A 184,920-nucleotide genomic window follows, 5' to 3' on the forward strand; every position below is an offset into this window, starting at 1 on the left:
GACCACTCCTGCTGCCCCACGTGCTCGTGATCACCCGGCCGACACCAGCCGACGCGGCGGATCGGCCTCGATCGGCTCGTCTACCGCTGTCTAGCGCGAATCCGAGACGGCCCGATGGTCCGTGAGACGAATCGAGAGCCGCCGCGATCCCGTGACGCAGGTAACACCTCGCGACGACGGCCGATACCCGGGATAGACCGTCCAGAGCAATGGAGCACGTCCCATGAGCACGTCCGCCGCCGCCCCGCCCCGCTCGATCCCCGCTCCGCGCCGCTCGCCGGAGTCCGACCCGGCGATCACGCCCCGCGACCGGGCGGTCCTGCTCGCGGTCGCGGCCGGGCGCTGCACCGTCAGCCCGGACCCGGGCGCCGGCCTGCTCATCGACGGCCGGCCCTGCGCCGACCAGTTCGCCGGGCAGCGCCTCCTCCGCGCGGGGCTGGTCGACGTCGTCGCCGAGCCGCCCGGGCGCCCGAGCACGACGGTCCTCACCGCCGCCGCGGTCGGGCTCCTCGGACTGCCGATCGCGCTCTGACCTCGGGACCCCGCGTCAGACCCCGGCGGTCTCCCGCCGGGCCGGCCCCGGCAGGACCGGCATCGCCTCGTACCCCCGCAGGATGCGGGTGGGACGCCGGCGGGCCTCGCCGGCCGGGGCCATCTCGGGGAAGCGCTCGAAGAGCGCCCGCAGGGCGACCTCGCCCTCCATGCGGGCGAGCGCGGCGCCGAGGCAGTAGTGGATGCCGCTGGAGAAGGCGACGTGCTCGCGGGCGTTCTCCCGCCCGACGTCGAACCTCGCGGGGTCCGCGAAGACGTCGGGGTCCCGGTTCGCGCCCGCCAGCACCGTCACCACCAGCGAGCCCGCCGGGATCTCCTCCCCCGCGACCACGGTGTCGCGGCGCGCCATCCGCGCCGTCCGCGACACCGGCGACTCCACCCGGAGCACCTCGTCGACCGCGGTCGGCCACAGCGACGGGTCCGCGGCGAGCCGCGCGCGCTGGTCCGGGTGGTCGAAGAGCAGCCGTGAGCCGTTCGCGACGAGGTTCACCGTGGTCTCGAACCCCGCGGCGAGCACCAGCAGGGCCGTCGAGACCAGCTCGTGCTCGGTCAGCCGGCTGCCGTCGTCGTCGGCCACCGTGACGAGCTGGGAGAGCAGGTCCTCGCCGGGGTCGGCGCGCAACCGCCGCAGGTGCCCGGTCATCCACCGGTGCAGGGCGGCCACGTTGGACTGGACGAGCTGCCAGCGCTCCCGGGGCAGCCCGAGGTCGAGCGCGGCGGCGGCCCCGTCGCCCCAGGCGAGGAACTGCCCGCGCATCGTGGTGGGGACGCCGAGCATCTCGGAGATCACGGTGACCGGGAGCAGGCTCGCGTAGCGCTCCACCAGGTCGACCGGCCCGTCGCCGGCGCCCGCGAGCTCGTCGAGGAGCTCGGCGGCGATCTCCTCGGTCCGCCCGCGCAGCGGCGCCACCCGGCGCGCGGTGAACGCGCGGGTCACCAGCCGCCGGTAGCGCGTGTGGTCCGGCGCGTCGACGGCGAGCATGGACGGCGGGTCGATCGGGCCCGGGTACGGCGGCGGCCCGGCGAGGCGCAGCGCGAGCCGCACCGCGGCTGGCATCGACCCGTCCCGGTCGGCGACCCCGAAGTCCTCGCTGCGCAGCACCTCCGTGCAGACGTCGTGGTGGACGCTGACCCGGGAGAACGCGCCGCGGGCGAAGGGCCGGTGCTCGCGCAGCCGCTCGTAGTGGGTGAACGGGTCGCCCTGCAGGTCGGGGTCGAGCAGCAGCGCGGCGTCGGGGTTGCCCCGGCGCGCCTGGCGCCGGATCGCCGCGCGCATCAGCCCGTGCGTGGCCGCCCACCGCACCGTGCTGTGCACCCGTCCGGGCCCGTCCGATGGCATGCCCGTCCCCCGATCACGACGCCGACTGGTACGGCACTGTACCGATCGGTGGCGGGACGCGTCGAGCCGAGTCCCGCGGGTACTCCCGGGCCCGTGCGCACCTCCGTCTCCGCCCGCGGGCCCGTCCACCCCGACGAGGCCTGGGAGCGCTACGCCGACCTGGACCGCTGGCCGCGCTGGGCACCGCAGATCAGCGGGGTCACCGCCGCGCGCCGCCGGCTCGAGCCCGGCCTGACCGGGACCGTCCGGGCCGCGGGGCTAGTGCACGTGCCGTTCGAGGTGCTCGCCGTCGACGAGGTGGCGCGCACCTGGTCGTGGCGGGTCCGGGTCGGTCCGGTGCGGCTGGTCCTGCAGCACGGGGTGGAGCCCGACGGCGACGGCACCCGGTCCTGGCTCGTCACCGAGGGCCCGGCGCTCGTCGTCGCCCCCTACACACCGGTCGCGTTCGTCGCGCTGCACGCCCACGTGGGTCCGCACGCGCGGGCGCTGCGGGGCTGAGGAGGGCCACGGCGATGGGCGACGAGGTCATCCGGCTGGTGCTCGTGGCGGACACCCACCTGCCGTCGCGGGCGAAGGAGATCCCCGACGAGGTCTGGGCGGCGGTCGAGGCCGCGGACGTCGTCGTGCACGCGGGCGACTGGACCTCCCCGCCCGCCCTCGACGCCTTCGAGGCCCGGTCCGCCCGTCTCGTCGCGTGCTGGGGCAACAACGACGGCGACGAGCTGCGCGCCCGCCTGCCCGAGGTGGCCCGGGTCGAGCTCGGGGGTCTGCGGTTCGCGGTCATCCACGAGACCGGCGACGCGCGCGGCCGGGAGCGGCGGTGCGACGAGTGGTTCGGGCCGGCGTCCGACGAGCCCGCCGACGTCGTGGTGTTCGGCCACAGCCACATCCCCTGGGACTCGACGACGCCGGGCGGGGTCCGCCTGCTCAACCCCGGCTCCCCGACCGACCGGCGCCGCCAGCCCGTCGCCACGTTCCTGACCGCCGACGTCGCCGGCGGGGTCCTCACGGTCGGGCGACACGAGCTCCCGCCGCGCGTCCGGTAGCGTCGCCGCTGATCACGAACGGTGAGGGCCGGACCGGCGCCCCGGCGGGCGTGAGGTCCGCGTGACGACCGGCCCGTACCGATTTCGACGATCACGAGCAACGTCGGGGTGGTCCCGACCGTCCCCCTGCATGAGCACGGTCAGTGATGCCCGTACCGTTCACCCGTCACGTCGACGTGCACCACGACGACGCAGTACCGACCGGCTCCACCAGTGACACCGACGGGAGGACGGCAGTCGTCTCCGTTCCCGGGAGACCCCGGGCACGATGCACGACGCCACGACGACGAGGGACGCACGGACCCGCTGTGCGCCCCCTGCCATCGAGACGAAACGGCCCGATGACGCTTCTTGCCGAGAGACCTGCCGACGAGGTCGACGAGAGTGAACTCGTCGTCGGACGTCGCATCCAGGAGTTCTCGCAGCTCGCGGGACCGATCCGCGAGCTGGACGGCGACGGCCACGACTACCGGGTGTCCTACCGGGGTGTCGAGGCCGTGCACGGCCGAGGGCGCGTGTGGCGCTCGCTCGCCGTCGCCGCCCTGAACTTCGCCTTCGAGGCGCTCTTCTTCCTCTGGCTGCTGCACCCCTCGCACCGCCCGCCGGTCACGGGGCCGGCGATCGCGCAGTACGCGAACTGGGTCGTCATCGGCTCCATCGGCCTCATGGAGCTCCTGCGGCTGATCAACGTCTTCTCGCTGTCGCTCGCCTCGGTGATCTCCCGCGACCCGGTGCCGGTCCCGCCGCAGCCGAACCAGCGGATCGCCTTCCTCACCACGATCGTCCCGAGCAAGGAGCCGATCGACGTCGTCCGCGGCACGCTGCAGGCCGCGCTGCGCATCCGCTACCAGGGGATCCTCGACGTCTGGATCCTCGACGAGGGTGACGACCCGGCGGTCCGCGCGATGTGCCGCGAGCTGGGCGTCAACCACTTCACCCGCAAGGGCATCGATAAGTACAACCGCAAGAAGGGCGCCTTCAAGGCGAAGACTAAGCACGGGAACTACAACTCGTGGGTCGCCGAGCACGGCGACTCGTACGAGATCTTCCTGTCGGTCGACCCCGACCACGTCCCGCTGCCGAACTACGCCGAGCGCATCCTCGGGTACTTCCGGGACCCGGACGTCGCCTTCGTCGTCGGCCCGCAGTGCTACGCCAACGACGAGACGTTCGTGACGCGGGCCGCCGAGTCCCAGCAGTTCCCGTTCCACTCGCTCATCCAGCGCGCGGCCAACCGCTACAACGCGGCGATGCTGGTCGGGACGAACAACGCGATCCGCATCAGCTCCCTCAAGGGCATCGGCGGCCTGTCGGACTCGGTCACCGAGGACATGGCCACCGGCCTGAAGTTCCACGCGCGGCGCAACCCGGAGTCCGGGGCCCGCTGGAAGTCGGTGTACACGCCCGACGTCCTCGCCGTCGGTGAGGGCCCGTCGTCGTGGGGCGACTTCTTCTCCCAGCAGATGCGCTGGTCGCGGGGCACGTTCGAGGTGCTCCTGACGGAGTTCTGGCGGCGGCTGCCGAAGCTCTCCCCGGGCCGCGCGCTGCACTACTGCCTGATCACGACCTTCTACCCGTCGATGGCGATCGGCTGGATCCTCGGCGCGGTCAACGCGGTGCTCTTCCTCTCGCTGGGCGTCCAGGGCGTCGTCGTGCCGGTGCAGCTGTGGCTCGCGCTCTACATCGACGCCACCGCGTTCCAGCTCTGGGTCTACCTGCGCAACCGGCGCTACAACGTCAGCCCCTACGAGGCGGAGGGCTCCTCCGGCGTCAAGGGCATGCTGATGTCGATCTACGCGTCGCCGATCTTCGCGGCGTCGCTGATCGCGACGCTGCTGCGGCTGCCGGCGCGCTTCGTTGTCACGCCGAAGGGCCTCTCGTCCACGGCCGACCACGTGCTGACCTTCCGCCGGCACCTGCAGTGGGCGCTGGTCCTCGTCGCGGCGATCGTGACCTCGATCGTCATGGGCTACGCCGCGCCGGCGGTGCTGCTGTGGCCCGTGGTCGCGCTGTGCGCCTGTCTGGCGCCGCCCGCGCTGTGGATCATCGAGCGGGTCGTGGGCCGCCAGCCGGTCCTGACCGCCGAGGGCCCGAGCACGTCCCAGGGCCGCACGGGCATCACCACCGAGTCGCTGCAGCGCGCCGCGCTCGACGCGCTCATCGCCCAGGGACCGGACTCCGAGCCCTTCCGCTCGCCGCTGGCCGAGCGGCTGCCCGACGGCTGGGTGCGCAACGGCGTGCCCGCCACCGTCGGGGCGGGCGTCGGGTCCGGCCTGGACGCCCCGACGACGGCCGTGCGGCCCGGCGAGCCCGGGCGGCCCGTCGCGGGCCGGCCGCCGCGCGAGGTCACCTCGGGGGACCGCTACCACCCGCTGCCCGCCGGCTGGGTGCGTGACGGCGAGGCCCCCGAGACCGAGGTGCAGCGCGCCGGCGCCCCGTCGCCCGGCCCGCGGGCCAACGGGCTCCGGCCGCGCGCCGTCCCCCCGCACGGCGAGCCCCGGCCCCGCCCCGCCGGTGGGCCCCCCACCGGCTCGCCCGTGCCCCCGCCGACCGGCTCGGCCCCGCCCGGGCCCGGCCGACCCGGGTCCGCGCGACCCGGTCCCGGCCAGAGCGGCGCCCCGGCGCCGGGTCCGGCCGCGGGCGGCGCCGCCTCGTCCGGTCCCGGTGCGCCCCGGCCCCCCGCCGGGCCGCGACCGAGCCCGACGCCCCGTCCCGGTCCGGCCCCGGCCGACCCGACCCGGGCACCGGGTCCGGCGCAGCCCGCGGACCGTCCGGCCGCCGAGGCGGCGCGCGGCGGTGAGCAGCCGGCCGAGGGCGAACGACCGACACCGTCCCCGCGCCCGGGCCGGGTGGCCCGTCCCGGCCAGCCCGCACCCTCCGCGGACGGCGTGCAGCCGGCGGACGCGCCGCGGCCCCCCGAGGGACGGGGCGAGAACGGTCGCCCGGCCCCCGGGCCGCGCCCCTCCGCCCGACCCCGGCCCCGGCCCACCGGGGCGGACGCGCCGGCCGCGTCGGCCCGCCCGGGCACGCCGGCTCCCGGCCCGTCGGAGCCCCGCCCCGAGCAGGCGGGACGGACGGCGGCGGTCCACCGCAACGAGATCGCGCCGCTCGAGCGGCGCTCCCGGTCCGCGGCCGGTCGTCCGACGCCGGACGGCGGCGTCGTGGAGGACGGTGCCGCTGCGAACGGCGTCGCGCCCGCCAACGGCACCGTGCCCGCCAACGGCACCGTGCCCGCCAACGGCACCGGCCCCGCGAACGGCACCGGCCCCGCCAACGGCACCGCCGTCCAGGGGACGGGCACCGGGCCCTCGTCGCCCGCGGGCGGCACGGCCGCTCCCGGTCGGCCGTCGCCGTCGGCGCGGCCGCGTCCGGCCCCGGCGGAGGCGTCGGGCGAGCCCGCGGAGCACGACGGGATGACGACCGCGGAGCGGTCGCTGCACGCGTCGACGGTCGCGGTCCGGGTGGTCGCGCTCGCGGCCGTGGCGCCCGCCGTCGCCGCGGCCCGCAGCGACGAGGCCCACCGCCGGGAGCCGGAGCAGACCGAGGCCAGCTGAGACGCGGCGGCGGACCGATCCGCCGCGGCTCGGCGTGCGAAGAACCCCGGGCACGGACCGGTGGTCCGTCCGGCTCCACACCGGGCGTGTGAGCAGGGTGAAGACCGGGGTGCCAATGGGTCACATCGACGTGGATGGGACTCTTGCCCGCGACGAGACCGGGCCCGGAGTCGGGCCCGGGCGCGAGGAACACCGGGGGTGGCTCGGAAGGATGTCGGCACGACGGAGGCGCATCGCGTCGGCGGCGGTGGCCGCGGTCGCGGCGCTGACACTGGCGGCGTGCTCGGGCGGGTCGTCCCAGCAGCAGTCACAGGCACCCCAGACGATCGTGCCGCCGGCGGCGTCGGAGTTCTGGGTGGACCCGGCGTCGGAGGCCGCGAAGCAGGTCGAGCAGTGGCGCAAGGACGGTCGCATCGCCGACGCCGCGCAGCTGGAGAAGATCGCGCGGCAGCCGGTGGCCCGCTGGATCGGCAGCGAGGGCAACACCACGAACGAGGTGAAGGGCGTCGTCGGCGAGGCCAAGCAGGCCGGCCGGACCCCCGTCCTCGTCGCCTACAACATCCCGAACCGCGACTGCGGCCAGTACTCCTCGGGCGGCGCGGAGAACGACGACGCCTACCGCGACTTCGTCCAGCAGATGGCCGACGGCCTCGGCGGCACCAAGGCCGTCGTCGTGCTCGAGCCGGACGCGCTGGCCCAGACCCTCACCAAGTGCGAGGGCCAGGGCGAGCAGGGCGACCGGGAGGGCCTGCTGGCCGACGCGGTGAAGACGCTGAAGGGCGCGGGCGGCGAGGTCTACATCGACGCGGGCAACCCGGGCTTCGTGACCGACACCGGGCAGCTCGCGGACGGGCTGCGGAAGTCGGGGGTCGACGACGCCGCCGGGTTCGCCCTCAACGTCTCGAACTTCCAGACCAACGACGCCGTGGAGGCCTACGGCAAGAAGGTCTCCGACCAGCTCGGCGGCAAGAAGTTCGTCATCGACACCAGCCGCAACGGCAACGGCTCGTACAACGGCCCGGAGCAGCCGACCTGGTGCAACCCGCCGGGCCGGGCGCTCGGCACGCCGCCCACCCGCAACACCGGGGACTCCCGGGTCGCCGCGTATCTGTGGGTGAAGGAACCCGGCGACTCGGACGGCAACTGCCGCGGCGCCCCCGACGCCGGCGACTTCATGCCGGACTACGCGCTCGGCCTCGCGAAGGCGACCAAGAGCTCCTGACGCGTGAGGGGGACCCGCGCCCGCGGGTCCCCCTCACGCCGGTCAGGTGCACGCCGGAATCAGGTCCACGCCACGATCAGGTTCCGTACGCGTGGACCACCGCGGCCATGTCCTCCTCGCCGTGCCCGGCCTCGCTGGCCGCGCGCAGCCGGTCGGCGATGGCGTCGGCGAGCGTGGTCGCGGTGCCGGCCTCGGTCATCGCGTCCCGGATCAGGCTCGTGTCCTTGATGACGCCGTCGAGCTCGAAGGACGGCGTGTAGTCGCCGGTGAGCATGGCCTTGCCCTTGAGCTGCACGTAGGGCGAGTCGACGGCCTGGCCGTCGACCGCGTCGAGGAACTGCTGCGCGTCCAGCCCGAGGCCGCGGGCGAGCGCGATCGACTGGGCGACACCGTTGACCATCGCGCCGATCCACGCGTTGACCGCGAGCTTGAGCTTGCTGGCGTCGCCGAGGGTCTCGGAGACCCACTGGGTGCGGGCCCCCATCGCCTCGAACGGCGCCGCCACCCGGTCGCGCAGGGCCGAGGGGCCGGAGACCAGGAACACCAGCTTCCCGTTCTCGGCGGGGGCCTTGGTGCCGAGCACCGGCGCGTCGAGCACGTCGATCCCGCGCTCGGCCGCGAAGGACTCCACGCGGCGCGTGCCCTCGACGCCGACGGTGCTGCACTGGGCCCAGACGGCCCCCGTCGGCCACGCCTCGGCCACGTCGGCCATCACCGACAGGACCGGCTCGATGTCGAAGAGCATGGTCACGACGACCTCGGCACCGGCGACGGCGTCGGCCGCGCTGTCCGCGACGGTCGCGCCGTCCTCGGCGAGCGGCTTCGCCTTCTCGGGGCTGCGGTTCCAGACGGTGACGTCGTGGCCCTCGCGGAGCAGGCTGCGGGTCATCCCGGCGCCCATGATCCCGGTGCCGAGCACGGCTACTGAAGTCATGGGCGCCGGATACCCTCAGCGGCCCATCGTGAAGAACTCCGCATTGGGGCGCAGAGCGGTCAGGTGGGCCAGGCGGTTCGACATCGCGAACAGGGCGGTGATGGCCCCGACGTCCCAGATCTCGTCCTCGGACAGCCCGGCCTCCCGGGCCGCGTCGACGTCGTCGTCGGTGAACGACGCCGAGTCGACGGCGAGGGTCAGGGCCAGGTCGACGATCGCGCGCTGCCGCCCGGTGAGCTCCGCGCCATAGGGGTTGGCGCCGACGTGGTCGGCGATCTCCGGGTCCTTGGTGCGGATCCGCAGGATCGCCCCGTGCGCGACGATGCAGTAGGTGCAGTGGTTCGCCCCGGAGGTCGCGACGACGACGAGCTCGCGCTCGGCCTTGGAGAGGCCGTCGTCGCTGTCCATGAGGGCGTCGTGGTAGTCCAGGAAGGCCCGCAGCTCGCGGGGCCGCCGGCCCAGCGCCCGGAAGATGTTCGGGACGAACCCGGACTTCTCGGCGATCGCGCCGACGCGCGCACGCAGGTCCTCGGGGAGGTCGTCGAGCTCGACGACGCCGAAGCGGCTCACATCGGTCATGGGCCCGACCGTAGCGGCGCGGTCAGGGCGTCGGGCGGAACGCGACGTGGCAGCGCTGCGCGGTCACGGTCTTGATGTGCTCGACCGCCGGCCCGGCCTGCGCCTGGAGCGTCGCCAGCTCGGCCCGGTCGATCTTCTTCGGGTCCCCGCCGGTCTGCGCGAGCGAGTCGAGGCCCTGCTCGGTGAGGCGCTGGACGGTCCGCCAGTCGGCCGCGAGCTCCGGCGGGGCGGCCGCCACGAGGCCGGCGAGCTGGCGGCGCGTCGCCGCGCTGGCCGCCGTGACGCCGCCCTGGCCGGCCTGCGGGGAGGACTGCTCGGCCTGCACCCGCGCGACGGTGTCGCAGTAGGTCCGGTCGGCCGCGGCCACCGTCGTCGTCGGGGCGGCGGGGACCGCCGGGGCCGGGGAACCCGTCGTCGTCGTGTCGCCGCCGCCGCACGCACCGAGGAGCACCCCGGTGAGCACGAGCCCGGCGGCCAGGGCCGCCCGGCGCCCGCCGACCCGGGGAGCCGCCCCCGGAGCGCTCGTCCCCATCGCGCCGTCCCTCCCCGCGCCCGCCGACCGCCTGCGCACCCGATCGTGGCAGCCGCCGGTCCGGCGTCCCGGCGCGGGTCCCTCGGCGCGCGTTCGCGACCGTCCGGGGTGACGCCGACCCGACGGGGCTCCCTCCTGAGCCGCCGTCGTGTCAGAGTGACCGCCATGCACGTGAGCGACGAACACCGGGCGATCGTCCGACGCTGGTGCGCCCAGCGCGTGCCCGAGTCGCAGCGTGACTCGATGCAGATCTCCTACACCGAGCGCGCGGGCCGCATCACGCTCTCGTGCCGGCGCGCCCCCGTCTTCCCCGAGCTCGCCACCGAGTGGTCCACCGCCCCGATCGCCCAGCTCCGCTTCGACGCCGCCGACGGCCGGTGGGTGCTGCTCTGGCCGGACTCCGGCGGCCGGTGGCACCGCTACCCGGACGAGACGAAGGCCGTGTCCCCGGCGCCGCTGCTCGACATCGTCGACGCCGACCCGACGGGGATCTTCTGGGGGTGAGCAGCGACGACGGAGCGCAGCCCGACCCGGCCACGATCGCGGCGCGCGTCGCGGCGTTCGACGCCGCCCACCGCCGGGAGGTCGACCCCGCCGCGCTCGAGCCGGTCCGCGGTCGTGACGGCGACCTGCGCCCGCCCCGCCGGGCCGCCGTCGCCGTCGTCGTCCTGGACGACCCGGACCGCGGGCCGGGCGTCCTGCTCACCCGGCGGACGTCCGGGCTGCGCGACCATCCCGGACAGTTCGCGCTGCCGGGCGGGTCGGTGGACCCCGGCGAGGACGTCGTCACGGCGTCCCGGCGGGAGCTGGACGAGGAGCTCGGGCTGGCGGTCGGCCCGGACGCCGTGGTCGGCCTGCTCGACGACTACGCGACGCGCTCCGGCTTCGTCATCACCCCGGTCGTCATGACCGTCGCGGCGCCGCTCGACGCGCTCGCGCCGTCGCCGGACGAGGTGGCGCGGGTCTACCACGTGACCCTCGCCGAGCTCGACGTCGAGCCGATCTACCTCGAGATCCCGGAGTCGGACCGGCCGGTGGTGCAGTTGCCGATCGTCGGCCACCGCGTGCACGCCCCGACGGCGGCGGTGATGCTCCAGTTCCGCGAGGTGGCGCTGCGTGACCGTCCGACGCGGGTCGACGGGCTCGAGCAGCCGGTGTTCGCCTGGCGCTGACGATCTCTCGTGGTGACGGTGAAGAAGCCAGAGTACCCACATCGTCGAGAGTTGAGCCCTAGACCGTTAACGACGCGTGACGAGCGCCCCGATCCGGTGCGCCGAGCGGATCCTTCGTGGTTGTGTGGTCAGGCACCCTGACGAAGGAAGTGTGACGCTCGTGTGCGGAATCGTCGCTGCGTACGGTGACATCGATCCCGAGAAGTGCGAGCGCATGCTCGCCCGCATCAACCACCGCGGTCCCGACGACTCGGGCCGCATCCAGCTGGAGACGGCCTGGCTGGGCCACCAGCGTCTGTCGATCATGGACGTGACCGGCGGGAAGCAGCCGATCGCGGACGAGACCGACTCCGCCTACGTCGTCGGGAACGGCGAGATCTACAACCACGAGGCGATCCGGGACCAGCTCTCGGAGGTCCGCTTCGCGACCGACTCGGACACCGAGTCGGCGTTCCGGCTGGTGCTGCGCGACGGCTCGGCGGCCCTGCACGACCTGCGCGGTATGTACGCGCTCGCCATGGCCCACACCGACGGCCACGGCGTCGTCGCCCGCGACCCGATCGGCATCAAGCCGCTGTACTGGGCCCGCCTGGAGAACGTGACGCTGTTCGCGAGCGAGCTGCGGGCCTTCGACGAGGAGGACCAGCCGCACGTCGAGGCCTTCCCGCCCGGCTACGTCTGGACCCCGGGGTTGCCGGGCACCAACGTCGCCGACGGCTCGATGGTCCGGTTCGCCGACGCCGTCCCGGTGCAGGTCCGGCCGGCGCGCTATGCCCCGGACAAGAACTGGGACGAGGCCACCCTCTCGCACGTCCGGATGGTGCTGTCGGACTCGGTCCGCCGGCACATGATGTCCGACGTCCCGGTCGGCGTCTTCCTCTCCGGCGGGCTGGACTCCGCGATCGTCGCCGCGGTGGCCGCGAAGGTCGCGCAGGAGAAGGGCGAGCGGCTGCCGACGTTCGCCGTCGGGACCGAGAACAGCGCCGACCTGCTGGCCGCCCGCGCGGTGGCCGAGTACCTCGGCACGGACCACCACGAGATCATCCCGACCGCGGAGGACCTCGAGGAGGCCCTCGACGAGGCCGTCACGGTGATCGAGCACTTCGACCCGGCGCTGGTGCGCTCCGCGGTGCCGAACCTGCTCCTGGCGCGGGAGGCCGTGAAGCACGTCAAGGTGGTGCTCACCGGTGAGGGCGCCGACGAGCTCTTCGCCGGCTACAGCTACGTCCACGAGGACCCGGCCTTCGCTACGCCGGACGCCCTGCAGGCCGAGCTGGTCCGCTCGATCGAGACGCTGCACGAGCTGAACCTGCAGCGCTGCGACCGCACGACGATGAACTACGGCCTGGAGGCACGCGTCCCCTTCCTCGACGCGACGGTGATGGAGGAGATGCTCGCCATCCCGGCCGAGTGGAAGCTCATGGGCGAGGGGCGCACCGAGAAGCAGCTCCTGCGCGAGGCGTTCCAGGACATGGTGCTCGACGACATCCTCTGGCGCGGCAAGGAGCAGTTCGGCGACGGCTCCGGCGCCGGGGACGTGCTGGCCAAGCTGGTCGAGAAGGAGAAGGCCAAGGAGGGCGCGCAGGGCGCCGAGCCGCCCGCCGTCGAGAACGGCTGGGACCTGCGCAGCGACGAGGAGGTCGCCTACTACCGGACGTGGTTCCGGACGTTCTCGGGCGTGCGGCCGAACCGGACGCTCGGCGCGTTCGCGACGGCATAGGACGGGAGGGCCCCGGGTCGGCCAGGCCACAGATTGCGGCCGCGACGGCCCGGGGTATCCGCGTGACATGAGCAACGTTCCCGCCATCGCGCTCAACAGCGGAGCCTCCATCCCGCAGCTCGGGTTCGGGGTCTTCCAGATCGACCCGAAGGACACGGCGGCGACCGTGCAGACCGCCTTCGAGATCGGCTACCGCCACATCGACACGGCGCAGATGTACGGCAACGAGGCCGAGGTCGGCGAGGCCATCGCGAGGTCGGGTCTCCCGCGGGACGAGCTCTTCATCACCACGAAGTGCAACAACTCGAACCACGGCTACGACGAGTCGCAGCGCGCGCTCGACGAGAGCCTGTCCAAGCTCGGCCTCGAGTTCGTGGATCTCTACCTCATCCACTGGCCGCTGCCGGGCAAGGACCTCTACGTCCAGACGTGGCAGGGCCTCGAGCAGGCCGCGAAGGACGGCAAGGCCCGCTCGATCGGCGTGTCGAACTTCAAGTCCCACCACCTCGACCGGCTCGCGCAGGAGACGGGCACGACGCCGGCGGTGAACCAGATCGAGCTGCACCCGCACCTGCAGCAGCCCGAGATGCGCGCCTACGACCAGCAGCACGGCATCGCCACCGAGGCCTGGAGCCCGATCGGGCAGGGCAAGGGTGTCATCGACGACGACCGCATCGGCTCGATCGCGCAGGCGCACGGCAAGACGCCGGCCCAGGTCACGCTGCGCTGGCACATCCAGCTCGGCAACATCATCTTCCCGAAGTCGGTCACCGAGTCCCGCATCCGCGAGAACTTCGACATCTTCGACTTCGAGCTCACCGACCAGGAGATGTCGACGATCGGCGAACTGGACCAGGGGAAGCGCCTGGGTCCCGACCCCGACGAGTTCGACCGCTGAGACCCCTCCGGTCGCCCTCCCTCGGCGACCGGACGCCGGGACGGCCCGGGTGCCGACGCCCCACCCACGTCGGCACTCGGGCCGTCCGCGTGCTCTCGCCTCCCTGATGCCAGCGAAGCGTCCCTATCGGCGTGCTCAACCGGACGCTGGCAGATCCAGTGGCAGGAAACCCACATCGTCGGGAGGCTCTCCGCATGGGTTTCTGCGACGAGCTCCGAGCCGCGTGGGCGTCGACGTGGGACGCGGCCGTCGGGCACCGGTTCGTCGACGAGCTCTGGGCCGGCACCGTCGACGACGCCGTCCTCGCCCGCTACCTCGTCCAGGATCTCCAGTTCCTCGACGCGTTCGTGGCCCTGCTCGGCGCGGCGGTGGCCTCCGCCGACCGCCCGGGGCCCCGTCTCGTGCTCGCGCGCCAGCTCGGGCTCGTCGCCGGCGACGAGGACGACTACTTCTCCCGCGCCCTCGACCGGCTCGGGGTCCCTGCCGCGCGGCGCCGCGACCCGGAACTGCTCCCGCCCACCCGCGGCTTCCTCGCGCTGATGGACGAGGCCCGGCGGTCGGCCGATCACGCGGAGATCCTGACGGTGCTGCTGGTCGCCGAGTGGCTCTACGCCGACTGGGCCGCCCGTGACGCCGCGCTGCCCGCGGACCCGCTGCACGCCGAGTGGATCGAGCTGCACCGCGGCGAGGCGTTCACCGCGTGGGTGGCGTTCCTGCGCGACGAGGTGGACCGGGTGGCCGCGGGCGGCGCCGACCAGCAGCGGATGGCCGAGGTGTTCGGCCGGGCGGTGACGCTGGAGCTCGCGTTCTTCGACGCCGCCTACGGCTGACCGGGCATCAGGCCGCCGCGCGTCGGAGGTTCGCCAGCCGGCGGCGCTGCGCGTCCAGGTGCGGGCGGGCCCGGCGCTGACCACCCCGCTCCTCGATGGCCGCCGCGAGGTCGTCGAGCACCCGGGCCAACCGCTCGGCGTCCGGGCTCCAGCCCCGCCGCTCGCACTCCTGCAGCCAGTCCACGGCCCCGCGGTGACCCCGCTCGCCGTTGCACCGCCGGCACGCCGCGACCTCGTTCTCCAACCACGACGGCCCGCCCCTGACCTTGGGGACCACGTGGTCGGTGGTGGCGACGACGCGGCCGTCGAGCGGGCGGGCGCACCACAGGCACGTCGCCCCGTCGCGGGCGTGGGCCGCGGCGAGGCGTTCGGCACGCCCGGGCTGTCGCATCCCCTCCAGGATGCCCCGCACCGGCGCCCGCCGGGGATGATCGGTCGCGTGACGACCGAGACGCCGTGGTGGCGCGACGCCGTGATCTACCAGGTCTACATCCGCAGCTTCGCGGACTCCGACGGCGACGGGATCGGCGACCTCGCGGGCCTCACCGACCGGCTCGGCTACCTGGCCGACCTCGGTGTGGACGCGGTGTGGATCAACCCCTGGTACGCATCGCCGCAGGTCGACAACGGCTACGACGTCGCCGACTACCGCGCGGTCGAGCCCGCCTACGGCACCCTCGCCGACGCCGAGAAGCTGATCGCGCGCGCCCACGAGCACGGGCTGCGGGTCATCCCCGACCTCGTGCCCAACCACCTCTCCGCGGAGCACGCCTGGTTCCGCGAGGCGCTCGCCGCCGGGCCCGGTTCCCCGGAGCGCGCCCGCTTCGTCTTCCGCCCGGGCCGGGGTCCCGACGGGGCGGAGCCCCCGACCAACTGGCGCGCCCACTTCGGGGGGCCGGCGTGGACGCGCGTCGCCGGCCCGGACGGTGGACCGGGCGAGTGGTACCTGCACCTGTTCGACCCGGGCCAGCCCGACCTGGACTGGCGCAACGCCGAGGTCCGCGCCGAGTTCGAGTCGGTGCTGCGCTTCTGGTTCGACCGCGGGGTGGACGGGTTCCGGGTGGACGTCGCCCACGGCCTGGTCAAGGACCCGGGGCTCCCGGACCTCGCGGACGTCGACGACCTCACCGGCGCCTCGCTCGGGCCCGGCGCGCACCCGTTCGCCGACCGCGACGAGGTGCAGGAGATCTACGAGTCGTGGCGCCGGATCGCCGAGGAGTACCCCGGCGCCCGGATGTTCGTCGCCGAGGCGTGGGTCCCGAGCCCGGAGCGGCTGGCCCGCTACGTGTCGCCGGGCCGGCTGCACACGGCGTTCAACTTCGACTTCCTCCTCGCGCCGTGGGAGCCCGCGGCGCTGCGGGAGGCGATCGACACGACGACCGGCTACCTGCACGGGGTCGGCGCCCCGGCGACCTGGGTGCTGGAGAACCACGACGTGGTCCGGGCCCCGAGCCGCTACGGCCGCCGTCGGGACGGCGCGGTGGACGTCGCGCTGGGGGAACGGCGGGCCCGTGCCGCGTTCGTGCTGATGGCCGCGCTGCCGGGCGGGGTGTACGTCTACCAGGGCCAGGAGCTGGGGCTGCCCCAGGTCGACGACATCCCCGACGAGGCCCTGCGCGACCCCACCTGGGAACGCTCCGGGCACACCGAGCGCGGCCGCGACGGCTCGCGGGTGCCGCTGCCGTGGACCGCCGGCGGCTCCTCGTTCGGCTTCGGTCCCGACGGCGGGGACGCGCCGTGGCTGCCGCAGCCGGACTGGTTCGGCCGGTACGCGGTCGACGTCGAGTCCGACGACGCCGGGTCCACGCTCGCGCTCGTGCGGGCGGCCCTCGCCCGCCGGGCCGCGCTCGACGCCCTCGGCGAGGGCCCGCTGACGTGGGAGTCCGAGCCCGGCGACCCGGTGCTGTCCTTCCGGCGTGGGCCGGGGTTCGCGTGCGTGGTGAACCTCGCCGCGGCGCCCGTCCCGCTGCCGGAGCACGCCGAGGTCCTGCTCACCAGCGCCCCCCTCGACGACGGTCTGCTCCCGGCGGACTGCGCCGTGTGGCTCAGCGTGGGGTGAGCGACCCCGTCGAGCGCACGGTGTTCCGTCGCTCGGCGGCTGGCGGGACCGGGCGCCGGGCTGCTGGGCTCGACCACACGTCCGTCTCCAGGGAGGCCCCGATGCCACCACCCACCGATGCCCAGTACTTCGAGCTGGGCGACGTCACCCTCGCCCACGGCGCGACGCTCCGGGGGGCCCGCCTGGCCTACCAGACCTACGGCACGCTCAACGCCGACCGCAGCAACGCGATCCTCTACCCGACCTGGTACTCGGGCTGGCACACCGACAACGAGTGGCTGATCGGCCCCGACAAGACGCTGGACCCGGCCGAGTGGTTCATCATCGTGCCGAACATGCTCGGCAACGGGCTGTCGACCTCGCCGTCGAACGCCGCGCCGCCCTACGACCACGCGCGGTTCCCGCTGGTGACCTTCGCCGACCAGGTGGAGTGCCAGTACCGGCTGGTCACCGAGCACTTCGGGATCTCGACGCTGCCGCTGGTCACCGGGTGGTCGATGGGCGCGGGTCAGACCTACCAGTGGGCGGTCGCCCACCCGGAGATGGTGCAGCGGGCGGTCCCGTTCTGCGGGTCGGCCATCACCGCCCCGCACAACAAGGTCTTCCTCGAGTCGCTCGCGACGGCCCTGGTGGTCGACCCGGTGTACGCCGGCGGCGAGTACGACCGGCCGCCGGTGGAGGGCCTGCGCGCCTTCGCCCGCATCTACTCCGGGTGGGGCTTCTCGCAGGCGTTCTACTGGCGCGAGGAGTGGCGCACGCTCGGCTTCACCTCGCTCGACGACTTCCTCTACGGCTTCTGGGAGGCGTTCTTCCGCGACGGGCGGGACCCGAACAACCTGCTCGCGATGCTCCGGACCTGGCACGCCGGGGACGTGGGCAACACCCCGGGCTTCGGGGGCGACACCGAGGCCGCCCTGCGCTCGATCCGGTGCCCGCTGCTCTCCCTGCCCGCGGAGAAGGACCTGTACTTCCCGCCCGAGGACGAGCAGTGGTCCTCGCAGTTCATCCCGCACGGCGACGTGCGCGTGATCCCGGGGGTGTGGGGCCACTTCGCCGGGGGCGGGCAGAACGCGGAGGACACGGCGTTCATCGACGCGGCCCTGCGGGAGGTGCTCAAACAGCCCGGCTACACCGGCTGAGACGCCTACGACGCGAGCAGCGACAGGACCGCGGCGGCCACGGCCGCCAGGCCGACGACCATCCCGGTCACCGCCACCGGGCGTCCCGCCCGGTGGCGTCCGGTGCCCACGGCCGCGCACGCGGTCGCGAGCAGCCCGGCGGCCACGAGGGCGCCGAGGGCGAGCGGGGAGGTCCCGAGCGGCCCGAGGACCGGCAGGTGGGCGGCCGGGGCCGCGGCGGCGACCACCGCGCCGAGCAGGGCGAGCACGCCCAGGACGAGCCCGACGAGCCCGGGCGCGCGCCCGGTGCCGGGCCCCTCGGGGCGCCCGGGACGGCCCCGGCGGTCCGGTCCGGCCACCAGTTCGGTGACGGCGTCGTCGTCGGGCGGGGTGGCCCGGACCGGCGCGGGCTGCGGCCGGCGGGGCGGCGCGGCCGGGACCGCCGGCCGGGCGGCAGTGGCGCGCGCCTGCTCGACGCGCGCCAGGGCGTCGGGGGTGCTGCGCCGGGCGGCGGCCGGGACGGCGTGGCGGGAGAGCTCGGCGGGGCGCGGCGACGCGGCACGCGGGGCGCCGGCACCGGCGGGGGCAGGTGCGGCCGGGGTCGGCGCGCCGCCGGGGTCCGGGGTGCGGTGGCGCCCGGGGACCATCGCCGGGACCGGTGAGGCCGCGACGCCCGCCGGCCGCACCCGCTGCCCGCGGGCCACCGGCACGGCGACGCGCTGGGGATCGGGGCGGGGCGACGGGGTCGGACGGGGCATGCGGGGGCTCCGGACGGTCGAGGGTGCGGCTGCCGGTGGGATCGCCCCCGAACGGGGCCGTGTTACCCGGCCGTGACGCGGACGGGTGCCGGCTGCCTGTCGACGGCGGGCGTCACCGCTCCTGCTCCCGGGTGAGCTCGGCGTACGGCGTCCGGAGGCCGTCGCGCAGCAGGGAGCCGAGCGATCTCCACCGGCGGGCGAAGAGCGCGACCGCGAGCACCACGTAGATCCCGGAGATGATGAGGAGCTCGGCGTCCTGCAGCGGACCGCTGAGCACGGCGGCGAGCACGAACTGGAGGGCGAACAGCCCGACGAGGGCGAGCGCGCCGGTCACCGTGATGGACAGCGTCACCAGCAGCGCCACCGCGAACAACGACTGCGCGGCGGTGAGCAGGAGCTCCTCGCGCTGCTCACCGTCGATCGGCAGGCCGTGCAGCGAGCCGGAGGCCAGCGCGAAGACCAGCGGCAGCGTCCCCACGAGCAGGGACCACTGGTTGACCTTCGAGGAGACCAGGGCGGCGAGCGCGTCGGTCGTCTTCAGCCGCCACGCGTAGAGGCCCGCGACGAGGAGCTCCGGGGCCTCGGAGGCGAAGGGGGCCAACCACTGCACGAGGAAGAACTGGCTGATGCCGAGCTCGGTGCCGGTCTCGACGAGCGAGTCCGCGAAGTGCTCGGCGCAGAGCAGGATGATCGCGGCGGCCACGACGAACAGGCCGATGTACCAGGCGCGCCGCGGCGTCGCGGCCTGCCGCCCGACCCACGCGGAGGGCCCGATGAGCTCCGGGTCCTCGGCGGGCGCCCGGGCGACCCGGATGCTGTACCCGACGAAGATCCCGACGAGCACCACCAGGTCGACGAGCGTGATGCTGACACGGAACGGCAGGGTCAGGGAGTACAGCGTCGCGACCAGCAGGAACACCAGCGGCACCGAGTCGGTGCGCAGCAGCGTGACCCGGGTGGAGTGGCCCTCCCGGCGGAGGGTGCCGCCGTCGCCGTGCGGGTCGCGGCCCCGGGACGCGTCGCGCCGCACCCGGATCGCGGCGAGCAGCACCACCAGCGCCCAGCCGATGCCGACGAGGATCCGGTTGGCGCCGGTCATGTTGGCCAGGGCGAGCCCGCACGGGGACTGCGCCGTCGAGCCCGGCGGCAGGCACGTCGGCCCGTACTGCTGGTAGGCGTTCCCGCCCTGGATGGTGAACACGAAGTCGACCGCGTACTCGGGCAGGACGGCGACGAGCGCGAGCAGCGCGATGGCGAGGCCGGCGGAGATGTCGACCTGCGCGGCCTCGGCCGCCCAGGACAGCAGGAACGCCGCCCCGACGATCGCCAGCCCGTAGAGCAGCGCGTCGACCGGCGGGGAGATCGACAGCCCCGCGACGCTCATCACCACGCCCGGCAGCGCGAGGGCGACGGTCCCGGCCACCAGGAGGGGGGAGCGGTCGCGGCCGCGCGGCGGGGAGGTCCCCGCGGAGTCGGGCATATCGGAGTCCCTACCCGGCACGGGCCCGCGGCACCCGCCCGCCACGCCGTCCCGACCCCCCTGTCGTGTCACCCGACGGTGTCGGGCACCGTGTCGGGCCGGACCGCAGAAGGATCCACGACCGACGACCGACCGCACCCGATCGTCCTCGAGGTGAACCCCGCGCCGTGCTCCCCCTCGCTGCCCTGCTCCCCGCCCTCGCGCCGCCCTTCGGCGGCACCGCGCCCGACTGCGCGGCCGACGCCGGCTCCTGGTGCGCCCGGGTCTGGTCCTGGACCGGCACCGCCTGGCTCGCCCGCGGCGCCGACGGGACCGTGTCCGTGCTCGTCTCGGTGATCGGGATCGTCCTGGCCGCCGTCGCGCTGCGCACGGTCGTCGACCGCGTCATCTCCCACGTGGCCGCGGGCGTCGGCATGCCCGGTGTGACCGGTCTGCTGCGCCGCCGGCACCGGGTCAGCGACGCCCAGCGCATCGAGGCCTTCGGGTCCGCCCGGCGCGCCCAGCGCGCGCGGACCGTCGGCTCGGTGCTGCGCTCCGCCGCGTCCATCGTGATCTTCGGGACCGCGTTCATGATGGTGCTCTCGCGCTTCGGCGTGAACCTCGCGCCGGTGCTCGCGTCCGCCGGGGTCCTGGGCCTCGCCGTCGGGTTCGGCGCGCAGAACCTCGTCCGTGACTTCCTCTCCGGCATCTTCATGCTGCTCGAGGACCAGTACGGGGTCGGCGACCACGTCGACCTCGGGGACGCGGTCGGCACGATCGAGCGCGTCGGGCTCCGGACGACGTCGGTGCGCGATGTCACCGGCGTCGTCTGGTACGTGCGCAACGGCACGATCGAGCGCGTCGGCAACGCCTCGCAGGACCACGCCGTCGCCGTCGTCGACGTCCCCATCGAGCTCGACGCCGACGTCGAGGCGGTCGGCCGGGTCGCCGAGCGGGCGGCCCGCGAGGCGGTCGACGACGGCCTCGCCCGCGACGTCCTCGACCAGCCCCGGGTCCTGGGGGTGCAGACGGTCAGCGAGTCCGGCATGACGCTGCGCGTCACCACCACGACGCGGCCCAACCGCCAGTGGGCGGTCCGGCGGGCGGTCACCGAGCGGGTGGTGTCGGAGCTGCGGACGTCGCCGGAGTCCCCGGCCGCGTGACGGTCGGCGCCGTTAGGGTCGGCGCCCGTGGAGAGCCTGCGCCGCGTGGAGGACTGGCCGGTCGAGCACGCGGCGGCCGCGGTGGTGAGCTCCTCGGGCACCGCCACCCACGGTGAGGCGGACCGGCGCTTCCCGCTCGCGTCGGTGACGAAGCTGCTCGTCGCGGTGGCCGCGCTGCTCGCCGTCGAGGAGGAGGCGATCACCCTCGACGAGCCCGCCGGGCCGGAGGGCTCGACGGTGCGCCACCTGTTGGCCCACACGTCCGGGCTGGCGTTCTCCGAGCACCGCGTCATGGCGCCGCCCGGGACGCGGCGGCTGTACTCCTCGGCGGGCTTCGAGGTCCTGGCCGACCACCTCGCAGGGCGCACCGGCATCGCCTTCGCCGACTACCTCCACGAGGCGGTGTGCGAGCCCCTCGGCATGTCCTCGACGACGCTGGACGGCTCGCCCGGGCACGGCGCCACGTCGACCCTTGCCGACCTCGCGGTGTTCGCGGGCGAGCTGCGGGCACCGTCGCTGCTGGCGCCCGAGACGCTGGCCGCGGCGCGCACCGTGCAGTTCCCGGGACTGAACGGGGTGCTGCCCGGGCTCGGGCACCAGAAGCCGAACGACTGGGGGCTGGGCTTCGAGCTCCGCGACCACAAGTCCCCCCACTGGACGGGCGCGTCGAGCTCGCCGGAGACGTTCGGGCACTTCGGGCAGTCGGGGACGTTCCTGTGGGTCGATCCCGCCGTCGACGCGGCCTGCGTGGTGCTGACCGACCGCGACTTCGGGGACTGGGCCAAGGAGGCGTGGCCGCCCTTCACGGACGGGGTGCTGGCGGAGCTGGCCGGCTGATCATGCGCGGCGCCGAGTGGACCCCGGTGGCTGGCCCGGCAGCCCTGACGGTCCACTCGGCCGGGATCGGTCGCGTCGGCGGGGCTTTTCTGTCACTCGATGCAAGCAACGACGCTTCGCTGGCATCCGGCGTCAGCGCGGCACCACGAGCAGCAGCGACGTCGCGTCCGCCCGCTCCACCGGTAGACCCGCGTCGGCGAGGACGGCCTGCACCCCGTCGGTGTCCTTGGGACGACGCCGGGTCGCCGCCAGCAGCCGGGCCGCGTGCCCCTTGTGGGACTTGTTGGCGTGGCTGACCGTCGTCCGGGACCCGCCGGCGGCCTCGGAGACGACGTCGAGCGTCGTCGCCCCCGGCGCCGGGGCCAGCGCCGCGTAGCCGCCGGAGCGCAGGTCGACCACGTGCTCGTCGAGGTCCGCGAGGACCGGGCCGAGCACCGGGCGCCACACCGTGCGCAGCCCGCCGCGTCCGGGCAGCGCGGAGCCCGCGGAGAGCCGGTAGGCCGGGATCGGGTCGGTGCCCATGACCAGCCCGAACAGCGCCGAGCAGACCGCGATCCGCCGCCGGGCCGCCGTCGTGAGGGAGCCGGCGTCGAGGGCGTCGTAGAGCACGCCGGTGTAGCGGCGCAGCGCCGGCGCGGTGCGGGAGGTCCACAGCGCCGCGTTCCGCTCGATCTCGTCGTCCTGCCGCTCGCTGACCCCCAGCGCCTCGCGGGAGGCGGGGACGTCGTCGGCGAGCGCCACCAGGTCGTCCACCAGCTCGCGGCGCACCACGTTCAGCGCCGGGAACGAGAGCGCGTCGAGGTCGAGCGGCGCGCCGCGACCGCCCGCGGCCTTGGTCTCGGACGGCGGCAGGACGACGAGCACGGTGCATGATCTCCCGGGAGGGGGTGGGCCGGGTGGCGGGGGACTCCGAGGAGCGGTTCGCCGAGGTGCTCGCGTGGGCCGACGCCCACGTCCGCCGCACCGGGCCCCCGGAGGCCCGCGAGCGGCCGTGGTCGACGGTGCTGCGCCTGCCCACCGCCGACGGTCCGGTCTGGCTCAAGGCGACGACGGCGGCCGCGCGGGCCGAGGTCGGCCTCTACCGGGTGCTCGCGGCGCGGACCCCGGGGGCGGTCCTCGTCCCGATCGCCCGCGACGACCGGCGCGGGTGGCTGCTGCTGCCCGACGGCGGCCCGACGCTGCGCGACGGTCCGCCGGAGCGGGTCGCGGACGGCGTCGCCGCGGCCCTGCGGGTGTACGCCGCGCTGCAGCGGGCTGTGGCCCCGGCCTGGGCGGAGATCCTGGCGGCCGGCGTCCCCGACGCGTCCCCGGCCGCGCTGCCCGCACGCTTCACCGAGGCGGTGGCCGCCACCGGCCTGGACGACGACGTGCCGCGCCGCCGGGCCCTCGTCGCACACTGGGCCGCCGTCCTCGCCGACTCCCCGGGCGCGGACCTCGTCACCGTCGACCACCAGGACCTGCACCCCGGCAACGTGCTCACCGCCGGTCCCCGCTTCTACGACTGGGGCGACGCGGTGCTCGCCCACCCGTTCGCCAGCCTGCTCGTGGCGCTCGGGGGGCTCGCCCGCACCCTCGGCGTCGGGCCCGACGACCCGGCGGTGCTCGCCGCCCGCGACGCCTACCTCGACGTCTTCGCCGACCTGGCCGGCCACCGCGAGCTCGTCCGCATCGCCGAGATCGCCTGCCGGGCCGCGGTCGTCGCCCGCGCGCTCACGTGGCACCGCGCGGTCGGCGCCGCGGGGCCGGACCACCGGTTCGCGGACGCGCCGCGCACGACGCTCGCCACCCTCGGGTCGGCGTCGCCGTTCCACGCGGCGTGACCCCGCTGCCCCGGTCGGGCGTGAGCCGGGACCGTCGGGGGAGGTCCGTACCCTCCGACGGGTGGCTCAGACCGAGCGGAACAGACGCTGGCGGCCGTCCCGCGCCGGGATCCTGAACGTGTACCAGTACCAGGACGAGGTGCTGGACTTCGCCGACGGACGCCTGCTGCTGCGCGGGGTCAACGGCTCGGGCAAGTCGACGGCGATGAACATGCTGCTGCCGTTCCTGCTCGAGGCCGACGTCCGCAAGATCGACGCCGCGGGCGAGCAGCGGGGCGTGCTGCGCAGCTGGATGCTCTCCGACAACGACGACACGCAGCGCACCGGCTACCTGTGGATCGAGTTCGTCCGCGACGCCGCCGACGGAGGTGTCGAGCACCGCACCGTCGGCTGCGGCATCCGCGCCAACCGGAGCACCGACCGCGTCACCACCTGGTGGTTCTCCACCGACCGGCGCGCGAAGATCGACTTCCGGCTCACCGAGGCGGACGTCCCGTTCTCGGCCGAGGTGCTGCGCGGCGAGCTGGGCGGGCGCGGGGCGGTGTTCACCTCCACCGCGGAGTACCGCGCCGAGATCGCCCGCCGGTTCTTCGGCGGCACCGACCCGCAGGCCTACTTCCGGCTGCTCCACCAGGTCCGCAACCCCCGGGTGGGCGACCGCATCGACACCGACCTCCCGCGCACGCTCCGCGAGGCGCTGCCGCCGGTGCCCGAGGACGCCGTCTCCGACGCCGCGCAGCCGCTCGAGGACCTCGAGGACCACCGCCGCAACGTCACCGACCTCGCGAGGACGGCGCAGGCCCTCGACGGCGTCGTCGAGGTCTACGCGGACTACGCCCGCCGGGTGCTCATGACGGCCGTCGAGGGTGCCGCCTCGGCGGTCGACGCGGCCCGGACGGCGTCGACGCGCCTGGAGCGCGACCGGGCGGCGGCCGGTCGCGCGGTGGCGGCCCGCGAGGCGGCGACGCGCGGCGTCGGCGAGCTGACCGACGAGCACGCCCGGGCGACGGCGGAGCGCCAGGGCCTGGTGAGCCTCCCGGAGTACTCCGCCCACGCCGACCTGGTCCGCCGCCGCGACGAGCTGACCCGCGCCGACGAGACCACGGCCACGCTGGACGCGGTGCGGGAGCGCGCCCGCAGACGGACCACGACGGCGGCCGACGCGGTCGCCGCGGCGCGGGGCCAGCTGGAGTCCGACCTCGCGGGCATCACCGAGCACCTGGCGGGGGTGGCGACGGCGGCCCGGACGGCGTCGGCGGGCCCGGCGCTCGCGCGCCTGCCCGACCCGCCCGCCCTGGTCACCGAGCCGCGTCACGACGAGGCCGGGGGCACCACTGTCGAGGTCCCCGAGGACGCGTCCGATCCGGCGGAGGACCTGGCCACCGCCCTCGTCGGGATCGGCGACGGCCTGCGGGCACACCGGACGACGCTGCGCGACCTGCGGGAGCGTGCCGTCGCCGCCGACCGCGAGACCGCGGCGGCCGACCGCGCCGACACCGAGGCCGCGGAGGCCCGGGAGCGCGCCGAGGAGGCCGCCGAGCAGGCCGACGTCGCCCGGCGGGCCGCCCGGGCGGCGGCCGACGAGCACGCCGGGGCCGTCGGCGCGTGGCGGGGACGCCTCGCCGCGCACCTGGCCGCCGTGCCCGCGGCCGAGCCCGGCGGACCGGTCGGGTGGCTGACGCCCGACGACCCCGCCGAGGTCCCCGACGACGCCGACCCCGGCGACGACCTGCGGGCCCGCGCCGACGCGCTGGTGGCGGCCGCGCGGCGGCGCGCCGACGACGCGTCCGGGGCGCTGGCCGCCGCGCACGGGCGGGCCACGTCCGCCGTGGAGCAGGTGGGCGGTGAGGTCGAGGAGCTCCGGGCCGAGCGGGCCCGGGTCGAGGCCGCGGGCGAGCTGCCGCTGCCGCGGGAGCCGTGGCGGACCGACGCCGACACCGCGGACGGTGCGCTGTTCGCGTCCGTCGTGGACTTCGCCGAGGACCTCGACGACGCCGGCCGGGCCGGTCTCGAGGCGGCGCTGGAGGCCTCCGGCCTCCTCGCGGCACGGGTGGGCGCCGACGGCGCGCTGCGCGGCGCGGGCGGGGAACTGCTGGTGGCCGCCGACCCGGCAGCGCCCGGCGCGGGCGCGGGCGGGCTCGCGCGGTGGCTGACCCCGGTCGACACCGGGGCCGTGCCGGTGGAGGTCGTGGCCGGCGTGCTGGCGGCGGTGGGCGACCACCCCGAGGCCGGCGCGCTGTGGGTGCGCGACGACGGGTCGTTCGGCGCCGGACCCCTGCGCGGGCGCCACACCAAGCCCGCGGCCGAGCACGTCGGCACCGGCGCGCGGGCGCAGGCCCGGGCGCGGCGGCTGGCGGAGCTGGCCGCGCGGGTGGCGGCGGCGCAGGACCGGCTGGTGGCGGCGCGGGAGGTGTCGGCGGCCCTCGACGCGCACGCCGAGGCGCTGCGCGTCCTCGTGCGCGAGCTGCCCCCGACGCGGGCCGTCGACGACGCGGTGTCCACCGCGACGGGAGCGGTGCGCTACGCCGAGCAGGCGCAGGGGCGGTCGGCCGAGCGGTCGGCCGCCGCGACGGAGGCCCGCCGTCGGGCGGACGAGGCGGTGGCGCGCCTGCAGCAGGAGGCCTCGGACGCGGGCCTGCCGACCGACCCGGCGCGGCTGGAGGAGCTGCTCGAGGCGACCGCCGACGCGGAGCGGGCGCTGGCGGCGGTCCAGTCGGCCGCCGAGCGGGCGCGGCGCAGCGCCCGGGCGTGGCGCGAGGCGATCGCGGGCTGGGAGCGGGAGGTGGCCGAGCTCGGGCCGGCGGTGGCCGACCATCGCGCGGCCGCGGGCCACGCGGCCGCGGTGCGCACCGAGCTGGAGACGGCGGAGGCGGCGCTGGGCGAGGAGCCCGCGAAGGTCGCCGCGCGGGTCGGCGAGCTGGACGAGCACCTGCGGGAGGTCGCGGGCCGGCTGGACGCCGCGCGCGAGGAGCAGACCGGCGCGACCGTGGCCGTGCGCGAGGCCGAGCTCCGGGTGGAGGCGGCGCGGGAGACGCTGGCCGAGCGCGAGGCGGCGGCGACGGCGGGCCGCGCGCGGCTCGTCGAGGCGGTGGAGGTTCCCGGGCTGCTCGCCGCGGCCGAACGGCCCACCACCGTGTCGACCGCAGCCGGGACGAACGACTCGTTCGTGCAGGTAGACGCCACGAACGAGTCGTTCGTCCCGGAAGGCGGGGAGGACGACGCCGGCTCACCGGAGCCGATCCCGGCGACCCCGGCGACCGTCGACGGCGCGCGGGAACTGGTCGAGGCCCTGCGCGCCCGGATCGCCGCCCCGCGGGTGCAGGTCAGCGAGGACGCGCTGGAGAAGGCGCTGCGCGCCACGCGCGACCAGCTGGCCTCGGGCTGGGACATCGAGTCGCGCCGCGGGGCCGACGGCGCCCCGCTGGCCGTGCACGTCACCGGGCCGAGCCGTGCGGTGCTGGCCCAGATGGTGCACCGGATCGCCGTTCAGCGGCGACGCGCGACCAGCCTGCTCTCGGCCCACCAGGACCAGGCGCTGCGCAACCTGCTCCACGGGCGCATCGCCCGCGAGGTCGCCGACGCGCTGTTCGCCGCCCGCGAGCTGGTGACGCGCATCAACGGCATCCTGCGCGGGGTCACCTCGAGCCAGGGGATCGGCGTGCGGCTCGACTGGCGGCCGCGCTCCGACCTCGACCCGGAGACCGCGACCGCGCTGGAGCTGCTCGGCAAGCACCCCGACCTGCGCACCCCCGACGAGGACGACCGCGTCCGCGAGGCGGTGAAGGGCCTCGTCGAGCAGGCCCGCGGCCAGGACCCGGAGGCGTCCTACCGCACCGTCATCGGCGACGTCCTCGACTACCGCACGTGGCACGAGATGCGGATCTACCTGCGGCGGCCGGGCCGCAACGACGAGCTGCTGACGCGGCGCACCACGCTCTCCGAGGGCGAGAAGAAGCTGGTCACGGTGCTGCCGATGGCCTCGGCGGCGGCGGCCAGCGCCGCGGCCCACGACCCGCACGCCGTCGGCGCGCCCCGGCTCGTGCTGCTCGACGACGCCTTCGCCAAGGTCTCCGAGGACAACCACGCGAAGCTCTTCGGCCTCCTCGTGGACCTCGACGTGGACTTCGTCGTCACCTCCGAGCGGCTGTGGGGCACGCACGCCAACGTGCCGGCGCTCGCGATCACCGAGGTGCTGCGCGACCCGGAGCTGCGCGCGATCGCGCTCGTGCACTACCGCTGGAACGGCCACGAGCTCGCGGTGGCCGCGTGAGCACGCCCGGGATCCGGACGACGGTCTTCTCCTACGTCACCGAGTCACCCGACTACCGCGCCGTCCTCGCCGTCTTCGCCGGCACGTTCTTCGCCGAGCTGACGCCGGCCGAGGTGACCGCGCGGCTCGCCGAGTCCGGGACGGCGCTCGAGGAGGCCACGGTCACCCAGCGGCTCGAGCAGCTGCGGGAGTGGGGCAACCTCGAGGTGTCGGCGTCGGTCGGGCAGGTCGGCACCGTCGAGGACTACTACCGGCGGCGGAACCGGTACCTGATCACCCGGGTCGGCCAGGAGGTCCACGACCTCGTCGAGGGGGTGCTCGCCCAGGTCGACGACGTCCGCGACGTCTCGCTGGGACGCCTCGAGCAGCTCCGCGCGGGCCTCGAGGCGCTCACCGGGCTCGACGCGGCCACCGCCCCGCCCGACCGGCTCGCCGAGGCCGTCCGGGCGGTGTTCGACCCGCACGTCGCGTTCTCGGCGGAGATCACCCAGTTCTTCGCCGCGATCAACCAGTGGCAGTCGCGCTTCGACCTCGACGAGGACGAGTTCGCCTTCTTCTCCGAGGTGCTCGTCGGGTACGTCGGCGAGCGGCTGGAGACGCTGCGCCGCGCCGCGCGGCCGATCGCCGGGCTGCTCACCGAGGTGGCGCCCGCCGTCGGGACGATCGTGGAGCGCGCCGCCGACGGCCTCGCCGCCCGGGTCGCCGCGGCGGGCCTGTCGAGCGTGCGGGTGCGCCGCGAGCCGGGGGCCGCCGTCGCCGACTGGGAGAACCTGGCGTCCTGGTTCGTGTCCGCCCCCGGGCGGCCGAGCCGGGTCCAGACGCTGGAACGGGACGCGGTCGACGCCGTCCGGACCCTCACGCAGAACCTCACGCGGCTGTCGCGGACCGGGACCGCCGGGTCCTCCCGGCGCGTCGACTTCCTCCGGCTGGCCCTGTTCTTCGCGCGCTCCGACGCCGCGCGGGCCCACGAGCTGGCGTCGGCGGCGTTCGGGATGTTCGGCGCCCGCCATCTCGGCGGCGCGGGCGGTGACGACACCGACCCGGTGTCGTCGGCGACGTCGTGGTGGGACGCGCCGGTCGCGACGGTGCCGGTGTCGCTGCGCGAGCGCGGCGACACCACGAGCCGGGGCCGGACCTCGCGGGTGCAGGACCGGACCCAGGAGCGTCGTCACCTGCTCGCCCGGCGGGAGGAGGCCGAGAAGCGCGCCGCCGCGGCCCGCGCCGAGCTGCTCGAGGCGGGCGCGGCCGGGTTCACCGACCGGCTCTCCGAGCCCGCGCTCCGCGAGCTGCAGCGGGTCCTGACGCGGGCCGTGGCCGACCTGGGCGCGGGGACGAGCCCGTCGGGCAGCGTCGCGCTCGACGGGGTGCGCTGCGAGGTCCGCCGCGAGCCCGGCACGACGACGAGCGTGCCCACCCACGCGGGCGCGCTACGGATCGAGGGGATGGCGCTGACGGTGGAGCCGGCCCCGTGACCACCCCGCGCTCCGACCCCCAGCGCGACGGCGAGCTCGTCGCGGCCACCCGGGCGCTGCTCGCCCGGCCGTGGCGCACCGCCGAGTCCGACCCCGAGCTGGTGGCGTCGGTCCGGCGGCACGCCGACGCGCTCGACGCCTGGTTCACCCAGGAGCTGAACTACCGGCTCGTCGTCACCGCCGACACCGCCCGGCTGGTCAAGACCGGGCACGTCCCGCCCGACCGTCCGCTGCGGACCGTCTCGGCCACGCCGCGGGCGTTCACCTCGGCCGAGTACACCGCGCTCGCGCTGGTGCTCGCCGCGACCACCTCCGGCCCCGACCGCACGAGCCTGCGCGACCTCGTCAACGCCGTGCACTCCGCCGCCGCGGAGGCCGGCGTCGTCATGGACACCGACGCGGCGTCGCGCCGGGCGCTGGTGACCGCGCTGCGCTGGCTGATCGCCCAGGGGATGCTCCGCGAGCTCGACCGCGGGGTCGCCTCCTACGAGCACGACGCCGACGCGGACGCCCTCCTCGAGGTCCGCCAGGACCGGATGGCGCTGCTGCCCACGGGCGCCGTCGTGGGGGCGGAGACCCCCGACGAGCTGGTGGCGCGGGCGCGGGAGCGGGGGTCGGCGGCGACGGCGGCCCGGCGCCGGCTGATCGAGGACCCGGTGCTGCTGGCCGGCGACCTCGACGCCGCCCGGTTCGCCGAGCTGCGGCGCCGCGCCGGCGACGAGGCCCGGCGGATCGAGGCCCGCACCGGGCTCGTGCTCGAGGCGCGCGCGGAGGGGTTCGCCGCGCTCGACGTCGACGGCGGGTGCTCCGACGTCGCGTTCCCGGCGGGCGGCACCCTCGCCCACGCGGCGTTGCTGCTGGTCAGCGAGCTGGTGTTCCAGTTCCGGCCGGCGGAGGACCCCGACCCGATCCCGTGGCCGTCGGTCCGCGAGGTGCTCGACGAGCTGGTCGCCGAGCACGGGCGGTACTGGTCGAAGGCCGCGCTGGCCGACCGCGACCGCTTCGCCGCCGACGTCCTCGCCCTGCTGGTCTCGGTCCGGCTCGTCGCGGTGGCCGAGGACGGCGCGGTGCGGGTGCTCCCGCCCGCCGCGCGCTACGTGCCCGAGGTGACGGTGGCCGACGGCGAGGCCGAGGACGAGCAGCCGACGCTGCTGTAGGTCAGGCCGAGGTCGGCTCGCCGCACAGCTCGCGGGCCAGCAGCGTCGCGGCGGCCGCCCCGACCGGCACGGCGACGATGCCGACGAGCGGGACCAGGCACAACAGGTAGGTGGGGACACCGACGGCCCAGCCGAGCAGGCGTCGTGAGCGCACCAGCCGGCGCCGCGCGGCGAACCCGTACCCGCGCCGGTCCAGCGCGGGCGCGGCCAGCTCCAGCACCAGCAGCCGTCCACCCACGAGCGCCGCGAGCACCGGCACCAGGGTCTGCCCCAGCACCGGCACGAACCCCGCCACGAACAGCGGTACCGCCGTGAGCACCGAGAAGACCACGAGCACCAGGCCGTCGCGGGCGCCCCGCACCAGCGCGGCGGCGGTGCCGCGCCGGGGGCCCTCGGGCACCGCGCCGACCCCGTCGTCGACGATCTCCGAGAGCCGCTCGTAGAACGGGCCGCCGATCGCCAGGGTCACCGCGACGAAGCTCAGCACCGCCACCAGCGCGACCGCCGCCACGAGCGCGACCCCGACGACGACGTCGGCGGCCTCCCGCGCCGACGGCGACCACCCGGCGGCGAACGGCGTCAGCAGGTCCACCAGGTCGGGGAGGAACCGCGCGAGCAGCACGAACACCCCGGCATAGAGCAGCACCGCGACGAGCGCGGGCAGTGCCCCGAGGCGCAGCAGCCGCGCCGAGCCCAGCACGGTGGCCGCCCCGCGGGCGTAGAGCCGCAGCCCGAGCACGAGGTCCGACACGTCCGGATCGTCCCGCAGGCGGCGCCGGCCCGTGCGCGCGGACCGCCGCGGGGGCCGGCCGCCCGCGCCGAGTGGGCGCGCATGGCTGCTCGGCCAACCCTGGAGGTCCACTCGACGGGTGCGGCGCCGAGTGGGCTCCCACGGCTCCCGCGGCAGCCCTGACGGTCCACTCGGCGGGGCTACCAGTGCCGAGTGGGCTCCCACGGCTCCCGCGGCAGCCCTGACGGTCCACTCGGCGGGGCTACCAGTGCCGAGTGGGCTCCCACGGCTCCCGCGGCAGCCCTGACGGTCCACTCGGCGGGCTCCCGCAGCACCGCGGACCTAGGCTCGGACCCCATGCGGATCGCCTCGCTCCTGCCGGCGGCGACCGAGATCGTGGGGGCGCTCGGCCGGTCCGACGACCTCGTCGCGGTGACCTTCGAGTGCGACCATCCGGCCGGGGTCCGCGACCGCGTCCCGGTCGTGGTCCGGTCCGCGCTGGCCGACGGCATGACCCCGGCCGAGATCGACGCGTGCGTCCGCGACCGCGCGGCCGCGGGGCTGCCGATGTACGACCTGGACCGCGAGGTCCTGCGGGCGGCCGCGCCCGACGTCGTCGTCACCCAGGATCTCTGCCGGGTCTGCGCCCTCCCCGGCGCGACCGTCGCCGAGGCCCTCGACGAGCTGGGGCTCGACGACGTCGCGGTGCACTCCTACGACCCGCACACCCTCGACGGCGTCCTCGACGGCATCGCCGCGCTCGGGACGGCCCTCGGGACCGACCCGGCGCCGCTGCTCGCCGACCTGCGCGCCCGGCTCGACGCGGTGGCGGACGCGGTGGCGGACGCGCTGGCGGGCCGGCCCCGCCCGCGGGTCCTCGTCCTGGAGTGGACCGACCCGCCGTTCCTGCCCGGCCACTGGGTGCCCGAGCTGGTCCGCCGGGCGGGCGGCGACCCGGTCTCGGGCACCGACGGCGGGCGCAGCGTCCCCGCCGCGTGGGAGGAGCTCACCGCCGGGCCGCGGCCCGACGCGGTCGTGGTCACCCCGTGCGGGTTCGGGCTCGCGGACGCGTGCGCCCAGGCGGAGTCGGTGGCGGCCCGGTTGCCCGGCGTCCCGCTGGTGGCGATCGACTCGGCGTCGTACGTGGTGCGCGCCGCGCCGCGGCTGGTCGACGGGATCGAGGCGCTCGCCCACGCGCTGCACCCCGACGCGGTCCCGGCGCCGCCGGCGGGGCGGGTGGCGCGGGTCGCGTGACGGCGGCTCACGCCAGCCGGCGCGGCCCCGGGCCCTCCTCGCCGAGCCGGTCGCCCGCGTTGAACATCGTGCACCGGTCCAGCGAGAGGCAGCCGCAGCCGATGCAGCCGGAGAAGTCGTCGCGCAGCTGCTGCAGCCGGCGGATGCGGTCGTCGAGCTCGGCCCGCCAGGCCTGTGAGAGGGCCTCCCAGTCGGCGCGGGTCGGTGTCCGCGAGTCGGGGAGCTCGTCGAGCGCCTCGCGGACCTGGGCGAGCGGGACCCCGACCCGCTGGGCGATGCGGATGAACGCGATGCGGCGCAGGACCTCGCGCCGGAAGCGACGTTGGTTGCCGGACGTCCGGCGGCTCTGGATGAGCCCTTCACGCTCGTAGAAGTGCAGGGCCGACACGGCGACCCCGCTGCGTCGGGAGACCTCCCCGACGGTCAGCTCGGCAGTGGCCGCGGTCATGCCCTCGACCGTGGACCTCGACCATGGTCCAGGTCAAGACGGATCGGGAGGGCCGGACCCGGTACGGCCCGGCCCTCCCGTCCGTGCGTGGGTCCGGTGCTCCCCCCGGTGCCCCGAACCGCACGCGCCGCCGTCGCCGGCGGTCGCCCCCCGTGGGCGCCCGGGGCGCTCGCCCGTCCCCGTACCCACACCTCGCCAACGGCCCGACACCCGTCAGGAGAACGGTCGACCGCCGGGCACCACCCGACCGGGCGATCGACGATCGCCGAGCGTGTCCGGCAAAGGCGTCGCGGATCGCCTCGGGCTCAGCCGGGCGTCGCCGCGAGGAGGTGCACGGTGGCCAGCGTCGCGTCCTCCGTGCTCACCCGGGCGTCCTCCGCCCACGACGAGACGGGTCGGGGCGAGCCGAGGGCGGCGAGCAGGCCGGCCGGGACGCCGGGCGGGTCGGCCGCCGGCCGCGCCAGGTCGGCGACGACCTCGTCGCACGCCGTGAGGATCTCGGACCGACGGCGGGCGAGGTGCTCGGCGAGCAGGTGGCGCAGCTCGGTGAGGGCCTCCTCGTGGCCGGCCGCGAGGTCGGTGCCGGCGCGGCGCAGCAGCCGCCGCAGCGTCTCGGCGGGCAGCCCGCGCCCGACGTCGGTCCGCGCCGCCGGCGGACCGTCGGCCGGGACGCCGCGCCGCTGGTCACGACGACGCTGCTTGGCCGCGCGACGCTCGCGGTTCGAGGTGCCCACGCCACGATCGTGACAGGGCCCGGCGCCGGCTCACTCCAGCGCCTCCCGGCCGAGGTGCAGGCTCGCCGCGTCCGCGGCCTCCCGGCCGGCTCGCCAGCCCGCGGCGTTGCCGACCGAGAACCGCTTGGTGGTGATCGTGGGGAAGAGCTCCGCGGTGGTGCGCTCCACCGCCTCCCCCCGCGCCGCGAGCACCGGGAGCAGGGCGCCGTCGGACTCGCGCACCGCCTCCTCCTGGGCCGTCGCGCCCGCCTCCCGCAGCCGCTCCCCGATCCGGGTGGCGTAGGAGAGCAGGAACGCGTGCCGGAAGGAGCGGGTCCGCGAGCCGCCGGTGCGCGAGCCGCGGGAGCCCTCCGCGGCCATCGCCCGCCCGGCCTGCACCAGCAGGGACGTCACGAGCAGCTCGACGGTGTCGAGATCGGTCGGCCAGCCGATCACCGTCACGAGGTCCAGCGCCGCGAGGCTCACCGCCCGGCAGCGGTTCGCGCCGGCGACCTGGTGGACGAGGCTGGACTTCGCCGAGGTGTACGGCGCGTCGAGCCACAGCCGGCGCACCGAGGCGCTCGCCGCCCCGCCGCGCGGGGCGGGGTCGACCACCGCCCGCTCGAGCGCGTGCCGGGCCATCAGCTCCTGGGCCTTCGCCGAGAGCGCCTCGGCCTCCTCCGGGAACGACGTCGACTCCGCCTTCGCGAGCAGCCCTCGCACCCGGGCGAGGATGCGGGGGTCCGCGCCCCCGGCCCCGTCGTCACCCGCGGGCCCGACGGCGGGCAGCGCCGGGAGCCGCCGCGCTGCGCCGACCACCCGCACGACCCACCCCAGCGCCTCGCCGTGCGGGAGCCCCCGGCCGGTGCGCCACTGCGTGACCAGCGGGGACCCGACGTCCCACCACACCGTCGCGTCGACGCCCGCCAGCGACCAGGTGGCCGGACGGCGCCGCGCGTCGGCCGCGAGCACGTCCCCGAGCGGCGCCACCACACCGGTGCCGAGGCGGCGGCGCAGCACCTCCACGGCGTCGCGCGGGGTCCACCCCCGGACCCACAGCGCGTCGACGGTCTCGAGCAGCGCCCGGTCGGCGGCGGCGTCGAGCACCGCGTCGGCCCACCGCCCGACGAGCACCGCGCGGACCCGCCCGACGTCCTCCTCGCCGCCCGAGCACCCGACCGCGAGCTCGGTGAGCAGGGCGGCGGCGTGTGCGACCGGCTCCGCGTCCGTGGTCCGGGTCATGGCCCTCCGATCATCGTCGTCGTGGGCTTCGACACGACAGGGGCCCCGTCGGTTCCCTCGGGACGGGCCCGCCGGGTGAACATGGGCCGAATCGCGGGCGGCGCTGGTCCGTTGAGACCCGGGGAGGTGGACCACGGTGACGGCCATGGCGGAGCTGACGGGCGAGGACCCGCCCGAGCCCCCGGGCGACGTGTCCCCCGACCCCTCGGGCTCCGCGGCGGCGGCCACCACCCACGCGCCCCGCCCGCCCGCGCCGCACCGCACCGTCCTCACCCGCCTCGGCGAGGGGCCCGGCGGCGTCGTCGTCACCGGGCAGGACGACGAGGCCCGCACCGCCCTGGTGCGCGGCCTGCGCCGCCCGGGGCGCCGGGTGCTGGTGGCGGCGACGAGCGCGGCGGACGCCGCGGCGTGGCGGGCGCGGCTCGGCGAGCCGGAGGCGGAGACCCACCGCGTCGCGCCCGGGTTCGCGGGCACCGAGGACGAGGTCGCCGAGCAGCTCGCGGCCACCGCCGAGACCGACGGGTGGCTGACGGTGCTGCTCGGCCCGCCCGGCGCGGACTCCGCCGACGACGAGCCGGTCTCACCGCCGCTGGACGCCCGCGAGCTCGCCGACCTGCGCCGCCTGCTCGTCGCCGAGCACGGCCCGGAGCCCCGGCTCGACCCGGCCCGCCGCGCCCAGGTGCTGCCGCCGCCCGCCGAGCTGCCGCCCGAGCCGCACGTGGAGCAGCTCGCCGACGAGCTGCTCGACGTCGTCGGGCCCGCGTCGTCCCCGGCCCGCGAGGCCGTCCGCCCCCTCGTCGCCGCCCTCGCGTGCCTCCCTCCGGACGCCGGGAGCGCGCTGGAGCCGGTGCTGCGCCGCATCGACGACGCGATGGGGGCGCTCGGGCGCACGGGCGAGGACGCGCGGTGGGCGAAGGGCGTCGTCGAGGGTGTCCTCGAGGGCCGGGCGGCCCAGGCCTGGTCCCGGGTCGCCCGGGCGGCGCGCGACGTCGAGCGGGTCGGCGACCACGACCTCGGCGCGGGCACCGCGCAGGTCCGCGTCACCGGGGACGTCGACCCGGGCGCGGCCGCCGAGGTGTTCGAGCGGTTCGCGGCGTTCCTCGACGAGGGGGGCGCGGTGCGGCGGATGTTCAAGTCCGAGGAGCAGCGCGACGCCGAGGCCCTGCTGCCGGCGCTGGCGATCAACCGGGTCGACCCCACCACGGCCGAGGGCGCGGCCGCCGTCGCGCACCACCTGCGGCTGCGCCAGATCGAGGCCGCGATGACGACCGCGCTCGCCGGGCTGGGCCGGGCCCTGCGCCCCGCCGAGCAGCGGGCCCTCCTGGTGCACCGGCTGCTCTCGCTGCGGGAGGTCTGCCTGCGGATCGGGAACGTGCTGGAGGCGGTCGGGCGGCTGCGCGTGCTGCTCGGTGGCCTGCCCGCGGCCGTGCGGCCGCCGACCGACGGGCTGGTGGCCGTCGGGCGGATCGTCGCCACCGGCCGGCGGCTGGCCGCCCGGCCCAGCGCCGACCTCGCGCGCCGCGAGCTCGGCGACGTCGTCGCGCGCCTGGGCGACGTCGCCCCGCCCGCCGCGCAGGCCCCGGAGCTGCGCGCCGCGCTCGCCGCCCTGCTCCGCCTCGACGTCGAGCGCTACGCCTGGGCGGCCGACACCGTCGACGCCGCCCGCGAGGAGCAGCGCGACCTGCGCCGCAGCGACTCCCTCGCCGCGCGCCTGGCGGCCTGGCCCGCGCTGCTCGAGGCGCTGGACGCGGACACCTCCGACGCGACCTGGGGGCCCCGCGAGGCGCGCTGGTCGGCGTCCTGGGCGCACCGCACGGCGGTGGGCTGGCTCGCGCGCCGCGCGCCCGGGCCCGTCACGACGACGACGGTGCTGGCCGGGCGGGAGCACGCCGCCACCGCCGGCGTCGACCTGGTCGTCGTCGGCCCGCTGCGCGACGGCGAGGGGCCGCCGGCCGCGCTGGGACCGCGCCCGGAGCGCGTCGTCGACCTGCCCGGCGGCCCCGACGACGGCCGCTGCCTGGTCGTCCTGCCCGTCGGCTGAGCCCGCCGGGTCACGACGCGGCGGCGGGCCGCTCCCCGACGACCGCGCCGTACTTCTCGCACAGGAACCGCTCGGTGTAGAGGTGCTCGGCGGTCTCGAGGACCCGCGCGACCTGCCGGGTCGAGAGCACGACGCCGAGGCCGACCCCGAGCACGGGGAGCCCGCGGGCGATCCCGCAGTGCCCGGAGACCGCGACGCGGGGCTCGCCCACCACCGCGCGGGCCGGGTCGGGGGACAGCCCGGCGGCCAGCACGGCGAGGGCGAACTCGCGCTCGGTCGGCTCGGCCGGGTCGTAGCCGTAGTGCATCGCCGTCCGCGCCACGGCCCGCGTGCACGTCGCGGCGGTGAGTACGGTGTCCAGCGCGGCGGCGGCCAGGGCGGCCACGACGCCGGTGGCGGCGCTCGAGGCCCCGGCCGCGGCACCCGCCGCGGCGCCGGTGAGCCCGCCCCGCAGGCCGGCGGCGCCGACGTGGACCCGGGCGAGCGACACCCGGACCGCCCGCAGGTCCTCGACGTCGAGGCGGCGCAGGTCCGCGCCGGTCGCCACGGGGTGCCCGGCGGCGGCGAGCGCGGCGACCACCGTCTCGCTGCGTCCCGCGACCAGCCAGCCCAGCCACACCCCGGCGTCGCGCAGCGGCCCGGCGACCGCGCCGACCACGACGTCGTCGACCAGGTCCGCACCGGGCAGCAACCGCAGACCGGACAGCGCGAGCGAGGAGACACGGCCCCAGAACCCGGACCCGGGCGGCTCGGCGGACCGCCACCGCCGCACCGCCTCCCAGGCCCGCGCGTCCCCGGCGGACATCACGACCGGGTCCGGCGCCACCGCCGCGCACATGTCCCGGACGCTACGGAGCGCGCGCGGCGACGCCGTGGAGGTGACGTGGACGGCGGGTGAACCGGCGATGTCACGGTGGCCGCGCGGTCACCCGCTCAGCCCAGCTCGGCCAGGATCTCCTCGGGGGGCTCCTCGGAGAAGGGGATCTCGTACTTCTCGTGCAGGAAGCGCTCGCGGTACAGGTGCTCGGCGGCGTCGACCACGCGGGCGAGCAGCCGGGCGGAGAGCACCGCCCCGATCCCGACGCCGACCACCGGCACGAGCTGGGCGAGCTCGCGCTGCCCGATCTGGGAGAGCAGGCGCTGGTGCACCGCGCGGGCGAGGCGCCGCATCTGGCGCTGCTGGCGCTTCTTCTTCTCCTTGTCCTTCTCCCGCGACGCGATCAGCGACGCGACCTCCTCGTACGCCTCGGGCGCGTCGGCGTCGGAGGAGAGCCCGACGGCGAGGATCGCGAGCGCCAGGACCTGCTCGGAGCGCTTGGTGACGTCGTAGCCGTAGTACGCCCCGACGTGCGCGACCGCGCGGGTGCAGGCGGCGACGGTGAGCAGCGCGTCGCCGGTCAGCGAACCGACGATGACCGCGATCCCCGGCAGCCCGCCGAGCCCGACCAGGCCCGCGCCGCCCGTGGCGGCCGAGGCACCCGTCGTCAGGAGCAGGCTCGTCGTGCCGCCCTGCAGCCCGGCGACCGCCGGGTACGCGAGGTCGAGGCGGGGCATCGCCTCCTGCACGTGCCCGACGTCGAGCTTCCGGATGTCCTTGAAGTCGGCGACGTCGTGCCCGAGCGCCCGGTAGCGGGCGAACACCGACTCGCGCCGCAGCGTCGCCGCCCCGGCCCCGGCGCCGGCGGCCGCGAGCTGGTGCAGGACGTCGTGGACGACGTCGTCGAGCTGGGCCACGCCGGGGACGCGCCGCAGCCCGCCCTGCACGAACGAGCGCACCTCGCCGACGGTGTCGCGCAGCGGGGCGAGCGCCCCGCCCCCGTCCTCGGTGATGCGCTCCTTCCACTCGGTCACCTCGCGCCACTGCTCGGCGTCGCCGGTGCGCAGGGTCGCCGCGTCAGCCGCGCTGCTCGTCGCCGTCACGCCGGGAAGGTACCCACACCCCGCCGTGCGCCGCGCGCGCCGACCAGGTCCCGGACGCGGTGATCGTCTCGATCCGCCGATGCCAGGGCGGCCCGTCCGACGTCGGGGGTGCTTCGGTGCCCCCTTGGGGGCAGCCCGGGTTTGTCGGCGCGGTGAGCCGGTGCACAGGAGGGGCACGCCGACGACCCCCAGAGGAGACGCCGATGTCCGTGCAGACCAGCCCCGCCTCCGGACGCGAGTACTCCGCCATCGACATCTCGGGACAGGAGTTCTGGGACGCGACGGCCGAGGAGCGCGAGGAGACCTTCGCCCGGCTCCGTCGCGAGGATCCGGTGTCCTGGCAGCGCCCCGTCGAGAACGCCGTGGCTCCGGACCCGGAGGACCCGGGCTACTGGGCGGTCGTGCGGCACGAGGACATCGCGACGGTCAGCACCGGCAACGACGTCTTCGTCTCCGGGCAGGGCGTGCTGTTCGACCAGCTGCCGCCGGAGTTCCTCGAGATGACGCAGTCGTTCCTGGCGATGGACAACCCGCGCCACAACGGCCTGCGCAAGCTCGTCCAGAAGGCGTTCACCCCGAAGCGGATCCAGCGGATCTCCGAGCAGGTGGAGCAGGCCGCGCAGGAGGTCGTCGACTCCTTCGCCGGCGAGCCCTCGGGCGAGATCGAGTTCGTCGAGCGGTGCGCGGGCCGGCTGCCGCTGCGGATGTTCTCCGCGATGTTCGGGGTGCCCGAGCACCTCCAGGAGGAGACGGCGGCCGCGGCCCAGGAGATCGTGTCGTGGGCCGACCCGGAGCACCTCGCGGGCCGGGACCCGTCGCAGGTCCAGCTCGAGGCGGCGCAGAAGCTGCACCGGATCGCCGCCGAGATCGTGGCCGAGCGCCGGCAGGACCCGGGCGAGGACCTGTTCACCGGCCTCATCGAGGCGGAGGTCGACGGCCAGCACCTGACCGACTCCGAGATCGGCGCCTTCTTCGTGCTGCTCGCGGTGGCGGGCAACGACACGACGAAGCACACCTCGACGCTGACGATCAAGCACTTCACCGAGAACCCCGACCAGCGGGACTGGCTCGCGGCCGACCTCGACGAGCGGATCGGCACGGCCGTCGAGGAGTTCGTCCGCTACGCCAGCCCGGTCATGACGTTCCGGCGGACCGCGGTGACCGACACCGAGCTGGGCGGGCGCGCGATCCGCGAGGGCGACAAGGTCGTGATGTTCTACTCCTCGGGCAACCGCGACGCCGACGTCTTCGACGACCCGGGCGCGTTCGACCTCGCCCGCAGCCCGAACCCCCACGTCGGGTTCGGCGGCGGCGGCACCCACTACTGCCTGGGCAACCAGCTGGCCAAGACGATGCTGCGGGCGCTCTTCCGCCAGATCCTCACCCGCGTGCCCGACATCCACGTCACCGCCGAGCCCGAGCTCCTCGGCACCAACTTCATCCGCGGGGTGAAGCGGCAGCAGGTGGCGTTCACGCCGGAATAGGTGCGCTTCGCGCTCGTGAGCAGAAACTGTCGCTATGACGACACTTTCTGCTCACAGGGCCGAAGGCCACCTCAAGCGGGTCCGGGCGGTGCTCGGGGGACGGGTCGTCGTCGACACCCTCGCGCCCGTGCTCGTGTGGGAGTGGCCGTACTACCCGACCTACCACCTGCCCGTCGCCGACGTGGACCTCGACGCGCTCCCGACGACGGCCGTGCGGCGGCTCGTGCTGGACGTGGACGGACGGCCCACCGACCTCGTGCGCGTCGAGTGGTCCGCGATGGACCAGTGGTTCGAGGAGGACGAGCCGGTCGAGGTCCACCCGCGGGACCCGTACGTCCGCATCGACGCGCTCGCGAGCTCGCGGCACGTCGAGGTGGCCGTCGACGGCGTGGTGCTCGCCGACTCCACCCGCCCGACGGTGCTCTTCGAGACCCGCCTGCCGCCCCGGTTCTACCTCCCCCTGCCCGACCTGCGGCTCGACCTGCTCCGCCCGTCCGACACCGTGACCCGCTGCCCGTACAAGGGCACCGCCACCTACTGGTCGGTCGAGCTCCCCGACGGCACCTGGCACCCGGACCTGTTCTGGACGTACCGCGCCCCCGTGGCGGAGAGCCAGAAGGTCGCCGGGCTGGCCGCGGTGTGGACCGAGAAGGTCGACCTGCGCCTCGACGGCGTGCCCCAGGACCGGGCCCGCACCCACTTCGAGGTGCCGGGGACCTGACGGCCACGGGTTTGTCCAAACGGCCACGGCCGACGCGGGCCCGGTGTCACGATCGCGACGCCTGCGCCGTCCGGCGCCGGCGGACCCGCCCGGAGGTGGCCCGTGACCGCTCTCGCCGAGCGCGCCGTCGACCCCCGCCGCGGTGCCGACCGGGGGGTCGCGCCCGCCCCGGCGGCGCTGCGGGACCGCGCCGTGCGCACCGCGTGCCGGACGGTCCTCGCCGCGGCGATCGCCGTCATCGTCCTGTCCTGGGCCACCGGCGGCGGGCTCGCCGACCTGGGCGGCTGGGCGACCGGGCTGATGTCGCTGGGCCGGCTGACCGGGGTGCTCGCCTCGCTGCTCATGCTGGTGCAGGTCCTGCTCATGGCCCGGGTGCCGCCGTTCGAGCGGGCCTTCGGGCAGGACCGGCTCGCGGTCCTGCACGGGCTGGTGGGGTTCACGTCGTTCACCGGGATGATCGCCCACGTCGGGCTCATCACCTGGGGCTACGCGGCGGGCGATCTCGCGGCCGCCCCGGGCGAGCTGTGGGACCTCACGGTGACCTACCCGGGCATGCTGCTCGCCGCGGCCGGCACGGCCTGCCTGGTCCTGGTCACGGTGACCAGCCTCCGCGCGGCCCGGGTGCGGTTGCGCTACGAGTCGTGGCACCTGGTGCACCTGTACGCGTACCTGGGGGTCGGGCTGGCGCTGCCCCACCAGCTCTGGACCGGGCAGGAGTTCCTGGCCTCGACCGCGCGCACGGTGTTCTGGTGGACCGCGTGGGCGCTGGCCGCGGGCGCGGTGCTGGTGTGGCGGGTGGGCGCGCCGCTCTACCGCACGCTGCACCACCGCCTCGTCGTCACCTCGGTGGTGGGAGAGGGCGACGGCTGCGTGTCGGTCTACCTGACCGGCGAGTACCTGGGGGAGCTCGACGTCCGCGCCGGGCAGTTCCTGACCTGGCGGTTCCTCACCGGCACGGGGTGGATGCGCGCCCACCCGTACTCGCTGTCCGCGGCCCCGGACGGTCGCAGCCTGCGGATCACGGTCAAGGACCTCGGCGACGGCACGGCGGAGGTCCCCGGCCTGCGGCCCGGCACCAAGGTGCTCATCGAGGGCCCCTTCGGCCGGCTCACGGCGCGCGCCCGCACCCGGCCGGGGGTCGCGCTGATCGGGGCCGGGGTCGGCATCACCCCGATCCGCGCGCTGGCCGAGGAGCTCGCGGCCGACGCGGCCGACGTCGTCGTGCTGCACCGCTTCACCGGGCCGCCGCTGTTCGCCCGGGAGTTCGCGGTGCTCGCGCGGAGCCGACGGGTCACGCTCGTCCCGCTGCCCGGCCGCCGCCGGGCGCCGGACTCCTGGTTCGGGCCCGGGGCGGGCCCGGACGACGACGTGGCCGTGCTGCGGGGGCGGGTGCCCGACATCGCCGAGCGCGACGTCTACCTCTGCGGACCCACCCCGTGGACCGACCTCGTGCAGCGCACGCTCCTCGCGGCGGGCACCCCGGCCGACCGCGTCCACGTCGAGGCGTTCGGGTGGTGAGCCCGGTGACGGCCCGCTCGCGCCTCGACCGCGGCACCCGCCGGATCGCGCTGTGCGGGCTGACCACCCTCGGCGCGGTCGTCCTGCTCTTCTCCTACCGCACCTCCACGTCCGCGGAGCTCCCGGACGCCGCGGGCAACGCCGCGGCGGACGCCGGCTCCTCGGGGACCGGGGCGACCGCGGCCGCGGCCGTGCCGGCCGCCGTCCCCGCCGCCGGGTCCGGCGCCGGATCCGGCGAGGCGCCGTCCGGTCGCCCGGGGTGGTCGGGAACGGTCACCGGGCCGGTGGTGCAGGTCAAGTGGGGTCAGGTCCAGGTCCGGGCGACGCTGCGGCAGGGACGGATCACGGCCGTCGACGTGCTCCGCCACCCCGACGAGAACGCCCGCGACCGCCAGATCAACGCCGCGGCCGTCCCGCAGCTGGTCTCCGAGACCCTGCAGGTCCAGAGCGCCCGGATCGACATGGTCAGCGGGGCGACCTTCACCTCGACGGGCTACGTGCAGTCGCTGCAGGCCGCGCTGGACCGGGCTGGCACGACGTGACCGTTCCCGCCGCCGAGCGCGTGGCGCGGCGGGTGGAGCACGTGATGGGGATGCCGGTCAGCCTGGCGCTGCGCGGCCTCCACACCGACGACGACGAGGCCGACGCCGCGTGGGCGGCGGTGCTGGCGAGCCTGCGCGAGACCGACCGGGTGTTCAGCACCTACCGGGACGACTCGGTCGTCGCCGCGATCCGCCGCGGCGAGCTCGCCGTCGCCGACGCCCCGCGCGACGTGGCGGAGGTCCTCGCGCTCGGCGCCCGCGCCGCCCGGGCCAGCGACGGCGCGTTCTCGGTGTGGCGCCCCGGACCCGACGCCCACCCGGTGCTCGACCCGAGCGGGGTGGTCAAGGGGTGGGCGCTCGAGCGGGCCGCCGCCGCGCTGCACGCCATGCCCGGCACCGACTCGTGTGTCTCCGCGGGCGGGGACATGGTGTGCCGGTCACGCTCGGGGCAGCCGTGGCGGGTCGGGATCGAGGACCCCCACGACCCCGCCCGGGTGCTGGCCACCGTGGAGATCACCGACGGCGCGGTGGCGACCTCCGGGGCCGCGCACCGCGGGCCGCACGTGGTGGACGCCCGCACCGGGGCCGTCCCGGGCAGCGTCGCGCAGGTGACGGTGGTGGCGGCGTCGCTGACCGACGCCGACATCGACGCCACCGCCGCCTACGCCCTGGGCGCCCGCGCCGCGCAGTGGCTCGGGCAGCGGGTCGGGCGCAGCGGCCTGGTCGTGTGGGCCGACGGCACCACCACCACGGTCACCACGACCTAGAAGACCGTGACCCCGTCGCCGATGCGCAGCGTGTCGAAGAACGTCGTCGCGTCCGCGGCCGAGAGGTGGATGCAGCCGTTCGACGAGGTGGTGAGGCTGCCCTCGTGGAAGGCGATGCCGCCGGGCGCGAAGTACACCGCGTGGTTCATCGGCTCGTGGAACTCCGTGGAGTACCCGTCCTTGTCCTTGCGCAGGACGTGGAACGAGCCGGTCGGGGTGGCGGACGAGTCGGGACCGGGCGGGCGCTTGAACGTGTCCGCGCCCGGGAGCATCTCCACCGGCCCCGTCAGGACCTCGCCGTCGCGCTGCAGCCACGCGGTGTGGGCGGCGAGGTCCACGCACGCCACCGACTCGGCGGGGCAGCGGGCGAGCTCCGCCTGGGTCAGCGCCGCGGGCCGGGCCGGGCCCGCCGCGGGGTGCACGACGGCGGCCGCGGGTGCCGCCGCCGGGTTCGGCGCGGCCGCGGCCGGGGGCGCGCCGGCCCTGCCGCCCGAGAACGCCACCAGCACGGTGCCCATGGCGAGGAGCACGCCGAGCGCGAGCACCAGCACGAGCCCGGTCCGCCGGCGCGGCTCGCGGCTCGCGGCGGGCCGGCGCGGCGGCTCCCGGCGGGCGAGCGCGGCCGACGGCGACCGGGTGCCCGCGACCGGGCGGGGCGCGGACCGACCGTCGGACGGGCCGCCGGCGCGTCCCTCGGCCGGGGACGGGCGCCGGGGCGCCGGCGGGCGGCGCACACCGGCGGGGCGGGGCTCCAGGGCCAGCTGCCGGGCGGGGGAGCGGTGGGTCCGCTCCCGCGCCGAGCGGGCGGAGTGGCGTGGCGCGATGGCGACGTCTCCTTCCTCCCGCGACCCCGGACCGTGCCTCTGTCGACCCTCACGGTAGCCAGGACCGTGATCGGATGGCCGGTCAGGGGTGGCAGCGCGCGCCGAGCGGGCCCCTCGGTCAGGCGGGACGACGTTCCAGCAGCACGACCGGGATCGTCCGGGACGTCTTGCGCTCGTAGTCGGCGAACCCGGGGTACCGCTCCTTCTGCGTCTCCCACACCGGATCGCGCTCGGTCGCGGGGAGGTCACGGGCGCGTACCGGGACGGTCTCGATGCGCTCGCCGTCGCCGAGCTCGATCGACACCTCGGGGTTCGCGAGCAGGTTGTGGTACCAGTCCGGATTGTCCGGGGCACCCGCCTTGGACGCGAAGACCGCCCAACCGTCGTCCACGGCCTGGTACATGACCGGGGCGAGGCGCTCGGTGCCGCTGCGGCGGCCGACGTGGTGCAGGAGGAGCAGCGGTGCGCCCTCGAACTGCCCGCCGACGTGCCCGCCGTGGGAACGGAACTCCTCGATGATCTGCTGGTTCCAGTCGCTCACGGGCCCAGTCAACTCCTCCGGGCCGCGGGAGGCACCGTGACCGCGCCGCGCGAGGGTGAGGTCGTCGCCGGGACCGTCGACCCCACGGTCCGCGCCGAGCTCGGGGAGATCGAGCTGTGGACCGCGACGGCGACGGTCGCGCCGGGCGCCGACGCCGCCGGGCGCGAGCGGCTCGGGCGCCTGTCCGGGACCTTCCGCGCGGCCGACCGGATCCGCGAGCGGGCCGGCCGCCTCCTCGACCCGGCCTACCTCGCCTTCGAGCGCCAGGTCGGCCTCGACCCGACGCAGCCCCCGACGGCCCTCGAGCGGGACGCGCGCGAGGTCGTCGTCACCGGCGCCCTGCTGCCCGAGCACCCCTGCCACGACGTCCGGCTCGCCGTCCTGGCCGAGGTCGGGGTGCCGCTCGGGGTGCTCGACGGCCGCCGCACCCGCGGCCCGTGGAGCCTGCGCCCCGCCGTCGCGGGGGAGCGGTGGGCGCACGAGGGGCGCGGCGAGGCGCTGCCCGCCGGGGCGCTCGTCGTCGCGGATCCCGACGGGCCGGTGGCACCCGCCGCCGGGGACCCCCCGGCGGCGCTGGCCGCGGGCCGGCGCACCCGCGAGGCGGTCCTCTACGCGGTGAGGGTGCCGGGCGTGGCCAGCTGGGAGGTCAGCGAGGCGGTGTGGCGCGCCGCGCGCTACCTCTCCGGGACCTGAGCCCCGGGCCGGCCGGCACTGGCGCGACCGGGCCCGACCCCGCAGACTCGGCGGCCGCTGGGTGAGATCCGGGCGGAGCGGGATCCGGGCCGACGTGACGGGGGAGCGATGACCGCCATCGAGGAGCGTGCCCACCGGGCCGCCGAACTGCTGCTCCCGGCCCTCGACACGCCCGAGACGCTCGCCGCCCGGCGCGGCCTGCGCGAGCAGGTGACGGCGCTGCACGAGGAGCTCCGTCAGGCGCTGCAGGCGTCGTGGGCGCCGGAGACGCTCGCGGCCGCGGGCGGCGCGGCCGGCACCGGCGACGTGGCGCGGCTGCTCGACCTCGGGGAGCTCGAGACCGTGCGGGACGGCCTCCTCGCGAGCCTGGGGCGCGTCCGCGAGGCCGCGGCCCGCCGGGCGGAGGCGCAGGAGCGGGCCCGCGCCCTGCTCGACGCGATGTACGCCGACCCGGCCGCCCACCGCGGCGTCCGCCTCACCACCGACGACCTGGGCCTGCCCGGCTGCTGCCGGTGGCAGGTCAGGCCGGTGCTCGGGGTGGTCGGGCGGCTCGCCGGCTGGTGGCGGGTCAGGGTGTCGTCCGGCTGCCCTTGACGCGGCTACCCCCGCTCGACCGTCCAGCCCGACCGCAGCGGCGGGCCGCCGTCGCACGGCACCACCTCCCACGCCTCCGCTGACCACCGGAAGAGCGCGTCCTGGCCGTGGCGGCGCGCCAGCGCGAGCGCGGCGGCGTCGTCCCACCCGACGACGGCGGCCGACTCCTCGGCGTGCGTGCCGTCCGGCGCGGACGCCACCGCCCGGACGACGGTGAGGCCCGCCGCGGCGAGGTCGGCCTCCAGCGCCCGCTGCCGCCGGCGGTTCTCGGCGTCGCCGGGACGCTCGGGGCCCGGGTTGTGCGCGGTGAGCACGTGCACCGGGGACGCCCCGCAGGGGTACGGCCCCGGCCGGGCGGCGGGCCGCACGGTGAGGCGGCCGCCGTCGGGCCGGGTGAACACCACCTGCGCGCGCCGGTAGCCCGCGAGGCGCTCGTCGCGCGGCGGGGGACCGGACGGGTCGGGCACGGCGCGCCTCCACGGTGCGGCGGCGGGGGGCGGCCCACGCTGTCGGAGGGCGCGTCTAGCGTGCCGGGCAGAGGGGACGGAAGAGCGAGCGGGGGGTGGCGGCGTGACGCTCCACGTGCACCGCGCCGAGCGGGCCGACCGGCTCGCCGAGGCGCTGGCCGAGGTGCTCGCGGTCCCGCCGGCGGACCCGTTCGCCGCGGACGTCGTCGCCGTGCCGACCCGCGGGGTGGAGCGCTGGCTCGCCCAGCGCCTGGCGCACCGCCTCGGCGCCGGCCCGGGCGAGGACGGGGTGTGCGCCCGGGTCGAGTTCCCGCCGCCGGCCGAGCTCGTGGCCCGGGCCCGGGGCCGCGCGGAGGACGACCCGTGGCGGCCCGAGCGGCTGGTGTGGCCGCTGCTCGCGGTGGTCGACGAGTGCGCCGGCGAGGACTGGTGCGCGCCGCTGGGCACCTACCTCGGGCTGGTCGGCGACGCCTCCGGGACCCGCGCCGGCCGGCGCTTCGCCGCCGCCCGCCACCTGGCGCGGCTCTTCGACGCCTACGGCGAGCACCGCCCCGCGATGCTGCGGGCCTGGGCCGCGAAGGAGGACGAGGACGGCGCGGGGGGCGAGGTGCCGCCCGACCTGCGGTGGCAGCCCGAGCTGTGGCGCCGGCTGCGCGACCGGGTGGCGGTCCCCGGTCCCGGCGAGACGCTGCCGGAGCACTGCGAGGTCGTCGCCCGCGGCGGCGGCGACCTCCCCGGGCGCGTGTCGCTGTTCGGGCCCACGCGGCTCGCCACCGCCCACCTCGAGGTCCTCGAGGCGCTCGCCCGCACCCGCGAGGTCCACCTCTGGTTGCCGCACCCCTCGCCCGCGCTGTGGGACGCGGTGGCCGGGGCCGGCCCGGTCGGCAGCCCCCGCCGCGCCGCCGACCCGACGGCGGACGCGGCGGCGCACCCCCTGCTGCGCTCGCTCGCGCGCGACGCCCGCGAGCTGCAGCTGCGTCTGCCCGCCGGCGCCACCGACGTCCACCACCCCGCGCCCGGACACCCCCCGACGACGCTGCTGGAGCGCCTCCAGGACGACCTCCGGCGCGACCACGCGCCGGTGCCCACCGAGATCCCGCCGGACGAGAGCGTCGTCGTGCACTCCTGCCACGGGCCCGACCGGCAGGTGGAGGTGCTGCGCGAGGCGGTGCTGGGCCTGCTGGCGGACGACCCCACGCTCGAGCCGCGCGACGTGGTCGTCATGTGCCCCGACGTCGAGACGTTCGCCCCGCTGATCACCGCGGCGTTCGGGGCCGGCGGGTCCGACGGCTCCGACGGGACCGCCGGCCACCCCGGCCACCGGCTGGCGGTCCGGCTGGCCGACCGCGCGCTCACCCAGGTCAACCCGCTGCTGGGCGTGCTCGGGACGGTGCTCGACCTCGCCGACGCGCGGTTGTCCGCGAGCGAGCTGCTCGACCTCGCGGAGTCCGAGCCGGTCCGGCGCCGCTTCCGGTTCGACGACGACGACCTCGAGCGCCTGCGCACGCTCGTGGCGCGGGCGGGGGTCCGCTGGGGGCTCGACCGCGAGCACCGGGCCTCCTACCGGCTGGGGGGCGTCGCGGAGAACACGTGGGAGCGCGGCCTCGACCGGCTGCTCGTCGGCGTCGCGATGTCGGGCGACGAGCAGGTGTGGCTCGACACCGCGCTGCCCCTCGACGAGGTCGACTCCCGCGACGCCGACCTCGTGGGCCGGCTCGCCGAGCTCGTCGACCGGGTCGGCGAGGTGCTCCACCCGATGCGCGGCGAGCAGCCCCTCGGCACCTGGCTCGACGCGCTGACGCTCGCGGTCGACGCCCTCACCGCCACCCCGCCGTCGGAGGTCTGGCAGCTCACCCAGACCCGCGCCGTGCTCGCCGAGGTGCGCGGCGCCGGCGCCGGCGCCCCCGACCCGCTGCTCACCCTCCACGACGTCCGCGCCGTGCTCGCCGACCACCTCGCGGGGCGGCCCACCCGCGCGAACTTCCGCACCGGCACGCTCACCGTCGCCACGCTGCTGCCGATGCGCAGCGTCCCCCACCGGGTGGTGTGCCTGCTCGGCCTCGACGACCAGGTGTTCCCCCGTGAGACCGCCACCGACGGCGACGACGTGCTCGCGCGCGACCCGTGCGTCGGCGAGCGCGACGCCGCCGCCGAGGACCGCCAGCTGCTCCTCGACGCGGTCCTCGCCGCCACCGAGCGCCTCGTCGTCGTGCACTCCGGCGCCGACGAGCGCACCAACGCGCCCCGCCCGCCCGCCGTCCCGATCGGCGAGCTGCTCGACACCCTCGACGCCACGGCCACCGTCGGCGGCCGGCCGGCCCGCGAGCACGTCGTCCGCCACCACCCGCTGCAGCCGTTCGCGCCGCGGAACTTCTCGACCCGGGCCGGCCGCCCGTTCAGCTTCGACGCCGCCCAGCTCGCCGGGGCCCGGGCGCTGGTCGCGGGGCGGGCGACCCCGCCGCGGTTCCTCGACGGCCCGCTGCCGGCGCACCCCCGGGACGGCGCAGCACCGACCGACGTCGACCTGGCCGACCTGGTGCGCTTCGTCGAGCACCCGGTGCGGGCATTCCTGCGGCAGCGGCTGTCGCTCGTCGCCCGCGGCGAGGAGGAGGAGCCCGACGAGGCGCTGCCGGTCGACCCGGACGGCCTCGAGGTGTACAAGATCGGCAAGCGGCTGCTCGCCGACCGGCTCGCGGGGCACGACGTGTCGGCGTGCATGGAGGCGGAGCGCCGGCGCGGCAGCCTCCCGCCGGGCGCGCTCGGGGTCGCGCTGCTGCGCCGGGTCGGCCAGCAGGCCGAGAAGATCCGGCTGGCGGCGGCGCCGCTGTGGGAGACCCCCGCCCACGACCTCACGGTCGCCGCGGCCCTCGACGACGGCACGACGGTCGTGGGGACGGTGCCGGGGGTGCGGGGCACCACGCTCGCGTCGGTGTCGTTCGCCCGCCTCGCGGCGAAGCACCGGGCGGCCGCGTGGGTCCAGGTGCTCGCGCTCGCGGTGGCCTACCCGGACCAGCCGTGGTCGGCGACCACGATCGGGAAGGGCGGCCGCGAGGAGCCCACGGCGGCCGCGGTGATCCCGCGGATCGACCCCGAGCGGGCCCGGGCGGCGCTGACCGACCTGGTCGCGCTGCGCGCCGAGGGCCTGCGCGAACCCCTCCCGCTCTTCGCGAAGGCCTCCGAGCGCTACGTCGCCGACCGCCCGCGCAGAACGACCCGGCAGGCCTTCGACGCGGCACGGCGCTCCTGGTCGGCCGACTGGGGCGACGGGCGCGACCCGGCGCACGTCCTGGTGTGGGGCCGGGACCGCCCGCTCGACGACGTCGCCGGCGCCCCCACCGGCGCCGGGCCCGACGCCGGGGGCGAGTCGACACGGTTCGGGGAGCTCGCGGTGCGGCTGTGGCGCCCGCTGCGCGAGGCGGAGTCCGGGCGCGAGGAGCACTACCGGTGAGCGCCCCGACCGCCGAGGCCGTGACCCCGTTCGACGTCCTCGGCCGCTTGCCGCAGGGCACCACCGTGCTGGAGGCCAGTGCGGGGACGGGGAAGACCTACACGATCGCCGCGCTCGCGGCCCGCTACGTGGCGGAGGCGGGGGTGCCGCTCTCCGCGCTCATGCTCGTCACCTTCGGCCGCGAGGCCACCCGCGAGCTGCGGGAACGGGTCCGGGAGCGCCTCGTCGCGGTCGAGCGGGCGCTCGCCGCCGACGAGCCGGGGACCGAGCCGGGCACCGACCCGGTCACCGCGCTCGTCGTCGGGGCCGGGGTGGTCGACGACGCCGAGCGCACCCGCCGTCGTCGTCGCCTCGCGCACGCCCTGGCGCACTTCGACGAGGCGACCATCGCCACCACCCACCAGTTCTGCCAGGACATGCTCGCGGGACTGGGCGTGGCCGGGGACACCGACGCCGACGCGCGGTTCGTCGAGCAGATCGACGACGTGGTCGCCGAGGTCGTCGACGACTTCTACGTCCGCGCCTACGCGCCCGACCACGCGCCCGCGCCGCCGTTCGACCGGACCACCGCGCTCGCGCTCGGGCGGGCCGCCGTCGCCGACCCCACCGCGGTCATCGCCCCGGCGCCCGGCGCCACCACCGGCGAGGCGGACGCGCGGGCCCGGTTCGCGGCGGCCGTGCGCGACGAGGTCGACCGGCGCAAGCGGACCCGGCGGCTCTACACCTTCGACGACATGCTCACCCGGCTGCACGCGGCGCTCGTCGACCCCCGGCTCGGCGGGGCCGCCTGCGCCCGGCTCCGGCAGCGCTACCGGGTGGTGCTGGTCGACGAGTTCCAGGACACCGACCCCACGCAGTGGGACATCCTGCGCGTGGCCTTCCACGGGCACTCCACCCTCACCGTGATCGGCGACCCCAAGCAGGCGATCTACGCCTTCCGGGGCGCCGACGTCGTCTCCTACCTCGCGGCCGCGTCGAGCGCCGGGACGCGGGCGACGCTCGCGACGAACCACCGCAGCGACGCCGGCCTGCTCGCCGCCCTCGACACCGTGTTCGGCGGCGCCGCGCTCGGCGACGAGCGGATCGTGGTCCACCCGGTCGCCGCCGCGCACGAGGGCCCCCGGCTCGCCGGGGCGCCGGACGCCACGCCGTTCCGGCTGCGGGTCGTGCCGCGGGCCGGGCTGCGGGCGAACTGGCGCACCGGCCTGCCCGAGATCGGGCCGGCCCGGGCGCGGGTCGCGGCCGACCTCACCGCCGACGTCACCGCGCTGCTCGCCTCCCACGCGACGTGGGAGGGCGCGCCGCTCTCGCCGGGGCACCTCGCGGTGCTCGTACGCACCAACGCCCAGGCCGACCTGGTCCGCGACGCGCTCGCCGGGTCCGGCGTCCCCGCCGTGCTGGGTGGCGCCGCCAGCGTGTTCGCCACCGAGGCCGCCCGGGAGTGGCTGGCGCTGCTGGAGGCCCTCGAGCAGCCGGGCCGCGTCGTCCGGGTCCGGGCGGCGGCGCTGACCTGCTTCGTCGGGAAGCGGGCGGCCGAGCTCGACGCCGACCCGGACGGTGTGCTGGCCGAGGTCGGCGAGGACCTGCGCCGGTGGGCCGCGGTCCTGCGCGACCGCGGGGTCGCCGCCATGCTCGAGGCCGTCTCGGCGCGCCACGACCTGGTCCGCCGGGTGCTCGGCACCCTCGGGGGCGAGCGGCTGCTCACCGACGTGCGCCACGTCGGGCAGGTGCTGCACGCCGAGGCCGCCGAGCACCGGCTGGGGGTCGTCGCGATCACCGAGTGGCTGCGGCTGCGGATCGTGGAGAGCGAGGCCCGGCGGGGCGAGGCGCGCCCGGAGCGGACCCGGCGCCTGGAGTCCGACGACGACGCCGTCCAGATCCTCACCGTGCACAAGTGCAAGGGCCTGGAGTTCCCGGTGGTGTACGTGCCCTTCGGGTGGGACCGCTGGGTCCCCGGCGAGCCCCGCGAGGTGCTCCACCACGACGCCGCGGGCCGCCGGGTCCGGGCGGTCGGCGGGCCCGGCGACCCGGCGTGGGGCGAGCACACCCGGCTGCAGCGCATCGAGGACGACGGCGAGGACCTCCGGCTGCTCTACGTGGCGCTCACCCGCGCGCAGGGCCAGGTCGTGGCGTGGTGGGCCCCGTCGTCGCAGACCGCGCCCTCGGCGCTCAACCGCGTGCTGCGCGGGCGGGCGGGGCCCGGCGTCGAACCGCACCCCAGCGTGATCCTCACCGACGACACCACCGTGTCCGCGGAGCTCGCGGCGCTGGCCGGGCCCCACCTCGCCGTCGAGCCGGTCGAGACGCGCACGCCGCTGCCGTACGTGCCGCCCGCCGTCGAGCACGGGGGTCTCGGCGTGGCCTGCTTCGACCGGGAGCTCGACCTCGCGTGGCGGCGGTCGTCGTACTCCTCGCTGACCGCCGACGCCCATGCCCACGGCGTGCCGTCCGGGCTGCCGGGCCTGCCCGACCCGGCCACGTCGGAGCCCGAGGAGGCGACGGTCACCGACGAGGCCGACCTCGAGGTCGACCCGGCCGACACCACCGCCCTGCCCTCCCCGATGGCCGACCTCCCGCTCGGGCCGGCCTTCGGGGTGCTGGTGCACTCCGTGCTTGAGACCGTCGACACCGCGTCGGCCGACCTCGGCGCGGCCCTCACCGAGGCCGCCGCCGAGCACCTGGCCCGCCGCCCGCTCGCGGGGGTGACCGCGGTCGAGCTCGCGGCCGCGCTGGAGCCGGTGGTGCGGACCCCGGTCGAGCGGGACGGCTGGGCCTACGCCGACATCGCCCCGGGCGACCGGCTCGCCGAGCTCGACTTCGAGCTCCCCCTGGCGGGCGGCGACCGGCCGGGGTCGCGGGAGACGGTGACGCTCGGGCGGGCGGCGGCGCTGCTGCGCGACCACCTGCCGCCCGACGACCCGCTGGCCGGCTACCCCGAGGTGCTGGAGACCCTGGCCGGGCAGGTCCTGCGCGGCTACCTCACCGGCAGCATCGACGCCGTCCTGCGCACCCCGGACGGCCGGTTCGTCATCGTCGACCACAAGACCAACTGGCTCGGGCCGGCCCCCGTGGAGGGTGCCGGCGGGGCGGGCGACGCCCTGACCAGCGCGCACTACGGCCCGGCACAGATGACCACCGCGATGATCCGGGCGCACTACCCGCTGCAGGCGCTGCTCTACGGGGTCGCGCTGCACCGGTTCCTGCGCTGGCGGCTCCCGTCGTACCGCCCGGACCGCCACCTCGGCGGCGTCGCCTACCTGTTCCTGCGCGGGATGTGCGGGCCGGACACGCCCGTCCTCGACGGCACCACCTGCGGGGTCTTCCGGTGGTCCCCGCCGCCCGCGCTCACCGTCGCCCTGTCCGATCTCCTCGCCGGGGGGCCCGCGTGACGATCCTCGACCCGACCACCCGCGCGGCCCTGGCCGCCGAGGACGGCCTCCGGCTGGCCGTGCGCGCCACCGGCCTGCTCGCGACCTTCGGCGCCCGCGGGGTGCTCGCCCCGTCCGACGTCGCGGTCGCCCGCCGGCTCGGGCGCCTCGGCGGCGAGACCGACGAGGAGGTCCTGCTCGCGGCGGCGCTCACGGTGCGGGCGCTGCGCTCCGGGTCGGTGTGCCTGGAGCTCGCCGACGTCGACCGCCGCGTCCTCGGCGAGGACGACGCGCTCGTCCCGACCGACGACCTCCCCTGGCCCGAGCCGGCCGGGTGGGCGGCGGCCCTGGCGGCGAGCCCGTTGACCGCGCCGGGCGGCCCGCTGCGCCTCGACGACGGCCTGCTCTGGCTCGACCGGTACCGGCGTCAGGAGGACCAGGTCCGCGACGACCTCACGGCCCGGTCGGTGGCGGCGCCGCCGTCGGTCGACCCCGCACGGCTGCGGGCCGCCCTGGACCGGCTGTTCGGCGACGTCGGGGCGGACGACCACCAGCGCCTGGCCTGCGCGGTCGCGACGCTGCGGTGGACCGCGGTCGTCGCCGGCGGCCCCGGCACCGGGAAGACGACGACGGTGGCCCGCCTGCTCGCCGTGCTGCGCGACCAGGACCCCGGGCTGCGGATCGCCCTCGCGGCCCCCACCGGCAAGGCCGCCGCCCGGCTCGGCGAGGCCATCGGCGAGGAACGGCTGCCCGACGCCGACCGGGCGCGGGTGGGTACGCCCGAGGCCTCCACGATCCACCGCCTGCTCGGCCCGCGCGCGGACACGTCGTCCCGGTTCCGGCACGACCGGCACCGCCGGCTCCCGCACGACGTCGTCGTGGTGGACGAGACCTCGATGGTGTCGCTGACCCTGATGGCGCGGCTGCTCGAGGCGGTGCGCGACGACGCCCGCGTGGTGTTCGTGGGCGACCCGGACCAGCTGGCCTCGGTGGAGGCCGGTGCCGTGCTGGGCGACCTGGTGTCGGCACCCGACCTGGCCGGCGCCGCGGCGCGCGACGACGTCCTCGGCGCGGCCCTCGACGCCGCGGGCTGCACGTCCCGGCCCGCGGCCAACGGCGTCGTGCGGCTCGACCGCAACTACCGCAACAACGCCGACATCGCCGCCCTCGCCGCGGCCATCCGGGCCGGGGACGCCGACGCCGCCCTCGAGCGGCTGCGTGGTGCGGCCTCGCTGGAGTTCGTGGAGTACGACGACGCCGCGGCGCTCACCGAGCGGGAGCCGGCCGGTCTGGAGGGGCTGCGCGAGGAGGTCGTCAGCGGCGCGCGGGAGGTCGCGGCGGCCGCCCGGACCGGCGACGCGGACACCGCGCTCGAGCAGGCCGAGGAGCACCGACTGCTGTGCGCGCACCGGCGCGGCCCCTACGGCGTGTCGCGGTGGGCCGCGCAGGTGGAGCGGTGGCTGGACCGGGCGGACGAGGACGGCGACGTGCTGGTCGACCCCGACCGCGCGGCCGGCGCCGAGTGGTGGCCGGGTCGTCCGCTGCTCGTCACCGCCAACGACTACGACCTGGGGCTCTACAACGGCGACACCGGCGTCGTCGTCGAGCTCCCCACGCCCGGAGGCGGCACCCGGCCCGTCGCGGTGTTCAGCCGGGGCGGGACGCCGCTGCAGCGCTCGCCCGCCCTGCTGTCCGGGGTCCAGACGGTGCACGCGATGACGGTCCACCGCGCGCAGGGAAGCCAGTACGCCCGGGTTAGCGTGCTGCTCCCGCCGCCGGAGTCGCCGCTGCTGACCCGGGAGCTGCTCTACACCGCGGTGACCCGGGCCCGGACTGGGGTGCGCGTGGTGGGGTCCGCCGAGGCGGTCCGGGCGGCGGTGGAGCGTCCGGTCAGCCGTGCCTCGGGGTTCGCGCGCCGGGTGCCGTGACGCCGGGGGAGGTGACGTTCGGCGGGGGGCGGTGACTGTCGGGGGGCGCGTCGGGTATCTATCCAGCCATGGACCCCTCCCAGGCCCGCAACCCGTCGGCGCTGCCGGACAGCTCGCCCGAGAAGCAGAGCGAGCTGAAGCTCAACGCCGGGATCGGCATCATCGGCACGATCCTGTCGCTGTTCGTCACGGTCGTCTTCATCGCGGTGATCGACGAGCTCGTGCTCGGCATCGTCTTCGCGGTGGTGACCATCGTGTCGGCGGCGATCACGCTGTACGTGCTCGGGCGCAAGCGCCGGGGTGCGGCCGCGGCGGCGCGGTCCGACTCCGCGACGTCGTCCGGGACCGCCGCGGCCCACTAGGTGGCCTGCGGCCTCGTGAGCACAAAATGTCGGTATAGCGACACTTAGTGCTCACGGGGCGTCAGCCACCTGGCCCGACGACCAGCCCCAGCGCCCGGCACACGTCGGCGGCCTGCGACTCGCTGACGACGGCGCCCCGCAGCGTGCGCGGGGCGTCCTCGGTGAGCTCGCCGAGGTCGGCGCCGCGCAGGTCCGCGCCGGTCAGGCGGGTGTGGGCGAGGTCGACGTCGCGCAGCGTGCACCCCACGAGCGTGGCGTCGCGCAGGTCGGCGCCCCGCAGGTCGGCCTCCGAGAGGTCCAGCCCCCGCAGCACCACGCCGCGCCAGACCACGTCCTGCAGGTTCGCGAGCCCGAGGTTCGACCCGTCGAGGCGGTAGGTGACGGCGAGCCCGCGCACCCCCGACAGGTCGGCGCCGATCATGCGGCAGTCGGTGAACCGGGTCTCGGTGAGCAGCGAGCCGGTGAGGCGGAGCCGCGAGAGGTCGGTGGCCTCGAAGACGGCGTCGGTCAGATCGGCGTCGACCACGATCGCGCCGGCCAGCGAGCCACCGCGCACGCGGGCCCGGTCGAGGGTCGTGCCGCGCAGGTCGGCGCCGGGGAAGTGGCACCCCTCGAGGGTGAGGCCGGTGAGGTCGGCGCCGTGCAGGTCCGGCTCGTCAGCGGTGCAGCGCCGCAGGACGGGGTCGCGTCGCCCGTCGAGCAGGACACGCAGGTCGAGGCCGGACAGGTCCGCGTCCTCGACCGGCTCGCCCGCCGCCAGCAGGGCCGCGACCTCCTCGGCGCCCGGCTGCGTCGCTGTCACGGCGTCCACCCTGGCACCGGCGGGCCCGGGCCGTTCCGGCGAGGGGAACCCGCGGTCGCTCTAGCCGACCGAGGGGTCCCCTCACTCGACACGGGGCCGGCCCGGTGTTCCGGCGAGGGGAACCCGCGGTCGCTCTAGCCGACCGAAGGGTCCCCTCGCGCGGAACGCGGCGCCCTCAGCGGTAGCCGCGGAACCCCTGCCAGGCCAGCCGCCGATCCCGGCGCGGGTCGCTCTCGATGCGGTCGTCCACGTCGAAGATCCGCGTCAGCCGGTCCTCCGCGGTGTAGCGCGGCCAGAACCCGGCGGGCTCGCCGTCGTGGGCGAACGTCGTCCACGCGCGCTGCATCCGCCGCGAGGCGTCGCGCAGGGCCCGGCGCCCGCCGAGCGCCGTCAGCACCCGGCCGACGCGGGAGTCGGCCAGCCCGAACACGGTGTAGAGCTCCGTCCCGTGCGTGGCGCGCAGGCCGAGCAGCCGCAGCAGGCGCGGCGCCAGGTCGAAGCGGTAGGCGTGCACCGGGTGCCCCGCCGCCGCGTGCGACTCCATGACCCGCACCGACGGGTACCAGAACAGGTAGTCCCCGCCGAGGTCCTTACGGTGGCGGGTGCCCCGGTAGGCGGCGAGGACCTGCTCGCTGAGCTCGGGCTGCGTCGCGGCGAAGAGGGCGTCGGCGCGCTCGTCGGAGACCAGCAGGTCGAGCCGGAGCCCGGGGAGCTCGAACAGCCGGCCCTCGGTGTCGTTGGTGCCGATGATCAACGGGACGGGGTGGCTGCGGCCGGCCTCGAAGGCGTCGAGGGGGGCCTCCGGGAGCAGGTCGCCGTCCACGGTGGGCCCGGTGACGAGCACGCCCGGCGTGTCGTCCGCGGCGTGGCGCATCCGCCGGGACGCGGCGACGAGGTCCTCGGTCGAGGCGGCGTCGAGCAGCCGCGCCGCGGTCGTGGCGGGCAACGGCTCCCGACCCGTGCCGGGCACCGGGATGCCGTGGAGCCCCGCCAGCTCCCGCAGGTACTGCCGGGCCCAGCCGCCCGCGCGCTCGGCGGACCACGCGACCCCGGGCGCGGAGCTCTCGGCGATCGCGCGGTGGAAGAGCCCGCGGGCGGCGGGCACGGTCATCAGCGCGGTCACCGAGATCGCGCCGGCGGACTCACCGAAGATCGTGACGTTGTCCGGGTCACCGCCGAACGCCGCGATGTTGTCGCGCACCCAGCGCAGTGCCGCGAGCTGGTCGCGCAGCCCCAGGTTGCCGTCCATCGGCCGCTCGGGCGTCGAGAACGACGAGAAGTCCAGGTAGCCCAGCGCGCCGAGCCGGTAGTTGACGCTGACGTAGACGACGTCGCCGGAGCGGACCAGGCCGTAGCCGCGGTAGGTGGGCGCCGACGCGGCCCCGAGGACGAACGCGCCGCCGTAGAACCACACCATCACCGGGCGCGGACGGTCCGACGGCTCGGCGGGCGCGACGACGTTGAGGGTGAGGCAGTCCTCGTCCATCGGGGTGTGCTTGCCGGCGCCGATGAACTCGCCGATCCGCTCCTGCGGGGGCACCGGCCCGAACTCCACGGCGTCCCGGACGCCCTCCCACGGCTCCGGCGGCTCCGGCGCCCGGAGGCGGCGGGGCCCCACCGGCGGGGCGGCGTACCGGATCCCCCGCCAGGTGTTCACCCCGCGCTGTGTGCGACCGCGTACGACGCCGGCCGTGGTCTTGACCTCCGTGCCCGCGAGGGCGTCCGTTCGGCTCCCGTTCACCTCTCCACTCTGCGCCGGGCAGGCGGCACCCGTCCGGCCCGTGTGGTGCTCCTGACGACCATCGGGTGACTGGACACCGGATCGGCCGCGACGCGGTTCCCTGCCTGGCCGTACGCGAGAACACGAAGAGTGACACCATCGAGTAGAAAGCGCCCGATCAGTGAGGCGTGTCGCCTTGTCGGCCCAGAGAATCGCGGAATGGACGCGGAGGTGGCGGCGGCGTTGTGGCAGTTGGAGGCCGCCTTCGTCGCGCACCAGGCTCGCGAGGTCCTGGAGAACCTCACCCCCCGGCAGAAGCCCGTCGTGCTCGCCGAGGCCGATCCGCTGGCGCTCGCCCTCGGGCTCGGCGAGACGATCGGCGCCCCCGACGACGTCCGGGCGCTGACCCCGTGGCTGTTGCGCGCGGTGGTCTCCGACGACCGCGTCGACCTGCACTCGGTGCTCTCCCGCATCGCCGTCTTCTGGGACGGCTGGACCACCGCCGAGCGGACCGCGGTGCGCGACTTCGTCGACACCCTGTGGGTCGCCCTCCTCGACCGGCACCCCGGCCCCGTCTCCACCCTCCCGGTGGCCACGGCGGTCTCGTTCCTCGACGACGCCTCCGGGCTGGGCGACGGGCCCGCGCGGCTGCTCGGGATCTGGGAGTACAAGGACACCGCGAGCGCCGACCACCACCTCGCCGAGCTCGTGATCGACGCCCACTACGGCGCCCGGGTCGCCCCGGAGGTCCTGACGTGGGCCCGCGCGGTCCCGCAGCGCGAGCGGCTCGCGCGGGCGGCTGACCGTGACCGCCTCGAACCGTGGGCGAGCGACCTCGGGGCCGCGCTCGACGTCCTCGCCGCCACCCCGCCGGAGTGAGCCGGACCGAGCCGGACCGAGCCGGACCCGGTCGGCCGCGGGCGGCCCGGGCCGCGGGTCCGTGACAGGCTGGCGGGGTGTCCGAGGGTGGCGCGGTGGAGTCCTCGTGGTCCGGTGACCGGCTGGTCGGCGAGCTGGTGCGCCGGGGCATCGGCGGGGCCGGCCCGTGGCATTCCGCGCGGCGGGTCGCCGAGGACCACCTCGCCGACGCCGGGGGCGACGTCGAGACCGCGGTGCGCCGGCTGATCTCCACCCACGTGCGCCTCGCCGCCAGCTCCGGGCTCGTCACCAGCCTCGGCGGGGCGGCGACGATGGTCGTCACCGCGCCGGCCGGCGTCACCGGCCTCTACCTGGTGTGCACGCGCCTCGCGGCCGCCGTCGCGATCGCCCGCGGCCACGACCCGGCGGACCCCGTCGTGCGCACCGCCATCCTGCTCTGCGTCCTGGGCGCCGACGGCTCGGAGCTCGCCACCCGCACCGGGATCGACCTGCAGGAGATCTCGCTGCTCCCCGGGCTGCGGCGGCTGCCGTCCGAGGTCCGGGCCCAGCTCGACCGCCGCATCGGGTACCGCCTCGTGAGCCGCGCCGGTCGCCGCGGGGTGCTCAACCTGACCAAGCTCATCCCCGTGGTCGCCGGCCCGATCGGCGCCGGCGCGGACGGCATCACCGCCCGGTCGGTCGCGACCTACGCCGACGTCACCTTCTGGACGCGGGCCCTGCCCCCTCCTTCGAGTGATCCACGGTGAGTCGTGGTGCGAATGTGACGCATGTGGGTGTCAGAGTCCTCGCGCGAGCACCAGTGAGCGGAGGACACGATGGCGGCGCGGTCGGCATCCGGGACGACGGGCGGCGGACGCCGCGGCCCCGGCGGGCGTGACCGCCGCGGTCGTCCCGACGACGGCGGGCGGCGCCGCCCCCGGCGGACGCGGCTGCTGCTCGGGCTGGGCGCCGTCGTCCTCGTGGCCGCGCTCGCCCCGGCCGCCGTCGCCGACCCGGAGCCCGCGGCGACCCCCGACCCCGCCCGCGCCGTGAGCGCCCTGCCGGCGGCGACGCTCCCCCCGGCGGACGCCACCGGCGCCTCGATCACCGCGCTCCCGCTCACCTCGGTGGCGCGCGACGGCGAGGGGACGCAGGTCGCGCGGTCCGCGGCCCCGCTGCAGCTCGTCGCGGTGACGTGGACCGGTCCGACCCCCGACACGATCGCGCTGCGCTCCACCGACGCCGCGGGCCGGTGGGGCACCTGGCTCCCGCTCGACTCCAACGCCGACGAGCGCGACGGCACCCCAGCCCGGACGACCGGCGGGGGGACCGACCCCGTCTGGGTCGGCGACCGCACGCAGGTCGAGGTGCGGGCCACCCGCGGCGGCGCGCCGGTGACGGACGGCCTGACGGTGCGGCGCATCGACCCCGGCAGCTCGGCGAACGACGCCGCGATCGGCGCCCGGGCCCGGGAGCGCGACTCCTCGGCCCGTGCGGGCGCCCCGCCCGCGCCCGCCTACGTCACCCGCGCCCAGTGGGGAGCCGATCCGAAGCTCATGACGTGGGCGCCGCAGTACACGGCGACGACGCGGGCGGTGACGATCCACCACACCGCCGAGTCGAACGACTACACCCCCGAGCAGTCGGCGGCGATCGTGCGCGGCATCTACGCCTACCACTCGGTGCAGAACGGCTGGGGCGACATCGGCTACAACGCCCTCGTCGACAAGTACGGGACGATCTTCGAGGGCCGCGCGGGCGGCATGGACCGGCCCGTCGTCGCCGCCCACGCCGGCGGGTTCAACCAGGAGACCTTCGGCATCGCGATGATGGGCACGCTCACCGCCACCCCGCCCACCCCGGCGGAGCTGGCGTCGGTGGAGCGCCTCGCCGCGTGGAAGCTCGGCGGGATGTACCGCGACCCGTCGCAGAAGATCACGCTGACCTCCGCCGGGGGCGGGACCTCGAAGTACGCGAAGGGGCAGACGGCGACCGTCGACGCCCTCTTCGCCCACCGCGACGTCGGGAACACCGAGTGCCCGGGCAACGCGGGCTACGCGGCCATGGACACCATCCGCGCCGAGACCGCGAAGCTCATCGCCGCCGCGGGCACCGACGTCCGCTCCGCGTGGACGGCGCACCCCGACCTCGGCCAGCCCACCCGCGACGAGCAACCGACCGCGGACGGGCGCGCCCGGTTCACCGACTTCGAGCACGGGTCGGTCTACTGGTCGCGGGCCACCGGCGCGCACGAGGTGTCCGGGCCCATCCTGGCGACGTGGCGGGCCCGGGGCGCGGAGCGCTCCCCGTTGGGCCTGCCGACCGGCGACGAGCACGCCGTCGATGGGGGCCGGGCCCAGTCCTTCGAGCACGGGACGCTGCGCCTCGACACCGTCACGCAGGCCGTCTCGGGGTGATCCCGCGCGCGGTGACCTCCGGCGCGGGACCATGACCGCGTGAACGGAGAGGCCGGGTCGCCACCGCCCGGGGTGGCGGACGCCCTGGCGCGCCTCCGGGAGCTGCTCGCCGACGGTGATCCACCCCTCGACGAAGCGGCGCTGCAGATCGCCCGGCTCGCGGACCCCGACGCCGACGTCGACGCCGCGCTCGCCGAGCTGGACCGGCTGGCCGAGGGCGTCACCGACCTCGACGGCCTCGTCGTGCGCCTCTACACCGAGGAGGGCTTCGCCGGGAACCGCGAGGAGTACTACGACCCCCGCAACTCCTCGCTCGTCGAGGTCCTCGCCCGGCGCCGCGGCATCCCGATCACCCTCGCCGTCGTCGTCCTCGAGGTGGGGCGCCGCGCCGGGCTCGCCCTGGAGCCCGTCGGCATGCCGGGACACTTCCTGGTCCACCCCCGCGACTCGGGGTGGTACCTGGACCCGTTCACCGGCGACCTGCTCGGGCTCGACGAGTGCGAGGCGCTCTTCCGGGCCTCGACCGGCGTCGGCCGCGACGTGCCGTTCCACCCGGCGCTGCTCGTGCCGGTCTCGGTGCAGTCGGTCCTCGTGCGGATGCTGACCAACCTCCGCGTGATCCACCGCGCCGCGGGGCGCGTGCCGGAGCTGCGCTGGGTGCTCGAGGCACGGCTGCTGCTCGCGGGTGTCGGGGCGGACGAGGTCGTCGAGCTCGCGACGACGGTGGGCCGCCGGGGGGACTACCTCGCCGCGGCCCGCCTGCTCGACCACTGGACCGAGCGGCTCCCCCGCGACACCGCCCGGCTCGCCCGCCACGCGCGCGCCTGGCGGGCCTACCTCAACTAGGTGCGCTCCGCGCTCGTGAGCACTAACTGTCGCTATACCGACACTTTCTGCTCACGAGCGCGGAGCGCACCTACTCGAGGCCCTGCTCGATCGCGTAGCGGGCGAGCTCGACGCGGTTGGTGAGCTGGAGCTTGCGGAGCACGTTCTGCACGTGGTTCTCGACGGTGCGGTGGGACAGGCCGAGGCGCTCGGCGATGCGACGGGCGGTGAGGCCCTTCGCCACGAGTCGCAGCACCTCGGTCTCGCGCGGGGTGAGGGCGGCCCCGGCGGCGTCGGCCGGGGCCTCCCGAGCCCGGCGGCGGAACTCCCCGAGCACGAGGCCGGCGAGCTCCGGCCCGAACACCGCCTGCCCGGCGGCCGTCCGCTCCACCGCGTCGACGAGCTCCGCCACCTGCGCCGACTTCACCAGGTAGCCGGACGCGCCGGCCCGCACCGCGGCGAGCACGTCGCCCTGCTCGGCGCTCGCCGAGAGCACCAGGACGCGCGTGCCCGGGAGCGCCTCGAGGAGCGCGGCGGTGGCGCCGGCGCCGTCGAGCCGCGGCATCTGCAGGTCCATGAGCACGACGTCGGGCCGCGCGGCCGGGGCGATCCGGACGGCGGCGGCCCCGTCGCCCGCCGTCGCCACCACCTCGAGCCCCCGCTCGCCGAGGTCCCGCGCCACGCCCTCGCGCCACATCGGGTGGTCGTCGACCACCATGACCCGCACCGTCACCGGTCCGCCTCCCCCTCCGCGGCGGCGTCCCGCGGCACCCGGATCTCCCACTCGACACCCTCCCCGGGCCCGGTCACCAGGGCCGCGCGTCCGCCGAGCTCGGCGACCCGGCCCCGGATCGACGACGCGACCCCGAGGTGGCCCTGCGCCGCCGCGGCCTCGAGGCGCCCGTCGGGGATGCCGGGGCCGTCGTCGCGCACGCTCACCGTCACCGCGTCCGGGTCGTCCTCGAGCAGCACCCAGAGCCCGGTGCCGGGCCCGGCGTGGGCGTCGGCGTTGGCCGCGGCCTCCCGGACCACCGCGAGCAGCGGGCGCGCGCGGCCGCCCGCGAGCCACACCGGGTCCGGGGGCACGGCCAGCACCGCCCGCGCCGGCAGCGCCGCGCCGAGCGCGGCGCCGAGGTCGACCGGCTCGTCGTCGGGTCCGTCGAGACCGACCGGGCCGCGCGTGATCAACCGCCGCAGCGACGCCTCCTGCTCCGCGGCCGCCCGCGCCAGCTCGGGGTCGCCCAGGGCCGGCCCGCGCCGCGTGACCAGCGCGAGGACCTGCAGGACGCCGTCGTGGATGTCGCGGGCGAGCCGCTCCCGTTCCGCTGCGGCCGCCTCGGTGGCGATCGCCTCCTGCAGCCGCTGCGCCGAGCGCCGCATCGCGACCGCGGCGAAGCCGACGGCGACGCCGGCGACCAGCAGCAGCTGCGCGTCGGAGAGCAGCGCCGCGTCGAGGGCCCGCCGCGTGACCCACAGCGCCGCCACCGACACCGCGACCGCGTTGATCGCGGGGCGGATCCCGTACGCGACGGCGACCGCGAGGACGGCGCCCGCCGACCACACCGTCGTGATCACCGGGCCGCCCGCGGCGAGGCGGGCCGGGTCGGCCACGAGGAGGGTGCTGGTGGTGGTCAGCACGGTCACCGCGAGGTCGACGACGGCGAGGCGGCGCGCCCCGCGCAGGTAGGCCACGCTCGTGACCAGCGTCCAGACGGCCATGAACACCACGACCCCGACGCCGAGCGCGGGCCGGGCGTAGCCACCGGCGTCGCGCGCCACGTTCACCACGGCGTAGACCAGCGCCACCACCCGGAACACGGCCAGCCCCCGCCACAGCGGCACGAGCGCCGCGTCGACGTCGACGGTGGCGCCGCGGCGCACGGCGCGCGCCGGCGCCGAGGGGCGCGTCCCGGCGTCGGATGCGCTCATCGGGCCTCCGCCGCCGGACCGCGTCATCGATCGGGGTGCCCGACCGTCCCTGGGGTGGGTGGGACCGACCCCGCCCGGGAACCGGCCGGCGTCAGCATGCCCTACCGGTGTGACACCGACCATGGAACTCGACCACCCGGGTGGTGGTGCGGTGGTCACCGGTGGTGGACGGGCGTGACGGTCCCATTACCGTGGATCCGCCGCGGGCCCCGCACCGGGGTGGCGGAGGGCCCACACGGCGCAGGGTACGAGCGGCAGGGCGAGGCGAGGAGGACCGGGTGACGAGCTGGGTGATGGCGGTCGAGGTGACGCCGTCGGAGCTGGTCGCTGTCGACGTCGACCGCGCCGACCGCGCCGGCAGCGGGTCCCTGACCCCGCGTCGGGTGCCGTGGGACGGCGGGGACGGCGGGGACGGCGCCGCCGGGCAGGACCCGGTCGACGTGCTCGCGGACGCGTTCGCCCGCGCCGTCGCGGGCGCCGCGCACCCGGACGCCGCGGCGCGCCCGGCACGGGTGGTGGTCGCGACCCCGCCCGACACCGAGCGCCGCCGCTTCGAGGAGATCGCCGAGGCGACCGCGCTCGTCGGGCTCCCCGCGCCCTCGTGGCTGCCCGGGCCGGTCGCCCTCGTCGGCGACCGCATCGCCGCGGAGGTCGAGGTCGGCGGGCAGAGCGTGGTGCTCGACGCGCGCGGCGGCGGGCTGACCGCGTGGCCGGTGCGCCGGACCGGCGTCGGCGCGGAGATCGGCACGCGCGGTCCCATCGCGACTGGCACCCGCCTCGACCAGCTCCTGCTCGGCGTGGTCCGCGCCCAGCTGCGCTCGCTCGACCCCGACGCGTCCGCCGCTTCCGGCGACGAACCCCGGCCGGGGTCCCGGTCGCCGGGGGCCGCCCGCGACCTGCGCGGGGAGGCCGCGCGACTGCGGCGGAGCATCCGCCGGGCGCGGGCACGGCTCGCCGCCGAGGCGGTCGACGAGGCCGCCGTGACGGCCGAGGGCGTCGAGGTGGTGGTCGACCGCGGCGTGTTCGACCAGCTCGTCGAGCACGCGGTGCGGGAGAGCCTGGCCGAGGTCGCCGACGGTCCCGAGGGGCCGCCCGACCCGGTGGTCCACGTGCTCACCGACCGGCCGAGCCCGCTGGCCCTCCGGCTCGCGGAGCTCACCGCGGACGGCGAGCGGGCCGAGAACGCGCTCGTGGTACCGGGCGACGCCCAGGACGGCGTGCTGGGCCTGGCGGCGCTGCTGATGCCGGCGCGGTCCCGGCCCGCCCGTGCGGCCTCGGGGGCCCAGGCCATCCGGGCGGCCCGGGCGGTCGGGAGTGCGCCCACCCCGGTCGGCGTCGGAGCGGGCCCGGGACCGTCGGGGCCCGACCTCGCTCCGGACGTCCCTCGGGAGCGCGACGGCGGGCCCGGCGACGGCCTCACCGACCGCTCCGACGACCGCCCCGACGACCACACCCCGCCGACGGGCCTGACCCGGTCGGACGGCGACGCCGAGGACGTGCTCGTCCCCGAGGCGCGGCTGCCGTCCTCACCCGTGCAGGCCCAGCACCGCCGCACGTCCGCGGAGCCCGACGACCCGGAGCCGGCCGACACCCCGCGCGGCGCGGTCGCCGCCCCGCCGGAGGCGCCCGAGCACGACGAGGGTCCCGACGACGGCCCCGACCGGCTGCCCGAGCACGCGGCCGCGGGCCGTCCCGACCAGGGCCACCTGGCCCTCGCGGCCGCGGCGCCGCACGAGGTCCGGCCGGCGAGCGACGCCCCGCCCGGCGGCCGCTCCCCGGAGAGCGGCCCGCGCCCGGTCGGCGACCTCGGGGACACGGCTCAGGGCGGTCCCGAGGAAGGGCGCCTGCCGCGCGCCACCGTCCGCGGCCGCCGCGGGCCCGACACCGCGCCCCAGCCCGTCCCCGAGCCCGACGACCGCGCCGGCCGGGCGCCGCGCGGCGTGGTCCCGGTGCTGGTGGTCCTGGTGGTGCTGGCCGTCCTCGCCGCCGTGGGGGTGCTGCTCGTCGGGCCCGATCAGGTCGACGCGGCGTTCGCGGGGCTCGGCGCGGGCACCGTCGGCCTGGCGAGCCTCATTCGGTGACGGCCTCCACGTAGGCGTCGGGGTCCTTGTCGGAGAAGTCCAGGCCCCGCGCGCCCGCGTGCTCGGACTTGAACTGCTCGAACTTGGCCCCGAGCTCCTGGCGGAAGGCGAGGCTGGTCACCCGGCGGAACGGCGCGAGGTCGTCGCTCTCCTCCTCGGACATGTGGTGGTTGTTGGCGTGGTCGCACTCGTCGATCGCCGACCACCAGTCCTCGCTGCCGACCTCCTGGTCGAACGCCTTGCGCGCCGCGGCCCGGATGTCGTCGTGGTCCCCGACGGCGTCCTCGGTCGCCGAGGCCTCCTCGTCGTCCGCGCGGCGGGCCATCGACGGGTAGAAGTGCTCCTCCTCGGCGGAGGCGTGCACCTCGAGGTGGCGGGCGAGCTCGTCCCAGACCTTGCCGGCCTCGTCGAGCCGGTCGGCGTCGTCACGGAGTTCGGCGAGCAGCAGGAAGCGGCGGCGGAACCAGTCGTGGTCGTCGAGGATCATCTCGGTGATGTCCGCGGACATGCGGTGCCCTCCCGGTCGGGCGTGTGGTGGTGCCCGGGAGCTACCCGGCGGCGTGCCCGGGCAACCCGCGCCGTCGCTCAGGAGAGCTGGACGTCCCCGGAGGGCTCGACGAACCACACCTCCGCGCGCGCGTCCCGCAGCACGTCCGCGCCGTCGTCGGCGAGGGCCCGGTAGCGCCGGGTGTCGGGGAGGGCGATGACGACCCGGCTGCGCGGGTGGGCCCGGCGTCGCTGCGAGGCCGCCCGGGTCGCGGCGCGGAACCAGTCCCCGGCCAGCGTGGTCGGGTGGCTGCGCGCACCGTCCGGGGGCCAGCCGGTGACCTCGACGTGGACGTCGTCGCCGTCGAGGGTGGCGACGAGGTCGTGCGCCGGACCCGCGACCGACGCCGCCCGGATCGTGCCGCCGCGCCGGGCGAGCCACGTGGCCACGGCCGCGGCGACGTTCTGGGTCCGCGACCAGCCCTGCAGCACGTCGCGGGTCGGGAGGACGACCTCGTCGGTCGGCTCGGGGACCCGCCGCAGAGCCGCGCGCTCGGCCATCCGCTCGCGCAGCGCGGTGCGCGCGCCGGCGGCCGGGGCGAACGGCAGGAACCGCAGCAGCGGCTCGTCGGGGTCGTCCGGGGCCCAGTCGTCGCGCTCGGAGCGGCGCATGCGGGCCACGTCGTCGGAGGGCGCCTTCGTCCGCCGGCGGGGTCGGCGCGAGGGTGCGCCGACGAGGGCCGGCTCGGGCTCCTCGAGGGGCACGTCAGGCTCGCCGGGGGCCGGTGCGGGCTGCGCGGTGTGCCCCTGGGTGGGGGTGGACTCGGGGGCCGGGGGGCTCGGCTCGGCGAGGGGCACGTCAGGCTCGTCGGCGGCCGGTGCGGGCTGCGTGGTGTGCCCCTGGGTGGGGGTGGACTCGGGGGCCGGGGGGCTCGGCTCGGCGAGGGGAACGTCAGGCTCGCCGGGGGCCGGTGCGGCCTGCGTGGTGTGCCCCTCGGTGGGGGTGGGCTCGGCAGCCGGGGCGCTCGGCTGGGCGAGGGGCACGTCAGGCTCGTCGGCGGCCGGTGCTGGCTGCGCGGTGTGCCCCTCGAGGCCCGCCGCGGTCAGGCGCGTCCGGATCGGGACGTCGCGAGACCGGGCGGTGCGCTCGACGAGGCCGGCCTTCGCGAGCTTGCGGCACTGGTAGTTGAACGCCTTGGGGTCGACGTCGGGGTGCTGCCCGGCGAGCGCCGCGGCCAGCCCGGTGTCGGTGAGCCCGTCGGGGTGCTCGCGCAGGACCCGGACGATGCTCGCCTGCACCGGGGACAGCGCCGGCCGCGGCGGTTCCTCCTCGAGGGGCACGTCGGGCGGCGTGGTGTGTTCCTCGACGACCGGCACGTCGTCGAGCAGCCGCGTCCGCACGGGCCGGGTGCCCACCCGCTCGACCGTCCCGGCCGCGACCAGCCGGCGGCACTGGTGATTGACGGCCTTCGCGGTGAGATCCGGGTACCGCTCCCCGAGGACCGCGGCGATCTCCGCGTCGGAGAGACCCTCCGGAGTCCCGGCCAGCAACCGGATGATGTCCTCCCGTGGCCCGGCGGCCGACTCGGGGACCGGGAGCGCCATGGCCGCTCTCCTCCGTGAACGGTGCGCCCGTCCGGGCGACTGCCCGTGTGACGGGATGCGGGATGACGTGCGTGACCTTCCTGTGATCCGTATGGTAACGGGGCATGCTGGCACTGACGGAGACGGCTGCCGAGGCCATCTCCAACATCCTCGAGACCAACGAGATGCCCGAGGGCTCCGGCCTGCGCATCGCCGCGACGCCGAACATGGCCGAGGAAGGCCTCGAGCTGTCGGTCGCGCCGAACCCCGCCGCGGACGACACCGTCCTCGAGGGCGGCGGCGCCGTCATCTTCCTCGAGCCGATGGCCGCGTCGGCGCTCGACGACAAGGTGCTCGACGTCGAGAAGATTCCGGAGAACGAGACCGACGGCTCCGGCGACGAGTACCGCTTCGCCATCACGCCGCAGTCCGAGCTCCAGGCCTGAGCTCCGGCCTCACCGCAGCACCGCCGGCCTCCGGGGGCCGGCGGCCCCCCGGCGGCGACCCACGGCCGCCGTCGGGAACCCGTCCCTCAGGCCTGCACGGCCTCCACGGGTGAACCGACCCGGGTGACCAGCTCGCCGTCGTCCGACGGCACCAGCTCCACGTCACGGACACGCCCGGCCGCCTGCACGTCGCCCAGCACGACGCGCAGGGCGTCCAGCCGGTCGGGTGCGCCGGACACCGACGCGCTCTCCACCTCGGTGCGGATCGAGAGCTTCTGGTCGGACTTGCCCTTGCGGATCCCGGAGATCACCTCCGAGGCGACGTCGAGGACGTCCTCGTCGACCCCGCCGGTGCGCGGCAGCTCGGCCGTCGTCGGCCAGGCGGCACGGTGCACCGAGCCGCCCTGCCACCACGACCAGACCTCCTCGGCGACGAACGGCAGCACCGGCGCGAAGAGCCGCTGCAGGACCCGGAGCGCCAGGGCCAGCGCGGTCCGTGCCGAGTCGCGCCCGACGTCGTCGAACTCGCCGTACGCCCGGGACTTGACCAGCTCCAGGTAGTCGTCGCAGAAGAACCAGAAGAACTGCTCGGTGATCTCGAGCGCGACGGCGTAGTCGAACCGCTCGAGCGCGGCCGTGGCGCGCTCGACCACGCCCGCCAGCCGCGCCAGCAGCGCCCGGTCGATGGGGGCGGTGACCGCCGCCGCATCGGGCTCGCCGGTCGACACCCCGACCCCGAGGATGAACTTCGAGGCGTTCAGCAGCTTCATGGCCAGGCGGCGCCCGACCTTCATCTGACCGCGGTCGAACGCGGTGTCGACGCCGGGCCGGCCGTTGGCCGCCCAGTAGCGGACCGCGTCCGAGCCGAACTCCTCGAGCAGGCCCATCGGCGTGACGACGTTGCCCTTGGACTTCGACATCTTCTTGCGGTCCGGGTCGAGGATCCAGCCCGAGAGCGCGGCGTGCGCCCACGGCAGCTCGCCGAACTCCAGCGAGCTGCGCACGACCGTCGAGAACAGCCAGGTCCGGATGATGTCGTGCGCCTGCGGGCGCAGGTCCATCGGGAAGACCCGGGCGAACAGGTCGTCGTCGAGGGTCCACTTCCCGGCGATCTGCGGGGTCAGCGACGACGTGGCCCACGTGTCGAGGACGTCGGGGTCGCCGGTGAAGCCGCCCGGCCGGTCGCGCTGCTCGGCCGTGTAGCCGGGCGGGACGTCCGTCGTCGGGTCGACCGGCAGCGCGTCGTCGGGCGGGGTGAGGACCTGCTCGGCGAGGACCTCGCCGTCGGCGTCGAGCGCGTACCAGACCGGGATCGGCACGCCGAAGAACCGCTGCCGGCTGACGAGCCAGTCGCCGTTGAGGCCGCGGACCCAGTCGGCGTACCGGTGGCGCATGTAGTCCGGGTGCCAGACGAGCTCGTCGCCGCGGCGCAGCATCGCCTCGCGCATCTCGGCGTCACGCCCGCCGTTGCGGATGTACCACTGCCGGCTGGAGACGATCTCGAGCGGCTTGTCGCCCTTCTCGAAGAACTTCACCGGCCGGGTGACGGGCCGGACGTCGCCGATGAGCTCGCCGGTCCCGGCGAGCATCGCGACGATCTTCTCCTTGGCGGTGTGGACCGTCGTGCCCGCGATCTCCTCGTAGCGCTCGCGCCCCGGGCCCGAGGTGATCCAGTCCGGGGTCTCGCGCAGCAGCCGGCCGTCGCGGGTGATGACGGTGCGGTTGGGCAGGTCGAGCTCGCGCCACCACTGCACGTCGGTGAGGTCACCGAACGTGCAGCACATCGCGATGCCCGCGCCGCGGTCCATCTCGGCCGCCGGGTGCGCGAGGACCGGGACCTCGACGTCGAACAGCGGCGACCGCACCGTCGTGCCGAAGAGCGCCTGGTAGCGCTCGTCGTCGGGGTGGGCGATCAGGGCGACGCAGGCCGGGATCAGCTCGGGACGCGTGGTCTCGATCGCGACGTCGCCGGCGGCCCCGTGGTAGGCGATCCGGTGCCAGGCGCCGGTGTGCTCGCGGTCCTCCAGCTCGGCCTGCGCGACCGCGGTGCGGAACGTGACGTCCCACAGCGTCGGCGCCATCGACACGTAGGCCTCGCCGCGGCCGAGGTTGCGCAGGAAGGCGCGCTGGCTGATCGCCCGGGCGTCGCCGTCGATCGTCTGGTACGTGTGCGACCAGTCGACCGAGAGCCCGCCGCGCCGCCACAGCGCCTCGAAGGCCTTCTCGTCCTCGGCGGTCAGCGTCTCGCACAGCTCGACGAAGTTCCGCCGCGAGATGGCGATCTGTTGCTTGCCCGGCTTCTCCGGCGGGGTGAACTCCGGGTCGTACGGCAGGCTCGGCTCGCACCGCACGCCGTAGTAGTTCTGGACGCGCCGCTCGGTGGGCAGGCCGTTGTCGTCCCACCCCATGGGGTAGAAGACCTGCTTGCCGCGCATCCGCTGGAAGCGGGCGACCACATCGGTGTGCGTGTAGCTGAAGACGTGCCCGACGTGCAGGGACCCCGAGACCGTCGGCGGCGGCGTGTCGATCGAGAAGACCTCGTCGCGCTGCGCCGACCGGTCGAACCGGTAGGTGCCCTCCTCCTCCCATACCGCCGTCCAGCGCTCCTCGAGGCCGTCGAGCGTCGGCTTCTCGGGCAGCTGCGGCGACGACGGTGCCGGCCGCGCCGATGCAGCCTGGGAGGAGGGGGACTGCGTCATGTGACCAGTTTACCGAGGGGGTCCGACACGGTTCCGGCCTGGACACCGACCGGATCGGGCACACCTGCTGGGCCGTGCGGGTGGATCTCGTAACGCCGGGCGCCGGAACGGGGACACAGTGGTCACCACCGCGCAGTCGGCGGTGCTCATACGTCTGTTCGGGGGAGCGCGCATGACCACGTCCACGTCGTCCCCGGCGCCGGGGTCCGGGAGCCGGGAGCCGCGCCACCGGGCCGAGGGTCGCGGGGACACCGCCGGCACGGCGGCCGGCCCGGTCGGGGTGCCCGCCCCACGCCGGACGGGCGGACGGCACCGGGCGCCCGACGCGCCGCCCTCGAGCGGGTTCACGATCGTGCCCGGCCCGCGCGACGGCGGACCCGGGGAGGGGACGCGCCCGGAGGCCGGCCCGGCGTCCGGGTTCCGCCCGCTCCCGCCGCCCCCGCCCGGGGCTCCCGCGTCGCGCCCCACCTCGTCCGTCGGCGTCCCGCTCGGCGCCGTGCCCACCCAGCGCGGGGCGGACGCGCGGGACGCGGCGGTGCCCCGCCGTCGCCCCGCGCCCGCGCCGCCGGAGGTGCTCGACGACGAGGCGGTGACGGTCCCGGTCCGCCGGGAGGCCCTCGACCGCGCGGCCGGCCGCTCCGTCGCGGAGGACCCCGGCCCTCGTGACCACGCCCCCGACGACGGGCCGGTCCACGCTCCCGCCCTCCGGCCGCTCACCGCCCACCGGCCCGCCTCACCGTCGCCGAGGGCCCGCCCCCGACGCGGCGCGACCCGCCCCGACCAGACCCGCTCGGACGGGGCGCACGCCGACCGGGCCCGCTCGGGGCGCCCACCCCACGGTGCGCCGTCCCGCCCGGCGGTCGCCCGACCGGTAGGACCGAGCGGCCGGGTCGCGCCCTGGGAGACGCCGCCCGACCGCGCGTCCACCCGCGCCGGCCTCGTCGCGGTCGCCGTCGGGGCCCTCGGCGCCCTGCTGGGGCTCGCGCCCTGGTCGGGGCTGCTGCCGCGGGTGCTCCCGGCGTCGGCGCTCGGCGCGACGCCGGTGTTCAACCTCGCGGGGGCGCTCCTCGGGGTCGTCGCCCTCGGGCTCGGCGCCGTCGCGATGTTCCGGGCGACCGGGACGACCCGGGGGCTCCTGGTCGGGGTGATCGGTGCCTGCGTGGGCGCGGCGGCGATCGTCGTGGGCCTCGTCGTCTGACCCGCCCGGCCGGTGATCGACGCCGGTTTCCGGACGTCCAGTGTCCGGAACGCCACGTTCCTGACACCCGACCCCGACCCAGACCCCCCCGGCCCTACGCCATCGCCGACACCCGGAACCAGTCCTCGGCGAGCGCAGGGTCGCCGAACACCTCGACGCCCTCCAGCCCCGCCCGGCCGGTGACCACGGCCAGGAGGTCCGCGGCGCGCCCGCGCACCGCGACGTCGGCCTTCGCGTGCTCGCGCGTGATGGCGACCCCGTCGGGTCCCCGCCGGATCAGCCACTCGCCGTCGTCGGCGTCCGTGCAGTGCAGGTGCACCGTCCCGCCCTCACCGCGCAGACGCCGCGAGCCGGCCCGGAACCAGGTGATGAGGTCGTACCACTCGGCGACGCCGTCGGCCGCGAGCCCGGGGGCGACGTCCGGGAGGGGCGGGAGCCCGACGGCGAGCTCGGCGTCCAACCGGTGCACCAGCGTCTCGTGGAGCTGACGCCGCCGCCAGAACGCGACGGTGACCGGCCCGACGAAGCCGCCGACCTCGCGGGCCGGGTCGGCGCCCTCCAGCGTCGCCACGAGCCGCGAGGCGCCCTGGAGCAGCCACGTGGCGACCTCGTCGCGGCCCTGTGGCGGCTCCCCGTCGGGCACCTCGGCATCCCGGTCGACCATGCGCTCCGCCCCGGTCTCGATCGTCGCGGCGACCCGCCGGTGCACCCGGCCGAGGTGGCGCGCGAGGTCGTGCACGGTCCATCCGGGGCACGTGGCGACCGGCGCGGACAGGTCGTCCCCGGCGGCCGGCGCGCTCACGGCGTCGGCGAAGGCGGTGGCCTGCAGCAGGAGGTCGTCGGAGACGGAGCGCAGGGGAGCTCGACCATCAGCATCGGACACGACGAGGAGCCTGCCGCAGGCCTCAGCCCGACGGCGAGCGGAGGCTGACGACGAGCTCCCCGTCCTCCTCCGTCGCGGTGTAGGCATCGACGTCGGCGACCCCGCCGCCGGAGACGCACTCCCCGGAGGCCAGCCGGAACTGGTGGTTGTGCAGCGGGCACATCACCACCTCGGCGTCGACCAGCCCGTCGGCGAGCGGCCCGCCCCGGTGCGGGCAGATCGCCCGCAGCGCGTACAGGCCGCCGGAGCGCGGCCGGAACACGGCCACCGGCTCGTCGCCGACCAGGAAGGCGCGGCCCTCCCCGACCGGGATCTGCTCGACCGGCCCCAGGCGGGCCGACACCACCCCGTCCGACACCACCCCGTCCGACGCGGTCACGCCGGGCTGCCCGACGACGACCGCACCGGCACCTGCGGCAGCGGGATGATCGGGAGCGCGTCGTGGAACTGGCCCGGCGTGCGCTCCCGCTGGTCGGTGGCCCACGGGTCGGCGTACGCGTCGACCGCCTCCTGCATCCGGGCGTCGAGCCCGTCGGCGAGGCCCTCGGCGTCGTCCACCACCACGGCCTTCAGGTACTCGAGGCCCATACGGGGCACGAAGTCGTAGGTGCGCTCGAGCCAGTTGGCGTGCTCCCGGTAGTACTGCAGGAAGCGCCCGACGAGGCGCAGGGCCTCGTCGTGGGAGTCGACGGTGGCGAGGACCTCGCCCTGGCGCACCGTCGCGCCCGCCGCACCGCCGACGTAGATCTGCCATCGGGGACCCTCGATCGCCACGAGGCCCACGTCCTTGACCATCGACTCCGCGCAGTTGCGCGGGCAGCCGGAGACGCCGAGCTTCATCTTCGCCGGCCCCTCGATGCCCTTGTAGCGCTCCTCGAGGTCGATCCCGAGCTGCGTGGAGTCGCCCAGCCCGAAGCGGCAGAAGTCGGTGCCGACGCACGTCTTCACCGTCCGGAAGCTCTTGCCGTAGGCCCACCCCGACGGCATGTCGAGGTCGGCCCACACCTCCTGCAGCTTCTCCTTCGGCACCCCGAGCAGGTCGATCCGCTGCCCGCCGGTCAGCTTGACCATCGGGATGTCGTGCTTCTCGGCGACGTCGGCGATGCGGCGCAGCTGGGCCGGCGTCGTCACCCCGCCCGACATCCGCGGGACCACCGAGAAGGTGCCGTCGCGCTGGATGTTGCCGTGCACGCGGTCGTTGATGAACCGGCCGTCGCGCTCGTCGACGACGTCGTCCGGCCACATCATCCGCAGCAGGGCGGTGAGGCCCATCTTCGAGCCGACGTGGTCCTTCCCGTCGGGTGCCAGCGCCTCGAACACCGCCGACACGCTGGTCAGCCCGCGCGAGCGGATCTCCGCCATCAGCGTCGGCTTGTCCATCGGGATGGCCGGCACGTAGTAGGAGTCGGCCGGGTCGGCCGCGCCCTCGCCGCCCAGCGCCGCCTCGACGACCTCCGTGACGAGCCCCTTGCACGACCCGCAGCCCTTCCCGGCCCGCGTCGCCGCCATGCACGCCGACACCGACTCGGCGCCGCCCTCGACGCACGCGACGAGGTCGCCCTTCGACACGCCGTTGCAGTTGCAGATCTGGGTGTCGTCGGGCAGGTCGGCCGCGGAGGTGCCGTCGTCGGCGGACCCCAGGTCGAACAGCAGCCTGATGCGCTCCTCGGGCAGCGCCGAGCGGCTGTCGAAGGCCTGGGTGAGCGCCGCGGCCTTGGAGATGTCGCCGACGAGCGTCGCCCCGATGAGCGTGCCGTCCCGGATGACGACGGTCTGGTACACCCCGCGGCCGGTCTCGGAGAACTGCACGAACTCGTCGCTCTCGCGCTCCGGGGACTTCACGCCCATCTGCGCGACGTCGACGCCCGCGACCTTGAGCTTCGTCGCCAGCCGCGACCCGTGGTACTCGGCGCCGGGGTCCGCGCCGGTGACGACGTCGGCGAGCACGGCCGCCTGCTCCCACAGCGGCCCGACGACGCCGTAGACCTCGCCGCGGTGCTGGGCGCACTCGCCGACGACGAAGATGTCGTCGTCGTCGACCGATCGCATGCGGTCGTCGACGACGATGGCCCGCTGGGTCTCCAGCCCGGAGACCACCGCGAGCCCGATGTTGGGGCGGATGCCCGCGGTCACCACGACGGTGTCGCACCCCAGCGTCGAGCCGTCGGTGAACCGGACGCCGGACACGGCGCCGTCGTCGCCGAGGAGGATCTCGGACGTCTTCACCCCGAGGTGCATGTGCATGCCCATGTCCTCGAGCTTCGAGCGCAGCACCGCCGACGCCTGCGCCTCGAGCTGCTGGTTCATCAGCACCTCGGTCGGGTGCACGACGTGCACCGCCAGCCCGTGGGCCTGCAGCCCGGCCGCCGCCTCGAGCCCGAGCAGGCCGCCGCCGATGACGACGGCCGACCGCTTGCCGTCCTCCCGGGTCGAGCTCCGCATCGCTGCGTCTCCCGCGACGTGGCGGAGCATCCCGGTCGCGTCGTCGAGGCTGCGGAACCCGAACACCCCGGGGGTGAGCTCGGTGTCGCTGGCCCACATCCCGTCCATGGGCGGGAAGAACGAGCGGCTGCCGGTGGCCAGGACGAGCGTGTCGTAGGGCGTCACCGACCCGTCGTCGCCGTAGACGACCTTGGCGTGCCGGTCGATGCGCACCACCCGGACGCCGGCGTGCAGCGTGATCCCGTTGTCGTCGTACCAGGCGCGGGGGTTGAGGAAGAGCTCGTCCTCGTCGTCACCGTCGACGTCGTCGTTGTCCACCACCTGGCCGGCGGCGTTCGCGAGGACCTCGGAGAGCAGGATCCGGTTGTAGTTGCCGTAGGGCTCGTCGCCGAAGACGGTGATCGCGAACATCTCGTCGCCACCGCGGGCGAGGATCTCCTCCAGGGCCCGCGCCCCGGACATCCCGTTCCCGACGACGACGAGCTCCGCGCGCGTGTCCCGGTCGGTGGCGGTCCGGTGGGTGGGCTCCTCCAGCGCCGTCACTCAGACCTCCACCAGGCCGCAGTCGACGACGAGGGTGCCGGCGGTCCCGGTGGGCGCCGCGAAGTGCACCTCGACGGTGCTGCCGGCCAGGAGGTCCTCGACCACCCGCAGCGACACGTGCATGTCGGCCTTCGCGCCGACCGGGAGCCACCGGGCGGGCGCCCCGTCGAAGACGAGCACGACCACGGCCAGCTCGTCCGACGAGTTCCCGGCCCGCACGTAGAGCACCTGGCCGGTGACGCCCTCGGGGACGGTGTAGGTCAGCGACGGGTGCAGCGGTGCGGGCTTCTCCAGCCCCTGCCCCTCGAAGGCGAAGGCGCCCTGCAGGAACCGTGGCGTGGTCATCATGCGGTGGTGTCCTCTCCTGCGGGCGCGGCGGTGATGTCCACCGCGCAGACCTTGAACTCGGGCATCCGCGACGCCGGGTCGAGCGCCGGGTTGGTCAGGGCGTTGATCGTCTGCTCGCCGGCCCAGTGGAACGGCGCGAACACGGTGTCGGCGCGGATGGTCGAGGCGAGCCGGGCGCGCATCCGGGCGCGGCCGCGGCGGCTGCGCAGCAGCACGTCGGCGCCGTCGGCGACCCCGAGCCGGGCGGCGAGGTCGGGATGGATCTCGACGACGGGTTCGGGCTCGGCGTCGAGCAGCGCCTTGGTGCGCCGGGTCTGGGTGCCCGACTGGTAGTGCGCCCGGGACCGGCCGGTGGTGAGCCGGTAGGGGTACTCGCCGTCGGGGGTCTCGGCGGGCTCCCGGTGGTGCACGACGTGGAAGCGGGCCCGGCCGTCGGGCGTGGCGAAGTATCCCCGGGTCGAGCTCCGCTCCGCTCCCTCTCCCGCGCCGCGGAACATGCGCGGGGTGCCGGGATGGTCCTCGTCGGGGCACGGCCAGAACACGCCGCGCTCGGCCTCGATCCGGGCCCAGGAGATGCCGGCGTAGTCGGCCTTCCCGCCCGCGGAGGCCCGGCGCAGCTCGTCGAAGACCGTCTGCGGGTCGGCGGAGAAGTACTGCCCGCGGCCGAGCCGCCCGGCGAGGTCGGCGAGCACGTCGAGATCCGAGCGCACCCCGTCGGGCGCCTCGACCGCGCGGCGCCGCCGCAGCACCCGCCCCTCGACGTTGGTCATCGTCCCCTCCTCCTCCGCCCACTGGGTGCAGGGCAGGACGACGTCGGCCAGCGCGGCCGTCTCGGAGAGGAAGAGGTCGGAGACGACGAGGAGGTCCAGGGCGCCGAGGCGCTCGCGGACGTGGTCGGCCCGCGGGGCGGACACGACGACGTTGGACGCCATGACCATCAGCGCCCGCACCCCGCCGTCGGTGCCGAGACGGTCGAGCATCTCGTAGGCGGACACGCCGGGGCGCGGCAGTTCGTCGGGATCGACGCCCCAGACGGCGGCGACGTGCGCGCGGGCCGCCGGGTCGGCCAGCATGCGGTAGCCGGGCAGCTGGTCGGCCTTCTGGCCGTGCTCGCGCCCGCCCTGCCCGTTGCCCTGGCCGGTCATCGTCGCCCAGCCCGAGTACGGCCGGCCGGGCAGCCCGAGGGCGAGCGCGAGGTTGATCCACGCCAGCGCGGTGTCCGAGCCGTGCGCGTGCTGCTCGGCGCCGCGACCGGAGAGGATCATGGTGGCGCGGGACTCGGCCAGCAGCCGGACCGCGCGCTCCATGACGCGGACCGGCACGCCGGTGATCCGCTCCACCCGGTCCGGCCAGTACTGGCGCATCGCCCGTCGCACGGCGTCCCACCCGGTGGTCCGCTCGGCGACGTACGCGGTGTCGACGAGGCGGTGCTTGATCGCGAGGTGCAGCAGGCCGTTGGCCAGCGCCAGGTCGGTGCCCGGGACCGGCTGGAGGTGGACGTCGGCCGCCGCGGCGCTGGCGGTGTAGCGGGGGTCGACGACGAGGTGGGTCGCCCCCCGCTCCCGGCCCGCGGCGAACCAGCGCATCGCCGGGGGCATGGTGTCGCCCGGGTTCGACCCCACGAGCAGCACCGTGTCGGCCCGGGCGATGTCGGCGAGCGGGAACGGCATCCCGCGGTCCACGCCGAAGGCCTTCGTCGCCGCGGCGGCGGCCGAGGACATGCAGAAGCGGCCGTTGTAGTCGATCGAGGCGCTGCGCAGCGCGACGCGGACGAACTTCCCGGCCTGGTAGGCCTTCTCGTTGGTCATCCCGCCGCCGCCGAAGAGGCCGGCCGCGTCGGCTCCGTACCGCTGCTGGGTGTCCCGCAGCGCCGTCGCGACCCGGTCCAGGGCCTCGTCCCACGTGGCCTCGCGGAACGGCTCGCGCCGGGAGTCGCGGACCAGCGGCGTCGTCAGCCGGTCGGGGTGGGCGAGCAGCTCGGCGGAGCTGCGGCCCTTCTCGCAGAGCCCGCCGCGGTTGGTCGGGAAGTTGGCGCCCTCGACCTCCCAGCCCCCGCCGTCGTCCTCGGCGCGTGCCGCCACCGTCATCCCGCACTGCAGCGAGCAGTACGGACAGTGCGTGAGCACGGGGAGGGACACTCCGACCACGGTGCGGCGGACCCGTGACGCGGCGGTTACACGGGCGCTACGCCTGGGCGAGCCCGTGTGGGGTCCTCGCGCCCGCCCCGGGCAGGTGTGACGTGACCCACGTCGGGGAAACCAAGGGCGCCGTCGTGCGGCGCGCGTCACCTCGATCGTTCAGCCTGGACAGAAGAGGCGTGGGTCACACTCCGGGGAGGCGGCGCGGTCTAGCCTCCGCCGGACGGCCGCCGGAGGGACCCGGCGATCGCAGGAGACCTCGGCCGGAACGGCCGGACGCGCCCCAGGCGCGCCCGGCCGGTGCGGGCGGGGCCGGACGAGGAGGGCGCGACGGTGCGCATCGGTGTCCCCCGGGAGACCCGGGACCGCGAGACGCGGGTGGCCGCCACCCCGACCACGGTGGCGGGGCTGGAGAAGCTCGGCTGGACGGTGGTCGTCGAGCCGGGGGCGGGGGAGCGCTCCTCGTTCCCCGACGACGCCTACGCCGAGGCGGGGGCCGAGCTCGGCGACCCGTGGGGCGCGGAGGTGGTGTTCGCGATCAACACCCCCCGGCCCGAGGACCTGGCCAAGCTGCAGGAGGGCGCGACGCTGATCTGTCGCGTCGCCCCCGCGCAGAACGAGGAGCTCGTCGCCGACCTGGCCTCGCGCGGCATCACGGTGCTCGCCACCGACGCGGTGCCGCGCATCTCGCGGGCCCAGTCGCTGGACGTGCTCAGCTCGATGGCCAACATCGCCGGCTACCGCGCGGTCGTCGAGGCGGCGAATTACTTCGGCCGGTTCTTCACCGGGCAGGTCACGGCGGCGGGCAAGGTGCCGCCGGCGAAGGTGCTGGTGGCGGGCGCCGGTGTGGCGGGCCTCGCCGCGATCGGGGCCGCCTCGTCGCTCGGGGCCGTCGTCCGGGCCACCGACCCGCGGCCCGAGGTCGCCGACCAGGTGGGGTCCCTCGGCGGGGAGTACCTCGAGGTCGTCGTCGAGGGCGAGGAGGCCGAGAAGTCCTCCGACGGGTACGCGAAGGCCACCTCCGAGGCCTACGACCGGCGGGCCGCCGAGATCTACTCGGAGCAGGCCGCGGACGTCGACATCATCATCACCACGGCCCTGATCCCCGGGAAACAGGCGCCGCGCCTGATCACCGCCGACGACGTCGCGGCGATGAAGCCGGGCAGCGTCATCGTGGACATGGCCGCGGGCAGCGGCGGCAACGTCGAGGGCTCGGAGCCCGACGAGGTCGTCGTCACCGACAACCAGGTCACGATCCTCGGCGACACCGACCTCGCGACGAAGCTGCCCACCCAGGCGAGCCAGCTCTACGGCCAGAACCTGGTCAACCTCATGAAGCTGCTGACCCCGGAGAAGGACGGTCAGCTCGTCCTCGACCTCGAGGACACCGTGCAGCGCGGCATGACGGTGGCCCACGACGGCGAGGTCATGTGGCCGCCGCCCCCGGTCCAGGTGTCGGCGGCGCCGGCCGCCACCGAGGCGAAGGAGCCGGAACCCGAGCCGGAGCCGGAGGAGCCCTGGTCGCCGGCGTGGCGCTACGGGGCCATCGCGGTCGGCCTCGCGCTGCTGTTCGTGGCGACGGCGTTCGCACCCGCCGAGCTCGCCGTGAACCTGACGGTGTTCGTGCTCGCCGTGGTGATCGGCTACTACGTGATCGGCAAGGTGCACCACGCGCTGCACACCCCGCTGATGTCGGTCACCAACGCCATCTCCGGCGTGGTGATCGTCGGCGCGCTGGTGCAGTTCGGGAAGCACAGCCTCGTCGTCTCGATCCTCGCGGGGATCGCGATCGTGCTGGCCAGCATCAACATCGTCGGCGGCTTCGCGGTGACCCGCCGCATGCTCTCGATGTTCACCACGGACCCGAAGGCGGCCGCGCGATGAACCCCCAGACCGCGGCGACCGCCGCCTACATCGTCGCCGCGCTGCTCGTCGTCATGAGCCTCGCGGGCCTGTCCAAGCACGAGACGGCCCGGGCCGGCGTCGTCTACGGCATCGCCGGGATCGCCATCGCGCTGGTGGCCACCGTCGTGCTGGTCGCGCAGTCGATCACCGCCGGGGCGATCGGCCTGCTGGTCGGCGGCTTCGTCATCGGCGGGGCGATCGGGCTGTGGCGGGCCCGCGTCGTCGAGATGACGGGCATGCCGGAGCTGATCGCGCTGCTGCACAGCTTCGTCGGTCTCGCGGCGGTGCTCGTCGGCTGGAACGGCTACCTCGAGGTCGAGGCGGTGGGGCCGGCGCAGACCGAGGTGCCCCCGGAGATGCTCGGCATCCACTCGGTGGAGGTCGGTGTCGGGGTGTTCATCGGCGCGGTGACCTTCACCGGCTCGATCGTCGCCTTCGGCAAGCTGTCCGGGCGGATGAAGTCGCGGCCGCTGTCGCTGCCGGGCAAGAACGTCCTGAACCTCGGCGCCCTCGTCGCCTTCGCCGGGCTGACGGTGGCGTTCACGATCTCGCCGTCGATCGGCGTGATCATCGCGCTCACCGCGGTGGCGCTGGCCCTCGGGTGGCACCTGGTCGCCTCGATCGGCGGCGGCGACATGCCGGTCGTGGTGTCGATGCTCAACAGCTACTCGGGCTGGGCGGCGGCCGCGTCGGGCTTCCTGCTCGACAACACGCTGCTGATCGTCACCGGCGCCCTCGTCGGCTCCTCCGGTGCGTACCTGTCCTACATCATGTGCCAGGCGATGAACCGCTCGTTCATCGCCGTGATCGCCGGCGGGTTCGGCGTCGAGTCGGGGACCACGTCCGACGTCGAGGGCGAGCACCACGAGGTGCAGGCCGACGAGGTCGCCGAGCTCCTCCGGCAGGCGTCGTCGGTGATCATCACGCCCGGCTACGGGATGGCCGTGGCGCAGGCGCAGTACCCGGTCGCCGACCTGACCAGCAAGCTGCGGGACAAGGGCGTCGAGGTCCGCTTCGGCATCCACCCCGTCGCCGGCCGCCTGCCCGGGCACATGAACGTGCTGCTCGCCGAGGCCAAGGTGCCCTACGACATCGTCCTGGAGATGGACGAGATCAACGACGACTTCCCCGAGACCTCGGTGGTCCTCGTCATCGGCGCCAACGACACCGTCAACCCGGCCGCCGAGGAGGACCCGTCGAGCCCCATCGCCGGCATGCCGGTGCTGCGGGTGTGGGAGGCCGAGAACGTCGTGGTGTTCAAGCGCTCCATGGCCGTGGGCTACGCCGGTGTGCAGAACCCGCTGTTCTTCAAGGACGCGACCTCGATGATCTTCGGGGACGCGAAGCAGCGGGTGGAGGACATCATCGCGGCGCTGTAGGTGCGCTGCGCGCACGTGAGCACTTTCGGTCGCTATGACGACGGAAAGTGCTCACGAGCCGTAGGCACCTACGGCCTCGGCGACCAGGCGCACCGACTGCCGGCGCTCCTCGGCGTCGTGGACCGCCGTGGTGACCATGAGCTCGTCGGCGTCGGCCTCCTTGGCCTTGCGCAGGAGGTCCTCGGCGACCTGCTCGGGGGTGCCGACCGACACCTTGTCGGCCATGCTCCGGGCCACGTGCTCCTCGGCGGCGCTCCAGTCGTGGGCCAGCGCCTCCTCGGGGGTGGGCAGCGGACCGGGCGTGCCGGTGCGCAGGCGTGCCATCGAGAGGGCGTTCGCCCGGCCGAGGGCGTACGCCCGCTCGGGGTCGGGGTGGGCGATCGCGGCGGCGCCGAGGATGACGTGCGGCGGCTGCGCCCCGGCGCCCTCGCTCGGGCGGTAGTTGTGCCGGTAGATGCGGGTCGCCTCGCCGGCGTCGGCGCCGCCGAAGTGCCCCGCGTAGGCGAACCCGGTGCCGAAGGCCGCGGCGGCCTGCGCGCCGTAGTAGCTGGACCCGAGGATCCACACCGGCGGCAGCGGCACGTCGTCCGGGTTCGCGACGATGCCGCGGAACGGGTGGTCGGCGTCGAACCCGTCGACGTAGCCCCGCAGCTCGGTGAACTGGTCGGGGAAGTCGTCGGCGGTCAGCGCCTGGTGCGAGCGGCGCAGGGCGATCGCGGTGCGCGGGTCGGTGCCGGGGGCGCGACCGATGCCGAGGTCCACGCGGCCCGGGAAGAGCCCCGCCAGCGCGCGGAACGTCTCGGCCACCTTGAGCGGGCTGTGGTTGGGCAGCATGATCCCGCCCGAGCCGACCCGGATCGTGCTCGTCGCGGACGCGACCGCGGAGATCATCACCTCGGGGCTCGAGCTGGCCACGCTCGCGATGTTGTGGTGCTCGGCCAGCCAGAACCGGCGGTACCCGGCGGCCTCCGCGGTGCGGGCGAGCTCGACGGTGTCGTGCAGGGCCTGCGAGGCGGACGCGCCGGACGGGATCGGCGAGAGGTCGAGGACCGAGATGGGGAAGCCCATACGAGGTGCAACGCCGTCCCGGGGGACGCTGATTCCACGTCTCCCGGGACGACGCCGCTCAGGCCTCCGGCATGCCCGGGATCCGCACCGCGCAGGCGTTCGTCGCCTCGGCGGTGACGCCGTCGAGGTCCGTCCGCACGGCGGCGTGGAACCGGCTGATCATCTGGTCCAGCCCCACGGTGAAGGAGATCTCCATGATCTGCTGCGTGGAGAAGTGCTCCGCCAGGTTCTTGTACATCTCATCGGTGATCGGCTGCATCCAGGTGGACGCGCGCGCGAACACGATGATCGCCTCCTCGGCGGGCGCGAACATGCCCTCCGGGAGCGGGTCGTCGAGGAGGTGCGACATCTCCTCGTCGGTCAACCCCGATGCTCGACCGAGCACCACGTGGGTCGGCGTTCAATAGAAGCAGTTGTTCGCGACCGCACTGGTCAGGTACGGCAGCTCCCGCATGCGCGGCGTGGGCAGCGAGTTCTGGAAGTACACGGTCTCCAGGAACGCGAAGAGCTGCTCCATCGCCTTCGGGTGGTTCGCGAGGGCGCGGTGGACGTTGAGGACGCCCACCTCGGGCTGGGCGTCGGCGACCGACTCCAGCAGCGCCTTGGCGTGGGGGTCGACCTCGGGGTCGTCGGGGTTCCAGAGCGGGACGCGCGCCACGGGGCACCTTCCGTCGGGGATGGGCTGACCCCCGCGATGCTCCGGACGGCGTGTTACGACGAGGTTGTGCGCAATTCACATCGGCGGTGACAGGACGGTGAGCAGGTCCTCGCGCCCGAACATCCGGGCGGTGTCGACGGCGGTCGGGTGCCCGGCGAGCGGGTCGGCGCCGCCGTCGACGAGCACGCGCACCACGTCGTCCTCGCCCTTGAACACCGCCCCGGCCACGGGCGACTGGCCGCGGTCGTTGAGCCGGTTCACGTCGGCGCCGCGGGCGACGAGCGCGCGGACCGCGTCGGCGTGCCCGTGGTAGGCCGCGAGCATGACCAGCGTGTCGCCGGCGTCGTTCGTCAGGTTCACCGGGACGCCGGCGTCGACGTAGGCGGCCAGGCCCGCGGCGTCGCCGTCACGGGCCAGGTCGAACACGCGGCCGGCGAGCTCCGCGACCTCGGTGGGGACGTCGCTCATGCCGCCAGGGTAGGGGTCCGCTCAGCGGGAGAGCGGGGCCGCGACGTCGGGGTCGGGGGTGGGCTCCGGCGCGTCCTCGTCGTCGTCGCCGTGGCCCCACCCGCAGTACGGGCACCACGGCTCGATGCGCCGGTGCACGACCGTGAGCGCCATCGTCCCCAGCGGCAGCACCAGGACGAGATCGCCCCAGCCGGGCCGGATGAGCAGCCCCGCGGCCACCCCGACGGCCGCGACGACGACGAGCACGGCCACACCCGCCGTCGTCGTCGCCGAGTGGAACAGCCGCAGCCAGCGGCGCCGGGTCTCCACCGCGCGCGCCGGGTCGGCGGGGCTCTCGGCGATGCAGCGCAGGCAGAGCCGGTCGTCGTGGGCGAGGGTGAAGAGCTGCACGACGATGAACACGACGACGGCGCCCAGCGAGACGACGCTGCTCTCCTTCGCGTCGGCGAACCCCGCGGCGATCGCCACCGCGATCAGCGGCCCGCCCAGCAGCAGGGGGTGATGGGCGATGGCCGAGCGGAGGCGGACGAGGCGGGAGGGGCCCTCGTCGTCGGGCGCGGGCGCCCGGTGGTCGTGCCGGCTCAATGCACACCCCCTCCTCGCGGCGCGCCGCGAGACGTCGTGAAGGAAGCGTATGGCGCGTTCCGGTCGGATGCGACCGGCCGGGCCGGATCCGCTCCGTCGGCGCAGCGAGCGGTCAGCCCCGCACCACCAGCAGCGGCACGAGCTGCTCGGCGGGCGTGAGCGACCCGTGGTGCCCGACGAGGGCGGTCTCCCGCGGCTCGATGCGGGAGCGGACCAGCGTCCACTGGCCCCGCGCGGCGGCCACGACCTCCCCGATCCGCCCGCGGGCCACCTCGGACACCGCCGGCCCGAACCAGCCGGCGTCGATCGCCTCGTCCCGGGCCATGACCCACGCCCGGTCGCCGAGCTCGCCGCGCCAGGTGTCCAGGACGTCGTCGAGGGCCCCCGGCGCCGCGTGGACGTGCCGCACCCGGGTCTCCCCGGCGAGCCGGCGCACCCCGGACAGCAGCGCGGGGCTGGTGTCGAGGTCGATGTGCCAGCCGCGGTCGGTCGCGACCATCCCGTGGTCGGCGACCACGAGCAGCACCGCGCCGGGCCGCAGGCACTCCGCGATCGCCGCGACGAGCCGGTCGACGATCTGCAGCTGCATCCGCCAGGGCAGGCTGCCCGGTCCGTGCTGGTGGCCGATCATGTCGAGGTCGCCGTGGTAGGCGTAGCAGAGCGCGCGTTCCTCGGGCTCGACGGCGAGCCCGTGCAGGAGCTCGGCCGCGAGGTCGCCGAGCGCGGAGACCCCGAGGAAGCGGCCGCCGCGCAGGGCCGCGCGGGTCAGCCCGGAGCGGCGCTGGACCTCCGGGGCCACCCGGGTCACCGCGACCCCGGCGTGCAGGGCGCGCTGCAGCACGGTCGGCTGCGGCTGCACCTGCTCGGGCGGGAGGTCGGCGAGCAGGTCGACCGGGTCGGCGGCGCCGTGCGCGCACCAGCGCAGGGTGTTGAGCACGACGTCGGCCTCGGCCGTCGGGTCGTCCGGCGGCGGCACCGCCATCGAGTAGCCCTCGATGCCGTGCCCACCGGGGGTGAGGCCGGTGCCCAGCGAGGTGATGCTCACCGCGGTCGTCGCCGGGAAGCACGAGGTCAGCCGCCGGGAGTCCGGGGAGGTGGCGAGCTCGGTGAGCGCGGGGGCGTCGTGCGGGTGCGCCGCGAGCAGCTCGGCGCCCAGCCCGTCGACGAGCAGCACCCCCGCGGCCGTGACGTCCCCGCGGTGGCGGGCGACACCGAGCGTGTCGACGAACCCGTCGACGTCGAGCGCGGCCGCGGTGGACGGCATCACCTCGGCGAGGGTGCCGTGCCCGTAGGCCGGGAGGAACGGTTCACTCCCGAGCGCGGTCATGGCGGGTGATCGTAGGGCGCGCGGTGATCGGGCGGTCCGCGTGCTCCGTGTGTCCCCGACGGCGAGGGGCACGTCAGGCAGGTTCGGAGGCCCGGTGCCCTGCCTGGCGTGCCCCTGATCAGCGGCCTGGGGTCAGACCGAGGACACGGCCTCCGGCGCCGTCGACTCCGGGACCGTCGTGGCGTGGTAGTCGTCGCCGCGGGTGTGGTCGACGCCCTCCGGGGTGCGCCCGGCCCGCAGCAGCAGCGTCACGACCGCCGCGACGACGAGGTTCCCGATGAGGGCCACCACGCCGACGTAGATCTGGACCGTCGAGCCGCCGAAGGGGTGCCAGCCGAACAGCGACAGCTTGCCCAGGGCGAGGGCCGAGCCGCCGAAGTGCGACTTGCCGGCGACGGCGGGGTTCGGGATGCCGTAGAGGATGATCATCCCCCAGATCAGGCCCACGGCCCAGCCGGCGAGCAGGGCCCAGCGGTGGAACCACCGGGTGTAGAGCGCGATCGCCACCGCGGGCAGCGTCTGCAGCACGATCACGCCGCCGATGAGCTGCAGGTCCACCGAGAACTGCGGGTCGATGCCCACGATGAACAGCACCGCGCCGATCTTCACGACCAGCGACGCGAGCTTGGCCTGGCGGGCCTCGTCGCGCGGTGTGGCGTCGCGGCGGATGAACTCCTTGTAGATGTTGCGGGTCCACAGGTTCGCCGCCGCGATCGACATGATCGCGGCCGGGACGAGCGCGCCGATCCCGATCGCGGCGAACGCGACGCCGGCGAACCACGAGGGGAACTGGCCCGCGAACAGGGCCGGGACGATCGTGTTCGAGTCGGCCTTCCCGGTGGAGCCGTTGACGATCGGCTTGGTGTTCGCCGCGATCGCGACGTAGCCCAGCAGCGCGAGCAGGGCCAGCAGGAACGAGTACGCCGGCAGCGCCGTCATGTTCCGCCGGATCGTGGCGCGGCTCGAGCTGGAGAGCACGCCGGTGACCGAGTGCGGGTAGAGGAACAGCGCCAGCGCCGACCCCAGCGCGAGGGTGGCGTACTGCAGCTGGTTGTTGGCCGAGAGCAGCGTCGAGCCGGTGGGCTGGCCGGTGGTCGGGGACGGCTTGGCGAGCTTCGCCGCGCCCGCGTCGAAGATCGGGCCCCAGCCGCCGAGCTTGAGCGGCAGGTAGATGATCGCGACGAGGATGACGACGTAGATCAGGACGTCCTTGACCACCGCGATGAGCGCGGGGGCCCGCAGCCCGGACTGGTAGGTGTAGGCGGCGAGCACGATGAACGCCACGAACAGCGGCGCGTGCCCCCAGAACCCGGAGCCGTTGAGCCCGATCGTGCGCAGCACCGCCTCGAGGCCCGCGAGCTGCAGGGCGATGTAGGGCATCGTCGCGACGATGCCGGTCAGCGCGATCGCGAGGGCGAGCAGTGGGGAGTCGTAGCGGCCGCGGACGAAGTCGGCGGGGGTCACGTAGCCGTGCACCCGCGAGACCGACCAGAGCCGCAGCAGGGGCAGCAGCACCAGCGGGAACGCGATGATCGTGTAGGGCACCGCGTAGAAGCCCAGCGCGCCCGAGGAGAACAGCAGCGCGGGGATCGCGACGAACGTGTAGGCGGTGTAGAGGTCCCCGCCCAGCAGGAACCACGTGACCCAGGAGCCGAAGCTCCGCCCGCCGAGGCCCCACTCGTCGAGGTGGTCGGGGTCCCCGGCGCGGCGCCAGCGGCTGGCCGTGAAGCCCAGGACGGCGACCGCCACGAACAGCACCAGGAAGACCACCAGCTGCACGACCTGCGCGCCGGTCATCGGGTGCCCTCCTCGTCGGCGCGGCGGGTGATCAGGTGGACCGCGAGGGTGCACAGGATCCCGAGGGGGATGACCGCCATCTGGAACCAGTAGAAGAACGGGATGCCGGCGAGGCGGGGCTCGGTCATGTTGAACAGCGGCGTGATCAGGCTGATCAGCGGGACGAGCAGCAGCAGGTTCCAGGCCCGGAACCGGAACGCCGGCGCGGCGGCCTCGGGCTCGGTGGCCGCGACGCTCGTCGCGGTCGGGTCGGGTGGGGGAGCAGGACTCGGGGACGACATCGGCGCGGTCCTTGTCTGGTCGGGGGACGCGCGGATGTTAAGTCTCCGGACTGGTGTGCACCAGATCCCTTTTACCGGCCGGTAGCGTCCTCGCTCGGCGCGGGCTCCGGCTGGGGGTCGGTGGTGCGCCGATCGCGCCGGCGGCGCCGTACTTCCCGGACGGCGACGACGGCGGCGACCAGGACGACGACGGGGATCGGTCCCCACGCGAGGTACTGCGCGACCCGGTGCAGGCTGGCCGCGAAGACGTACCCGAGCGTCACGCAGGCCCCGCCCCAGAGGATGCCGCCGATGGCGTTCCAGGGCAGGAAGGTGCGCAGGTAGGGCATGCGGGCCATCCCCGCGAGCCCGGGGACGAGCGCGCGGAGCAGGGCGGTGCCCCGGCCGAGCAGCACCGCCTTGCCGCCGTGGCGGTGCAGGAACTCCTCGCCGGCCTGCCAGCGGTGCGGGCCGACGAAGCGCCCGAGCCGGGACTGCTGCAGTCGCGGCCCGATGGCCCGCCCGACCTCGTAGCCCACGGAGTCGCCGGCGATCGCGCACACGATCGCGATGATCACCATCGGGACGAACGAGATGACGCCCTCGTGCGCGGCGAACCCGGCGACGAGCAGCGCCGTCTCGCCGGGCAGCACGACGCCGACCATGACCGCCGCCTCGGCGAACGCCAACCCACCGGCGATGACGTACAGCCAGGCGCCGACGCTCTCGCCGATCCCGCGCAGGAAGTCGAGCACGGGTCCATCGTGCCCGACCGACCATGTGAGAGGGCCGGACACCGGACGATTCGCCCGCCGTCGAGCGAAGGGCACCGTCGCTCGGACCCACCGGCCGGGGGCGCCCCTCGCCGGGACGGGGCCGGTCACCCCGGAACGAGCGAAGGGCACCTCCGGTCGAGTAGATCGACCGACGGTGCCCTTCGCTCCGTATCGGGTCTAGCCGGCGTCCAGGCGCTGCTTGAGCGCCTCGAGCTCGTCGCGCATCGACGTCGGCAGGCCGTCGCCGATCTTGGCGAACCACTCGTCGATGAGCGGGAGCTCCTCGAGCCACTCCTCACGGTCGAAGCGCAGCGACGCCTCGATGTCCTCCAGCGGCTCGGACAGGCCCTCGAGGTCGATCTGGTCGGCGCCCGGGACGTGGCCGATCGGCGTCTCCGTCGCGGCGGCCCGGCCCTCGAGCCGCTCGATGATCCACTTGAGGACGCGGCTGTTCTCGCCGAACCCGGGCCAGAGGAAGCGGTTGTCCTCGCCGCGGCGGAACCAGTTGACGTAGAAGATCTTCGGCAGCTTGGTGGCGTCGGCGCCCTTGCCGAGGTTCACCCAGTGCTGGAAGTAGTCGCCGACGTTGTAGCCGAGGAACGGCAGCATCGCCATCGGGTCGCGGCGGACCTGGCCCTTGCCACCCTTGGCCGCGGCCGTCATCTCGCTCGACATCGTGGCGCCCATGAAGGTGCCGTGCTGCCAGTCGAACGACTCGGTGACCAGCGGGACCGTCGTCTTGCGGCGCCCGCCGAAGAGGATCGCCGAGATCGGCACGCCCTGCGGGTCGTCCCACTCCTCGGCGACGACGGGGCACTGCGAGATCGGCACGGTGTAGCGCGAGTTCGGGTGGGCCGCCGGCTTGGCCGAACCCGGCGTCCAGTCGTCCCCGGTCCACGAGGTCAGGTGCTCGGGGTCGCCCTCCAGGCCCTCCCACCAGACGTCGCCGTCGTCGGTCAGCGCCACGTTGGTGAACAGGGCGTTGCCGTGCTCGATCGTGCGCATCGCGTTCGGGTTGGTCTTCCAGTTCGTCCCGGGGGCCACCCCGAAGAAGCCGAACTCGGGGTTGACCGCGTAGAGCCGACCGTCGTCGCCGAAGCGCATCCAGGCGATGTCGTCACCGACCGTCTCAGCGCGCCAGCCCGGGACGGTGGGCTGCAGCATCGCGAGGTTGGTCTTGCCGCAGGCCGACGGGAACGCCGCCGCGACGTAGTACGCCTTCTCCTCCGGGCTGATCAGCTTGAGGATCAGCATGTGCTCGGCCAGCCAGCCCTCGTCGCGGGCCATGACGGTGGCGATCCGCAGCGCGTAGCACTTCTTGCCCAGCAGGGCGTTGCCGCCGTAGCCGGAGCCGAAGCTCCAGATCTCCCGGGTCTCGGGGAAGTGGCTGATGTACTTCGTCTCGTTGCACGGCCACGCGACGTCGGCCTGCCCGGGCTCGAGCGGGGCACCGATGGAGTGCAGCGCCGGGACCCACTCGGAGTCACCGGCCTCGAGGCGCTCGTACACCTCGGGGCCCATGCGGGTCATGATGTGCATCGAGGTGACGACGTAGGCGCTGTCGGAGATCTCGACGCCGAGCTTGGGGTGCTCCGCGTTCGTCGGCCCCATGCAGAACGGGATGACGAACATCGTGCGACCACGCATGCAGCCCCGGTAGAGCTCGGTCATGGTGGCCTTCATCTCGGCCGGGTCCATCCAGTTGTTGGTGGGACCCGCGTCCTTCTCCCGGACCGAACAGATGAAGGTGCGCTCCTCGACGCGGGCGACGTCGTCCGGGTCGGAGGCGGCGTAGAAGGAGTTCGGCTTCTTCGCCGGGTCGAGACGGGTGAACGTCCCGGCGTCGACGAGCTCGTCGGTGAGGCGCGTCCACTCCTCCGGCGACCCGTCGCACCACACCACCCGGTCAGGGGTGGTGAGCTCGGCGACCTGTGCCACCCAGTCGAGAACCTCCTGGCGCTGCAGCGGCGGATTGTCGAGCCCGGGGATGGTGGGTGCGGCCGTCATGCGTCGTGTCACTCCTCGATCGTCTCGCCGGTCTCCGAGCGACGACCGTGAGGTCGCCTGGTGACGGGGGCCACGCCGCGTCCGCGGACCGGACACGGGTGACGAGTTTCTGCACCACGCCGTGAGGCCCCGTCGGGAGTACTCCGACGTTAACGACAGATGTTGCCGACGGAACCGCTCGACGGTGTCGAGAGCACCACTTCCACGATCAAGCTGAACGATTCAGGCTCTCAGGGCCCTGACCAGGGTCGGAAGGGCCTCACCCAGGGGCAACGTCAGCCGAAGGACCGCGAGGTCGTCGCCCCTGCTCGGCCCGGCGGTGATGATCGCCACCGGGGTGTCGGCACGGTGGGCGGCGCGAGCGAACCGCAGCCCGGACATCACCGCCAGCGACGACCCGAGGACGAGTAGCGCATGGGCGGCCGCGACGCGTTCGAAGCACGTCGCGACCCGCGGGCGGGGCACCGACTCGCCGAAGAAGACGACGTCGGGCTTCAGCGGGCCCTGTCCGCAGGCCGGACAGTCGATCATGGTGAACCGCTCGACGAGCGCGGGCGGGAGCTCCGCGTCGCCGTCGGGGTTGACCTGCGTGGAGCGCAGGGCGGCCACGTCCGCGTCGAACGAGCGGTTGACCGCCGCCAGCCGCTCCTGGACCGCCGCGCGGTCGTGCGTCGCCGCGCAGCCCAGGCACACCACCCGCGCGAGGGCGCCGTGCAGTTCGACGACGTCGCGGGCGCCTCCGGCCTGGTGCAGCCCGTCGACGTTCTGCGTGATCACGTCGGTGACGAGACCGGTGCGCTGCAGCGCGGCCACGGCCTCGTGGGCCTCGTTGGGGCGGGCGCGCTCGATCTGCGGCCAGCCGACGTGGCTGCGGGCCCAGTAGCGGTGCCGCGCCACGGGGTCGGAGACGAACGCGTCGTAGGTCATGGGTGCGTGACGGCGGGCCGCGCTCGACGGTCCCCGGTAGTCCGGGATGCCCGAGTCGGTGGAGATGCCGGCGCCGGAGAGCACGCACACCCCGCCGGAGCCGACGAGCGCGGCGAGGTCGGCGAGGTCGCCCCGACTGGGGACCTCGGCCTCCCAGGGGGCCTGGGTGACGGTCCCGGGCGCGCCGGGGTAGCGCATCACCACTCGTCCCATGCCTCCATGGTGCCTCCTGCGGCGGAGCGGCCGTTTCCTCTGCTCGACCCGGTGGCACACCGTGCCATGGCCACCAGCACCCCGGACCTGCCGGCCCGCCACCGCTCCGCCTGGCTGGACCGCGACGAGCCCGCCGTCCACCCGGAGCTGATCGGCGAGACCCGGGTCGACGTGGCCGTGGTCGGCGCCGGGATCACGGGCCTGACGACGGCCGTGGCGCTGCACCGCGCCGGGCTCTCGGTCGCGGTCCTCGAGGCGCGCCGCCTCGGCGCGGTCGCCACCGGCAACACCACCGCCAAGATCTCCCTGCTGCAGGGGACGCGAACCGCGACCCTGGCGCGCCGTCACCCGGCGGAGACCGTCGAGGCCTACGTCGCGGGACACCGCGCGGGCTTCGACTGGATCGCCGAGCGCGCTGCCGGGGTGGACTGCGGCTACGATCGCGCCCCCGCCTCGACGTTCTCGACGGCGGGTCGCTCCGGCCCGGGGGCGGCGATGGTGCGCGAGGAGGCCGAGGCGCTGCGCGCGGCCGGCGTGCCGGCCACGCTCGACGCCGACCTCGACCTGCCGTTCGCCGTCTCCGAGGCGGTCACCCTCGCCGACCAGGCGCAGTTCGACCCGGTGCCCTACCTGCACGACCTCGCCCGCGAGCTCGTCGACGGCGGGCAGTCGGTGCACGAGCGCACCCGGGTGCTGGGGGTCTCGCTGTCGGCCTCGCTCGGCGCCCCGCCGCAGCTGCGCACCTCGCGGGGCACCGTCCACGCCGACCGGGTGGTCCTCGCGACGGGCCTGCCCCTGCTCGACCGCGGCCTCTACTTCGCGCGGGTCGAGCCCGCCCGCTCCTACGCCCAGGCCGTCCGCGTGCGCGACGAGGACACCCTGCCGCGGGGCATGTACCTCTCGGCGGACTCCCCGACGGTCTCGATCCGCACCGCGGTGCTCGACGGCGAGCGGCGCCTGCTCACCGGCGGCTTCGGGCACCGGGTCGGCACCAGTGCCCCGATGTCGCACCACGAGCGGGAGCTCGCCGCGTGGTCCGCGGGCCGCTGGCCGGTCGCGGAGATCACCCACCGCTGGTCGGCGCAGGACTACGAGCCCGAGGACGGGCTGCCCTTCGTCGGGCCGATGCCGCTGCAGCCCCGGGTGCTCGTGGCCACCGGCTTCGCCAAGTGGGGCATGACCGGCGGCACCGCCGCGGGTCTCGCCCTCGCCGACCACGTGCTCGGCCGCGACAACCCGTGGGCGGCGACGTGGGCGGCCGACCGGGTGCCGCGGCTGAACTCGGTGCCGTCGCTCGCGAGCTTCAACGGCCAGGTCGCCCGCTACCTGGCGACCGGCTGGGCGAGCCCGGACCTGCCGTCGAGCCGTCCGCTCGCCGAGGGCGAGGGCCGGGTGGAGACGACGGCGCGCGGCAAGATCGGGCGCTGCCGCGTCGGCGGGGTCGAGCACGAGGTCGGGGCCGTCTGCCCGCACCTGGGCGGGATCCTCGAGTGGAACGACGCGGCCGCGAGCTGGGACTGCCCGCTGCACGGGTCCCGGTTCGCCCCCGACGGCGAGGTGCTCGAGGGACCGGTCAGCGCGGGACTCGGGAGCCCGCCCGGCCTGACCCGCGTCGTCTCGCCGCGCGGCTGAGCGCCACCCGCCGCGTCGGGGACGCTCCACCGGCCACGCCCGCATCACGTGTCGGTGGAGAACGCCGTGACCGCTCAGCTCGCCTGCGACACCGAGGACATGTTGAAGTCTGGGATCCGCAGCGGCGGCATGGCGGCGAGGGTGAACCAGTCCTTCCACTCCCGCGGCAGGGTCCGCTCCGTCCGCCCCGCCTCGGTCGCGCGGCGCACGAGGTCCAGCGGGGACTCGTTGAAGCGGAAGTTGTTCACCTCGGCGGTCACCTCGCCGTCCTCGACGAGGTAGACGCCGTCACGGGTCAGCCCGGTGAGCAGCATCGTCTCCGGGTCGACCTCGCGCATGTACCAGAGGCAGGTGAGCAGCAGCCCGCGGCGCGTCGAGGCGACCATGTCCCCGAGCGTGGCGTCCGACCCGCCGGTGAGCAGCAGGTTCTCCGACGGCGGGGCGAAGCGGGCACCGTCGTCGGCGAACTCCGCGGCGGCGGCCCGCGGGTAGGCCAGCTCGCCGACCCGGCCCTCGCGCAGCCACTCCACACGCCGGGTGGCGGCGCCGTTGTCGAAGACGGACACCTCGTCCCCGGAGCTCGTCGTCGCGAGCACCGGCTCGTGGACCAGCCCGGGGAAGCCGGGAGCGTCCGGGTCGCCCGCGAGCGTGAGCGGCAGCGTCGTCAGCTGCTCGCCGACCCGGGTGCCGCCCGCCCGGGACAGGGCGCTGCGCCCCTCCTGCGCGGGCCGGCCGCCCATGGACCAGGCGAGGTAGATCATGAAGTCGCTGACCGCCGAGGGCGGCAGGATCGTCTCGTAGCGGCCCGGGACGAGCGCGACCCGCCGCCGGCCCCAGGCGAGGCGCCCGCGCAGGTCGCCCAGCAGCCCGGGCAGGTCCAGGTCGGTGAAGTCGCGGGTGCTCTGCCCGCCCCACACCGACGAACCGGTCGACGGGTCCTTGAGGTTGATCTCCACCGCGCCGCCGGGGCTGACCCAGCGCCGCCGCACGCCCGCCGTCGTCCCCAGCCAGGTGGTGGTGACGTGGTGGTCGGCGAACCCGGCGGAGCGGTCGGTGGCGAAGGAGTCGCCCAGCGCGGCGGCGAGCCCCGTGAAGACGCCCGCCGAGGTCTCGCCGGCCCCCGCGTCGAAGTCCGCGTCGGCGGGACGGGTGGGCGGCGGGAGCTCGGCCGCGTCGCGGGCCGGCCCGGAGCGCTCCGCGGCGACGACGGCCTCGCGCACCGCCTGCTCCAGCGCGGCGTCGGCGGCGGCGTGGTCGTCGGACGGGCCCAGCAGCCGGTCGGGCGCGGAGAGGCGCACGACGCCGGCCCCCGTGCCGCCGGTGGGCAGCGGGACGAGCAGGACGATCCCGACGGTGCGGTCGGTGGTCGCCCCGTTGGTGGTCATCGTGGAGTTGGCCCAGCGCAGCACCGCCTCGGACGTCTCGCGCACGAGCACGGCGGCGCCGGCGTCGGGGCGGACGCGGCCGGCGATGGCGAGGGTCCGCTCCACCAGGGCGGCCGGGCCGGTCGTCGTCACCGGCCCCCCTCGCTCGCGGTGTTCAGCACGCCGATGCCCCGGAAGAGCGCGCTCGGGCAGCCGTGGCTCACCGGCGCCACCTGCCCGGGCTGCGCCTTCCCGCAGGTGAACGCCCCGCCGAGCCGCCACGTCGAGGGGCCGCCGACCGCCTCGAGCGCGCCCCAGAAGTCAGTGGTCGTGGCCTGGTAGGCGACGTCGCGGACCTGTCCGGCGAGCTCACCGCCCGCGATCCGGTAGAACCGCTGGCCGGTGAACTGGAAGTTGTAGCGCTGCATGTCGATCGACCAGGAGCGGTCGCCCACCACGTAGATGCCGTCCTCCACCCGCGAGATCAGCTCGGCGGTGGAGGTGTCGGCCGCCGGGTCGGGGGACAGGGACACGTTGGCCATCCGCTGCAGCGGCACGTGGCCCGCGGAGTCGGCGTAGGCGCAGCCGTTGGAACGGGGCAGCCCCAGCCGCGGCGCGAAGGACCGGTCCACCTGGTAGCCGACGAGCACGCCGTCGCGGATGAGGTCGAAGGGGCCGGTCTCGGCGGTGGCCACGCCGTCGTCGTCGTACCCGATGCTGGCCAGCCCATGGGGCTCGGTGCGGTCGCCCGTGACGTGCAGGACGTCGCTGCCGTAGCGCAGGGTGCCGAGCAGGTCGGGGGTCGCGAAACTGGTGCCGGCGTAGTTGGCCTCGTAGCCGATCGCGCGGTCGTACTCCGTGGCGTGACCGATCGACTCGTGGATGACCAGCCACAGGTTCGTCGGGTCGATCACCAGGTCGGTGGGGCCGGCCGTGACGGTGGGCGCCGCGAGCTTCTCCGCGAGCAGCGCCGGCAGCTCCGCGAGCTCGGCGTCCCAGTCCCAGCCCGTGCCGGTGAGGTACTCCCAGCCGCGCCCGGCCGGCGGGGCGACCGAGCGGAGCGACTCGAAGCCGCCGCCCTCCCGGTCGACCGCCGTGATGCCGATCCCCGGGTCGACGCGGACCCGCTGCTGGGTGGTGACGGTGCCGGCGAGGTCGGCGTAGAAGGTCTGCTCCTTGACCTGCAGGCAGCCCGCCTCCACGTGGTCGACCCCCGGGGCGGCCAGCAGCGCGGCCGACCGGTCGGTGAGCAGCCCGATCCGCTCGCCCGGGTCGACCTCGAAGGGATCGAGCGCGTAGGGCGAGACCCAGGTGGCGTCGGCGTGGACCGGCTCCGGGGCGAGGGTGACGGTCTCGCGGGCGACGGGCGCGAGGGTGGCGGCGACGTCGAGGGCCCGGCGCGCGGTGGCGGCGGCGGTGGCCGGGGTGAGGTCGACGTGCGCGGCGAACCCCCAGACGCCGTGGCGGAGGACCCGCACGGCGAGCCCGGCCTCGTCGGTCTCCGAGGAGGTCACGACGCGGGCGTCGCGCAGCTCGAGCGCGGCGCTGCGGATGCGGTGCACCCGGACGTCGGCGTGCTCGGCACCGCCGGCCCGCGCGGCCTCGAGCGCCGCGGCCGCGACCTCGCGCAGCGGCAGGGCGAGGAAGTCCGCGTCCACCTCACGGGTGCCTGGCCGCCCGGGTGGCGCGCTCTCCATCGACACGGCCGGACCGTACCCGAGCGCCCCGACACCGCCCGGCAGGCGAACCGGCGTCAGCCGCGGATCCACTCCCCGGTGCGCGGGTCGACCCACGCCGGCGGCAGCGGCAGCGCGTCCCACGGGTGCTCCCGGGGCTCCGCGTCCCCGGTATGGGCGGTGACGACGGCGTCCGGCCCGATGCGGGTGACCGCGTCGGCCTGCCCGTCGTGGTCGAGGTCGGTGGCGAGGACGAGCTCGTCGGAGACCTCGGCGACCGTGGTGTCGGTGACGCCGTCGGCGTCGGAGTCGACGGTCGGCCCGCCGAGGACCGGGGCGCCGGGCACCAGCTCGCCGGTCAGCATCGCGGCGGTCCAGGGGTGGCCGGCCGGCGGGCCCGGGTCGGGCACGGTGACGTCCGGGTGGTCGGGTACGGGCAGGTCCGGGACGGCGAACTCGGGCACGTCCGGGACGCTAGGCGCCCCGTCGTCGTCGTGGGGGCGGTTCCGGACAACCCGGGACCGTCGCCTCGCCGAGGGGCACGTGAGGCAGGTCGCGGTGCCCTCGGACCTGCCTGGTGTGCCCGTCGCCCGCGGGCCCACGTGCCGTGCCTCGCCGAGGGGCACGTGGGGCAGGCCCCGGGGCCTCCGGACCTGCGTGGTGTGCCCGTCGCCCGCGGGCCCACGTGCCGTGCCTCGCCGAGGGGCACGTGGGGCAGGTCCCGGGGCCTCCGCACCTGCCCCCAGTACCCCTCACGTCCGGTCCCGGGCCGCCGCCAGCCGGGCCAGGACGGCGTCGGCCCGCACGACGGCCCGCCGCGCCCGTTCGGCCCGGGCCGCCTCCCGCGCCCGGGCGTCGGCGTCCCGGCGGACCTGTTCGCCGAGCGCGCGCAGCGCCGCGTCCACCTCCTGGGACCGCTGGTCGAGGGCCCGGTCGAGCGCCAGGGTGATCTCCCGGTCGGCCGCGATGAGCGCCTCGGAGAGCACCCGCTCGAGGTCCGCCCGGGCCTGCGCGAGGGCCTCGGCCAGCCAGGCGCGGGCGTGCGCGCGGTCGGCCGCGCGGCGCCGCGAGCGGGCCAGCCACCCGGCCGCCCCGAGCCCGATGCCGACCGACACCGGCACCAGCGCCGCGCCGACCACCGGGGCGACGGGCACCGCCAGCAGCGGCAGCAGGGCCAGGCGGGAGAGGCCGAGCCCGCCCGAGGCCCCCGCGACGACGAGCAGCCGGTCGGGCCGGCGCGGGGTCGGCACGGGCAGGTCCGGGCGCGCCTCCGGGGGCGGGATGCGCAGCGCGGCGAGCTCCTCGGGCGGCAGCAGCGTCGCGAGGGTGCCGACGACGAGGGCCCGGAGCCGCTCCCCGAGGTCGGCGACCACCGCCCGGGCCTCCTCGGCGACCTCGACGGCGACGGCGTCGGCCAGCGCGGCGAGGTCGGCTGTGGTCGCGGTGTCGAGAGCGTCCCGGTGACGGGTGCCGAGGGCGCGCAGCCGGCGGGCGAGGTCGTCGAGGACGGCGAGGCGGGCGGCGGCGAGCTCGGCGCGCCACCGCACGTGGTGCTCGCGCCGCCACGAGAGGCGGGCGGTCTCCAGGGCGGCGCGGCGGGCGCGGAGCGCGTCGGTCGACACCACCACCGGCGCCGGCAGCGCGGCGAGGGCGCTCGCGCCGGCCCGCAGCGCGTTGGCCTCGTCGAGCATCCGGCGCCGGCGCACGAGGAGGGCCTGCAGGTGACGCTGCAGCGGTGCGGTCCCGGCGTGGCGGCGCAGCGGCTCGCCGTCGGCGCCGGTGCCCCGGGCGCGGGCGGCGAGCACCGGGGAGACCGGGAACCACGGCGCCCCCGCCCACCGCGGGACGCGCTCGGCGACGAGCTCGCGGTCGGCCTCGAGCACGGTGCGCCACCCGCGGTGGGCCTCGGTGCCGACCAGCGCGAACACCGCGGTCTCGACCGTCGCGGCCGCTGTCGTGAGGGCATCCAGCTCGGCCGCGTCCAGCGGCGCCCCGGCGCCGACCACCACGAGCAGCGCCGACGCCTCGGGACCCACGCCCCACCCGCCGTCGGGAGCCCGGGCGGGCAGGTCCAGCACGAGCTCGTCGAGCAGCGGCACGGCCACGGCCAGCACCCCGGGACCGGCCGCGGCGGCGAGCCGCGCCACCGACGGCCCGACGGCGTCCGGCGGCAGGTCGACCAGCGCCGCGGCGAGGGCCCGCCTGCCGCGGCCGGGGGCGCCGACGAGGGCGGCGGACGGCGGGCCCGCGCCGGGGCCGGCGGGCGGCACCGGGGCGCCGGCCTCCGCGAGCGCCCGTTCGACCTCCCGGCGCGCCGCCGTCACCTCGGTGGGCAGTGCCGCGACCCCGGCGGCGCTCACGCGGTGAGCTCCCCCCACACCCGGGCCCAGCCCCGGTGCACGGCCTCGGCGACGTCGGCGCGCCCGGGCGGGCTGCCCCACGTCGCGTAGGAGCGCCAGAGCGCGGCGCGGCGGGCGGCGTGCCCGGCGAGCTCGCCCGCGGCGTCGTCGAGACCGGCGCGCGTCGCGAGCGTGGCGAGCCGGGACCGGTCCGGGGCCGCGAGCCCGGCCCCGGCGAGGAGGTCGAGGTCCCCGGTGAGGTCGGCGGGCAGCTCGACCGCGCCGCTGCGTGCCCGGGCCGCGGCCTCGGCGACCGCGAGCTCGAGGTGCACCGGCCGCGCCCGCAGGTCCTCGAGCAGGTCGGTCAGCCGGGCGAGGTCGCGGGCTCCGGCGGGCGAGGCGCGGCCGGCCCGGCGGTCGTCGCGCACCGCGGCCTGCTCGGCGGCCAGCAGCTCGGCCACGCGGCGCTCGCCGGCGCGGGCCGCCAGCAGGTCCGCCCGGTCGCGGACCCCGGCGCGGAGCCGCCCGACGACGACGCCGAGGCCGGACGCGGCGAGCAGGGCCGCGCAGACGTCGCCGACGCCCGCGTCGGGGCGTTCGCGCAGCAGCCCGACCGCGAGCGCGATCCCCCGCCGGTCGAGCAGGTCCAGGAGGCGGGCGCGGGCCGGCGCGGCCACGGGGAGGTCGGCGTGGGTGAAGAGGTCGGGGTCGGCCAGCGCGGCGTCGACGGCCGCCGGGTCGGCGCCGGCCAGCGCGGCCAGGGCGTGCCGGTCCTCCGCGCGCAGCGCGCCCGTCGTCGCCGTCTCGGCCAGCAGCCCGACGACCGGGGTCACCTCACCCAGCCGGTCACCGAGGCGGCGGCCCAGCGTCGCGGCGACGGTCTCGGCGTCCTCCGGGGCCCCGACGGTGTCCGCCCGGCCCAGCACCGCGAGGACGCCCGCCGGGCCGTGGCGCGCCGGGGCGGCGAGCCGCTCCACCTCGTCGGGGCGCGCCGAGGAGGGGAGCACCGCCAGGGCGGCGACGGCGTCGTCGGCCGGGCCGCGCCCGCCCGCGCCGGGCCGTCGGCGGGCGGATCCGGTGCCGGGGGTGTCCACGACGGTGAGCCCGTCGAGGGCGTCGCTGGTCAGCGTGACGAGCAGGTGGTCGACGTCGGCGGGGTCGACCCCGAGACGGTCCCCGACGGCCGCCGGGACGCGCCCGCCGTCGGCGAGGGGCAACGGGCGCCGGCTGCCGTCGGCGAGCACGACGTCGAGGCGGTCGACCGGACCCCGCACGTAGCGCGCCACCAGGCGGGTGCACTCGCCGGCGCCGGTGGGCGCGACGCGGCGCCCGACGAGGGCGTTGACCAGCGTCGACTTCCCGGACGACACCGGGCCGGTGACGACGAGCGCCGGGGTGGCCTCGGCGCGGGCCGCGGCCGCGTCGAGCGCGTCGGCGGTCGGCAGCGCGACGCCCGGCGCGGCGGCGCGGCACGCCCATGCGGTGTCCTGCGCCCACCGGCCCACCCGCTCACCTCCGCCGTCCCGCGCCGCAGCGTAGGGAGCACGGCGGCGGCGCGGGGCCCGTTCCGGTGAACCCGTACCGGCCCCATCCGTCGCAGTGGTCACCGGCGTCACGACGGTCACGGGGTTTCGCCCGATCACCGATCCGGGGATGCTGGACATCGCCGGGACGCCTCCCGGACTCAGACGGCAGGAGGGGCCGAGAGGTGACGACGCCGGATACGGGCACGTACCTGCTCATCGTGGTGATCGGACTGATCGTCACGGTGATCGTCGGCCAGATCCTGATGCGCACGGGTCTCGGCTTCCTGCGCGACGTCTTCGGGGACCACGAGGTCGCGCAGTCGATCACCCGGTTGCTCGGGGTGGGGTTCCACCTGGTGGCGCTGGGGTTCATGGCGCTGATCTCGACGTGGCAGCCGATCGCGGTCGACGGGACGGCCCAGCTCATCGTGACCCGGGTGGGCGGGATCCTGCTGTTCCTGGGGATCCTGCACGTGATCGTGCTGATCGCCCTGGCGCGCATCCGGAACAACGCCCGCGCGCGGCAGGTGGCCGCCTCGCTGCGCAGCGGCGGTCGGCGCCCGCCGCCGCAGGACGGGCGCGACCAGACGAAGGTCATCGAGTCGGGTCCCGCCTGACCTCCGGTCACCACCCCGTCGGCCCGGCCGTGTGAGGATCGCCGGGTGGGCCAGGAGCACGCCGTGACCGACGGCGCCGTCGACGTCGAGGAGCGCGCGACGGCCGCGCGCCGGGGCATCGTCAGCTTCGCCGACCGCGGCGGGCGGATGACGCCGGGCCAGCAGCGCGCCTGGGACCGGTCCTGGGAGCGCCTCGGGGCCGACCTCGCGGACCTCGCACCGGGCGGGCGCCGCGCCGACCTGCTCGACGACGGGGGCCGGCTCGCCCCGGGAGCGTGGTTCGGGCGCGACGCGGACCTGCGCCTGGAGATCGGGTCGGGCATGGGGGAGACGACGGCGGCCCTGGCGGCCGCCGAGCCGGAGGCCGACCACGTCGCCGTCGAGGTCTACCCGCCCGGGCTCGGGCAGCTCCTGATGCGCATCGAGGCGGCGGAGCTCACGAACCTGCGGCTGCTGCGCGGCGACGCCGTCGTCGTCCTGCGCGACCGCGTCGCCCCGGACTCGCTCGCCGGCCTGCGCGTCTTCTACCCCGACCCGTGGCCGAAGCGCCGTCACCACAAGCGCCGCCTCGTCCAGCCCGAGACGGTGGCGCTCATGGCCTCCCGCCTGCGCCCCGGAGCGACGCTGCACCTCGCGACCGACGTCGCCGACTACGCCGACCGGATGCGCGAGGTCACCGACGCCGAGCCGCGGCTGGAGAACCCGCACGGCGGCTTCGCGCCCCGGCCCGCGTGGCGCCCGCGGACGAAGTTCGAGACGCGGGCCGAGGCCGAGGGCCGCCCGAGCCGCGACCTCCTGCTGGTCCGCCGGGCCGGGAACGGGGGCTCGTGATCGCGAGGCGCACCCGTCACCGCCGGGCGGTTAGAGTCGGCCCCGTGGCGCCCTCCCCCTCGCCGTCCCCGGCCGATCTCGCGCACGCCGCGACGCCGCCGGACGCGCTGGCCGGGGGCTCGACCGACGTCGTCGACGCCCCGGCCGCGGAACTCGCGGGCCCGCCGCGGACGCTGCTGGTCTGGGACGCGCCGAACATGGACATGAGCCTCGGCTCGCTGCTCGGCGCCCGCCCGACGTCGGCGTTCCGACCCCGGTTCGACGCCGTCGGCCGGTGGCTGCTGGGGCTGGCCGGGCCGGAGGGCGTCGCCGAGGCGACGGTGTTCACCAACGTGGTGCCGGGCTCGACCGAGATCGTGCGCCCGTGGGTCGAGGCGCTGCGCAACGTCGGTTTCGCCGTCTTCGCCAAGCCGAAGACGACCGACGACTCCGACGTCGACGAGGACATGCTCGCCCACATCGAGGCGCGGCGGGCCGAGGGCACCCTCACCCACGTGGTCGTCGCCTCCGGGGACGGACGCGCGTTCCGCGAGCCGCTCGAGGAGCTCGTCGAGGCGGGCGTACGGGTCACGGTGATCGGCTTCCGGGAGTACGCCGCGTTCGCCGTGGCGTCCGACGTCGTCGCGTTCCTCGACCTCGAGGAGATCGAGGGCGTCTTCCGCGAGCCGCTGCCCCGCGTCAGCCTCGACACCCTGCCCCCCGGCGGTGCGTGGCTCCAGCCGCTCCGGTCGCTGCGCTCGCTGCTCGAGAGGTAGGGGCGCCCCGCGCCGGAACGCCGCACACTCCTCGACGTGGACGCGCCCGCGCACTGGGGGACCTCCTCGCTGGAGCGCGCCCGCCGCACCCCGGCCGACGACCTCGTCCCCGACCCGGCCGCCCGCTGGACCCGGGCCACGACGACGGGCGCACCCCCGGAGCGGCTCTGGCGCCGGCTCTGCCAGCTCACCGTCGCGCCCTACAGCTACGACCTCCTCGACAACCTCGGTCGTCCGAGCCCCCGCGACCTGACCCCGGGCGCCGACGAGCTCGCCGTCGGGCAGGACCTGCTGGTCCTGTTCGTGATCGACTCGTTCGCCGCCGGTGAGCACCTGACGATCCGCCGGCGCCGCCCCGGCCGGGGCGCCGTCGCCGAGTTCGCGATCACCTACGCGGTCCGGCCCGACGGCGAGGGCCGCACGCGCCTCGCCGCGACCGTCGTGCTCGACGGGACCCGCGGCACCGTCGGGACCCTGCTCCGGTATGCCCTCGCGTGGGGCGACCTGGTGATGATGCGGCGACAGTTGACCCGTCTGGCCGCGCTCGCCGAACACTCACCAGACTGGGACCCATGACCGCCCGGCGACTCCGCGCCCCGATCGTCCTCACCTGTGACGGCCCCGCCGTGGGCATCCTCCGCGACGCCGTCGTGGACGTCGACCACGCCGGACGGATCACCCACGTCGGCCCGGTCGCCACCGCCCCGGCGAGCGACCTCCCGGCGACGACGGTGTCCGGCCTGCTCATGCCCGGGCTCGTCAACACCCACGCCCACACCCCGCTCGCGCTGCTGCGCGGGATGGGCGGCGACCTGCCGCTGATGCGCTGGCTCACCGAGGTCGTGTGGCCGGCCGAGGCGCGGCTCGAGGCCCCGGACGTGCGCACCGGGATGCTCGCGGGCGGGCTGGAGATGCTGCGCCACGGCGTCACCACCTCGACCGAGATGTACTTCTGGGCCGACACCGTGGTGGACGCGGTGCTCGAGCTGGGCTCCCGCGTCGTCATGACCCCGGGGATCATCACGGCGCCCGGGATGGACCGCCTCGGCACGTGGGAGCAGATGCGCGACGCGATCTCGGCCTGGATCGACGCCGACGGGCTGCGGTTCGGGCCCGGCGAGCGGGTGGAGCTCGGCTACGGCGCCCACTCGGCCTACACGCTCACCCCGGACGCGGTGGCGACGACGGCGGCCGCGGCCCGAGAGCGCGACGCGCTGCTGCACATCCACGTGGCCGAGGCCGCCGGCGAGGACGACGAGGTCCGGAGCGTCTACGGCTCGGTGCCGGCGATGATGGAGACCACCGGCAGCCTCGACGGGCGCGTGCTCGCCGCGCACGCGATCCAGCTGTCGGACTCCGACCTCGAGATCTTCGCCCGGCACGACGTCGCCGTCGCGCACTGCCCGGGGTCGAACGCGAAGCTCGCGGCCGGCGTCGCGCGGGTCGCCGAGATGCTGACCGCCGGGCTGCGGGTCGGCCTCGGCACGGACTCGCCGGCCTCGAACGACGACCTCGACCTGTGGGAGGAGCAGCGGCTCGCGTCGCTCTTCGCCCGCCAGCGCGGGGCGGACGCGACGGCGCTGACCGCCGCCGACGTGCTGCACCTGGCCACCGCGGGCGGCGCCGAGGCGCTCGGCCGCGACGACCTGGGGCGGCTGCGGCCGGGGGCGTGGGCCGACGTCGTCCACGTGGGCCTCGACGACCCGGCCTTCGTCGACCCCGACGACGACGCCCAGCTGGTCTCCAACCTCGTGTGGTCGGCGGGCGCGCGGGCGGTGCGCGACGTGTGGGTGGCCGGCGAACCGGTCCTCGCCGACCGCGCCCCGACCCGGGTGGACCCCGGGGAGATCCTGACGGCCGCCCGGGCGTCGGGCCGGCGGATCAAGGGCTGAGGCCGTCTCCACGCCCGTCCGGACGGGTGCGCCAGGTCACCTCGCGTGGCAATCTCGCGCGCATGAGCGGTGAGTACCAGCAGGCGTACCAGCGGAGCATGACGGACCCCGACGGCTTCTGGCGCGAGGCCGCCGGTCTGATCGACTGGTACACCGAACCCGAGACGATCATGGACTCGTCGGCGCTGCCCTTCTCCCGCTGGTTCGGCGGCGGCGAGCTCAACACCTGCCACAACTGCCTCGACCGGCACGTCGACGCCGGCCGCGGCGACCAGGTGGCGCTCATCCACGACTCGCCGGTGACCGACAGCCGCCAGCGCTACACCTACGCCGAGCTGCGCGACCTCGTCGCCCGCTTCGCCGGGGTGCTGCGCTCGGTCGGCGTCGGCAAGGGCGACCGCGTGATCATCTACATGCCGATGGTCCCCGAGGCCGCGATCGCGATGCTCGCCTGCGCGCGGCTCGGCGCGGTCCACAGCGTGGTCTTCGGCGGGTTCGCGGCGCGCGAGCTCGCGGTGCGCATCGACGACGCGAAGCCCTCGGCGATCGTGTCCGCGTCGTGCGGCATCGAGGGCAAGCGGGTCGTGGAGTACAAGCCGCTGCTGGACAAGGCGATCGAGCTCGCCGAGCACGACCCGGGCCGCTCGATCGTCCTGCAGCGCCCGCAGGCGCAGGCCGCGATGACCGACCGCGACGTCGACTGGGTCGAGGCGATGGCGGATGCGCGCCCGACGGAGTGCGTCCCCGTCGCCGCGACCGACCCGCTCTACGTGCTCTACACCTCGGGCACCACCGGCAAGCCCAAGGGCGTCCAGCGCGACAACGGCGGGCACGCGGTGGCGCTGCGCTGGTCGATGGAGGCCATCTACGACGTCGGGCCGGGCGAGGTCATGTTCACCGCGTCCGACGTCGGGTGGGTCGTCGGCCACTCCTACATCGTCTACGCGCCGCTGCTCACCGGGGCGACGACGGTGCTCTACGAGGGCAAGCCGGTGGGGACACCCGACGCCGGGGCCTTCTGGCGGGTCATCGCCGAGCACGGCGTGAAGGCGCTCTTCACCGCGCCGACCGCCTTCCGCGGCATCAAGAAGGAGGACCCCGACGCGGTCCTGCTCGCCGACCACGACATCTCCTCGCTGCAGACCCTGTTCCTCGCCGGCGAGCGGCTCGACCCCGAGACGTGGACGTGGGCGTCGGAGAAGCTCGGCGTGCCGGTCGTCGACCACTGGTGGCAGACCGAGACCGGCTGGCCGATCGCGGCGAACCTGCGGGGTCTCGAGCCGATGGAGCTCAAGGCCGGCTCGCCGTCGGTGCCGGTGCCGGGCTACCAGGTGGACGTCCTCGACGTCGACGGCTCGGTCCTCCCCGCCGGCGACGAGGGCGCGATCGTCATCAAGCTCCCCATGCCGCCGGGCTGCCTGCAGACGCTGTGGAACGACGACGAGCGCTTCCGCGAGTCCTACATGTCGCGCTACGAGGGCTACTACCTCACCGGCGACGGCGGCTACCTCGACGAGGACGGCTACGTCTTCGTCATGGGCCGCACCGACGACGTCATCAACGTCGCCGGCCACCGCCTCTCGACGGGCTCCATGGAGGAGGTGCTCGCCGGGCACCCCGACGTGGCCGAGTGCGCCGTCGTCGGCGTGCACGACGCGATGAAGGGCCAGGTCCCGCGTGGCTTCGTGGTCCTCAAGGCGGGCGTGACCCGCGGGGAGGACGAGATCGCGCCGGAGCTCGTCGCGCTGGTGCGCAACGAGGTCGGCGCGGTGGCCTCGTTCAAGGACGTGGCCGTGGTGCCGGCGCTGCCCAAGACCCGCTCCGGGAAGGTGCTGCGCAAGACGATGCGCCAGATCGCCGACGGGCAGGACGCGATGGTGCCCTCGACGATCGACGACGCGTCGGTGCTCGACACCCTGCGCCCCGTTCTCCAGAAGGGCCCGCAGGGTTCCTGACGGTGCCCGGCCGCCGTCTCCCGCGCGAGGGGAACCCTCAACACCTTCTAGCGACGGATCCCTCCCCTCGCGTCCGGCGGCATCGGGCGCGAGGGGAGGATTCGTTCGCTCCAGCCGCACGAGGGGTCCCCTCGTGCAGGGCTGCCGTCCCCCGGGTCTACGAGGCCCGACCGAGCCCGTCGTCGGGGAGCTTCGCGCCGCCGTAGCCGACGTAGCCGCCCGAGGAGTTCGTGAGCCCGCCGTCCTCCACGGCGCCGATCCCGTGGTTGGCGATCATGGTGCGCACGCCCGCGGTGATGTTCGCGACCGGGTCGAAGATGCCCTTGTCGGCCAGCGACGGCAGCACGGCGTTGCGGAACGTCGTGTCGATGAGCTGCATGAGCCCCTTCGACGGCGTCCCGGCCGCGGCGTTCGAGTCCCAGCCGTTGACGGCGTCGGCGTTGCCCGTCGACTCGCGCATGATGATCTGCTTGACGCCGGGCGCGAGCTTCTGCGGCAGGCCCATCAGCCCGAGCGCCTTCGCGATCTGCCCGTTCAGCGTGCTGTCGTTGCCGGCGACGTAGGGGCGGCCGAACTCCAGGGGGCCGTTCTCCCGCGCGACCGACATCGCCTTGCTGAGGTCGTCGACGCCGGACGACGCGGGCTTCGCGGCCGCGGCGAGCTGGTCCGACGACATCACCACGGTGGAGACGTCGCTGATGGCGTGCTGCGCACTCGCCGCCCCGGGCGCCCCGTGCTGCGCCGCGAGCGACATCTGCGCGGCGGAGAGCTGCGTCGTCGCGGTGGACTCGGCGTCGGCGCTGTGGGAGGTGTCCAGCGTCTGCACGGCGGGGACGACGGCGCCGGCCGCGACGGCGGCCACGAGGATCTTGCCGGAGGTGGCCGCGGTGAGGGAGCGGGGCGCGGGACGGGGCGGGGCCGGACGGGGGTCGTAGACCCGCGCGCGCGAGGGCATCGGCCGGACGGGAGCGGGTGCGGCGAACGCCGGGGTGTAGCCGAACGCCGGGCGGGTAGCCCCGTACCCGGGAGAGCCTGCCGGTGTGCCGTGTCGCGCCACGTCGTCGCCCTTCGCCGCAGGGGATCGAAGCGACGAGGCCGCTGGGGAGCGTGACAACCGGCGGGAAGTCGTGACCTCGTCGTGATCTGGACCGCCGGAACATAGCGGGGTCCTGCTCGGCCCCGGCGGCGCGGGGTGGCGCTGCCCGTGCTTCCCGACGAGGCAGCGGGTCGCCCCGTGTGCCGGGCGTGAGATCGAGCGGCGGCGGGGCACCGCCCGGCGCAGGAACCGGCCGCGACGTGCCCGGATCGGCGCGGCGAACGGTCAGGGCTCCTGTCCCTCCGGCCGCCGGACGGTCGCACGGCGGATAGATGGCGCCGGGAGACCTCTCGGCGCCCCGGGCGGGCGACTCGTCGTGGCCGGCGCGTCCGGGCGTGTCACGCTCGGCATCCGGGCGACCCGCCTCAGCAACGGCTCAGGTCAGCTCGTCGCCGCGAGGAGCTGGGCCAGGGGCCGCGAGGAGCTCGGCCAGGGCCTCGAGCGCCCGGTCGCCCTCCGCCCGCGCGGCGGCCGACACCGTGCCGAGCCCGAAGTACCCGTGCACGAGGCCCTCCCCGTGCAGCACCCGCACCGGCACGCCCGCGGCGCCCATCGCCTCGGCGTACGCCAGGCCCTCGTCGCGCAGCGGGTCGAACCGGGCCGTGGCGACGACGGCGGGCGCCAGCCCGGCGAGCTCCGCGAGCCGCGCGGCCTCCCCGAGGTTCACCGACGGGTCGAGGCGTGCCTCCGCGGGGACGTAGCGCTCCCAGAACCAGCGCATGTCGGCGGCGGTGAGGAAGGGCCCGTCGGCGTTCTCGGTGATGCTCGGGTGCGACATCGTCGGGTCGAGCCCCGGGTAGAGGAGGAGCTGCGCGTCGAGCTGCGGCCCCCAGTCCCGCGCGAGCAGCGCCGCCCCGGCCGCGATCCCGGCACCGGCGCTGTCTCCCCCGACCACCAGGCGCCCGCCGAAGCGGCCCGACGCCCACCGCAGGGCGGCGTGGGCGTCCATCAGCGGCGCGGGGTGGGGGTGCTCGGGCGCGAGGCGGTAGTCCACCGACACGACGGTGGCCCCGAGCGTGCGCGAGACGCGGCGCGCGGCCGCGTCGGCGGTGTCGAGGTCGCCGACCACCCAGCCCCCACCGTGCAGCCAGACGACGGTGACCTTCCGCGCCTGTTCGGGGGTGTACACGCGGACGACGACGTCGGCGTCGGGCCCCGTCACGACGTCGTCGTGCACCGCGGCCACCGGCACCTCGTCCGTGCCGCGGCGGACGAGCGCGAGGTCGCGGTAGTTGCGCCGGGCCTCGGCGACCTCGGGGCGGGTGATCGGCAGCCACCCGTCCGCGGCGAGGCGCTCCATCGCGGCGGCGAGCTCGGGGTCCAGGGCACTGGTCACCAGCGGAGCCTGCCACCGTGGGTCCCCTCCCGCCGCCCTGGTCGATCTCGGGGGCGGGCGGGCACCCTGCGGGTGGGCGGGGACGAGGTCGGGAGGACACGGATGGCCGACGAGGACACGGGCGACACGGGCGCCGACGCGGGCGACGCCGGCGGCGCCGACGGCACCGGGCCGCCGGCGGGCGAGGCCGAGCTCGGCGCCGCCGTCGACGACGCGATGGCCGACGAGGTCAAGCGGGCGCGGGCGCGGTTCGTCCAGCAGATCCTCGGCGTCGACCGCGCCGAGGGGGTCGGCCGCGGCGAGGAGCACTGGAACGAGAGCCTGCGCCGCGACGCGCACCGCGACCTGGGTCAGGAGCCGCCCGACGACGCCGTGTAGGTGCGCTTCGCATCTGCGCCCGATACGTGACGTGGTCACTTCCCTGGGTCAAGCGTCCGAAAAGACCAGCTACTGATCTCGGAGACGGTCCTACCGTCACTCCTGGTGGCCGGATCCGGCGACAAGCCGCCGGGTCGGCGCGAGGAGAGGTGACGGGCCATGACGGTGACGGCGATCAAGCCCGACGGTTCCCGGGAGCTGCTCGGGGAGGACGCCCTGCAGGAGCTGCGGGAGCACCTCCGGGGTGCGGTGGTGGCTCCCGAGGGCGTGGACACCGCCACGGAGCCGCGTGTCGCCTGGAACGCCATGCACCCCGAGCGGCCCTCGATCTCCACCCGGTGCACCGGGACCGCCGACGTCGTGGACGCGGTCGGCTTCGCCCGCGAGCACGGCCTGCTGGTCGGTGTCCGCGGCGGCGGGCACTCGGTCGCGGGCCTGTCGTCGGTGGGCGAGGGCATGCTCATCGACCTGTCGCTGATGCGCGGCGTGCAGGTGGACCCCGAGCGCCGGCTGGCCCACGTCCAGGGCGGCGCCCTGCTCGGGGACGTCGACCGCGAGACGCAGGCCTTCGGGCTCGCCACGCCGCTCGGCCGGGTCTCCGAGACCGGCGTCGCGGGGCTCACGCTCGGCGGCGGGTACGGCAACCTCAACGCGATGTACGGCCTGGCCTGCGACAACCTCGTCGAGGCCCAGGTGGTCACGGCCGACGGGCGGGTGGTGACGGCCTCGGCCGACCAGCACCCCGACCTGCTGTGGGCGCTCCGGGGCGGCGGCGGGAACTTCGGCGTCGTCACCTCCTTCACCTTCCGGCTGCACCCCGTCGGGCCGACGGTCGCCTTCGTCGGAACCCTCTACCCCCTCGAGGAGATGGCTCGGATCGAGCGGGCGTGGCGCGACTACGCCCTGGACGCGCCCCGAGAGGTCACCTCCTTCATCGTGTCGATGACCTTCCCGGCCGCTCCGGGGATGCCCGAGGTGATCCACGACCGGCCCGTCGCCATCGTCGGTGCGGTCCACTGCGGGGACGTCGACGAGGGCATGGCGACGCTGCAGCCGCTGCGGGAGCTGGGCTCACCGCTCTTCGACATGTCCCAGCCCATGCCCTACACCGCGGTGCAGTCCGCCTTCGACCCCTTCTTCCCCCGCCAGACGCTGCGCGCCTACTGGAAGTCCCAGTACCTCGACGAGCTGCCCGACGAGGCGATCGACGCGCTCGCGGCCCGCGCCGCGGACCGGCCGGGACCGATGAGCCTGGTGAACACGTTCCACCTGGGCGGCGCGGTGCACGACGTCGGCCCGGAGGATGCGGCGTTCGCCGAGCGCTCGTCGCCGTGGATGGTGTCCTTCGACAGCATGTGGGGCGACGCGTCCGACGACGCCGCCGCGATCGCCTGGACCCGGTCGGCGTGGCAGGAGATGACGCGCTGGGGCAACGGCACGCCGTTCCTCAACTTCACGGGCCGGTCGGAGGAGCCGCTCGAGGCCGGCGTGGACTCCGCCTTCGGGCGCAACCTGCGACGGTTGGCGGGAATCAAGGCCGTCTACGACCCGGACAACTTCTTCCGGCTCAACAACAACGTGCTGCCCCGTCCCTGAGCGGGGTCGCCAACGACGACGGCCCGCCTCCGGATGACCGGACGGCGGGCCGTTGAGCTGGGAGGACGTGCCTGGAGCGAGTGACGGGAATCGAACCCGCGTTCTCAGCTTGGGAAGCTGATGTTCTACCATTGAACTACACTCGCCTGCTGCGCGTTCACGATACACGGACCCGCCGGGCGCCCTCGCCACCCCCTGCGCGTCCTCGCGGGCGGACCGCGCATCGCAATGACATCGGTGTAACTCACTCGGATCACGCCATGGTCTCGCCGGGATCGCGGTAGCAGCGGTGACGCTGCGTTCAACCGATTGCGCCCAAGCGGTAATCCTGGAGCAATCGCCTGTCCCGCGGAGACGATCTGGTGTGTGCTGGTCCCGTGGGAGGACGAGGACAAGCGCCGAGGTAGGTGAATCATGACCCTGCGTGAGCACGCGGTCGGGGGAACTGTCGACGGGACGTCGGCGGTCGTGCCCGATCTCCTGGTGGTCGTCGCCACCGCCGAGGACGCCGCGGCGCTCGCGCCGCTCGGGCGACCCACGCACGTCGGCGGCGAGGAGGAGACGGACGGGCCGGCCCAGCCGGTCCTCGTCGCCACCGGACCGGACCCCCTCGCGGTGGACGAGGCGCTCGACGACCTCGGCGCCCCCGCCGGCCGGCTCCTGCTGCTCGACGGTCCGTGCGACACCTGGGCGGAGGAGGCCGCGCGCATGGTCGTGCGCCTGGATGCCCTCCTGGCCGAGGAGCCCCCGGGCGGCGTCGTCGTCCGCGGCGGCACCGAGGCGGCGCTCGCCGCGGCCCGCAGCGCGGTGCGGCTCCGCGTCCCGCTGGTCCACCTGACGGCCGAGCAGGAGAGCTCGGAGCGCGCCGCCACCCAGGCCGCGGTCGCCGAGCTGGCCGCGTGGCAGACCTCGCCGTCGGGAGGCGTGCCCTACCCGACCGAGATCGACCTGCTGGTGCACCGCCGCCTCGCGCCCCCGCAGCCCAGCCGCCACCGGGCGGCCGATCCCACGGTCGTCCGGATGCCGTCGGGGCGGGGACCGCGCTCGTCGATGACGGCCTGATCGTCAGCCTTTTGTAGGCCGTTCGGCCTACTGCTCACCCCTCACGAGTGCCGTTCGGGCAGAACGGTCTCAGCTCGCGCACAAAGAACCTGTGCCCTGTTCCCCGAAACGGCTAACGTCATGCCACCGAGTGGTGATGTGCAGGGGGAGGGTTCCGGACATCCGTCCGGAACGGCGGGTGGGGTTTCGACCCTCGGAGGGGCGTGGGCGGGTGAGACGGGCACCGAGGTTGATCACCGAGGTCCAGCGTCTCGGGGTGACCATCTCCGTCGCGGCCCTGGTCATCGTCCTGCTCGTCGTCTTCCGGGTGCTCTGGAGCGCGGCGGTCACCCAGCCCGCGGACGACCGGCTGCAGGCCGGCCTGCTCGCCGTCGAGGACTCCCACCAGGCGATGCTCGAGATGGATTCCTCGCTGCGCGGCTTCCTCGCGACGGGGGACCGCTTCTTCGCCGACGAGGCCACGAAGACCAGCCCCGCGCTGGCCCAGGCCGACACGCAGATGGTGAACCTCCTCGAGGAGCCGGCCCTGCGCCAGAGCGTGCTGCAGCTGCTCCTGGCCCAGCAGCGGTGGCGCACGGAGTGGGCCGACTCCGCGCGCCAGGTCCCGCCACCGGGCGGCACGGAGGCCTTCCTGCTGCAGGGCAAGGCGCTGTTCGACAGCTACCAGGGCCGCAAGGAGGACACCCGCGCCGCGACGCTCGCGGCCATCGACGCCAACCAGCGCTCGTCCACGATCGCGCAGTGGGGCGTCGGGGTGCTCCTCGTGCTCGTCGGGCTCGTGACCCTCGGTGTCGCTCTGCGTGGCCGGCGGCGTCTGGAACGACACGTCGTGGCCCCCGTCGACGGCCTCCTCGCGTCGGTGCGGGGGATCTCCGAGGGGCGGCTGCACCCACCCGAACCCGTGGCGGGCTCGGCCGAGCTCGTCGCCCTGCGTGACGGCCTGGCCGACATGACGGTGGCCCTGCGCCACCAGCACGAGGAGACCACCGCCCAGGCCGAGCGGCTCCAGGCCCAGACCGACCGCCTGCGCACCATCCTGATCATGACCCGCGAGATCGCGGGATCGCTCAACACCCGCTACGTGGTCGACTCGACGGTGCAGGCGGCCGTGGCGGTCACCGACGGCCGGGTGCTGCTCTGGCTGCTCGACGAGGACGGCGGCGGTCTCGAGCTGGCCTACGACTCCGAGCGGGGCGCCGTGCCGCCGCTGGAGTCGCACTGCAACCTCGGGGTCGGCGTCGTCGGGCGGTCCGCGCGCTACGGCCAGATCTCCCGCGGCGACCCCGACACCGACGACGAGCCCGCGGTCGCCGTCCCGCTCGTCGTCGGTGCCCGCGTCATCGGGGTCCTCGAGTGCTTCGACGGGGTCGAGGGCGAGGTCGACGGCCAGGCCCTGTCCGCCGTCGAGATGCTGGCGACGCTCGCCGGGTCGGCCATCGAGGCGAGCCGGCTGCACGCGGCGACCGAACGGCTCTCCCAGTTCGACCCGCTCACCCAGCTCGCGAACCGCCGCCGGCTCGGGGCCGACCTCGACACCGCCGTCGCCAACGCCAAGCGCCACGGTCACCCGATGTCGGTGATCATGCTCGACCTCGACCACTTCAAGGAGCTGAACGACCGCTACGGCCACCAGCAGGGCGACGTCGTCCTCCAGGAGGTCGCGAGCACGCTGCGCGCGTCGATGCGCGACGGCGAGACGGCCTACCGCTACGGTGGCGAGGAGTTCGCCATCCTCATCACCGAGGGCGGTCCCGACGACGCCGCCGCGCTCGCCGAGCGCCTCCGGGAGCGGGTCGAGGCCGACTTCAAGCGCGGCGGGCGCCAGCTGGTGACCGCGTCCTTCGGCATCGCGACGCTGCCCGAGCACGCCGGCGACGGCGAGGCGCTCGTCTCCGAGGCCGACCGCGCGCTGTACTCCGCGAAGAACTCGGGCCGCAACCGCGTCCACCGCGCGGGTCAGCTGGTCGGCTGACCGTTCCCGCCGTCCCGACGAGGGAGGATCGTTGGCGTCGATCGACGAGCTCATGCACGCGAACCTGCTCGAGGTCTTCGGCGAGCGGGACCCGGTGGCGCGGAAGGCGGCGATCGCGCGGACCTACGCGCCGGACGTCGTCTTCTCCGACCCCGAGGAGACGGTCACCGGGCACGACGCGCTCGACGCGAAGGCCCAGGGGCTGCTCGACTCGTCGCCGGACTTCGTGTTCACGCCCGGCGGGTCGGTGCACGTCGTGGACGACCTCGGTCACCTGGCCTGGGAGTTCGGCCCGGCGGGGAAGCCGCCCGTCGCCCGCGGCGCCGACATCGCGCTGGTCCGCGACGGGCTGATCGTCCGGCTCTACACGCTGCTGCTCTAGCGGCTACAGGCCCCGCCGGAAGTTGACGTACGACCGCGACGGCGTCGGGCCCCGCTGGTCCTGGTAGCGCGACCCGTACACCGGCGAGCCGTAGGGGTGCTCGGACGGCGACGACAACCGGAACAGGCACAGCTGCCCGACCTTCATCCCCGGCCACAACCGGATCGGCAGGTTCGCGACGTTCGAGAGCTCGAGCGTCACGTGGCCGGAGAACCCGGGGTCGATGAACCCGGCCGTGGAGTGGGTCAGCAGGCCCAGCCGGCCGAGACTGCTCTTTCCCTCGAGGCGCCCGGCGACGTCGTCCGGCAGCGTGATGACCTCGTAGGTCGACCCGAGGACGAACTCGCCCGGGTGCAGGACGAACGCCTCGTCCTCCGGCGGCTCGACCATCCGAGTCAGATCGTCCTGCTGCAGCGCCGGGTCGATGTGCGTGTAGGCGTGGTTGTTGAACGTGCGGAAGTGCCGGTCCAGCCGCAGGTCCACGCTCGAGGGCTGCAGCAGCGTCTCGTCGTACGGGTCGAGCGCGACGCGTCCGGCGGCGATCTCGGCGCGGATGTCGCGGTCGGAGAGCAGCACCCTGGGACCCTATCGGCGCAACGCGACACGCCGGGGGCCGGGCATCTGGGTCGGGTCGGCGTCGACGGAGCGCTGCTGCCGCGGGTGAGGGGCACAGGGCGCAGGGCGCCGGGGGCCGGGCATCTGGGTCGGGTCGGCGCCGGCTGAGCGCTGCTGCCGCGGGTGAGGGGCACAGGGCACAGGGCGCCGGGCCTCGGAATCTGCCTGACGTACCCCTCGCTCATTCCGCGTTCCGGTGCCCGAACGAGCGAAGGGCCCCTCCGGTCGACTAGATCGACCGAAGGGGCCCTTCGCTCAGGACCGGCCCGGGACTACTCGCCCGGGTTCTTCACGTTCGCCGACGTCGCGGTGGTCGACGGGTCGGAGTCACCGGGCCCGTCGGTCTCCGCCTCCGGCGCGACCGCCTCGGTGTCGGCGTCGACCGACGAGACCGCGGTGGTCTCGGCGTCGACGGACGAGACCGCGGTCGTCTCGGCGTCCACGGAGGACACCGCGGTGGTCTCGGCGTCGACCGACGACACCGCCACCGTCTCGGCCTCCACCCCGGCGGCCGGCGCGGACGACGAGCCCCGCTTCACCGCGGCCAGCAGCATCTGCGAGACGTCCATGACCTCGGTCCCGACGGCCTTGGACTCGCTCTGCCGCTCGGTCAGCCCGTCGGTGAGCATGACGCGGCAGAAGGGGCAGCCAGTCGCGATCGTGTCCGGCTCGGTGGAGAGGGCCTCGTCGACGCGCTCCATGTTGATGCGCTTGCCGATGTTCTCCTCCATCCACATCCGCGCACCACCGGCGCCGCAGCACAGCGCCCGGTCCGCGTGACGTGGCATCTCCTTGAGCACCGCACCGGCGGCCTCCACCAGCTCGCGCGGCGGGGTGTAGACCTCGTTGTGGCGGCCGAGGTAGCACGGGTCGTGGTAGGTCACCGTCTTGACGGCGGACCCGCCGTGCCCGTTCGAGGACCCGTTCGACGAGGCCCCGTCCTTCTCCGCCAGGGCGACGGCGGCCGGCGCGGCCTGGTCCTCCGGGTGCGTCCCGGTGCTGTGGCCGTTGGCCTTGACCAGCCCGCGCTCGGTGCCGTCGTTCTGCGGCCCGTGGTACTGCAGGTTGGTCGCCGGGTTGATGTCCAGCTTCGCGGTGGGCACCGGCGAGGACTCCGGCGCGACCGGCACGAGCTTCTTCTCGCGGACCAGCTGGTTGAGCAGCTGGGTGTGGTGGACGACCTCGTAGTGGCCGTCGAGCTGCGGGTACTCGCGGCCGAGGGTGTTCATGCAGTGCGGGCAGGTGGTGACGATCTTGCGCGTCCCGGGCTCGCGGCCCTCGAAGACGCCGTCGAGCATCTCCTTGGTCTGCATGGCCATCATCTGGAAGAGGAACTCGTTTCCCGAGCGCCGCGCCGGGTCACCGGTGCAGCTCTCCTCCTTGCCGAGCACGACGTAGTCGACGCCCGCGATGTGCAGCAGCTCGGCCGTGGCGCGCACCGTCTTCTTCGCGTTGTCGTCGAACGCGCCGGCGCAGCCGACGAAGAAGAGGTACTCGGTCTCGGGACGCAGCTCGCCGTCGAACTCGGGCACCTCGAAGGGCAGGTCCTTCGCCCAGTCCATGCGCGAGGAGTTGTTCTGGCCCCAGGGGTTGCCCTTGTTCTCCAGGTTGCGGAAGAGGACCCCGAGCTCACCCGGGAACTCCGACTCGATCATGACCTGGTTGCGGCGCATGTCGACGATGTGGTCGACGTGCTCGATGTCGACGGGGCACTGCTCGACGCAGGCACCGCAGGTGGTGCAGGACCACAGCACGTCGGGGTCGATGACGCCGAGCTGCTGGGCGGTGCCCACGAGCGGGCGCGCCGCCTGGATGTCGTCGGTGCCGGTGTGGCGCTCGTAGCCCGACTCGGGGACGCCGTGCCCGCCGTGCTCGTTCTTCGCGAGGCCCGCGTCCCAGTCGATGGCCCCGGCGTCGGGCATGTCCCTGCCGCCGATCATGTACGGCGCCTTCGCGAGCATGTGGTCGCGCAGGTCCATGATCAGCAGCTTCGGCGAGAGCGGCTTCCCGGTGTTCCACGCGGGGCACTGCGACTGGCAGCGACCGCACTCGGTGCACGTCTCGAAGTCGAGCATGCCCTTCCACGTGAAGTCCTCGATCTTGCCGCGCCCGAACGAGGCCTCCTCGGGCGGGTCCTCGAAGTCGATCGGCTTGCCGTCGTACTCGAGGGGCTGCAGCGGGCCGAGGGCCTTGGGCAGGCGCTTGGCGGCGACGTTGATCGGCGCGATGAAGATGTGCAGGTGCTTCGAGTAGAGCACCTGGACGAGGAACACTAGCGCGACGCCGATGTGCAGCAGCACCATGATCGTCTCGAGGACGAACAGCGTCGAGGGGGAGAGCCCGGTGAACAGCTGGCCGACCGCGATGGAGACCCAGGCGCCCGAGGTGTAGGGCAGGTTGCCGGCCGCCGACTCGATGCCGCGGAAGACGAACAGCGTCCAGACGACGTTGAAGATGAGGAAGAGCACGATCCACGCGCCGCTGGTGTGCGAGCCGTAGAAGCGCGAGGACCGCTGCTTGCGCTCCGGATCCTGGCGGACGCGCATGATCGCGAAGGTGATGATCGAGAGCAGGACCATCACCGCGATGAAGTCCTGCAGGAAGCCCAGGATCGGGGAGTGCCCGAAGCCGGGGATCGCGAAGTCGTCCACGAACAGCGCGCCGTAGGCCTCGATGTAGACCGTCAGCAGGATGATGAAGCCCCACATCGTGAAGAGGTGGGCGAGCCCCGGGACGGACCAGCGCAGCAGCTTGCGCTGCCCGAAGACCTCGACGAACTGGGCACGCACGCGGGCTCCGAGGCCCTCCGCGCGCTTCGCGTCGGGCTGCCCCGAGCGGATGAGGGTGAAGAGCCACCACGCCCGCCGGGCGGCGACAGCCCCCACGGCGACCGTGAGCGCGAGGCCCAGGATCAATCGGACGAGCACAGTTCGACCTCCCAGTGGACCCCTGCCCGGGCGGCACGGGTCGACAACCGTCGTTCGGCGCACTGTAACGGCTGGTCCTGACCGCGTCCCGACGAGAGCCGTGAGAATCTACTCACCAGTAACCCGGGCCGGGGAGATCGACCGCCCACGACCCCCGGTAGCCACACGCGCTCACTCTGTGGTGATCGCGGGACGACGTCGGGGGGAGCGTCCGGGCGCGCGTCCCCCCACACGGCCCGGGTTCGGGCCACGATGAGGCGCGGTCGCCGGGGATCACGTCCGCCCCCCGGTCACACGGTGACCCACCGTGTGGCGTCCGGTCGCACCCCGCGACGACGGGGGGTGGTCAGGTCCGGCGACCGACGTGTTTACTCGACCGGTCGAGACCGGCCGAGGACAGTGCCATCGAACGTCCGGGGAGGACCACCGCCATGACCGTCACGACCCTCGGTGCGCAGGTGGTCGGCGCGGGCGTCCCCCTCACCGACCTGCACGCGCTCGGCTCGGCCGTGGTGGCACAGGGGCTCGGGACCAACGGTCTGCAGGGCTGGATCCGCGACAACATCGTCCCGCTGATCCTGCTCGGCATCGCCGTCATCATGCTGTGGATCGGCGGGCGCGGTGACAACGCCGGCGTCGCCCGCCGCGGTGTCGGACTCCTGGTCGGCCTGGTCGCCCTCGGCATCGCCGTCTCGGGGCAGGGCCCGGCGGTCGGCCAGTTCCTGGCCCAGTTGATCACGGGGTGACGCGGTGCAGATCCGCACCGACGACGACGTGTACCGGGTCGACGCCGTCTGGCTCGGCCCGCCCCGCGCGACGTTCCCCTGGCGGGCCCGCTACTCCAGCTACGGCGTCGGGCTGATCGTCATGGTCGTCGTGATGTTCTTCCAGCGGCGGCTCGGCATCCCGATCGGCTTCTTCTCGGTGGCCTGGGCGCTGCTCATCACGGTGGTCGTGGTCCGCTTCGTCGCCAAGCGCATCGACGAGGACCGCCCGTTGCTCGAGTGGCTCACCCTGTTCGTCCACGAGCTGCGCGGACCGCGCCGGCGCACCCGGGGCGAGGGCAGCCGCGTCGGGACCGGGCACGTGGCGATCGAGGCCGCCCGTCCCCGCCGTGCCCTGCCGGCCGGGCACCCCGACCCCCACAGCGCCCTGGCGGTGCCCGGGCCCCGCGGCCGCACCACCACCACGGACGCCCCGGAGACGCCGCGCCCCCGGCGCCGGAACCGCCGCTCGTGGACCACCCGCGGCGGCGGGCCGTCCCCTGCCCCGCCGCCGCGCACGGCCGCCGCCGCACCCCCGCCCGACGACGACGGCGGCGTCCTGCACGTGCCCGCGCGTCGCGCGGACCGCCCGGGGACCGCCCGGACCCGTCCGCCCCGCTCCCGCCCCGCCTCCGGTCCCCGCCGCTACGGCCCGAGCGCGACGACGGCCGACGCGCCCCAGCGACGCGACGAGGAGGGCGACGGTGCTGCGCCGGCGCGGTCCTGAGACCGGCGACCCCGGCAGCGGCCGGCGGCGCTCGTCCCGGTCCACGCCCTGGCCCGAGGCGCCCGACGCCGAGGCCGAGCGGCCCGGCGCGGAGCCCGGCTGGGGGTCGTACCCGGGATGGGGTGCGTCCCGGCCGGCCGACATCGTCCCCGTCGACCGCCCGGAGCCCGACGACGTGCCCGGGGCCGACGACGACCTGCTGGACGCCTTCGGCGACGCCGCGGAACCATCGCGACCCGACGACCGGGACGCGGGCGAGGACGACGACCCGCGGCCCGGAGGCCTGCGCACCGGCCCGGGACGGCGTCGCCGGGGCAGGGCGCTCGCCGGCGGCTCGGCCGCCCCGTCCTACCGCTCGTCCATCGCCCTGCGCTCGATCGACGGCAACATCGCCCGCACCGGGTCGACGGTCACCGCCTGGTACCGCCTGGCCCCGCAGCCGTGGAGCTTCCGGTCGGACTCGCAGCGCGAGGCGCTGATCCGCCGTATCGCCAACCAGCTCGGTGAGCTGCAGGGCCGCTGGTGCCACCTGCGCGTCACCACGCGGCCGTTCCCGGTCGCCCGCTGGGCCGAGGCGTTCGACCGCAACTCCCCGGGACGCCTGCCCGACGTCGGGGGCGCACTCGGCTGGGAGGACTTCCTCACCGGCGAGCAGCACCACCTCATGGGCCTGTCGATGGCCGACAAGGAGGTCTTCCTCGGTGTCGAGGTGTCCGGCCGGTCGGTGGTCGACCGCTGGCTGGAGTCCGCCTCCCCGCTGCTGCACCGGGTCCTGCCCTCCGCCGCGAACGCCGAGCTCACCGCGCTCGAGACCGAGATCGCGCACGTCGACGCGCTCGTCGCCGGGCCCGGGCTCGACGGGGTGCCGTGCACCGCCGAGGACATGGCCTGGCTGATGCACCGCTCCTGCGCGCTCGGACTCCCGGCGCCGCGCTCGGTGCACGCCGAGGCCGGCGTCGCGTGGGAGAGCGAGGACCTCGCCGCGTTCACCGACGGCGTCGCGATGTACCAGGAGCCCTACGCGCCCACGGTCACCGTCCAGGGCCGGCACGGCCTGCAGCCGGTGTCGCGGCACGTCGCGGTGCTCTCGGTCGGGCTGATGGACTCGCTGCGCATCCCCGAGGCCGACGACCCGTGGATGCAGCGCAGCGACCGCCTCCCGTTCCCCGTCGAGTGGTCGGCGCGCATCTACGTGCGCCGCCCCGAGGAGGTCACCGGGGAGCTGCAGCGCCAGATGGGCAAGGTCCGCAGCCAGATCCGGCACTACACCCACGACCACGACCTCGACCCGCCGATGTCGCTCGAGCGGCAGGCCGACCGCGTGCTGCAGATCGAGGACGAGCTCTCCGGCGGCCTGACCCACCTCAACACCCGCGTCTACGGCTGGTGGCGGGTCGCGGTGTCCGGCCGCGACGAGTCCGAGGCGCTCACCCGGGCCCAGCAGGTGCTCGACCTCTACCGCCCGCGGGTGGCCCTGGAGCACCCGGAGGCCCAGTACGCCTACGCGCGGGAGTTCATCCCGGGCGAGCCGCTGGCCTCGACGGCCTACCGGCGCCGGGGGTCGGTGACCTGGGTGGCCGCCGGGGTGCCCGCCGCGTCGGCGAGCGTCGGCGACCGCCGCGGGGTGCTGCTCGGCGAGACCTGCACCGCGACCCGCCGCCCGGTCGCCTGGGACCCGTGGATGGCGCAGGAGGTCCGGCGGGCGTCGGGGCTCACCGCGGTGGTCGGCGGGCTGGGCTCCGGGAAGTCCTTCCTCACCGGCCTGATGGTCTACAAGACGCTGCGGGCCGGGGCGCGCTGGACGGTCCTCGACCCCTCCGGCCCGCTCGCCGAGCTCACCCGCCTCCCCGAGCTCGCGCCGTTCTCGCGCCACATCCACCTGCTCGGCGCCGACCCCGGCATCCTCAACCCGTACCGGGTGGTCGCCGAGCCGCGGCGCGACCACTTCCTCGACGAGCCCGACCCGGAGAAGGCCTGGCGCCGCGAGCGCTCGCTCGCCGCCGCGACCCGCCGTCGTCTCGTCCTCGACGTGCTCACCGGGCTGCTGCCCTACGACGTGGCGCGCCTGCCCCACACCCGGATCGTGCTGCTCCGTGCGGTCCGCGAGGTCGGCGGCGCCCAGCACCGCGACCCGGGCCAGGTGATCGCGACGCTACGCCGGCACGCCCGCGAGGGCGAGGAGCACGCCGACGTCGTCGCCGACTTCCTCGAGGAGCGCCGCGAGCTGCCCCAGGCCGCGCTGCTCTTCCCCGAGCACACGCCCGACCCGGCCGACCCGCGGGGGCCGGACGACAGCCCGGTCGGCGACCCGTCGATCCTCGACGAGGAGGACTACCGGCTCACGGTCCTGACGATGCAGGGGATGTCGCTGCCCCGGCCCGGCAGCCCGCGCGAGGAGTGGACCGACGGCGAGTCGCTGGCCGTCGAGCTGCTCAACCTCGCGTCCTGGCTGACCCAGCGGACCGTCTACACCGCCGACCGGGACCTGCGGAAGGGCGTCGCGCTCGACGAGACCCACTTCCTGTCCCAGATCCCCACCGGCAAGGTGCTGATCGACCGGCTCGCCCGCGACTCCCGGAAGTTCAACGTCCGGGCCCTGTTCGCCTCCCAGCTCGCCGGCGACCTGCTGCGGGTGCCGGGCTTCGCCTCCCTGGTCGACGCGGTCTTCGTCGGGCGCACCGACGACGCCGAGGCCCAGGCCGAGGCGCTGCGGCTGCTGCGGGTGCCCACCGACGTCGGCTACGAGGAGATGCTCGGGACGCTGTCCCCGCGCCCGACCGCCTCCCGCTCGGCGGGCGAGCACGACGACAGCCCCGACGACACCCCGCGCCAGTTCGTCTTCTCCGACGGCCACGGCGGCGTCGAGAAGATCCGGGTCGACCTCGAGGGCCCGCACCTGGAGCACCTCCGCCAGGCGCTGGACACCAACCCCGACGCCCGGCGCGCCCACCTGGCGACCACGGTGCCGCGCACCGCGCCGGCGGCCCGCGAGCCCGACGACGACGCGCGCCCGGCGCCGGTGCGGGAGCAGGGCGTCGTCGGGGACACCGAGCAGGGGCCCGGCGACGACGGCGTCGCGGTCGGCCGCGGCCCGGGACGGGGCGGAGGCGACGGGTGATCGTCGTCGTCGCCATCCTGGGCGCGGCGCTGGTGATCGGCTGGCGGCGGGGGTCGCGGAGCCCGGCGGCCCGTCCCGCCGACCGGGTCCCCCACGGCAGCAATGGCGCATTCCTCGCGTCGGGTGACAGGACGGCGCCGTTCGCCCGTTTCCTGTGGTCGGTCCTGCGTGGCGGCAATGGCACATTCCTGGCGTCCGGTGCGAGGACGGCGCCGCTCGCGCATCGGCCCCGTCGGCTCCACCTGCCCCGCACCCGCCGGGCCCGGGCGCTGCTCGTGGTCGGCTCGCTGGTGGCGGGGCTCGTCCTCGTCGGGGGGACCGCGTCGGCGCAGGCGTTCGACTGCAAGGCCCCGCCCGACCCCGACCGGCCCGGCACCGGGCTGGTCGGCTCGCTCGACCCCTCGCCGATCGGCGTCGGCACCCCGGGCAGCGTCTACGACCAGGTCGGCTACGCCGGGCAGGTCTGGTGGACCTACGACCTGGGCTGCGGGCCCGGCGGCGCCCGCGACCCCGCCGCGGCCACCGACACGTGGCTGGGCAACCAGGTCTTCGACGTCGCCAAGCTGATCGTCGGCGGCGTGAACTGGGCGCACTACCTCATCGCGCGCGGCTCCAGCCTCCTCACCCCGCTCGACGGCGTCATCCAGACCGGCACGCGGGCGATGTACCAGGCGGTGTTCACGACGTGGGTCGGGGTCGCGCTGGCGGCGCTCGCCGTGATCATGCTCGTGCTCGCGATGCGCGGCGACCTCTCCCAGCAGGCCCGCCGCGGGCTCGTCGCGGTCCTCGCGCTGGGCCTCGCCGCCGCGGCGTACGCGGCGCCGATCCAGTGGTCGCGCGCCCTCGACGGCGTCCTGCTCGACGGCGTCACCGCGATGCAGCAGGGCTTCCTGCGCCAGGTCGGCGTCGGCGACCAGAACACCCTGCCCACGGTGCTCACCGACCAGATCGTGTACTCGAACTGGCTGCGCGGGGAGTTCGGGTCGGCCGACGTGCCGCAGGCCCGCGACCTCGGGCGGCCGCTGCTCGAGGCCCAGACGTTCACGAAGGTCGAGGTCGCGACGGGCCAGGACGGCCAGGCCCAGGCCGACGCCAAGAAGCAGCAGTTCACCGACATCGCGAACAAGGTCGGCGACCGCTACTCCTACTTCCAGGGCCGGTCGGGCTCGCGGGTCGGCGCCGGGGCGCTCGCCCTGGTCCAGGCCGCCTGCATCGCGCTGTTCCAGCTGATGAGCAAGCTCCTCGTGCTGGTGTCGATGCTGATGATCCGGCTGCTCGTCATGGTGGCGCCCGCGCTCGCGGTGGTGGCGCTGCTCAAGCCCGAGGTGCTCCCGGCCATGCTGCGCATCGGCGGCGCGGCGCTGGTCAACACCCTGCTCGTGGGCGCCCTGGCCGGGCTGCACTCGCTGCTGGTGATCTCGCTCTTCCGGCCCGGCTCCGGCGTCGACACCTGGCTCGGGCTGCTCGTCACCGGCGTCGTCACGGTGATCCTCTGGGCGGTGTCGCGGCCCTTCCGCCGGCTCGCCTCGATGGTCACGCTCACGCGCGAGCAGGTCGGCGGCATCTTCCCGGCCGCCGGGACCGGCGCGCTGGGCCGGGCGTTCGGGCGGCTGCGCGGCGCCGGCGACTCCCACGAGGACTCCTGGTGGGGCGAGCGCGTGGACCGGCGCCGCGGCGGCACCGTGCTGCGGCCCGAGGAGTCGGGGGTCGACGAGGCTGCGCGGTCCGCCCGGACCGGGCGCACCGTCCACGTCGAGTCGGAGGTGGTGCGGGGCTCGTCGGGGTCGTCGGGCAGCGGCGTGCCCCGCCGCGAGATCGACGCCTCCCGCCCCGCCCTGCCCCGGGCCGCGCCGCGGGTCCCGGAGGTGGACGGGGCCCCGTCGCAACGCATCTACCGGCCGTCGCGCCGCGTCGAGGACGGCGGCCGCGTCGTCGAGGGGCGGGTGCTGCAGAGCCGGGTCGAGCGGTCCGGGCCCGACGCGTCCGGCCCGGCCGTGACCCCGACGCCGGGAGCGACGCGTGCCGATCCGGACTAGGCGCGGACGCTCGGGCGCCTACCGCGGGCTGTGGGAGTGGCCGCTGCACTCCCCGGTCCGCTTCGTCGTCGTGCTGGTGCTCCTCGCCGGCGTGGTGGCCGGGGTCGCCTATGTGGGGACCTGGGCGTCGTCGCGCTCCGGGCACACCTCGGGCGCCCTCGCGCCCGTCCCCGACGTCCCGACGGTGACCGCGGTCCCCAGCGCGGCCGCGTCACCGCCGCCGGAGCTCACGCCGGCGAACCTGCCGCTGTCCGCGGCGCCGCAGGCGGCGCTCGGCGTCGCGCAGCGCTGGGCCACCGCCTGGGCCGACCACCCGGCCGGCGTCACCGGCGCCCAGTGGAGCCAGCGGCTCGCGCCGTACACCACCGACGAGTACCTGCCGGTGCTCGCGTCGGTGGACCCCGCGAACGTGCCGTCGTCGCGGGTCACCGGGCCGCCGCGGGCCGTGGAGGTGCACCCGGACTCGCTGCGCGTCGACGTGCCCACCGACGCGGTGACCCTCCAGCTGCTCGTCGTGCAGGTCGGCGCCGGGGACTGGCGCGTGGCCGGGTACGACCGGGCGTCGTGAGGCCGCGCCGTGTCCACCCTGGTCCCGCCGCCGCGCCGTGAGCGTCCGTCCCGCCCCGGCCGCCCGGTGCGGATCCTCCCGCCGCGGCTGCGGTTCCTGCGCCTGCTCATCCCGGTCGGGCTCCTCGCCCTGGCCCTCGTCGTGGTGCTCCTGGGCGGGCTGCTCGTCGTCGGGCAGTTCACCGGCGGCGGCGACCAGGACGCCGCGGGGACCTGCGACGCGGGCGACCGGGCCGCCGTCGGGATCCCCCGCACCGCCGCCGACCTGCAGCCGGTGCAGCGGCAGGCCGCCGCGACCATCGTCGGGGTCGCCAAGGGGATGAACGCCCCGCCGCGGGCCTGGATCGTCGCGCTCGCGACGGCGATGCAGGAGTCCGGCATGGGGACGGCGGGCATGGACGTCGCCGTCGACCACGACTCGCTGGGCCTCTTCCAGCAGCGCCCCAGCCAGGGCTGGGGCACCCCCGACCAGATCCGCGACCCGGTCCACGCCACGCAGACCTTCCTCGCCCACCTGCTCGCGATCCCGGGCTGGCAGGACATGCCGGTCACCCAGGCCGCCCAGACCGTGCAGCGCTCGGCGTTCCCGGGGGCGTACGCGAAGTGGGAGCCGCTCGCCGCGAGCCTCGTCGGCGACCTCGCCGGCGTGACGAGCGCCATCCGGCCGTGCGCGGAGGGCCCGACGGCGGGCGTGGCCACCTCCCTGCCGCCGGGGGTCGCGAAGAGCGCGATCGACTTCGCCGTGGGCGAGACCGGCAAGCCCTACGTCTGGGGCGCCACGGGGCCGTCGAGCTACGACTGCTCCGGGCTCATGCTGCGGGCCTTCCAGGCCGCCGGGGTGGTGCTGCCGCGCGTCGCGCGCGACCAGTACGGGGCGGGCGCCCACGTGCCCGTGGCTCAGGCCCAACCCGGTGACCTGCTGTTCTGGGCCTACGACACCTCGGACCCGTCGACGATCCACCACGTCGCGCTCTACCTGGGCGACGGCAAGATCATGGAGGCCCAGCAGACCGGGGTCCCGCTCGGCGTCCGCCCGGTGAAGTTCACCGAGTCCGAGCTGGTGCCGCTCGCGACCCGCCCGGGCACCGCACCCCAGGCATGAGGGTTGAGCGCGCCGGGAACAACTCCGTGAGGTCGTCCGTTGGCCTCCACGAGAGCAAGTTGAGCGACTGACACTCACCCCCGGGTCGCCCCCGACGATCAGGGCCGGTAGAGTTGAGCGCAACGGGCTCACACTACAACGACCTAGGACTCATCGAGAGGAGTCGTCAGCATGGCGCGAGCGGTCGGCATCGACCTCGGCACCACCAACTCCGTGGTCGCTGTCCTGGAGGGCGGCGAGCCGACGGTCATCGCCAACTCCGAGGGCAGCCGGACCACCCCGTCGGTGGTCGCCTTCGCCCGCAACGGAGACGTGCTGGTGGGCCAGTCGGCCAAGAACCAGGCCGTCACCAACGTCGATCGGACCATCCGGTCGGTCAAGCGGCACATGGGTACCGACTGGACCACCGAGATCGACGGCAAGAAGTACACCGCGCAGGAGATCAGCGCCCGCACGCTGATGAAGCTCAAGCGCGACGCCGAGTCCTACCTCGGCGAGGAGGTCACCGACGCGGTGATCACCGTCCCCGCCTACTTCGAGGACGCGCAGCGCCAGGCCACCAAGGAGGCCGGCCAGATCGCGGGCCTCAACGTGCTGCGCATCGTCAACGAGCCGACCGCGGCCGCCCTCGCCTACGGGCTGGAGAAGGGCGAGAGCGAGCAGACGATCCTCGTCTTCGACCTCGGCGGCGGCACGTTCGACGTCTCGCTGCTCGACATCGGCGACGGCGTGGTCGAGGTGCGCGCCACCAACGGCGACAACAACCTCGGCGGCGACGACTGGGACGAGCGGATCATCAACTGGCTCGTCGACAAGTTCAAGGGCTCGCAGGGCATCGACCTGTCCAAGGACAAGATGGCCATGCAGCGCCTCCGCGAGGCCGCCGAGAAGGCGAAGATCGAGCTGTCCAGCTCGGCCTCCACGAGCATCAACCTGCCCTACATCACGGTCGACGCCGACAAGAACCCGCTGTTCCTCGACGAGACGCTCTCGCGCTCGGAGTTCCAGCGGATCACCTCGGACCTGCTCGACCGCTGCCGGCGGCCGTTCAACCAGGTCATCAAGGACGCCAACATCTCGGTGAGCCAGATCAGCCACGTCGTGCTGGTCGGCGGCTCGACCCGCATGCCCGCGGTGACCGACCTGGTCAAGGAGCTCACCGGCGGCAAGGAGCCCAACAAGGGCGTCAACCCGGACGAGGTCGTCGCCGTCGGCGCCACGCTGCAGGCCGGCGTGCTGCGCGGTGACGTCAAGGACGTCCTGCTGCTCGACGTCACCCCGCTGTCCCTCGGCATCGAGACCAAGGGCGGCGTGATGACCAAGCTGATCGAGAAGAACACGACGATCCCCACCAAGAAGTCCGAGGTCTTCACGACGGCGGAGAACAACCAGCCGTCGGTGCAGATCCAGGTCTTCCAGGGCGAGCGGGAGATCGCGGCCTACAACAAGAAGCTCGGCATGTTCGAGCTGACCGGCCTGCCCCCGGCCCCGCAGGGCGTGCCGCAGATCGAGGTCACCTTCGACATCGACGCGAACGGCATCGTCAACGTCTCGGCGGTCGACAAGGGCACCGGCAAGTCGCAGGCGATGACCATCACCGGCGGCTCGGCCCTCTCGAAGGACGAGATCGACCGCATGGTGGCCGACGCCGAGGCCCACGCCGACGAGGACCGCCGGCGCCGCGAGGAGGCCGAGACCCGCAACCAGGCGGAGTCGCTGGTGCACCAGACCGAGAAGGTCCTGTCCGAGAACGGCGACAAGGTGCCGTCCGAGGTCAAGGACAAGGTCCAGGGCTCCCTCGACGACCTCAAGAAGGCCCTCGAGGGCGACGACACCGAGGCCGTGAAGTCCGCGGTGGAGAAGCTCGCGACCGACTCCCAGGAGCTCGGCCAGGCAATCTACTCCCAGCAGCAGGCCGGTGAGGCCGCCGGCGCGGCCGGTGACGCCACGGGTGCCGCCGGCGCCGACGACGACGTCGTCGACGCCGAGGTCGTGGACGACGACGACAAGAAGTGACCACGCCGGACACCGGTGCCGCGCCCGGCCCCACGGCCGGGCGCGGCCGACCCGAGGAGGAGGTCACCGTGGAGCAGCCGGCCGAGGAGTCGGTCAAGACTGATGACGTTGTCGGGGTGCAGGAGGAGTTCGGCGCCGGCCCGGACGCCCCGGTCGGGACGACCGACGAGGGCGCGCCGACCGACGGCGACCAGGCTCCCGACGCCGCCCTGGGCGGCGTCCCGACGAGCGGGACCGCGAGCGCCGACGGCGCGGAGGGTTCCGCGGCCGGCGCGGGCGCGCCGGCCGACCCCGAGCTCGCGCGCCTGCGCACCGAGCTCGAGGAGCGCACCGCCGACCTGCAGCGCGTGTCGGCGGAGTACACGAACTACCGGCGCCGGGTGGAGCGTGACCGCGAGGCCACCGTCACCGGCGCCAAGGCCCAGATCGCCGGGGAGCTGCTCACCGTGCTCGACGACGTCGAGCGCGCGGGTGCCCACGGCGACCTGACCGGCCCGTTCAAGGTGGTGGCCGACCGGCTCACCGAGACCCTGACGCGGGCCGGGCTGGCGGGCTTCGGCGAGGTCGGCGACGCGTTCGACCCGTCGGTGCACGAGGCCGTCGCCCACGGCACCTCCGCGGAGGTGGACGGTCCGACGGTCACCACCGTGATGCGCCGGGGCTACCGCTTCGGGGACAAGGTGCTCCGGGCGGCGATGGTCGAGGTCACCGACCACGACCCCGACGCGGTGCCCGCGAACAGCGGCTCCGCCGGCGGGGGCGAGACCGCGTGACACGCCCGGGCCGGGACTCCCGGCCCGGGCGCGCGCGCTCCACACTGACGAGAGGGCCCGCACCCACGCCGGGCTCGCGGGAGGGAGGACGAACCCACGATGGCGAATCGTGACTGGCTCGAGAAGGACTTCTACCGCGAGCTCGGCGTCGCCAAGGACGCCTCGCAGGACGAGATCAAGAAGGCGTACCGCAAGATCGCCCGGGAGAACCACCCCGACACCAAGCCGGGCGACGCCACGGCCGAGGCCCGGTTCAAGGCCGCGGGCGAGGCCTACGGCGTGCTCTCCGACACGGAGAAGCGCAAGGAGTACGACGAGGCCCGCAGCCTGTTCGCCGGCGGCCGCTTCGGCGGGTTCGGCGGGGGTGGCGGCGGCTTCGGCGGCCGCGGCGCGGGCACCGGGGCCACCGGTGGCTTCGACGTCAACGACCTCTTCGCCGGCGGCGGCCGTGGCAGTGGCGGGGGCGGCCTGGGCGACCTGCTCGGCGGCATCTTCGGCGGCATGGGCGGGGCGGGCACCACGACCGACCCGACCGGCGGCATGGGCGGCGCCGGCATGGGCGGCGGCCTGGGCGGCACGACGAGCCCGCGGCGGCGCCGCGGCGCGGACGTCGAGACCGAGGTCCGCATCGACTTCGGCGAGGCCGTGAATGGCGCGACGCTCCCGCTGCGCCTCACCTCCCCGATGCGCTGCGGCACCTGTGAGGGCTCGGGCGCCAAGCCCGGCACCACCCCGCGCACCTGCCCCCGCTGCGGCGGCGCCGGACTCGTCTCGCGCAGCCAGGGCGCGTTCGCGTTCAGCGAGCCCTGCCCCGACTGCCGCGGCACCGGGCACCTCGTCGACGACCCGTGCCCGGAGTGCGGCGGCGACGGCGTCAGCTCCCGCCCGCGGACGCTGACCATCCGCATCCCCGCCGGTGTCGAGGACGGCAAGCGCATCCGGCTCGCCGGCAAGGGCCAGCCCGGCCCGTCCGGCGGCCCGTCCGGCGACCTCTACGTCGTGGTGCACGTCGCCCCCGACGCGGTGTTCGGCCGGTCGGCCAAGAACCCCGACGACCTCACGCTCGCGCTCCCGGTGACCTACCCGGAGCTCGTCCGCGGCGCCACGGTGACGGTGCCGACGCTCGAGGGCCGCATCTCGCTGAAGGTGCCGCCGGGCAGCTCGGCCGGCCGCACGCTGCGGGTGCGCGGGCGCGGGGTCAAGCGCAAGGACGCCACCCCGGGCGACCTGCTCGTCACCCTCGAGCTCGCCGTGCCCTCGCGGCTCTCCGCCGAGGCCGACGAGGCCCTCGACGCCTACGCCCGCGCCACCGCGGGCGAGGACCCCCGCGCCCACCTCATGGATCGGGCGGAGGCCGGTCGCAGGGAGGCGGCGTCGTGAGCGGGCGGCGGGGCGACGGCGCGGGCCCGCAGGGCGGGTCCGCGATCCCCGGCCTGCCGGCCTGGGCCGACGAGGACACCCCGGTCTTCGTCATCTCCATCGCCGCCGAGTTCTCCGGAATGCACGCCCAGACGCTGCGGTCCTACGACCGCATCGGCCTGGTGCGCCCCGGACGGGCCAGCGGTGGCGGCCGGCGCTACTCGGTCCGTGACATCGCCCTGCTGCGCGAGGTCCAGCGGCTCTCCCAGGAGGAGGGCGTCAACCTCGCCGGCATCAAGCGCATCATCGAGCTCGAGCGCGAGGTCGACCAGCTTACCGACCGGCTCGCCGAGGTGACCGACGAGCTCGCGCGCAGCAAGGCGCGGGTCCAGACCCTCACCGAGCAGCGCTCGGGCGGCCGGGACGACCTGCTGCCGGTCCGCCGGACCCAGTCCGTCGTCGTCTGGCAGCCCGGCCGGCGCTCCGTCGAGCCCACCGAGAGGCCCCCGGACGACGACGGCGCGCAGTGACGCGCCGAACCGGCCTCAGTCCTCGTCGTCCTCGGTGAAGGGGTCGTAGTGGATCCGGTCCAGCGGGGTGCCGTCGACCAGCAGGGCCGCCGTTGTCGCCCGGATCATGTCCGGCGACCCGGCGACCACCACGTCGTGCTCGAGCCACGGCCCGGCGCGGGTGACGGCCTCGACGACGGTGCCCGGGGCCAGCTCGAGGTCGAGCGGGTCGGACTCGCAGGCGCCGACGACGGCCAGCCACGGCGCGTCCTGCGCCAGGACGGCGAAGCGGTCGAGCGAGTGCAGGTCCTCGGGGGTGCGGCCGCCGACCACCACGGTGGTCGGCCGGACGTCGACGCCGGCCGCCGCCTGGGCGGCCAGGTCCTCGCACAGCGCGAGCGCGACGGCGGCTCCGGTCCCGCCCGCGACGACGAGCAGCTCGCGCTCGGCGGCCGCGTCGGCGGTGAGCTCACCCTCGGCGGGCCCGATGCTCCAGCGCTCGCCGACCTGGCTGTGCGCGACGATGCTGCGGCTCACCCAGCCGGCCGCCACGGCGCGGACGTGGAACTCGAGGTGGCCGTCGCGGCGGGGCGCGCCGGCCGGCGTCAGGCGCCGCCACATCCGCGGGCGCTGCGGCACCTCGACGGTGACCCACTGCCCCGGGCGGTACTCGACGGGGGCGTCGGGGGCCACGGTCACGACGGCGAGGTCCCAGCTCAGCCGCCGGTGGGCCACGACGGTGCCGGTGACGACGCCGGGCAGGGTGGCCGCGCGACGGCGGGCGGGCTCGGCCGCGAGCGAGTAGGCCAGCACCCAGGCGGCGTCGGCGCCCGGCGCCCACAGTTCGCCGGCGAACTCCCGCACCGCGCCGACCAGGGCGACGCCCACCGGCTCGTCGGCCTCGGCGTCGAGGCCCAGGGCGCGGGTCTCCTTGGCGAGCCCGCCGATCGCGGTCGCGAGCTCCCGGGGCCGGTCGACGGCCGACATCGCGGTGATCGTGGCGCGCAGCAGACGCCGCGCGGCGCGGTCGGCCTGCGTCGGGAAGTGGGCGCGCAGCCCGGGCGCGAGGCTGAACAGCAGCGCCGCGAACCAGTGCGCGAGGTCGGCCTCCTGGTCGTCGAGGCGGGACCAGACCGCGCGCACGGCCTCCCCGGCCAGGGCCACGTCGGAGCGGGGCGAGGTCAGCGGGGTGGTGGACTCCGGGCGGACGCCCGTCGCCGGGGCGGCCCCGCGGTCGGTGAACAGGTCGTTGCCCGCGAGGGGCGCAGGCTCCTCGGCGTGAGGGACTGCGTCCTGCTGAGGTGCGGCCTGCTGGGGCGCGGCCTGTGCGGGTGCGGCCTGTGCGGGTGCGGCCTGTGCGGGTGCGGCCTGCTGGGGTGCGGCCTCGTCGGGAGCGGGCTCCGCGGGGACGCGGGGGACGATCGCGGTGCGGGCGTCGTCCGGGACGTGGCGCGGCGCGGAGGTCGCGGTACGCGGGGCGGGCGAGGGCAGCGGCGCGGTCGGGAGGGCTTCGGGCGGCGGCGGCACGGTGGGTGGCGGCGCGAGCGCGGTGGGGCCCGGGCCGGCGGCCCTCGGGGCGGGGCCCGGTGGGGTCGGGCCCGGTGGGGTCGGGCCCTGTGGCGTCGTGCCCGGGGCGGCGGGGCTCGGGGCGGGGCGGGGCGCGGCCTGGACCAGGCGCAGCACCCGGCCGCGGGCGGGCGGCGCGTCCGCGGGGACGGGCCGGGCGGGGGGTGTCGGGCCGGCGTCGGGAGCGGGGTGCTCGGCGCGCGGCGGGGTCATGTCCCGACCGGTGCTCTCGCGCGCAGCCCTACCCCTCGGCACGGCTGGGCCGATCGGCTCGGCAGCTTCCGCCGACATGCCGAACCCCCTTCGTCGCCCGGCGAAGTCCCGTCCCTCGCCTGGGTCGCGGTCATCATGACAGAGCGTGCCGCGCGGCAGCCAACCGTCCCCGTTCCGTCACTCACGGTGTTGACCGGGATGTCCGGAACGTCGAAACCGCCATGAGTTGAGCGGAACAGACTCAAGTTCCGGCACGTTGCTCCCGGAGAAGGGTCTTCCGGACGCGTCCCGGCGCGTCGAGGAGCGACCCACCCCCCGACCACGCACGATCACCAGCACGCGAGACCCGGCCAGGAACCGGGTCGCAGAAAGGCCTCGCAGATGGACTTCTCGCCGACGACGCGCACCCAGCAGGCGGTGTCCGCCGCGGTCCGCGCCGCCACCGCGTCGGGAAACCCCCAGGTGTCCCCGGCCCACCTCGTCGTCGCCCTCCTCGACCAGACCGACGGCATCACCACCCCCCTGCTCAAGGCGGTGTCGGCCGACCCCGCGGCGGTCCGCGGGGAGATCGAGCGGCTGATCGCCTCGATGCCCAGCGCCACCGGCTCGAACGTGTCCGCGCCGCAGTTCGACGGCGACTCGGCGCGGGTCCTCACCCACGCCCAGCAGCTGGCCGCCGACATGGGCGACGAGTTCGTCTCCACCGAGCACCTGCTGGTGGGTGCCGCCGCCGCGGGCGGGCGCACCGCCGAGATCCTCAAGCGCCACGGCGCGACCCCCGAGGCGCTGCAGGAGGCCTTCGGCAAGGTCCGCGGCTCCGCGCGGATCACCTCGCCCGACCCCGAGGGCACCTTCCAGGCCCTCGAGAAGTACGGGCAGGACCTCACCGAACGTGCCCGCTCCGGCGCGCTCGACCCCGTCGTCGGGCGGGACGCCGAGATCCGCCGCGTCGTGCAGGTCCTCTCGCGGCGCACGAAGAACAACCCCGTCCTCATCGGCGAGCCCGGCGTGGGCAAGACCGCGATCGTCGAGGGCCTCGCCCAGCGCATCGTCGCGGGCGACGTGCCCGAGTCGCTGCGGGACAAGAAGGTCGTCGCGCTCGACCTCGGCTCGATGGTCGCGGGCGCGAAGTACCGCGGCGAGTTCGAGGAGCGCCTCAAGGCCGTCCTGGGCGAGATCACCGACTCGGCGGGCCAGGTCATCACCTTCATCGACGAGCTGCACACCATCGTCGGCGCCGGCGCGACCGGTGAGTCCGCGATGGACGCCGGCAACATGATCAAGCCGATGCTCGCGCGCGGCGAGCTGCGGATGGTCGGGGCCACCACGCTCGACGAGTACCGCAAGCACATCGAGTCCGACCCCGCCCTGGAGCGCCGCTTCCAGCAGGTCCTCGTCGGCGAGCCGAGCGTGGAGGACACCGTCGGGATCCTCCGCGGGCTCAAGGAGCGCTACGAGGTGCACCACGGCGTCCGGATCACCGACGCCGCGCTCGTCGCCGCCGCCACCCTCTCCGACCGCTACATCACCGCCCGGTTCCTGCCGGACAAGGCGATCGACCTCGTCGACGAGGCGAGCTCGCGGCTGCGCATGGAGATCGACTCGCGGCCGGTGGAGATCGACGAGGTGGAGCGCGCCGTGCGCCGCCTCGAGATCGAGGAGATGGCGCTGGCCAAGGAGTCCGACGCCGCCTCGGCCGACCGGCTCGTCGCGCTGCGCGCGGAGCTGGCCGAGAAGCGCGAGGAGCTCGACGCGCTGACGGCCCGGTGGACGGGGGAGAAGGAGTCGATCAACTCCGCCCGCGACCTCAAGGAGCAGCTCGAGACGCTGCGCGGGGAGTCCGAGCGCGCCGAGCGCGACGGCGACTACGCGAAGGTCGCCGAGCTGCGCTACGGCCGCATCCCGGCGCTGGAGAAGGAGCTGGCCGCCGCCGACGAGGCGTCCGCGGCCGCGGGTCCGGTCATGCTCAAGGAGGAGGTCGGGCCCGACGACGTCGCCGACGTCGTCTCCGCGTGGACCGGCATCCCCGCCGGGCGGCTGCTCGAGGGCGAGACCCAGAAGCTGCTGCGCATGGAGGATGAGCTCGGCCGGCGCGTGGTCGGCCAGGCCGAGGCGGTCCGTGCGGTCTCCGACGCGGTGCGCCGCACCCGGGCCGGCGTCTCCGACCCGGATCGCCCGACCGGCTCGTTCCTGTTCCTCGGCCCCACCGGCGTCGGCAAGACCGAGCTGGCCAAGGCGCTCGCCGCGTTCCTGTTCGACGACGAGCGGGCCATGATCCGCATCGACATGAGCGAGTACGGCGAGAAGCACTCGGTCGCGCGGCTCGTCGGGGCGCCCCCCGGCTACGTCGGGTACGACCAGGGCGGCCAGCTCACCGAGGCCGTCCGGCGCCGGCCGTACTCGGTGGTGCTGCTCGACGAGGTCGAGAAGGCCCACCCCGACGTCTTCGACGTCCTGCTGCAGGTGCTCGACGACGGCCGCCTCACCGACGGCCAGGGCCGCACGGTCGACTTCCGCAACACGATCCTCGTGCTGACCTCGAACCTCGGCTCGGCGGCGCTCATCGATCCGTCGCTCGACGACGCCGGGCGGCGCGACCGGGTCATGGAGGTCGTCAAGCACTCGTTCAAGCCCGAGTTCCTCAACCGGCTCGACGACGTCGTGGTCTTCCACGCCCTGTCGACCGAGGAGCTGACGTCGATCGTCGACATCCAGGTGCAGCGCCTGGCGGGCCGGTTGGCCGGCCGGCGGCTCACGCTCGAGGTGTCCGACGCCGCCAAGGAGTGGCTGGCCCTGCAGGGCTTCGACCCCGTGTACGGGGCGCGGCCGCTGCGCCGGCTGGTCCAGTCGGCGATCGGGGACCAGCTCGCCCGGGAGCTGCTCGGCGGCGAGGTCCGCGAGGGCGACACCGTGCGGGTCGACCTCGACAAGGACGCCGACGGCGGGGCGGGCACGCTGACCGTGGCCCGCGCCGCGTAGGCCCCGATTTCTGAGCGAAGGGCACCTTCGGTCGACTAGATCGCCCAGGGGTGCCCTTCGCCGGAACCGGCGCCGCGCCCCGCGTTCCGACCGAAGGGCCCCCTCGCTCGATCTATCCGAGCGCGGGGGCCCTTCGCTCGTCCGGGCCGGGCCGGGCCGGGCCGGCGAGGGGCACGTGGCGCATGAACGGTCGGGTTTCGGGGTGCCTGGTGTGCTCCTCGCGCTGGGGCCGGCCCCAGCCCGACCGGCGACGGGCACGTGGCGCAGCTCCGACGGGTCCGGGCCGTGCGTGGTGTGCCCCTCGAGCGGAGGGCTGTCGGCGTCCAGCCGGCGACGGGCACGTGGCGCAGCTCCGACGGGTCCGGGCCGTGCGTGGCGTGCCCGTCGCGCGCCGAGCGCCCGCGTCGAGCCCCTGCCGAGCGCACCTCGCGAGGGGAGAGTTCCGCCGCTCTACCCGCACGAGGGCTCCCCTCGCGCCGGGGGCCGGGCGTCAGACCTCGCGCACCCGCCCCGCCTCGACGTGCCAGTGCCGGGTGGTCGACACCGCCGCGAGCATCCGCCGGTCGTGGGTGACCAGGAGCAGCGTGCCCTCGTACGCGTCCAGCGCCGACTCCAGCTGCTCGATGGCGGGCAGGTCGAGGTGGTTGGTCGGCTCGTCCAGGACCAGCAGGTTCACTCCGCGGGCCTGCAGCAGCGCGAGCGCGGCACGCGTCCGCTCACCCGGCGACAGCGAGTCCGCCGCCCGGTGCACGTGCTCGGCCCCGAGCCCGAACTTCGCGAGCAGGGTCCGCACCTCCGACGTCGGCCAGCGGTCCACCTCGGGCTCCCGCGAGAAGGCGTCGAGCAGCGACGAGCCGGACGGTCTCGATGGGTCGAGCTCCCCTATCGGCGTGCTCCCCTCGATGCTTCGTCTCCCGAGCACCGCCCGCGCCTGGTCCACCTCCCCGACGACGACCCCCGACCCGAGCGAGGCGGACCCGGCGTCGGGAGCCAGCCTCCCCAGCAGGAGGGCGAGCAGCGTCGTCTTCCCCGCGCCGTTCGCGCCCGTGACCGCGACCCGGTCGCCGTAGTCGAGCTGCAGCGTCACCGGGCCGAGCGTGAACCCGCCGCGACGCACGACCGCCCCCGTCAGCGACGCCACCACCGTCCCCGACCGCGGCGCCGCCGCGATCTCCATCCGCAGCTCCCACTCCTTGCGGGGCTCCTCGACGACCTCGAGCCGCTCGATCCGCCGCTGGGTCTGGGACACCTTGGCGGCCTGCTTCTCGGTGGCCTCGGCACGGAACTTGCGGGCGTTCTTGTCCGAGTCGGCTCGTCCGCCCTTGCGCCGCGCGTTGCGCACGCCGTGCTCGAGCCAGTTCCGCTGCTCGTGCATCCGCGTGGTCAGGGCGGCCCGCTTGTCCGCGTACTCCTCGTAGGCCTCCCGCGCGTGCCGGCGGGACACCGCCCGCTCCACCAGGTACGACTCGTAGCCGCCGCCGTAGAGCGCCACCTGCTGCTGGGCGAGGTCGAGCTCGAGGACCTCGGTGACCGTCCGGGCGAGGAACTCGCGGTCGTGGCTGACCAGCACCGTCGGGGCCCGCAGCTCCCGGACGAACCGCTCGAGGCGCTCCAGCCCGGCGAGGTCGAGGTCGTTGGTCGGCTCGTCGAGCAGGAACAGGTCGAAGCGGGCGAGCAGCAGCGCCGCGAGGTTGACCCGAGCCGCCTGGCCACCGGAGAGCGCCGTCATCGGGGTGTCGTCGGGCAGGGCGAGCCCGAGGTCGTCGGCGACCTCGGGCACCCGGTCGGTCAGGTCGGCGCCGCCGAGCGCGAGCCAGCGCTCGAGCGCCTCGGCGTAGCGGTCGTCGGCGCCCGCCGAGCCCGCGCCGACGGCCTCGGTGGCGGCGTCGAGCTCGGCCTGCGCGGCGGCGACCCCGGTCCGCCGGGCGAGGAACGCCGCCACGGTCTCGCCGGGGCGCGGCGCCGGCTCCTGCGGCAGGTACCCGACGGTGGCCGTGGGCGGCGCGAGCTCGACGGTGCCGGCGTCCGGGGCGGTCAGCCCGGCGAGGATCCGCAGCAGGGTCGACTTCCCCGCCCCGTTGGCGCCGACGAGCCCGACGACGTCGCCGGGGGAGACGGTGAGGTCGACGTCGGAGAAGATCGTCCGGGCACCGTGCGCGGCCGAGACGCCCCGCGCGACGAGGGTGGCGCTCACCTGTTCGACCCTAACCGCGCCCGCACCGCCCCTGAGCAGGCGCGTCGCCACGTCGAAAAGGCGGCCGTACCCCGAGTGTCGTCCCCCGGTGGGGTCGGGGGCAGGCCGTACGCTCGCCGGGTGCCTGCCTGGATCTGGTTCGTCGTGGCGCTGGTCGCCGCAGCCGGCGGCGCGCTGCTGCTCTGGTACGACCGCGCGCGCCCGACCCGCCGGGGCAACGGCCGGCGTGACTGGGCGGCCTCCAAGGGCTGGGAGTTCACCGACGCCCTGTCCTCGCCGCCGCACGCCTGGCGCTACGGCACGCTGCGCGGCGAGGGCCCCCGGGCGGCCTACGACGTGGCCACCGGCGCGGTGCCCGGCCCGGGCGGCCGCCGGCTGGGCTGCATCTTCGATCAGGAGCAGGACGGCGTGACGGTCGCGACGGTGGCCGCGGTGCGCGGCACCGTCGCCGTCCCGGTCGCGATCGAGCTGCGGCTCCCGGAGTCGCCGCGTCCCGACGACGACGAGCTCGACAACCTCGGGCAGGTCGGGCGCCGGTACGCGTTCGTCAGCAACGCCCTGGAGGGTCGCCGGCTGCTCACCCGGCAGGTGACCGACGCGGCCGACCGCGTGGGCGCCGACGTGCCGCTGGTGTGGGCGGAGGACACCTGGGTGCTGGCCTCGATCGACCCCGACGCCGACCCGGACCGCGTCGAGGGCCTCATCGAGTCGCTGGTCGACGTGTCGGCCGCGATCAAGGAGGCCGTCGAGGGCGGCGGCTCGCACCTGCCGGCCGCCGGCAGCCCGGCCGACGAGGCCCCGACCGCCGTCGTCGGGGGCCGGGGTCGCGCCGGGGCCGCCGTCGACGAGGCCCCGACCACGACGGTGCGCAGCGCCCGCGAGGACCCCGAGGACGAGGCGCCGACCAGCACGGTGCGCCCCGGCCGCCCCGACGACGACGCCCCGACCACCACCATCGGCGGTCGCGGCCGGACGGGCGGCGCGGGTCGGGCCCCGGCCGCGGACCGCGACGACGACGAGGACCTCGAGTACGACGAGGAGCTCGAGCGGTTCGCCTCCGGCGACGAGGACGCCAGCCCGTACGGGCGCGGCTCCGAGCCCACACACCGCGACCGCCCGGGCGACATCCCCTACGACCTCGAGCAGGACGACCCGGGTTCCGACCCGCCGTCCGGGGACACGCGGTCGTCGAAGGGCGCCACCTGGCGCAGCGGACCCTTCCGCGGGCGATGACGGGCCCGATCGCGCGGCCCGTCGCCCTCGTCACCGGCGCCAGCTCGGGGATCGGCACCGAGTTCGCCACCCAGCTCGCGGGCCGGGGCCACGACCTCGTGCTCGTCGCGCGCGACGAGGCACGCCTCGAGGCGCTGGCGACCGAGCTCCGCGGCCGGGGGTCGCACGCCGAGGTCCTCGTGGCCGACCTTGCCGACCCGGCGGCCCGCGCCCGCGTCGAGCGCCGCCTCGCCGACCCCGGCGACGCGGCCCCGGTCGACCTGCTCGTCAACAACGCGGGCTACGGCACCGCCGGCGAGTTCATCGAGACCGACCCGGCCGTCCTCGCGGCGAACCACGAGGTCAACGTCACCGCCGTGCTGCTGCTGTGCCGCGCCGCGCTGCCCGGCATGGTCGCGCGCGGCCGCGGCGGGGTGATCAACACGTCGAGCGTGGCAGGCTTCCTGCCGGGGCGCGGCTCCGTGTACGGCGCCGGGAAGGCCTACGTCACGGCGCTCTCCCAGAACCTCTTCATGTCGGTGTACGGCACCGGGGTCCACGTCATGGCGCTGTGCCCGGGCTACACGAAGACCGAGTTCCACGAGCGCTTCGGGCAGGGCCGGCCGGGCCCGGGGTTCCTGTGGCTCGAGGCCGACCGGGTGGTCGCGGACGCGCTCGCCGACTACGACCGGCGCCGGGAGCTGTCGGTGCCGGGGGCGGTGTACAAGGCGATCGTGGCCGGGAGCCGGCTCGTCCCGCTGCCGATCCTCCAGCGGCTCGCCCGGCGCAGCGCCTCCGGCCGGGGCTGACGTCTCCGGCCGGGGCTGACGTCTCCGGCCGGGGCTGACGTCTCCGGCCGGGGCTGGCGCGGGCGGGCCGGGGCTGGCGCGGGCGGGTCGGCGTCGCGGGCGGACAATGGCGACCATGAGCGACCCCACGACCACGCGGGCCGCCGTCGGCGGGGGCCCGGACGTGGACCCCGCCGCCCGCGACCGCCTCGCCGCCCTGGCCCGCGAGCTCGCCGTCGTGCACGGCCGCGTCACCCTGTCCTCGGGGCGGGAGGCCGACTGGTACGTCGACATGCGCCGGATCAGCCTCCATCACGAGGCCGCCCCGCTCATCGGCCGGCTGCTGCGGGAGATGACCGCGGACTGGGCCTACGACGCCGCCGGGGGCCTCACGATGGGCGCCGACCCGGTGGGCGCGGCGATCCTGCACGCGCCCGGGCCGCCGGTCGACGCCTTCGTGGTGCGCAAGGAGGCCAAGGCGCACGGGATGCAGCGGCGGATCGAGGGGCCCGACGTGGCCGGGCGCCGGGTCCTCGTCGTCGAGGACACCTCCACCACCGGCGACAGCCCCGTCACCGCGCTGGACGCGCTGCGGGAGGCCGGTGCCGAGGTCGTGGGGGTCGCGACGATCGTGGACCGCGACACCGGGGCCGCGGGGGTCATCGAGGGGCGCGGGGTGCCCTACCGCTCCCTGCTCGGGCTCGCCGACCTCGGCCTCGGGTGACCGACGAGCCCGGGCCCACCGAGTGGACCGTGGGGGAGCCGGAGGTCGGTGTCGGTCCGTGGCCGGGCGGCCCGGACGCGTGGCCCGACGACCCGCGGCTCGACCCCGAGCTGCTCGCGGGCGGCGACCGGCGCAACGTCGTCGACCGGTACCGCTACTGGCGGCGGGAGGCCGTCGTCGCCGACCTCGACATCCGGCGGCACCCGTTCCACGTCGCGATCGAGAACCTCCGGCACGACGCCAACATCGGCACCGTGGTGCGGACCGCGAACGCGTTCCTGGCCGCGGCGGTGCACATCGTGGGCCGGCGTCGCTGGAACCGCCGCGGCGCGATGGTCACCGACCGCTACCAGCACGTGGTGCACCACGCGGACGTGGCCGCCCTCGCGGCGTGGGCCCGCGCCGAGGGCCTCACGGTGGTCGCGGTGGAGAACGGCCCGGGCGCGCTGCCGCTGGAGACCACCGAGCTCCCGGAGCGGTGCGTGCTGCTCTTCGGGCAGGAGGGGACGGGCCTGAGCCCCGAGGCGGCCGCGGCGGCGGACCTCGTCGTCTCGATCGCCCAGTTCGGCTCGACCCGGTCGATCAACGCCGGCGTCGCGGCGGGCATCGCCATGCACGCGTGGATCCGGGCCCACGCGGGGTGAGTCTCAGCCCTGCCGGTGACGGGGGATCTGGGTGGTCGGCGCGTCGTCGTCGGCGCCGTCGAGGGTCTCCTCGGCGGGGTTCGACGCCGCGAGCTTGCGCTCCCGGCGGGCCTGCAGGGCCTCGATCCCGATCGGGATGAGCGAGAGCAGGACGACGAGGACGAGCATCGCCTCGATGTTGTTCTTCACGACGTCGAACTGGCCCAGGACCGCCCCGAGCACCGTCACCCCGACCGCCCAGAGCACGCCGCCGATCGCGGAGAAGACCAGGAACCGTCGCGGGTCCATCCGCCCGACGCCGGCCATCACGGTGATGAACGTCCGGACGATCGGCACGAACCGGCCGAGAACGATGGCCCGGTTGCCGTACTTGTCGAAGAACTTCTGGGTCCGTTCGACGTTCTCGCGCTTGAAGAGCCGTGAGTCGGGCTTGTCGAAGATCGCGGGTCCGGCGGCCCGGCCGATCCAGTAGCCGCACGCGTTGCCCACGAAGGCGGCGATCGCGAGCACGATGCACACCAGCCACAGCGGTGTCTCGATCAGGCCGGTCGTGGCGGCGAGGCCGGTGATGAACAGCAGCGAGTCGCCCGGCAGGAAGAACCCGATCAGCAGACCGCACTCGGCGAAGATGATGAGCGCCACGCCGAGGAGGGCCCACGGTCCGAGTCCGGAGATGATGTGGCTCGGGTCGAGCCACGTCGGTCCGAGGGCGACGATGGTGGTGGCGTCGGCAGGCGGCACGACGGTCACGGTACCGACGCCACGTGAGACGGCGATGTGCGCCCGGACGGCAGAGCGCCCGATCGGGGACGGATCAGGCCGGCAGGAGCAGCGAGAGCACGCCGATCGCCCCGCCCACCACGCCGCCGGCGAGCAGCGCGACGACGCTCCACCACGCCACGGTGGCCGCGCTCCAGGGCGTGGAGCCGGCGGCCGGCGACGGGCCGACGGGTGCGGGCCGGGCGGGCCCGACCCGCGGGTCCGGGCCGTAGGGGCGCGCCGGGCCGCCGAATCCCCCGGACGTGGGACCGGGGCGCACCGGCGCGGTCGGCGGGGCCGCCGGCATCGGGGGCCGCGGCCGGCCGGGCGGGGGGACGAGGTTCCCGGAGCGGGGCGCCGGCACGTCGGGGCGTGCCGGGTGCTCGGCGGGGGCCGGCGCGGGACGGGCCTGGTCGCGCTGGTCGGGCCGGCGGACGCGGCCGAGCGGGCGGAACCGGCGGCGGCCGGCGTCCTGGTCTCCCCGCTCCCCGGACGCGGGATCCGTCGTGGCGGGCGAGGGCGCGGGGTTCTCGACGCGCGGGGTCGACACGCCGCCGGCGGCGTGGGCCCGCAGCGCCTCGGACAGCAGCCGCTCGTCACTCATCGCCGTGGATCGTAGCCGCGGGGCCCGGACGTACCCCAGGGTCGTGCGGGACAGCGGTGGTCACACCGCGGTGGGCGGCTCCGGACGGACGATCACCGACCGCCCGTCGGCGCAGCGCCCGCAGCTCACCGATCGGGGGAACCGTCAGGCGCCGGCCCCGACGATCTTGGAGATCGCGTCGAGGCCGCGGCTCGCGGTCGACTTGACGGTGCCCCGGCTGATGCCGGTGGCCTCGGCGATCTCGGCCTCGGAGAGCCCGCCGTAGTAGCGCAGGACCAGGACCTCGCGCTGGCGCCGGGGCAGCTGCCCGAGCGCCGACACCACCGCCTGGTGCTCGGCCGAGAGCATCGCGAGCGATTCCGCCGACCGGGCGTCCGCGGTGTGCGGCGGCGTGTACTCCCGGGCGGTGCGGCGGCGCCGCAGGACCGACCGCGAGCCGTTGACCACGGCGGTGCGCAGGTAGCCGAGCGCGGCGTTCTCGTCGCGCAGCCGCGACCAGTGCCGGTGCAGGCCGGTGAAGGCCTCCTGGACGACGTCCTCGGCGGTCGCCGGGTCGTCCACGAGCAGGATGGCGAGGCGCACGAACCGCATGCGGTGCTCGCGGTAGAGGTCCTCGAGGGTGCGTGGGCCCTCCGGCGGTGCCTCCGCCCCGGGAGCGGGAGCCTCGGCGGCGGGCCAGGGGCCGGGGGCCGGCGCCGGGCCGGGCGGCGCGGGCCGGCCGTTGCCGGGGTGGCCGGGCCCGGGTCTGCCGGGCGCGGGCCGCGTGCCCACCGCCGGGCGGGGCTCCGACCGAGGCGCCGGCGGGGCCGCGGCATGGACGACGGAGGCGTCGGCCCCCGTCACGGCATCGAGCGCACGCAGGCTGCCCAGCGTGCGTTCGATCGCGCTCTCCACCGGCTCGACCACGCCTCCGACGATAGACCAGCCCCCCGACGGCCCCGGGGCGGAGGAGCGTCGTGACACCCGGTGCCGGAGCTGCTCCGGACGGGGACCGCCCCACCGGGGCGGGAGAAGTCGTCCGCCCACGTCACGACGGGCGTGCACGGGCCCTCGCGACGGGCATACTGCCCGCGCCGGGCGTGCACCGTCGCAGCCACGACAGGGCCGGCGCCCGGCGGAGTCCGGGAGACGACCGGGACTGCACACGCGCCGACCAGGGAGCCACCATGCCGATCGCGACCCCCGAGGTCTACAACGAGATGCTCGACCGGGCGAAGGCCAACCGCTTCGCCTACCCGGCCATCAACTGCACCTCGTCGGAGACCATCAACGCTGCGCTGCGCGGGTTCGCCGAGGCCGAGAGCGACGGCATCATCCAGTTCTCCACCGGCGGGTCGGAGTTCGGCTCCGGCCAGGCCGTCAAGGACATGGTGACCGGCGCGAGCGCCCTCGCCGAGTTCGCCCACGTGGTCGCAGAGAAGTACTCGGTCAACGTCGCCCTGCACACCGACCACTGCCCGAAGGACAAGCTCGACGCCTTCGTCCGGCCGCTGATCGACATCTCGCAGGAGCGCGTCAACCGCGGCGAGAACCCGCTGTTCCAGTCCCACATGTGGGACGGCTCCGCGGTGGAGCTGCACGAGAACCTCGAGATCGCCCAGGAGCTCCTGGAGAAGTGCGCCAAGGCGAAGATCATCCTGGAGATCGAGATCGGCGTGGTCGGCGGTGAGGAGGACGGCGTCGCCAACGACATCAACGAGAAGCTCTACACCGCGCCGGGCGACTACGAGCACACCGTCGAGGCCCTCGGTGCCGGTGAGAAGGGCCGCTACCTGCTCGCCGCGACGTTCGGCAACGTCCACGGCGTCTACAAGCCGGGCAACGTCAAGCTGCGCCCGTCCGTGCTCAAGGAGGGCCAGGAGGTCGCGGCCCGCAAGCTCGGCCTCCCCGAGGACTCGAAGCCCTTCGACCTGGTGTTCCACGGCGGGTCGGGCTCGCTCCTCGAGGAGATCCACGAGGCGCTGGACTACGGCGTGGTCAAGATGAACGTCGACACCGACACCCAGTACGCCTTCACCCGGCCCATCGCCGGGCACATGTTCACGAAGTACGACGGCGTGCTGAAGGTCGACGGCGAGGTCGGCGACAAGAAGGCCTACGACCCCCGCAGCTACCTCAAGGCCGCCGAGGTCGGGATGTCCGACCGCGTCGTCCAGGCGTGCGAGAACCTGCGTGCGACGGGGCAGTCGCTCGGCAAGTAGGCCGCAGGGTAGGCGCGGTACCAGCGCCCCCGACGCGCACGACCGGCCGGTTCGTGACCATCGATGGTCACGGACCGGCCGTTCGTACCGGGCGCTCCCGGCGCGCCACGGGCCCGCCGCCCGGAGTGGGACGATCGGGGGCATGACCATCCCGACCGGTCCCTCCGCCGACCACGGCCACAACCTCCTCGGGCCGACGCCCACCCTGCTGCCCGCCGATCCCCGGCCGACGTCCCGGCTGGACGCCGGCGAGGACCCGGCCGCCGTCGCCGCGGACCACCCGACCTCGAGCGCCGCGTGGGCGACGCTCGCGGAGCGGGCGCTGGACGCGGGCGAGACGATCGCCGCGTACGCCTACGCGCGCACCGGCTACCACCGCGGGCTGGACCAGCTGCGCCGCAACGGGTGGAAGGGCTTCGGCCCGGTGCCGGTCGACCACGTGCCCAACCAGGGCTTCCTGCGTTCCGTGGCGGTGCTGGCCCGGGCGAGCGCCACGATCGGCGAGGACGACGAGGCGCTGCGCTGCCGCGAGCTGCTGGACGACTGCGACCCGAAGGCCGCCGCCGCGCTCGGCGTCGTCTAGGGGCGTCGTCCAGGGGCGTCGTCCGGGGCGCCTCAGGAGGCCTGGCGCAGCGGCTCGTCGACGACGTCGACGGGCCGCGCGTCGACCACCAGCGGCTCCGGGTCCCTCACCGACTGGAGGTGACGCTGCGCAACCGGCCGGACCGGTGCGGCCTCGAGGCGCAGCGGCGGCCGGACCGGGCGCCGGCGGAACGGCGCGTCGAGGACCCGGGTCTCGAGCTTCTCCATGAGGACGGCCGCGATCAGCAGGAGCACCGGGATGAGGACCGCGACCAGCATGAACTGAACGTACCCCGGTCCGCGCGGGTCCGAACCTCCCGTCCGTCGAGGTCGGTCCGATCGGTGCAGCGCGGTCACCGCAGGTGTGTCGGCGGTCACCTGCCACCCACATGCGAGGCGGACACCGGGCGACCCGGCTCTCACCCACCGTCACCGCGAGGGAGCGGTCATGTCTCCGCGGGACGGACCAGCGTCCAGTCGACGGTGTGGCGGTACCAGCTGCGGCGCTCGAGCGGGCGGTCGTCGTCGACCCCGTCGCGACGCAGCGCGGCGGGCCGGCAGCCGAGGGTCGCCGCGCGGCCCCGGCCCCGGTGCTCGACCCCACGGCGCAGCCCGGCGAAGCGCCGCGCCCCGGTGACGGCCACCGCGACCCCGCCGACGTCGACCCCACCGATCTCGATCGGGCGACCGGCGGGATCGGGGCGCACGACGAGGCCGGCGGCGTCGCCGCGCAGCACCTCGTGCTCGTCGCAGTAGACGACGCCGTCGAACGGGCCCACCACGTGCTCCCCGGCGACCACGCCGCCCCGGTCGTCCCGCACGAGGGGCGCCGGCCGGGCGAGGCCGCGACGGGCGACGTCGAGGGCGGCGGCCCCGTCGGGCGGCAGGCCCCAGACGGTCGCGGCCACCGACGGCCCGAGCGGCACGAAGGCGACCGGCACCTCGAGCCGCTCGGTGCGCAGGAGCCGGACGAGCACCGCGGCCAGGTCGGCGTCGGTGCCGACGACGACGAGCCGCCCGCCCTGGCCGGCCCGGTCGAGCGTCGCCATGTCGAGCACGGGATCGACGTCCGGCTTCCCCGGCCGGGCCGGCACCCCGACCACGCGGGCCGTCTCCTTCGCCGCCGCGGTGGCGAGGCCGTCCTCCCAGCGGCGTCGGGCGCCGTCTCCGCAGGTCAGCACGACGAGCAGGCCCTCGCCACGGGACCGCGGTGTCGGATCGGCGGACAACTACGACTACCCTTCGGGTGCACGGGGTGGGCCAACGGGCGACCCGTGCGGCAGCACGCACGCGTCGGACCAGGGAGTGTCACATGCCGGCCATCGTCCTCATCGGCGCCCAGTGGGGCGACGAGGGCAAGGGCAAGGCCACCGACATCCTCGGTGGCGAGGTCGACTGGGTCGTCCGCTACCAGGGTGGCAACAACGCGGGCCACACGGTGGTGCTGCCCGACGGCGGGAAGTTCGCGCTGCACCTGATCCCGTCGGGGATCCTGACGCCCGGTGTCACGAACGTGATCGGCAACGGCGTCGTGGTGGATCCCGGGGTGCTGCTCGACGAGCTCGCGGGCCTCGAGGACCAGGGCGTGGACACGTCCAAGCTGCTGATCTCGGCCGACGCGCACCTGATCATGCCGTATCACGTGGCGATGGACAAAGTCACCGAGCGGTTCCTCGGCAAGAGCCGCATCGGCACCACCGGGCGCGGCATCGGCCCCGCCTACCAGGACAAGGTGGCCCGGGTCGGCGTCCGCGTGCAGGACGTCCTCGACGAGAAGATCCTGCGCCAGAAGGTCGAGGCCGCGCTCGACCTCAAGAACCAGATCCTCGTGAAGGTCTACAACCGGCGCGCGCTCGACGCCGACGAGGTGGCCGACCAGGTGCTCGGCCAGGCCGAGGGCTTCGCCCACCGCATCGCCGACACCCGCCTCGCGCTCAACCAGGCGCTCGAGCGGGGCGAGACGGTGCTGCTCGAGGGCTCCCAGGGCACGCTGCTCGACGTCGACCACGGCACCTATCCGTACGTGACCTCGTCGAACCCGACGGCGGGCGGTGCGTCGGCCGGGTCGGGGATCGGGCCGACGCGCATCGACCGCGTCATCGGGATCCTCAAGGCCTACACCACCCGCGTCGGGTCCGGCCCGTTCCCGACCGAGCTGTTCGACGACGACGGCGAGTACCTGCGCAAGCAGGGCGGGGAGTTCGGGGTGACCACCGGGCGCAGCCGGCGCTGCGGCTGGTTCGACGCCGTGATCGCCCGGTACGCGACCCGGGTCAACGGCCTCACCGACATCTTCCTCACCAAGCTCGACGTGCTCTCGAGCCTGCGCGAGGTCCCGATCTGCGTCGCCTACGAGATCGACGGCAAGCGGGTCGAGGACATGCCGATGACGCAGTCCGACCTGCACCACGCCAGGCCGGTGTACGAGCGGATGCCGGGCTGGTTCGAGGACCTCTCGGCCTGCCGCTCGTTCGACGACCTGCCGCCCGCGGCCCGCGACTACGTCGCGCGCATCGAGGAACTGTCGTACGCGCGGGTCTCCGCGATCGGGGTCGGTCCGGGTCGCGACGCCACCATCACGCGCTAGGGGGTGGCAGGTCCGCCCGGTCACCTAGACTGGTGACGTGGGCGCCTGTGAACACCTCATCGCTTCCAAGCACACCGACCAGCCCACCCCGTCGGTCGATCCGGACACCCCGGGCCTGATCTGCCCGGACTGCCGGGAGGCCGGGTACGACGTCTGGGCGCACCTGCGGATGTGCATGACGTGCGGGCACGTCGCGTGCTGCGACTCCAGCCCCCACCGGCACGCCACGGCGCACCACGAGGAGACGGGCCACCCGGTCATGCAGTCGTTCGAGCCGGGCGAGGCGTGGCGGTGGTGCTACGTCGACCGGCGGCTGCTGCCGCTGGTGCTGGCCGAGGACGGGGTCCCGACCGTCCACCGGTGAGCAGCGGTCAGCTCCAGGCGAGCAGGGCGGTGTCGCCGTTGTCGCTGAACAGCCCCTCGACGCCGAGGTCGCGGAAGCGCGCGTACTCGGCGAGCGCGTCGCCGTAGGCCGACCGCGGCGCGGCCTGCGCCGACGTCCCCGCCTGCCCGCGCCGCAGGGCCGGCGGGAGGAACTCGTTCTCGTTGCGGAACGTGTACGGCATCGTCTTCAGCCCCGCCGCGCGGGCGTCGGCGAGCAGCGTCGTGGGCTCGCCGTCGGGCCCGATCACCCGCTCCTTGGTCGGCCCGATCCACGCCGCGTAGCCCGCGATCTCCCGGAGGCCGTCGGGGGTGACGAGGTCGTCGTAGGTCCGCGGGTCGCCGGCGGCCACGAGGTCGGCGGGCGCGGTGCCGGGGCCGTCGAGGAGCTGGAGCAGCGGGCACCCGAGCTGGTCGTGCAGGCCGCGCAGCGTGGTCTCGAAGGACTGGACGAGCACGTGCGGGTCGTCGTCGAGACCCCGGCGGCGCAGGGTCGCCACCAGGCCCGGCTCGACGGGCAGCCCGATCGAGGCGAAGTACGTCGAGTGCTTGACCTCGGGGAGGATCCCGACGCGCCGTCCCCGCTCGCGGGAGAGGTCGTCGAGCAGGTCGAGGACCTCGTCGAGCGTGAGGACCTCGTCGCGGCCGTCGTAGAGCGTGTTGTGCGGGCGGGTCGCCGGGATCCGCTCGACCGCGCGCAGGGTCTTGAGCTCGGCCAGCGTGAAGTCGACGGTGAACCAGCCCTCGGTCTCCAGGGAGTCGATCACGCGGGTGGTCCGGCGGGACGCGAACTCCGGCCGCGCCGCGACGTCGGTGGTCCCGCCGATCTCCGGCTCGTGGCGGGCGACGAGGTGGCCGTCGCGCGTCGGGCAGAGGTCGACGTCGACCGCGTCCACCCCGAGCCGGGCCGCGAGCGAGTACGACTCCACCGTGTGCTCCGGCCGGTAGCCCGGCGTCCCCCGGTGCCCGACGATGGTCACGGCGCGCTGCGTGGCCCCCATGCGTCCGATCTTCTCCGGTCCCGGGGGTCGCCCGCAGGTCCGGGTGGCACACGGCACGTGAACACTCGGGGGGCGCGGCCCGTAGGGTCGGCGGCCGTGCGCGTCCTGGTCGTCGGGTCCGGAGCCCGCGAACACGCCCTGCTGCTGGCCCTCGCCGCCGACCCGGCGGTCACCGCGCTCGCCGCGGCGCCCGGCAACGCCGGCACGGCCGGCCTCGCCGAGCACCCGGGTCTCGCGGACCCGACGTCGGGTCCCGCCGTCGTGGACCTCGCGCGGCGGTGGAAGGCCGACCTCGTCGTCGTGGGCCCGGAGGCCCCGCTCGTCGCCGGGGTCGGCGACGCCCTGCGCGAGGCCGGCATCCCGTGCTTCGGCCCGACGGCGGCCGCGGCGCGGATCGAGGGCTCGAAGGCGTTCGCGAAGGACGTGATGGCCGCGGCGGGCGTCCCGACGGCGGCCTCGGAGGTCGTAGACACCCCCGCCCGGCTCGACGCGGTGCTCGACGAGTTCGGCGCGCCGTGGGTGGTCAAGGACGACGGCCTGGCCGCCGGGAAGGGCGTGCTCGTCACCACCGACCGCGACGACGCCCGGGCCCACGCCTGCGGGCTGCTCGAGGACGGCCACCCCGTGCTGTTCGAGTCCTTCCTCGACGGCCCCGAGGTGTCGCTGTTCTGCTGCGTGGACGGCACCGACGTGGTGCCGCTGCTCCCGGCGCAGGACGCCAAGCGCCTGGGCGACGACGACGCCGGGCCGAACACCGGCGGCATGGGCGCCTACGCGCCGCTGCCGTGGGCCCCGCCGTCGCTCGTGGACGACGTGGTGGAGCGGATCGTCCGGCCGGTCGCCGCCGAGATGGTGCGGCGGGGGACGCCGTTCTCCGGGCTGCTCTACGCCGGGCTGGCGCTCACCGCGTCGGGCCCGCAGGTGGTGGAGTTCAACGCCCGCTTCGGCGACCCCGAGACGCAGGCCGTGCTGGCGCTGATGCGCTCGTCGCTCTCCTCGCTGCTCCTCGCGACCGCGACCGGCCGGCTGGGCTCGGAACCGGCGCCCACCTGGGCCGACGGGTACGCGGTGACCGTGGTGGTCGCGGCCGAGGGCTACCCCGGCGCGGTCCGCACCGGCGAGGTGATCACCGGGTCGGAGGCACCCGGTGTGCTGCACGCGGGGACGCGGCGCCGCGACGACGGGGCGGTGGTCTCCGCCGGCGGCCGGGTCCTGTCCGTCGTCGGCACCGGGGACACGCTGGCCGAGGCGCGCGCGGACGCCTACGCCCGGGTCGGCGCCGTCCACCTGCCCGCCGGGCACGCCCGCACCGACATCGCCCGGGCGGCGGTCGAGGGGCGGATCGCCGTGCCGGGCTGAGTCCCGTTCGTGCAAGCCGAGCGTCGTTGCTTGCATCCAGTGGCAGGAAAGCCCCGTCGTCGCCCGGCCAGCGACGGACCATCGCTGACACCCGACGTCAGGATGGACCCTTCCTGACATCGGCCGACCCCGTGAGTTCCCGCGAACCACCACCGGCCGCGGCCGGTCCGACCTACCCTCGCGCCGTGCCCGATGTCGTCTACGGCTCCGCCGCGATCGAGCAGGCCCGCGTGTCCGCCGCGAGCCAGTCCCGCCGTATCCCGGCGCTCGCCGACCTGCTCGCCTCCGGTGACGAGCTGGGGGTGGACGGGCTCTCCTCGGGCGGGTCGCTGCTCGGGGCGCTGGCCGACCTGCGGGCAGCGCTCGAGGGCGAGCTGACGGCGGGCGGCGCGCGGATGGACGAGGTCGACCGCGCCCTCGACGCGACGCTGCGCTCGATGCAGGGTGCCGACGCCGAGGGCGCCGCCGGGGTGCGTGCCGTGACGCGTGGGGCGAGCGGGCTGCGTGCCGGGGCGCGGGGCCCGTCGTCGTCGGGACTGGGCGCCCTGGCCGCGCTGCGGTGAGCCGGTGGCGGGCTGGGGATACGACGTCGTGGGCGCGCTCGAGGCCACGCCGGGCACCGAGGAACTGCTCGCGATCGCGCGGCGGGTGGACCGGGTCGACGCCGCCGCGGTGACCGACCTCGGCCGCCGGCTCGCGTCCCTGGCGGACGGGATGGACGACGCGATGCGCACGGTGGCCGGAGGCGGCGACGACGTCGCGCGCGCCTGGCAGGGGCCCGGCGCCGACGCCTTCACCCGCTACACCGCCGACTTCGCCCGCGCCGGGTCCTCGACCGGCGACGCCGCCCGCGCCGCGCACCGCGAGCTCGCCGGGCTCGGGCGCACGCTGGCCTCGCTGCGCGACGAGGTGGCCGGGCACGTCTCCGACGCCCTCGACGCCGCGCACTCCGGCGTGGGCGTCTCCGGGACGGCGAGCGCCGCGGACGTCCGGGCCGCCGTCGCCGGGCCGACCGCCCGGGCCCGGTCGGCGCTGGCCCGCGCGGAGTCCGAGGTGGCGGACTGCGCCCGCCGGCTGCGCACGCTGACCGACGGGATGACCGGCTGGTCGCGGATGCGCTCGCCCGACGCCGGGGTCTCCGGGAGCTCGGGGGCGTCCTCGCGGTGGGCCGACCGCCGGCAGGTGACCCCCGGCGCCGACCACCCGGTGCAGGCCGCGCGGATCACCGGCGGGGACGACGGCGGGTCGGGGGACGGCGGGTCGGGTGATGGCGGGTCGGGGGACGACGCCGGGTCGCCCCACGCCACGCACTCCGGGTCCGGCAGCGCGCACCACGGCGACTCCGGGGACGACGGCGGGGCCGCCTCGGGGGACGACGGCGGCTCGGGCGAGGCCACGGCGGGGCCGGGCGGCGGTCCGCCGGGGAAGGTCGGCGACTGGATCCGTCGGGCCACCGCGATCCTCGCCCAGCACGGCGTGCCGGCGGACAAGATGGACCCGGACGCCATCGCGACGATCATCCACCACGAGTCGGGCGGCGACCCCGACGCGACCAACGGGTGGGACTCCAACGCGGCGAAGGGCACGCCCTCGATCGGCCTCATGCAGACGATCGGCCCGACCTTCGCCGCCCACAAGCTCCCCGGCCACGGCGACATCCACGACCCGGTCGACAACATCATCGCGGGGGTCCGGTACGCCATCGAGCGCTACGGCTCGGTCTCGCGCGTGCCCGGCGTCCAGGCCCTCGCGCACGGCCACGGCTACGTGGGCTACTAGATCCCCGGCCGACCGACCTCGACGACGGGGCTTTCCTGCCACTGGATGCAAGCAACGACGCTTCGCTGGCACCGGGACCCCCTGTGCCAGGGTGGAGCGCGTGACGATCGCCCGGCCGCCGAGGACCCCCGCCATCCGCGCCCAGGTGCCGCCGTTCCACGTCATGGACGTCTGGGCGGCCGCCGCCGAGCGCCAGCGCACCCACGGCGACCTGGTCAACCTCTCCGCCGGACAGCCCTCGACCCCGGCGCCCATCGACGTCCGCGACGCGGCCGCGACGGCGCTCGAGGAGCAGATCCTCGGCTACTCCGGCTCGCTGGGCGTCCCCGAGCTCCGGGCCGCGATCGCCGCCCACCACCGCCGCCGCTACGGCGACGAGTCGGTGACCGCCGACGACGTCGTCGTCACCACCGGCGGCTCGGGCGGGTTCCTGCTGAGCTTCCTCGCGGCGTTCGACGCCGGCGACACGGTCGTCCTCGCCCGCCCCGGCTACCCCTGCTACCGGAACATCCTCGCGAGCCTGGGGTGCCGCGTCGTCGAGCTCCCGACGGGGCCCGGGACCCGCTTCCAGCCGACGGTCGCGATGCTCGACGAGCTCGACGAGGCCCCGGCCGGGCTGATCGTCGCGAGCCCCGCGAACCCGACCGGCACCGTCATCGACCCCGCCGAGCTGGCGGCGCTGTCCCGGTGGTGCGACGAGCACGGCACGCAGCTGATCAGCGACGAGATCTACCACGGCATCGAGTACGACTCCGGGGACCCGACGAGCCCCCGCTCCGAGACGGCCTGGAACACCGGCCACGAGGCCGTCGTCGTCACGAGCTTCTCGAAGTACTGGTCGATGACCGGCTGGCGGCTGGGGTGGCTGCTCGTCCCCGAGCGGCTCCGCCGGGCCGTCGACGTGATCTCCGGGAACTTCACCGTGTGCGCGCCGGTCCCGGCCCAGATGGCGGCGCTGGCGGCGTTCACCGAGGCCTCCTACGCCGAGGCCGACTCCCACGTCGAGCGGTACGCGGTCAACCGGGCGCTGCTGCTCGAGGGCCTGCCGCAGATCGGCATCACCCGTCTCGCGCCGGCCGACGGCGCGTTCTACGTGTACGCCGACGTCGGGCACCACACCGACGACACGCTGGCGTTCGGGCAGCGCATCCTCGCCGAGACCGGCGTCGCGGTGGCCCCGGGCATCGACTTCGACCCGGTCGACGGCCACACCTGGATCCGGCTCTCGTTCGCCGGCGCCACCGACGACGTCCGCGAGGCCCTGGTCCGGCTGGGCCGCTGGCTGCCGACGATCTAGCGGCGTCCCGACGGCGGGTGTGACCACGATCTCGGCCCCTCCCGGGCTGTCCCCGGGACCGCACGGTGGCGATGATGCACCGCGGAACGGTCCGACCCGCAACGGCGCGAGTCAGCCCGCCCGGGGGTGTGTCCCCGGGCGGCATCGAGCGACGACGGGAGGAGCCGCGGTGGATCCGCTGGCCGACATGGGGGGATCCCCGGGGTGGGGGCCCGCGAAGGTGCCGGACCCCGACGAGGCCCCGTTCGCCGAGCCCTGGGAGGGGCGCAGCTTCGCGCTGACCCTGCTCACGATGAACCGGGTGTCCGGGCGCAACCTCGACGCGTTCCGCTACGCCCTGGAGCGGCTCGACCCGGTCTCCTACCTCGCGGACGGGTACTACGGCCGCTGGCTCAACGCCGCCGAGCTCATGCTCACCGACAGCGCGGTGCTCGCCCCGGGGGCCGTCGACGCGCGGGCCCGGCGACTGGCGGGCGAGGAGGTCGAGGAGCCCGCCTTCCCGGAGCCGGCCAGGCCGGACTACGCCCCCACCGGCCCGGGGTCGCTGCGCGAGGTCGAGGGCCCGCCCGCGTTCGCCGTCGGCGGCGCGGTGGTCACCGCGGACCTGCGCCCCCGCGGCCCGTCCAAGCTCCCCGGGTACCTGCGCCGGCGGCGCGGGACGATCACCGCGGTCCGGCCGGGCCACCTGCTGCCCGACACCCATGCGGTGTTCGAGGGGGAGAACCCGCAGTACGTCTACACCGTCGGCTTCCCCTCGACCGAGCTGTGGGGCCCCGACGCCGAGCCGTTCACGCTGCACGCCGACCTGTTCGAGAGCTATCTGATCCCGGAGAGCGAGGCCGACCGGTGAGCGCTGCCGCCGAACGCCCGTCGCCCGCCCTGCGCACAGAGGCCATGGAGGCCCTCCTCGTGGAGCGCGGGCTGGTCGACCCGGCCGTGATGGACAGGTTCATCACCACCTACGAGCGCGACGTGGGCCCGCTCAACGGGGCGAAGGTCGTCGCGCGGGCCTGGACCGACCCGGAGTACCGGGAGCGCCTGCTCGCCGACGGCACCCCGGCGATCGCCGAGCTCGGGTTCGGCGGGCCCCAGGGCGAGCACATCGTGGTCCTGGAGCAGACCGACGACGTCCACCACGTCGTCGTCTGCACCCTCTGCTCCTGCTACCCGTGGCCGGTCCTCGGCCTGCCGCCGAGCTGGTACAAGGACCCGGCCTACCGGGCGCGGGTGGTGCGCGAGCCGCGGACCGTGCTGTACGAGATGGGCCTGGACCTCCCGGCCGGGAAGCGGATCGAGGTCTGGGACTCGTCGGCCGAGGTGCGCTACCTGGTGCTGCCCCAGCGCCCCGCGGGCACCGACGGCTGGGACGCCGACGCGCTCGCGGGGCTGGTCACCCGCGACGCCATGGTGGGCGTCGCGACCGTGGCGGCCCCGTGAGCGCGCCGCCGGGGCAGGCCCGGCTCGACGTCGCCGGGCCGGCCGCGCCGCCGCGCAGCAACGGCGAGCTCGTCTTCGCCGAGCCCTGGGAGAGCCGGGCGTTCGGGATGGCGGTGGCCCTGGCCGACGCCGGGCTGTTCGGCTGGGACGACTTCCGGGACCGGCTGATCGGGCGCATCGGGGCGTGGGAGGCCGAGCACGGCGTCGACGCCCCGGACTTCCGGTACTACGCCTGCTGGCTGGACGCCCTGGAGGACGTGCTCGTCGACGGCGCGGCGCTGACCGCCGGCGACGTGGCCGCGCGGTCCGCCGCGTTCGCGGAGCGGCCCGCGGGCCACGACCACGACCACGCCGACCACGCCCACTGACGTCGGGACCCGGAGCGTCAGGCCTCCCCCGGAGGCTCGTGGGAGCGGATGGGCGTCACCGGGCCCTCCCACCGTTCGATCTCCACGAGCACCCGGGCCCCGCTGCACCCCTGCGAGAGCGACGACGACCCGACGTCGGGCGTGAGCACGTTGACGTTCCCCGCCGCGCACAGCACCGGCTCCACGCCGGGGACGGGGGAGAACCAGGCGCCGGTGGACATCTGCACCACCCCGGGCAGCAGGTCGTCGGTCAGCGTGACGCCGCCGAGGCAGGCGCCGCGGTCGTTGAACACGCGGACCACGTCGCCGTCGGCCAGCCCGCGCGCCGCGGCGTCGGCCGTCGTCATCCGCACGGGCTCCCGCGCGGCGACCTTCGACCCCCGGCTGTGCGGGCCGAAGTCGAGCTGGCTGTGCAGGCGGGTGGCCGGGTTGTTCGCGAGCAGCACGAGCGGGAACCGGGCGGCCCGCGGCGAGCCCGCCCACTCCGTCGGCTCGTGCCAGACGGGGTGACCGGGACAGTCGGCGTACCCGAACGACGCGATCCGGGCCGAGGCCAGCTCGATCCGCCCGCTCGGTGTCGCGAGCGGGCGGCCGGTCGGGTCGGCGCGGAACTCCGCGAGGAGCGTCGACGGCACGAGTGCCGGGGCGTCGGTCCGTCCGGCCGCCCAGAACGCGTCGAAGTCCGGCCGCCCGGGGGTCGTGGCGCGCCACTGCTCGTAGAGGTGGCGCAGCCACTGCGCGGCGGTGCGTCCCTCGGTGTAGCGCTCGGCCACGCCCAGCTCGCCGGCCAGGGCGGCGAAGATCGTGTAGTCGTCCCGGGCCCCGGCGTGGGGCGGTGCGGCCGCGCGCATCGCGGTGATCACCGGCTCGGTCCGCGAGGCCCCGATGTCGTCGCGCTCGAGCGTGACGGTGGCCGGGAGCACGACGTCGGCGTGACGGGCCGTGGACGTCCAGTACGGCTCGTGCACCACGACGGTCGGGACCCGGCGCCACGCCTCGCGCAGCCGGCCGAGGTCCTGGTGGTGGTGGAACGGGTTGCCACCGCACCAGTAGACGAGCTCGATCGACGGGTACCGGTGCGTCGCGCCGTCGTAGGGGTACTCGCCGCCCGGTCGGAGCAGCATGTCCGCGATCCGCGCCACCGGGATGCGCGTCCGGCACGCGTTCACGCCCTGGGGCAGCGTCGGGATCGGGCCCGTGTGGGCGGGGTGGCCGTTGTCGCCGACCGACCCGTAGCCGTGCCCGAACCCTCCGCCGGGCAGCCCGATCTGGCCGAGCAGGGCGGCCAGCAGGACCCCCGCCCACACCGGCTGCTCCCCGAACTCGGCCCGCTGCAGCGAGAAGGTGACGGTGATCATCGTGCGCCGCTCGGCCATCCGCCGGGCCAGCGCCACGATCTCCCCCGCCTCCACCCCGCAGATCGGCGCCGCCCAGGCCGCCGACCGCGGCACCCCGTCGGTCCGTCCGAGCAGGTAGCCGATCGCGGTGTCGGCGCCGGTGCAGTGGGTCCGCAGGAACGCCTCGTCGTGCAGCCCGGCGACCACCAGCTCGTGGCCGAGGGCCAGCAGCAGCGCCGTGTCCGAGCCGGGCCGCACCGGGAGCCACCGGCCGTGCACCTCGGCGGGCAGGTCCCGGCGGTCGGGGCCGACCAGGACGAACTCCGTCCCGCGGCGCGCCATCGCGGTGAGCGCGCTCCCCGTGGTGTGCGCCGTGCGACCGCCCGGCGCGACCGCGGTGTTCTTGGCGGGCACGCCGCCCACGCACACCATCAGGGTGGTGTGCTCCACCAGGACGTCCCAGCTGGTCAGCCCGCGCAGCACCGTCGCGCCGCCCCCGAGGACGTGGGGGAGCAGGACCTCCGCGGTGCCCGCGCTGTAGGTGTTGACCGAGGCGACGTAGCCGCCGAGGGCACCCAGGAACCGGTGGACCTGGCCCTGCGCGTGGTGGAACCGTCCCGCGCTCGACCACCCGTACGAGCCCCCGAACACCGACTCCGGCCCGGACCGGTCGTACACGCGTCGCAGCTCGCCGGCGAGCAGCGGGATCACGTCGTCCCACCCGACGGGCACGAACCGGTCCTCCCCCCGGCGCGGGTCCGCGCCCGGGCCGTCGCGCAGCCAGCCCTCGCGCACCATCGGGGTCGTGGTGCGCAGGGGGTGGCGCAGCGACCCGACGACGTTGTCGAGCAGCGGGGACGGGCACGGGTCGTCCGGGGCCGGGCGGACCGCGGTCACCTCGCCGTGGGTGATCTCGGGGGAGTAGGCGCCCCAGTGCGCGAGGTGGTCGGGGCTCACCGGCTCGTGCGCAGGACGTCGAGCGTGCGCCAGGCCCGCGTCGCCAGGTGGAGGTTGAACCAGACGTCCGGGTCGTTGAGGTCGACCTCGGCGATCTGCCGGATGCGCTGGAGGCGGTACTTGAGCGTGTTGCGGTGGACGATGAGCGACTTCGCGGTGAGCTCGTAGTTGCCGCCGCGCTCCAGGTGGTGGGCGAGGGTGCGGACCAGTTCCGAGCTGCGGCACGCGTCGTACTCGAGCAGCTTGCCCAGCCAGCGCTGCACGAACCGCTCGACCTCGCCGAGGTCCTCGACGCCCACCAGCAGCTGGTAGACCCCGAGGTCGTCGAACCGGACCGCGCGGTCGTCCTGCTCCGCCTGCGCGGGGAGACGCAGCGCCAGCCGCGCCTGCCGGTAGGAGCGGGGGAAGTCGCCCACCTGGTCGCAGCGCTGTCCGACGCCCATCCGGGCCCGACCGCCCCCCATCTCGCGCAGCACGGCGCGCCGGAGGTGCTCCCAGTCCGGTTCGCTGTCCGCGAGCAGGACCACCTCGTCGCGGCGGGCGACGACGAGCGAGCCGGCCGGCTCGTCGCGCGCGGCCCGGCGGACCGCCTGGAAGAGGACGTCGTCGTCGTGCGCCCGCCCGTGCCCGGCCCGGCCCTCGACGACGACGACCCGGTGCGGGCGCTGCAGGTCGTAGCCCAGCGCCATCGCCCGGGCGAGGCTGGACTCCTCGTCGGTGCCGCCGAGCAGCTCGTCGACCACGTCGCGGCGCAGCCGCAGCTCGCTCTCGGCGAGGCTGCGGACCCGCGCGAGCTCCATCGCGAGAATGGTCGCCGAGTGCTCCAGCGCCATCAGCTCGGCCTCGCCGGCGCGGTGCTCGGGGTCGCGCAGCACGATCGCGCCGAGGGTGTCGCCCTGCGGATGGGCGAGGGCGAGGACCTGGGCGCCGTGGCGCAGGGGCCGGGCCTCGCGGGCGGCGCGGGCCAGCAGCCGCTCGCGGCAGGCCGGTGACTCCTTGGGGTACGGGGTGGGGCGCTCGGAGCCCGCCCACGCCTGGAGGTTGCCGTGGCGGTCCTCGATGGCCACGTCGAGGCCGGTCAGCTCGTGCACCGCGCGGGCGATCCCGTCCCGGCCCTCCCCGGACACGGCGACGGCCGTCAGCCGGCTGTGGATGTCCATGCTGCGCCGGAGTGCCTCGACGGTGCCCCGCAACCGGTCGTTGACCGCGACCAGCGTGGCCGCGGTGGCCTGTTCCTGGTCGTGGAGCCGGCGGTTGGCCAGCGCGTCCCCGGTCTGCTGGGCCAGCGCCCGGAGCAGGAACGTCTCCTCGCCGGAGAACTCCGTCGGTCCCGCGACGACGAGGTGCCCCAGGTGGTCGTCGGTCCGCCGCAGCGGCCAGGCCCAGGCGTGCCGCAGCCCGGCGACCGCCACCTCGCCCTCGGACGGCCCCAGCCCGGCGACGGCCGCCGCGAGCTCCCGGGGCTCCGTGTCCCCGGCCAGCACCACCCGGGCGTACCCGCACCGGGCCACCGACGGCGCGGCCCCGCTCGCGAGCAGGAGGATCTGCGCCTCGTCGGCGCCCTCGGCCATCATCTTCCCGAGCAGGAGCAGGCTGCGCATGCTCGAGAGCAGGGCGCGCTCCGTCCGGTCGGGCGGGGCCGCGGTGACCCTCACGACGCGGTGGCCGGTCTCCGGCCGAGGTAGTCGTGCGGGTCGGTGTACCAGGGGTTCTCCACCAGCTGGCCGCCGATCAGCACGGCCGGGTGGGTCTGCAGGATCTCGACGACGAGCTCCCCGTCGCTGAACCGCTCGAGGTCGTAGAGGCAGAGGGCGACGAGCGGGTAGCGCGGCAGGAAGTCGTTGAGCCGGGACTCGTAGGAGAGCAGCCCCTCGACGCCGGGCCGCCCGGAGAGGGCCCAGGTCATCTCGCCGACCGAGCGCACCGACGCGAAGCCGTCGCGCGTGACCGCGCCCCCGACCTCGGTCTCCCAGAACGCGAGCATCCGGTCGATGACGAAGCACCCGTCGGCGAGGTACGTCGACTCGGAGTCGGTCGACCGCAGGCACCCCCGCGCGAGCTCGGGGTCCGACACCGACTCCGCGAGCAGGTCGATCACCGCGGTCTCGGCCGCCGGATCGTCGGTCACGCACAGGCACATGTCGCCCGCGCGGAGGCCCTCGCGCAGGTAGGGCACCAGCAGGGCGTCACGCTGCTCCGGGCCGCGGTAGAAGGCACAGATGTGGTCGCCGGGCCGGAGCCGGACGCCGGGGAGCCCCATCGTCATCGATGCCGCCATGACCTACCTCTGTGTCGTAGATCACACACCGTACTGCGGGACGAGGGTGTCCGGACAGGACCACACGGCCCTCGATCTGCGCCGGACGCTACGGGGCCACCCGGGCCAGTGGCCTCGGCCACGAGGGACGGAACCCGGCCGCGGCATGGTCCCGCCGGGACGAGGACGGGTCAGCTCACCTTCCAGTCCACCGCGACGACGCCGGCGGGCGTCGCGAGCACCGGGTTCAGGTCGATCTCGCCGACGTCGCCCGCCACCAGCGCGTCGCCGGCCCCGACGATGGTGTCCGCGAGCGCGTCCAGGTCGACCGGCGCGGCGCCGCGCGCCCCGGTGAGCAGCGGGAATCCCCGGAGCCGGGTGAGCAGCTCCCGGGCGTCGGCCCGGTCCAGCGGGGCGAGGGCGAACGCGACGTCGGCGAGCACCTCGATCCAGATGCCGCCGAGGCCCACCATCACCACCGGCCCGAAGACCGGGTCCCGGAGCGCGCCGACGGCGACCTCGACGCCGGTCAGCTGCGGCTGCACGAGCACCGGGCCGTGGGCGAGCAGTTCCTGCGCCGCGGCGCGGACGTCCGCCGCGCCGGAGAGCCCGACCCGCACGCCGCCCAGCTCCGTCCGGTGCGCGACACCCGCGATCTTCACGACCACCGGGAACGTCGTGGCCGCCGCGACCGCCTCGTCGGGATCGGCGCAGGTGACCGACCGCGCGGTCGCGACGCCGAACCGCGCGAGGAACGCCGCCCCCGCCTCCGGGTCCAGCGGCGGGGGCGCCGCGACCGGGACGACCGGCCGGGGCGCGACGGGGCGGCGCTCGCGCCGGCGGGCCCAGCGCTGCGCGTGCCCGAGCGCCCGCGCCGTCCGGGCCGGCCACTCGAAGCAGGGCACCCCGCTCTCCTGGAGCAGGTCCGCGTTCGGGCGGGCGTCGCGCGGCGCGACCCAGCACACCGCGACCGGCACCTCGACCCCGTCGGCCCGCAGCGCCGCGACGGCGTCCCGCAGCCCCTCGGCGGTCGCGGCGTCCATCGCCGCACGCTGCAGCAGCACGGGGACGACCACGTCGACCTCCCCGCTGCGCGCCAGCAGGTCGGTCAGCGCCGGGTAGAGCTCGGCGAAGCGCGACCACACCGGGGTCACGTCCACCGGGTTCACCGGGCTCGCGAAGGGGGGCAGCATCGCGCGGATCCGCTCCTGCAGCCCCGGTGACAGCGCCGGCACCGCGAGCCCCTCGTCGGCCAGGAGGTCGCACAGCTCCACGCCGACCCCGCCGGAGTTCGTGATCACCGCGACCCGGTCACCCGTCGGGCGGGGCTGGCCGTCGAGCGCCCGGGCGACGTCGAGGAGCTCCTGTCCGGAGGCCACCTCGACGATGCCGGCCTGCCGGAACACGCCCTCCCAGACCGTCCGCGTCGCGGCCAGGGCGGCGGTGTGCGACGCGGCCGCGCGGACCCCGGCGTCCGACCGCCCGGTCTTCGCGACGATCACCGGCTTCTCGGCCCCGGTCCGCCGCGCGGCCTCCACGAACGCACGCCCGCCGAATTCGGAGGAGCACGCCGACAGGGACTCCAGGAGGAAGCACAGCGTCCGCGTCGCCGGGTCGGCGGCGAGCTCGCCGAGCAGCTCGGCGATGCTGACGTCGCAGGTGTTCCCGGGAGCGAGGATCTTGGCGAACCGGGTGCGCTCGTCGACGGCGAGGGTGCGGATCGCCATCCCGTACGCCCCGGACTGGCTGACCAGCGAGATCCCGCCGCCGCCGTCCGGGAGCCCGGTCGCCATCGACGCGTTCAGCGGCAGGTCGCAGTTCTGGATGCCGAAGCAGTTCGGGCCCACGACGCGCACGGACCCCGCGGCGGCGACCAGCTCCTCCTGCAGGGCGGCGCCGTCGGGACCGGTTTCGGCGAAGCCGCCCGAGAGGACCACCATCGCCTCGACGCCCGCCGCCGCCGCATCCGCGGCGACCGCGGGGACGGCCTTCGCCGGCACCGAGACGACGGCGAGGTCGATCGGCCCCGCGACGTCGCGCAGCGACTCCCCGCCGCGCACCGGCACGACCTCGCCCGGGAAGTCGGCGAGGTTGGCGGCGAGCACCTGGCCGAGGCTCCCGGGCCGGTCGGAGGCGCCGACGAGCGCCACCCGCCGCGGGCGGAACAGCGCGTCGAGCAGGCTCATCGCGCCACCCCGGAGAGCCCGGGGGTGCGCGCGAGCTCCACCTCGGCGAACTCCGACCGCCGCACCCCGAGCGGGTCCACCGCCCGCACCGCCGCGAGCTCGGCCGGCGACGGCGGGTCGAGCAGCCCGTCGGCGCCGTCGAGGGCGACCCGGAGCTCGAAGCCGGTCGCCGCCGCCACGTCGTCGACGTCGACGTCCGGCCACAGCGCGCGGAGCCGGGCGTGGCCGTCCCCGTCGAAGTCGAACGCGCCGAGCTCGGTGACCAGCCACTGCGGCCCGCCGCCGGTGTAGCCCAGCTCGGCGCGGGAGCCCTCGCGCGTGCGGTGGCCCAGGTCCGTGAGGAAGTCCAGGTCGGCGACCAGCGTCCGGCCCGCCCGGTGCCGCGAGGTCCAGACCGTCAGCGCGCCGATGCTCGCGGAGATGTTCCCGCCGCCGCCCCCGCCGCCGAGCTTGATCTTCGGGTGCGGCATCCCGCCGATCGCGGTGACGTTCGTGCTGCCGTAGCCGTCGATCTGGCCGCCGGAGAGGAACATCCGGTCGACCGCGCCCCGGCACGCGGCGTCGAAGAACTCCTCGAACCGCATCCGGTAGACCGCGTCGCGGTGCAGCGCGAGGTCGTTGCCGGTGGGCGGGACGAACACCGGGACCGGGTCGACGGCGTAGGTCGCGCCCTCGATGAGCAGGCAGTCCGGGGCGTGGGTGCGCTTGGCGACGTGCATCGCGACCTGCGCGCACGGGCTCGCGAACCCGTGGAACACCGCTTCGGTGTCCCGGATCGTCCGGGCCAGCGCGACGACGAACGCCTCGTCGAGGGTCCAGCTCCGCTGCGCCGCGTGGCCGGCGTCCAGTGCCCAGCTCACCGGAACAGCTCCTGCCACGCCCGGGTGGACCCCGACCACGCCGCCAGCCGCTCCGGGTCGACGTCCTTCGCGTAGGTGTCCTCGTCGACGTGGACGTAGCGGGCGAGGTACTCGTCGAGCGCGGTGCCGCCCGCCGTCGCCGCGGCCAGGTACGCCGCGAGGTGCGGCCGGTCGTAGGCGTAGCCCGGGTAGCACGACGACGGGTGCGCCCCGTAGGGCACCTCGGCGACCGCCGCGACCAGGTGGCCGGGCACGACGACGCCGGCGCCGACCAGCTCCGCCGTCGGGACGATCCGGTCCACCGTCGCGACGACCGCCACCGACGCGTGGGCGAAGCGCTCGTCGAGGACGAACGGCTGGTCGAGGTGCAGGTTCCCGTGCGCGTCGCCGAGCGGGGCGTGCAGCAGCGCGACGTCGGGTCGCAGCGGCGGCACCACGACGAGCTCCTCGCCGGTGAACGGGCACGTCATCCGCGCGTACTCGGGGTGGAGCCCCTCCACGTCGGTGCCCTTGATGCCCCGCACCGGCAGGAACGGCACGCCCGCCTCGGCGGCCCGCAGCTGGGCGAGGACCGTCGCGCAGCAGCTCTCCCGGACCTCGACCGAGCCGTCGCGGGCCGCCCGCCGGAATGCGGGTGCCAGCCCGAGGTCCTGCTCGAACCCGACGTAGCTCTCCTCGCACACCCCGACCGCCCCGGCCGCGATCAGCAGGTCGACGTCGATGCTGTGCGCCGAGCCGACGAGGTGCAGGTCGCGCCGGCCCTGCCGGACCATCTCGCGGACCAGCGCCATCGGCAGCCGGGCGCAGAGCCCGCCGCCCAGCGCGACCAGCGCGCCGTCGCCGACCCGGGCCGCGGCCTCGGCGAGGGAGGCGCGCTTGTCGCCCCCGAGGTGGAAGCTCATCGTCGACTCCCTCATTGCGCGGTCATCCCCCCGTCCGACGTGACGACCGACCCGGTCATGAACGACGCCTCGTCGCTCGCGAGGAACGCCGCCACCGCGGCGATGTCCTCCGGGGTCCCGAGCCGGCCGAGGGGGTACTTGGGGAGCGTCTGCGCCACGCCGGCCTCCGGGTCGCCCTCGCCGCGGGCCCGGAACAGCGGCTCGGTCATCGGGGTACGGCAGGTGCCGGGGCAGATGGCGTTGACGCGGATGCCGCGCGGCGCGAGGTCGACGGCCATCGCCCGCGTCAGCGCGACCACGGCGCCCTTCGCCGCGCTGTAGGCCGCCAGGTACTGCACCCCGACGAGCGCGGCGATCGAGCCCTGGTTGACGATCGCGCCGCCGGGTCCGAGGTGCTCGAGCGCGGCCCGCGAGGTCAGGTACGTCCCGCGCGCGTGCACGCCGAAGGTCCGGTCCCAGGTGTCCTCGGGGGTGTCCTCGACCGAGCCGAGGTCCATGGTCCCGGCGTTGTTGTAGACCGCGTCGAGGCGCCCGAGCTCGGCCACGGCGAGGTCGACGGCCGTCGTGACCTCGTCGGCGTCCGCGACGTCGGCACAGAGCGCGAGCGCCCGGCCCTCGTGCTCCTTCTCGACGAGCATCGTGGTCAGCGCGGCGCCCTCGGGCCGGACGTCGAGGACCGCGACGCTCGCCCCCTCGGCGGCGAAGCGCAGCGCGGCGGCCTGGCCGATGCCCGAGCCCGCCCCGGTGACCAGCACGACCTTGCCCGCGAACCGATCGGTCATCGCGCGGTCCACCCTCCGTCGACGACCAGCGCGTGGCCGGTCATGTAGCCCATCCGCCCGGACGCGAGCACCGAGATCGCGTCCGCCACCTCGTCGGGCTCCGCGACCCGCCCGAGGGGGATGTTCGCCTCGACCTGGGCGGCGAGCTCGGGGACGTCGAGCCGCCACTGCGTCATGGGGGTCCGGACGAACCCGGGGCACACCGCGTTCGACCGGATGCCGGCCGCGGCGTAGTCCAGCGCCAGCGCCTTCGCGAACATCAGGGCGGCGCCCTTGGACGCGGTGTAGGCGCACCGGCCCGGGAAGGCCGCGATGCCGGCCGACGAGGCGACCGTGATGACGTGCCCCGCGCCGTGGGCGAGCATCGTGGGGAGCACCGCGCGGCTGCACAGGAACGGGCCGCGCACGTTGGTCGCGAGGACCCGGTCCAGGTCCGCCACGGGCGTCTCGTGGCACACCGTCGCCGCCGGGCCGCCGGTGGTCCCGGCGTTGTTGACCAGGACGTCGATCCGTCCGAACCGGGCGAGGACCGCCCCCACCGCGTCCTCGACGGCCGCCGCATCCCCGACGTCGGCGGTCAGCGCCAGGTCGCCCGGGTCCGCGGTCGGCGGCGGGACCAGGTCGATCACGGCGAGGGCGAACCCGTCCTCGCTCAGCCGCGCGCACGTCGCCCGCCCGATCCCCGAGCCCCCGCCGGTCACGACGGCGACCCGCGTCCCGCCGCTCATCCGGCGCTCGCCGTGACCCGCTGCGCGGCCTGGGCCGCGACGAGGACCGGGTCGTAGACCGGGGCGTAGGGCGGCGCGTAGGACAGGTCGAGGTCGGCGAGGTCGTCGACCGAGAGCCCCGCGTGCAGCGCGGTGGCGACGACGTCGACCCGCTTCGCGGCGCCCTCCCGCCCGACGAGCTGCGCACCGAGCAGCCGGCCCCCGGGCTCGTGGACCACGCGGACGTGCACCGGGCTGACCCCGGGGTAGTACTTGGCGCGGCTGCGGCTCACGACGTCCGCGGCGACGGCGGCGAACCCGGCGGCGCGGGCCTCGGCGAGCGTGAGGCCGGTGCGGGCGACCTCGAGGTCGAACACCTTGACCACCGCGGTCCCGACGATGCCGGCGAACCGCGCGTCGCCGCCCGCCGCGACGGTGCCCGCGACCCGGCCGGTCTTGTTCGCCGTCGGCCCGAGCGGGACGAAGGCGGGCGCGCCCAGCACGCGGTGGTACGGCGCGATGCAGTCCCCGGCCGCCCACACCCCGGGCAGCGAGGTGCGCATCCGGTCGTCGACCAGCAGCGCGCCGCCCGGCCCGGTCCGCGCGCCCGCGCCGGCCAGCAGGTCCGCGGCCGGGCCGACGCCCGTGCAGGTGACGACGACGTCGACGCCCTCGTCGGCCGCGAGCGGGACCGCGTCGGTGCCCAGCCGCAGGTCGACGTGGGTGCGCACGTGCTCCTCGACGACGGCGGCGACCTCGGGGTCGAGGGTGGTCGGCAGCACCCGGTCCAGCCGCTCGGCGACCGTGACCGCGACCCCGCGCCCGGCCAGGGCCTCGGCGGTCTCCAGGCCGATGTAGCCCGCGCCGACGACGAGGGCGCGCCGCACCCCGCCCGCGTCGACGAGCGCGCGCAGGTCGACCAGGTCCTCGACGGTGCGCACCACGAACCCGGGCCGGTCGGCGGGGCGCGGCAGCGGGATCGTCGTCGGCCTGCCCCCGGTGGCGACGACGAGCGCGGTGTACCCGAGCGGCGGACCCTCCCGGTGGAGCACGAGCCGCCGGTCGGTGTCGACCCCGACGACCTCCGTGCCCAGGCGCAGGTCGATGCCGCGTCGCTCCCGGAAGAACGACGGCGGGTACGCGACCAGGTCCTCGGCCGCTCCGACCAGCCCGGCAAGGTGGTAGGGCAGGCCGCAGAGCCCGGCCGCCGCGTACCCGGTCGCCTCGAGGACGACGACCTCGAGGCCGGGGTCGGTCCGGCGGGCCGCCGACGCCGCGGACATCCCCGCGGCGCCGCCGCCGAGAACCACGAGCCGACCGGCCACGAGCGGAAACGCTACGGGCGACCCGGTGGCCGGAGTCACAGCCCGGACGGCCGAAGAAGGCCGGGGGCCTCGTCCGCCCGGGACGAGGTCGGGACCCCCTCCGTCGCCGTACATTGCTCCGGGTGTGGGACCGCCCCGACTTCCTGAGGCTCCCCGAACGCTCCGGGAAGCCGCGGTCGAGCGGGATCACGCACGTCCTCGACAAGGGGTCCTCACCCGCCGTGGTGGACGGCCTCCTGACCGCCGCGGCCGACCTGGTCGACGTGGTCAAGATCGGCTGGGGCATCGGCTACCTCGACCGCGCCCTCAAGCAGCGGGTGGCGGCCTACCAGCGCTCCGGGGTGCTCGTCTGCCTCGGCGGCACCCTCGTCGAGATCGCCGCGGCCCAGGGTGAGCTCCTCGCGCTGCGCCGCTGGGCCGCGGCGGAGGGCATCGACGCGCTCGAGGTGTCGAACGGCCTGGCCTGGCTGGGCCCGGGTTCCCAGCGCGCGCTGGTCGCCGAGCTCGCGACGGACTTCACCGTGCTCGCCGAGGCGGGCGCGAAGGACGCCGCGGCGCCGGTCGCCGGCGCGGAGTGGGCCGAGGAGATGAACGCCGACCTGGCGGCCGGCGCCGCGTGGGTGATCGCCGAGGGCCGTGAGTCGGGCACCGTCGGGATCTACGACGCGGACGGCGCGGTGCGGGCCGCGCTGGTCGAGGAGCTCGCGGGCGCCGTCCCCGTCGAGCGGGTGATCTTCGAGGCGCCGGTGAAGGCCCAGCAGGCCTGGTTCGTGCGCCGGTTCGGCCCCGAGGTCAACCTCGGCAACATCGCCCCCGACGACGTGCTCCCCCTCGAGACCCTGCGGCTGGGCCTGCGGGCGGACACGGCGGTGCGGCCGTGACCCCGGACCCGCCGGGCCCCATTCCGGCTGCCCGGCCGAACACCCGCTCCCACCCCTACCGCGGCCTGTCGGTCCAGGAGGTCGACATCCCGCTCACCCCGGCCGCGGTCGAGGAGCACCTGCTCGGGCGCGAGGTCTACCGGCGCACCGACTACCTCGCGCTGCGCCGCGGCGGGGCGACCTGCGTCGTCGAGGTGCGCAAGGCCGACACGACACCGCTGTTCTCCCCGGTGGTCGCGCTCCGGATCCTCTCCGGAGCCGACGAGACGGCGTGGGTGCACGCGCCGGACGTCGACGTCGGCAACGCCACCGCGCTCGCGGGCGCCGCCGTCCCCGGGGCGCTCACGACCGTGGTGCTCGGCCGCTTCGAGCACGTCAACTTCATCCACCGGCCGGCCCCGGTCCGGGTCCGGGTCACCGAGGTGGTGCCCCCCTCCCCGCCGAAGCTGCACGCCCAGGCCGTCCAGTGCGTGGCGTTCGACGAGGACCTGCCCCCGGTCGACCTGGTCCTCGACGCCGTCCGGGTCGAGGACGTCGCCGCCGCCCACCCGGCGTCGCGCTACCTGCTCCCGTGCCGGGGCTCCGGGGCCGACCTCGGGGACGCGCCCGTGGCCTACCTCGACACCCGGCCCGCCGCGCGGGACGACTGGTTGCTCATCGGGTGCGAGCGCTCGGCGCAGTTCCACGAGCACTTCTACGGCGACACCCCGCCGCGGGCCGACCTGTGCCCCCGCCGCCGGGCCGCCCCGGAGCGGATGCCGACGCTGACGAAGTGCTGCCTGCTCGAGCGGGGGCTCGAGACGACCGACGACACCGCCGTCGTGCCGTGGGGCGCCTCCCTCGACGAGGTCCGCGAGGGCCTCCGGAAGCTCGTGCTGTGAGCAGCCACCTCACCGACTCGGTCATCTACGGCCACCTCTGGACCGTCCCCGAGCTGCACGACCTGCTCGACGACGCCGGCCGCACCCGCACCTGGCTGGAGATCCTCTCCGCGCTCGCGGCCGCCCAGGCCGAGGTCGGGCTCGTGCCCGCCGAGGCCGCGGCGGCCATCGCCGAGCACGCGCGCCCGGAACGCCTGGACCTCGCCGAGGTGGGCGCCGGCACCCGCGCCACCGGCCACTCCACGCTGGGCCTGATCAACGCGCTGCGGGCGGTGCTCCCCGAGCACGCGCGGGAGTGGGTGTACTACGGCGCGACGGTGCAGGACGTCACCGACACCTGGTTCGGGCTCCTCGTGCGGGCGACCGCGGACGTCGTGGCCCGCGACCTCGACCGGGTGCGCCGCGCGGCGGCCTCGCTCGCCCGCCGCCACCGGGACACCGTGATGTGCGGGCGGACCCACGCCCAGCCGGGGAAGCCGATCACGTTCGGGTTCAAGGCCGCCGTGTGGGTCGACGAGATCGACCGGCACCGCGAGCGGCTCGCCCAGCTCCGCCCGCGCGTCGAGGTGGTCCAGCTCGGCGGCGCGCTGGGCACCCTGGAGTTCTGGGGCCCGCGGGCACTGGAGCTGGTGGGGGCCTTCGCCGGCCGGCTCGGGCTGGGCGCCCCGGACCTCCCCTGGATCACGGCCCGGGACCGCGTGGCGGAGTTCCTCGGGTTCCTGGCGCTGGTCACCGGCACGCTCGCGAAGATCGGCACCGAGATCGTCGAGCTCGCGCGCCCGGAGATCGGCGAGGTCGGCGAGCCCGTCGTCGCCGGCACCGTCGGGAGCATCACGATGCCGCACAAGCGCAACCCCGAGCTCTCCGAGCACCTCGACACCCTCGCCCGGATCGTCCGCGCCGACGCCGGGGTCGCGCTCGAGGGTCTCGTCGCGCTCCACGAGCGCGACGGCCGCGGCTGGAAGGCCGAGTGGCTCGCGCTGCCCGAGGCCTGCCAGCTCACCGGGGCGGCCCTCGGGATCGCGGTGCGGCTGCTGGAAGGTCTCACCGTCGACGCGGGCCGGATGCGGGCCAACCTCGACGCGCACGGCACCGCCCTGGCCTCCGAGCCGCTCATGGCCGCGCTGGCCGCCCGGATCGGGAAGCACTCCGCGCACGAGGCGGTGCACGCCGCCGCCGTGGCCGCCCGGGACGACGGCGTCGACCTCGGGGAGCGGCTGGTCCGGGACGGGCTGCTGTGTCCCGAGGAGGTCGAGGCGGCCCGGGATCCGGCGCGCTCCCTCGGCGCGGCGACCGCCTTCGTGGACCGGATCCTCGCGCGCGACCCCGCCGTCCGGTGAGCGGCCCGCTCGCGCCCCCGCGGGTCCGGCTCGCGACGCTGCCGACCCCGTTGCAGCCCGCCCCGCGGCTCTCCGAGGTCGCCGGGGTGGAGATCTGGCTCAAGCGCGACGACCTCACCGGTCTGGGCCTCGGCGGGAACAAGGTGCGCGGCCTCGAGTACCTGCTCGGCGACGCGCTCGCCCGCGGCTGCGACCACCTCGTGACCGGGGGAGGCCCCGGGTCGAACTGGGCGATGCTGGCCGCGCTCGCGGCCCGGCGGCACGGCCTCCGGGCGACCCTGGTCTGCTACGGCGACGAGGTGCCCGCCGTCGGGAACGCGGCCCTGGCGGTGCTCGCCGAGGCCCGGCTCCGCTTCACCGGCGATCCCGACCGGGCGTCCGTGGACCGCGTCGTCGAGGCGGTGGCCGCCGAGCTGCGGGCGGCCGGGGAGCGGCCGCTCGCGCTCGGCCGGGGCGGGGCCACCCCGGTGGGCGCCCTCGGCTACGCGACCGCGGCCGTCGAGCTCGCCGGCCAGCTCGCCGCCACGGGCGTCGGGCCGGCGTCGTTCTGGCTCGCGACCGGCTCCTGCGGCACGCAGGGCGGGCTGCACGCGGGGGTGGCGTGGCAGCGCCTGGGCGGCGTGGTCGGGGTGACCGTCAGCCGTCCGGCGCCGGTGTGCGTCGAGCGCGTGACCGCGCTGGCCCGGGGGGTCGCCGACCTGCTCGGGGTGCCGGCCCCGGCCGCGGCGCCGACCGTCGTCGACGGCCACCTCGGCCCCGGCTACGGGAGACGTTCGGCCGAGGGCGACGAGGCCGCCGCGCTGGTCGCCCGGACCGAGGGCGTGTTCCTCGACCCGGTGTTCGGCGCGAAGGCGATGGCGGGCCTCCTCGCGGCCACGCGGCGGGGTGAGGTCACCGGTCCGGTGGTGTTCCTGGTGAGCGGGGGCGCGCCGACGCTGTTCACCACGTCCTGACCGCACCGTGACCGGCGGGTGGGGCCGCGGCCGGGTGTCCTGCGGGGCCAAGGAATCCGACCGCGGCGCGCGGCGTGGCTACCGTCGGACGCCGAGGCTGTGACCTGGACCACCAGCCGTGGGTCGCGCCCGGAGACCGGCAGGGAGGCCGCCCATGCGCGTCGGAGACCGCGACATCCTCATCCCCACCTCGATGGTGGGCAACTACCCGAACCCGCGCTGGTGGGACGCCGGCCCGGTCCGCGACTGGTCCGGGGACCAGGAACCGCCCGACTCCTTCAACGCCGAGGCCCTCGGCGACGCGATGGGGGCGCTCGTCGCCGACCAGGAGCGGGCCGGGCTCGACATCATCACCGACGGCCGGCTGCAGGCCGACTGCTACGCCGACCAGGCGGTGTACTACTACCACCGGCGCCTCGGCCTGCAGATGGGCGGCGGCTACCTCGGCTTCCCGATCTACAGCCGCCTGCACGCCTCCACGGTGACCTCGGAGATCCGGCGGCGCGGCGGGATGATGGTCGAGCAGGCCCGGGCGCTGCGCCGGGCGACCGACAAGCCGATCAAGGTGCAGTACACCGGCGTCCAGGTGCTCGCCCAGACGATGGAGGACCGGTTCTACCCGGACCCCCGGGCGCGGGCGCTCGCCGTCGCGGACGCGCTCAACGCGGACCTCCGCGAGGTCGACCGGATGGGGGTCGAGTTCATCCAGCTCGACGAGTTCACCTGGCCCTACTTCTTCGAGGACTGGGCGATCGAGGCCTTCGACCGGGTCGTCGAGGGCGTCACCAACGCGAAGATCATCTGCCACGTCTGTTGGGGCAACTGGGGTGGCACGCCCGCCTACTACCCCGACGAGACCGCGCAGGCCGGGGAGATCTTCGACCTCACGGAGCGGCGCGGGGAGGCCCCGTCCGCCACCGCGTCCGTCGTCCCGAAGTCGTACGAGGCGCGGATCGACGTGCTCAACCTCGAGAGCTGCGGGCGCCGGTCGGACGACCTGTCCGGCCTCGACGTCATGAAGAACCACCCGCTGCCCGACGGGATGGTGTTCTGGGCGGGCGTCATCGACGTGAAGTCGACGATCACCGAGACCGCCGAGCAGGTCGCCGACCGCATCCACCGGCTGCTGGAGTACATCCCGGCCGACCGGCTCGGCGTGACCACCGACTGCGGGCTGCCGATGATCCAGCGCTACATCGCCCAGGAGAAGCTGCACGCGCTCGTCGCGGGGACCGAGCTGGTCCGGGCGTCGCTGCGCTGAGCCCGCCGCGGGGGCGCCGGGACTCCCGGCGCCCCCACGACCCTCCTCACAGGTGCGTGAGCCGGCCCTTCCCCGCCCGCAGCCGGGAGAGCTGCACGAAGTGCTCCGGGTTGAGGAAGAGCTCGTTCATCCAGCCCAGCTCGTCGATCGTGAGCCCCTCGGGCCGGTGGATGAGGTGGTCGAGGTACTGGAACGCGTCCTTGGCCCCGTAGCCGCAGTGGTGGGCGCCGAGCACCTGGCGGGTGGTCCCATCGACGACGAGCTTCTGGAAGCCGGAGAGCTCCGGGCGGCGGAACGCGTAGAGCATCGACCCCTCCGCGCACGGCAGCGGGAGGTGCTCGGTGTCGAGCCCCTCGACGTAGGGCGGCATCTGGATGACGACCACGTCGTCGCGGGTGTCCCGGGCCTCCTGCTCGGTGAGCCCGACCCAGCTCACCTCGTAGGTGGTGTGCAGGAAGTCCGGGTACTCCGAGACGTCGAACTCCAGCTCCTCGCCCATGATGTTACGGGCCGCCGTCACCCCGGACTTGCGGGCCTTCCACATCTCCATCGCGCCGGCGATCATGTCGCCGATCGCGTACACGCCCGGCACCGAGGTCCGCATCCGGCGGTCGGTGACGACGCGGCCGCGGTCGTCGACCTCGATGCCCAGCACCGCCCGCGCCTCCGTCGTGTCCGGCCGCTCCCCGAGGCCGAGGAACACCATGTCCGCCTCCAGGCGGCGGGTGGAACCGTCTGCGAGCCGCACCGTCACCCCGGTGACCGGGCCGTCGGCGCCGACGCCCTCGACCGTCACCGGCTCGGCGCCCTCGAGGATCTCCATGCCCCGCCGCCGCATGCCGTCGACGACGTAGCGGCGCAGGTCCTCGTCGACGTGGTGCAGCGACGACGACCGCATCACCGGTGACCGGGACACCATCGTCGTCGGGCAGCCGGTCGCGTGGAAGAACGAGCCGTACTCCATGGCGACCTTGCTGCCCCCGATCACCACGCAGCGCGCCGGCTCGGCGTCGAGGGACTCGACGAGGCTGATGAAGTCGTGCACCCCGGGCCGGCGGATCCCCGGCACGTCCGGGACGACCGGCCGGGCGCCGGTGCCGAGCACCAGGTTGCGGGCGCGGAAGGTCCGGCCGGCGACACGCACCGTGGTCGGGTCGACGAGCGACGCCCGGGCGTTCAGCACGTACTCGACGTCGAGCTGTTCCTTGGTCTGCCAGTTCATGAACGCGTGCGCACTGCTGCGACCGGCGACGAACAGGTCGACGAGGTCCTTGATGCCGGCGCGGGAGGGGTCGAACTTCGGGAAGTACAGCTCGTCGGAGAACCACCGCATCCGGTCCAGCTCGGCCGCGGCCTCGGAGAACAGGTGGTGCGGCACGCACGCCTGGTGCGGGCACGAGCCGCCGAGGAACGGCCACGCGTCGACGATCAGCGGGCGCCCGCCCATCGCGCGGAGGTAGGCCGCCCCGAACCGTCCGCCGGCACCGCCGCCGACGAACACCGCGTCGTAGGGCCGCTCGTCCCCGGGATCGAGGTTGGTGATCGGCTCCGGGTCGGGGTCGGCGAGGCAGCGCTCGATCAGGGCGTTCCACTCGGCGAGGTCGGGGTGCTGCTCGCGGATGTCCATCGGTCACCGTCCGGGTCGTGGGGGGTCTCCGTCGTCGGTGGGGCCCGCGAGGGCGGCCGCGCGCCGCCGGAGCTCGGCCTCGGCCCCGTCGAACCCGGCTCGGCGGGCACGCACCGCGTCGCGGGCCTTCTCCGCGGCCGACTCGCAGGCGGCGGCCATGCGGCGGACCTCGTCCGGCGCGGCGCCGCCGCGGGTGGTCCGGGAGCGCACGATGCGGGCCGGGTCGACCACCTCGGACAGGTCCCGCGCGCCGAGCGCCGCCGCGAGCTCCGCGGGGTCCACCCCGGCCTCGGCGGCCGCGGCGGTGAGGTGGGCGGCGGTCAGGTCGGCGCCGGTGAGGCCCGCCTCGGCCGCCCGGCGCACCGCGACCCCGACCACGTCGTAGGCGCTGCGGTAGTCCAGCCCCGCCGTGACCATGAGGTGCTCGGCGACGTCGGCGGCCTGCGAGAAGCCGCCGCGCAGGGCCGCCTCCATCGCGGCCGCGTCGACCTCGAGCTCCGCGACGACACCCGCCATGAGCCGGGTGGCGCGGGTCGCCAGATCCAGCGCCCGGGGGACCTCGCCGTAGGCGAGGATCAGGTTGTCGCTGCGGGCCGACGGGCTCTTGGCCAGCGCGAGCATCCCGGTCGCCCGGCCGATCAGCACCCCCGCCTCGCCCCGGACCATCGTCAGCGCGTACGGGTTGCGCTTCTGCGGCATCAGGATGCTCGTGCGGGTGTGCCCGACGGCGAGGCGGACCCAGCCGAACTCCGCGCTGCTCCAGATCTCGAGGTCCTCGGCGAGCCGGTCGAGGGTGGTCGCCAGCCCCGCGGCGTGCCCGACGGTCGCGGTGAAGCCGTCGGACTGCCACATCGCGTCGCGGGTGTGCTCGACGACGTCGGCGAACCCGAGCAGCCGCGCGGTGCGGGCCCGGTCCCCGGTCAGCGGGCTGCCGTTGACCGCGCCGGCCCCCGCCGGGCTCCGGTCGACGCCGTCGAGGTCCGCGCCGAGCCGGTCGACCTCGCGCAGCGCCGGCGCCACCATCCCGAGCAGGTAGTGCCCGAACGTCGAGGGCTGGGCGTGCTGCAGGTAGGTCTGGTCGACCATCAGCGTCTCGGCGTGGGCCGCGGCCGTGCGGGCCCCGGCCAGCGCGAACTCCGCGGCCGCCTCGACGAGGTCGCAGAGATCCCGGCGCACGCGCAGGCGCAGCGCGATGCGGACGGCCTCGCGACGGGGTCGCCCGGCGTGCAGCCAGCCGGCATCGCGCCCGATCGCCGCGGCGAAGCGCTTCTCGCGGCAGTTGTAGACCTCGCCGTCGCGCGGGTCGTACCCGAACTCCCCGGCCGGGGTCCGGTCCGCCTCGCACAGCACGGCGGCCAGTCGTGGCACGGCCCGCTCCGGGACGACGCCCTGCTCGACGAGCACCAGCAGGTGGGCCAGGTCCGCGGCGTTGAGGCCGTCGTGCAGCAGCGGTGCGTCGGCCACCTCCACGGCGAATCCGGCGTCCACGAGCTCTTCGGCGTAGCGGCCGCTCACGGGACCGAGCATCGCCGCGCGCGCCCGGGGCGACCATGTCCGGAGGGGACGAATCCGACCGCCGACCCTGGCCCACCCGCCCGCCCCGCGCCGACGATGGGCACGTGCCCGACCCCGACCGCTACGGCGCCGAGATCTACGCGGGCGGTCCGGACGGCCGGGTCCCGGCGCTGCCCACCGACCCGTCCCGGCTGGAGGTCGCCGCCCGCCGGGTGCTCCCCGCGCACGCGTTCGACTACGTCGCGGGCGGAGCCGGCTCCGGCGCGACGATGCGCGCCAACCGGGCGGCCTTCGACCGCGTCGGCCTCGTCCCGCGGATGCTGCGCGGCAACCACGTGCGGGACTGGTCGACGACGGTGCTGGGCACGCCGATGGCGGCGCCGCTGCTGCTCGGCCCGGTGGGGGTGCAGCACCTGCTGCACGACGACGGCGAGCTCGCCACCGCGCGGGCGGCCGCGGCGCTGGGCGTCCCGACGGTGCTCTCGACGGCGTCGTCGCACACCACCGAGGAGGTCGCGGCCGCGTCCGGCGACGGACCCCGCTGGTACCAGCTCTACCGGCCCACCGACGACGACGTGACCGCGAGCCTGCTGGCCCGGGCCCGCGCGGCCGGGTTCACCGTCCTCGTCGTCACGCTGGACACCTGGACGCTCGGGTGGCGGCCCCACGACCTCGACCGCGCCTACCTGCCGTTCCTGCGCGGGGTGGGGACGGCCATCCCGTTCTCCGACCCCGCCTTCCGCGCCGGCCTCGCCCGCCCGCCGGAGGACGACCTCGCGGCGGCCGTGCGCCACCGGCAGCGGCTCTTCACCGGCACCGCGTGGGGGTGGGACCGGTTGGCCCCGATCCGCGCGCAGTGGCCCGGACCGGTGGTGGTCAAGGGGATCCAGCGCGCCGAGGACGCCGAGACCGCCCTGAGGCTCGGGATGGACGGCGTGATCGTCTCCAACCACGGGGGACGGCAGGTCGACCGCGCGGTCGGGGCCCTCTCCGTGCTGCCGGGCGTCGTCGCGTCCGTCGCGGGACGGGCACCGGTGCTCTTCGACTCCGGGGTCCGCACGGGCGCCGACGCGGCGCTCGCCCTCGCGCTGGGCGCCGACGCGGTCCTCGTCGGGCGGCCCTACGCCTACGGGCTCGCCCTCGGCGGCCAGGCGGGCGTGCACCACGTCCTGCGCTGCCTGCTCGCCGAGCTCGACACCACGCTCGCGCTCGCCGGGTACCGCGACCTCGCCGAGCTGCGCTCGGCCCGCGACGTCGTGGCCGGCGCGCCCTGAGCGGCGCGCGCCGACCGACGTCCTCGGCGTGGCCGACTCACAGCGCCGCGCGCACCTCCCGGGCGGCCTGGCCCATGTTCCGCAGCTTCGCGTACGCGGTGGTGCGGCTGAAGTAGCCGAGCCCGCAGTCCGGCGCCACGAGGAGCCGGTCGGCCGGGATCACCTTCAGCGCGCGCCGGATCCGGTCGGCGATCTGCTCCACCGGCTCGACCATCGTGTTCTTCGCGTCGACGACCCCGACACCCAGCGTCTTGTCCGTCGGGAAGTCGGCGAACGCCTCGAGCTCGACGAAGTCCTTGTTGGTGAACTCGAGGTGGATCACCTCGCAGGGAGACTCCCGGAACAGCGGCATCATGCCCGCCGCGTGGTTGTCGAAGATGTCGCGCTGGCCGTCCACGGAGCCGTAGCAGACGTGCCAGAACTTGATCATGTCGATGCCCTCGAACATGATCTCCTGGCACTCGATCTGCCACATGTCCTGGGTGTAGGGCGGCAGCACGTCGATGAGCTGGACGGCCTCCATGCCCATGTCCTGCAGGTAGTGCAGCTCCTTGTTCAGCGCGCGGGCGATGTCCTTGGCGAGCGCCACCCCGTCGCCGTAGTGCTGGTCGTCCAGGATGATCGACTGCTGGGCGGGGCCGAGCATCGCGACCTTGAACGGGCGGTCGGTGGCGTGCTGCATCGCGTAGGCGACGGCCTCGAAGATCGGCCGGACCCACTCGACCTTCCCCCGCACCGTGCCCTTGTAGAACGGCGCGTACTTCGCGCCGTCGCCGGGCGGGCCGAAGTTGTCGATCCCGCCGAGGTTCTCCGGGATGAAGTGGAAGATCGGCTCCAGCTGGAAGCCGGGTGCCTCCCACTCGTAGTACTGGGCGCCGTCGCAGAGGATGTCGAGGCCGGCCGCCTCCTGTTCCCGGGCGGTCAGCTTGCAGGCGTCCTCGTAGGCGACGCGCAGGTTGTGGCTGCGGTAGGTGGGCTCGGTCCCGCAGCCGAGGACCCTCCCCTGCAGCCAGTGGGGCCGCGGGAAGGCGGAGACGGCCGACACCGGGAGCAGCACGTCCTCGTTCCGGATCCGCATGGTGATCTCCTCAGGCTCTCGCAGTGGTCGCGGCTGGAATCCGTCCCTCGAGCAGACCGCGGGCGGCGGCGGCGACCTTCTCGGCCGACGGCGTCACCTCCGCCTCCATGGCCGCGGCGACCGGCAGCGGGACGTTGCCGCCGGACACCCGCACGATCGGTGCGCGCAGGTCGTCGAAGGCCTCCTCGGCGAGGATCGCGGCGACGCCCGCCCCCCAGCCGAGCTGGCCGGGGTTCTCCTCGACGATCACCACCCGGCCGGTGCGCCGCGCGGAGGCGAGCACGGCGGCGGCGTCGAGGGGGACGAGGCAGCGCAGGTCGAGCACGTCGGCGGTGACCCCGTCCCCGCCCAGTGCGTCCGCGGCCTGCTCGCACATTCCGACGGTGCGGGCGAGGCCGACGAGCGTGACGTCGTCGCCGGCGCGGCGCCGGGCCGCCTCCCCGAGCCCGACCAGGTGGTCGCCGGTGGGCCGCTCGGCCTTCGTCCCGAACAGGGCCTTGTGCTCGAAGACCAGCACCGGCTCGTCGTCGCGGATGGACGCGGCGAGCAGCCCCCACATGTCGTCAGGCGTCGACGGTGAGACGATCTTGATGCCCGGGATGCACATCGCCCAGTTCTCGACGGATTGGCTGTGCTGGGCGCCGAACCCGAGCCCGCCGCCGTTGGTCCCGCGGACGACCAGCGGCATCGTCAGCTGGCCCCCGGTCATGTAGCAGGCCTTGGCGATCTCGTTGGCGATCTGGTCCCAGCACGTGGCGTAGAAGTCGGAGAACATGATCTCCGCGACCGGACGGAGCCCGGCGGCGGCGGCCCCCATCGCGGCCCCGGCGATGGCCTGCTCGGAGATCGGGGTGTCCCACACCCGGGCGGCGCCGAAGCGGTCCTTCAGGCCGGCCGTGGTCTTGAAGACCCCGCCCGACCCGACGTCCTCGCCGAGCAGCACCACGGACTCGTCGCGGGCCATCTCCTGCTCGAGCGCCGCCGCCACGGCCTCGCGGAACGTCAGTTGCGCCACGTCGAGCTCCCGTCGCTCCACATCCCGGTCCACGCCGCGGCGGCGTCCGGGGCCGGCTCCGCCAGGACGTGCGCGGCCAGCGCGTCCATCTCGCCCTTGACCCGGGCCACCAGCGCCTCGGACTGGTCGACGGTCATCTCGCCGGACCGCGCGAGGTCGGTCGCCAGCCGGACGAGCGGGTCACGGGCCCGGGCGGCCGACACCTCGTCGGGGTGGCGGTAGGCCCCGCCGTCCGCCACCGAGTGCCCGGTCAGCCGGTAGGTCGTGGCCTCGACGAGCGTCGGTCCGTCGCCGCGACGGGCGCGCTCGACGGCGGCCCGCGCGACCTCCCGGACCGCGGCCACGTCGTTGCCGTCGACGACGAGCGGCTCCAGGCCGTACGCGGGCGCGCGGTCGGCCGCGGGCCGCTCGACGGGGATCACGTCCCCGATCGGCGTGTACTCCATGTAGTGGTTGTTCTCGCAGACGAAGACCGCCGGGAGCTTCCACACCGCGGCGAGGTTCACCGCCTCGTGGAAGGCGCCGATGTTCGTCGTGCCGTCGCCGAAGAAGCAGGCCGTGACGCCGCCGTCGCCGCGGATGCGGCTCGCCCACGCCATCCCGACCGCCGTCGGGATGTGGCCGCCCACGATCGCGTACGACCCGTAGTAGCCGTGCTCGACGCTCGTGATGTGCATCGAGCCGCCCTTGCCGCCGCACACCCCCCCGACGCGGCCGAGCAGCTCGCGCAGCACCGCCTCCTCGGAGGCGCCGCGGGCCAGGGCGTGGGCGTGGCCGCGGTAGGTGCCCAGCGAGGCGTCGCCGGGGCCGAGCGCGGCGGCCACGCCCACCGCGATGGCCTCCTGCCCGAGCCCGAGGTGGGCCGGGCCCCGGACCCGTCCCTGCCGGTAGAGCACGTCGAGCTTCGTCTCGAACTGGCGGATCCGGAGCATGCGCTCGTACAGGTCCCGCAGGTCCGACGCTGCGTGCGCGGGTCGGGGAGGGGCGGCCTCGGGCGCTTCCACGCCGCCGAAAGTAGTGACGCACGTCGCACCGGGGCATCGTCCGCGCAGGCCAACAGATCGCGCGGGCTTCGGCCGCCGGTGCCGACCTCAGGCCGGGACCGGCAGCGCCGCCGCGCGCTCCAGCGCCGCCTCGACGTCGTCGCGCGTGAGGTCGCGGTGCGTCACGAACCGCACCCCGGGGCCGAACGGGACCGCCCGCACCCCGACCTCCTCGAGCCCGGCGACGACCGTCGCCGCGTCCGAGGTCGTCACCAGCACGATGTTGGTCTCCGGGGTGGACACCGGCCAGCCGCGCGCGGCCAGCTCGTCCGCGAGCAGCCGCGCGTGCTCGTGGTCGGCGGCCAGGTCGGCGACGTTGTCGAGCGCGAGCAGGCCCGCCGCGCCCAGGACGCCGCCCTGCCGGATCCCGCCGCCGAGCATCTTGCGCAGCCGCCACGCCCGCCCGATGAACGCCGCCGACCCCGCCACGACCGAGCCCACCGGTGCGCCGAGGCCCTTGGACAGGCAGACGCTCACGGTGTCGACGCCCTCGGCGAGCTCCGCCGGGGTCACCCCCCGGGCGACCGCCGCGTGCCAGATCCGGGCGCCGTCGAGGTGGACCGCGAGCCCGGCGTCGCGGGCCGCGGCGACGAGGGCCCGGTGCTCGGCCACGGGGGTCACCGCGCCGCCCGCGGAGTTGTGGGTGTTCTCCAGGCACAGCAGCCGGGTGCGCAGGCCGAAGTACGGGCCCGCGGTGCCGGCCGCCGCGGTGACCCCGTCCGGCGTCGGACGGCCCGGCCCGGCGGCGTGCGGCAGCGGTGCCGGGACGCCCCCGGCGAGCCAGGCGGCCGTCCCCAGCTCGGCCTCCAGCACGTGCGCCCCGGCCGGCGCGAGGAAGCGGTCGCCGCGCTGCAGGTGGTCCATGAGCGCGATCGCGTTGGCCATGCAGCCGGTCGGGGTCCACAGCGCCGCCTCGGTGCCGAGCAGGTCCGCGACGCGGCGCTGCAGGGCGTCGAGGGTGGGGTCGCCGTCGAGGACGTCGTCGCCGACCTCGGCGGTCGCCATCGCGTGGCGCATGGCGTCGGTGGGGCGGGTGACGGTGTCGGAGCGCAGGTCGACGGGGGTCACAGGGGTCAGAGCCTAGACAGAGGTCACAGTTCATCCTCACCCGTATCCTCGGGACACGTGATCCCCAACGTCCTCGCCACGCGCTACGCCTCACCCGCCCTGCGCGACCTGTGGTCGCCCGAGCGCAAGGTCGTCGCCGAGCGCGAGCTGTGGCTGGCGGTCCTCGCCGCCCAGCGCGACCTGGGGATCGAGGTCCCGGACGGCGTCCTCGACGACTACCGGCGCGTGCTCGGGACCGTCGACCTGGACTCGATCGCGGCCCGCGAGCGGCGCACCCGCCACGACGTCAAGGCCCGCATCGAGGAGTTCGACGACCTCGCCGGCCACCAGCACGTGCACAAGGGCATGACGAGCCGGGACCTCACCGAGAACGTCGAGCAGCTCCAGATCCGCGACTCGCTGCGGCTGGTGGCGGACAAGACGGTCGCGGTGCTGGCCCGGCTGGCGCGGCTGGCCACGGAGTACGACCAGACCGTGATGGCCGGGCGCTCCCACAACGTCGCGGCCCAGGCCACGACGCTCGGCAAGCGGTTCGCCTCCGCCGCCGACGAGACCCTGGTCGCGTACCGCCGGCTCACCGAGCTGGTCGAGCGCTACCCGCTGCGCGGCGTCAAGGGCCCGGTCGGCACCGCGCAGGACATGCTCGGGCTGCTCGACGGCGACGCGACCAAGCTGGCCGACCTGGAACGGCGGGTCGCGGCCCACCTCGGGTTCTCCGAGGTGCTCACCAGCGTCGGGCAGGTCTACCCCCGCTCGCTCGACCACGACGTGCTCTCCGCCCTGGTCCAGCTCGCCGCCGGGCCGTCGTCGCTGGCCACCACGATCCGGCTGATGGCCGGCCAGGAGCTGGTGACGGAGGGCTTCCAGGCGGGCCAGGTGGGCTCGAGCGCGATGCCGCACAAGATGAACACCCGGTCCTGCGAGCGCGTCAACGGCCTCGCCGTCGTGCTGCGCGGCAACGCCTCGATGGTCGCCGAGCTGGCCGGGAACCAGTGGAACGAGGGCGACGTCTCGGACTCCGTCGTGCGCCGCGTCGCCCTGCCCGACGCCTTCTTCGCGATCGACGGGCTGCTCGAGACGTTCCTGACGGTGCTCGACGAGTTCGGCGCCTATCCCGCGGTGATCGCCCGCGAGCTGGACCGCTACCTGCCCTTCCTGGCGACGACGGCCGTGCTCATGGCCGCCGTCCGCGCAGGGGTCGGCCGCGAGACCGCCCACGGGATCGTCGCCGAGCACGCCCGCGCGGTCGCCCTCGACATGCGGGAGAAGGGGATCGAGGGCAACGACCTGCTGGCCCGCCTCGCCGCCGACACCCGGCTCGGGGTCTCCGAGGGCGACCTCGCGGCCGCCGTCGCCGACCCGTCGGCCTTCGTCGGCGCTGCGGGCGCGCAGGTCGCCGAGATCGCGCGGCGGGTGGCCGGGATCGTCGCGGCGCGCCCGGAGGCGGCGGCCTACGACCCCGCCCCGATCCTCTAGCCTGCCCGGCCGTGGCAACCCTCGCGGACTACCCGCACCTCGCGTCGGGGAAGGTCCGCGACCTCTACGAGGTCGACGACGAGACGCTGCTGCTCGTGGCGTCCGACCGGATCTCGGCGTACGACCACGTGCTCTCCACCCCGATCCCCGACAAGGGCCGCGTGCTGACGGCGCTCTCGGTGTTCTGGTTCGGGCTGCTCGGCAGCCGGCCCGGCGTCTCGAGCAGCGACATCCCGGCGCCGCCGGTCGCCCACCACCTCGTCGCCTCCCGCGACGAGCGGATCCCCGACGAGGTCCGCGGGCGGGCCCTGCTGGTGCGCCGGCTCGAGATGATCCCGGTCGAGTGCGTGGCGCGGGGCTACCTGGCCGGGTCGGGCACCGTCGACTACCGGCGCGACGGCGCGGTGTGCGGGGTGCCGCTGCCCGACGGGCTCACCGAGGCGAGCATGCTCCCGGCGCCGATCTTCACGCCGGCGACGAAGGCCGAGCTCGGCGAGCACGACGAGAACGTGACGTTCGCCGCCGTCGTCGACCAGCTCGGCGCGGACCTCGCCGGGGCGCTGCGCGACACCACCCTGTCGATCTACGCGCGGGGGGCGGCCTACGCCGCGTCGCGCGGGATCATCCTCGCCGACACCAAGCTCGAGTTCGGTCTCGACCGCTCCGGGACGCTCGTGCTCGGCGACGAGGTGCTGACCCCGGACTCCTCGCGGTTCTGGCCCGCCGACGGCTACGCGCCGGGCCGGCCGCAGCCGTCGTTCGACAAGCAGTTCGTGCGCGACTGGCTCACCTCGCCGGAGTCCGGGTGGGACCGCCACGGCGACGCGCCGCCGCCCCCGCTGCCCGAGCGCGTCGTCGCGGCGACCCGCGAGCGCTACATCGAGGCCTACACCCGGCTCACCGGTCAGGCCTGGCCGCCGGCGCTGTAAACGCCCCGTAGCGCCAGAGTTCACGCGGAGGTCCACCGGCCCTCACATCGGTGGGGCCTCATGGTGGGCGTGGCTCGTCTCCTGGTCTCCGCCGCCGGCCTCGCGCCCGGCGCTCCCCTCGACGCGGCCGTCCGGTGCTGCGACGCCCTCGACGCCCGCCGCGTCCCCCTGACCCTGTTGGTCGGCCCGCGGCCCCACCCCGAGGTGGCCGCGTTCGCCGCGGCCCGCCGCCGCGCCGGGGACGCCGTCCTGCTGCGCGGCACGCGGGAGGCCCACGACGGCGGCCGGCCCTACCGCCGCCTGCCGCTGCTCGAGGCCCGCCTGCGCCTCGCCGGCGCGCTGCGCTCCGCCGAGACGCTGGGCCTCGCCGTCGACGGCTTCGCCGCCCCCGGCTGGGCGGCCTCCGCAGGGACCCGGCGGGCCCTCGCCGAGGCCGGGCTCGACCTGCTCCTCGACGACGCCGGCGTCCACCGGCTCGGTCCCGACGGGGTCCGGACGACGGGCGTGGCCGGCCCGGTCGTGCGCCCGGGGCAGCCCGCGTCGTTCCCCGGGGTGCGCCTGGGGCGCCGCCGCGTGGTCGAGCCGGCGCTGCGGCACCTCACCGTCGACGTGGCGACCGGCGTCCGGCCGCTCGTCGAGGCGGTCGACGAGGCCCTGGCCGCCGACGCGATCCCCGCCGTCCCGGCCGCGCTGGTGGGGCCGGCCGGGCGTCGGCCCCGTCGTCCCGACGCGGTCGTCGACCCGGAGCTCTGGTCGACGACCGCGTAGGAGGTGCGCTCCGCGCTCGTGAGCAGAAAGTGCCGG

At 75.6% G+C, this 184,920-nt stretch carries 159 protein-coding genes and 1 tRNA gene; 87 read left to right on the forward strand and 73 right to left on the reverse strand.

The window, feature by feature from the left end; all coding sequences use genetic code 11:
* Window positions 1-223 precede the first annotated feature (223 nt).
* Window positions 224-532: a hypothetical protein gene (locus HH311_RS19405; RefSeq protein WP_248292808.1), complete on the forward strand. Its 309-nt coding sequence runs from the start codon at window positions 224-226 to the stop codon at window positions 530-532.
* 15 nt (window positions 533-547) lie between these two features.
* On the opposite strand, the gene HH311_RS19410 is transcribed toward HH311_RS19405, so the two are convergent.
* Window positions 548-1,891, reverse strand: coding sequence for a cytochrome P450 (locus HH311_RS19410; protein ID WP_169185343.1), 1,344 nt, complete (start codon window positions 1,889-1,891; stop codon window positions 548-550).
* Window positions 1,892-1,984: 93 nt separating this feature from the next.
* Here HH311_RS19410 and HH311_RS19415 point away from each other — a divergent pair, with 93 nt between their 5' ends.
* The 4 genes from HH311_RS19415 to HH311_RS19430 all read left to right on the forward strand — a co-directional run bounded on the left by HH311_RS19415 (window position 1,985) and on the right by HH311_RS19430 (window position 7,713).
* The gene (locus HH311_RS19415) at window positions 1,985-2,389 is read left to right on the forward strand and encodes an SRPBCC family protein (RefSeq protein ID WP_169185344.1); all 405 of its coding nucleotides are present in this window, start codon (window positions 1,985-1,987) and stop codon (window positions 2,387-2,389) included.
* 29 nt (window positions 2,390-2,418) lie between these two features.
* Window positions 2,419-2,937 carry a metallophosphoesterase gene (locus HH311_RS19420; protein WP_169185472.1) on the forward strand — a complete coding sequence of 173 codons (519 nt, stop codon included), beginning with the start codon at window positions 2,419-2,421 and terminating at the stop codon, window positions 2,935-2,937.
* A gap of 341 nt (window positions 2,938-3,278) precedes the next feature.
* Window positions 3,279-6,491, forward strand: a complete 3,213-nt coding sequence (locus HH311_RS31020) for a glycosyltransferase family 2 protein (RefSeq protein WP_211190503.1) — start codon at window positions 3,279-3,281, stop codon at window positions 6,489-6,491.
* Window positions 6,492-6,702: 211 nt separating this feature from the next.
* Window positions 6,703-7,713: a glycoside hydrolase family 6 protein gene (locus HH311_RS19430; RefSeq protein ID WP_169185345.1), complete on the forward strand. Its 1,011-nt coding sequence runs from the start codon at window positions 6,703-6,705 to the stop codon at window positions 7,711-7,713.
* Window positions 7,714-7,789: 76 nt separating this feature from the next.
* On the opposite strand, the gene HH311_RS19435 is transcribed toward HH311_RS19430, so the two are convergent.
* Genes HH311_RS19435 through HH311_RS19445 form a run of 3 tightly spaced genes read right to left on the reverse strand, consistent with a single transcriptional unit; the run spans window position 7,790 to window position 9,758 of the window.
* Window positions 7,790-8,647: an NAD(P)-dependent oxidoreductase gene (locus tag HH311_RS19435; RefSeq protein ID WP_169185346.1), complete on the reverse strand. Its 858-nt coding sequence runs from the start codon at window positions 8,645-8,647 to the stop codon at window positions 7,790-7,792.
* Window positions 8,648-8,662: 15 nt separating this feature from the next.
* Window positions 8,663-9,226: a peroxidase-related enzyme gene (locus HH311_RS19440; protein WP_169185347.1), complete on the reverse strand. Its 564-nt coding sequence runs from the start codon at window positions 9,224-9,226 to the stop codon at window positions 8,663-8,665.
* Between the two features lie 22 nt (window positions 9,227-9,248).
* Entirely contained in the window at window positions 9,249-9,758 is a 510-nt protein-coding gene (locus HH311_RS19445) for a hypothetical protein (protein WP_169185348.1), read from the reverse strand.
* A gap of 171 nt (window positions 9,759-9,929) precedes the next feature.
* Here HH311_RS19445 and HH311_RS19450 point away from each other — a divergent pair, with 171 nt between their 5' ends.
* From HH311_RS19450 to HH311_RS19470, 5 genes are all read left to right on the forward strand, one after another.
* On the forward strand, window positions 9,930-10,262 hold the full coding sequence (locus HH311_RS19450) for a DUF3024 domain-containing protein (protein ID WP_169185349.1): 333 nt from the start codon (window positions 9,930-9,932) through the stop codon (window positions 10,260-10,262).
* Entirely contained in the window at window positions 10,259-10,930 is a 672-nt protein-coding gene (locus HH311_RS19455) for a CoA pyrophosphatase (protein WP_312030248.1), read from the forward strand. The genes HH311_RS19450 and HH311_RS19455 overlap by 4 nt, the downstream gene beginning before the upstream one ends.
* A gap of 160 nt (window positions 10,931-11,090) precedes the next feature.
* Window positions 11,091-12,650, forward strand: a complete 1,560-nt coding sequence (gene asnB, locus HH311_RS19460; protein ID WP_312030249.1) for an asparagine synthase (glutamine-hydrolyzing) — start codon at window positions 11,091-11,093, stop codon at window positions 12,648-12,650.
* Window positions 12,651-12,717: 67 nt separating this feature from the next.
* Complete coding sequence (locus HH311_RS19465; protein ID WP_169185351.1) at window positions 12,718-13,548, forward strand: aldo/keto reductase; 831 nt, start codon at window positions 12,718-12,720, stop codon at window positions 13,546-13,548.
* 194 nt (window positions 13,549-13,742) lie between these two features.
* Window positions 13,743-14,378 carry a TenA family protein gene (locus HH311_RS19470; protein ID WP_169185352.1) on the forward strand — a complete coding sequence of 212 codons (636 nt, stop codon included), beginning with the start codon at window positions 13,743-13,745 and terminating at the stop codon, window positions 14,376-14,378.
* Between the two features lie 7 nt (window positions 14,379-14,385).
* On the opposite strand, the gene HH311_RS19475 is transcribed toward HH311_RS19470, so the two are convergent.
* The gene (locus HH311_RS19475) at window positions 14,386-14,769 is read right to left on the reverse strand and encodes an HNH endonuclease (RefSeq protein ID WP_169185353.1); all 384 of its coding nucleotides are present in this window, start codon (window positions 14,767-14,769) and stop codon (window positions 14,386-14,388) included.
* Window positions 14,770-14,817: 48 nt separating this feature from the next.
* Between HH311_RS19475 and HH311_RS19480 the strand changes: the two genes are divergently transcribed.
* A complete protein-coding gene (locus HH311_RS19480; protein ID WP_312030250.1) occupies window positions 14,818-16,437 on the forward strand; it encodes a glycoside hydrolase family 13 protein in 1,620 nt (539 codons plus the stop codon).
* A 101-nt stretch (window positions 16,438-16,538) separates the two neighbouring features.
* A complete protein-coding gene (locus tag HH311_RS19485; RefSeq protein ID WP_169185355.1) occupies window positions 16,539-17,576 on the forward strand; it encodes an alpha/beta fold hydrolase in 1,038 nt (345 codons plus the stop codon).
* Window positions 17,577-17,581: 5 nt separating this feature from the next.
* Here the strand turns inward: HH311_RS19485 and HH311_RS19490 are convergent, their stop codons facing one another.
* Window positions 17,582-18,313, reverse strand: a complete 732-nt coding sequence (locus HH311_RS19490; protein WP_169185356.1) for a hypothetical protein — start codon at window positions 18,311-18,313, stop codon at window positions 17,582-17,584.
* A gap of 112 nt (window positions 18,314-18,425) precedes the next feature.
* Window positions 18,426-19,793: a sodium:proton exchanger gene (locus HH311_RS19495; protein ID WP_169185357.1), complete on the reverse strand. Its 1,368-nt coding sequence runs from the start codon at window positions 19,791-19,793 to the stop codon at window positions 18,426-18,428.
* Between the two features lie 167 nt (window positions 19,794-19,960).
* Between HH311_RS19495 and HH311_RS31950 the strand changes: the two genes are divergently transcribed.
* Together HH311_RS31950 and HH311_RS19505 are read left to right on the forward strand one after the other, a co-directional pair.
* Window positions 19,961-20,935, forward strand: coding sequence for a mechanosensitive ion channel family protein (locus tag HH311_RS31950; protein ID WP_169185358.1), 975 nt, complete (start codon window positions 19,961-19,963; stop codon window positions 20,933-20,935).
* A 27-nt stretch (window positions 20,936-20,962) separates the two neighbouring features.
* Window positions 20,963-21,772, forward strand: coding sequence for a serine hydrolase (locus HH311_RS19505; RefSeq protein WP_169185359.1), 810 nt, complete (start codon window positions 20,963-20,965; stop codon window positions 21,770-21,772).
* Window positions 21,773-21,904: 132 nt separating this feature from the next.
* Here HH311_RS19505 and HH311_RS19510 read toward each other — a convergent pair whose 3' ends face one another.
* Window positions 21,905-22,636 carry a YaaA family protein gene (locus tag HH311_RS19510; RefSeq protein WP_169185360.1) on the reverse strand — a complete coding sequence of 244 codons (732 nt, stop codon included), beginning with the start codon at window positions 22,634-22,636 and terminating at the stop codon, window positions 21,905-21,907.
* A gap of 5 nt (window positions 22,637-22,641) precedes the next feature.
* Here HH311_RS19510 and HH311_RS19515 point away from each other — a divergent pair, with 5 nt between their 5' ends.
* The 4 genes from HH311_RS19515 to HH311_RS19530 all read left to right on the forward strand — a co-directional run bounded on the left by HH311_RS19515 (window position 22,642) and on the right by HH311_RS19530 (window position 30,491).
* Entirely contained in the window at window positions 22,642-23,592 is a 951-nt protein-coding gene (locus HH311_RS19515; protein WP_169185361.1) for a phosphotransferase, read from the forward strand.
* Window positions 23,593-23,653: 61 nt separating this feature from the next.
* On the forward strand, window positions 23,654-27,862 hold the full coding sequence (locus tag HH311_RS19520; protein ID WP_169185362.1) for a TIGR02680 family protein: 4,209 nt from the start codon (window positions 23,654-23,656) through the stop codon (window positions 27,860-27,862).
* Entirely contained in the window at window positions 27,859-29,334 is a 1,476-nt protein-coding gene (locus tag HH311_RS19525) for a TIGR02677 family protein (protein ID WP_312030251.1), read from the forward strand. The genes HH311_RS19520 and HH311_RS19525 overlap by 4 nt, the downstream gene beginning before the upstream one ends.
* A complete protein-coding gene (locus tag HH311_RS19530) occupies window positions 29,331-30,491 on the forward strand; it encodes a TIGR02678 family protein (RefSeq protein WP_169185363.1) in 1,161 nt (386 codons plus the stop codon). The genes HH311_RS19525 and HH311_RS19530 overlap by 4 nt, the downstream gene beginning before the upstream one ends.
* Window position 30,492: 1 nt before the next feature.
* On the opposite strand, the gene HH311_RS19535 is transcribed toward HH311_RS19530, so the two are convergent.
* The gene (locus HH311_RS19535) at window positions 30,493-31,242 is read right to left on the reverse strand and encodes an EI24 domain-containing protein (protein WP_169185364.1); all 750 of its coding nucleotides are present in this window, start codon (window positions 31,240-31,242) and stop codon (window positions 30,493-30,495) included.
* Between the two features lie 336 nt (window positions 31,243-31,578).
* Between HH311_RS19535 and HH311_RS19540 the strand changes: the two genes are divergently transcribed.
* Window positions 31,579-32,475, forward strand: coding sequence for a cobalamin-binding protein (locus HH311_RS19540; protein ID WP_169185365.1), 897 nt, complete (start codon window positions 31,579-31,581; stop codon window positions 32,473-32,475).
* Between the two features lie 7 nt (window positions 32,476-32,482).
* Here the strand turns inward: HH311_RS19540 and soxR are convergent, their stop codons facing one another.
* The 3 genes from soxR to HH311_RS19555 form a co-directional block, all read right to left on the reverse strand.
* A complete protein-coding gene (soxR, locus tag HH311_RS19545; RefSeq protein ID WP_169185366.1) occupies window positions 32,483-32,923 on the reverse strand; it encodes a redox-sensitive transcriptional activator SoxR in 441 nt (146 codons plus the stop codon).
* Window positions 32,924-33,228: 305 nt separating this feature from the next.
* Window positions 33,229-33,657 (reverse strand): hypothetical protein, encoded by a 429-nt coding sequence (locus HH311_RS19550; protein ID WP_169185367.1) that lies wholly within the window; start codon window positions 33,655-33,657, stop codon window positions 33,229-33,231.
* 30 nt (window positions 33,658-33,687) lie between these two features.
* Complete coding sequence (locus HH311_RS19555) at window positions 33,688-34,878, reverse strand: DUF2786 domain-containing protein (protein WP_169185368.1); 1,191 nt, start codon at window positions 34,876-34,878, stop codon at window positions 33,688-33,690.
* 145 nt (window positions 34,879-35,023) lie between these two features.
* On the opposite strand from HH311_RS19555, the gene HH311_RS19560 reads away from it, so the two are divergent.
* Window positions 35,024-36,919 carry a hypothetical protein gene (locus HH311_RS19560; protein WP_169185369.1) on the forward strand — a complete coding sequence of 632 codons (1,896 nt, stop codon included), beginning with the start codon at window positions 35,024-35,026 and terminating at the stop codon, window positions 36,917-36,919.
* Window positions 36,920-36,929: 10 nt separating this feature from the next.
* Here HH311_RS19560 and HH311_RS19565 read toward each other — a convergent pair whose 3' ends face one another.
* Window positions 36,930-37,757, reverse strand: a complete 828-nt coding sequence (locus HH311_RS19565; RefSeq protein ID WP_169185370.1) for a hypothetical protein — start codon at window positions 37,755-37,757, stop codon at window positions 36,930-36,932.
* A 95-nt stretch (window positions 37,758-37,852) separates the two neighbouring features.
* Window positions 37,853-38,839: an EcsC family protein gene (locus HH311_RS33420; protein WP_169185371.1), complete on the reverse strand. Its 987-nt coding sequence runs from the start codon at window positions 38,837-38,839 to the stop codon at window positions 37,853-37,855.
* Between the two features lie 203 nt (window positions 38,840-39,042).
* Here HH311_RS33420 and HH311_RS19575 point away from each other — a divergent pair, with 203 nt between their 5' ends.
* The 5 genes from HH311_RS19575 to HH311_RS19595 all read left to right on the forward strand — a co-directional run bounded on the left by HH311_RS19575 (window position 39,043) and on the right by HH311_RS19595 (window position 43,871).
* Window positions 39,043-40,323, forward strand: coding sequence for a cytochrome P450 (locus HH311_RS19575; protein ID WP_169185372.1), 1,281 nt, complete (start codon window positions 39,043-39,045; stop codon window positions 40,321-40,323).
* Window positions 40,324-40,411: 88 nt separating this feature from the next.
* The gene (locus HH311_RS19580) at window positions 40,412-41,044 is read left to right on the forward strand and encodes a DUF427 domain-containing protein (protein WP_312030252.1); all 633 of its coding nucleotides are present in this window, start codon (window positions 40,412-40,414) and stop codon (window positions 41,042-41,044) included.
* Between the two features lie 102 nt (window positions 41,045-41,146).
* On the forward strand, window positions 41,147-42,562 hold the full coding sequence (locus tag HH311_RS19585) for a ferric reductase-like transmembrane domain-containing protein (protein ID WP_169185374.1): 1,416 nt from the start codon (window positions 41,147-41,149) through the stop codon (window positions 42,560-42,562).
* Between the two features lie 5 nt (window positions 42,563-42,567).
* Window positions 42,568-43,104: an FMN-binding protein gene (locus HH311_RS19590; RefSeq protein ID WP_169185375.1), complete on the forward strand. Its 537-nt coding sequence runs from the start codon at window positions 42,568-42,570 to the stop codon at window positions 43,102-43,104.
* Complete coding sequence (locus HH311_RS19595) at window positions 43,101-43,871, forward strand: FAD:protein FMN transferase (RefSeq protein ID WP_312030253.1); 771 nt, start codon at window positions 43,101-43,103, stop codon at window positions 43,869-43,871. Before HH311_RS19590 ends, HH311_RS19595 begins: the two co-directional genes overlap by 4 nt.
* Here the strand turns inward: HH311_RS19595 and HH311_RS19600 are convergent.
* Complete coding sequence (locus tag HH311_RS19600) at window positions 43,868-44,605, reverse strand: L,D-transpeptidase (RefSeq protein ID WP_312030254.1); 738 nt, start codon at window positions 44,603-44,605, stop codon at window positions 43,868-43,870. The genes HH311_RS19595 and HH311_RS19600 overlap by 4 nt on opposite strands.
* Window positions 44,606-44,813: 208 nt before the next feature.
* Window positions 44,814-45,236: a nitroreductase family deazaflavin-dependent oxidoreductase gene (locus tag HH311_RS19605; RefSeq protein ID WP_169185376.1), complete on the reverse strand. Its 423-nt coding sequence runs from the start codon at window positions 45,234-45,236 to the stop codon at window positions 44,814-44,816.
* Window positions 45,237-45,272: 36 nt separating this feature from the next.
* On the opposite strand from HH311_RS19605, the gene HH311_RS19610 reads away from it, so the two are divergent.
* Window positions 45,273-45,929, forward strand: a complete 657-nt coding sequence (locus tag HH311_RS19610) for a hypothetical protein (RefSeq protein ID WP_169185377.1) — start codon at window positions 45,273-45,275, stop codon at window positions 45,927-45,929.
* 108 nt (window positions 45,930-46,037) lie between these two features.
* Entirely contained in the window at window positions 46,038-46,523 is a 486-nt protein-coding gene (locus HH311_RS19615; protein ID WP_169185378.1) for a hypothetical protein, read from the forward strand.
* 5 nt (window positions 46,524-46,528) lie between these two features.
* Here the strand turns inward: HH311_RS19615 and HH311_RS33425 are convergent, their stop codons facing one another.
* Complete coding sequence (locus tag HH311_RS33425) at window positions 46,529-46,990, reverse strand: DUF3293 domain-containing protein (protein WP_169185379.1); 462 nt, start codon at window positions 46,988-46,990, stop codon at window positions 46,529-46,531.
* A gap of 103 nt (window positions 46,991-47,093) precedes the next feature.
* Here HH311_RS33425 and recC point away from each other — a divergent pair, with 103 nt between their 5' ends.
* The 4 genes from recC (at window position 47,094) to HH311_RS19640 (ending at window position 56,096) form a co-directional block, all read left to right on the forward strand.
* Window positions 47,094-50,438: an exodeoxyribonuclease V subunit gamma gene (gene recC / locus HH311_RS19625; protein ID WP_169185380.1), complete on the forward strand. Its 3,345-nt coding sequence runs from the start codon at window positions 47,094-47,096 to the stop codon at window positions 50,436-50,438.
* The gene (locus HH311_RS19630; protein WP_169185381.1) at window positions 50,435-53,827 is read left to right on the forward strand and encodes a UvrD-helicase domain-containing protein; all 3,393 of its coding nucleotides are present in this window, start codon (window positions 50,435-50,437) and stop codon (window positions 53,825-53,827) included. Before recC ends, HH311_RS19630 begins: the two co-directional genes overlap by 4 nt.
* Complete coding sequence (recD, locus tag HH311_RS19635; RefSeq protein ID WP_169185382.1) at window positions 53,824-55,734, forward strand: exodeoxyribonuclease V subunit alpha; 1,911 nt, start codon at window positions 53,824-53,826, stop codon at window positions 55,732-55,734. Before HH311_RS19630 ends, recD begins: the two co-directional genes overlap by 4 nt.
* Before the next feature lie 68 nt (window positions 55,735-55,802).
* Window positions 55,803-56,096 carry a hypothetical protein gene (locus HH311_RS19640; RefSeq protein WP_169185383.1) on the forward strand — a complete coding sequence of 98 codons (294 nt, stop codon included), beginning with the start codon at window positions 55,803-55,805 and terminating at the stop codon, window positions 56,094-56,096.
* Between the two features lie 61 nt (window positions 56,097-56,157).
* Here the strand turns inward: HH311_RS19640 and HH311_RS19645 are convergent, their stop codons facing one another.
* Window positions 56,158-56,898, reverse strand: coding sequence for a pentapeptide repeat-containing protein (locus HH311_RS19645; RefSeq protein WP_169185384.1), 741 nt, complete (start codon window positions 56,896-56,898; stop codon window positions 56,158-56,160).
* 175 nt (window positions 56,899-57,073) lie between these two features.
* Entirely contained in the window at window positions 57,074-58,639 is a 1,566-nt protein-coding gene (locus tag HH311_RS19650) for a carboxylesterase/lipase family protein (protein WP_169185385.1), read from the reverse strand.
* A gap of 198 nt (window positions 58,640-58,837) precedes the next feature.
* Here HH311_RS19650 and HH311_RS19655 point away from each other — a divergent pair, with 198 nt between their 5' ends.
* From HH311_RS19655 to HH311_RS19670, 4 genes are all read left to right on the forward strand, one after another.
* Window positions 58,838-59,497, forward strand: a complete 660-nt coding sequence (locus tag HH311_RS19655) for a hypothetical protein (protein WP_169185386.1) — start codon at window positions 58,838-58,840, stop codon at window positions 59,495-59,497.
* A gap of 77 nt (window positions 59,498-59,574) precedes the next feature.
* Window positions 59,575-60,243 carry a hypothetical protein gene (locus HH311_RS19660; protein ID WP_169185387.1) on the forward strand — a complete coding sequence of 223 codons (669 nt, stop codon included), beginning with the start codon at window positions 59,575-59,577 and terminating at the stop codon, window positions 60,241-60,243.
* A 69-nt stretch (window positions 60,244-60,312) separates the two neighbouring features.
* Window positions 60,313-61,893: an N-acetylmuramoyl-L-alanine amidase gene (locus tag HH311_RS19665; RefSeq protein WP_169185388.1), complete on the forward strand. Its 1,581-nt coding sequence runs from the start codon at window positions 60,313-60,315 to the stop codon at window positions 61,891-61,893.
* A 39-nt stretch (window positions 61,894-61,932) separates the two neighbouring features.
* Complete coding sequence (locus tag HH311_RS19670) at window positions 61,933-62,739, forward strand: SirB1 family protein (protein WP_169185389.1); 807 nt, start codon at window positions 61,933-61,935, stop codon at window positions 62,737-62,739.
* 70 nt (window positions 62,740-62,809) lie between these two features.
* On the opposite strand, the gene HH311_RS19675 is transcribed toward HH311_RS19670, so the two are convergent.
* Window positions 62,810-63,436, reverse strand: a complete 627-nt coding sequence (locus HH311_RS19675) for a response regulator transcription factor (RefSeq protein WP_169185477.1) — start codon at window positions 63,434-63,436, stop codon at window positions 62,810-62,812.
* Window positions 63,437-63,447: 11 nt separating this feature from the next.
* Window positions 63,448-64,647, reverse strand: a complete 1,200-nt coding sequence (gene macS / locus HH311_RS19680) for a MacS family sensor histidine kinase (protein WP_169185390.1) — start codon at window positions 64,645-64,647, stop codon at window positions 63,448-63,450.
* A gap of 278 nt (window positions 64,648-64,925) precedes the next feature.
* On the opposite strand from macS, the gene HH311_RS19685 reads away from it, so the two are divergent.
* Window positions 64,926-66,728, forward strand: coding sequence for a hypothetical protein (locus HH311_RS19685; protein ID WP_169185391.1), 1,803 nt, complete (start codon window positions 64,926-64,928; stop codon window positions 66,726-66,728).
* On the opposite strand, the gene HH311_RS19690 is transcribed toward HH311_RS19685, so the two are convergent.
* Window positions 66,718-67,236: a hemerythrin domain-containing protein gene (locus HH311_RS19690; RefSeq protein WP_169185392.1), complete on the reverse strand. Its 519-nt coding sequence runs from the start codon at window positions 67,234-67,236 to the stop codon at window positions 66,718-66,720. The two genes, HH311_RS19685 and HH311_RS19690, sit on opposite strands and share 11 nt — an antisense overlap.
* 77 nt (window positions 67,237-67,313) lie before the next feature.
* On the reverse strand, window positions 67,314-68,819 hold the full coding sequence (locus tag HH311_RS19695) for a MarR family winged helix-turn-helix transcriptional regulator (RefSeq protein WP_169185393.1): 1,506 nt from the start codon (window positions 68,817-68,819) through the stop codon (window positions 67,314-67,316).
* A 104-nt stretch (window positions 68,820-68,923) separates the two neighbouring features.
* Here HH311_RS19695 and HH311_RS19700 point away from each other — a divergent pair, with 104 nt between their 5' ends.
* The gene (locus HH311_RS19700) at window positions 68,924-69,244 is read left to right on the forward strand and encodes an adhesin (RefSeq protein WP_169185394.1); all 321 of its coding nucleotides are present in this window, start codon (window positions 68,924-68,926) and stop codon (window positions 69,242-69,244) included.
* An 86-nt stretch (window positions 69,245-69,330) separates the two neighbouring features.
* Here the strand turns inward: HH311_RS19700 and valS are convergent, their stop codons facing one another.
* The gene (valS, locus tag HH311_RS19705) at window positions 69,331-71,943 is read right to left on the reverse strand and encodes a valine--tRNA ligase (RefSeq protein WP_169185395.1); all 2,613 of its coding nucleotides are present in this window, start codon (window positions 71,941-71,943) and stop codon (window positions 69,331-69,333) included.
* Window positions 71,944-72,115: 172 nt separating this feature from the next.
* Here valS and HH311_RS19710 point away from each other — a divergent pair, with 172 nt between their 5' ends.
* On the forward strand, window positions 72,116-73,141 hold the full coding sequence (locus HH311_RS19710; protein WP_169185396.1) for a hypothetical protein: 1,026 nt from the start codon (window positions 72,116-72,118) through the stop codon (window positions 73,139-73,141).
* 94 nt (window positions 73,142-73,235) lie between these two features.
* Here the strand turns inward: HH311_RS19710 and HH311_RS19715 are convergent, their stop codons facing one another.
* Genes HH311_RS19715 through HH311_RS19730 form a run of 5 tightly spaced genes read right to left on the reverse strand, consistent with a single transcriptional unit; the run spans window position 73,236 to window position 79,495 of the window.
* A complete protein-coding gene (locus HH311_RS19715; protein WP_169185397.1) occupies window positions 73,236-74,024 on the reverse strand; it encodes a maleylpyruvate isomerase family mycothiol-dependent enzyme in 789 nt (262 codons plus the stop codon).
* 22 nt (window positions 74,025-74,046) lie between these two features.
* Complete coding sequence (locus HH311_RS19720) at window positions 74,047-74,403, reverse strand: Rieske (2Fe-2S) protein (RefSeq protein WP_312030255.1); 357 nt, start codon at window positions 74,401-74,403, stop codon at window positions 74,047-74,049.
* The gene (gene nirB / locus HH311_RS19725) at window positions 74,400-77,009 is read right to left on the reverse strand and encodes a nitrite reductase large subunit NirB (protein ID WP_169185398.1); all 2,610 of its coding nucleotides are present in this window, start codon (window positions 77,007-77,009) and stop codon (window positions 74,400-74,402) included. The genes HH311_RS19720 and nirB overlap by 4 nt, the downstream gene beginning before the upstream one ends.
* The gene (locus tag HH311_RS31025; protein WP_248292810.1) at window positions 77,010-77,354 is read right to left on the reverse strand and encodes a molybdopterin oxidoreductase; all 345 of its coding nucleotides are present in this window, start codon (window positions 77,352-77,354) and stop codon (window positions 77,010-77,012) included. It lies immediately after the preceding gene.
* Entirely contained in the window at window positions 77,354-79,495 is a 2,142-nt protein-coding gene (locus tag HH311_RS19730; RefSeq protein ID WP_312030256.1) for a molybdopterin oxidoreductase family protein, read from the reverse strand. The genes HH311_RS31025 and HH311_RS19730 overlap by 1 nt, the downstream gene beginning before the upstream one ends.
* Before the next feature lie 333 nt (window positions 79,496-79,828).
* Between HH311_RS19730 and HH311_RS19735 the strand changes: the two genes are divergently transcribed.
* Window positions 79,829-81,379: a Re/Si-specific NAD(P)(+) transhydrogenase subunit alpha gene (locus HH311_RS19735; protein WP_169185399.1), complete on the forward strand. Its 1,551-nt coding sequence runs from the start codon at window positions 79,829-79,831 to the stop codon at window positions 81,377-81,379.
* The gene (pntB, locus tag HH311_RS19740) at window positions 81,376-82,779 is read left to right on the forward strand and encodes a Re/Si-specific NAD(P)(+) transhydrogenase subunit beta (protein WP_169185400.1); all 1,404 of its coding nucleotides are present in this window, start codon (window positions 81,376-81,378) and stop codon (window positions 82,777-82,779) included. The genes HH311_RS19735 and pntB overlap by 4 nt, the downstream gene beginning before the upstream one ends.
* Window positions 82,780-82,830: 51 nt before the next feature.
* On the opposite strand, the gene HH311_RS19745 is transcribed toward pntB, so the two are convergent.
* The 11 genes from HH311_RS19745 to HH311_RS19795 form a co-directional block, all read right to left on the reverse strand.
* Complete coding sequence (locus HH311_RS19745) at window positions 82,831-83,847, reverse strand: LLM class flavin-dependent oxidoreductase (protein WP_169185401.1); 1,017 nt, start codon at window positions 83,845-83,847, stop codon at window positions 82,831-82,833.
* A 58-nt stretch (window positions 83,848-83,905) separates the two neighbouring features.
* The gene (locus HH311_RS19750) at window positions 83,906-84,211 is read right to left on the reverse strand and encodes a hypothetical protein (protein ID WP_169185402.1); all 306 of its coding nucleotides are present in this window, start codon (window positions 84,209-84,211) and stop codon (window positions 83,906-83,908) included.
* Between the two features lie 36 nt (window positions 84,212-84,247).
* Window positions 84,248-84,505, reverse strand: a complete 258-nt coding sequence (locus tag HH311_RS19755) for a carboxymuconolactone decarboxylase family protein (RefSeq protein ID WP_169185403.1) — start codon at window positions 84,503-84,505, stop codon at window positions 84,248-84,250.
* A 75-nt stretch (window positions 84,506-84,580) separates the two neighbouring features.
* Window positions 84,581-84,973 (reverse strand): ankyrin repeat domain-containing protein, encoded by a 393-nt coding sequence (locus HH311_RS19760; RefSeq protein ID WP_169185404.1) that lies wholly within the window; start codon window positions 84,971-84,973, stop codon window positions 84,581-84,583.
* 21 nt (window positions 84,974-84,994) lie between these two features.
* Window positions 84,995-85,558, reverse strand: a complete 564-nt coding sequence (locus HH311_RS19765) for a hypothetical protein (RefSeq protein ID WP_169185405.1) — start codon at window positions 85,556-85,558, stop codon at window positions 84,995-84,997.
* Window positions 85,559-85,670: 112 nt separating this feature from the next.
* Window positions 85,671-86,885 (reverse strand): alkaline phosphatase family protein, encoded by a 1,215-nt coding sequence (locus tag HH311_RS19770; protein WP_169185406.1) that lies wholly within the window; start codon window positions 86,883-86,885, stop codon window positions 85,671-85,673.
* 132 nt (window positions 86,886-87,017) lie between these two features.
* Entirely contained in the window at window positions 87,018-88,682 is a 1,665-nt protein-coding gene (mctP, locus tag HH311_RS19775; RefSeq protein WP_169185407.1) for a monocarboxylate uptake permease MctP, read from the reverse strand.
* The gene (locus HH311_RS19780) at window positions 88,679-88,963 is read right to left on the reverse strand and encodes a DUF3311 domain-containing protein (RefSeq protein ID WP_169185408.1); all 285 of its coding nucleotides are present in this window, start codon (window positions 88,961-88,963) and stop codon (window positions 88,679-88,681) included. Before HH311_RS19780 ends, mctP begins: the two co-directional genes overlap by 4 nt.
* A 71-nt stretch (window positions 88,964-89,034) precedes the next feature.
* The gene (locus HH311_RS19785) at window positions 89,035-89,697 is read right to left on the reverse strand and encodes a DedA family protein (RefSeq protein WP_211190507.1); all 663 of its coding nucleotides are present in this window, start codon (window positions 89,695-89,697) and stop codon (window positions 89,035-89,037) included.
* Window positions 89,698-89,895: 198 nt separating this feature from the next.
* Window positions 89,896-91,725, reverse strand: a complete 1,830-nt coding sequence (locus HH311_RS19790) for a phosphoenolpyruvate carboxykinase (GTP) (protein WP_169185409.1) — start codon at window positions 91,723-91,725, stop codon at window positions 89,896-89,898.
* Window positions 91,726-91,947: 222 nt separating this feature from the next.
* The gene (locus HH311_RS19795) at window positions 91,948-92,865 is read right to left on the reverse strand and encodes an NAD-dependent protein deacetylase (RefSeq protein WP_169185410.1); all 918 of its coding nucleotides are present in this window, start codon (window positions 92,863-92,865) and stop codon (window positions 91,948-91,950) included.
* Between the two features lie 66 nt (window positions 92,866-92,931).
* Between HH311_RS19795 and HH311_RS19800 the strand changes: the two genes are divergently transcribed.
* Entirely contained in the window at window positions 92,932-94,497 is a 1,566-nt protein-coding gene (locus HH311_RS19800) for an FAD-dependent oxidoreductase (protein WP_169185411.1), read from the forward strand.
* 74 nt (window positions 94,498-94,571) lie between these two features.
* Here HH311_RS19800 and HH311_RS19805 read toward each other — a convergent pair whose 3' ends face one another.
* The 5 genes from HH311_RS19805 to HH311_RS19825 all read right to left on the reverse strand — a co-directional run bounded on the left by HH311_RS19805 (window position 94,572) and on the right by HH311_RS19825 (window position 101,381).
* On the reverse strand, window positions 94,572-96,014 hold the full coding sequence (locus HH311_RS19805) for a metallopeptidase TldD-related protein (protein ID WP_312030257.1): 1,443 nt from the start codon (window positions 96,012-96,014) through the stop codon (window positions 94,572-94,574).
* Entirely contained in the window at window positions 96,011-97,558 is a 1,548-nt protein-coding gene (locus HH311_RS19810) for a TldD/PmbA family protein (protein ID WP_169185482.1), read from the reverse strand. The genes HH311_RS19805 and HH311_RS19810 overlap by 4 nt, the downstream gene beginning before the upstream one ends.
* Window positions 97,559-97,614: 56 nt before the next feature.
* Window positions 97,615-98,001 (reverse strand): DUF6802 family protein, encoded by a 387-nt coding sequence (locus HH311_RS19815; RefSeq protein WP_169185412.1) that lies wholly within the window; start codon window positions 97,999-98,001, stop codon window positions 97,615-97,617.
* Between the two features lie 288 nt (window positions 98,002-98,289).
* Window positions 98,290-99,897, reverse strand: coding sequence for a dynamin (locus tag HH311_RS19820; RefSeq protein ID WP_169185413.1), 1,608 nt, complete (start codon window positions 99,895-99,897; stop codon window positions 98,290-98,292).
* Window positions 99,894-101,381, reverse strand: a complete 1,488-nt coding sequence (locus HH311_RS19825) for a dynamin family protein (RefSeq protein ID WP_169185414.1) — start codon at window positions 101,379-101,381, stop codon at window positions 99,894-99,896. The genes HH311_RS19820 and HH311_RS19825 overlap by 4 nt, the downstream gene beginning before the upstream one ends.
* Window positions 101,382-101,584: 203 nt before the next feature.
* On the opposite strand from HH311_RS19825, the gene HH311_RS19830 reads away from it, so the two are divergent.
* From HH311_RS19830 to HH311_RS19855, 6 genes are all read left to right on the forward strand, one after another.
* Window positions 101,585-102,019 (forward strand): hypothetical protein, encoded by a 435-nt coding sequence (locus tag HH311_RS19830; RefSeq protein ID WP_169185415.1) that lies wholly within the window; start codon window positions 101,585-101,587, stop codon window positions 102,017-102,019.
* 147 nt (window positions 102,020-102,166) lie between these two features.
* Complete coding sequence (gene trmB, locus HH311_RS19835) at window positions 102,167-102,850, forward strand: tRNA (guanosine(46)-N7)-methyltransferase TrmB (protein ID WP_248292823.1); 684 nt, start codon at window positions 102,167-102,169, stop codon at window positions 102,848-102,850.
* Window positions 102,851-102,894: 44 nt separating this feature from the next.
* Entirely contained in the window at window positions 102,895-103,605 is a 711-nt protein-coding gene (locus tag HH311_RS19840) for an NYN domain-containing protein (protein ID WP_169185417.1), read from the forward strand.
* 36 nt (window positions 103,606-103,641) lie between these two features.
* Window positions 103,642-104,181: a hypothetical protein gene (locus HH311_RS19845; RefSeq protein WP_169185418.1), complete on the forward strand. Its 540-nt coding sequence runs from the start codon at window positions 103,642-103,644 to the stop codon at window positions 104,179-104,181.
* The gene (locus tag HH311_RS19850; protein WP_169185419.1) at window positions 104,178-105,497 is read left to right on the forward strand and encodes an amidohydrolase family protein; all 1,320 of its coding nucleotides are present in this window, start codon (window positions 104,178-104,180) and stop codon (window positions 105,495-105,497) included. The genes HH311_RS19845 and HH311_RS19850 overlap by 4 nt, the downstream gene beginning before the upstream one ends.
* A gap of 62 nt (window positions 105,498-105,559) precedes the next feature.
* Window positions 105,560-107,452, forward strand: coding sequence for a propionyl-CoA synthetase (locus HH311_RS19855; protein ID WP_169185420.1), 1,893 nt, complete (start codon window positions 105,560-105,562; stop codon window positions 107,450-107,452).
* 157 nt (window positions 107,453-107,609) lie between these two features.
* Here the strand turns inward: HH311_RS19855 and HH311_RS19860 are convergent, their stop codons facing one another.
* Both HH311_RS19860 and HH311_RS19865 read right to left on the reverse strand, forming a co-directional pair.
* Window positions 107,610-108,407 carry a transglycosylase SLT domain-containing protein gene (locus tag HH311_RS19860; protein ID WP_169185421.1) on the reverse strand — a complete coding sequence of 266 codons (798 nt, stop codon included), beginning with the start codon at window positions 108,405-108,407 and terminating at the stop codon, window positions 107,610-107,612.
* 517 nt (window positions 108,408-108,924) lie between these two features.
* Complete coding sequence (locus HH311_RS19865) at window positions 108,925-109,884, reverse strand: alpha/beta hydrolase (RefSeq protein WP_312030258.1); 960 nt, start codon at window positions 109,882-109,884, stop codon at window positions 108,925-108,927.
* A gap of 102 nt (window positions 109,885-109,986) precedes the next feature.
* On the opposite strand from HH311_RS19865, the gene HH311_RS19870 reads away from it, so the two are divergent.
* Window positions 109,987-110,262 (forward strand): hypothetical protein, encoded by a 276-nt coding sequence (locus HH311_RS19870; protein WP_169185422.1) that lies wholly within the window; start codon window positions 109,987-109,989, stop codon window positions 110,260-110,262.
* Window positions 110,263-110,421: 159 nt separating this feature from the next.
* A complete protein-coding gene (locus tag HH311_RS19875; protein WP_169185423.1) occupies window positions 110,422-111,858 on the forward strand; it encodes an FAD-binding oxidoreductase in 1,437 nt (478 codons plus the stop codon).
* A gap of 72 nt (window positions 111,859-111,930) precedes the next feature.
* On the opposite strand, the gene HH311_RS19880 is transcribed toward HH311_RS19875, so the two are convergent.
* Window positions 111,931-112,004 (reverse strand) — tRNA-Gly (locus HH311_RS19880).
* A gap of 268 nt (window positions 112,005-112,272) precedes the next feature.
* On the opposite strand from HH311_RS19880, the gene HH311_RS19885 reads away from it, so the two are divergent.
* The 3 genes from HH311_RS19885 to HH311_RS19895 all read left to right on the forward strand — a co-directional run bounded on the left by HH311_RS19885 (window position 112,273) and on the right by HH311_RS19895 (window position 115,274).
* A complete protein-coding gene (locus HH311_RS19885) occupies window positions 112,273-112,920 on the forward strand; it encodes a UDP-N-acetylglucosamine 2-epimerase (RefSeq protein WP_169185424.1) in 648 nt (215 codons plus the stop codon).
* Window positions 112,921-113,176: 256 nt separating this feature from the next.
* Window positions 113,177-114,892 carry a diguanylate cyclase gene (locus tag HH311_RS33430; protein WP_169185425.1) on the forward strand — a complete coding sequence of 572 codons (1,716 nt, stop codon included), beginning with the start codon at window positions 113,177-113,179 and terminating at the stop codon, window positions 114,890-114,892.
* Window positions 114,893-114,923: 31 nt separating this feature from the next.
* Window positions 114,924-115,274 carry a nuclear transport factor 2 family protein gene (locus HH311_RS19895; RefSeq protein WP_169185426.1) on the forward strand — a complete coding sequence of 117 codons (351 nt, stop codon included), beginning with the start codon at window positions 114,924-114,926 and terminating at the stop codon, window positions 115,272-115,274.
* Between the two features lie 3 nt (window positions 115,275-115,277).
* Here the strand turns inward: HH311_RS19895 and dcd are convergent, their stop codons facing one another.
* Both dcd and HH311_RS19905 read right to left on the reverse strand, forming a co-directional pair.
* Window positions 115,278-115,850: a dCTP deaminase gene (dcd, locus tag HH311_RS19900; protein WP_169185427.1), complete on the reverse strand. Its 573-nt coding sequence runs from the start codon at window positions 115,848-115,850 to the stop codon at window positions 115,278-115,280.
* Between the two features lie 311 nt (window positions 115,851-116,161).
* Entirely contained in the window at window positions 116,162-118,816 is a 2,655-nt protein-coding gene (locus tag HH311_RS19905; protein ID WP_312030259.1) for a heterodisulfide reductase-related iron-sulfur binding cluster, read from the reverse strand.
* 431 nt (window positions 118,817-119,247) lie between these two features.
* Here HH311_RS19905 and HH311_RS19910 point away from each other — a divergent pair, with 431 nt between their 5' ends.
* The 10 genes from HH311_RS19910 (at window position 119,248) to HH311_RS19955 (ending at window position 131,808) form a co-directional block, all read left to right on the forward strand.
* Window positions 119,248-119,562, forward strand: a complete 315-nt coding sequence (locus HH311_RS19910) for a hypothetical protein (RefSeq protein ID WP_312030260.1) — start codon at window positions 119,248-119,250, stop codon at window positions 119,560-119,562.
* Window positions 119,563-119,566: 4 nt separating this feature from the next.
* A complete protein-coding gene (locus HH311_RS19915; RefSeq protein WP_169185428.1) occupies window positions 119,567-120,307 on the forward strand; it encodes a hypothetical protein in 741 nt (246 codons plus the stop codon).
* A gap of 283 nt (window positions 120,308-120,590) precedes the next feature.
* Window positions 120,591-123,425 (forward strand): ATP-binding protein, encoded by a 2,835-nt coding sequence (locus HH311_RS19920; protein WP_248292827.1) that lies wholly within the window; start codon window positions 120,591-120,593, stop codon window positions 123,423-123,425.
* A complete protein-coding gene (locus tag HH311_RS19925; RefSeq protein WP_169185429.1) occupies window positions 123,422-125,461 on the forward strand; it encodes a hypothetical protein in 2,040 nt (679 codons plus the stop codon). The genes HH311_RS19920 and HH311_RS19925 overlap by 4 nt, the downstream gene beginning before the upstream one ends.
* Window positions 125,445-126,029 carry a hypothetical protein gene (locus HH311_RS19930; protein ID WP_169185430.1) on the forward strand — a complete coding sequence of 195 codons (585 nt, stop codon included), beginning with the start codon at window positions 125,445-125,447 and terminating at the stop codon, window positions 126,027-126,029. The genes HH311_RS19925 and HH311_RS19930 overlap by 17 nt, the downstream gene beginning before the upstream one ends.
* A 96-nt stretch (window positions 126,030-126,125) precedes the next feature.
* Window positions 126,126-127,130, forward strand: coding sequence for a C40 family peptidase (locus HH311_RS19935; protein WP_211190536.1), 1,005 nt, complete (start codon window positions 126,126-126,128; stop codon window positions 127,128-127,130).
* A gap of 171 nt (window positions 127,131-127,301) precedes the next feature.
* Window positions 127,302-129,146 (forward strand): molecular chaperone DnaK, encoded by a 1,845-nt coding sequence (gene dnaK / locus HH311_RS19940; protein WP_169185431.1) that lies wholly within the window; start codon window positions 127,302-127,304, stop codon window positions 129,144-129,146.
* Entirely contained in the window at window positions 129,143-129,919 is a 777-nt protein-coding gene (gene grpE, locus HH311_RS19945) for a nucleotide exchange factor GrpE (protein WP_312030262.1), read from the forward strand. The genes dnaK and grpE overlap by 4 nt, the downstream gene beginning before the upstream one ends.
* A gap of 99 nt (window positions 129,920-130,018) precedes the next feature.
* The gene (locus HH311_RS19950; RefSeq protein ID WP_169185432.1) at window positions 130,019-131,299 is read left to right on the forward strand and encodes a DnaJ C-terminal domain-containing protein; all 1,281 of its coding nucleotides are present in this window, start codon (window positions 130,019-130,021) and stop codon (window positions 131,297-131,299) included.
* Complete coding sequence (locus tag HH311_RS19955) at window positions 131,296-131,808, forward strand: heat shock protein transcriptional repressor HspR (RefSeq protein WP_312030263.1); 513 nt, start codon at window positions 131,296-131,298, stop codon at window positions 131,806-131,808. Before HH311_RS19950 ends, HH311_RS19955 begins: the two co-directional genes overlap by 4 nt.
* 15 nt (window positions 131,809-131,823) lie before the next feature.
* Here the strand turns inward: HH311_RS19955 and HH311_RS19960 are convergent, their stop codons facing one another.
* On the reverse strand, window positions 131,824-133,566 hold the full coding sequence (locus HH311_RS19960; RefSeq protein WP_169185433.1) for an FAD-binding oxidoreductase: 1,743 nt from the start codon (window positions 133,564-133,566) through the stop codon (window positions 131,824-131,826).
* Window positions 133,567-133,947: 381 nt separating this feature from the next.
* Here HH311_RS19960 and clpB point away from each other — a divergent pair, with 381 nt between their 5' ends.
* Window positions 133,948-136,545, forward strand: a complete 2,598-nt coding sequence (gene clpB, locus HH311_RS19965) for an ATP-dependent chaperone ClpB (RefSeq protein WP_169185434.1) — start codon at window positions 133,948-133,950, stop codon at window positions 136,543-136,545.
* A 490-nt stretch (window positions 136,546-137,035) separates the two neighbouring features.
* Here the strand turns inward: clpB and HH311_RS19970 are convergent, their stop codons facing one another.
* Window positions 137,036-138,739: an ABC-F family ATP-binding cassette domain-containing protein gene (locus HH311_RS19970; protein WP_169185435.1), complete on the reverse strand. Its 1,704-nt coding sequence runs from the start codon at window positions 138,737-138,739 to the stop codon at window positions 137,036-137,038.
* A gap of 120 nt (window positions 138,740-138,859) precedes the next feature.
* Here HH311_RS19970 and HH311_RS19975 point away from each other — a divergent pair, with 120 nt between their 5' ends.
* The 4 genes from HH311_RS19975 (at window position 138,860) to HH311_RS19990 (ending at window position 142,107) form a co-directional block, all read left to right on the forward strand.
* Complete coding sequence (locus HH311_RS19975) at window positions 138,860-139,972, forward strand: hypothetical protein (RefSeq protein WP_169185436.1); 1,113 nt, start codon at window positions 138,860-138,862, stop codon at window positions 139,970-139,972.
* Window positions 139,969-140,760, forward strand: coding sequence for an SDR family oxidoreductase (locus tag HH311_RS19980; protein ID WP_169185437.1), 792 nt, complete (start codon window positions 139,969-139,971; stop codon window positions 140,758-140,760). Before HH311_RS19975 ends, HH311_RS19980 begins: the two co-directional genes overlap by 4 nt.
* A gap of 115 nt (window positions 140,761-140,875) precedes the next feature.
* On the forward strand, window positions 140,876-141,463 hold the full coding sequence (locus HH311_RS19985) for an orotate phosphoribosyltransferase (RefSeq protein ID WP_169185438.1): 588 nt from the start codon (window positions 140,876-140,878) through the stop codon (window positions 141,461-141,463).
* Entirely contained in the window at window positions 141,460-142,107 is a 648-nt protein-coding gene (locus HH311_RS19990; RefSeq protein ID WP_169185439.1) for an RNA methyltransferase, read from the forward strand. The genes HH311_RS19985 and HH311_RS19990 overlap by 4 nt, the downstream gene beginning before the upstream one ends.
* 3 nt (window positions 142,108-142,110) lie before the next feature.
* Here HH311_RS19990 and HH311_RS19995 read toward each other — a convergent pair whose 3' ends face one another.
* From HH311_RS19995 to HH311_RS20005, 3 genes are all read right to left on the reverse strand, one after another.
* Window positions 142,111-142,857 carry a DedA family protein gene (locus tag HH311_RS19995; RefSeq protein ID WP_169185440.1) on the reverse strand — a complete coding sequence of 249 codons (747 nt, stop codon included), beginning with the start codon at window positions 142,855-142,857 and terminating at the stop codon, window positions 142,111-142,113.
* 64 nt (window positions 142,858-142,921) lie between these two features.
* Complete coding sequence (locus tag HH311_RS20000; RefSeq protein ID WP_169185441.1) at window positions 142,922-143,470, reverse strand: hypothetical protein; 549 nt, start codon at window positions 143,468-143,470, stop codon at window positions 142,922-142,924.
* 144 nt (window positions 143,471-143,614) lie between these two features.
* A complete protein-coding gene (locus HH311_RS20005; RefSeq protein ID WP_312030265.1) occupies window positions 143,615-144,376 on the reverse strand; it encodes a SigE family RNA polymerase sigma factor in 762 nt (253 codons plus the stop codon).
* A gap of 260 nt (window positions 144,377-144,636) precedes the next feature.
* On the opposite strand from HH311_RS20005, the gene fbaA reads away from it, so the two are divergent.
* Both fbaA and HH311_RS20015 read left to right on the forward strand, forming a co-directional pair.
* Window positions 144,637-145,671, forward strand: a complete 1,035-nt coding sequence (fbaA, locus tag HH311_RS20010; protein ID WP_169185442.1) for a class II fructose-bisphosphate aldolase — start codon at window positions 144,637-144,639, stop codon at window positions 145,669-145,671.
* Window positions 145,672-145,813: 142 nt separating this feature from the next.
* Window positions 145,814-146,254, forward strand: coding sequence for a DUF3151 domain-containing protein (locus tag HH311_RS20015; protein WP_169185443.1), 441 nt, complete (start codon window positions 145,814-145,816; stop codon window positions 146,252-146,254).
* A 32-nt stretch (window positions 146,255-146,286) separates the two neighbouring features.
* Here HH311_RS20015 and HH311_RS20020 read toward each other — a convergent pair whose 3' ends face one another.
* Together HH311_RS20020 and HH311_RS20025 are read right to left on the reverse strand one after the other, a co-directional pair.
* Entirely contained in the window at window positions 146,287-146,532 is a 246-nt protein-coding gene (locus HH311_RS20020) for a hypothetical protein (protein ID WP_169185444.1), read from the reverse strand.
* 167 nt (window positions 146,533-146,699) lie between these two features.
* The gene (locus HH311_RS20025) at window positions 146,700-147,482 is read right to left on the reverse strand and encodes a hypothetical protein (protein WP_211190509.1); all 783 of its coding nucleotides are present in this window, start codon (window positions 147,480-147,482) and stop codon (window positions 146,700-146,702) included.
* 83 nt (window positions 147,483-147,565) lie between these two features.
* Here HH311_RS20025 and HH311_RS20030 point away from each other — a divergent pair, with 83 nt between their 5' ends.
* Window positions 147,566-148,840 carry an adenylosuccinate synthase gene (locus HH311_RS20030; RefSeq protein WP_169185445.1) on the forward strand — a complete coding sequence of 425 codons (1,275 nt, stop codon included), beginning with the start codon at window positions 147,566-147,568 and terminating at the stop codon, window positions 148,838-148,840.
* Window positions 148,841-148,877: 37 nt separating this feature from the next.
* Window positions 148,878-149,204, forward strand: coding sequence for a UBP-type zinc finger domain-containing protein (locus HH311_RS20035; RefSeq protein ID WP_169185446.1), 327 nt, complete (start codon window positions 148,878-148,880; stop codon window positions 149,202-149,204).
* 7 nt (window positions 149,205-149,211) lie between these two features.
* Here HH311_RS20035 and HH311_RS20040 read toward each other — a convergent pair whose 3' ends face one another.
* Window positions 149,212-150,222, reverse strand: a complete 1,011-nt coding sequence (locus HH311_RS20040; RefSeq protein WP_169185447.1) for a glycerophosphodiester phosphodiesterase family protein — start codon at window positions 150,220-150,222, stop codon at window positions 149,212-149,214.
* A 96-nt stretch (window positions 150,223-150,318) separates the two neighbouring features.
* Between HH311_RS20040 and purD the strand changes: the two genes are divergently transcribed.
* The 7 genes from purD to HH311_RS32760 all read left to right on the forward strand — a co-directional run bounded on the left by purD (window position 150,319) and on the right by HH311_RS32760 (window position 156,462).
* The gene (gene purD / locus HH311_RS20045) at window positions 150,319-151,581 is read left to right on the forward strand and encodes a phosphoribosylamine--glycine ligase (protein WP_169185448.1); all 1,263 of its coding nucleotides are present in this window, start codon (window positions 150,319-150,321) and stop codon (window positions 151,579-151,581) included.
* Between the two features lie 185 nt (window positions 151,582-151,766).
* Window positions 151,767-152,144 (forward strand): hypothetical protein, encoded by a 378-nt coding sequence (locus tag HH311_RS20050; RefSeq protein WP_169185449.1) that lies wholly within the window; start codon window positions 151,767-151,769, stop codon window positions 152,142-152,144.
* 4 nt (window positions 152,145-152,148) lie between these two features.
* Window positions 152,149-153,360 (forward strand): transglycosylase SLT domain-containing protein, encoded by a 1,212-nt coding sequence (locus HH311_RS31030; protein ID WP_312030267.1) that lies wholly within the window; start codon window positions 152,149-152,151, stop codon window positions 153,358-153,360.
* A 163-nt stretch (window positions 153,361-153,523) separates the two neighbouring features.
* Entirely contained in the window at window positions 153,524-154,657 is a 1,134-nt protein-coding gene (locus HH311_RS20060; protein WP_169185492.1) for a pyridoxal phosphate-dependent aminotransferase, read from the forward strand.
* Between the two features lie 169 nt (window positions 154,658-154,826).
* Window positions 154,827-155,507, forward strand: a complete 681-nt coding sequence (locus HH311_RS20065) for an SH3-like domain-containing protein (protein WP_169185450.1) — start codon at window positions 154,827-154,829, stop codon at window positions 155,505-155,507.
* Window positions 155,504-156,094: a nitrile hydratase subunit alpha gene (nthA, locus tag HH311_RS20070; protein WP_312030268.1), complete on the forward strand. Its 591-nt coding sequence runs from the start codon at window positions 155,504-155,506 to the stop codon at window positions 156,092-156,094. Before HH311_RS20065 ends, nthA begins: the two co-directional genes overlap by 4 nt.
* Complete coding sequence (locus tag HH311_RS32760) at window positions 156,091-156,462, forward strand: nitrile hydratase accessory protein (RefSeq protein ID WP_169185451.1); 372 nt, start codon at window positions 156,091-156,093, stop codon at window positions 156,460-156,462. The genes nthA and HH311_RS32760 overlap by 4 nt, the downstream gene beginning before the upstream one ends.
* 17 nt (window positions 156,463-156,479) lie before the next feature.
* Here the strand turns inward: HH311_RS32760 and HH311_RS20080 are convergent, their stop codons facing one another.
* The 9 genes from HH311_RS20080 to HH311_RS20120 all read right to left on the reverse strand — a co-directional run bounded on the left by HH311_RS20080 (window position 156,480) and on the right by HH311_RS20120 (window position 167,775).
* Complete coding sequence (locus HH311_RS20080) at window positions 156,480-158,756, reverse strand: molybdopterin-dependent oxidoreductase (RefSeq protein ID WP_169185452.1); 2,277 nt, start codon at window positions 158,754-158,756, stop codon at window positions 156,480-156,482.
* Entirely contained in the window at window positions 158,753-160,411 is a 1,659-nt protein-coding gene (locus tag HH311_RS33435) for a helix-turn-helix domain-containing protein (RefSeq protein ID WP_211190510.1), read from the reverse strand. The genes HH311_RS20080 and HH311_RS33435 overlap by 4 nt, the downstream gene beginning before the upstream one ends.
* The gene (locus tag HH311_RS20090; RefSeq protein ID WP_169185453.1) at window positions 160,408-161,034 is read right to left on the reverse strand and encodes an MEDS domain-containing protein; all 627 of its coding nucleotides are present in this window, start codon (window positions 161,032-161,034) and stop codon (window positions 160,408-160,410) included. Before HH311_RS20090 ends, HH311_RS33435 begins: the two co-directional genes overlap by 4 nt.
* A 170-nt stretch (window positions 161,035-161,204) precedes the next feature.
* Window positions 161,205-163,199: an acetate--CoA ligase family protein gene (locus tag HH311_RS20095; RefSeq protein ID WP_169185454.1), complete on the reverse strand. Its 1,995-nt coding sequence runs from the start codon at window positions 163,197-163,199 to the stop codon at window positions 161,205-161,207.
* On the reverse strand, window positions 163,196-164,059 hold the full coding sequence (locus tag HH311_RS20100; RefSeq protein WP_211190511.1) for a hypothetical protein: 864 nt from the start codon (window positions 164,057-164,059) through the stop codon (window positions 163,196-163,198). The genes HH311_RS20095 and HH311_RS20100 overlap by 4 nt, the downstream gene beginning before the upstream one ends.
* Window positions 164,056-164,961, reverse strand: coding sequence for a CoA transferase subunit A (locus HH311_RS20105; RefSeq protein WP_211190512.1), 906 nt, complete (start codon window positions 164,959-164,961; stop codon window positions 164,056-164,058). The genes HH311_RS20100 and HH311_RS20105 overlap by 4 nt, the downstream gene beginning before the upstream one ends.
* An 11-nt stretch (window positions 164,962-164,972) precedes the next feature.
* On the reverse strand, window positions 164,973-165,743 hold the full coding sequence (locus HH311_RS20110) for an SDR family NAD(P)-dependent oxidoreductase (RefSeq protein ID WP_169185456.1): 771 nt from the start codon (window positions 165,741-165,743) through the stop codon (window positions 164,973-164,975).
* Complete coding sequence (locus HH311_RS20115; protein ID WP_169185457.1) at window positions 165,740-166,471, reverse strand: SDR family NAD(P)-dependent oxidoreductase; 732 nt, start codon at window positions 166,469-166,471, stop codon at window positions 165,740-165,742. The genes HH311_RS20110 and HH311_RS20115 overlap by 4 nt, the downstream gene beginning before the upstream one ends.
* Entirely contained in the window at window positions 166,468-167,775 is a 1,308-nt protein-coding gene (locus tag HH311_RS20120; protein WP_169185458.1) for an FAD-dependent oxidoreductase, read from the reverse strand. The genes HH311_RS20115 and HH311_RS20120 overlap by 4 nt, the downstream gene beginning before the upstream one ends.
* 122 nt (window positions 167,776-167,897) lie before the next feature.
* Between HH311_RS20120 and HH311_RS20125 the strand changes: the two genes are divergently transcribed.
* The 5 genes from HH311_RS20125 to HH311_RS20145 all read left to right on the forward strand — a co-directional run bounded on the left by HH311_RS20125 (window position 167,898) and on the right by HH311_RS20145 (window position 173,091).
* On the forward strand, window positions 167,898-168,656 hold the full coding sequence (locus HH311_RS20125) for a phosphosulfolactate synthase (RefSeq protein WP_169185459.1): 759 nt from the start codon (window positions 167,898-167,900) through the stop codon (window positions 168,654-168,656).
* Window positions 168,653-169,537: a hypothetical protein gene (locus tag HH311_RS20130; RefSeq protein WP_312030269.1), complete on the forward strand. Its 885-nt coding sequence runs from the start codon at window positions 168,653-168,655 to the stop codon at window positions 169,535-169,537. The genes HH311_RS20125 and HH311_RS20130 overlap by 4 nt, the downstream gene beginning before the upstream one ends.
* On the forward strand, window positions 169,534-170,877 hold the full coding sequence (locus HH311_RS20135; protein ID WP_169185460.1) for an adenylosuccinate lyase family protein: 1,344 nt from the start codon (window positions 169,534-169,536) through the stop codon (window positions 170,875-170,877). The genes HH311_RS20130 and HH311_RS20135 overlap by 4 nt, the downstream gene beginning before the upstream one ends.
* The gene (locus tag HH311_RS20140; protein ID WP_169185461.1) at window positions 170,874-171,830 is read left to right on the forward strand and encodes a 1-aminocyclopropane-1-carboxylate deaminase/D-cysteine desulfhydrase; all 957 of its coding nucleotides are present in this window, start codon (window positions 170,874-170,876) and stop codon (window positions 171,828-171,830) included. Before HH311_RS20135 ends, HH311_RS20140 begins: the two co-directional genes overlap by 4 nt.
* A gap of 154 nt (window positions 171,831-171,984) precedes the next feature.
* Window positions 171,985-173,091, forward strand: coding sequence for a cobalamin-independent methionine synthase II family protein (locus HH311_RS20145; protein WP_169185462.1), 1,107 nt, complete (start codon window positions 171,985-171,987; stop codon window positions 173,089-173,091).
* Window positions 173,092-173,137: 46 nt separating this feature from the next.
* Here HH311_RS20145 and HH311_RS20150 read toward each other — a convergent pair whose 3' ends face one another.
* Together HH311_RS20150 and HH311_RS20155 are read right to left on the reverse strand one after the other, a co-directional pair.
* Window positions 173,138-174,718, reverse strand: a complete 1,581-nt coding sequence (locus HH311_RS20150) for an FAD-dependent oxidoreductase (RefSeq protein WP_169185463.1) — start codon at window positions 174,716-174,718, stop codon at window positions 173,138-173,140.
* Window positions 174,719-174,721: 3 nt separating this feature from the next.
* On the reverse strand, window positions 174,722-176,233 hold the full coding sequence (locus HH311_RS20155; RefSeq protein ID WP_312030270.1) for a lyase family protein: 1,512 nt from the start codon (window positions 176,231-176,233) through the stop codon (window positions 174,722-174,724).
* Window positions 176,234-176,337: 104 nt separating this feature from the next.
* Between HH311_RS20155 and HH311_RS20160 the strand changes: the two genes are divergently transcribed.
* Entirely contained in the window at window positions 176,338-177,507 is a 1,170-nt protein-coding gene (locus tag HH311_RS20160) for an alpha-hydroxy-acid oxidizing protein (RefSeq protein ID WP_396027453.1), read from the forward strand.
* Window positions 177,508-177,544: 37 nt separating this feature from the next.
* Here HH311_RS20160 and HH311_RS20165 read toward each other — a convergent pair whose 3' ends face one another.
* From HH311_RS20165 to HH311_RS20180, 4 genes are all read right to left on the reverse strand, one after another.
* A complete protein-coding gene (locus HH311_RS20165; RefSeq protein WP_169185466.1) occupies window positions 177,545-178,585 on the reverse strand; it encodes a hypothetical protein in 1,041 nt (346 codons plus the stop codon).
* 10 nt (window positions 178,586-178,595) lie between these two features.
* Window positions 178,596-179,600, reverse strand: a complete 1,005-nt coding sequence (locus HH311_RS20170; protein ID WP_169185467.1) for an alpha-ketoacid dehydrogenase subunit beta — start codon at window positions 179,598-179,600, stop codon at window positions 178,596-178,598.
* Window positions 179,588-180,604, reverse strand: coding sequence for a thiamine pyrophosphate-dependent dehydrogenase E1 component subunit alpha (locus HH311_RS20175; protein WP_211190514.1), 1,017 nt, complete (start codon window positions 180,602-180,604; stop codon window positions 179,588-179,590). Before HH311_RS20175 ends, HH311_RS20170 begins: the two co-directional genes overlap by 13 nt.
* An 87-nt stretch (window positions 180,605-180,691) precedes the next feature.
* Entirely contained in the window at window positions 180,692-181,660 is a 969-nt protein-coding gene (locus HH311_RS20180; RefSeq protein WP_248292841.1) for a GntG family PLP-dependent aldolase, read from the reverse strand.
* Between the two features lie 108 nt (window positions 181,661-181,768).
* Here HH311_RS20180 and purB point away from each other — a divergent pair, with 108 nt between their 5' ends.
* The 3 genes from purB to HH311_RS20195 all read left to right on the forward strand — a co-directional run bounded on the left by purB (window position 181,769) and on the right by HH311_RS20195 (window position 184,884).
* Window positions 181,769-183,187 (forward strand): adenylosuccinate lyase, encoded by a 1,419-nt coding sequence (gene purB / locus HH311_RS20185; RefSeq protein WP_169185468.1) that lies wholly within the window; start codon window positions 181,769-181,771, stop codon window positions 183,185-183,187.
* Window positions 183,188-183,198: 11 nt separating this feature from the next.
* The gene (locus tag HH311_RS20190; RefSeq protein WP_169185469.1) at window positions 183,199-184,116 is read left to right on the forward strand and encodes a phosphoribosylaminoimidazolesuccinocarboxamide synthase; all 918 of its coding nucleotides are present in this window, start codon (window positions 183,199-183,201) and stop codon (window positions 184,114-184,116) included.
* Between the two features lie 69 nt (window positions 184,117-184,185).
* Window positions 184,186-184,884 (forward strand): DUF2334 domain-containing protein, encoded by a 699-nt coding sequence (locus HH311_RS20195; RefSeq protein ID WP_169185470.1) that lies wholly within the window; start codon window positions 184,186-184,188, stop codon window positions 184,882-184,884.
* The last annotated feature ends 36 nt before the right edge of the window (window positions 184,885-184,920 follow it).

The organism is Actinomycetospora sp. TBRC 11914 (assembly GCF_012933465.1).
Lineage (GTDB): Bacteria > Actinomycetota > Actinomycetes > Mycobacteriales > Pseudonocardiaceae > Actinomycetospora.

Coding starts and splice junctions, on each gene's coding strand:
- HH311_RS19405 (WP_248292808.1), top strand. CDS start 224: ATGAGCACGTCCGCCGCCGCCCCGCCCCGCTCGATCCCCGCTCCGCGC.
- HH311_RS19410 (WP_169185343.1), bottom strand. CDS start 1,891: ATGCCATCGGACGGGCCCGGACGGGTGCACAGCACGGTGCGGTGGGCG.
- HH311_RS31020 (WP_211190503.1), top strand. CDS start 3,279: ATGACGCTTCTTGCCGAGAGACCTGCCGACGAGGTCGACGAGAGTGAA.
- HH311_RS19430 (WP_169185345.1), top strand. CDS start 6,703: ATGTCGGCACGACGGAGGCGCATCGCGTCGGCGGCGGTGGCCGCGGTC.
- HH311_RS19435 (WP_169185346.1), bottom strand. CDS start 8,647: ATGACTTCAGTAGCCGTGCTCGGCACCGGGATCATGGGCGCCGGGATG.
- HH311_RS19440 (WP_169185347.1), bottom strand. CDS start 9,226: ATGACCGATGTGAGCCGCTTCGGCGTCGTCGAGCTCGACGACCTCCCC.
- HH311_RS19445 (WP_169185348.1), bottom strand. CDS start 9,758: ATGGGGACGAGCGCTCCGGGGGCGGCTCCCCGGGTCGGCGGGCGCCGG.
- HH311_RS19465 (WP_169185351.1), top strand. CDS start 12,718: ATGAGCAACGTTCCCGCCATCGCGCTCAACAGCGGAGCCTCCATCCCG.
- HH311_RS19470 (WP_169185352.1), top strand. CDS start 13,743: ATGGGTTTCTGCGACGAGCTCCGAGCCGCGTGGGCGTCGACGTGGGAC.
- HH311_RS19475 (WP_169185353.1), bottom strand. CDS start 14,769: ATGCGACAGCCCGGGCGTGCCGAACGCCTCGCCGCGGCCCACGCCCGC.
- HH311_RS19485 (WP_169185355.1), top strand. CDS start 16,539: ATGCCACCACCCACCGATGCCCAGTACTTCGAGCTGGGCGACGTCACC.
- HH311_RS19490 (WP_169185356.1), bottom strand. CDS start 18,313: ATGCCCCGTCCGACCCCGTCGCCCCGCCCCGATCCCCAGCGCGTCGCC.
- HH311_RS19495 (WP_169185357.1), bottom strand. CDS start 19,793: ATGCCCGACTCCGCGGGGACCTCCCCGCCGCGCGGCCGCGACCGCTCC.
- HH311_RS19515 (WP_169185361.1), top strand. CDS start 22,642: ATGATCTCCCGGGAGGGGGTGGGCCGGGTGGCGGGGGACTCCGAGGAG.
- HH311_RS19540 (WP_169185365.1), top strand. CDS start 31,579: ATGCGGATCGCCTCGCTCCTGCCGGCGGCGACCGAGATCGTGGGGGCG.
- soxR (WP_169185366.1), bottom strand. CDS start 32,923: ATGACCGCGGCCACTGCCGAGCTGACCGTCGGGGAGGTCTCCCGACGC.
- HH311_RS19555 (WP_169185368.1), bottom strand. CDS start 34,878: ATGACCCGGACCACGGACGCGGAGCCGGTCGCACACGCCGCCGCCCTG.
- HH311_RS19560 (WP_169185369.1), top strand. CDS start 35,024: ATGGCGGAGCTGACGGGCGAGGACCCGCCCGAGCCCCCGGGCGACGTG.
- HH311_RS19565 (WP_169185370.1), bottom strand. CDS start 37,757: ATGTGCGCGGCGGTGGCGCCGGACCCGGTCGTGATGTCCGCCGGGGAC.
- HH311_RS19575 (WP_169185372.1), top strand. CDS start 39,043: ATGTCCGTGCAGACCAGCCCCGCCTCCGGACGCGAGTACTCCGCCATC.
- HH311_RS19615 (WP_169185378.1), top strand. CDS start 46,038: ATGACCGCCATCGAGGAGCGTGCCCACCGGGCCGCCGAACTGCTGCTC.
- HH311_RS19640 (WP_169185383.1), top strand. CDS start 55,803: ATGGACCCCTCCCAGGCCCGCAACCCGTCGGCGCTGCCGGACAGCTCG.
- HH311_RS19655 (WP_169185386.1), top strand. CDS start 58,838: ATGGACGCGGAGGTGGCGGCGGCGTTGTGGCAGTTGGAGGCCGCCTTC.
- HH311_RS19665 (WP_169185388.1), top strand. CDS start 60,313: ATGGCGGCGCGGTCGGCATCCGGGACGACGGGCGGCGGACGCCGCGGC.
- HH311_RS19675 (WP_169185477.1), bottom strand. CDS start 63,436: ATGGTGGTCGACGACCACCCGATGTGGCGCGAGGGCGTGGCGCGGGAC.
- macS (WP_169185390.1), bottom strand. CDS start 64,647: ATGAGCGCATCCGACGCCGGGACGCGCCCCTCGGCGCCGGCGCGCGCC.
- HH311_RS19690 (WP_169185392.1), bottom strand. CDS start 67,236: ATGTCCGCGGACATCACCGAGATGATCCTCGACGACCACGACTGGTTC.
- HH311_RS19695 (WP_169185393.1), bottom strand. CDS start 68,819: ATGGCGCTCCCGGTCCCCGAGTCGGCCGCCGGGCCACGGGAGGACATC.
- HH311_RS19700 (WP_169185394.1), top strand. CDS start 68,924: ATGCTGGCACTGACGGAGACGGCTGCCGAGGCCATCTCCAACATCCTC.
- valS (WP_169185395.1), bottom strand. CDS start 71,943: ATGACGCAGTCCCCCTCCTCCCAGGCTGCATCGGCGCGGCCGGCACCG.
- HH311_RS19710 (WP_169185396.1), top strand. CDS start 72,116: ATGACCACGTCCACGTCGTCCCCGGCGCCGGGGTCCGGGAGCCGGGAG.
- HH311_RS31025 (WP_248292810.1), bottom strand. CDS start 77,354: ATGACCACGCCACGGTTCCTGCAGGGCGCCTTCGCCTTCGAGGGGCAG.
- pntB (WP_169185400.1), top strand. CDS start 81,376: ATGAACCCCCAGACCGCGGCGACCGCCGCCTACATCGTCGCCGCGCTG.
- HH311_RS19745 (WP_169185401.1), bottom strand. CDS start 83,847: ATGGGCTTCCCCATCTCGGTCCTCGACCTCTCGCCGATCCCGTCCGGC.
- HH311_RS19760 (WP_169185404.1), bottom strand. CDS start 84,973: ATGAGCGACGTCCCCACCGAGGTCGCGGAGCTCGCCGGCCGCGTGTTC.
- HH311_RS19770 (WP_169185406.1), bottom strand. CDS start 86,885: ATGACCGCGCTCGGGAGTGAACCGTTCCTCCCGGCCTACGGGCACGGC.
- mctP (WP_169185407.1), bottom strand. CDS start 88,682: ATGACCGGCGCGCAGGTCGTGCAGCTGGTGGTCTTCCTGGTGCTGTTC.
- HH311_RS19780 (WP_169185408.1), bottom strand. CDS start 88,963: ATGTCGTCCCCGAGTCCTGCTCCCCCACCCGACCCGACCGCGACGAGC.
- HH311_RS19790 (WP_169185409.1), bottom strand. CDS start 91,725: ATGACGGCCGCACCCACCATCCCCGGGCTCGACAATCCGCCGCTGCAG.
- HH311_RS19795 (WP_169185410.1), bottom strand. CDS start 92,865: ATGGGACGAGTGGTGATGCGCTACCCCGGCGCGCCCGGGACCGTCACC.
- HH311_RS19800 (WP_169185411.1), top strand. CDS start 92,932: ATGGCCACCAGCACCCCGGACCTGCCGGCCCGCCACCGCTCCGCCTGG.
- HH311_RS19810 (WP_169185482.1), bottom strand. CDS start 97,558: ATGGAGAGCGCGCCACCCGGGCGGCCAGGCACCCGTGAGGTGGACGCG.
- trmB (WP_248292823.1), top strand. CDS start 102,167: ATGACGCCGGGCCAGCAGCGCGCCTGGGACCGGTCCTGGGAGCGCCTC.
- HH311_RS19850 (WP_169185419.1), top strand. CDS start 104,178: ATGACCGCCCGGCGACTCCGCGCCCCGATCGTCCTCACCTGTGACGGC.
- HH311_RS19855 (WP_169185420.1), top strand. CDS start 105,560: ATGAGCGGTGAGTACCAGCAGGCGTACCAGCGGAGCATGACGGACCCC.
- HH311_RS19860 (WP_169185421.1), bottom strand. CDS start 108,407: ATGCCCTCGCGCGCGCGGGTCTACGACCCCCGTCCGGCCCCGCCCCGT.
- HH311_RS19870 (WP_169185422.1), top strand. CDS start 109,987: ATGGCCGACGAGGACACGGGCGACACGGGCGCCGACGCGGGCGACGCC.
- HH311_RS19875 (WP_169185423.1), top strand. CDS start 110,422: ATGACGGTGACGGCGATCAAGCCCGACGGTTCCCGGGAGCTGCTCGGG.
- HH311_RS19885 (WP_169185424.1), top strand. CDS start 112,273: ATGACCCTGCGTGAGCACGCGGTCGGGGGAACTGTCGACGGGACGTCG.
- HH311_RS19910 (WP_312030260.1), top strand. CDS start 119,248: ATGACCGTCACGACCCTCGGTGCGCAGGTGGTCGGCGCGGGCGTCCCC.
- dnaK (WP_169185431.1), top strand. CDS start 127,302: ATGGCGCGAGCGGTCGGCATCGACCTCGGCACCACCAACTCCGTGGTC.
- HH311_RS19950 (WP_169185432.1), top strand. CDS start 130,019: ATGGCGAATCGTGACTGGCTCGAGAAGGACTTCTACCGCGAGCTCGGC.
- HH311_RS19960 (WP_169185433.1), bottom strand. CDS start 133,566: ATGACCCCGCCGCGCGCCGAGCACCCCGCTCCCGACGCCGGCCCGACA.
- clpB (WP_169185434.1), top strand. CDS start 133,948: ATGGACTTCTCGCCGACGACGCGCACCCAGCAGGCGGTGTCCGCCGCG.
- HH311_RS19980 (WP_169185437.1), top strand. CDS start 139,969: ATGACGGGCCCGATCGCGCGGCCCGTCGCCCTCGTCACCGGCGCCAGC.
- HH311_RS19985 (WP_169185438.1), top strand. CDS start 140,876: ATGAGCGACCCCACGACCACGCGGGCCGCCGTCGGCGGGGGCCCGGAC.
- HH311_RS20000 (WP_169185441.1), bottom strand. CDS start 143,470: ATGAGTGACGAGCGGCTGCTGTCCGAGGCGCTGCGGGCCCACGCCGCC.
- fbaA (WP_169185442.1), top strand. CDS start 144,637: ATGCCGATCGCGACCCCCGAGGTCTACAACGAGATGCTCGACCGGGCG.
- HH311_RS20015 (WP_169185443.1), top strand. CDS start 145,814: ATGACCATCCCGACCGGTCCCTCCGCCGACCACGGCCACAACCTCCTC.
- HH311_RS20020 (WP_169185444.1), bottom strand. CDS start 146,532: ATGCTGGTCGCGGTCCTCATCCCGGTGCTCCTGCTGATCGCGGCCGTC.
- HH311_RS20030 (WP_169185445.1), top strand. CDS start 147,566: ATGCCGGCCATCGTCCTCATCGGCGCCCAGTGGGGCGACGAGGGCAAG.
- HH311_RS20040 (WP_169185447.1), bottom strand. CDS start 150,222: ATGGGGGCCACGCAGCGCGCCGTGACCATCGTCGGGCACCGGGGGACG.
- HH311_RS20060 (WP_169185492.1), top strand. CDS start 153,524: ATGGACGTCTGGGCGGCCGCCGCCGAGCGCCAGCGCACCCACGGCGAC.
- HH311_RS20090 (WP_169185453.1), bottom strand. CDS start 161,034: ATGGCGGCATCGATGACGATGGGGCTCCCCGGCGTCCGGCTCCGGCCC.
- HH311_RS20095 (WP_169185454.1), bottom strand. CDS start 163,199: ATGAGCCTGCTCGACGCGCTGTTCCGCCCGCGGCGGGTGGCGCTCGTC.
- HH311_RS20105 (WP_211190512.1), bottom strand. CDS start 164,961: ATGAGCTTCCACCTCGGGGGCGACAAGCGCGCCTCCCTCGCCGAGGCC.
- HH311_RS20110 (WP_169185456.1), bottom strand. CDS start 165,743: ATGACCGATCGGTTCGCGGGCAAGGTCGTGCTGGTCACCGGGGCGGGC.
- HH311_RS20115 (WP_169185457.1), bottom strand. CDS start 166,471: ATGAGCGGCGGGACGCGGGTCGCCGTCGTGACCGGCGGGGGCTCGGGG.
- HH311_RS20145 (WP_169185462.1), top strand. CDS start 171,985: ATGCGCGTCGGAGACCGCGACATCCTCATCCCCACCTCGATGGTGGGC.
- HH311_RS20150 (WP_169185463.1), bottom strand. CDS start 174,718: ATGGACATCCGCGAGCAGCACCCCGACCTCGCCGAGTGGAACGCCCTG.
- HH311_RS20165 (WP_169185466.1), bottom strand. CDS start 178,585: ATGCGGATCCGGAACGAGGACGTGCTGCTCCCGGTGTCGGCCGTCTCC.
- HH311_RS20180 (WP_248292841.1), bottom strand. CDS start 181,660: ATGCGCCACGCGATGGCGACCGCCGAGGTCGGCGACGACGTCCTCGAC.